The 195,983-nt window shown below is 61.4% G+C and carries 198 protein-coding genes, 1 tRNA gene, 1 other RNA gene and 2 riboswitches; of the genes, 95 read left to right on the top strand and 105 right to left on the bottom strand.

Annotation, left to right across the window (positions count from 1 at the left end):
* Positions 1-852 precede the first annotated feature (852 nt).
* Both ABI546_RS01815 and ABI546_RS01810 read right to left on the bottom strand, forming a co-directional pair.
* Positions 853-1,962, bottom strand: coding sequence for a transglutaminase domain-containing protein (locus tag ABI546_RS01815; RefSeq protein WP_348043506.1), 1,110 nt, complete (start codon positions 1,960-1,962; stop codon positions 853-855).
* Positions 1,963-2,106: 144 nt separating this feature from the next.
* The gene (locus ABI546_RS01810; protein WP_348043505.1) at positions 2,107-2,652 is read right to left on the bottom strand and encodes a TlpA disulfide reductase family protein; all 546 of its coding nucleotides are present in this window, start codon (positions 2,650-2,652) and stop codon (positions 2,107-2,109) included.
* 83 nt (positions 2,653-2,735) lie between these two features.
* Between ABI546_RS01810 and ABI546_RS01805 the strand changes: the two genes are divergently transcribed.
* A complete protein-coding gene (locus tag ABI546_RS01805) occupies positions 2,736-3,248 on the top strand; it encodes a GNAT family N-acetyltransferase (RefSeq protein WP_348043504.1) in 513 nt (170 codons plus the stop codon).
* Between the two features lie 312 nt (positions 3,249-3,560).
* Positions 3,561-4,589: an L-histidine N(alpha)-methyltransferase gene (egtD, locus tag ABI546_RS01800; RefSeq protein WP_348043502.1), complete on the top strand. Its 1,029-nt coding sequence runs from the start codon at positions 3,561-3,563 to the stop codon at positions 4,587-4,589.
* 104 nt (positions 4,590-4,693) lie between these two features.
* Here the strand turns inward: egtD and alaS are convergent, their stop codons facing one another.
* Both alaS and ABI546_RS01790 read right to left on the bottom strand, forming a co-directional pair.
* Positions 4,694-7,372: an alanine--tRNA ligase gene (gene alaS, locus ABI546_RS01795; protein ID WP_348043500.1), complete on the bottom strand. Its 2,679-nt coding sequence runs from the start codon at positions 7,370-7,372 to the stop codon at positions 4,694-4,696.
* Positions 7,373-7,464: 92 nt separating this feature from the next.
* The gene (locus tag ABI546_RS01790; protein ID WP_348043498.1) at positions 7,465-8,880 is read right to left on the bottom strand and encodes a PLP-dependent aminotransferase family protein; all 1,416 of its coding nucleotides are present in this window, start codon (positions 8,878-8,880) and stop codon (positions 7,465-7,467) included.
* Between the two features lie 178 nt (positions 8,881-9,058).
* On the opposite strand from ABI546_RS01790, the gene gabT reads away from it, so the two are divergent.
* From gabT to ABI546_RS01730, 12 genes are all read left to right on the top strand, one after another.
* On the top strand, positions 9,059-10,351 hold the full coding sequence (gabT, locus tag ABI546_RS01785) for a 4-aminobutyrate--2-oxoglutarate transaminase (protein ID WP_348043496.1): 1,293 nt from the start codon (positions 9,059-9,061) through the stop codon (positions 10,349-10,351).
* 26 nt (positions 10,352-10,377) lie between these two features.
* Positions 10,378-11,463 carry an ABC transporter ATP-binding protein gene (locus ABI546_RS01780; RefSeq protein WP_348043494.1) on the top strand — a complete coding sequence of 362 codons (1,086 nt, stop codon included), beginning with the start codon at positions 10,378-10,380 and terminating at the stop codon, positions 11,461-11,463.
* Between the two features lie 64 nt (positions 11,464-11,527).
* Entirely contained in the window at positions 11,528-12,556 is a 1,029-nt protein-coding gene (locus ABI546_RS01775; protein ID WP_348043492.1) for an ABC transporter substrate-binding protein, read from the top strand.
* Between the two features lie 19 nt (positions 12,557-12,575).
* The gene (locus ABI546_RS01770; protein WP_348043490.1) at positions 12,576-13,829 is read left to right on the top strand and encodes an ABC transporter permease; all 1,254 of its coding nucleotides are present in this window, start codon (positions 12,576-12,578) and stop codon (positions 13,827-13,829) included.
* A 38-nt stretch (positions 13,830-13,867) separates the two neighbouring features.
* Entirely contained in the window at positions 13,868-14,692 is an 825-nt protein-coding gene (locus ABI546_RS01765; RefSeq protein WP_348043488.1) for an ABC transporter permease, read from the top strand.
* Between the two features lie 196 nt (positions 14,693-14,888).
* Positions 14,889-16,367 (top strand): NAD-dependent succinate-semialdehyde dehydrogenase, encoded by a 1,479-nt coding sequence (locus ABI546_RS01760; RefSeq protein WP_348043486.1) that lies wholly within the window; start codon positions 14,889-14,891, stop codon positions 16,365-16,367.
* Positions 16,368-16,408: 41 nt separating this feature from the next.
* A complete protein-coding gene (locus tag ABI546_RS01755; protein WP_348043484.1) occupies positions 16,409-17,113 on the top strand; it encodes a response regulator in 705 nt (234 codons plus the stop codon).
* Entirely contained in the window at positions 17,094-18,707 is a 1,614-nt protein-coding gene (locus tag ABI546_RS01750) for a sensor histidine kinase (protein WP_348043482.1), read from the top strand. The genes ABI546_RS01755 and ABI546_RS01750 overlap by 20 nt, the downstream gene beginning before the upstream one ends.
* A gap of 244 nt (positions 18,708-18,951) precedes the next feature.
* Complete coding sequence (locus ABI546_RS01745) at positions 18,952-19,374, top strand: tripartite tricarboxylate transporter TctB family protein (RefSeq protein ID WP_348043520.1); 423 nt, start codon at positions 18,952-18,954, stop codon at positions 19,372-19,374.
* Between the two features lies 1 nt (position 19,375).
* Positions 19,376-20,923, top strand: a complete 1,548-nt coding sequence (locus tag ABI546_RS01740; RefSeq protein WP_348043480.1) for a tripartite tricarboxylate transporter permease — start codon at positions 19,376-19,378, stop codon at positions 20,921-20,923.
* A gap of 108 nt (positions 20,924-21,031) precedes the next feature.
* Positions 21,032-21,481 carry a DsrE family protein gene (locus tag ABI546_RS01735; protein ID WP_348043478.1) on the top strand — a complete coding sequence of 150 codons (450 nt, stop codon included), beginning with the start codon at positions 21,032-21,034 and terminating at the stop codon, positions 21,479-21,481.
* Between the two features lie 86 nt (positions 21,482-21,567).
* A tRNA-Gly gene (locus tag ABI546_RS01730) sits at positions 21,568-21,641 on the top strand.
* A gap of 110 nt (positions 21,642-21,751) precedes the next feature.
* Here the strand turns inward: ABI546_RS01730 and ABI546_RS01725 are convergent.
* Both ABI546_RS01725 and ABI546_RS01720 read right to left on the bottom strand, forming a co-directional pair.
* Entirely contained in the window at positions 21,752-22,744 is a 993-nt protein-coding gene (locus ABI546_RS01725; protein WP_348043476.1) for a tripartite tricarboxylate transporter substrate binding protein, read from the bottom strand.
* 100 nt (positions 22,745-22,844) lie between these two features.
* Positions 22,845-23,018, bottom strand: coding sequence for a hypothetical protein (locus ABI546_RS01720; RefSeq protein ID WP_348043474.1), 174 nt, complete (start codon positions 23,016-23,018; stop codon positions 22,845-22,847).
* A gap of 11 nt (positions 23,019-23,029) precedes the next feature.
* Here ABI546_RS01720 and ABI546_RS01715 point away from each other — a divergent pair, with 11 nt between their 5' ends.
* From ABI546_RS01715 to ABI546_RS01705, 3 genes are all read left to right on the top strand, one after another.
* Positions 23,030-23,611 carry a MarR family transcriptional regulator gene (locus ABI546_RS01715; RefSeq protein WP_348043472.1) on the top strand — a complete coding sequence of 194 codons (582 nt, stop codon included), beginning with the start codon at positions 23,030-23,032 and terminating at the stop codon, positions 23,609-23,611.
* A 65-nt stretch (positions 23,612-23,676) separates the two neighbouring features.
* Complete coding sequence (locus ABI546_RS01710) at positions 23,677-23,835, top strand: hypothetical protein (protein WP_348043470.1); 159 nt, start codon at positions 23,677-23,679, stop codon at positions 23,833-23,835.
* 103 nt (positions 23,836-23,938) lie between these two features.
* On the top strand, positions 23,939-24,817 hold the full coding sequence (locus tag ABI546_RS01705; protein ID WP_348043468.1) for a DMT family transporter: 879 nt from the start codon (positions 23,939-23,941) through the stop codon (positions 24,815-24,817).
* Between the two features lie 43 nt (positions 24,818-24,860).
* Here ABI546_RS01705 and ABI546_RS01700 read toward each other — a convergent pair whose 3' ends face one another.
* Entirely contained in the window at positions 24,861-25,496 is a 636-nt protein-coding gene (locus ABI546_RS01700) for a 3-oxoacid CoA-transferase subunit B (protein WP_348043466.1), read from the bottom strand.
* 1 nt (position 25,497) lies between these two features.
* Complete coding sequence (locus ABI546_RS01695; RefSeq protein WP_348043464.1) at positions 25,498-26,217, bottom strand: CoA transferase subunit A; 720 nt, start codon at positions 26,215-26,217, stop codon at positions 25,498-25,500.
* Between the two features lie 96 nt (positions 26,218-26,313).
* On the opposite strand from ABI546_RS01695, the gene ABI546_RS01690 reads away from it, so the two are divergent.
* Entirely contained in the window at positions 26,314-26,871 is a 558-nt protein-coding gene (locus ABI546_RS01690; protein WP_348043462.1) for a PAS and helix-turn-helix domain-containing protein, read from the top strand.
* 65 nt (positions 26,872-26,936) lie between these two features.
* Here the strand turns inward: ABI546_RS01690 and ABI546_RS01685 are convergent, their stop codons facing one another.
* Positions 26,937-28,385 carry a bifunctional serine/threonine-protein kinase/universal stress protein gene (locus tag ABI546_RS01685; protein ID WP_348043460.1) on the bottom strand — a complete coding sequence of 483 codons (1,449 nt, stop codon included), beginning with the start codon at positions 28,383-28,385 and terminating at the stop codon, positions 26,937-26,939.
* On the bottom strand, positions 28,382-29,134 hold the full coding sequence (locus tag ABI546_RS01680; RefSeq protein ID WP_348043519.1) for a metallophosphoesterase family protein: 753 nt from the start codon (positions 29,132-29,134) through the stop codon (positions 28,382-28,384). Before ABI546_RS01680 ends, ABI546_RS01685 begins: the two co-directional genes overlap by 4 nt.
* 1 nt (position 29,135) lies before the next feature.
* Here ABI546_RS01680 and ABI546_RS01675 point away from each other — a divergent pair, with 1 nt between their 5' ends.
* Together ABI546_RS01675 and ABI546_RS01670 are read left to right on the top strand one after the other, a co-directional pair.
* Entirely contained in the window at positions 29,136-29,285 is a 150-nt protein-coding gene (locus ABI546_RS01675; RefSeq protein ID WP_348043458.1) for a hypothetical protein, read from the top strand.
* A gap of 101 nt (positions 29,286-29,386) precedes the next feature.
* Positions 29,387-29,875: a GNAT family N-acetyltransferase gene (locus ABI546_RS01670; RefSeq protein ID WP_348043456.1), complete on the top strand. Its 489-nt coding sequence runs from the start codon at positions 29,387-29,389 to the stop codon at positions 29,873-29,875.
* Between the two features lie 20 nt (positions 29,876-29,895).
* Here the strand turns inward: ABI546_RS01670 and ABI546_RS01665 are convergent, their stop codons facing one another.
* From ABI546_RS01665 to katG, 4 genes are all read right to left on the bottom strand, one after another.
* On the bottom strand, positions 29,896-30,258 hold the full coding sequence (locus tag ABI546_RS01665; RefSeq protein WP_348043454.1) for an HPF/RaiA family ribosome-associated protein: 363 nt from the start codon (positions 30,256-30,258) through the stop codon (positions 29,896-29,898).
* A 266-nt stretch (positions 30,259-30,524) separates the two neighbouring features.
* The gene (locus ABI546_RS01660) at positions 30,525-31,055 is read right to left on the bottom strand and encodes a GNAT family N-acetyltransferase (RefSeq protein WP_348043452.1); all 531 of its coding nucleotides are present in this window, start codon (positions 31,053-31,055) and stop codon (positions 30,525-30,527) included.
* Positions 31,052-31,381, bottom strand: a complete 330-nt coding sequence (locus tag ABI546_RS01655) for a carboxymuconolactone decarboxylase family protein (RefSeq protein WP_348043517.1) — start codon at positions 31,379-31,381, stop codon at positions 31,052-31,054. The genes ABI546_RS01660 and ABI546_RS01655 overlap by 4 nt, the downstream gene beginning before the upstream one ends.
* Before the next feature lie 217 nt (positions 31,382-31,598).
* The gene (katG, locus tag ABI546_RS01650) at positions 31,599-33,800 is read right to left on the bottom strand and encodes a catalase/peroxidase HPI (RefSeq protein ID WP_348043450.1); all 2,202 of its coding nucleotides are present in this window, start codon (positions 33,798-33,800) and stop codon (positions 31,599-31,601) included.
* Positions 33,801-34,079: 279 nt separating this feature from the next.
* Here katG and ABI546_RS01645 point away from each other — a divergent pair, with 279 nt between their 5' ends.
* A complete protein-coding gene (locus ABI546_RS01645) occupies positions 34,080-34,700 on the top strand; it encodes a peroxidase-related enzyme (RefSeq protein ID WP_348043448.1) in 621 nt (206 codons plus the stop codon).
* A 21-nt stretch (positions 34,701-34,721) separates the two neighbouring features.
* Here ABI546_RS01645 and ABI546_RS01640 read toward each other — a convergent pair whose 3' ends face one another.
* Complete coding sequence (locus ABI546_RS01640; protein ID WP_348043446.1) at positions 34,722-35,321, bottom strand: TetR/AcrR family transcriptional regulator; 600 nt, start codon at positions 35,319-35,321, stop codon at positions 34,722-34,724.
* Positions 35,322-35,457: 136 nt separating this feature from the next.
* On the opposite strand from ABI546_RS01640, the gene ABI546_RS01635 reads away from it, so the two are divergent.
* Positions 35,458-36,369 (top strand): metal-dependent hydrolase, encoded by a 912-nt coding sequence (locus ABI546_RS01635; protein ID WP_348043444.1) that lies wholly within the window; start codon positions 35,458-35,460, stop codon positions 36,367-36,369.
* Positions 36,370-36,487: 118 nt separating this feature from the next.
* On the opposite strand, the gene ABI546_RS01630 is transcribed toward ABI546_RS01635, so the two are convergent.
* The 4 genes from ABI546_RS01630 to ABI546_RS01615 are packed head-to-tail and all read right to left on the bottom strand — an operon-like array spanning position 36,488 to position 39,308.
* Positions 36,488-36,910: an acyl-CoA thioesterase gene (locus tag ABI546_RS01630; protein ID WP_348043442.1), complete on the bottom strand. Its 423-nt coding sequence runs from the start codon at positions 36,908-36,910 to the stop codon at positions 36,488-36,490.
* Positions 36,911-36,926: 16 nt separating this feature from the next.
* On the bottom strand, positions 36,927-37,829 hold the full coding sequence (locus ABI546_RS01625) for a DMT family transporter (protein WP_348043440.1): 903 nt from the start codon (positions 37,827-37,829) through the stop codon (positions 36,927-36,929).
* Positions 37,830-37,832: 3 nt separating this feature from the next.
* The gene (locus ABI546_RS01620) at positions 37,833-38,483 is read right to left on the bottom strand and encodes a LysE family transporter (protein WP_348043438.1); all 651 of its coding nucleotides are present in this window, start codon (positions 38,481-38,483) and stop codon (positions 37,833-37,835) included.
* Positions 38,484-38,525: 42 nt separating this feature from the next.
* On the bottom strand, positions 38,526-39,308 hold the full coding sequence (locus ABI546_RS01615) for an SDR family oxidoreductase (RefSeq protein ID WP_348043436.1): 783 nt from the start codon (positions 39,306-39,308) through the stop codon (positions 38,526-38,528).
* A gap of 123 nt (positions 39,309-39,431) precedes the next feature.
* Between ABI546_RS01615 and ABI546_RS01610 the strand changes: the two genes are divergently transcribed.
* The 12 genes from ABI546_RS01610 to ABI546_RS01555 all read left to right on the top strand — a co-directional run bounded on the left by ABI546_RS01610 (position 39,432) and on the right by ABI546_RS01555 (position 53,889).
* Positions 39,432-41,117, top strand: coding sequence for an electron transfer flavoprotein-ubiquinone oxidoreductase (locus ABI546_RS01610; RefSeq protein ID WP_348043434.1), 1,686 nt, complete (start codon positions 39,432-39,434; stop codon positions 41,115-41,117).
* Positions 41,118-41,555: 438 nt separating this feature from the next.
* On the top strand, positions 41,556-42,662 hold the full coding sequence (galE, locus tag ABI546_RS01605) for a UDP-glucose 4-epimerase GalE (protein WP_348043432.1): 1,107 nt from the start codon (positions 41,556-41,558) through the stop codon (positions 42,660-42,662).
* Between the two features lie 169 nt (positions 42,663-42,831).
* Positions 42,832-43,161, top strand: coding sequence for a hypothetical protein (locus tag ABI546_RS01600; protein WP_348043430.1), 330 nt, complete (start codon positions 42,832-42,834; stop codon positions 43,159-43,161).
* Positions 43,162-43,163: 2 nt separating this feature from the next.
* Positions 43,164-44,684 (top strand): lipopolysaccharide biosynthesis protein, encoded by a 1,521-nt coding sequence (locus tag ABI546_RS01595; protein ID WP_348043428.1) that lies wholly within the window; start codon positions 43,164-43,166, stop codon positions 44,682-44,684.
* A gap of 9 nt (positions 44,685-44,693) precedes the next feature.
* A complete protein-coding gene (locus ABI546_RS01590; protein ID WP_348043426.1) occupies positions 44,694-46,178 on the top strand; it encodes an O-antigen ligase family protein in 1,485 nt (494 codons plus the stop codon).
* Entirely contained in the window at positions 46,175-47,152 is a 978-nt protein-coding gene (locus tag ABI546_RS01585) for a glycosyltransferase family A protein (RefSeq protein ID WP_348043424.1), read from the top strand. Before ABI546_RS01590 ends, ABI546_RS01585 begins: the two co-directional genes overlap by 4 nt.
* Positions 47,153-47,156: 4 nt before the next feature.
* A complete protein-coding gene (locus ABI546_RS01580) occupies positions 47,157-48,233 on the top strand; it encodes a glycosyltransferase (protein WP_348043422.1) in 1,077 nt (358 codons plus the stop codon).
* On the top strand, positions 48,230-49,339 hold the full coding sequence (locus tag ABI546_RS01575) for an acyltransferase (RefSeq protein WP_348043420.1): 1,110 nt from the start codon (positions 48,230-48,232) through the stop codon (positions 49,337-49,339). The genes ABI546_RS01580 and ABI546_RS01575 overlap by 4 nt, the downstream gene beginning before the upstream one ends.
* Positions 49,336-50,508 (top strand): glycosyltransferase family 4 protein, encoded by a 1,173-nt coding sequence (locus tag ABI546_RS01570; protein WP_348043418.1) that lies wholly within the window; start codon positions 49,336-49,338, stop codon positions 50,506-50,508. Before ABI546_RS01575 ends, ABI546_RS01570 begins: the two co-directional genes overlap by 4 nt.
* Positions 50,505-52,196: a GMC family oxidoreductase gene (locus tag ABI546_RS01565; RefSeq protein ID WP_348043416.1), complete on the top strand. Its 1,692-nt coding sequence runs from the start codon at positions 50,505-50,507 to the stop codon at positions 52,194-52,196. Before ABI546_RS01570 ends, ABI546_RS01565 begins: the two co-directional genes overlap by 4 nt.
* A complete protein-coding gene (locus tag ABI546_RS01560; RefSeq protein WP_348043414.1) occupies positions 52,193-53,221 on the top strand; it encodes an NAD(P)-dependent oxidoreductase in 1,029 nt (342 codons plus the stop codon). Before ABI546_RS01565 ends, ABI546_RS01560 begins: the two co-directional genes overlap by 4 nt.
* Positions 53,209-53,889: a serine acetyltransferase gene (locus ABI546_RS01555; protein ID WP_348043412.1), complete on the top strand. Its 681-nt coding sequence runs from the start codon at positions 53,209-53,211 to the stop codon at positions 53,887-53,889. The genes ABI546_RS01560 and ABI546_RS01555 overlap by 13 nt, the downstream gene beginning before the upstream one ends.
* On the opposite strand, the gene ABI546_RS01550 is transcribed toward ABI546_RS01555, so the two are convergent.
* Entirely contained in the window at positions 53,848-54,615 is a 768-nt protein-coding gene (locus ABI546_RS01550) for a WecB/TagA/CpsF family glycosyltransferase (RefSeq protein WP_348043410.1), read from the bottom strand. The genes ABI546_RS01555 and ABI546_RS01550 overlap by 42 nt on opposite strands.
* Positions 54,616-54,656: 41 nt before the next feature.
* On the opposite strand from ABI546_RS01550, the gene ABI546_RS01545 reads away from it, so the two are divergent.
* Complete coding sequence (locus tag ABI546_RS01545) at positions 54,657-55,061, top strand: VanZ family protein (RefSeq protein WP_348043408.1); 405 nt, start codon at positions 54,657-54,659, stop codon at positions 55,059-55,061.
* Here the strand turns inward: ABI546_RS01545 and epsG are convergent.
* The 6 genes from epsG to epsA all read right to left on the bottom strand — a co-directional run bounded on the left by epsG (position 55,048) and on the right by epsA (position 61,807).
* Positions 55,048-55,947 carry a chain length determinant protein tyrosine kinase EpsG gene (epsG, locus tag ABI546_RS01540; protein ID WP_348043406.1) on the bottom strand — a complete coding sequence of 300 codons (900 nt, stop codon included), beginning with the start codon at positions 55,945-55,947 and terminating at the stop codon, positions 55,048-55,050. The genes ABI546_RS01545 and epsG overlap by 14 nt on opposite strands.
* Positions 55,944-57,341 (bottom strand): chain length determinant protein EpsF, encoded by a 1,398-nt coding sequence (gene epsF, locus ABI546_RS01535; protein WP_348043404.1) that lies wholly within the window; start codon positions 57,339-57,341, stop codon positions 55,944-55,946. Before epsF ends, epsG begins: the two co-directional genes overlap by 4 nt.
* A 5-nt stretch (positions 57,342-57,346) precedes the next feature.
* The gene (epsE, locus tag ABI546_RS01530; RefSeq protein ID WP_348043402.1) at positions 57,347-58,234 is read right to left on the bottom strand and encodes a polysaccharide export protein EpsE; all 888 of its coding nucleotides are present in this window, start codon (positions 58,232-58,234) and stop codon (positions 57,347-57,349) included.
* Positions 58,235-58,366: 132 nt separating this feature from the next.
* A complete protein-coding gene (gene epsL / locus ABI546_RS01525; protein ID WP_348043400.1) occupies positions 58,367-59,566 on the bottom strand; it encodes an XrtB/PEP-CTERM-associated polysaccharide biosynthesis outer membrane protein EpsL in 1,200 nt (399 codons plus the stop codon).
* Between the two features lie 23 nt (positions 59,567-59,589).
* Positions 59,590-61,026 carry an undecaprenyl-phosphate glucose phosphotransferase gene (locus ABI546_RS01520; RefSeq protein WP_348043398.1) on the bottom strand — a complete coding sequence of 479 codons (1,437 nt, stop codon included), beginning with the start codon at positions 61,024-61,026 and terminating at the stop codon, positions 59,590-59,592.
* Entirely contained in the window at positions 61,019-61,807 is a 789-nt protein-coding gene (gene epsA, locus ABI546_RS01515; protein ID WP_348043396.1) for an XrtB/PEP-CTERM-associated transcriptional regulator EpsA, read from the bottom strand. The genes ABI546_RS01520 and epsA overlap by 8 nt, the downstream gene beginning before the upstream one ends.
* A 353-nt stretch (positions 61,808-62,160) precedes the next feature.
* Between epsA and ABI546_RS01510 the strand changes: the two genes are divergently transcribed.
* The 10 genes from ABI546_RS01510 to ABI546_RS01465 all read left to right on the top strand — a co-directional run bounded on the left by ABI546_RS01510 (position 62,161) and on the right by ABI546_RS01465 (position 73,668).
* The gene (locus tag ABI546_RS01510; RefSeq protein ID WP_348043394.1) at positions 62,161-63,171 is read left to right on the top strand and encodes an acyltransferase; all 1,011 of its coding nucleotides are present in this window, start codon (positions 62,161-62,163) and stop codon (positions 63,169-63,171) included.
* 243 nt (positions 63,172-63,414) lie between these two features.
* Positions 63,415-64,437 carry a D-erythronate dehydrogenase gene (gene denD / locus ABI546_RS01505; protein ID WP_348043392.1) on the top strand — a complete coding sequence of 341 codons (1,023 nt, stop codon included), beginning with the start codon at positions 63,415-63,417 and terminating at the stop codon, positions 64,435-64,437.
* 91 nt (positions 64,438-64,528) lie between these two features.
* A complete protein-coding gene (locus tag ABI546_RS01500; protein WP_348043390.1) occupies positions 64,529-65,500 on the top strand; it encodes a TRAP transporter substrate-binding protein in 972 nt (323 codons plus the stop codon).
* A gap of 104 nt (positions 65,501-65,604) precedes the next feature.
* The gene (locus tag ABI546_RS01495) at positions 65,605-66,099 is read left to right on the top strand and encodes a TRAP transporter small permease (RefSeq protein ID WP_348043388.1); all 495 of its coding nucleotides are present in this window, start codon (positions 65,605-65,607) and stop codon (positions 66,097-66,099) included.
* A complete protein-coding gene (locus ABI546_RS01490; protein WP_348043386.1) occupies positions 66,096-67,373 on the top strand; it encodes a TRAP transporter large permease in 1,278 nt (425 codons plus the stop codon). Before ABI546_RS01495 ends, ABI546_RS01490 begins: the two co-directional genes overlap by 4 nt.
* Before the next feature lie 75 nt (positions 67,374-67,448).
* A complete protein-coding gene (locus ABI546_RS01485; RefSeq protein WP_348043384.1) occupies positions 67,449-68,018 on the top strand; it encodes a hypothetical protein in 570 nt (189 codons plus the stop codon).
* Between the two features lie 46 nt (positions 68,019-68,064).
* Positions 68,065-68,179, top strand: a riboswitch (glycine riboswitch).
* 21 nt (positions 68,180-68,200) lie between these two features.
* Positions 68,201-68,304: riboswitch (glycine riboswitch) on the top strand.
* Between the two features lie 57 nt (positions 68,305-68,361).
* Positions 68,362-69,519, top strand: coding sequence for a glycine cleavage system aminomethyltransferase GcvT (gcvT, locus tag ABI546_RS01480; protein WP_348043382.1), 1,158 nt, complete (start codon positions 68,362-68,364; stop codon positions 69,517-69,519).
* A gap of 52 nt (positions 69,520-69,571) precedes the next feature.
* Complete coding sequence (gcvH, locus tag ABI546_RS01475) at positions 69,572-69,937, top strand: glycine cleavage system protein GcvH (RefSeq protein ID WP_348043380.1); 366 nt, start codon at positions 69,572-69,574, stop codon at positions 69,935-69,937.
* 68 nt (positions 69,938-70,005) lie between these two features.
* On the top strand, positions 70,006-72,900 hold the full coding sequence (gene gcvP, locus ABI546_RS01470) for an aminomethyl-transferring glycine dehydrogenase (RefSeq protein WP_348043379.1): 2,895 nt from the start codon (positions 70,006-70,008) through the stop codon (positions 72,898-72,900).
* Positions 72,901-72,912: 12 nt separating this feature from the next.
* Positions 72,913-73,668 (top strand): sulfite exporter TauE/SafE family protein, encoded by a 756-nt coding sequence (locus ABI546_RS01465; protein ID WP_348043377.1) that lies wholly within the window; start codon positions 72,913-72,915, stop codon positions 73,666-73,668.
* Positions 73,669-73,729: 61 nt separating this feature from the next.
* Here the strand turns inward: ABI546_RS01465 and ABI546_RS01460 are convergent, their stop codons facing one another.
* A complete protein-coding gene (locus tag ABI546_RS01460; RefSeq protein ID WP_348043375.1) occupies positions 73,730-74,500 on the bottom strand; it encodes a transglutaminase family protein in 771 nt (256 codons plus the stop codon).
* A 167-nt stretch (positions 74,501-74,667) separates the two neighbouring features.
* Here ABI546_RS01460 and ABI546_RS01455 point away from each other — a divergent pair, with 167 nt between their 5' ends.
* From ABI546_RS01455 to ABI546_RS01445, 3 genes are all read left to right on the top strand, one after another.
* Positions 74,668-75,069 (top strand): FKBP-type peptidyl-prolyl cis-trans isomerase, encoded by a 402-nt coding sequence (locus ABI546_RS01455; RefSeq protein WP_348043373.1) that lies wholly within the window; start codon positions 74,668-74,670, stop codon positions 75,067-75,069.
* A 216-nt stretch (positions 75,070-75,285) separates the two neighbouring features.
* Entirely contained in the window at positions 75,286-76,275 is a 990-nt protein-coding gene (locus ABI546_RS01450; RefSeq protein ID WP_348043371.1) for an LLM class flavin-dependent oxidoreductase, read from the top strand.
* A gap of 203 nt (positions 76,276-76,478) precedes the next feature.
* Positions 76,479-77,090, top strand: coding sequence for a YitT family protein (locus ABI546_RS01445; RefSeq protein ID WP_348043369.1), 612 nt, complete (start codon positions 76,479-76,481; stop codon positions 77,088-77,090).
* 24 nt (positions 77,091-77,114) lie between these two features.
* Here the strand turns inward: ABI546_RS01445 and arfB are convergent, their stop codons facing one another.
* From arfB to ABI546_RS01380, 13 genes are all read right to left on the bottom strand, one after another.
* A complete protein-coding gene (gene arfB / locus ABI546_RS01440; RefSeq protein WP_348043367.1) occupies positions 77,115-77,531 on the bottom strand; it encodes an alternative ribosome rescue aminoacyl-tRNA hydrolase ArfB in 417 nt (138 codons plus the stop codon).
* Positions 77,532-77,550: 19 nt separating this feature from the next.
* Positions 77,551-78,000, bottom strand: a complete 450-nt coding sequence (gene aroQ, locus ABI546_RS01435) for a type II 3-dehydroquinate dehydratase (RefSeq protein WP_348043365.1) — start codon at positions 77,998-78,000, stop codon at positions 77,551-77,553.
* A 144-nt stretch (positions 78,001-78,144) separates the two neighbouring features.
* Complete coding sequence (locus ABI546_RS01430) at positions 78,145-78,927, bottom strand: alpha/beta fold hydrolase (RefSeq protein ID WP_348043363.1); 783 nt, start codon at positions 78,925-78,927, stop codon at positions 78,145-78,147.
* Positions 78,928-78,972: 45 nt separating this feature from the next.
* Positions 78,973-79,365, bottom strand: a complete 393-nt coding sequence (locus ABI546_RS01425; protein ID WP_348043361.1) for a carboxymuconolactone decarboxylase family protein — start codon at positions 79,363-79,365, stop codon at positions 78,973-78,975.
* A gap of 4 nt (positions 79,366-79,369) precedes the next feature.
* The gene (pcaB, locus tag ABI546_RS01420; RefSeq protein ID WP_348043359.1) at positions 79,370-80,602 is read right to left on the bottom strand and encodes a 3-carboxy-cis,cis-muconate cycloisomerase; all 1,233 of its coding nucleotides are present in this window, start codon (positions 80,600-80,602) and stop codon (positions 79,370-79,372) included.
* A gap of 77 nt (positions 80,603-80,679) precedes the next feature.
* Positions 80,680-81,573 (bottom strand): sugar phosphate isomerase/epimerase family protein, encoded by an 894-nt coding sequence (locus ABI546_RS01415; RefSeq protein ID WP_348043515.1) that lies wholly within the window; start codon positions 81,571-81,573, stop codon positions 80,680-80,682.
* A gap of 13 nt (positions 81,574-81,586) precedes the next feature.
* Positions 81,587-82,489, bottom strand: a complete 903-nt coding sequence (locus ABI546_RS01410) for a VOC family protein (RefSeq protein WP_348043357.1) — start codon at positions 82,487-82,489, stop codon at positions 81,587-81,589.
* Between the two features lie 30 nt (positions 82,490-82,519).
* Positions 82,520-83,293, bottom strand: coding sequence for an ABC transporter ATP-binding protein (locus ABI546_RS01405; protein WP_348043355.1), 774 nt, complete (start codon positions 83,291-83,293; stop codon positions 82,520-82,522).
* A 131-nt stretch (positions 83,294-83,424) separates the two neighbouring features.
* The gene (locus ABI546_RS01400) at positions 83,425-84,183 is read right to left on the bottom strand and encodes an ABC transporter ATP-binding protein (protein ID WP_348043353.1); all 759 of its coding nucleotides are present in this window, start codon (positions 84,181-84,183) and stop codon (positions 83,425-83,427) included.
* Positions 84,180-85,187, bottom strand: a complete 1,008-nt coding sequence (locus tag ABI546_RS01395) for a branched-chain amino acid ABC transporter permease (RefSeq protein WP_348043351.1) — start codon at positions 85,185-85,187, stop codon at positions 84,180-84,182. Before ABI546_RS01395 ends, ABI546_RS01400 begins: the two co-directional genes overlap by 4 nt.
* Positions 85,184-86,059, bottom strand: a complete 876-nt coding sequence (locus tag ABI546_RS01390) for a branched-chain amino acid ABC transporter permease (protein ID WP_348043349.1) — start codon at positions 86,057-86,059, stop codon at positions 85,184-85,186. Before ABI546_RS01390 ends, ABI546_RS01395 begins: the two co-directional genes overlap by 4 nt.
* A 111-nt stretch (positions 86,060-86,170) precedes the next feature.
* On the bottom strand, positions 86,171-87,382 hold the full coding sequence (locus ABI546_RS01385; protein WP_348043347.1) for an ABC transporter substrate-binding protein: 1,212 nt from the start codon (positions 87,380-87,382) through the stop codon (positions 86,171-86,173).
* A 26-nt stretch (positions 87,383-87,408) separates the two neighbouring features.
* Complete coding sequence (locus tag ABI546_RS01380) at positions 87,409-88,380, bottom strand: shikimate dehydrogenase (protein WP_348043345.1); 972 nt, start codon at positions 88,378-88,380, stop codon at positions 87,409-87,411.
* Between the two features lie 190 nt (positions 88,381-88,570).
* Between ABI546_RS01380 and ABI546_RS01375 the strand changes: the two genes are divergently transcribed.
* A complete protein-coding gene (locus tag ABI546_RS01375; protein ID WP_348043342.1) occupies positions 88,571-89,383 on the top strand; it encodes an IclR family transcriptional regulator C-terminal domain-containing protein in 813 nt (270 codons plus the stop codon).
* 221 nt (positions 89,384-89,604) lie between these two features.
* On the opposite strand, the gene ABI546_RS01370 is transcribed toward ABI546_RS01375, so the two are convergent.
* Positions 89,605-90,651 (bottom strand): SDR family oxidoreductase, encoded by a 1,047-nt coding sequence (locus ABI546_RS01370; RefSeq protein ID WP_348043338.1) that lies wholly within the window; start codon positions 90,649-90,651, stop codon positions 89,605-89,607.
* Positions 90,652-90,822: 171 nt separating this feature from the next.
* Here ABI546_RS01370 and ABI546_RS01365 point away from each other — a divergent pair, with 171 nt between their 5' ends.
* Positions 90,823-91,707 (top strand): EamA family transporter, encoded by an 885-nt coding sequence (locus ABI546_RS01365; protein WP_348043336.1) that lies wholly within the window; start codon positions 90,823-90,825, stop codon positions 91,705-91,707.
* A gap of 10 nt (positions 91,708-91,717) precedes the next feature.
* Here ABI546_RS01365 and aroC read toward each other — a convergent pair whose 3' ends face one another.
* The gene (gene aroC, locus ABI546_RS01360) at positions 91,718-92,815 is read right to left on the bottom strand and encodes a chorismate synthase (RefSeq protein ID WP_348043334.1); all 1,098 of its coding nucleotides are present in this window, start codon (positions 92,813-92,815) and stop codon (positions 91,718-91,720) included.
* Positions 92,816-93,029: 214 nt separating this feature from the next.
* Between aroC and ABI546_RS01355 the strand changes: the two genes are divergently transcribed.
* The 3 genes from ABI546_RS01355 to ABI546_RS01345 all read left to right on the top strand — a co-directional run bounded on the left by ABI546_RS01355 (position 93,030) and on the right by ABI546_RS01345 (position 94,259).
* A complete protein-coding gene (locus ABI546_RS01355) occupies positions 93,030-93,215 on the top strand; it encodes an ESPR domain-containing protein (protein WP_348043332.1) in 186 nt (61 codons plus the stop codon).
* 91 nt (positions 93,216-93,306) lie between these two features.
* The gene (locus ABI546_RS01350; protein ID WP_348043330.1) at positions 93,307-93,702 is read left to right on the top strand and encodes a nuclear transport factor 2 family protein; all 396 of its coding nucleotides are present in this window, start codon (positions 93,307-93,309) and stop codon (positions 93,700-93,702) included.
* A 134-nt stretch (positions 93,703-93,836) separates the two neighbouring features.
* Positions 93,837-94,259: a cupin domain-containing protein gene (locus ABI546_RS01345; RefSeq protein WP_348043328.1), complete on the top strand. Its 423-nt coding sequence runs from the start codon at positions 93,837-93,839 to the stop codon at positions 94,257-94,259.
* Positions 94,260-94,504: 245 nt separating this feature from the next.
* Here ABI546_RS01345 and ABI546_RS01340 read toward each other — a convergent pair whose 3' ends face one another.
* On the bottom strand, positions 94,505-95,161 hold the full coding sequence (locus tag ABI546_RS01340) for a glutathione S-transferase (protein ID WP_348043326.1): 657 nt from the start codon (positions 95,159-95,161) through the stop codon (positions 94,505-94,507).
* A 157-nt stretch (positions 95,162-95,318) separates the two neighbouring features.
* On the opposite strand from ABI546_RS01340, the gene phaZ reads away from it, so the two are divergent.
* A complete protein-coding gene (gene phaZ, locus ABI546_RS01335; protein ID WP_348043324.1) occupies positions 95,319-96,539 on the top strand; it encodes a polyhydroxyalkanoate depolymerase in 1,221 nt (406 codons plus the stop codon).
* A 100-nt stretch (positions 96,540-96,639) separates the two neighbouring features.
* Here phaZ and ABI546_RS01330 read toward each other — a convergent pair whose 3' ends face one another.
* Positions 96,640-97,851, bottom strand: a complete 1,212-nt coding sequence (locus ABI546_RS01330; protein ID WP_348043322.1) for an MFS transporter — start codon at positions 97,849-97,851, stop codon at positions 96,640-96,642.
* A 147-nt stretch (positions 97,852-97,998) separates the two neighbouring features.
* On the bottom strand, positions 97,999-98,454 hold the full coding sequence (locus ABI546_RS01325; protein ID WP_348043321.1) for a CBS domain-containing protein: 456 nt from the start codon (positions 98,452-98,454) through the stop codon (positions 97,999-98,001).
* Between the two features lie 194 nt (positions 98,455-98,648).
* On the opposite strand from ABI546_RS01325, the gene ABI546_RS01320 reads away from it, so the two are divergent.
* Genes ABI546_RS01320 through ABI546_RS01310 form a run of 3 tightly spaced genes read left to right on the top strand, consistent with a single transcriptional unit; the run spans position 98,649 to position 102,046 of the window.
* Complete coding sequence (locus ABI546_RS01320; protein ID WP_348043319.1) at positions 98,649-99,950, top strand: O-acetylhomoserine aminocarboxypropyltransferase; 1,302 nt, start codon at positions 98,649-98,651, stop codon at positions 99,948-99,950.
* A gap of 3 nt (positions 99,951-99,953) precedes the next feature.
* Positions 99,954-100,760, top strand: coding sequence for an alpha/beta hydrolase (locus tag ABI546_RS01315; protein WP_348043318.1), 807 nt, complete (start codon positions 99,954-99,956; stop codon positions 100,758-100,760).
* Positions 100,757-102,046, top strand: coding sequence for a cytochrome P450 (locus ABI546_RS01310; RefSeq protein WP_348043317.1), 1,290 nt, complete (start codon positions 100,757-100,759; stop codon positions 102,044-102,046). The genes ABI546_RS01315 and ABI546_RS01310 overlap by 4 nt, the downstream gene beginning before the upstream one ends.
* A 7-nt stretch (positions 102,047-102,053) precedes the next feature.
* Here the strand turns inward: ABI546_RS01310 and ABI546_RS01305 are convergent, their stop codons facing one another.
* Complete coding sequence (locus ABI546_RS01305) at positions 102,054-102,479, bottom strand: thioredoxin family protein (protein ID WP_348043315.1); 426 nt, start codon at positions 102,477-102,479, stop codon at positions 102,054-102,056.
* A 111-nt stretch (positions 102,480-102,590) separates the two neighbouring features.
* On the opposite strand from ABI546_RS01305, the gene ABI546_RS01300 reads away from it, so the two are divergent.
* Complete coding sequence (locus ABI546_RS01300; protein WP_348043313.1) at positions 102,591-102,956, top strand: DUF962 domain-containing protein; 366 nt, start codon at positions 102,591-102,593, stop codon at positions 102,954-102,956.
* Positions 102,957-102,991: 35 nt separating this feature from the next.
* Here ABI546_RS01300 and ABI546_RS01295 read toward each other — a convergent pair whose 3' ends face one another.
* The 5 genes from ABI546_RS01295 to ABI546_RS01275 all read right to left on the bottom strand — a co-directional run bounded on the left by ABI546_RS01295 (position 102,992) and on the right by ABI546_RS01275 (position 105,520).
* A complete protein-coding gene (locus ABI546_RS01295; protein ID WP_348043311.1) occupies positions 102,992-103,222 on the bottom strand; it encodes a hypothetical protein in 231 nt (76 codons plus the stop codon).
* A complete protein-coding gene (locus ABI546_RS01290) occupies positions 103,219-103,407 on the bottom strand; it encodes a DUF3606 domain-containing protein (RefSeq protein WP_348043309.1) in 189 nt (62 codons plus the stop codon). The genes ABI546_RS01295 and ABI546_RS01290 overlap by 4 nt, the downstream gene beginning before the upstream one ends.
* Positions 103,408-103,618: 211 nt before the next feature.
* Entirely contained in the window at positions 103,619-103,765 is a 147-nt protein-coding gene (locus ABI546_RS01285; RefSeq protein ID WP_348043307.1) for a hypothetical protein, read from the bottom strand.
* 176 nt (positions 103,766-103,941) lie between these two features.
* Entirely contained in the window at positions 103,942-104,178 is a 237-nt protein-coding gene (locus ABI546_RS01280) for a hypothetical protein (RefSeq protein ID WP_348043305.1), read from the bottom strand.
* A 127-nt stretch (positions 104,179-104,305) separates the two neighbouring features.
* Positions 104,306-105,520 (bottom strand): YihY family inner membrane protein, encoded by a 1,215-nt coding sequence (locus ABI546_RS01275; RefSeq protein WP_348043303.1) that lies wholly within the window; start codon positions 105,518-105,520, stop codon positions 104,306-104,308.
* Between the two features lie 61 nt (positions 105,521-105,581).
* Between ABI546_RS01275 and ABI546_RS01270 the strand changes: the two genes are divergently transcribed.
* The 7 genes from ABI546_RS01270 (at position 105,582) to xth (ending at position 110,462) form a co-directional block, all read left to right on the top strand.
* Positions 105,582-105,977 (top strand): DUF2069 domain-containing protein, encoded by a 396-nt coding sequence (locus ABI546_RS01270; protein WP_348043301.1) that lies wholly within the window; start codon positions 105,582-105,584, stop codon positions 105,975-105,977.
* Positions 105,974-107,395, top strand: coding sequence for an FAD-binding oxidoreductase (locus ABI546_RS01265; RefSeq protein ID WP_348043300.1), 1,422 nt, complete (start codon positions 105,974-105,976; stop codon positions 107,393-107,395). The genes ABI546_RS01270 and ABI546_RS01265 overlap by 4 nt, the downstream gene beginning before the upstream one ends.
* A 73-nt stretch (positions 107,396-107,468) precedes the next feature.
* Entirely contained in the window at positions 107,469-108,299 is an 831-nt protein-coding gene (locus tag ABI546_RS01260; protein ID WP_348043299.1) for a thymidylate synthase, read from the top strand.
* A gap of 6 nt (positions 108,300-108,305) precedes the next feature.
* Positions 108,306-108,554, top strand: a complete 249-nt coding sequence (locus ABI546_RS01255) for a TfoX/Sxy family protein (protein ID WP_348043298.1) — start codon at positions 108,306-108,308, stop codon at positions 108,552-108,554.
* Positions 108,551-109,060: a dihydrofolate reductase gene (locus tag ABI546_RS01250; protein WP_348043297.1), complete on the top strand. Its 510-nt coding sequence runs from the start codon at positions 108,551-108,553 to the stop codon at positions 109,058-109,060. The genes ABI546_RS01255 and ABI546_RS01250 overlap by 4 nt, the downstream gene beginning before the upstream one ends.
* Position 109,061: 1 nt before the next feature.
* Positions 109,062-109,643: a DUF4337 domain-containing protein gene (locus tag ABI546_RS01245; RefSeq protein WP_348043296.1), complete on the top strand. Its 582-nt coding sequence runs from the start codon at positions 109,062-109,064 to the stop codon at positions 109,641-109,643.
* Between the two features lie 42 nt (positions 109,644-109,685).
* On the top strand, positions 109,686-110,462 hold the full coding sequence (gene xth, locus ABI546_RS01240) for an exodeoxyribonuclease III (protein WP_348043294.1): 777 nt from the start codon (positions 109,686-109,688) through the stop codon (positions 110,460-110,462).
* 226 nt (positions 110,463-110,688) lie between these two features.
* Here the strand turns inward: xth and ntrC are convergent, their stop codons facing one another.
* The 9 genes from ntrC to ABI546_RS01195 all read right to left on the bottom strand — a co-directional run bounded on the left by ntrC (position 110,689) and on the right by ABI546_RS01195 (position 120,839).
* Positions 110,689-112,212, bottom strand: coding sequence for a nitrogen regulation protein NR(I) (gene ntrC / locus ABI546_RS01235; RefSeq protein ID WP_348043292.1), 1,524 nt, complete (start codon positions 112,210-112,212; stop codon positions 110,689-110,691).
* A 92-nt stretch (positions 112,213-112,304) separates the two neighbouring features.
* Positions 112,305-113,411, bottom strand: a complete 1,107-nt coding sequence (glnL, locus tag ABI546_RS01230) for a nitrogen regulation protein NR(II) (protein WP_348043290.1) — start codon at positions 113,409-113,411, stop codon at positions 112,305-112,307.
* A gap of 41 nt (positions 113,412-113,452) precedes the next feature.
* A complete protein-coding gene (locus tag ABI546_RS01225) occupies positions 113,453-113,992 on the bottom strand; it encodes a hypothetical protein (RefSeq protein WP_348043288.1) in 540 nt (179 codons plus the stop codon).
* 196 nt (positions 113,993-114,188) lie between these two features.
* Complete coding sequence (glnA, locus tag ABI546_RS01220) at positions 114,189-115,604, bottom strand: type I glutamate--ammonia ligase (protein ID WP_348043286.1); 1,416 nt, start codon at positions 115,602-115,604, stop codon at positions 114,189-114,191.
* A gap of 239 nt (positions 115,605-115,843) precedes the next feature.
* Entirely contained in the window at positions 115,844-116,761 is a 918-nt protein-coding gene (locus ABI546_RS01215) for a molybdopterin-binding protein (RefSeq protein WP_348043284.1), read from the bottom strand.
* Between the two features lie 22 nt (positions 116,762-116,783).
* Positions 116,784-117,710, bottom strand: a complete 927-nt coding sequence (locus tag ABI546_RS01210) for an EI24 domain-containing protein (RefSeq protein WP_348043282.1) — start codon at positions 117,708-117,710, stop codon at positions 116,784-116,786.
* A 126-nt stretch (positions 117,711-117,836) separates the two neighbouring features.
* Positions 117,837-118,799, bottom strand: a complete 963-nt coding sequence (locus ABI546_RS01205; protein ID WP_348043280.1) for a sterol desaturase family protein — start codon at positions 118,797-118,799, stop codon at positions 117,837-117,839.
* 5 nt (positions 118,800-118,804) lie between these two features.
* On the bottom strand, positions 118,805-119,680 hold the full coding sequence (locus ABI546_RS01200; RefSeq protein ID WP_348043513.1) for a polysaccharide deacetylase family protein: 876 nt from the start codon (positions 119,678-119,680) through the stop codon (positions 118,805-118,807).
* A 109-nt stretch (positions 119,681-119,789) separates the two neighbouring features.
* Complete coding sequence (locus tag ABI546_RS01195; RefSeq protein WP_348043278.1) at positions 119,790-120,839, bottom strand: cytochrome D1 domain-containing protein; 1,050 nt, start codon at positions 120,837-120,839, stop codon at positions 119,790-119,792.
* Positions 120,840-120,992: 153 nt separating this feature from the next.
* Here ABI546_RS01195 and ABI546_RS01190 point away from each other — a divergent pair, with 153 nt between their 5' ends.
* Positions 120,993-121,883, top strand: a complete 891-nt coding sequence (locus ABI546_RS01190; protein ID WP_348043276.1) for an alpha/beta hydrolase — start codon at positions 120,993-120,995, stop codon at positions 121,881-121,883.
* 119 nt (positions 121,884-122,002) lie between these two features.
* Here the strand turns inward: ABI546_RS01190 and ABI546_RS01185 are convergent, their stop codons facing one another.
* Together ABI546_RS01185 and ABI546_RS01180 are read right to left on the bottom strand one after the other, a co-directional pair.
* On the bottom strand, positions 122,003-122,596 hold the full coding sequence (locus ABI546_RS01185) for a molybdopterin-dependent oxidoreductase (RefSeq protein ID WP_348043274.1): 594 nt from the start codon (positions 122,594-122,596) through the stop codon (positions 122,003-122,005).
* Positions 122,597-122,675: 79 nt separating this feature from the next.
* Positions 122,676-123,422: a 16S rRNA pseudouridine(516) synthase gene (locus ABI546_RS01180; RefSeq protein ID WP_348043272.1), complete on the bottom strand. Its 747-nt coding sequence runs from the start codon at positions 123,420-123,422 to the stop codon at positions 122,676-122,678.
* Between the two features lie 190 nt (positions 123,423-123,612).
* On the opposite strand from ABI546_RS01180, the gene ABI546_RS01175 reads away from it, so the two are divergent.
* A complete protein-coding gene (locus ABI546_RS01175; protein WP_348043270.1) occupies positions 123,613-124,608 on the top strand; it encodes an aspartyl/asparaginyl beta-hydroxylase domain-containing protein in 996 nt (331 codons plus the stop codon).
* A gap of 247 nt (positions 124,609-124,855) precedes the next feature.
* On the opposite strand, the gene ssrA is transcribed toward ABI546_RS01175, so the two are convergent.
* The 4 genes from ssrA to ompA form a co-directional block, all read right to left on the bottom strand.
* Positions 124,856-125,242, bottom strand: a transfer-messenger RNA (tmRNA) gene (gene ssrA, locus ABI546_RS01170).
* 12 nt (positions 125,243-125,254) lie between these two features.
* A complete protein-coding gene (locus tag ABI546_RS01165) occupies positions 125,255-125,920 on the bottom strand; it encodes an HAD-IA family hydrolase (RefSeq protein WP_348043268.1) in 666 nt (221 codons plus the stop codon).
* Positions 125,921-125,946: 26 nt separating this feature from the next.
* Positions 125,947-126,654 (bottom strand): bifunctional 2-polyprenyl-6-hydroxyphenol methylase/3-demethylubiquinol 3-O-methyltransferase UbiG, encoded by a 708-nt coding sequence (gene ubiG / locus ABI546_RS01160; protein WP_348043266.1) that lies wholly within the window; start codon positions 126,652-126,654, stop codon positions 125,947-125,949.
* A 67-nt stretch (positions 126,655-126,721) separates the two neighbouring features.
* The gene (gene ompA, locus ABI546_RS01155; RefSeq protein ID WP_348043264.1) at positions 126,722-127,354 is read right to left on the bottom strand and encodes an outer membrane protein OmpA; all 633 of its coding nucleotides are present in this window, start codon (positions 127,352-127,354) and stop codon (positions 126,722-126,724) included.
* A gap of 249 nt (positions 127,355-127,603) precedes the next feature.
* On the opposite strand from ompA, the gene gyrA reads away from it, so the two are divergent.
* The 13 genes from gyrA (at position 127,604) to ABI546_RS01090 (ending at position 142,491) form a co-directional block, all read left to right on the top strand.
* The gene (gene gyrA, locus ABI546_RS01150; RefSeq protein WP_348043262.1) at positions 127,604-130,252 is read left to right on the top strand and encodes a DNA gyrase subunit A; all 2,649 of its coding nucleotides are present in this window, start codon (positions 127,604-127,606) and stop codon (positions 130,250-130,252) included.
* Positions 130,252-130,827, top strand: coding sequence for a DUF2059 domain-containing protein (locus tag ABI546_RS01145; RefSeq protein WP_348043259.1), 576 nt, complete (start codon positions 130,252-130,254; stop codon positions 130,825-130,827). Before gyrA ends, ABI546_RS01145 begins: the two co-directional genes overlap by 1 nt.
* The gene (gene serC, locus ABI546_RS01140) at positions 130,824-131,930 is read left to right on the top strand and encodes a 3-phosphoserine/phosphohydroxythreonine transaminase (RefSeq protein WP_348043257.1); all 1,107 of its coding nucleotides are present in this window, start codon (positions 130,824-130,826) and stop codon (positions 131,928-131,930) included. The genes ABI546_RS01145 and serC overlap by 4 nt, the downstream gene beginning before the upstream one ends.
* A gap of 83 nt (positions 131,931-132,013) precedes the next feature.
* Positions 132,014-133,096: a prephenate dehydratase gene (gene pheA, locus ABI546_RS01135; protein WP_348043255.1), complete on the top strand. Its 1,083-nt coding sequence runs from the start codon at positions 132,014-132,016 to the stop codon at positions 133,094-133,096.
* Positions 133,097-133,129: 33 nt separating this feature from the next.
* The gene (locus tag ABI546_RS01130) at positions 133,130-134,008 is read left to right on the top strand and encodes a prephenate dehydrogenase (protein ID WP_348043253.1); all 879 of its coding nucleotides are present in this window, start codon (positions 133,130-133,132) and stop codon (positions 134,006-134,008) included.
* Between the two features lie 11 nt (positions 134,009-134,019).
* A complete protein-coding gene (locus tag ABI546_RS01125) occupies positions 134,020-136,008 on the top strand; it encodes a bifunctional 3-phosphoshikimate 1-carboxyvinyltransferase/cytidylate kinase (protein WP_348043251.1) in 1,989 nt (662 codons plus the stop codon).
* Between the two features lie 146 nt (positions 136,009-136,154).
* Positions 136,155-137,840, top strand: coding sequence for a 30S ribosomal protein S1 (gene rpsA, locus ABI546_RS01120; RefSeq protein WP_348043249.1), 1,686 nt, complete (start codon positions 136,155-136,157; stop codon positions 137,838-137,840).
* A 63-nt stretch (positions 137,841-137,903) separates the two neighbouring features.
* Complete coding sequence (locus ABI546_RS01115) at positions 137,904-138,218, top strand: integration host factor subunit beta (RefSeq protein WP_348043247.1); 315 nt, start codon at positions 137,904-137,906, stop codon at positions 138,216-138,218.
* A gap of 63 nt (positions 138,219-138,281) precedes the next feature.
* Positions 138,282-138,563, top strand: a complete 282-nt coding sequence (locus ABI546_RS01110; RefSeq protein ID WP_348043245.1) for a LapA family protein — start codon at positions 138,282-138,284, stop codon at positions 138,561-138,563.
* Entirely contained in the window at positions 138,553-139,698 is a 1,146-nt protein-coding gene (gene lapB, locus ABI546_RS01105) for a lipopolysaccharide assembly protein LapB (protein ID WP_348043243.1), read from the top strand. Before ABI546_RS01110 ends, lapB begins: the two co-directional genes overlap by 11 nt.
* 134 nt (positions 139,699-139,832) lie before the next feature.
* The gene (rfaE1, locus tag ABI546_RS01100) at positions 139,833-140,780 is read left to right on the top strand and encodes a D-glycero-beta-D-manno-heptose-7-phosphate kinase (RefSeq protein ID WP_348043241.1); all 948 of its coding nucleotides are present in this window, start codon (positions 139,833-139,835) and stop codon (positions 140,778-140,780) included.
* Positions 140,781-140,807: 27 nt separating this feature from the next.
* Positions 140,808-141,812 carry an ADP-glyceromanno-heptose 6-epimerase gene (rfaD, locus tag ABI546_RS01095; RefSeq protein WP_348043239.1) on the top strand — a complete coding sequence of 335 codons (1,005 nt, stop codon included), beginning with the start codon at positions 140,808-140,810 and terminating at the stop codon, positions 141,810-141,812.
* A gap of 130 nt (positions 141,813-141,942) precedes the next feature.
* Positions 141,943-142,491, top strand: a complete 549-nt coding sequence (locus ABI546_RS01090; RefSeq protein WP_348043237.1) for a helix-hairpin-helix domain-containing protein — start codon at positions 141,943-141,945, stop codon at positions 142,489-142,491.
* Between the two features lie 118 nt (positions 142,492-142,609).
* On the opposite strand, the gene ABI546_RS01085 is transcribed toward ABI546_RS01090, so the two are convergent.
* From ABI546_RS01085 to ABI546_RS01040, 10 genes are all read right to left on the bottom strand, one after another.
* Positions 142,610-143,158 carry a DinB family protein gene (locus ABI546_RS01085; protein ID WP_348043235.1) on the bottom strand — a complete coding sequence of 183 codons (549 nt, stop codon included), beginning with the start codon at positions 143,156-143,158 and terminating at the stop codon, positions 142,610-142,612.
* Between the two features lie 20 nt (positions 143,159-143,178).
* Positions 143,179-143,964 carry a hypothetical protein gene (locus tag ABI546_RS01080; RefSeq protein ID WP_348043233.1) on the bottom strand — a complete coding sequence of 262 codons (786 nt, stop codon included), beginning with the start codon at positions 143,962-143,964 and terminating at the stop codon, positions 143,179-143,181.
* A gap of 200 nt (positions 143,965-144,164) precedes the next feature.
* Positions 144,165-147,803, bottom strand: coding sequence for a hydantoinase B/oxoprolinase family protein (locus ABI546_RS01075; protein WP_348043231.1), 3,639 nt, complete (start codon positions 147,801-147,803; stop codon positions 144,165-144,167).
* 21 nt (positions 147,804-147,824) lie between these two features.
* Complete coding sequence (locus ABI546_RS01070) at positions 147,825-148,448, bottom strand: hypothetical protein (RefSeq protein WP_348043230.1); 624 nt, start codon at positions 148,446-148,448, stop codon at positions 147,825-147,827.
* Between the two features lie 52 nt (positions 148,449-148,500).
* Positions 148,501-149,478, bottom strand: a complete 978-nt coding sequence (locus ABI546_RS01065) for a TRAP transporter substrate-binding protein (protein WP_348043228.1) — start codon at positions 149,476-149,478, stop codon at positions 148,501-148,503.
* Between the two features lie 37 nt (positions 149,479-149,515).
* Positions 149,516-150,808 (bottom strand): TRAP transporter large permease subunit, encoded by a 1,293-nt coding sequence (locus tag ABI546_RS01060; protein ID WP_348043226.1) that lies wholly within the window; start codon positions 150,806-150,808, stop codon positions 149,516-149,518.
* Between the two features lie 21 nt (positions 150,809-150,829).
* On the bottom strand, positions 150,830-151,339 hold the full coding sequence (locus ABI546_RS01055; RefSeq protein ID WP_348043224.1) for a TRAP transporter small permease: 510 nt from the start codon (positions 151,337-151,339) through the stop codon (positions 150,830-150,832).
* Positions 151,340-151,436: 97 nt separating this feature from the next.
* Positions 151,437-152,402, bottom strand: a complete 966-nt coding sequence (locus ABI546_RS01050) for a TRAP transporter substrate-binding protein (protein ID WP_348043222.1) — start codon at positions 152,400-152,402, stop codon at positions 151,437-151,439.
* Positions 152,403-152,426: 24 nt separating this feature from the next.
* Entirely contained in the window at positions 152,427-153,203 is a 777-nt protein-coding gene (locus ABI546_RS01045) for a putative hydro-lyase (RefSeq protein WP_348043511.1), read from the bottom strand.
* A gap of 170 nt (positions 153,204-153,373) precedes the next feature.
* Positions 153,374-154,327, bottom strand: coding sequence for a LysR family transcriptional regulator (locus tag ABI546_RS01040; protein ID WP_348043220.1), 954 nt, complete (start codon positions 154,325-154,327; stop codon positions 153,374-153,376).
* A gap of 127 nt (positions 154,328-154,454) precedes the next feature.
* Between ABI546_RS01040 and ABI546_RS01035 the strand changes: the two genes are divergently transcribed.
* Genes ABI546_RS01035 through ABI546_RS01025 form a run of 3 tightly spaced genes read left to right on the top strand, consistent with a single transcriptional unit; the run spans position 154,455 to position 157,264 of the window.
* The gene (locus tag ABI546_RS01035) at positions 154,455-155,438 is read left to right on the top strand and encodes a TRAP transporter substrate-binding protein (RefSeq protein WP_348043218.1); all 984 of its coding nucleotides are present in this window, start codon (positions 154,455-154,457) and stop codon (positions 155,436-155,438) included.
* 2 nt (positions 155,439-155,440) lie between these two features.
* Positions 155,441-155,950 (top strand): TRAP transporter small permease, encoded by a 510-nt coding sequence (locus tag ABI546_RS01030; protein WP_348043216.1) that lies wholly within the window; start codon positions 155,441-155,443, stop codon positions 155,948-155,950.
* Between the two features lie 18 nt (positions 155,951-155,968).
* The gene (locus tag ABI546_RS01025) at positions 155,969-157,264 is read left to right on the top strand and encodes a TRAP transporter large permease subunit (RefSeq protein ID WP_348043214.1); all 1,296 of its coding nucleotides are present in this window, start codon (positions 155,969-155,971) and stop codon (positions 157,262-157,264) included.
* A gap of 15 nt (positions 157,265-157,279) precedes the next feature.
* Here the strand turns inward: ABI546_RS01025 and ABI546_RS01020 are convergent, their stop codons facing one another.
* Positions 157,280-157,996 carry an aspartate/glutamate racemase family protein gene (locus ABI546_RS01020; RefSeq protein WP_348043212.1) on the bottom strand — a complete coding sequence of 239 codons (717 nt, stop codon included), beginning with the start codon at positions 157,994-157,996 and terminating at the stop codon, positions 157,280-157,282.
* 45 nt (positions 157,997-158,041) lie between these two features.
* Here ABI546_RS01020 and crcB point away from each other — a divergent pair, with 45 nt between their 5' ends.
* Both crcB and ABI546_RS01010 read left to right on the top strand, forming a co-directional pair.
* Positions 158,042-158,428 (top strand): fluoride efflux transporter CrcB, encoded by a 387-nt coding sequence (crcB, locus tag ABI546_RS01015; RefSeq protein ID WP_348043210.1) that lies wholly within the window; start codon positions 158,042-158,044, stop codon positions 158,426-158,428.
* Positions 158,429-158,558: 130 nt separating this feature from the next.
* A complete protein-coding gene (locus tag ABI546_RS01010) occupies positions 158,559-159,719 on the top strand; it encodes a helix-turn-helix domain-containing protein (protein ID WP_348043208.1) in 1,161 nt (386 codons plus the stop codon).
* Between the two features lie 70 nt (positions 159,720-159,789).
* On the opposite strand, the gene ABI546_RS01005 is transcribed toward ABI546_RS01010, so the two are convergent.
* The 8 genes from ABI546_RS01005 to ABI546_RS00970 all read right to left on the bottom strand — a co-directional run bounded on the left by ABI546_RS01005 (position 159,790) and on the right by ABI546_RS00970 (position 164,889).
* Entirely contained in the window at positions 159,790-160,218 is a 429-nt protein-coding gene (locus ABI546_RS01005) for a copper chaperone PCu(A)C (RefSeq protein ID WP_348043509.1), read from the bottom strand.
* 109 nt (positions 160,219-160,327) lie between these two features.
* Positions 160,328-160,903, bottom strand: a complete 576-nt coding sequence (locus ABI546_RS01000; protein ID WP_348043206.1) for a YcnI family protein — start codon at positions 160,901-160,903, stop codon at positions 160,328-160,330.
* Positions 160,900-161,055, bottom strand: a complete 156-nt coding sequence (locus tag ABI546_RS00995; protein WP_348043204.1) for a hypothetical protein — start codon at positions 161,053-161,055, stop codon at positions 160,900-160,902. The genes ABI546_RS01000 and ABI546_RS00995 overlap by 4 nt, the downstream gene beginning before the upstream one ends.
* A gap of 91 nt (positions 161,056-161,146) precedes the next feature.
* The gene (locus tag ABI546_RS00990; protein WP_348043202.1) at positions 161,147-161,533 is read right to left on the bottom strand and encodes a DUF2946 family protein; all 387 of its coding nucleotides are present in this window, start codon (positions 161,531-161,533) and stop codon (positions 161,147-161,149) included.
* Between the two features lie 48 nt (positions 161,534-161,581).
* Positions 161,582-162,433, bottom strand: coding sequence for a molybdate ABC transporter substrate-binding protein (locus ABI546_RS00985; RefSeq protein WP_348043200.1), 852 nt, complete (start codon positions 162,431-162,433; stop codon positions 161,582-161,584).
* A gap of 163 nt (positions 162,434-162,596) precedes the next feature.
* Positions 162,597-163,331, bottom strand: coding sequence for an extracellular solute-binding protein (locus ABI546_RS00980; protein WP_348043198.1), 735 nt, complete (start codon positions 163,329-163,331; stop codon positions 162,597-162,599).
* A 125-nt stretch (positions 163,332-163,456) separates the two neighbouring features.
* The gene (locus ABI546_RS00975; RefSeq protein ID WP_348043196.1) at positions 163,457-164,146 is read right to left on the bottom strand and encodes a phosphate ABC transporter ATP-binding protein; all 690 of its coding nucleotides are present in this window, start codon (positions 164,144-164,146) and stop codon (positions 163,457-163,459) included.
* Positions 164,143-164,889, bottom strand: a complete 747-nt coding sequence (locus tag ABI546_RS00970; protein ID WP_348043194.1) for an ABC transporter permease — start codon at positions 164,887-164,889, stop codon at positions 164,143-164,145. Before ABI546_RS00970 ends, ABI546_RS00975 begins: the two co-directional genes overlap by 4 nt.
* Positions 164,890-165,057: 168 nt before the next feature.
* Between ABI546_RS00970 and ABI546_RS00965 the strand changes: the two genes are divergently transcribed.
* Entirely contained in the window at positions 165,058-166,170 is a 1,113-nt protein-coding gene (locus ABI546_RS00965) for a substrate-binding domain-containing protein (protein ID WP_348043192.1), read from the top strand.
* A 35-nt stretch (positions 166,171-166,205) separates the two neighbouring features.
* Here ABI546_RS00965 and senA read toward each other — a convergent pair whose 3' ends face one another.
* Entirely contained in the window at positions 166,206-167,435 is a 1,230-nt protein-coding gene (gene senA / locus ABI546_RS00960) for a selenoneine synthase SenA (protein ID WP_348043190.1), read from the bottom strand.
* 456 nt (positions 167,436-167,891) lie between these two features.
* On the opposite strand from senA, the gene ABI546_RS00955 reads away from it, so the two are divergent.
* The 4 genes from ABI546_RS00955 (at position 167,892) to ABI546_RS00940 (ending at position 173,545) form a co-directional block, all read left to right on the top strand.
* The gene (locus ABI546_RS00955; protein WP_348043188.1) at positions 167,892-169,658 is read left to right on the top strand and encodes a hypothetical protein; all 1,767 of its coding nucleotides are present in this window, start codon (positions 167,892-167,894) and stop codon (positions 169,656-169,658) included.
* Between the two features lie 147 nt (positions 169,659-169,805).
* Positions 169,806-170,876, top strand: coding sequence for a selenide, water dikinase SelD (selD, locus tag ABI546_RS00950; protein WP_348043186.1), 1,071 nt, complete (start codon positions 169,806-169,808; stop codon positions 170,874-170,876).
* Positions 170,877-171,144: 268 nt separating this feature from the next.
* A complete protein-coding gene (locus tag ABI546_RS00945) occupies positions 171,145-171,744 on the top strand; it encodes a TRAP transporter small permease subunit (protein ID WP_348043184.1) in 600 nt (199 codons plus the stop codon).
* Between the two features lie 10 nt (positions 171,745-171,754).
* Positions 171,755-173,545 carry a TRAP transporter large permease subunit gene (locus tag ABI546_RS00940; protein WP_348043182.1) on the top strand — a complete coding sequence of 597 codons (1,791 nt, stop codon included), beginning with the start codon at positions 171,755-171,757 and terminating at the stop codon, positions 173,543-173,545.
* A gap of 297 nt (positions 173,546-173,842) precedes the next feature.
* Here ABI546_RS00940 and ABI546_RS00935 read toward each other — a convergent pair whose 3' ends face one another.
* From ABI546_RS00935 to ABI546_RS00890, 10 genes are all read right to left on the bottom strand, one after another.
* Positions 173,843-174,922 (bottom strand): TRAP transporter substrate-binding protein, encoded by a 1,080-nt coding sequence (locus ABI546_RS00935; protein ID WP_348043180.1) that lies wholly within the window; start codon positions 174,920-174,922, stop codon positions 173,843-173,845.
* 161 nt (positions 174,923-175,083) lie between these two features.
* Positions 175,084-176,163 carry a TRAP transporter substrate-binding protein gene (locus ABI546_RS00930; protein WP_348043178.1) on the bottom strand — a complete coding sequence of 360 codons (1,080 nt, stop codon included), beginning with the start codon at positions 176,161-176,163 and terminating at the stop codon, positions 175,084-175,086.
* A gap of 209 nt (positions 176,164-176,372) precedes the next feature.
* A complete protein-coding gene (locus ABI546_RS00925) occupies positions 176,373-176,804 on the bottom strand; it encodes a nuclear transport factor 2 family protein (protein ID WP_348043176.1) in 432 nt (143 codons plus the stop codon).
* 39 nt (positions 176,805-176,843) lie between these two features.
* Positions 176,844-177,635, bottom strand: a complete 792-nt coding sequence (locus tag ABI546_RS00920; protein ID WP_348043174.1) for an SDR family NAD(P)-dependent oxidoreductase — start codon at positions 177,633-177,635, stop codon at positions 176,844-176,846.
* Positions 177,636-177,641: 6 nt separating this feature from the next.
* A complete protein-coding gene (locus tag ABI546_RS00915; RefSeq protein ID WP_348043172.1) occupies positions 177,642-178,190 on the bottom strand; it encodes a DUF3833 domain-containing protein in 549 nt (182 codons plus the stop codon).
* On the bottom strand, positions 178,187-179,503 hold the full coding sequence (locus ABI546_RS00910) for an MFS transporter (protein WP_348043170.1): 1,317 nt from the start codon (positions 179,501-179,503) through the stop codon (positions 178,187-178,189). Before ABI546_RS00910 ends, ABI546_RS00915 begins: the two co-directional genes overlap by 4 nt.
* Positions 179,500-180,072, bottom strand: coding sequence for a chalcone isomerase family protein (locus tag ABI546_RS00905; RefSeq protein WP_348043168.1), 573 nt, complete (start codon positions 180,070-180,072; stop codon positions 179,500-179,502). Before ABI546_RS00905 ends, ABI546_RS00910 begins: the two co-directional genes overlap by 4 nt.
* A complete protein-coding gene (locus ABI546_RS00900; protein ID WP_348043166.1) occupies positions 180,069-181,346 on the bottom strand; it encodes a cyclopropane-fatty-acyl-phospholipid synthase family protein in 1,278 nt (425 codons plus the stop codon). The genes ABI546_RS00905 and ABI546_RS00900 overlap by 4 nt, the downstream gene beginning before the upstream one ends.
* A gap of 42 nt (positions 181,347-181,388) precedes the next feature.
* Positions 181,389-182,189 carry a DUF1365 domain-containing protein gene (locus ABI546_RS00895; RefSeq protein ID WP_348043164.1) on the bottom strand — a complete coding sequence of 267 codons (801 nt, stop codon included), beginning with the start codon at positions 182,187-182,189 and terminating at the stop codon, positions 181,389-181,391.
* A complete protein-coding gene (locus ABI546_RS00890; RefSeq protein ID WP_348043507.1) occupies positions 182,186-183,484 on the bottom strand; it encodes an FAD-dependent oxidoreductase in 1,299 nt (432 codons plus the stop codon). Before ABI546_RS00890 ends, ABI546_RS00895 begins: the two co-directional genes overlap by 4 nt.
* Before the next feature lie 122 nt (positions 183,485-183,606).
* Here ABI546_RS00890 and ABI546_RS00885 point away from each other — a divergent pair, with 122 nt between their 5' ends.
* On the top strand, positions 183,607-184,227 hold the full coding sequence (locus ABI546_RS00885; RefSeq protein WP_348043162.1) for a helix-turn-helix domain-containing protein: 621 nt from the start codon (positions 183,607-183,609) through the stop codon (positions 184,225-184,227).
* Between the two features lie 48 nt (positions 184,228-184,275).
* On the opposite strand, the gene dxs is transcribed toward ABI546_RS00885, so the two are convergent.
* The 3 genes from dxs to ABI546_RS00870 form a co-directional block, all read right to left on the bottom strand.
* On the bottom strand, positions 184,276-186,186 hold the full coding sequence (dxs, locus tag ABI546_RS00880) for a 1-deoxy-D-xylulose-5-phosphate synthase (protein ID WP_348043160.1): 1,911 nt from the start codon (positions 186,184-186,186) through the stop codon (positions 184,276-184,278).
* Between the two features lie 65 nt (positions 186,187-186,251).
* Positions 186,252-187,172 (bottom strand): polyprenyl synthetase family protein, encoded by a 921-nt coding sequence (locus ABI546_RS00875; protein ID WP_348043158.1) that lies wholly within the window; start codon positions 187,170-187,172, stop codon positions 186,252-186,254.
* A 69-nt stretch (positions 187,173-187,241) separates the two neighbouring features.
* Positions 187,242-187,511, bottom strand: a complete 270-nt coding sequence (locus tag ABI546_RS00870; RefSeq protein ID WP_348043156.1) for an exodeoxyribonuclease VII small subunit — start codon at positions 187,509-187,511, stop codon at positions 187,242-187,244.
* A gap of 276 nt (positions 187,512-187,787) precedes the next feature.
* On the opposite strand from ABI546_RS00870, the gene ABI546_RS00865 reads away from it, so the two are divergent.
* The 4 genes from ABI546_RS00865 (at position 187,788) to ABI546_RS00850 (ending at position 191,317) form a co-directional block, all read left to right on the top strand.
* On the top strand, positions 187,788-188,906 hold the full coding sequence (locus ABI546_RS00865; protein ID WP_348043154.1) for an aromatic ring-hydroxylating dioxygenase subunit alpha: 1,119 nt from the start codon (positions 187,788-187,790) through the stop codon (positions 188,904-188,906).
* A 91-nt stretch (positions 188,907-188,997) separates the two neighbouring features.
* Positions 188,998-189,900, top strand: coding sequence for a DMT family transporter (locus ABI546_RS00860; RefSeq protein ID WP_348043152.1), 903 nt, complete (start codon positions 188,998-189,000; stop codon positions 189,898-189,900).
* A 9-nt stretch (positions 189,901-189,909) separates the two neighbouring features.
* Positions 189,910-190,809 (top strand): sulfurtransferase, encoded by a 900-nt coding sequence (locus ABI546_RS00855; protein ID WP_348043150.1) that lies wholly within the window; start codon positions 189,910-189,912, stop codon positions 190,807-190,809.
* 169 nt (positions 190,810-190,978) lie between these two features.
* On the top strand, positions 190,979-191,317 hold the full coding sequence (locus tag ABI546_RS00850; RefSeq protein ID WP_348043148.1) for a hypothetical protein: 339 nt from the start codon (positions 190,979-190,981) through the stop codon (positions 191,315-191,317).
* 624 nt (positions 191,318-191,941) lie between these two features.
* On the opposite strand, the gene ABI546_RS00845 is transcribed toward ABI546_RS00850, so the two are convergent.
* The 6 genes from ABI546_RS00845 to ABI546_RS00820 all read right to left on the bottom strand — a co-directional run.
* Complete coding sequence (locus ABI546_RS00845) at positions 191,942-193,192, bottom strand: FAD-dependent oxidoreductase (RefSeq protein ID WP_348043146.1); 1,251 nt, start codon at positions 193,190-193,192, stop codon at positions 191,942-191,944.
* A gap of 142 nt (positions 193,193-193,334) precedes the next feature.
* A complete protein-coding gene (locus ABI546_RS00840; RefSeq protein WP_348043144.1) occupies positions 193,335-193,559 on the bottom strand; it encodes a hypothetical protein in 225 nt (74 codons plus the stop codon).
* Positions 193,560-193,734: 175 nt separating this feature from the next.
* The gene (locus ABI546_RS00835; protein ID WP_348043142.1) at positions 193,735-194,025 is read right to left on the bottom strand and encodes a hypothetical protein; all 291 of its coding nucleotides are present in this window, start codon (positions 194,023-194,025) and stop codon (positions 193,735-193,737) included.
* Positions 194,022-194,255 (bottom strand): hypothetical protein, encoded by a 234-nt coding sequence (locus ABI546_RS00830; protein WP_348043140.1) that lies wholly within the window; start codon positions 194,253-194,255, stop codon positions 194,022-194,024. The genes ABI546_RS00835 and ABI546_RS00830 overlap by 4 nt, the downstream gene beginning before the upstream one ends.
* A 149-nt stretch (positions 194,256-194,404) precedes the next feature.
* Positions 194,405-195,238, bottom strand: coding sequence for a ZIP family metal transporter (locus ABI546_RS00825; RefSeq protein WP_348043138.1), 834 nt, complete (start codon positions 195,236-195,238; stop codon positions 194,405-194,407).
* 260 nt (positions 195,239-195,498) lie between these two features.
* Positions 195,499-195,983, bottom strand: a 485-nt coding sequence (locus ABI546_RS00820) for a tyrosine-type recombinase/integrase (RefSeq protein WP_348043136.1), incomplete at its 5' end; no start/stop codon positions are given.

Genomic DNA, 195,983 nt, shown 5'->3' with positions numbered 1-195,983 from the left:
TGACAGGGCTGTTACAAACATCAAGGCGATTGTTTTCATGACATGCCGTCTAACGTTTGAGGCCAGGCGCGGCCGTAGGGCGTCGCCTCTGGGCCGACTTGTTAGACGGCAGGCCCACGCTAGTGAACGTTGCAACCAGTTGGGCCATGGTTTCCTCTTAGCGTAAGGCGGACTTCATCTGCTGCCCCGTCATTTTGAGTGGAAACGCGAACGTTAGCGATGCCCTCGCGGCGTAGCAAATCACGTATATACGCCCCACTGTTGTCAGTACGACTTTCAATTTGAGCCAACATCACTTCACACTGCCCTCGCGATGCCATGCTCTGCAGAAAATCGCGAATACGCTGTTGCTCAGGCGCAGAGAGCTCTCTGGCATTTCGCTCGAAGCGAATTGACAAAACATTTTCAAAGGGCAACGGCATACCGGCAGTGGACAGAACGGAGACCGAGAAGGCAATGCAAGCTGCTATGAAGTTTCGCATGCTGTCTAACGTAATTTAGACCGCAAAACCTGCGGTCTAAAAATGGCGCTGCAATATAACTTGGGCATCAAAATCCTCCCGGAAGTGGCGTGTCTGTTGAGTTTGCCTGAAATTTTGTACAGATTTATACAGGTATAAAAATTCCGCGAAACCCCGCAATTTTCCAAGCCACAACCTTTTGCTTTGGACCAGTTAATAAGCGCTAACCAAAACGATGGAAGTCTTGCGACAAGCGGTGTCTGACCGCAGGGCTTCTAGCTTCCCCAGCAGGGGCTGCGGGACCGGCTTTGCCGGACCGCAGGCGCAGCGGCCCCCTTGGTGGGGGCAAGGGAGCTACACGCAGTGAGCGACCGTGGGGGCTACCTTGAGGCTATACCAGCCTTGCCGTGATCTGGTACTTGAAGTCGTCAGGCGCGTAAGAATCAAAACGGCCGGCCGCGTTTTCAGCCACGGGGTACATGAAGAAACCGAGCTTCTCGCCGCTGGCCTTGGGCAGCGCGACGTCATGCGCGGTGTTGTAAGCCATCCAGTTGCCTTCCCACCCGCCGAACAATGCCTTGTTGACAGGTGCCACCACCGGGTTGCCTGTGGTCTTGATCCACTCGGCGGTTTCCAGGCGCATGACCTTGGCCACGTCGGCCGGGTCCATCGCCACCCAGCCGTAACCTTTGAGGTAAACCTCTGAGCGGCAATGCTGGGCGCCCTTGAGGCTGGCCGGATTGCCTGAGAGCTCTTTGTAGCCGAATGCCGAAGGCACCAGGCGAATGCCGTAGACGTCACGCGCAGGCAGGCCCACCGAGCGGCACAGGCCTACAAACAGAGCATTCAGGTCGGCGCACTTGCCGCCCAGGTTGCCGGTCTCCAGCATGGTCTTGATGTCGCCTTCACCGCAGCCACGCACCTTGGGTTCGCGGTAGGTGTTCGCAACGATCCAGTCGTAGAGCTTTTGCGCTTTCTCCACATCGGTGCGCGCGCCCTGGGTCGCCGCCACGGCGGTCTTGCGCACAATCCCATCGGTGGGGATCAATGCGGTCGAGCGGGTGAAATAGCGCAGGGTGTCAGCGCTCTCCGCAGCCGCTGTCTTTTGCGACCAGTCGATTGCACGGCTTTGCGTCTGCACGCGGCTGGTCAGTTCTACATAGGGCTTCGGCTCGTTGGCCGCAAACTCCACATACAGCATCTTGGCGCCGTCCTGGCCGTCCTGCATGAGCTTGGCCACGCCGTTGCTGGAGAAACCGTTTTCCAGCGAGCGCTGGTAGTCGCTGTTGACCGATGGAATCGGCAGCCACACCTTGGTCACGCCTTGCGGCTTGACGATGTCAACACGGGTGGTCACGTCAAACGTGCGCCAGGCGCCGCTTTGGGGGGCGAAATGGCCTCGGCTCGGCGCGGGCGTCTGGGCAAAGTTGATGGCGGGCAATGCAGCAGCCACGGCAGCGGCGGCGGTGTTCTTGAGGAAAGTTCGGCGGACGGTCGACATGAAAGGTATCTCCGGGTGGGTGTGAGGGCGACGTGCACCGGGGCAGGTAAAAATGCCCCGGGATGTCTGGCAGCCCACACCGCCCGCAAAGGCAGCCAAGGGCTGGCCTTCGATTATCGCTGCTGCGGTGCGGGGGAAGCAGGCTCAGGGCTTGAGCAGGCCCGCAATCAATTTTTCGGCGGCTGGGCTGGTCCAGTCAACCTCGCCCGTCACGCGCTGGCGCGGCTGGCCGGTGCGGTCGATCATCAAGGTGGTCGGGAAAACCTTCACGCCCCAGCCCCGCGCGGCCTTGCCGTCCAGGTCCAACAGCACCGGCAGCGTCACGCCGGTGGTTTTGGCGAACTGCAACGCGCGCGCTGCCGGTTCCTTGAAGTTGATGGCCAGCACCAGCAGCTTGTCGTCGCCGTAGAGGTCGGCAATCTGCTGCAGCGTTGGCATTTCGGCGCGGCAGGGCTCGCACCAGCTGGCCCAGAAATTCAGCAGCACGGCACGGCCACGCAAATCGGCCACTCGCCAGGTCTTGCCGGTGGTGTCCACCAGTCCAAACGCCGTCAGGGGACCGGGCCAGGGTGACACTTCGTAGGCCGGGCCGGTCAACCCCTGCGACATCGCCGGAAACACGGACGCACCGGAAGCGATGGCAACCGCCTGCTGCAGGAAGCGGCGACGGGAAAAAAACGGCATTGGCATGGGTCCATTCTAGGGAACGGATAGCATCCGCCACATACCCATACACGCCAACCGGCATCTTCAAACACACCACAGGAAACGCCATGAACATCGATATCCGGGAAGCGCAAGCCGGCGACGCCGCGCTGATCCACGCCTTCATCGTCGAACTGGCCATTTATGAAAAAGCAGAGCATGAGGTCATTGCAAGTGCCGCCGACATTGAGCGCAGCCTGTTTGAGGCGGGCACGCCTGCCCGGGCCCTCATTTGCGAAGCAGACGGAGAACCTGTGGGCTATGCGGTGTACTTCCTCAGCTACTCCACCTGGCTGGGGCGCAAGGGCATGTATCTGGAAGATTTGTACGTCTCGCCCAAACACCGGGGTAGCGGCGCCGGCAAGCGGCTGTTGCGTCACCTGGCCCGGCTGGCGTTTGACAGCGGCTGTGGACGGCTGGAGTGGAGCGTGCTGGACTGGAACGAGCCGGCCATCCAGTTTTACCAGTCGCTGGGAGCCAGCCCGCAGGCCGAATGGGTGCGCTATCGCATGGCCGGTGACACCCTGCGGGACTTCGCGCAAGGGGCCAATAACACGAGCCAGGCCCGGCCAACGTGTTGAGCGCCCGTACAGGCATGCCCTTAGCAAAACCGGCTCATCAACTTGCGCCGGCACCAAAACCCCGGCTTTTTTGTAAGAAGCCGCAGCATCGCCTGACCAAGTGACATGGGAGACGCAAAGGCCCAAAAGGCGCAAAAGACAGTGAATGCGACAGTGAAAAGCCGCACTCCGCCGAGCTCGCCGCCCCACAAGAACCCTATATAGGACAGCATTTGGCCGGTGCCGCTTGCACCCGAAGCGGTTCAGTCCTACAAAGGCGTTTCGCTATCTGCTTTTAAATCTGTCGATATCACTTAACTGGCTGATCCCATCGTGAACCTGCCCCTCCACTTCCCCGGCCTGGCTGACGCCCTGCCAACGGCATCGCCGCAATTCATCAACCTCTACAACGATTCGCAGCCGGGCCAGACCCAAGGCGTGGCGCAAGAGCTGGAAGAAGGATTGCTTGAGCCCTCGGCTGTCATCAGCCCCAAATTCTTTTACAACGAACTGGGTTCCCGGCTTTTTGAGGCCATCACGGGCTTGGAGGAGTACTACCCGACCCGCACCGAGGCCGCCATTTTTGCGGCGTCTTATCCGCAGATCGCCGCCACCCTGGGCGCGAGCGGCATCCACAACGCCTGCCTGATTGACCTGGGCGCCGGCAATTGCGCCAAAGCCGCTGCGCTCATTCCACATCTTCAGCCGCGGCAATATGTGCCGGTCGACATCTCGGTGGAGTTTTTAAGGGATTCGGCCGCACAGGTGCAAAACAGCTTCCCCGCGCTCGACATCGTCGGCCTGGGCATGGATTTTTCGTCTGGCCTGGTATTGCCCCGCGAAGTGCAAAACCAGGAACGGGTGTTTTTCTACCCAGGCTCCAGCCTGGGCAACTTTCACCCGGCGCAGGCTTTGCAGTTTTTGCAGCACATCGCCGACCCGGCGCAGGGCAAGGCGCGCGGCCTGTTGCTGGGCATTGACCTGGTGAAGGACACTGCGCGGCTGGAGGCGGCTTACGACGATTCACTGGGCGTGACCGCCGCCTTCAACAAGAACCTGCTGCTTAACGTCAACGACCTCCTGCAGGCGGACTTTGACGTTCGGCAGTGGCGCCATGTGGCACTGTTCAATGCTGCGGAGTCGCGCATCGAAATGCACCTTGAAGCCTTGTCAGATCTCACGGTGCGCTGGCCTGGGCATGCGCGGCGTTTTGATGCAGGCGAACGAATTCACACCGAATGCTCCTACAAATACACCGTGGAAAGCATGACGGCGCTGCTGCGGCAGACCGGGTTCGGGCAGGTTCAATACTGGACCGACCCTCAAAGCTGGTTTGCGGTGTTCTGGGCCGCCGTTGAATGAAAAAAGGCCAATTTCTCAAGAGAAATCGGCCTCCAGCCCTTTAACAGTGCGCGCGAGCAGCTACTAAATTCATAGCAATCTGGTCCGCTCCCGGACTTGGTTTGTCAAGCGCGCTCGGTCACCCAGGCTTGCACCGACTTCAGCGCATCGCCCAGCTTGGACGCATCGGTGCCGCCGGCCATGGCCATGTCGGCCTTGCCGCCGCCCTTGCCGCCCACCTGCTGGGCCACAAAGTTCACCAGCTCACCGGCCTTGACCTTGCCGACGCTGTCGGCGGTCACGCCCGCGGCGATCTGCACCTTGTCGCCATCGACAGCCGCCAGCACGATGACGGCGGTTTTGAGCTTGTCTTTCAGCTTGTCCATGGTGTCGCGCAGCGTCTTGGCGTCGGCGCCCTCCAGCTTGGCGGCCAACACCTTGAGGCCCTTGACATCAACGGCTTGCGTGACCAGCTCGTCGCCCTGTGAAGAAGCCAGCTTGCCCTTGAGCGCAGCGATTTCCTTCTCAAGCGACCTGACCTGTTCCAGCACCTGGCCAATGCGGCCCTGCAATTCGGACGGGCTGGCCTTCAGCGAGCCGGCCGCGGCTTCCACCGTGGATTCGAGCGACTGCAGGTAAGCCAGCGCGTTTTCGCCGGTGACGGCTTCCACACGCCGCACGCCGGCGGCCACACCACTTTCACCCACGATCTTGAACAGGCCGATATCACCGGTGCGCTTGACGTGAACACCACCACAGAGCTCCTTGCTGGAGCCAATCGTCAGCACGCGCACGGTCTCGCCGTATTTCTCGCCGAAGAGCATCATCGCACCGGATTTCTGCGCATCTTCCATGGCCATCACACTGGCGTCGGTCGCCACGTTGGACAGGATTTCGGCATTCACACGCACCTCGATCTCGCGGATCTGCGCGTCGGTGACGGGCGCGTTGTGCGCAAAGTCAAAACGCGTGCGCTCGGCGTTCACCAGGCTGCCCTTTTGCTGAACGTGGTCGCCCAGCACTTCGCGAAGCGCCTTGTGCATCAAATGCGTGGCGCTGTGGTTGCGCACCGTGGCGGCGCGTACGGCCGTGTTGACCTGGGCAGTGACGGTGTCGCCGACTTTTAGCGTGCCTTCGGCTTGCGTGCCGTGGTGGCCGAACACGTCGGCCTTGATCTTGAGCGTGTCGTCGACCACAAATTCCGTTCGCCCTGAGCCTGTCGAAGGGCCCGCCGTCAGCCGACCCTGGTCGCCGACCTGGCCGCCGCTTTCGGCGTAAAACGGGGTCGTGTTCAACACCACCACGCCGCTTTGCCCCGCGTTGAGTGTCTGTACGGCCACGCCGTCGGCATACAGTGCCACCACCTTGGCGGGCTCTTCCAGCAACTCGTAGCCGGTGAAGGCATGGCCTTCGCCGCTGTATTCCAGGGCGCGGTCCATCTTGAATTTGCCGGCGGCGCGCGCCTGGTTCTTCTGCTTGTCCATCGCGGCCTTAAAGCCGGCTTCATCCACTTCCACGCCGCGCTCACGGCACACATCGGCCGACAAGTCCAGCGGGAAGCCATAGGTGTCGTGGAGCTTGAAGGCGACATCGCCCGGCAGCACCTTGGCGCCACCTGCCAGGGCGGTGTCCAAAATGGTCATGCCGATTTCCAGCGTTTCAAAGAAGCGCTCTTCCTCGGCTTTCAGCACTGACGTGATGCGGGCTTCGTCGGTCTTGAGCTTGGGATAGGCATCGCCCATCAGGCGAGCCAGATCAGCCACCAGCTTGTGGAAGAACGGCGTCTTCTTGCCCAGCTTGTAGCCGTGGCGGATCGCCCGGCGGATGATGCGACGCTGCACATAGCCGCGGCCTTCGTTGGACGGGTTGACGCCGTCGCTCACCAGGAACGCGGTAGCGCGGATGTGGTCGGCAATCACGAACAGGCTCTTGTTGCCCAGGTCTTTCTCACCCGTCTCGCGCGATGCCGCCTTGATCAGCTCGGCAAAGATGTCGATTTCATAGTTGCTGTGCACATGCTGGAGGATGGCAGCCAGGCGCTCGAGGCCCATGCCGGTGTCCACGCAAGGCGCGGGCAGTTTGGTGACACTGCCGTCGGCGGCCATGTCGAACTGCATGAACACGTTGTTCCAGATCTCGATGAAACGGTCGCCGTCTTCATCGGGGCTGCCGGGCGGGCCGCCGGGAATGTGGTCGCCGTGGTCGTAAAAAATCTCGCTACAGGGGCCGCAGGGGCCGGTGTCGGCCATCATCCAGAAGTTGTCGGACTTGTAGCGGCCACCCTTGTTGTCGCCGATGCGAATCACGCGCTCCGGCGGCAGGCCAATCTCTTTGGTCCAGATGTCGTAGGCCTCGTCATCCTCTTCATACACCGTGGCCAGCAAGCGCTCAGCCGGCAGCTTGTAGACCTCGGTCAGCAGCTCCCAGGCCCACTTGAGCGACTCGCGCTTGAAGTAGTCGCCAAAGCTCCAGTTACCCAGCATCTCAAAGAAGGTGTGGTGGCGTGCGGTGTAGCCCACGTTTTCTAGGTCGTTGTGCTTGCCGCCGGCGCGCAGGCAGGCCTGCACCGAGGCTGCACGCACATACGGGCGCTTGTCGGTGCCCAGGAACACGTCCTTGAACTGCACCATGCCCGAGTTGGTGAACATCAGCGTCGGGTCATTGCCCGGCACCAGCGAGCTGGACGGCACCACGGTGTGGCCCTTGGACGCAAAGAACTCGAGAAATGTCTTGCGAATGTCCGAGACGGTGAATAGGGGTGCGGAAGCGGACGTGGAAGCTGGCGTGGAGGTGGGATGGCTCATGGTCTGCAATAGTGGTTTTGGCAAGGCGGGCGCCCTCGGGCTCAGCCGCGTCGGCTAAGCCTTTGATTATAGGTTTGAGGGGAATGCCCCGCTTATTGGGCTGTCTGCCGACCCAGATCGATACGATGCGACAAAAAGCGCCATATGCGCTCATCGTCGCTGAAAGCCACGTTAAAGCGGAGCCAGCCCGTCGGATGGGGTTCCAGCAGGAACAACTGGCCCGGACCGAGCATGATGCCCTCGGGCGTGGCCTCTTTGGACAAGACGGCTCCGTCGGGAATATCCGGGTGCCGGGCCCAGAGGTACATGCCGGCCCCCGGCTCATGGAAGAGCTCAAACCCCAGGCCGGTGAGGTTCTTTTCGGTTTTGCGATGCGCCAAAGCCAGTTTCTCGCGAAGCGACTTGAGGTGCTTGCGCCAGCGGCCGTCGGTGACCACGCCGAAAGTCAGCCGCTCGGCAATGTCCGACGACGTGAGCCCCGAAATCATCTTGAGCTGGGCCAGATCCTCGATCAGGTCGCCTCGCGCCAGCAGGTAGCCCACGCGCAAATTGGGCGAAATGGTTTTGGAATAGCTACCGATGTAGACCACGCGCTGTAACTGGTCGAGGCTCGCCAACGTAGACCGCGAGATCGGGTCCATGTCGGCGTAAATGTCGTTCTCCACCAGCATGAAGCCGTGCGCCTCGGACAGTTGCAGCAAACGGTGCAGATGGGCCGCCGAGGCAATCGAGCAGGTCGGGCTTTGCAGACGGGGCTGCGTGAAAAAGGCCTTGGGCTTGTGCACGGCCAGTAGCGCCTCCAGCGCGGCCAGGTCGTAGCCGGTGGGAGTACGCGGCACGCCCACCAGGTTGGCGCCCAGAAACCGCAGCATGAACATCAGGTTGGGATAGCCGGGGCTGTCCACCAGCACGGTGTCGCCCGGCTTGACCAACTGCCGGGCCACCAGGTCCAGCGCCTGGCTGGACCCTTGCGTCAGGAGCACCTGGTCCACCTCGACCGATATCTGGTTTTCCGCGAGGGCCTCCGCAATCACCATGCGCAGCGCCATATGCCCATAGGGCAGGCCGTAACCCTCCAGGGAGGAGCCATCCGCCGACAGGTGCCGCATGCTGCGGCGAATCGCGTCTCCAAACAGAAAATCGTGCGGCAACCACCCGCAACCGGGCTTCATCGGCAGGTTCCGGTTCTCAAAGATCTGCTTGAGGTACCAGCGCGCGTCAAATTTTGGCTGCGTGGGTAGCGCATACGGCGCACCCGATGCACCATCATCGCCCCTGCGCTTGACGAAAAAGCCCGCATTGGCCCGCGAAACCAGCCAGCCTTGGGCCACCAGGCGGTCATAAGCCTCCACCACCGTGAAAACACTGACCCCGTGCATGGCGGCAAAAGCGCGGATGGACGGTAGCTTGACGCCTGGTTTCAGCGCCTGCCCCGCAATCATCCCCCGCAGGCCGTCAACGATCTGGCTCACCAGGGGAGTTTGCAGTTCCGGGCTGAGTGTGAGCATCAAAAAACCAAAAAGGGCAGATTGTGCACAGCAGTTCTCAGGCACCGGGTTGGGGAATCCATGTACAGGATTCTAGACCTGCACAGTGTGTTGAAAAGAACGTAAAGGTGTACATGGACGGGACGTAAACGCGCTTCTACAGTCCGTTCACCTTCCAACTGAATCCTTTTCCATCACCATGCAGACAAACCAACCTACCACCAACGCAGCCCTCATGGCACGCCGCCATGCGGCCGTGGCACGCGGCGTGGGCCAGACCCACGAAATTTTTGTCAGCCGGGCGCGCGATGCCGAGTTCTGGGATGTCGAAGGCCGCCGCTTCATCGACTTTGCCGGCGGCATTGCCGTTCTCAACACCGGTCACCTCCATCCAGAGGTGATCCAGGCCGTCAAAGCCCAGCTCGACCTCTACACGCACACCTGTTTTCAGGTGGTTGCCTACGAACCCTACGTCGAGCTGGCGGAAAAACTCAATGCCTTGGCCCCTGGCGACTTTGCCAAAAAGACCTTGCTGCTCAGCACGGGCGCCGAGGCGGTGGAAAACGCCGTCAAGGTGGCCCGTGCCTATACCAAACGCCCGGGAATCATCGCCTTCACCGGCGGCTACCACGGCAGAACCCTCATGACGCTGGGCATGACAGGCAAGGTCACTCCCTACAAACTGGGTTTTGGCCCCTTCCCCGGGGAAGTTTTTCATGCGCAGTACCCCAATGCGTTGCACGGCGTGAGCGTGGACCAGGCCTTGCAATCCGTCGAACTGATTTTGAAGAATGACATTGAGGCCGAACGCGTGGCCGCATTCATCATTGAACCCGTGCAAGGTGAAGGCGGTTTTTATGTTGCGCCGCCAGAATTCATCGCCGGGCTGAAAGCGCTGGCTGATCGCCACGGCATTTTGCTGATTGCCGATGAGGTCCAAACCGGCGCGGGGCGCACGGGGACCTGGTTTGCAAGCGAGCAGTGGCCTGTGGCGCCAGACCTCATCACCACGGCGAAATCCATGGCCGGCGGCTTTCCGATCTCCGGCCTGGTCGGCCGCGCGGACGTCATGGATGCCCCAGCACCGGGTGGTCTGGGCGGTACCTATGCGGGAAGCCCCATCGGCTGCGCAGCTGCGCTGGCCGTGCTCAAGGTCTTCGAAAACGAAAAACTCCTGGCACGCAGCCAGACACTGGGCGCGCACCTGCTCAAAGGCTTGCACGCCATCGCGAAAAAAGAACCCGCCATTGGCGATGTGCGCGGCCTGGGCGCCATGGTGGCCATCGAACTTTTCGAGAACGGAGACCCGGCCCGCCCCGACGCCGCACTGACCAAACGCGTGGTCACCGAAGCCGCCCGCCGAGGCTTGATATTGCTCTCTTGCGGCAGCTACGGTAACGTGATCAGAATTCTGGTTCCCCTCACCGCGTCTGACGCGTTGCTGGATGAAGGGTTGCAAATCCTGGCCGACAGCCTCACCGCATCGCGTTGATCCTCGTGGCCAGCTCAGGAAAAACGATGACCGATAACGATGTCCTTGTGCGCTTTTCAGGCGTGCAGAAAACCTATGACGGGGAACAGCTCGTCGTACAAAAGCTCGACCTCGACATTCATCGCGGGGAATTCCTGAGCCTGCTCGGCCCCTCCGGGTCGGGGAAAACCACCACGCTGATGATGCTGGCCGGCTTCGAGTCCCCCACGGCGGGCGAGATATTCCTCAACGGCGCCCAAATCACCGGCACGCCGCCGCACAAGCGCAACTTCGGCATGGTGTTTCAAAACTATGCGCTGTTTCCCCATCTCACGGTGGGCCAGAACGTCGCTTATCCGCTCACTGTGCGCAAGGTGTCGAAGGCCGACCAGGCAAGCCGCGTGCAACGCGCGCTCGACATGGTTCGCCTGTCCGGCATGTCCGACCGGCTGCCCGGCCAGCTTTCCGGCGGCCAGCAGCAGCGCGTTGCTCTGGCGCGGGCGCTGGTGTTCGAGCCCCAGCTGGTGCTGATGGACGAGCCGCTGGGTGCACTCGACAAGCAGTTGCGCGAGCACATGCAGATTGAACTGAAGGAACTGCACAAACAACTGGGGGTGACATTTGTCTACGTCACCCACGACCAGGGCGAGGCGCTGACCATGAGTGATCGGGTGGCCGTCTTCAATGATGGCGCGATCCAGCAACTGGCGCCGGTAGAAACCTTGTACGAGACGCCCACCAATCGTTTTGTCGCCGGTTTCGTGGGCGACAGCACCGTGCTCAAAGGCAAGGTAGCAACGGCCGGCATCGTGCTAACCGATGGGCGCGTTCTCAGCGGCGTCAATGTCAATCAGGCGGCTGTCGGCAGAGAGGTCGAGGCCTACATCCGGCCGGAGCGCATTGTGTTGCATCGCCAGGCGCCCGCCTCATCTGCCGACGTACTACCCGCCCGCGTGGAACGCATCATTTATTTCGGCGACCACCTGCGGCTGCTGTGCGAAGTCGGAGCCGGCCAGGCGGAAGCCACGGTCAAGCTGCCACTCACGCTCTTGAACGGCCTGGCACCGCCGCAACCGGGCGAGGCCGTGCATCTCGAATTTCCACCCGCATTCACGCGGATCTACGCGGTGTAAGCAGCCTCGCCCACCGATTTCCGATTTCCGATTTCAACTTACCAACCACCGAGGAAATAGCACCATGAAAAAAAGCACCATCGTCATTGCCATGGCTTCATGCCTGGCCTTACCCGCACTCGCGCAGCAGCAGCTCACCGTCGTCAACTTCGGCGGCGCCAATGCGAACGCGCAGAAGAAGGCCTACTACGAGCCCTACGAAAAGACCGGCACCAAAATCGTCGCGGTGGAATACAACGGCGAGCAAGCCAAGATCAAGGCCATGGTCGAGACGAAAAAGGTCACCTGGGATGTGGTTGAGGTCGAGGCACCCGACGTGCAGCGCGGTTGCGACGAAGGCCTGTTTGAAAAAATCGATTTCAGCAAAATCGGCCCGAAAGCAGATTTTCTGCCCGCAGCCGTCAAGGAGTGCGGTGTCGGCGTCTTTGTCTGGTCCACCGTGATGGCATGGAATGCCGATAAGGTCAAAACCGCCCCCACGAGCTGGGCTGATTTCTGGGACGTGAAAAAGATACCTGGCAAACGCGGCATGCGCAAAGGCGCCCGCTACAACCTGGAGTTCGCACTGCTGGCAGACGGCGTCAAGCCAGGCGATGTGTACAAGGTTCTGGCCACCAAAGACGGTGCCGACCGCGCGTTTCGCAAGCTGACCGAACTCAAGCCCAACATCCAGTGGTGGGAGGCCGGCGCCCAGCCTGCCCAGTTCCTCGTGGCCGGTGACGTCGCGCTCAGCACCGTTTACAACGGCCGCATCGACGCCGCCAACCGCGAAGGCCGCAACCTGAAGATCTACTGGCCCGGCGGCATTTATGACCTGGACTATTGGGTCATTCCAAAAGGTGCACCGAACAAGGACGCATCGATGAAATTCATCGCCTTTGCCAGCCAGCCCGCCACCCAGGCGGTCTACGCCCAGAACATCGCCTACGGCCCGGTCAACAACCAGGCCCTGGCCAAGCTCGACAAAAAGGTACTGGATGATTTGCCTACTTCACCCGCCAATGCGAAAGAGTCCATCCAGATGAATGTCGGCTTCTGGGCCGACCAGGGTGAAGCGCTTGAAAAACGCTTTGCCGCCTGGGCAACGCAATAAGCTGACGGAGCCCGCATCCATGAGCAGCACCACCGGCCAGGGCACCCTTCAGGGCAGCGACACCGTTGCATTGCGCGCGGCGCTGTCGCGCGCCGACGCGCGGCGAAAATGGCGCGCCTTTGGGCTCACCCTTCCCTTGCTGGTGTTTTTGCTGCTGACCTTGCTGGTTCCGATCGCAGCCCTGCTGCAGCGCGCCGTGGAAAATCCGGAGGTGGTAGCGGCACTGCCCCGGACGGTGCAAAGCCTCAAAAACTGGAACCCCCAAACGCCACCAGAACCCGCAAGTTACGCGGCGCTGGTAGAGGATTTAAGCCATCTCTCCGACAGTTCGGATGCCGGCGCGCTGGCACGGCGACTCAATGCAGAGGTGCCCGGTGCGCGCTCGCTGGTCATGAGCACCTACCGCGCGCTGCCCATCGCAGGCTCACCGCAAGAAATACAAGCCAGGCTGCTCGAGCTTGATCCGCGCTGGGCAGAACCCACTTTCTGGCAGGCCATCGCAAAAAATGGTTCGCGCTGGACGGCCGACTATCTGCTGGCATCCGTCGATCTGCGGCGGGGCAGCCAGGGTGACATCGAGCGCATGCCGCCAGAGCAGCGGGCGTTTGGCGCCATCTTGCTGCGGACCTTTCACATCAGTTTTCTGGTCACCATTTTTTGCCTGGCGCTCGGTTATCCCCTGGCCTGGTGGCTGGCCTCATTGCCGGCGCGCAAGGCCAACCTGTTGATGATCCTGGTGCTGGTGCCCTTCTGGACATCGATTCTGGTACGTGTTGCGGCCTGGATTGTTTTGCTGCAGTCCGAAGGCCTGGTCAATCGCGGACTGATGGGCATCGGCCTCATAGACAGCCCGCTGGCGCTGCTGTTCAACCGCGCCGGCGTGGTGATTGCCATGGTGCACATCCTGCTGCCCTTCATGATCCTGCCGCTTTACAGCGTCATGAAAAACGTGCCTGCAACCTACATCCGGGCGGCCGTGTCATTGGGCAGCCCACCGCTGGCAGCCTTCTTTCGGGTGTACGTGCCGCAAACCTTTCCGGGCATCAGTGCCGGAGCGCTCTTGGTCTTCATTCTTTCGATCGGGTATTACGTCACGCCCGCCCTGCTCGGCGGCGCAGACGACCAGATGCTGAGCTATTACATCGCCCGCTACACCAACGTTGAGGTCAATTGGGGCATGGCTTGTGCGCTGGGCGCAGTGCTGCTGACAGCGACCATGATTCTCTACAGCGTTTACCGGCGCATCGGCAAGGCCGAACTCAGCATCGGCTGACATTCCTTCTTTTTTTACAGACGCTGACGCCATTCACCATGTTCAAAATTAAAGGCCCCATTTTTCCGCGCTATGCCACCTTGGCAGACAAAGCGGGCTGGTGGCTGCTGCGCGCCGCCTGCGTTGCCATTTTGTTTTTTCTGTTGGGCCCCATCCTGGTCATGGTGCCGCTGTCTTTTTCTGACAGCTCTTTTCTGACCTACCCCATCCCGGGCTGGTCGCTGAAGTGGTACCGCAACCTGCTGGACTCGCCGGAGTGGGCCAGGGCTGCAAAAAACAGCTTTATCGTGGCCCCCGCTGCAACCCTGATCGCCACCGCGCTGGGCACTTTGGCGGCCGTCGGCCTGTCCCGGACCAACTTCCGGTTCAAGAACCTACTGATGGGCATTTTGATCGCGCCCATGGTGGTTCCCATCGTCGTGGTCGGCGTGGCCACCTATCTTTATTTCGCGCCGCTGGGCCTGGCCGACAGCTACTTCGGCTTGATCGTGGTGCACGCCGCCTTGGGCGCGCCTTTTGTGCTGACAACTGTGCTCGCAACGCTGGCGGGTTTCAACCACAACCTGGTCAGAGCCTCGCTCAGCCTGGGCGAAACACCCTTGCGCACCTTCTTCCGGATCACCCTCCCGGTCATTGCGCCGGGTGTGATCTCCGGCGCACTGTTCGCGTTTGCCACTTCCTTTGATGAGGTCGTGGTCACGCTGTTCCTGGCGGGCGCGGACCAGGCCACGCTGCCCCGCCAGATGTTTACCGGCATCCGCGAAAACATCTCGCCCACGATCGCGGCAGTGGCGACTCTGCTGATTCTTTTCACCACCGCGCTTTTGCTGTTCCTTGAGTGGCTGCGCGGACGCAAGGCCTGACGATTCAGCCTGATCCCTGGACATTTTCCTCTGCGACGCGGCTGTTCCATACGCCGACTTACACGCCGGTTCACACGCCAGTTCATGCACCTGTGCAAACGTCGCAATTCCCTTCTCCCATCCGAAAACCAGAAAACTGTCAGAATAAAAACAGTTTTGGCTTGCCGCAAACCCCCGTTTTTTAGGACACCCGCACATGGACATGAAAACCTCTCCCATCTCCCTACTCAAGGACCCCAGTCTTTTCAAGACCGACGCGCTGATCAACGGCCAATGGGTCGCGGGCAAGGCCCGGTTTGACGTGAACGATCCCGCTACCGGCCTGAAGCTGGCCGATGTGGCCAACCTGGGCCCTCAGGACGCCGAAGCCGCCATTGCAGCAGCCAATGCCGCCTGGCCCGCCTGGCGCAACAAAACCGGCAAGGAGCGCCACGCCATCCTGCTCAAGTGGTACCAGCTGCTCATGGCCAACCAGGAAGACCTGGGGCGCATCATGACGGCCGAGCAGGGCAAGCCCTTTGCCGAAGCCAAGGGTGAAATTGCTTATGGCGCCAGCTTTGTCGAGTGGTTTGCCGAAGAAGCCAAACGCGTCAATGGCGAAACCCTGCCGCAGTTCGATAACAGCCGCCGCCTGATGGTGCTCAAGCAACCCATCGGCGTGTGTGCGGCCATCACGCCGTGGAACTTTCCGCTCGCCATGATCACCCGCAAGGTCGCACCAGCCCTCGCTGCCGGCTGTCCCGTCGTCATCAAGCCCGCCGAATTGACGCCGCTGACCGCACTGGCGGCCGCCGAGCTGGCAATTCGCGCCGGCATCCCGGCCGGCGTGCTCAACGTGCTGACGGCCGACAGCGACAACTCGATTGCCGTGGGCAAGGTGTTTTGCGCCAGCGACGTGGTGCGCCACATCAGCTTCACCGGATCCACCGAAGTGGGCCGCATCCTGATGGCACAAAGCGCACCATCGATCAAGAAGCTGGCGCTGGAGCTCGGCGGCAACGCGCCCTTCATCGTGTTTGATGATGCCGACGTGGATTCGGCCGTGGAAGGCGCCATGGCCAGCAAATACCGCAATGCCGGACAGACCTGCGTTTGCGCCAATCGCATTTATGTGCAGGACGGCGTGTATGACGAGTTCGTGCAAAAGTTCTCGGCCAAAGTCAAGCTGCTCAAGGTCGGCAACGGCTTTGAAGACGGCGTGGTGCAAGGACCGTTGATTGAAGATGCAGCGGTTGAAAAAGTACAGCGCCATGTCGACGACGCAATTGCCAAAGGCGGCAAGCTGATGGCGGGCGGCCACAAACTGCAAGGCCAGTTCTTTGAACCCACGGTGGTCTCCGAGGCCACCGCCGACATGCTGTGCGCCCGCGAAGAAACCTTTGGGCCGTTTGCCCCGGTGTTCCGCTTCAAACAAGACCAGGAGGCGATTGATGCGGCCAACAACACCGAGTTCGGCCTGGCCAGCTACTTCTACAGCCGCGACATCGGCCGCATTTACCGCGTGGCCGAGGCGCTGGAATACGGCATGGTCGGTATCAACGCCGGCGTCATCGCCACCGAGCACGTACCTTTCGGCGGGGTCAAGCAGTCGGGCCTGGGCCGTGAAGGCTCCAGCCACGGCATGGAAGAGTATCTGGAAATGAAGTATCTGTGCCTGGGAGACATCCAGCGCTAAGCTGCGCCGGATTCACCCCCTCCCCCTAAACCCGCAACCACATGCGCCTGCTGCTTGTAGAAGACGAAGCCGAGATGGCTTCGTGGCTGGTGCGCGCTTTCAAGCAAAGCGGGTTTGTGCCCGACCATGCAGCCGACGCCGCCACGGCCGAGTCGCTGCTGGCCGGCAACGACTATGACGCCGTGGTGCTCGACCTGCGGCTACCCGACAAACATGGACTGGCCCTCCTGGCCGATTTGCGCAAGGCCGGTAACCGCACGCCCGTGCTGGTGCTGACCGCGCAGGGCTCACTGCAGGACCGCGTCAAGGGCCTGAACGTCGGTGCGGACGACTTCCTGACCAAGCCCTTTGCCATCGAAGAGCTCGAAGCCCGGCTCACCGCGCTGGTGCGGCGCAGCCGGGGCCGCGCCCACGCGCCGCTGCAATGCGGCTCCCTGTCATGCCCTCATGACAGCCGCGCCTTCACGCTGGCCGGCTCGCTGCTGCAGCTCACGCCGCGCGAAAGTGCGGCCTTGTCGGTGCTGCTGGCACGCAGCGGCTCGCCGGTGGAAAAGTCGCAGCTCTCGGCCAAGGTCTTCCCGGCCGACAGCAATGCAGGCCCCGACGCCATCGAACTGGTGCTGCACCGGCTGCGCCGAAAACTCGAAGGCGGCGATGTGCGCATCATCACCGTGCGCGGCCTTGGCTACATGCTGGAGGCTATCGCGCACGAAACGCATGAAGCACATGAAGACACTGCGGACTGACCCTGACCGCTTCGGCATCCGCGCGCGCCTCCTGACGTTGCTGCTCCCGGCCATCCTGGGCCTGCTGGCCCTGGACAGCTGGAACGACTACCGTGCCCTCAAAACCCAGGTGCAGGACGCCTACGACCAGACCCTGCTCGAGTCCGTGAACGCCCTGCGTAGCAGCCTCTCGCTGGCGGCAGATGGCTCGCTTCGCTTCAATGCGCCGGAGGCGGTTCAAACGATGGTCAATAGCACCGGTCCGCTCCAGAAACACCTGCATGTCGGCTTGACACCGCGCGAGCCGGCGCAGGCCGGCACGGCGGCAGTTCCACGCGAGCTGACGTTGCTGGGCGAAGCAGACCTGCCCACACCACCGGCGGCCGATGGTTCACCTGTTTCAGCCACGACCAATGACGCATCCTCCACTTCCAGTGTCTGGTACGACAGCCGTTACCGGGGCCTTGCAGTCCGCGTGCTGGCGTTGCAAAGCCGGGTGCTTGACGGGCACGGCCGGCCCTTTGACCTGTTGATCCAAGTGGCGGAAAGCACCGAGCCGCGTGACCGCGCGCTGGCGGCCACCCTGCGGCAAGAGCTGATACGCGACGCGCGCATGGTGGCAGTGATGATTCTGCTGGTCTGGCTGGGCGTGACCTGGTCGCTGCAACCACTGGAACGCCTGCGCAAGTCTGTGCTGCAAAGCAAGGGACCAGACCTCAAGCCACTGGACACCGGCGGTGTGCCGCATGAGGTGGCGCCTCTGGTCGACGCCGTCAACCAGCATTTGACCAGCTACCGGGAGTTGCTGGATCAGCAGTCACAGTTCCTCGCCGACGCCTCGCACCAGCTGCGCACGCCGCTGGCCATCATGATGACCCAGGCCGGTGTGGCCCTGCGCGAAAAAGACACCGAACAGCTTCACGCGACCTTGCGCGCCATGCTCATCCAGATTTCGCGCAGCCGGCGCCTGTGTGAGCAACTGCTGTCACTGGCCCACGCCAATGACAGCGCGCCGGCCGCTGAGGCGCGCGGTGTGGTGGACCTCAACACCGTCGCCCGGGACGTCGTGCTTGAGCACCTGGCTTTGGCTCATGAAAAGAACCAGGATCTGGGCTGGGTGGACGCAAGAGAAGTTTTAGCGGTAACGGACGCGCCGGAATCGACAACCTCTTCCTCTTCCTCTTTTTTCGAGGCCTCCGCAGCGGCTGTGGTGCCGGTGATGGCAAGAGGCCCTGAGTTGCACGAAGCGCTGGCCAACCTCGTGCACAACGCCATCGCCTACACACCGCCGGGCGGACACATCACCGTGACCGTGAGCACCCGAGACGGCACAGCCCTGGCCGAGGTGCAAGACGACGGCCCCGGCATCGCCAATGCGCGGCGAGCAGAGGTGTTTGAGCGTTTCCATTCGGGCAGCCCCGGCCCCGGCAAGAGCCCGCGTGGCGCCGGGCTGGGCCTGTCCATCGCGCGCGCATACGCCAGGCGCAACGGCGGCGATATCACGCTTGCCGGCCACGCCGCTGGCGAGTCCGATGCGGCCGCGGGCAGCTCCGGCTTGCGCGCCATCCTGCACCTGCCATTGGCATTTAGCCCTCAGAGCGAGCCTCACAACTGAAGCACTGACAGCGTTTTCGGAACGCCAGCAAGCTGTTAGTGATAACACGTATTTTGAGGTCGGCTACATAAAACGAAAGCCGATTGGAAGCCTCGCTTCCTAACATCCCCTTCACCTCGAACGTCCAGCGGCTGATCTTTGTGACGCGGACACCGGGAGACCTCTACAAGGAGATACGGATGACTCACCCCCCGTTTATGACAACGCCCCCGGCGGCGCAGCCACGGAGCAAAACCCCATGAACATGAACAACCGCAATTTCGTCCGGGGCCTGTGCCTGATGGCGATCGCCCTGCTCTTCGGCGGCGGCTCGCTCAATTACACGATGGGTGAATTGAGCCGGTCCGGACCCGGCCTGTTCCCCATGATGATCAGTACCAGTCTTTTTGTGATTGGCCTGCTCTCGGTCGTGCGTTCGCACTTCGTCGACCCCGTACCGTTGGACTACAGCGTCAAAAACATCGCACTCATCCTGTTGAGCCTTGTCGGGTTTTCGGTGATCTCACAATACGTCAACATGATCCTGGGCATCATCTTTCTGGTGTTTTGCGCCACGTTTGCCGGTACCTCGTACTCCGTGATCCGCAATCTGAAGATCTCTGCGGGCCTGATCGCCGTGGCCTTTGCCTTCAAACACCTGCTCGGCCTCAGCCTGCCGCTGTACTGATATGGAAGTCCTTCACAACCTCGCGTTTGGTTTCGAACACGCACTGACATGGCAGAACCTGCTGTATTGCGCCATCGGCTGCACGGTGGGCACGCTCATCGGGCTGCTGCCCGGCTTGGGACCTTTGTCCACCATCAGCCTGTTGCTGCCCCTGACCTATTCCATTCCTACTGGCGGCGCGCTCATCATGCTCGCCGGGATTTATTACGGGGCCCAATACGGTGACAGCGTAAGCGCCATCACCATGAAGATTCCCCACGCCAGCAGCATCGTCGCCTGTATAGACGGCTACCAGATGACGCTCAAGGGCAAAACGGGCCTGGCCTTGTTCACCGCCGGTGTGTCAAGCTTTATCGGCGGCACGGTGGCCATTGTGGTGCTGTCCACCATGGCACCCGCGCTCGGCGAAGTCGGCTTTCTGTTTGGCCCTGCCGACTACTGCGCGCTGATGCTGCTGGGCTTTTTCTGCGTGAGTTTTGTCAGCAGCGGCAGCCTGCTCAACGGCCTGGCCATGGCCATGGTCGGCGTGCTCCTCGGCATGGTCGGCACCGACGTGAACAGCGGCGTGGCGCGCTACACCATGAACCTGCCCTTCCTGATGGATGGGGTCGGCCTGATCAGCATTGCGCTGGGTTGCTTCGGCATTGCGGAGGTCGTGAAAAACCTCGACAACAAAAATGTGCTCACACCGTTTAACGGCAAGATCAAGCTCATGCCGACCTGGCCCGAGTTCAAGCGCATCATCCCGAGCGCCCTGCGCGGCAGCGTGATCGGCTCCATCCTGGGCATCCTGCCCGGCGGCGGCCCCACCATCGCGCAGTTTGCAGCCTACGCGGCCGACAAGAAATTCAGCAAATACAAGCACGAGATCGGCACTGGCTGCATCGAAGGCGTGGCCGGACAAGCGGCGGCCGACGAAGCCGCGGCCCGCACCAGCTTTATCCCGCTCATGGCCATCGGCATTCCCGAGAACGCCGTCATGGCGCTGATGATGGCCGCCTTCGTGGTCAAGGGCATACAGCCCGGCCCCAACATGATCGCCACCCACCCCGACCTGTTCTGGGGCCTGGTGGCCAGCATGTGGATAGGCAATTGTTTCCTGCTTATCCTCAACGTACCCCTGGTGCGCTACTGGCTGTCGGTTTTCAAGATTCCCTACACCGTGCTATTTCCCGCGATTCTCTTTTTCTGCTGCATCGGCACTTACAGCATCAACAACAGCCTGGACGACATCTACACCACCGCCGTCTTCGGCCTGATTGGCTACCTGTTTCTGCGTCTGGACATGGAAGCTGCGCCACTGCTGCTGGGCTTCATCCTGGGCCCCATGCTGGAGGAGAACTTCCGCCGCGCCATGCTGCTGAGCCGGGGTAGCTTCAACGTCTTCGTCAACCGCCCGATCAGCGGCACCTTGCTGGCGGTCATTGGCACGCTGGTCGTGTGGCAGGTGGTGGTCTTTGCCCGGAAGTTGATGAAATCACCAGACCACGTGATTCATGCAAGCGCAAGTACACCTGCGGCGCCTGTACCGGTAGCCAGCGGGGAATAACGCCAGACCTGCAAGCAAGCCCCTTGAACCCTCGCGAGCCGGGTTTGAGGGGTTTTGTTCATACCGCCACTGTGTTGAAATGAGCCTTCCCTTCAGGAGGCATCCCCCATGAACCGCAGACTCTTCATCCAGGCCGGCGCCCTTGGCTCCCTTGCGCTTGTTGCTCCTTTTTTGATAGCTTCTCGCGCACAGTCAGCGGGGGCTGCAGGCACAAAACGCCAGGGAATCGTGATCCAGGTCAGCGACAACGATCCGGCCAAATGGAACCTGGCACTGAACAATGCCAAAAACCTGCAGGACGACGTGGGCGCCGCCAATGTCGACATTGAGATCGTTGCCTACGGCCCCGGCATTGGCATGCTCAAACTCGAGTCCCCCACCGGTTCACGCATCGCCGACGCCGGCAAAGCCGGCATCAAGGTGACCGCCTGCGAAAACACCATGCGCGGCCAGAAGCTCACAAAGGACGACATGCTCACGGGCATCAGCTATGTACCCGCCGGCGTGACCGAGATCATGAAGAAGCAGCATGAGGGCTGGGCCTACCTGAGGCCCTAATGCCTGGAATCATGGGATCCGGCACCGGGTCGGGCAGCGGCAACGGATCTGCGGCAGCGCCTCTGCGCTCCTATAATCGGCTCATTGCGGGTGTAGTTCAATGGCAGAACTTTTGCTTCCCAAGCAAATAGCGTGGGTTCGATTCCCATCACCCGCTCCATCCAGATGCAGCGCTGACCAGCAGGCGACCGAATAAGGAACCAGATTTCCATTATTTACTTGCTTTTTAGGCCTCTAGCCCTTGCTTGGCGAGCGCAATCAGCTTCGGGTCTATTCGGGCTTTATGCCCGATGCAGCGATCGCCTTCGCCAGGCGTTCGTTTTCGCCGAGGATCGCACGGCCGTAGTCGGCCGGGTTGCTGCCGATAGCCTCTATGCCGGCGTTGTTGAGCATGACAACGACGTCCGGCGACCTGGCGATCTGCGCCATCTCCGTGCTGATGCGCTGGATGGCGCCCGGCGGTGTGCCGGTGGCCGCCAGCACGCCGACAATCGACGCAAAGTCAAAGCCCGAAATGGTTTCCGCAATCGCCGGTACGTCGGGTTCCTGGCTGGAGCGCTGCGCCGCATTGGTGGCCAGGAGCTTGACCTGCCCGCTCTTCACAAACCCCGCCAGCGACGGCAACGCCGAAAACAGCACCTCGACTTGCCCGCCGACCAAGGCGGGCACCGACTGACCCGTGCCCTTGAACGGCACATGCGTAATTTGCAGGCCGAGCGATGCTTTGAAGGCTTCCATGGTGAGGTGATGCGTGCTGCCAATACCCGAAGAGCCGTAATTCAGCGTGCCGGGTTTGGCCTTGGCCAGCGCGATGAATTCCTGCAGCGTATTGACCGGTACCCTGGAATGCACCGCCAGATACAGCGGCGCGCGCGCCGCCAGCGACACGGGCATGAAGTCCCGCTTGTAGTCATAGCCCAGGTTTTTGTAGAGCGCGGGATTGATGGAGAACATCGAGCCGTCTGTTACCAGGAAGGTGTAGCCGTCTTTGGGGGCATTGGCCAGTGCCTGCGCGGCCACCACGCCATTGGCGCCCGGGCGGTTGTCGACCATCACCGACTGGCCGAGTCTGTCGCCCAGCCGCTGCGCGAAGATGCGGGCCACCGTGTCGGGCAGCCCTCCGGCGGCATAGGGCACGACAAACCTGATCGACCGGGTGGGGTAGGTATTTTGGGCAAGGGCGAGCACCGGCAACAGCGTGCCGGCTGCCAGCAGAAAACCTGCCAATAGACGATGGCGAAGAAGATGAGGTCGCGGGTTCATGAAATGTCTCTTATGTTCTCTGTCCTTCACAGCGGGAAAGAAAAAGGGGCAACAAGAAGCCAGGTCGAATAAGACCGCTGACCTGGCCTTCGACATCCATTTACCAGCCATGGTACAGGCAGTGCAAGCCGCTGTCCTGCTTGCTGCCGAACCAGCCAGACGCGCGATGCGCGCAATGCTCGCTCATCACACCCTCAAGCCGCCTGCGGCGTGAGGCCTTGCAGGAGTCGGAACGCTCTGGCAAGACTGCCAGCCCGGCAAGCAACTGCGTCACAATGCCAGCTCATGACCCCTGACATGCAAAACATCATCCGGCACTGGCGTGAGGCCGTTCCCAATGACCGGCTGGCGCACCTTATCCGCGATGCATCGCGTGCCTTTCACCGGGCCCTTCAGGTGCGCCTGGCAGAGCATGGTGTGCCGTTCGGGCACTGGACCTTTCTGCGTATCCTCTGGGAGTCGGACGGCCTGACGCAAAAAGAGCTCAGCGGGCGCGCGGGCGTGATGGAACCCACTACCTTTATCGCGATAAAAGCCATGGAGTCGCTGGGTTACGTCGTACGAAAGCAACTCCCTACCAACAAGAAGAACATGTATGTGCACCTGAGTGAAAAAGGTCGCTCGCTCAAAAAGCTGCTGGTACCCCTGGCGGAAGAAACCAACAACGTCAGCATAGAAGGCATTGCGCCCGAAGACATCAAGACCACACGCAGGGTGCTGCTGGCCATGATTGAAAACCTCGCCAAGGACGAGCTGCTGCAGACGCCTCCCGCCCCCAAACGCAAAGTGAAGGCCGCACCCTCGGCGCCGGCGGTCCCGGTGGCTCCGGTCGCTCGCCGTCAGCGTGGTAAAAAAGCTGCGTCCTGAGGGCTGCGCACACGCCATCATGAATCGGTGCCCTCACCGACGTTGTGCCGGGGTATAGTTTGACCATGAACACGCCTTTTTCACGCCATGCCTCTGCGCCAGCCCTGCTGGCCGATGCCATGCGCCTGAAAGGCCGCCTCACCCCTCCCCCACCTGCCGCACCTCCGCGCAACGTGGTTGCTTCCGGCGCTTACCCGCCGGCCGCCGCCCACGTTCCCGGCTGAGTTCCAGCCGGTCCAGCTCTCCAGCCCTCGTTTGATTCAGCCACTGGCGCAGCCGCGCCACGTGCGCTCGCTGGAGCTTGTCCTTTTTTCGGCAGGTAATTTCATGATTTCAAAAAACACGGCCTGGGCCACCTTCGGCCCCACATCCCTTTTCGTTCTGCTCTGGAGCAGCGGCGCACTTTTCTCCAAACTCGGGCTGCAGCACGCCAGTCCGTTCGCGTTCCTGGCCCTTCGTTTCGTCCTGGCGCTGGGCGCGCTGCTGGCGCTGGGTTTCAGCGGCCGCCGCTGGCTGCCCGCGCCGGGCACGCGCGGGCGGGTCGCCTTGACCGGGCTTCTCATGATCGGCAGCTATTCCATCTGCCATTTGTTGGCACTGGACCACGGCCTCACGCCCGGCGTGCTGGCCACCGTGCTGGGTGTGCAGCCCATCCTGACACTGGCGTTGACGGAACGGCAGGCTTTTTCGCGGCGGCGCCTGGCCGGCCTCGGTCTGGCACTGCTCGGGCTGGTGCTGGTGGTCTATGAGAGCGTTGCCCGTGCCCACTTCACCGCCACCGGTATGGCGTTTGCCTTCGGTGCGCTGGCCTGCATGACGCTGGGCGCGATCCTGCAAAAGTCGGTACGGCAAGCGCCCCGCGAGGTGTTGCCGCTTCAGCTCGGGTGCAGCCTGTTGCTGTGCCTGCTGTTCGCACCGTTTCAGCCCATGACCGCCGACCTGAGCGCCGGCTTCTGGGTGGCCCTGGTGTGGATGGGGATTGTGATGTCTGTTGTGGCCACGCTGCTGCTGTACCGCCTGATTCACGCAGGCAATCTGGTCAATGTCACCAGCCTCTTTTATCTGGTGCCTGCCGGTACGGCGCTGCTGGACTACTTGGTGCTGGGCAACCGCCTGGCGCCCTGGAGCCTGGCGGGCATGCTGGCGATCCTGCTCGGACTGGTGCAGGTCTTCCGCACGCCGGGGCAGCGCGCCATCGCACGCTGAAGATGCCAGGCGGCGGCTGTAAGGCCGCCGCCTGGCTTGGGTGTCAAATCAGCGGCACACCCGTCTTGGCCTGCAAGGTTTCGCGCGTGACGCCGGGCGCCAGCTCCACCAATTTGAGGCCTTCGGGCGTCACGTCCATCACGGCCAGGTCGGTGATTATGCGGTCCACCACGCCGACACCCGTCAGGGGCAGGGTGCATTGCGGCAGGATTTTCATGTCTTCGGTGCCGTCTTTCTTTTTGGCCACGTGTTCCATCAGCACGATCACACGCTTCACGCCTGCGACCAGGTCCATTGCGCCGCCCATGCCCTTGACCATCTTGCCCGGAATCATCCAGTTGGCAAGGTCACCTTTTTCACTGACCTGCATCGCGCCCAGAATCGACAAATTGATCTTGCCGCCACGAATCATCGCGAAGCTCTCGTGGCTGCCGAAAATGGATGAGCCCTTGATGGTGGTCACGGTTTGCTTGCCGGCGTTGATCACGTCGGCATCCACTTCGTCTTCGGTGGGAAAGGGGCCGATGCCCAGCATGCCGTTTTCCGACTGCAGCCACACTTCCTTGTCACCGGTGAAGTTGGCCACCAGCGTCGGGATGCCGATGCCGAGGTTCACGTAAAAACCGTCTTCGAGTTCCTGGGCGGCACGCGCCGCCATCTGGTCTTGGGTCCACGGCATATCAGGCTCCTGCTTTCACGGCGGGTTTTTCGGTGAGGGTTCTTTTTTCAATGCGTTTTTCGGGATTTGCATTTAGAACGATGCGGTGGACATAAATCCCTGGCAGATGAATGTCGTCAGGTGCGAGTTCACCGATTTCGACAACCTTCTCCACCTCGACGATGCAGATCTTGCCGGCCATCGCAGCGGCCGGGTTGAAATTGCGGGCCGTCAGGTTAAACCGCAGGTTGCCGGATTTGTCGGCCGTATGGGCCTTGACCAACGACACGTCCGGCACCAGCGAGCGCTCCATCACATAGGTCTCGCCGTCAAATTCACGCAGTTCCTTGCCGTCGGCCACTTGCGTGCCCACGCCGGTCTTGGTGAAGAACGCCGGAATGCCTGCGCCGCCGGCGCGCAGCTTTTCAGCCAGCGTGCCTTGCGGTGTGAAGTCCAGCTCCAGCTCGCCCGCCAGGTATTGGCGCTCGAACTCCTTGTTTTCGCCCACGTAGCTGGAGATCATTTTCTTGATCTGCCGCGTTTGCAGCAGCTTGCCGAGGCCGAAGTCGTCGACGCCCGCGTTGTTGGAGATCACGGTCAGGTTCTTGACCTGGCTGTCGCGCAAGGCCTCGATCAGCGCTTCGGGGATACCGCACAGGCCAAAGCCGCCGACGGCCATCAGCTGGCCGTCCTTGACGACGCCCTTGAGGGCCTCCGCGGCGGAAGGGAAAAGTTTTTTCACAAATAGTCTCCTTGTGTCGTAGCGCTGGCGAATGCCAATAGCATCCAGTACGATACTACTTATCAAGTTACGTAGTTTTCCGTAAAGGTAAGTACCGTGGAAGTCGATTACCAGCTCGCATTCGATCTGGCACCCGTGGGGCTGGTGCTGTCCCGCAACCGGTCGATTGTGGACTGCAACCAGCATTTGTGCGAAATGTTTGGCGCGACGCGCGAGCAGCTCGTGGGCCAGTCCTTCCTGGTTCTTTACCCGAGCGCGGACGAGTACGAGCGCATCGGCGCGCGCATGATCCCGATCCTCAATGCCAAAGGCCTTTACGCCGACGACCGCATCATGAAACGTGTGGACGGCCGCAACAAAGGCGAGACCTTCTGGTGCCACGTGACCGGCCGGGCACTCAACCGAAGCGCGCCGCACGAAGCCGGCATCTGGACTTTTGAAGACCTCAGTTCGCGCCGCCCCGTCACGGCCGAGCTCACCGCGCGCGAACGCGAGGTGGCGGCGCACCTGATGGACGGCATGACTTCCAAGGAGATTGGCCGGGCCCTCGTGATCAGCCACCGCACCGTCGAAATTTACCGCGCGCGCCTGATGCGAAAGTACAAGGCGTCCACCACGGCCGACCTGGTGCACCGGCTCATGGCCGGCTCCTGAACGCACAGGTGCTACGTTTTATATAGCGCCTTGCGCTCTCTGCCAAAGGGCTGCAGGGGGTTTTACTATAAAACCGCGCGCTGGTCCGCACCGGCCAGTTGATCAAACGGCAAAGCCTGCTTCACGAGGATCACCGTGCAGGGCGCTGCCATGGCCACCTTGATCGGGACGGTCGCCAGCAGGCGCTGCATCTGCAGGCCGTGCGTGGCAGCGCCCATCACGATCATGCTGACGTGGTTGCCCTGGGCGTAGTGCAGCAGCGCTTGGGCGACATCGCCCGACTCGATGACGTGAAAAGACATCGTCTGCGTATCCAGTTGCAAGGGCTGCGCCCACTGCCTCAGCATGCCCAGGTAGCGCCGGTGCACAGTGGTCTCGCTGGTGTCCGAATCGTGGCCCGGCGTTTCCGCCGGATCAATCACCGTGACGCAGGCCAGCCGCGCGCGCAGCGTGGTGCCCAGCACCCGCGTCACCGCGCGCCGCAGCGAATACAGCGTTGCATCACTCACGTCCCGGTAAGGCACCGCCACCATGATGATGGGCGCCGCGTCAATCTGCCGTGAAGGCAGCGGGCTGGGTTGGTAGTCTTTACCCGCGGCGCGCCACCATCGCCTGAAGTGCACCCAAAAGCCCGTGGCTTGCAAGCGCCGTCCCAGAGCCGTCACGGCAATCTGCGCCGGGTCCGAGAGATCCAGCGCCAGGTGCGCGGCCGAGGCGTAGCGGCGGTCGGCTTCGTTCTGCAGGCAATGCAAAATCACTTCCTGCAGCCACTCGGGCAAGTCGGGGCGCAAGGCGCGTGGCGGCACCGGGTCCATCCACAGGCGCTGGCGCAGGCCGCCGCGCGTCTGCGGGTTGCCAAACGGCAGGCTGCGCGTGGCCAGCTCGTACAACATCACGCCGATGGCAAAGATGTCGCTGCGCGGGTCGCCGCGCACGCCCACCACCTGTTCGGGTGCCATCCAGCTCGGAGACCCGACGGCGGGGCGCAGCTCTTCGGCCAGCAGGTCCGGGTAATGCGCGTGGCAAGACAGCCCAAAGTCCAGCAGCACGGCAATGCCGTCAGGGCGCAGCAACACGTTGGCAGGCTTCAGGTCGAGGTGGCAGGCGTCCTGCAAATGCAGGCTGTGCACCGCCTGGGCCACCGCCGCCCCCACGCGCGCGATCTCTTCCGCAGGCATTGGCGCAGCGGTTTCATCCAGGAGTTGCTGCAGAGTACGGCCCAGGACGTATTCCATGACCAGGTAAGGCAGCTTTTCCAGGTCGCCTGAGGCCACCAGCCGCGGCACGTGCGGCCCCGTCAGCACCGAGAGCAATTGCAGCTCGACTTCGAAACCCACGATGTTTTCGGCCCCGTCGCCGGGGGTCATGCGCGGCACCTTCATCACCATCGGAAAAGGCGCGCTGTGCAACGCGTCGGCATAACCCACCTGGTAAATATGGGCCATGCCGCCGGCATGCAGGCATTCGCCGACCACAAACCCGTCTACCAAGGTGCCGGGCGCCATGCGCCTCACAAGCCGACCTCCAGCCGGTGCGCAAAATGCTCGGGCAGGCCGGCGGCCCGTATGTCCGCTGCAGCGGCCAGGTGGTCATACGCCACGCGGTGAAAAGTCAGCTCCGCCTGCACAGGATCAAACAGCGCATACATGGCTTTGGTATTGCCATCGCGTGGCTGGCCCACGGACCCCACCGTGGCGATCCAGCGGCGGTGCGCCGGCACCGGAATCGTGACCCCCGGCGTGGGCTCAAAGCGCATCAACCCCTGCCCCGCCCCGCGAAAATAAAGCGTCTGGTGGTGTACGTGGCCGCAAAACACATAGCGCACATCGGGGTCCAGGCACGCAGCGTCAAGGCTGGCTTCGGCGCGGCGTTCGTTGTCAACGTAATGCCAGCGCGTGGGGTCATCGGCACTGGCATGCACCAGGTACGCGGCGTCGAGGGTGGCGGCCAGAGGCAAGGCCGCCAGAAAATCCAGCGCATCCCTGCCGAGCCGTTCGTGCGTCCAGGCGGCGCCGCTTTGGTCGAGCGAACGCGCCTGCACCGGCGGCGTCACGGTATGCACGTCATGGTTGCCTTTGAGCACGATGGCGCCTTCATGCGCCAGGTCGCGAATCCGTTGCACCACTTCGGCGGGCTGCGGGCCGTAACCCACAAGGTCTCCCAGCACGGCGTAGCGCCCTGCGCCCTGCAGGCTGGCATGGGCCAGACAGGCCTCCAGCGCACGCAGATTGGCATGCACATCGGACAGCAAAGCGATTTTCATCATGGACACCCATTGTCGGGCTCGCCGCGAACTGAGCAAGCCCCGCTCCAGTTTGCACCAGATCATCGGCCTCAGGTTCGACACGAAACTTACCCCAAGCGCCACCGGAGCTGGCCGCCTGGATAAAATTGTGGTCGGCAACCGCTACTGAATTCATAGCTGCTTGCGCACGCCCCGCCTGGGCTGCAGGGCTAAATCATCTTCAATCTGGTCATTAACTGTTCTTAATCGCCTTTAATCACCTATTCCGACATGCATATCCGGCCCTACACCCCGTCAGACGCCGTGGCGATTGCACAGCTCTTCACCGATGCGGTGCATGGCCTGGCGGCCAGCCACTACGACGCCGTGCAGCGCGAGGCCTGGGCGCCTCGCCCGCCTGATTTCGACCAATGGAAGGCGCGGCTTGAGCCCCTGCAGATCCTGGTAGCGCAAGAAGAAAGAAAAGGAGAAGGCGCCTTGCTGCTGGGATTCGTTGGCTATGAAACCAACGGTCATATTGACCTTTTGTTCACCTCGCCCGCTGCGGCGCGCCAAGGTGTCGCCTCACAACTTTATGGCCGTGCCGAAACCGCGCTGAGCGCTCTGGGGGTGCAGCGGTGCTTCACGGAAGCCAGCCTGGTCAGCCGTCTTTTTTTTGAACGCCAAGGCTATGGGGTGCAGGAGGAGCAATGCGTGGAGCGGCGCGGCGCCCTGCTTCGCCGCTTCGCCATGACCAAGATGCTGGGTTCCGGCGTTTAAACGCGGCCTCCCCTACTGCCTCAGGTAGCGCCGGGCTCAGTTTCGTGGCGAATGGTTTCACGCGTACGCTGATGGTCGCGCAGCTTCCCGAGGGTATGGTCCAGCACGCGCTTGAGCTTTTCACTTGCGCCGCGAAAGGCTTCGTCCTGGCTGGGCGCATGGTGGTTCACCGCCAGCGGCTCATGGTGCGAGAGCCGGGCTTCCATCACGCAACGTTTTTGGTCCGGGCCGATCTTATCGCTGTTTTCGTCGCTCATGTGGACTTCAATGCGGGTGATGTCGCCCTTGAAACGGCTCAGGGACGCGTTGAGTTCGCTGCTGGCCCAGCGCTCAAATGATTCGCCGGTATGGATGGTGTGATTGGAATTGACTTGGATTTGCATGGGTGTTTTTTCCTTTCAAAAACGGTTGCAGCGAAAAGGCCGGAGGCCGGGCTGCCGGCAGCCGCCAGATGGCGACTGGAAAGTTCATTGTGCGCCCCACACAGATACTGGCGTGTAGTCCTGCTCCCCACCCTGAAGTAAGGGCGGTTTTTCCGGCCCGATTGGCTGCATGCCGTCAGTTGGCGGCTGCGGGCCTGATTCGCACCACGCCGGGCGAACGCTTCCCGCTATGAATTCAATAGCTGCTTGCGCCCGGCCTGTCTCGCTCAGGGGTCCAAAGTATCCTTATCCACCAGGGTTTTGAACATGACAAACGCATCCACCAGGCCCAGCCGCTGATGCCTGAAGGCCTGGGGCAAGGTGGCCACTATGTCAAATCCCAGCCGTCGCCACAGCCGCACCGCCCGCTCGTTGGTCGACACCACCAGGTTGAACTGCATCGCCAGAAAGCCCATGGCCCGGGCCTCGCGCTGCGAATGCTCGCACATTGCCGACGCCAGGCCCTGGCCTTGCGCTTCGGGCGCCACGACATATCCGCAATTGCAGACATGGGAGCCCAGTCCGGGCTGGTTGGGTTTGAGGACATAGGTGCCGAGTAGCCGCCCCTGGCCGGCATCGCCCTCGCGCAAGACATAGGTCGCGCGCGGCGCGTCCAGCCAGGCGGCACGAATCTCGGCTTCGGTGCTTTCGGGCGCAAACGCATAGGTGTCGCCGCCCTGGAAGGTGGCGTGCAACAGTGTCCAGACTTCGGGCCAGTCAGCCTCGGTGCATAGCCTGATCAGGTAGGGGCTGGTCATGCACGCGGCGCGTCCACCACTTCAGCCGCCGTTCTGAAAGCCTCCACCGCAGCGGGCAAGCCGCAATAGATGCTGGCGTGCAGCAGCACCTCCTGCAATTGCTCAGGCGTCACGCCGTTGTTGAGCGCACCGCGCACATGGCCCTTGAGTTCGTGCTGCTTGCCCAGCGCGGTCAGCATGGCCACCGTGATGAGGCTGCGCGTCTTGAGGTCCAGGCCCGGCCGCTGCCAGACATCGCCCCAGGCATTGCGGGTGATGAAGTGCTGAATGGGCAGGGAAAAATTCGTCGCCTTGCCGAAGGCGTTGGCCACAAAGTCTTCACCCATCACCTGTTTGCGGGTGGCCAGGCCTTTGTCGAAATCCTTGTCGTCCTGGCCAGGGTTTTCAGCGGCGTTTCGGGTACTTCCAGTGGGAACGGTCACGGTGTGCTCCGGAAAAATTCCGAGGATAGTGCAAATGAAAAAAGCCCGCCACGGTCTTCACCGCGACGGGCCCGGGATCACGCCGGTCAGGCCAGTGCAGGCCAGTGCAGGCCAGCTCAGATTAGGCCAGGTCGAAACGGTCCAGGTTCATCACCTTGGTCCAGGCGGCCACGAAGTCACGCACAAACACCTGCTCCGAGTCGCTGCAGGCATAGACCTCCGCAATGGCGCGGAGCTGCGAGTTCGAGCCAAAGACGAGGTCAATCACGGTACCCGTCCACTTGATCTCGCCGGTCATGCGGTCGCGCCCTTCAAGCACGCCTTCGTCAGTGGCGGACTTCTGCCACTTGGTGCGCATGTCGAGCAGGTTCACAAAGAAGTCGTTGGTGAGCGCTTCGTTGCGCTTCGTGAAAACGCCATGCCCAACGTCGGCATGGAGGGCGCGCAGGCCGCCCACCAAAACGGTCAGCTCGGGCGCGGTCAGTGTCAGCAGGTTGGCGCGGTCCACCAGATGCTCTGCCGCCGACCCGTGCTGGCCCTTTCGGCTGTAGTTACGGAACCCGTCGGTGGTGGGCTCCAGCACGGCGAACGCTTCCACATCGGTCTGCTCTTGTGACGCATCGGTGCGCCCCGGCGAGAACGGAACCGTGACGTCATGCCCGGCCTTCTTCGCAGCAGCCTCGACAGCTGCACAGCCGCCCAGGACGATCAGGTCGGCCATCGACACCTTCTTGCCGCCGGACTGTGCGCCGTTGAATTCCTTTTGCACCGCTTCCAGCGCCTTCAGCACCTTGGCCAGTTCGGCCGGCTGGTTCACCTCCCAATCCTTCTGCGGCGCCAGGCGAATGCGTGCGCCGTTGGCGCCGCCGCGCTTGTCGCTGCCGCGGTAGGTGGAGGCCGAGGCCCAGGCCGTGCGCACCAGTTGGGCAATGGACAACCCCGACGCGAGGACTTTGGCCTTCAGTGCCGCAATGTCGTTCTCTCCGACCAGTTCATGGTCGACGGCGGGCAGCGGGTCCTGCCAGAGCAGCTGGCCTTTTGGAACGAGCGGGCCGAGGTAGCGTGCGGCCGGGCCCATGTCGCGGTGCGTGAGCTTGTACCAGGCCTTGGCGAAAGCGTCGGCAAACTCCTGCGGGTTGGCCATAAAACGCCGCGAGATTTTTTCGTAGGCCGGGTCCATGCGCATGGCCATATCGGCCGTGGTCATCATGGGCGCATGGCGCAGTGACGGGTCGTGGGCATCGGGCACGGTACCCGCCGCAGCCGTGTTTTTGGGCGTCCACTGGTGGGCTCCGGCGGGACTCTTTGTCAGCTCCCACTCGTAGCCGAACAGGTTTTCGAAGTAGCCGTTGTCCCACTTGACCGGGTTGTTGGTCCATGCACCTTCAATGCCGCTGGTGACGGTGTGGACACCATGGCCGGCGCCAAAGGTATTCGTCCAGCCGAAACCCTGGTCTTCCAGAGTGCCGCCTTCGGGCTCGGGGCCCACATACTGGCCGGGGTCGGCCGCGCCGTGGGCCTTGCCGAAGGTGTGGCCCCCGGCGGTCAGCGCCACGGTTTCCTCGTCGTTCATGGCCATGCGGGCGAAGGTTTCGCGGATGTCGCGCGCGGAACCCAGTGGATCCGGTTTGCCGTTCGGGCCTTCAGGGTTGACGTAGATCAGGCCCATTTGCACGGCGCCCAGCGGTTTTTCCAGGTCGCGGTCGCCGGTGTAGCGCTTGTCGCCCATCCACTCGGCCTCAGGGCCCCAGTAAATCTGCTCCGGCGCCCAGACGTCGGGGCGGCCGCCGGCGAAGCCGTAAGTCTTGAATCCCATCGATTCCATGGCCACCGTGCCCGCAAGCACCATCAAGTCGGCCCAGGAGAGCTTGCGGCCGTACTTCTGCTTGATGGGCCACAACAGGCGGCGTGCCTTGTCCAGGTTGCCGTTATCAGGCCAGCTGTTGAGCGGTGCAAAACGCTGGGTGCCTGAGCCCGCGCCGCCACGCCCGTCGGCGATGCGGTAGGTGCCTGCGCTGTGCCAGGCCATGCGCACAAAAAATGGACCGTAGTGACCGTAATCGGCAGGCCACCAGTCTTGCGAGTCCGTCATGAGCTCAGTCAGGTCCTTGACCACGGCATGCAGGTCCAGCGTCTTGAATTCCTCGGCGTAATTGAAGGCCTGGCCCATAGGGTCAGACAAGGGCGAATTCTGGTTCAGCATGCTGAGGTTCAGCTGGTTGGGCCACCAATCCGCGTTCGCCCTGGCGCCGGCCAGTGAATGTTTGCGGGCGCCGCCCGAGAAGGGACACGTGCCTTCGCTTTGCGTTATTTGATCAGCCATGATGGGTTCCTTTTTTTGAAATGATGGATGCTGCCGATAACCCCTGAAATAGCTCGTACGACTACCTGAGGGGATTCCCCTGCCCCGCTCCAGGACCGAACAGTGAGAACCTGACATGCAGTCTAGGTTTCGCCTGAGAATACACAAAGACAATTAAAGGTATTCATTTCATAGTTTTTATCAATAGCCCGGCTTTCATGGGTGAAGAGGCAAGGCCTTGCAGTACGCTTGCGACGAGACAGTGACCCATTCATCGACCAAGCCCTCGAAGGAAAACCCATGAACAGTCAGCGTGACGCCACGGCCGCGCGGTATCCCGCGCCCGAGTTGAAGGACCTACCGGAAGACATCAGGACCAAAGTGCTGGAAGTGCAGGAAAAGGCCGGCTTTGTGCCCAACGTGTTTCTGGCACTGGCCCGCCGCCCGGCCGAGTGGCGCGCATTTTTTGCGTACCACGATGCACTGATGCTCAAGGAGGAAGGCTCCAACCCCACGGGCACGCTGACCAAGGGTGAGCGCGAAATGATCGTGACCACCACCAGCGCGGCCAACAACTGCCTGTACTGTGTGGTGGCGCACGGCGCTATCTTGCGCATTTACGAAAAGAAACCGCTGGTAGCCGACCAGGTGGCGGTGAACTACCGCAAGGCCGACATCACACCGCGCCAGCGCGCCATGCTCGACTTCGCGATGAAAGTCTGCCTGCAGGCCGACCAGATTGAAAACGCGGACTTCGAAGCGCTGTACGGCCACGGCTTTGACGATGAAGACGCCTGGGACATCGCGGCGATCACGGCGTTCTTTGGCCTCTCGAACCGCATGGCGAGCTTCAGCAACATGCAGCCCAACCCCGAGTTCTACCTGATGGGGCGTGTGCCCAAGCCGCCCAAGCCCGCCTGACCCTTGCAGCGGCTCGCGTAATCAGACCCGGATCACGCCCAGCACCATGCGCACCAGTTCGTCCTCAAACTCGGGCGTGCCCAGCAAGGGCGAGTCTTCCAGCGAAGCGCTGCGGATGGCGCCCATCACCGCGCGCGTCGCCACAAACATCATGGCGGGCGTGGGTGCCCGCAGCGCCGGGTCGTTCAGTTGCGACAGGGCAAACGCATTGCGCTCGGCCGCCTCGCGCAATGCCTGTGTGATGTTTTCATGATGGTCCATGCGCCAGGCCAGCCGGATCATTGCGCGCTTGTGCTTGGGTCCGCTGCCGAATGACTCGACCAGCGTATGCACCAGCTCGCGCACAACGGCCTCGGCATCTCGGTGTTCCTGCACCGCACGTTTCATCAGCGCTTGCAGGCCGTCCAGCACACGCCTTCGCTCGCGGTTGATCATGGCCAGCAGGATGGCTTCCTTGCTGGGGAAGTACTGGTACAGCGTGCCGATGGAAAAGCCGGCTTTTTTGGCGACCTTGTTGGTGGTCAACGCGCCTTCTCCGTCGCTTTCCACAATCTGAGCAGTGGCTTGAAAAATAGTCTCGATGGTGCGCTGGGCACGGTCCTGCGTGGGCAGCTTTCGCATCGTGCCAGAGGAGGAAAGGCCGGAAGGCGTTTTGGACAGGGTCATGCCATGAAAACTGAGCAGTAGGCGAGTTGTGCGAGGCCGGCTAAAACTGAATAATGCTCATAAATCAGCTTTTTGGCAAGGCTTTATCCCCATGACACCTGACCCCTTGCGCAGTGCGGCGTCTGCCGCCGCACCCAGCCTGCCATCCGGCAATCCCTATGCGTTGACGGTGCGCAAACTGGAAATTGACCTGAGCGCGGGCTTTGACCGTCACTGGCATGGCGGCGACGCATTCCTGAGCCAGTACCTCAATGCCTTGTCGATGAGCTTCCCCGTGGGCGAGCAGTCGTTCATTGACGCTGTGCGCGATTGCGCCAAACTGCTTCCGCGCACGCCGGCAACCGCTGCGCTGCACGACGCCATCGCACAATTCATAGGCCAGGAGGCCACGCACCGGCATATTCACGGCCTGTACAACGCGCAGCTTGAAAAGCAAGGCCTGGTCAACCGCTGGCAGCATTGGGCCACGGCCCGCATTGACTACGCCACAAAGCGCGGTGTCGGCCCGCGCCATTTCCTGGCGGTCACGGCGGCTTACGAACACCTCACCGCCGTGCTGGCCGACCACATGCTTCGCCACGGCGATGCGCTGGGCCAGGCCGACCCGAAGATGCAGACTCTCTGGCGCTGGCATGCGGCGGAAGAAACCGAACACCGCGCCGTGGCCTATGACCTGTACCAGGCCCTGGGGGGAAACCACGCCTGGCGCATACGCTGGTATGCGTATGCATTGCTGTTGTTCTGCGTTGACTCGGGGCGGCAGACGGCATTGAACCTGTGGCGTGACGGCTCACTGTTCAAGCCAGCCACATGGTGGAGCGCGACAAAGTATTTCTGGGGAAAGCATGGCGTCGTCTGGCACTGCACGGCGCCGCTGCTGGCCTACTTCCGGCGCGACTTTCATCCAGACCAGGAGGCAGTCACCGCGCCGGGACAGCAAACCAGCGCCATTGCCCAGCGCTGGCTCAAGGAACACGACGAGAGTTTTCGCGTGGTGCGCTAAGCGGCTGTTAATCGACTGTTAGGCGACTGAAGGGCGAGCAGGTGTGGAGTCTATTTGCTATCGAATTAATAGCTTCTTGCGCCTTCCTGTATTGGGCTGCAGGCCATTTTCTCTTGAATTACGCATCGACCACCTTGCGCATCCACTCGGGCAAGGTCTTGGCTTTTTGCGCCGGAAAATCCACCCAGATGGTGGTTGCGCCGCCGGCCGCGCAGATCACGCCCAGTGTGTCCGCGCGCTCCATGGTGGCCCAGCTTTCAAACGTGGTGCGGCCCGGATCGCTGACGTACATCTTCATCAAGACATCGCCCGGGTATTCAAGCTGTTTGTAGAAATTGCAGAAGGCGTTGACGATCACCGGGCCCTCCCCTTTCGGGTCGGGCTTGCAGCCTATCGCATACATCCAGTCAATGCGAATGGTTTCAAGATACCGGAAATACGTGCCGTTGTTGAGGTGACCCATCGCATCCATGTCGCCCCAACGGATAGGGATGCGCATTTCGTGGACCAGCTTTTTCTTCTCGGGAATTTCAATCTTCATTGATGAACCGTTGCCTTTAGCGGTGCGCCCTGATGGAAGCCAGAATACCCAGCGTGAACAGCACGCAGGCGGTGAGCTGTACCCAGGTCGGCCAGCGGCCGTCCCAGGCAAAGGAATAAAGCAGCGCGAAAATGGTTTCGCTCACGATGAGTTGCCCGCACAGGCTGGCGCTGAGCCGCTGGCTGGCCATGTTCCATAAGATGGTGGCCAACCAGGTCGAGCCCACACCGGCTATCACGCAGAGCAGCACAAACATCCAGCGGTCTTCACGGCCCGCCAGCAGGCTGATGTCTGAGCCAGCCACCAGCCACATCAGCAACGCCCCCAAACCGGTGGCAACACCCAGCCAGTTGGCCCAGTCGGTGGCGTTGACTTCAGGATGGCGCTTGAGCCAGGCGGAGTTGAGGATGGCAAACGCCGTCCAGCACACGAGCGAAGCCGACACAAACAGCATGCCGCGCCAGAAGTGGGTGGCGGCGCCTTGACCCCCCTCATGCGTGGAACCCATCATGAGCGCCAGCCCGGCCACCGTCAGCGCCAAGCCCGGCAGCAGCGCCGCCCAACGCAGGCCCTGCGGTTTGCCCAGCAGCATGACCCAAATCGGGATCGTGCCGATGACAAGAGAAGGCACTTCAGTTCCCGCGTCGCGTATGGCGAGCACCAGCAACAGGTAGTAGCCGCTGAATCCGAGGATGCTCATTACCAGCGCGGCCCAGACCTGCCGCAAGGTGGGCAAGCGGCGGTTGCGCATGCCGATCAGCATGACAAGTACCGCCAGAACGCCGTACACGGCAAAGCGCCCTGCCGTGAGGTCTATCGACGAATAGCCACCTGGGCCCATGTCGACCATGCGCGGCGCCACAAACACCAAGCCCCACAGCGCGCCTGCCGCGAGCCCGGCCAGAATGCCCGTCAGCATCCGTCAGACGGTGTGCGCAGTCGCCACCAGGCGCAGGCCGAGCAGCCCCATTGCAGCGGCAGCGGTACGGTCTACCGCCGTCTTGCAGCGCAGGTAGGCCGCGCGCGGCACTGCCGAAGACAGGACCACGGCCACGACCGCGTACCAGCCCGTTTCCATGACCAGAACGCCGGCCAGCACCAGCGCGGCGGCCGGCAACGGAAACTGCGCGGGCAGCAACGCTGCGAACACGCTGCTGTAGACCACCACGATCTTGGGATTGCTCAGCTGCGTGACCAATGCCTGGCGAAACGAGTGCTGAATTGTGCGGCGCGCAGCGCCTGGGTCATCACCGCTCATCTCCAGCGGATGGCGCGCGCCGCGCCAGATGTGAAACGCAATCCACATCAGGTAAAGCCCACCAATCACTTTCAGCGCCATATACACACCGGGCAAGGCTGCCAGCAACGCCTGCAACCCGGCCAGGGCCAGCGCAGCAAACACCAGCGCCCCCAGGCCCATACCCAAGGCCGCGGCCAGGCCGTCAGCGCGGGAGCGCGAAACCGCAATGCGCGCAACCTGCACAAAGCTGGGGCCTGGGCTGACAGCGCCCGCCATCAAGGCCAGAAAAATAAGGCCTATCGGGCCGAGGTAAGGCACTATGGAATCCATCATGTTCTTCTCCGCGCAAAAAGTGATCGGTACCGATTGATTGGTTCAAACACCAAAACCGTCGTCGGCGGCAATCACCGCACCGTTGACAAAGTGGCTCTCGCCACTGGCCAGCATCACCAGCAGCGCGTCGAGGTCTTGCGGCTTGCCGATTCGCTTGCGCGGCAGCATTTGCACCAGCTTCTTGCCTTGTTCGGTTTCCCAGTGGTGGTGGTTGATTTCGGTGTCAATATAGCCGGGGCAGATCGCGTTCACGTTAATGCCGAATTTGCCCCACTCGAGGGCCATCGCTTTGGTCATCTGGACCACCGCGGCCTTGCTCATGCAATACACCCCAATCTGCGGCAACACCCGCAACCCGGCCATTGACGCAATGTTGATAATGCGGCCGCCCGCATACGTGCCGGGTGCAGAGCCCCGCGCGCGGGCCAGCATGCGCTTGCCGACTTCCTGCGCCACAAAAAATGCGCCCTTCACATTGGTGTTGAAAACAAAATCGTAGTCTTCCTCCGCCACATCCTGAAGGCGCTGTGTGGTGCTCACGCCCGAGTTGTTGACGAGAATGTCGATCGGGCCGACTTCGGTCTCGGCATGCGCCACGCCGGCCTTGATGCTGGCGTGGTCGGTCACGTCCAGCATCACCACATGCGCGTCACCGCCTGCGGCCTCAATCTGCGCACGCAGTTCCTTGAGCTTGTCGAGCCTGCGGCTGGCCAGCACCACAGCCGCGCCGGCGCGGCTGAGCGTTTTTGCAAACTGGGCACCCAGTCCGCCGGACGCACCGGTCACAAGGGCGACACGCCCCGAAAGATCCAAGCTGTAAGCCATTAGAGGCGCCTCCCAATTAAAGCCAGACAAAAGAGAACGATCGTTCGCATCGCTGCTTTCGCGACATAAAATCAAACGCGAGACAGCAATCCTTCCTGAAAATCATTATCAGCGAGTCCCCCGATGAATACCCAAGAAATTCTGGCGCAGTTCGGCCCCCGTGAGGCAATGGAATACGACGTGGTCGTGGTGGGCGGCGGCCCCGGTGGCCTGGCCACCGCGATCCGGCTCAAGCAACTGGCGGCGCAAAAGGGTACGGACATCTCTGTTGTGGTGCTTGAAAAAGGCTCGGAGCCTGGCGCGCACATTCTTTCGGGCGCGGTGATGGATCCAAAAGCGTTGACCGAACTGATCCCGGACTGGAAAGCACAGGGCGCGCCCCTGAACCAATCCGTCACCCGCGATGAGGTTTTGTTTTTGAGTGAGAAGGGTGCCGTCAAGACGCCCGCATTTCTGGTGCCTGACTGCTTTCACAACGAAGGCAACTACGTCATCAGCCTGGGCAATGTGGTGCGCTGGCTGGCACAGCAGGCCGAGAACATCGGCGTTGAAATCTTCCCGGGCTTTGCCGCCGCTGAAGTGCTCTACAACGACGATGGCTCGGTCAAGGGCGTGGCCACCGGCAACCTCGGCGTCGGCAAGGACGGCCAGCCCACCGACAACTTTCAGCTGGGCATGGAGCTGCACGGCAAGTACACCGTGTTCGCCGAAGGCGCGCGCGGCCACCTGGGCCGCCAGCTGATCAACCGGTTCAAACTCGATGAAGGCAGGGACCCGCAAGGCTATGCACTGGGTGTGAAAGAACTCTGGGAGATCGACCCTGCCAAGCACAAGCCGGGCCTGGTCATCCACACCGCCGGCTGGCCCATGGACAGCGAAACTTATGGCGGCGGCTTCATGTACCACCTCGAGGACAACAAGGTCACGCTGGGCATGGTGACCGGCCTGGACTACAGCAATCCGTATCTCAGCCCGTTTGAAGAAATGCAGCGCTGGAAAACCCACCCGAGCATCAAGCAGTACCTCGAAGGCGGCAAACGCATCAGCTACGGCGCACGCGCCATCACCGCGGGCGGCGCACTGAGTCTGCCTAAAACCGTGTTCCCGGGCGGCGCGCTGATCGGCTGTGAAGCCGGTTACCTCAACGCCGCGCGCATCAAGGGCAGCCACGCCGCCATCAAGAGCGGCATGCTGGCCGCTGAGGCCGCGTATGACGCCGTCACCGCCGGCCGCCAGCACGACGAGCTGGCCGCCTACCCAGAGGCCTACGCCAAGAGCTGGCTCGCACAGGAGCTGAATCAGTCGCGCAACTTCAAGTCCTGGTTCAAGAAGGGCCTGTACGTCGGCGCCTTCATGACCGGCATCGAGCATTGGCTGCTGCCCAAGCTGGGCTTCAAGTCGCCGCCCTGGACCATTCACAACAGTGTTCCCGACTACGCCAAGCTCAAACCGGCGGCCGAGTGCACGCCCATCGTGTACCCCAAGCCCGACAACAAGATCACTTTTGACCGATTGAGTTCGGTGTTCGTTTCAAACACCAACCACGAAGAGCACCAACCCGCACATCTGACGCTGAAAGATGCGAGCGTTCCGGTCAACATCAATCTCGCCAAATACGCGGGTCCTGAAAGCCGCTACTGCCCTGCCGGCGTTTACGAATTCGTTAAAAACCCTGACAACTCTGATCGCCTGCAAATCAACGCACAAAACTGCGTTCACTGCAAAACCTGCGACATCAAGGATCCGACACAGAACATCGTGTGGGTGACTCCCGAAGGTGGCGGCGGTCCCAACTACAGCGGCATGTAGGCTGCTTTCGCAGGCGATGGCATTCGCGCTCGTGAGGACACCCGCACGAAGCGCTGCAATTTTTTAAAGGCAACGCGGAGTTCGCGTGCGCCAAATCTTTGTGACTTTCTGTCCGCCATGGCGTGGACAAAAACGACCGCCTGCGCAGTGCAACGCCTCGCTGGCGGTCGTTTTTCCGCAATCGCTCACATGTGCTTACCGAACGATTCGAAACGCTTTGCCGTCTGCTGAAAGCTTCCGACGCACGCACGGGGCTTACGCTGACATCCTTTCTTTGCGCGCCCCCGACACTCATCGCTAAGCCCTGAAAAAGGAGTAGCCTCGCAGGTGTTTCGATGCCATGCTGTCATGCAATCTTCCGATCTTCCGGTAGGTTCAGCAGCGTGATCGGCGCGCGATTCCATCTCCAAACCAACTGCTGCAATGCGGCCTTTAGCAATGACCTTGAACAAACCCAGTGTGCTGTTAACCGGCGGAGCCGGTTACATCGGTAGCCACACTTTTGTGGCGCTGGTGGAGGCCGGTTATCAACCGGTCATCCTTGACGATTTTTCCAATAGCCATCCCGCCGTGCTGCAAAGGCTCGAACAACTGACGGAACAGCCTGTGATTTGCGAACGCGGGAATGTGCTGGACACCCCATGGGTGGTCGAAGTCCTTCAACGTCATCGCTGTGTGGCCGCCATTCACTTTGCCGGATTCAAGGCAGTGGGAGAAAGCGTCCAGAAGCCACTCATGTACTACCAGAACAATGTGGGCGGCCTCTTGAGCTTGCTGCAGGCCATGGAAACCACCGAATGCCGTTCCGTCGTGTTCTCTTCGAGCGCGACCGTTTATGGTGACCCTGCCAGCGTACCCATTGATGAGCAGTTTCCGTGCGCGCCGGAAAGCCCCTATGCCCACACCAAGCTGATGTGCGAAAACATCCTGGCATCGCTGCGGACGTCAGACCCGGCCTGGCGGGTGGGCGTGCTGCGTTATTTCAACCCGGTGGGCGCCCACCCGAGCGGGTTGATCGGCGAAGACCCCAGCGGCATTCCCAATAACCTGATGCCTTATGTCACCCAGGTGGCTGTCGGAAAACGCGCCATGGTGAATGTTTTTGGCAATGACTACCCGACACCCGACGGCACAGGCGTGCGCGACTACCTGCATGTGACCGACCTTGCCGCAGGCCACGTCGCCGCTGTGAGCGCGCTGCTTGCGCACGGCAAGAGTTTCACCATCAACCTGGGCACCGGCGAAGGCACCAGCGTGCTTGAAGTGATCCAGGCATTTGAACGGGCCAGCGGACGTTCGATTCCGTATGAATTTGCGCCGCGAAGAGCAGGCGATGTCGCGCAATATTTTGCCGATGTTTCTCTGGCGGGCAGCCTTCTGGGCTGGCGGGCCCAATGCACCATGGACGACATGTGCCGTGATTCCTGGCACTGGCAGCAACGCAATCCCGAAGGCTACCGAACCGTGACCTCAAGTCCGCCAGCACTACAGGTTCCAGTACCTGCGAGTTCGAACGTCTCCGCCCGGCCGGCAGTCGGTATGTGAAACAGCGCGGCGCCGGTGCATGACTCATCTTGAAACAAATAACGCAGCCGAATGGGAACAAAACACATTTCCTTTCGCAGCACGAACCGGGCCATAAGCCGTTCGGACTATTGTCAATTGCTGCACTGCACAACACACTCTTCATCTGCTTTTGACAGAGGAGAAATTCATGCCTAAAGCCCTGATTACCGCCGTTCTGGCTGCTTCCCTGGCGGCAGCATCGGCTGCTTACGCTTCGCCTCCCCTCCCAACCGCCCAATCCCTTGCCGCCCCCGCCGGGAACGCTTCAATGGGCGAAAAAAACACGCGCTTGAAGCTGCAAACCGGCGCCGAGACAGTCAAGGTCCGCGCCGTCTACAGCCCGGACGTGCGCGCCAACCCCTCCACGGATGAACCTGATGCGGGCGAATCCGGCTGGCGGTCTTACGGCATGCTGCTGGCTACCTTGGTACTGATGGGCGTGATTGCCGTGCGGCGTTTCACGACGGGAAGGCCCTGAGCATGAGCGGCCTCGGACGGCCGGGCGTTACCGCCGTCAAATGGAGCGCCGTTTCCACGGCTGCACGCTTTGGTCTGCAACTGGTGGCTCAGGTGGTGCTGGCGCGCACACTGGGACCAGAGATTTTCGGCGTCTTTGCCATCGGCATGGTGGTGTTGACTTTCGCCACTTTCGTGTCCGGCTTTGGGTTCAGCTGGAGCCTGCTGCAGCGCACGACCCTGACCGACGAAGACGTCCGCTTTGCCTGGACCTGGCAACTGGTCGTGGGTATTGCCACCATGGTGGCCCTGTACTTTCTGGCACCGCTGCTGTCGATTTATTTCAGGGAACCGCGTGCGCAGTCCGTCATCGAATGGCTGTCGCTGGCGTGCCTGCTGGGCGCAGCCGCAGCGCCAGCCACCTACTTGCTGCAGCGTGACCTGAATTTCCGCGCGGTGGGCCTGATCCAGGTCGGCAGTTATGCCGCCGGCTATGTCGCGGTGGGCGTTCCCATGGCGCTGCTTGGCCAGGGCGAGGCCTCATTGGTCGCAGCATGGCTGGTACAGGCCGTGGTGGTCTTCATCGCGAGCTACGCGCTCAAGCCACATGCGCTGCGTCCACTGTTCTGGTATGCCGACGCCAAATCTGCAGTCGGGACGGGGCGCACGGTCTTTTTCACCAACATCGTCAACTGGATGCTCAACAACCTGGACCGCGTATTGATAGGACGGCTGCTCAATGCGCAGGCTTTGGGCCTTTACAACGTGGCCTACAACCTTGCAACCATGCCCAACACCTTGCTGCTCGGCGCGCTTCAACCGGCCTTCCTGGCGGCGGGCGCGCGCCTGCAAACCGACCTGCCGCGGCTGGGCCGCGCTTACCTGCAGATGCTGGCCACCATTGTGGTGTTGGGGCTGCCCGCTTTTGCGACGATGGCCTTCCTGGCTCCCGACATCGTACGGGTCCTGTATGGGCCCGCGTGGAGCGACGCGGCATGGGTGCTGGGAGTCTTGTTCCTCTGCATGCCGGCCTACGTGGTCTGGGGCCTGTCGACACCCGTGTTGTGGAACACCGGGCGCAAGCACTATGAATTCATGCTGCAGCTTCCCCTGATCGCCGTGGGCGTCTTCGGTTTTTACCTGTTTGCAGGCCAGGGCATCCACATGGCGGCGATTGTCGCGGGGTCGCTGCTGGTGCTGCGCGCCGCTGTCACGGGCACTGCGGCATTCCGTGCGCTGAATCTCGGCTGGACGGCCCTTTTGCCGGATGCCCTGCGCGGGCTGCTGTTGTGCGCCGCGTGCATTCTGGGCGTGATGGCCGGGCAGCATGCGGTTGCAAGATTTGACCTGCCTCTGCTTTCGCTGATGGTTGGCGGTCTGTCCGCTGCGGTTCTGCCGGTCTTGTTGCTGGCACTGAGGCCGCAACTGCTGGGCCAGGAGACATCCGAGATGGTGATCCGCTTCGTTCCTGCTCTGGCGAAATTCCTGCGCCGCGGTAACGTGTTGCGCAACGATCTCGCGAAGCCGCTCGAGCAGGCACTCTGAGGCACTACCGTGGACCAAGCGATCGTTCTCTCTGTTTTGGTGGCCGGCGCCATTTTGGCCGCACTGCTGGCAGCACTGGGCGTAGCGGGCGCGGTTCACTTCACGTCGCGCCGGGCACACGGCTACATGCACCTCATTTTCTACGCCATCCTCGGGATGGTGGCCATGAGCAATTTTCTGTCGGGACGGGACCTCTCGAGCAGCGCGATGAAATTTGACGAGGTCGCGGTGGTGGTACGCCATCCGCTGGTAGCCTTGGCCCAGCCGCTGGTCTCTCTCTTGCTGCTGACGCTGGCGGGGGAGCGCATCATCACGCACTGGCTCCAGCGCGACCGGACGGTGCAGGCGCCGCCGGTGATGTTGATCACCTTTATCATTTTCTGGGCAGGCACCGTGGCGGCGCCTGCCCTGCTGGGCCTGCACCCGCATGTCTCGCACGACTACGTGTACCCGCTGCTGATCGGCATCGCGGCGGTATTGGCCACCAGCATCGAGCGCGACCTGGCTTACAGGGCGGCACGCGACGCCCTGCTGCTTTTCATGGCGGCGGGGCTGGTGCTGATTCCTTTCAAACCCGCACTGGTGCTGGACCTTTCCTACACCCAGGGGTTGCTGCCGGGAGTGCCACGGCTGGCGGGCCTGGCTGCCCACGCCGTCTCGCTCGGCATGCTGGCCCAACTGGGGTTGCTGTGCCTGCTGGCGCGACCCCTGCAGCGCATCTGGCTTAACCGCATGGCCTGGGGCATGGGCCTGCTTGTGCTTTTCCTGGCCCAATCGAAAACGGCCTGGATTTCCTTTACCTTGTGCTCTGCCTGCATTCTGGCAGTGCGCCAGGGCCCTGCATTCATGCGCCGCGCCAGCGACCCGGTACGGCCGGAATTCGGCATCGCCGCGCTGCTGGGCTTCATGGTTGCAGTGACGAGCATCACGCTGGTGCTGATGTTTGGCGATATCGACGCGCGCATGGCCAGCTTCTTTGACAGCGCACAAGGCGCGCAGCTCGCCTCCATGACCGGCCGCGACCAGATCTGGGCCATCGCCTATGACGAGTGGCAGCGCAACCCCGTGTTTGGCTATGGGCCAACGCTATGGGACGCCAGTTTTCGCGAAAGCATTGGTATGCCCAACGCGACCCACGCGCACAACCAGTTCATGGACACGTTGTCGCGCTCGGGCACGGTGGGCGCGGCGGCTTTGGTGGTGTATGCGTTGGTGTTGCTGGTGCTGTCCGTTCGCTATGCGCGTGCCACCGGGGGCCTGTCACTGGCGCTGTTTGTCGCGCTCGCGTTGCGCTCGATCAGCGAAGTGCCGCTTCTGCTCTTTGGCTATGGGCCTGAGCTAACGACCCACATCCTGTTGCTGGTGACGCTGGCCGCCTCGGCACGCGAGGCTCATGCCCGCACAAGGCAACCGGCAAATCCAATGGAAAATGCCGCGCCCCATTTCCCTGGAGGCTTCCGCCCGTCTCCCGCCACCTCTCGAGTACGACTATGAAGTTTTCAGTGGTTATTCCGCTTTACAACAAGGCGCGCTACATCCAGGACACCATCACGTCGGTGCTGGCACAGTCTTTTACAGACTTTGAAGTCATTGTGGTGGACGACGGATCCACCGACGGCGGCGCCGAGCTGGTCAGCTTCATGCCTGACCCGAGGATACGCCTGGTGCGCCAGGCCAATGCCGGAGTTTCTGCCGCCCGCAATCTCGGCATTGCACACGCCGCGGGCGAATGGGTTGTCTTTCTCGATGCCGATGACTGGCATCACCCCCAGTACCTGGTCACGCTTGTATGGGCGCAGGCGCAATACCCTGCGGCCGACACCCTGGCCACAGACTTTTTGCCGGTTCCTGACGCGCCCACGATGTGGCCACCGCGCTGGCCAGCGATGCCAGAGCAACCCGAGGTGGAGCTGATCACCGACCTGCCCCGGCGCTGGATGCGCGCACCGTCCTTGTGTACCAGCGCCGTCTCGGTCAGGAACGCACGCCTGCGGCAGATGCAGCCCTGCTTTCCCGTCGGCGAATCGCACGGCGAAGACCTGGACCTGTGGTTCCGTCTGGCAGAGAAGACGCCTGTCGCGCTGGTCCGCTCGCCTTTAATGGCTTATCGGCTGGCCGTTGAAGGAGGCCTCACAACCCACCACCCCGAGCTGGCCATGCCGCCGTTTCTCGAACGCATGCGGGAGCGCGCGCTGTCAAGCGGTATGACCGCGGCCCAGCGCCGGTCCGCACTGTGGCTGGTGGCTCAACACGAATTAACGCTGGCGCGGCAAGCACTCGCAAGCGGACAACGCCATGAAGGCTTTGGCTGGCTGATTCGGGCACGCCGGGCGGCAGCCGGCAGGCGCTGGTGGCTCACGGCAACCATGCTTTTCGTGCCGGGCCAGATCGTGAAAAACTGGCAACTCTGGCGTACGCGACGGATCATCCCCGCCAATCACGCAGCCGATGCAGCCGAAGCAGGATAAAAAAATGACCTCGAAACCATTCAACGAAACCACGCCGGCGCAGTCATGCCGGGTCTCCGTGATCATCAAGGCCCTCAATGAGGAAAAGCGTATCCGCGAGACCGTCGAAAGCGCCTTGCGGGCTGTTGCCACCGTCGGTGGTGAAGTGATTCTGGCCGACTCTTACTCCACGGACCGCACAGTACAGCTGGCCAGCGCCTACCCCATCCGCATTGTCCAGCTGGCCAATCCCGCTGATCGCAGCTGCGGTGCAGGTCCCCAACTGGGCTACCAGCATTCACACGGCGAGTTTGTTTACATCCTCGATGGAGACATGCAAATGCGGGAAGGCTTTCTCGCAGAAGCCCTCGCCTTTCTGGAATCCCATCCCGAGGTCGCGGGCGTCGGCGGCCGGCTGGTGGAACAAAATACCGAAAGCCTCGAATACATGGCGCGCGAAGAGCGCGCCTCGCCTCATCTGCAGCCTGGCCAGGTTGACCGGCTTGACGGCGGCGGGCTTTATCGACGCAGCGCCATCGAAGCAGCGGGGTATTTTTCGGACCGTAATCTTCACAGTTACGAAGAATTCGACCTTGCCATCAGGCTGCGGGCTCTCGGTTGGCGTCTGTGGCGCCTGCCGGCGGATGCGGCCAACCATTTTGGCCACGACGCCCCGCCCTACCGCTTGCTGATGCGACGCTGGCGCACACGCTACATCTGCGGGCTGGGCGAATTGGTACGAGCCGCCGCTGGCCAGCCTCGCCTGCATCTGGCGCTGCGGGGTCTGCGCGAACTTCGCCTTTATCTTGCGGTGCTGGCTTGGTGGGCGCTCATGGGCAGTCTCCTGTTCTGGCCGGTTTCCGCATCCCTGCGCATGGCCTTGTTCTGCGGTATCGGCACCGCCCCGGTATTGCTGATGACTTGGCGGAAACGCTCCATCACCAAGGCGCTGTATTCGGTCGTGTCGTGGTGTTTTAATGCCGCGGGCCTGGTACGCGGCCTGCTGCGTCAGCAACGCCCGGCTCGCGAGGCCATTGCCAGCCGGATACTCAAGGACCCCGCAACGCAGTTGCGTCACGCCGTCCAGGGGAGCCGGCATTGAGAAGCCCCGACGAAGGCCTGCAGAAACAGCAGGCGACGCAGCAGTTTTCGGGCGTACAGATTCTGAGATTTGCCGCGGCCATACTGGTGGTGGTCATGCACATCACGCAGGCCATTTCCATCCATATCAGCGGCACCGGTCCGACACACTACTGGGCTGATGGTTCAGCAGGCGTAGACATCTTTTTTGTCATCAGCGGCTTTGTTATGGCCATGTCCACGTCGGCCCTTCCTTCCAGCGGTGCGGCGCGTGCAGCAGCTGCGTGGGTGTTCATGCGGCGGCGCTTGCTGCGGATAGCGCCGCTCTACTGGTTCTACACCTTGCTGAAGGTCGCCCTGTTGCTCGCCGTGCCAACCCTTGCATCGCGCGCCTCCGTGGAACCGGGCCACCTTATGGCGTCCCTTTTGTTCATTCCGGCCGTGAGCCCATGGGGCCTTGTGTTGCCCACACTTCCCGTCGGCTGGACCTTGAACTTTGAAATGCTTTTTTATGCGGTGTTTGCTGCGGCGATTGCATTGGGCGCACCTCGTATCCGGTTTTGCCTGCTCGTGTTCTTGCTGGTTTTCCTGGCGGGGCGCTATGTGCCGAACTCCGTCGTGCTCGGGTTTTATGCCCAGTCCATTGTGTTCGAGTTCATTCTGGGCGTCTGCATTGCCTATGCCTTCTTAAACTTCCGCCGTCCATCACCCGGCGTCGGACTGATCGTCGCAGCCATCGGCGTGGCTTTCATGTTTGTCCCTGACTGGGGTCACTCGATGGACCGCTTCACCACATGGGGTTGCGGTGCGGCCCTTATCGTGCTGGGATCGGTGTGGCTCGAACCCTGGACCCTGCGTGCGCCGCTGTCATCGCGACTGTCTTTTCTGGGCGACGCCTCCTATTCGATCTATCTCTCGCATACCTTTGTGGTGCCCGCCGGTGTGTTGGCCTTGAAAAAACTGGGCGTGCAGGACAACCTCCTCATCGTGCTCGCCGTGGGTCTGGCGGTAGTGGTCGCCGGCTGCATCTCCTACGTGTGGCTGGAGCGCCCCATGACCACCTTCTTCAAGCGCGCGCTGTCCAGGACGCCCGGTCCGTCTACAAAGCTACAGGAAAGTAAAACATGAGAAGTGAATCGTTGCCGCATTCAGCTGCACGAGAACGCCAAGGGCGTTATATCTACCTGGCCTGCCCCTGGACACCCATGGGCGGCGGCATGTTCAAGATCGCAGACTACTTGATCCAGGCGCAAGCTTTTTCCGCCACGGCCAACGCCGCAGAGCTTCGTCCGCTCGACACGCGCGGCGGCGCCAACGCGCTGTACTCGTTTTGGGTGCTGGCAACCGCCCTGGTCAAAATCGTACGCGGCAAACTCAACGGCCGGCTGGCTGGCGTGCACGTGAACATGGCCGAGCGCCTGAGTCTTTTTCGCAAAAGCGTGATCATCGTGGCTTGCCGTGCCCTTGGCATTCCGGTGGTGCTCCATTTGCACGCTGCGCAGCTTCATCATTTCTACCGGTCACTGCCTGGGGCCCTGCAAATGCTCACGCGCTGGGTATTTTCGTTGCCGACGAGTTGCGTGGTACTCGGAGCCGCCGCGCGACGCTTCGTGACCGAAGATCTCGGCGTTCCGGCCCACCGCGTGGAAATCGTCATCAATGGCGTTCCTGAACCGACCCATGCGAGGCGCGATGCCTCTGAAACCTTGCAACGCGTGCTTTTTATGGGCAATCTGTCAGAGCGAAAAGGGGTGTCCGATCTGTTGCAGGCATTGGCGCTGGCGGGATTCGACGCTTCACGCACCGAAGTGATTCTGGCAGGAGGCGGTGACATCGACACGTACCGGACGAAAGCCAGGCAGTTGGGCATTGAGAAGCTCGTCAATTTCGCGGGCTGGTCAGACCAGCAGCAGGTCGCGCGCCTGATGGCGCGCGCCGACGTGCTGGTGCTGCCTTCCTACGATGAAGGCCTGCCGCTGGTCATTCTGGAAGCCATGGCCAACGGCGTCGCGGTCATCTGCACACCGGTGGGTGAAATACCTTCGGTGCTGACCGACGGCGTCAATGCCCGCTTTGTGCAAGCGGGGGACGCCGACGGCATTGCCAGGTCCTTGCAGCGCGTGCTGAATGATCCTGATCTGAGAACCTCCCTGGAACGCAATGGGCGGGCCATCTATGAACAGCAGTTCTCGCTGTCCCACTTCTTTGTCAGCATTGCGCGCATCCACCAGCGCAACTTCGGGGTGGCAGCCCAGCCCTCGCGCGCTACCAGGCCGCTACCGGAGGCCAGCCCATGATCATGCAAGCTGATGAGATTCAGGGTGGCAGCCGCTTACAGGCGGACGTTTGCGTGGTGGGGGCCGGTCCCGCCGGAATAGCGTTGGCGATGGCGCTGTCAGAACAAGGACATTCGGTGCTGCTGCTGGAGTCCGGTCAACTGCAGGCACACGCGCCTACCCAAGCGCTCTGCGAAGGGGAAGTGGCCGATGAACGCCTGCACAGCCCACCCGGCAAATACCGGCAAAGGCGCCTGGGCGGATCGACAGCCATCTGGGGCGGGCGCTGCATGCCCTTTGATCCCATCGATTTTGAAACCCGCAACTACATTCCGCACAGCGGGTGGCCGTTGTCCTACGAAGACCTTGCGCCCTATTACCCGCAGGCCAATGCCCTTGCAGAAGCCGGACGCTTTATTTATGACGCCGGCGATGCGCTGGACCCGGGAACCGGTCCGATGATCGCGGGTTTCGAGAGTTCGCGTGTGCTGACCAACGGGCTGGAGCGCTTTTCATGCCCTACGCATTTTGGCAACCGCTATGCGCGGCGACTCGAATTGGCGCCGAATATCCAGGTGTTGCTCGGCGCCAATTGCACGGGGCTGCGGCTGCATGCCGATGGTCGGGCGGTACGCGAACTCGAAGTGCGCACTTTGGCCGGAAGTCGTTTTTCCGTCACGCCCAACATCACGGTGTTGGCCATGGGCGGGCTGGAAACGGCGCGCTTGCTGCTGGCGTCTCACGACGTCGTAGCGCAGGGCGTTGGCAATCAGCATGATGTGGTGGGTCGCTATTACATGTGCCACATCGCCGGCAACGTCGGGACCCTGACCATTCACGGCCCTGCACGCAACGTACGACACGGCTATGAAATCTCGCCCGAAGGCATCTATTGCCGGCGCAGGTTGTCTGTGGTTGCGCATGAGCAAAAACGTCTAGGCCTGGCCAACGCAGTCGCCCGCCTGCACTTTCCACGCATCACGGATCCCGCACATCGCAGCGGCGTGCTCTCGGGCCTTTTTCTGGCGAGAAAGCTGATCAGCTATGAATATAGCAAGCGGCTTAACGATGGCGCCCCTCCAACGACGGCCGCATATGCCCGCCATATGCTCAACGTGCTCACCGATCCAGTCGATACTGCCGCGTTTTTGGCGCACTGGCTTAGCCGGCGTTCACTGGCCGAGCGGAAATTTCCCTCGGTGATCTTGCGAAACCGCACCAATCGCTTTAGTCTTGAGGTCCACGGCGAGCAGGTTCCCCAGGCTCACAGCAGGGTCACGCTGGCCGATACCGTCGACGCATTGGGCATGCCTCGTCTGAAAGTCGACTGGCGCTACAGCCAGGCTGATATCGATTCGGTGCGCGGAACCCTCGACGTCATGGCCGAAGAATTTGCGCGCAGCGGAAAAGCCCGTTTGGATTACAACCGCCATACCCTTGAGGAAGACCTCATGCGTTTTGGCGCCTACGGTGGACATCACATCGGCACGGCGCGCATGGGCCGCGATGCAAGCACCAGCGTGGTCAATGGCGACTGCCAGGTTCACTCGGTCCATAACCTCTTTGTTGCCGGCAGCGCCGTTTTCCCCACCTCCAGCCAGGCCAACCCGACCTTGACCCTGATTGCAATGGCGCTTCGGCTCGGCGAAACGCTGTCACAGCGCCTGCGCGCTGAGCGCTCGCCTCTCGAGCTCAAGGAGGCCGCATGAAGGTGCTGGTATTGGGCGGCTCCGGCTACATCGGCACGCGCCTGATGGAAATGCTGCGCGGTACGTCCTGGGCTGAGGCCACAGGCGCATCCAGGCGAAAAAATTCTGCCAAAGGTATATCAGGCCCGCAAACTGGTTGGCTCGAAGTTGACGCTCGCGACGCCTCGCAGCTGGCGACGGCAATCACAGGTTTTGACGCAGTCATCAACTGCGTGGCGGGCGACGCCGCGTCGATTTCAGACGGTATGCGCGCGCTCGTGGATGCGGCGCTCCAGACGGGCTGTCCTCGCATTGTTCATTTGAGCACCATGTCGGTTTATGGTCATGCTGAAGGTCTGGTTCAGGAAGATGCGCCGCGTGATCCCGGCTTGGGTTGGTATGGCCGCGCCAAATGTGACGCAGAAGCCATGCTGGAAACCTATGTGCGTGGTGGCGGTGAAGCTGTGATTCTGCGGCCGGGTTGCGTGTACGGGCCGGGCAGTGAGCTCTGGGTCGGACGCATCGGGCGATGGCTGCAGTCCGGGCGCCTTGGCGACCTCGGGATCGCAGGCGATGGCTGGTCCAATCTCGTGCATGTAGACGACGTTTGCCAGGCGCTGTTGACCGCATTGCGCCTGCCGATGGCGCCCGGCGAGCTGCCGTGCATCAACCTCTCGGCACCAGACAGCCCCCGCTGGAACGAATACTTTGTCGACCTGGCACTCCAGATCAAGGCGACACCCGTGAGGCGCATCAGCCGGCGCCAGCTGCAGCTGGACTCCTGGATAGGCGGGCCGCCATTGAAGGCCGCTGAGCGGGCATTGAAGTTTCTCGGCCAGCACCCCAGACGGCTTCCCGATGCCTTGCCGCCTGGACTGGTCCGCTTGTGGTCTCAGCATATTCACATGGATGCACGCGCCGCCTCGGAAAAGCTGGGACTGGCCTGGACGCCCTACAGCACCGCGGTGTGCGATTCGGCCCGTTGGTTTCTGGACCAGGCATCGGCAAATCGCCAACCCATGGAAAAAATTGCATGCCTTCCCTGAAAGCTGATATTTACCGCAGATTCGGGCGTTCCGACGGGCACCTCGCACTGAAAGGCGCTCTTCTGGACCCTGCGTTCCGTGTGGTGGTGACCTTGCGGCTGTGCCAGTCAGCACAACAGCTTCCGACGCCATGGCGATGGCTGCTTGCCGTTCCCGCGAAATTTCTCTATCGCTTGACGAGCCAATTGGCAGGAGTTGAGATTCCGTGGCGGACCACCATCGGTCCCGGGCTTGCACTCACGCATGGGCGAGGAATTGTGGTGAATGCCGGCGCGCATATCGGCAGCAATGTCACGCTGTTTCATGGTGTCACGATCGGGCAACGCGACTACGTGGACAACGAAGGCCAACGGCGCACCGCTTGCCCGGTGATTGAAGACGAGGTCTGGCTCGGGCCGCACGCGATTGTGGTAGGTGGAATCACGGTCGGAAAAGGCAGCCGGATTGCCGGCGGGGCTTACGTTTTTGAAAACATTCCTCCCTACAGCGTGGTGCTGGGAAATCCTGGAAAGATTGTCAGAAGCAACTGCACGCCTGACGTGGACAACCGGTATGTGCCGATCCCATCGGGTGAACAAGATCAGCACGTGCGATCGCAGCGCCACGCCCCGGCGGTCAATGCCACATCAGCGCCGATTCAACGACGCCAGGCGCAAGGCCCGCGTTAAAAACAGCGGATTGCCGATCACGTAGCGCTGAAACAGCCGGCGGGGTTCCAGAGCCAGGCGAAAGAGCCATTCCATACCGGCCTTTTGCATCCACAACGGTGCGCGTGGTGTTTTGTCGCCCAGAAAATCAAGGATGGCACCGCCGCAAACAATCAGGCAGGGAAAGTCCAGCAAACCGCGCAGTCTGGCCGCCACCTCTTCCTGCCGGGGCATTCCCATGCCAAGCACAATCAATGCCGGTTGATGCTGGACCGCCAGCAGCGCATACGCTTCCACATCCAAAAAGCCATGCGCTGTAATGGTCTGGCTGTGGGGCGCCAGGTCCTGCTGGACACGCAGCCGGGCTTTGGCCAGATAGGGGTCGCGCGTCCCGAACAATGCGATGCGGCGGCCATCAAACGCCCGGATCAATTGCGGAATAAAGTCGGTTCCATTGAGGTTGAGGCCGGGCTGCATCCGCAGCAACCGAAACAGCGTGGCCATGCCCGAGCCATCGCGTAAAACCAGATCGGCCGAGCGCATCGCTTCAAAAAAAGGCACAGACGCCACCATGGAATTCATGGCGTGCGCATTGGCAAAAGCCAGTACCAGCGGCCTCGCGGGGTGGGCCAGGGATGCCAGCAACGCCTGGCTGTCAACCGGGCTTTGCACCCGCTCGATCTTCTGCACAAGCAATGCCCAACGCTCACGCCAATCCGCGGGGCTATCGAAGGAAATGTTCAGCAAGGTGCAGCCCTTCCGTTTGGCGGCATGCCAAAATCACCTCCATGCCCCCCACCACTTTTTCGGAAAATCTCCCGCAGACCGTTCGCATCCTGGCAGCGCTCAGCGTGATCCTGGCGGCCACAGCGCTGTACATACTTGGCGCCCAACCCATTGCGGTCGGGCTGTTTCCGTCGCCCTGGGACAAACTGGCACACCTGCTGGTCTTCGGCATGTTGGGCGCGGCAGTCGGCATCGCAAGCGGCTCGCACGGATGGCGCTTGACGCTCCGCTGCGTGACGGGAGCCATCGCGGTGGGAGTCATGGACGAGTTGCACCAGGCCTTTCTGCCGGGCAGATCCGCCAGCTGGTCTGACCTGGCAGCGGACGCGGCGGGCGGGCTTCTGGGCGCGGCAGCGCTGAGGGCAGTCCACAAATTCGGAGCGGGCCGCTTCTTCAGGCATCGTTAAGCACGGAGCCGACCAACGCCACGCCAAATTCCCGCAGGCTGTGGGTGAAGCGGGTCATTTGCGGCACTGAACTCACATTTTGCCTGGCCACCACCAGCGCAGCGCCAGCACGGACGGCGACGGTGTGCGCGTCGGCGCATTCGCTGGCAGGAGGGGTATCGATGATGATGACGTCGAAATCCTCACCCAGCGATTGAAGCAACTTGGAAAACTCCTGCCGACCCAGCAGCTCCTGCGGATTGGGCGGAATCACCCCCGCCGGCAACACCGACAAATCCTGCAGGGCCGGTATGCTGATAACTGCCTCGGGGCCGGCACGACCCGCGAGCATGTCGGACAGCCCTGCCGTTGCACCCAAGTTAAACAGCTGGTGCTGGCGCGGCGTGCGCATGTCCGCATCGACCAGCAGGGTACGCTCCCCAAGCTGGGAAAACACGATCGCCAGATTTGCCGCGATATAGCTGCGCCCTTCTTTCGCTCCGGCGCTGACGATCGCCAGGCCGCGTCGTTCAGCCCCGGTGTCAAACCAGCGCAGCATCAATTGGCTGCGCAGGGCGCGCAATTGTTCAACCGGCTGGCTGCCCGGCTGGTAGGCCGCCACAAGCTCCCGGCTGAGCTTGGTTTCATTGGCCAGATAGGGATAGTCGAACTGGACAGACAGGGCAAAACGCACGTCGTCATCGCTGAGCAGGCCCAGGGCCTTGCCTGAGTCACCGAAGCGCAAGCCGCGGTCACGTTGAAAGTGAAGAATGCGCTCCGCGTCCGGAGGGGACAAACGCCCTGCGTCAACAAGAATGGTGCCCATCGAACGGCCTGCGCCGGTGGCGGGCTTGCTCGGAAGCGTCAGAGGTACCGAACGGATGCTCGGCGCGCTGTTTCGTGTCATGCTGTTCCCCCATTGCCCAACATCAGGCGACGTGAACCGGGAAGCCTTCCGGTGCCTCCATCTGCAGAAATGCTTGCCAGTACCGGCAGGCCCAACATCTGTACCAGGTCTTCCGCAGAGCGCACCCGGCGGTTGGACAGTTCGAGCAGCAAGGCGCAGGCAAAACCGAGCAATGTTCCGCCAAAAGCAGCGGCCAGCAGGTTGGTCAGCATTTTCGGGCTCGAAGGATTGACCGGGGCTGTCGCCATGTTCAGGCGCACGACATTGGTCTGGTTGCTCAAGCTCTGCAAGCGTGTCTGCGATGCACTCTGGCTTACAGCCTCGAAGGCGCGCTGTGCCGACTCGACATCGCGGCGGTACACGTTGAGCTCATCCCGCTGCTTGTTCAGCTCAAGCACGCGCGCCTTTTGCGCGCTCACCGCGCCTTGCAGTTCACGCTCCCGGTCCTTGCCGACCCGGTAGGTGGTTTCGATGGATGCGGTGATGCGCGCGGTCTCGGCACCTAGCCGGCTTTTGACGGCAGCCAGCTCGGATTCGGCGCGCTGGCGCTCCGGATGATTGGCGCCAAGGCGGACGCTGATTTCCTGCACCTTGGCCTCCAGCCGCGAAACGTCGGCTTTCAGGCCATTGATGAGCGGGCTTTGCATGACTTCCGCGACGGTATCGCCGCGAGAATTGCGCTTGCTTTGGCTGTCGGTGGTTTCACCCTGGACGGTCGTGAGTTGAGAAGAGATTTCTCCCAATTTCGCCGTTTCGTAGTCCACGCGTTCATCGCTGCTGACGATGCCGGCTTTTTGTTGATACTCCGACAGGCGTGCCTGGGCTTCCTCAAGCTTGGCGCGCGACGCCTTGGTCTGCTCATCAAACCACTCCGCGTAGATTCGTGCAGGCTCGGTCTTCAATCCGAGGTTGATGTCCAGGTAGGCCTGGGCGAAAGTGTTGGCTGTGGTCGCGGCAACATCCGGATCGCTGCCTTTGTAGGTGATGTTGATCACATTGCTTTCGCGTGCCGGGCGCACGTCCAGACCCTTTTGCAGGGACTCCGCCAGCCAGCTCTCAAGCGATCCGCGCCCGTCGGTGGCTTCAAGCCAGCGGGCCTTGGTGCGCGGATCTTCATCGAGCTTGAGCATCTTCACCACACGCTGGGCCACCCGGTCGCTGCCGATGATGTCCACCTGCGTGGCCATATAGCTGGGCGCCACCAGACCGGGCAATGCCGCGCCGCCAGCCACGGGGTCAGGTGATCGCACGTCGACCAGCACGGCAGTCTGGGCGGTGTATTTGCGGGGCAACGCCAGGCTGACAGCCAGCGCTGCCAGCAAGGCGACGAGTACGACCAGTACAACCACCCGATAACGGGCCCGCATGATCAAAAGGAATTGATGGAGTGTCATGGTATTTAAAAGAGGCTTTCACGAACGTAGAGCACATCCTCGGGGCGAACAGGGTCGGTGAGCCGTGGACTGGTTTCTACAACCTTCCCCGAAGCGTCCCGGCGGTGCAGGCGCAGGCGGTTTTCACTGCCGCGCACAGTGGGCCCGCCCCCCTGCGCCAATGCCTGCATCACGGTCATGCCGCGCTCAATGCGGTAAGGCCCGGGGCGCTGGGCTTCGCCGTAGATATAAAACACCGGCGCCTTGTTGACATACAGGGTGTCGCCACCGGCCAGCACAATGTCGTCATCTGATTTTTCGTTCAAGAACAGTCCCGGAATATCAATCACCTTGCGAAACGGCTTACCCTCACGTTGCCCTGTGACGATCAGCACATCGTCACCCGTGGGCGTCACGCCACCGGCTGCGGCCAGCATGTCGCTGACACGCGTATTGAAAGTTTCCAGTGGAAACCGGCCGGGACGGCTGACCTGCCCCAGCACGGCCACCTGGTTACCCCGGACCTGGCGCAACACAATATTGACCTGCGGCACCTTCACAAAACCCCCGTTGCGCAGGGCGTCTGCAATCTTCTTCTCAGCCTCGGAAATTGTCAGGCCGCCAAGTTGCACGCTTCCCACCAGCGGGTAGCTGATCACACCGCTTTCAGACACCCGCGCATCGACCGAAAGATCGGGGCTTTGGTAAACCTGCACGCCAATCGAGTCGCCGGCGCCCAGGCGGTAATCCTGGTTGGCGGGCACTGGCGCCGCAGCAGCTGCGGGAGACACAGCAGCGGGAGAGACCGGAGCGGCTACCGCCGCGGACTGGCTGGAGGGCGCTGGTTGAGCAAACACCGGTGCCGCCAAAATCAGGAACAAGGCTGATACAAACGGGGCAAATTTACGACTCATGGGGTTCATCCTGTTAAAGCCTATTCTGTTAATGCCCATTTTTAGGAGCAGACGATTGCGAAGCGGGTGCAGTGGACAGCGGGCGACACTTCCAGGCGTGGCGTCCCAGTGGCGAGCGTCTAAAGAATTCCATCAAAAACTCGCCAGCGCTGAAAGACCAAAGGCATTGCTGCTGTAGTCAAAACCCGGTTCGCTGGATTTACGCCTGTCACGCTGTACCGACGCCACAAGCTTGAGGGCACGAAGCGCTTGCCACTCCAGCGCTAAAGAAACCAGATTGGTCGTGTCGCGGCGGTCTGTTGCGGCAAAACCCGGCAAAGGCCCGCGGAAGTCGCGCGCCCCATGGTCATAACGCAGTCGCACCGCCGTTTTTTCACTCGGTTTCCACGTCGGCGCGACAAAAAAGCGATACCCCTCGTAGTAGCTGGCTGTGGACGTCTGGTAGCTGCCCAGCTCCCGAACCACACCACCAGCAAGGCTTGTCTTTGCCGTGATGGCCCAGGTTGCATCAAGCTCGCCGGTAAAGCCCGAAAAATCCCGTGCGGCCAACCCATCGTGCTCGCGGTCAAGATAGGACATGCGCCCTTTGAGGGTGACCTTTCCCGTCGGCGCCCAGTCGAGCCGGACTTCGTGCTCGGTGTCGGTGAAGCTGCCCGCGAACGTCGACGACGCCACACGGCCCGGGTAGTCACCGTCGCCCCGTTTATAGCGATAAGCCAGTGACGTGGCCGACGGAAAGACATAGCGCACACCGGCTTCGGCACCGCGTATCCGCGAGTCGCCTTCGAAGGTAAAAGGCTGGCTGCTGGTGCTGGTGCGCTCGAACACCCCGCCGAGCAGCCGCCACGCACCGTCGAGCTCGTATTCCGCATCAAACAGCGTTGAGCGGTTGGTTCGCCGGTTGAGCTGCCCCGCGGTTTGCACATCCGCCGTGTTGTCGACGTACTCGCGCCGGTCGGTCGTCAGGTTGCCGTGCAGGGCCGGCGTGAAACTCCAGCGCCAGGCCGCCGCGTAGTTCACCGCAGTGAAATCAAGATTGGAAAAACGGCTGTAGTGATGATCCTCAACCGCGGCGTCGACCTCAAACCGCTGAAGCCCCATGGGCTTGTTGATCTTGAACCCTGCTGTCGTCACGGAAACAGTGTCCGCGCGGTCTGTCGTTCCGATCAGCGCCTGGGCGTTTGCCGTGTCGGACAGCCGAAAGACGTTGCTGTCGTGCGTGACGGACTGCCCGGCCTTGAATTGGAGGGTGTCAAGGTCGTCGGCATGCGCCGACAAGGGAAACAGGCTCAGCAAAAGAAGAGGCAGGGGAAGAAGGTCACGGTGGGGCATCAGCAGTCCTTTTTGTTTTACTTTTAGTAAGCCGCGCTGTCCTTGAAGACCAGGCGGACGGTTCTCAAAATGATATAAAAATCAAGTTGCAAAGACCAGTTTCGGAGGTAGTCAAGATCGCAGTCGATGCGCGACTGCATCTTGTCGAGCGTGTCGGTCTCACCGCGCTGCCCGTTCACCTGCGCCCAGCCGGTGATGCCCGGCCTGACCTTGTGGCGAACCATGTAGCCCTTGATCAGCGAGCGGTACATTTCGTTGTGCGCCACGGCGTGCGGCCGCGGACCGACAATGCTCATGCGGCCCTGCAGCACGTTGATGAATTGCGGCAGCTCGTCCAGCGAAGTCCTGCGCAAGATGGCGCCCAGGCGGGTGATGCGCATGTCGTTCTTGCGGGCCTGCTGAATCGTGCCGCCGTCTTCGGTGACGGCCATGGAGCGGAACTTGTAGACCAAAATCTGTTCGCCATCGAGTCCATAGCGCCGCTGTTTGAAAATGACTGGCCCAGGCGAATCGAGCTTGACCATGAGCCCGATCACCAGCATGACCGGGGAAATCAGCAGCAAGATCAGCAGCGACAGCACAATGTCACTGGCGCGTTTCAGCACACCGTTGACACCCCGGAACGGCGTGTCGCAGACCGAAATCACCGTGACCCCGCACACCGAATCGCTTCGTCCCTGTATCAGGTCCGTGATGAACATGTCGGGAACGAAATAAATGGAGGCGGTCGTGTCTTTCAGGCCGTCCAGCACCTGCAGGATGCGCGGACGTGAAGCCATGGGCAGCGAAAGGTAGATGAACTGGATACGGTGCTTCTTGACATAGGCCGGAAGGTCGTCAATTTTTCCGACCAAGGGGTAGTCGTCCTGCGATTCGCGGCGTTCTTCTCCGCGATCGTCAAAGAAACCTTTCAAATCAATTCCTGAATAGGCTGAACCGGCTATGTGCCGGGCCAGGGAAACGCCCTGCTCGTTCATGCCTACGATGACAGCGCCCTTCACTGCCCCCTGAAGCTTCAGCAGCTGCGGGGCCGCCGCACGCAAAGCCAGGTGAGCCCCGGCCTGGGCGACAGGCGCTACCCACAGCCAGTTGCCCAAAACGGCCATGGAGAACTTGTGGAAGTATTCGGTGACGAACCCCGTCAGCAGCAGCAGGCCAGCGATCCAGACCCAGTGAAATGCGATTTTTGAGAAGACCTTCCACACGGGCAAGCGCAACTGCGAGGTGCCCGGAAATGTCAATGAAAAAACGATGACGGAAAGGATCAGGTAGGCCGGTCGCACCGACCCCTCAAAGAAAAAAGCCAACCCCCACAGCGAGAACACCAGAACAAGAGGATCCAACGCCGCTTCGACAGCGGTGAAGAGGTGGCTTCTGCCCAAGCCCATGGAGCGGGGCTCGCGCCGGTCAAGCCACGCGGAGGCTGAGTTGAGCTGGTTTACGGGGGTTACGTTATCCATGCAAGCTCACCCGCGTAATTCTGGAAACCGCCTGGGCCCGGTTGAAGACATTGAGTTTCTGAAATATGCGCTGCATGTGGTTTTTTACGGTGTAGCCACTGATGTTGAGGATGGTCCCGATCTCGGCATTGGTTTTGCCCATGGCAACCCACGCCATGATCTGGGTTTCACGTTCGCTGAGGCCGCAAGCGTCGTCAGGCAGGCTTCGCGCGGCCACCGGGGGTTGTGGATGTTGTTGCGGCAACAACGCGATCTGGCGCAACGCATGGTCTATGGAGGGCATCAGCACCTTCACTGCCCGTTGCGCGGGCTCCGCCGGAATCACGCCCGTGCTCAGAAATGCATACAGGCACGTCTGACGCGCCCTTTCGTCATGCATTGCATGAACCAGCACCGAGCGCATGCCGGACAGCACGTGGGGGAAAGAGCCGGGCAAGCTGGCATTGCCCATGAGGTGAGCGAACAGGTTGAAATCGAGACGACATGGCATCGCACCACCAGCCACCCAATGGTCATGCAGCCGGCGCAGTAAAAAAGGAACGCCTTCTGTGCCGGGCCCATACGAGCGCGCGCCGGGCAGCTCGGAGAGGATGTCGTGTTGAATCGCTCCGTCCTGGAAGTCGCCCCAGCCGACCATCAGAATGTCGTGCGGCAGACAATGCTGCACGTCGCCGCGCAACCATTCAAGCAAGTCCGCGTGCCGTGTGATGGCCACAACCTGCGCCATCCATGTTGCATAGCGTGCGGAGTCTTCGCTGAAAAGCGGAGCGGGGGATTTCATGCGGTGATGTCACTTCCTGTGTTGGTATCCGATCACCTGCGTATGCATAAATGCAGCAGGAGCCCAGTGAGAATCGATGAGAACGCCATAAGGTGCAATACCAAAGACGACACTGTTGATGTAGGAGCAAGACGATTCAGTGTAGGGTGCGGAATGTGTGATTCATAAGTCAACGTACGACGCATTCGTTGCAACTAAGTAACAGCTGTGCGCTTGATGCGGGATGCCTCGCAAAACGATACGGCTTGCAACAGTTTGCATTTTTTTGGGGCATGAGGGCGGCTGCGATTGAGTACGCTGTGCCCACAATTTGTGCATGCCACAAACAACCAGCCAAAGAGGAATAGAGGCGGATGACCAGCAAGAAAATGACACGCAGCCTGGAAGTGGATACGGTAAGAGGCATCGCCTGTATCTTGCTGGTCCTCTTCCACGTGGTTGGAGATACGCCCGCAGTGGGGCTGAAGGTTCCGGAGGGACACTGGCTGCAGGTGTTCAACGAAGGATTGGCCTACATTCGCATGCCGCTGTTTTCCTTTATCTCCGGCTACGTGTACGCCTTTCGTCCCTTTCAAGGCAACGCACCGGAGTTCATCAAGGGGAAAGTGCGACGGCTGTTGCTTCCCCTGCTGACCGTCGGAACCTTGTTTGCAATCGTCCAGGCCCTGACACCAGGCGCCAACTCCTCGGTCACTCAATGGTGGTTGCTTCACATCGAGCCTGTCGGACATTTCTGGTTTCTGGAAGCGCTTTTTATTGTCTTTCTCGTGGTGCTATTGCTCGAACACCTGAACGCGCTGTCTACCGCCTCCCGGTTTGCACTTGTCTGGGTCGCCAGCGCCGTCCTGTTTGATTACTTCAGCCCACCCAATTATTTTGCGGCCCGCGGCGCGGTATATCTTTTGCCATTTTTTCTTGCCGGTCTTGCCTGCAAGCGGTTCAACATCGGCACACCCAGAGCCCGGCTTGTGGCGGCCGCCGCATTCATTTGCGCCGCCACGGCAGCCATGCTCTTTCCGCAGTTTTCCGAGCAAGGCAGTTCCATGGCCGCACTGGCACTCGGCGTCTCCAGTGCTTTTTTGCTTTTGCGCAGCGGCTGGAGCTTTCCTCCTCTCGCGTACATCGGTTCCTTTTCGTTTGCGATCTATTTGCTCCATGTTTTCTTTACGGCTGCAAGCCGCATCATCTTCAGGAAGCTGGGTGTCACCGACACGTATGTCCTGATGATGCTGGGATTGACCGCGGGTGTAGCCGGGCCCGTGGTGTCGGCGCTGCTGATCAACCGGCATGCCGGCTTGAGCCTGTGGCTTCTGGGAACTGTGCCGGCGAAAGCCAAGGTCAGCACCCAGACCGTAGCCGCCTGACTTCCGACGCGACACGCTTTTTTAACGGCTGCGAATCGATCTCCCACGACGGCGATCGGACACGGGCCTCCACATCCTGTGCGGCAATCGGGCGCTGGCAACCGCCTTGCCCGTCCATACGCGAGCCATCGCCAGCTCCGGCCCCACTAAACTGTCAGACGCGCAGAGACGCTACGGCACAGACCAGAGCCGCGAAACAGGCGGTCAAAAACTGCAGCACATCACAAACCGAGGAGACAAATCATGCATATCGTTATCACCGGCGGCGCCGGTTTTCTCGGCGCCAGGCTGGCGCAGCAGCTTTTGCACATGGGGCGGTTAGGCCTTGCAGGCAACGCCCCACAAGCCATCCACACGGTCACGCTGGTTGACAGGGTGGCCCCGCCGGCCGTGCTGACAGCCGACGAACGCGTTCACGTCATCACCGGTGACCTGAACAGCCTGCTGGAAGAAAGCCAGCCCAACGCGCGAGTGATGACGGAGAAAGACGCGCTGGTGTTTCATCTGGCGGCAGCAGTCAGCGGTGAGTGTGAGGCAGACTTCGATCTCGGCATGCGCAGCAACGTCGATGCGACGCGTGCCTTGCTGCAGGCCTGCCGCAGCCTGGGCACTTCGCCCACCGTGGTATTCGCCAGTTCACTGGCGGTGTTCGGCAACTCACCCGTGCAGCCTTTGCCGCCGGTGATCGACGACAGAACGCTTCCTACACCGCAAAACAGCTACGGTGTTCAGAAGTTCATCGGCGAGCAAATGGTGGCCGACTATGCGCGCAAGGGATTCATACGCGGGCGCAATGTGCGCCTGATGACGGTCAGCGTGCGGCCGGGAAAGCCCAACGGCGCGGCATCGAGTTTTTTGAGCGGCATGATTCGCGAGCCACTGGCCGGCATCAGGGCCCAATGCCCCGTAAGCCCCGAAACGGCTGTGGCACTGTCTTCGCCAGCGCGCACGATTGAAGGGCTGATCCGGGCTGCCGAGGCCAGTGACACCGAATGGGGTGCCCGCACAGCCGTCAATTTGCCGGCCCTTAAAACCACCGTGGGTGAAATGGCGCAGGCATTGGTCCGAACGGCCGGGAAGGACGTGGCCGACCTGATCGACTGGATCCCAGACCCGGCGATCGCAAACATCGTGGCCAATTGGCCCGCCGACATCGATGCCGCGCGCGCCCGGGCGCTTGGGCTGCAGCCTGACGCTGATTTTGAAAGCATCATTGCGACTTACTTAAGCGAAAACCCGCGCACGGTAGCCGGAGCATCGCAGTAATAATGCGTGTGCTTATGGTCGGGATCTCCGGTGCTGAACCGGTCCTGGCCACCCCGAATTCCGGCTTAATCACCCCATTGGAGACAACAACATGAAGCTTTCAAAATTGATCATCGGCATGACGCTTGCAGCGGGGTTCATGGCCTCGGCAAGCGCACAGACCACAATGAAAATCAGCATTTCCACGGCGCAAAATTCGCACCAGGGCATTGCGATCGACACCTTTGCCAAGGAAGTGGAAAAACGCACGGCCGGCCGCTACAAGGTCCAGACCTTCTACAACGGCGCCCTGGGTGGCGAGCGTGAATCGATTGAAGCCGTACAGCTGGGCACACAGGAACTGGCCTTTTCATCCACCGGTCCAATCCCCAATTTTGTCCCTGAAACCAAGATTCTCGATGTGCCCTTCCTGTTTCGAGACAAAGCCCATGCACGCGCCGTGCTGGACGGACCCATCGGCCAGGACCTGCTGACCAAATTCGATGCCAAAGGCTTCAAGGCGCTGGCCTGGGCCGAGAACGGTTTTCGCCACATGACCAACAGCAAGCGCGACGTGAGGGTGCCCGAAGACCTGAAGGGCCTGAAAATGCGCACCATGGAAAATCCGGTGCACATCGCGGCCTACAAGGGCCTGGGCATCATCACCACGCCCATGGCGTTTCCCGAGGTGTTCACGGCATTGCAACAAGGCACCGTGGACGGCCAGGAGAACCCGCTGTCTGTGATCATGTCCGCCAAGTTCGACCAGGTGCAAAAACACCTTTCACTGACCGGCCACGTTTATTCGCCCTGTATTTTTGTCATGAACAAGGCGGCGTTCGACAAGCTCAGCGCCGCCGATAAAACCGCGTTTGTCGATGCCGCCAAAGAAGCCACCAAAGCCAACCGCGCCCGGGTCGACCAGGACGACGCCAACGGCGTGGCCGAACTGCGCAGCAAAGGCATGACCGTGATTGATAACGTTGACAAAGCCAAATTTGTCGCCACGCTGGCGCCGGTCAATGCTGAATTCGAAAAGCAGTTCGGCAAGGCCAACATCGACGCGATCCGGAACTACAAGTAAGTCAAATACAGCCTTTGTTGCTACATTTTTTGTAGCTGCTGGCGCCCGCTGCCCTTGGTCTGCGGGCGTTTTCATTGAAAACCATCTCATGTATCGGTGCATCCATGAAACAAGCCTTTCTCAAACTTGAGCGATGGACCACCGGCTTTTCCATGCTGGTGGCCTGCCTGATGCTGGTCATCGCCTCATCGCTGGGCATGTTCCAGATCGTCACACGCTTCGTGCTTGAGCAACCCGCTGAGTGGAGCGAGATACTGATCCGGTTGAGCCTGATCTGGATGGTGTTCATGGGAATCCCGATGGCCTTCCGGCAAGGCGCCATGGTCAGCGTGGACGTGCTCTACCGCTGGAGCCCTCAAGGCGTGCGGCGCGTGCTGGACTGGCTGGTCTGCCTTGCCGCCCTGGGCCTGATCGCGGTCATCGTCTGGTGGGGGTGGGACTACTCGCTGCGCGGCCGCGTGCAGTCCATGGCCGGCCTCGAATCTGTTTCCATGTTCTGGGGCTATGTGGCCATGCCCGTAGGCGGCATGTTTTGCGTGATCGGCATCATCGGCAACCTGCTTGATCCGCAGCGCAACGAGCTGGAGACGGCGCAATGACCGCGGTAATGATTTCCACCATGGTGCTGTGCTTTGCGCTCACCGTTTCCGTGGCCGTGTCCATCGGCCTGGCTTCCATCTTCGGCATTCAGGCATCCAACGCGAACATGCTGATCTCCGTCAAGGAGATGTTTTCTTCGATCAACAAGTTTCCGCTGGCCGCGATCCCCTTCTTTATCCTGGCCGGCAACCTGATGGAGACCGGCGGCATCTCGCGCCGCCTGGTCGAGTTCGCCAAAAGCATCGTAGGCGGCGTGCAGGGCGGTCTGCCCATGACCTGCGTGCTGACATGCATGATTTTTGCGGCCGTGTCGGGCTCCTCCGTGGCCACTACTTTCGCCATTGGCGCCATCCTGATACCGGCGCTCATCAAGCACGGCTACCCTACCGCCTACGCGGCAGCCTTGCAGGCCACCAGCGCAGAACTGGGCGTGATCATTCCGCCATCCATTCCCCTGATTCTTTACGGCGTGAGCGCCGAGGTCTCGATCGGCGAGCTCTTCATTGCCGGCTTCGGCCCGGGGTTGCTGATCGGCTGCGCACTGATGCTCTTCGTTCACCTGTATTGCCGCTGGAAAGGCTGGGGCAAGCAGGACGGCGATGGCCGCCTGAGCTTTGGCAAGGCGACCTGGCAGGCCGGTTGGGCGCTGCTGATGCCGGTGATCATCCTGGGCGGTATCTACGGCGGGATTTTCACGCCAACCGAGGCTTCTGCGGTGGCTGTGTTTTACGCGCTGGTGGTCGGAGTCGTGATCTACCGCGAAATCAAGCTGGCCGACCTCTACGTCATCCTGCGCAAGTCGGTCATGTCCAGCGCGGTGATTATGTTCATCATCGCCAACGCCGGGCTGTTCGCCTTCCTGATCACCCGGGCGGGCGTGCCCGACGCCATCGGCCATTGGTTGCAGGCCGTGCTGCAGTCGCCCGCTCTTTTCCTGCTGGGCGTCAACGCCGCCCTGTTCATCATCGGCATGTTCATTGAAACCAGCGCCGCCATCATCGTTCTGGCGCCTATCCTGGCGCCGGTGGCGGTGCATTTCGGCATAGACCCAGTGCACTTCGGGCTGGTGATGGTGGTCAATCTTGCCTTGGGCATGATCACGCCGCCTTTCGGTGTCAACCTGTTTGCGGCCTGCACCGTCGCAAAGATATCGCTGGACCGCATCATCCCGTACCTGCTGCCCTTCGTATTCGTCATCCTGGCTTGCCTGATGGTGATCACTTACGTCCCGCAGCTGTCGCTGAGCCTGCGAGACCTGGTCTACGCTAAATAGCTTTTTTTCAGGCGGGCTTTCACGGCACTGTCATCTGGGGAGGTGATGCTACGGTTTTCATCTTCGTGAAAACCCATGCAGCTCCACAAAACCGACCGCGCCCGCGCCGAGCTCAAGCCCGGCGTGAGAACGCTAGGCCAACGCGAGCGCACCTTGCTGCTGATGGCCGACGGCAGCAAGTCGGCCCAGGATTTCCGCCCGCTGTTTGACGGCGATGGTGAAGCCATCGCATTGCGGCTTCTTCGCGAGGGCTTTCTGGAGGCTCATCCCGGCAAAATGCCCGCACCCGCGGCAGTACCTAAATCTGCGCCAGATCCAAAGCCTACGCCCGCCCAGTTGCAAAACTTCCCGAGCCCGGAGACCACTCAGGCCATCCGCGTCTCAGCCGACCAGTTCGAAGGCAAGCGCTCGCTTGCCACGACGCGGATGTTCCTCTTCGACATCTGCGAGCGCATGTTTGCCCGGCGCGACCCGGTCATGGCCGAGCGCTTTCGTGAAGCGCTGCGCAACGCCAAGGACCGCGAGACCATGCTCACCGCCTCGCGCGAAATGATCGAGGAAATCGAAAAAATCGCCGGGCACGAGCGCGCGGACTCCATCAGTGAGCGCATCGCCATGCTGCTGCCCCAGCATCAGGCCGCCTGAGAAGCTGCTGACGATCCGACGGGTCTCAAAACCGGCTTCCGTTACACTCGTTGGGTCAGGAGAGAGTTTTCCTTAGCGAAAACCGCCGAAGGCGCACGAGCACCCTGGGGCACCCCCTTGAGTCGCACTGAACGCTCAGGCAAAAGGACTGGCAACCGCCCTGCGGCGCACCACGCGGCAAGGCGTTCCCTACTGGAGAGAGGCCGCCTTTCACGGGCTGCCCACCGAAGGAGCAAACCCGCATCGCCGGGTGAATCTCTCAGGTAAAGTGGACAGCAGGGGCAGCCCATGGATTGAGAACATGTTCTTGCCATGACCGTGTTTGCCCCCCCCGGAGAATGCCTTGTCCGATTCGTCCACCTCTTCCGCCCCTGAAACCCCGCTGAAAACGCCCTTGCGCGACCTGCATGTGGAGCTTGGCGCGCGCATGGTGCCTTTTGCAGGCTATTCCATGCCGGTGCAGTACCCCGCTGGCCTGATGGCGGAACACCTGCATACGCGTCAGGCTGCCGGCCTTTTTGATGTGTCCCACATGGGCCAGTTGCGCCTGGTGGGCCCTGATGCGGCGGCGGCGCTGGAGTCGCTGATCCCGGTCGATGTGATCGACCTGCCCGCCGGCAAGCAGCGCTACGGCCTGCTGCTCAATGACGACGGCGGCATCATCGACGACCTGATGTTTTTCAACCGCGACTATGCGAACGGCGGCGACCTCTTCGTCATCGTCAACGGCGCCTGCAAGGTCGGCGACATTGCCCACATCCAGAGCAAAATCAGCTCTCGCTGCGAAGTCATCCCCATGCCCGACATGGCGCTGATGGCGCTGCAGGGCCCGAAGGCCGTCACCGCCCTGCAGCGGCTGGCCCCGGGTGTCGAAAAACTGGTGTTCATGACAGGCGGGCGTTTCACCGTGGCTGGTTGCGATTGCTTCATCACCCGCAGCGGCTACACCGGCGAAGACGGCTTTGAAATCTCGGTGCCCGCTACTCAAGCCGATGCACTGGCACGCGCACTGCTCGCAGAACCCGAAGTCAAGCCCATCGGCCTGGGCGCGCGCAATTCGCTGCGGCTGGAAGCGGGCCTGTGCCTCTACGGCAACGACATCGACATCACCACCACGCCGGTGGAAGCCAACCTTAACTGGGCCATGCAAAAGATTCGCCGCACCGGCGGCGCGCGCGCCGGCGGCTTCCCGGGTGCGGACAAAGTCCTGGCGCAACTGGCCGACCCCGCGCTGCTCACCCGCAAGCGCGTCGGCCTGGTGGCGCTGGAGCGCGTGCCGGTGCGCGAGCACACCGAACTGCAAAGCACCGACGGCACCGTCATCGGTGAAGTTACCAGCGGATTGCTCGGCCCCACGATCAACCAGCCGGTCGCCATGGGCTATGTGAAACCTGAATTTGCAGCGCTCGGCACACGCGTGAACGCGATGGTGCGCGGCAAGCCGGTGCCCATGGAAGTCGCGGCCATGCCGTTTGTCCCCGCCCGCTACTACCGCGGCTAGACACTGCCGCCCCATTTTTCGTCCCGCCACCCATTAACCCCTGGAGAACCTCATGACCGTCAAATACACCGAAGACCACGAATGGCTCAAGATTGAAGGCGACACTGCTACCGTCGGCATCACCGTGCATGCGCAGGACGCGCTGGGCGATGTGGTGTTTGTGGACCTCCCCGCTGTCGGCACCACCCTCGCCCAGAAAGAAACCGCCGGCGTGGTCGAGTCCGTCAAGGCCGCCGCCGACGTGTACATGCCCGTCAGCGGCGAAGTCACCGAAATCAACGAAGCCCTGAAAACCGACCCATCGCTCGCCAACAGCGACCCGATGGGCGCCGGCTGGTTCTTCAAGGTGAAGCTGTCCGACCCCTCGCAGCTCGACGCATTGATGGACGAGACCCGCTACACGGCGTTCGCTGTCTGATTTTTCTCCTGACTTTCCGGCCGACTTTTTTCTGACTCCTGGCTGCCAAGCCTGACACGGGACCCGACATGTTGATGCAATCCGCCAAGCCCCTGGGCGATCTTGAAAATCCTTCCGAATTCATTGCCCGCCACATCGGCATTGACGATACCGACGAAGTCCACATGCTCAGCATCGTGGGATCGGCCTCGCGCCGCGCATTGGTGGAAGGCATCGTTCCGCGCTCGATTGCGCGCCGCACGCCCATGGCCATTCCGGCCCCTGTCACGGAGGCTTTTGCACTTAAGCAGCTGAAAGCCATCGCGGCCAAGAACCAGGTGTTCAAAAACTTCATCGGCCAGGGCTATTACGGCACCTACACGCCGGGCGTGATCCTGCGGAACATCCTCGAGAACCCCGCTTGGTACACCGCCTACACGCCTTACCAGGCCGAGATTTCGCAGGGCCGCATGGAAGCGCTGATCAACTTCCAGACCATGGTGTGCGACCTGACCGGCATGCCGATCGCCAACGCCTCCATGCTCGACGAAGCCACCGCCGCCGCCGAAGCGATGACGCTGGCCAAGCGCAGCGTGAAAAGCAAAAGCAATGTCTTCATCGTGGCCGGTGACTGCCATCCGCAAACCATTGAAGTGATCCAGACCCGCGCCAAGCCGCTGGGCATCGAGGTGAAAGTCAGCACAGCCGCCGTTACGGTGCCGCAGCTGATGGCTGAAGGCAACTACTTTGGCGTGCTCGCGCAATACCCCGCCACCACCGGCAGCATCCATGACCTGCGCCCACTGGCCGGCCAGGCGCATGCCGATGGCGCGGCCCTGTGCGTCGCGGCCGATCTGCTGGCCCTTACGCTGCTCACTCCGCCCGGCGAATGGGACGCCGACATCGTGCTGGGCAACACCCAGCGCTTTGGCATGCCCATGGGCAACGGCGGGCCGCATGCGGCTTACCTCGCATGTCGCGACGAATTCAAGCGCTCGCTGCCCGGCCGCCTGGTTGGCGTCACCATCGACAGCCACGGCAGCCCGACCTACCGCCTTGCGCTGCAAACCCGTGAGCAGCACATCCGCCGCGAAAAAGCCACCTCCAACATCTGCACTGCGCAAGTGCTGCCCGCCGTGATCGCCAGCATGTACGCGGTCTACCACGGCCCGCAAGGCCTCAAGCGCATCGCCGAGCGTGTGGCGGCCTACACAGCCATCTTTGTGCGCGGCCTGCAGGAGCTGGGCTATGACATCACCAACACGGGCGCCTTTGATTCCGTCACGGTGAGAACCGGTGATGCTACTAATTTGATAGCTGCTCGCGCACGCTCTGCGGGGGCTAACCTGCGATATCGCTTGAATAATCACCTCGGCGTGTCGCTGGACGAAACCACCAGCCGCAAGGACATCGAGCTGCTCTGGTCCTTCTTTGCCAAGTCCGGCCAGACCGTGCCCGTGGTCAGCGCCTTCGAAAAAGGCGTTGAGTCGCTGATCCCCGCCGACCTGCGCCGCACCAGCACCTTCCTGTCGCACCCGGTGTTCAACACTCACCACTCCGAAACCGGCATGCTGCGCTACATCCGCATGCTGAGCGACAAAGACCTCGCACTCGACCGCAGCATGATCCCGCTAGGTAGTTGCACCATGAAGCTCAACGCCACCAGCGAGATGATTCCCATCACCTGGCCGGAGTTCGCCAACATTCACCCGTTTGCGCCCGCCGAGCAACTGCTGGGCTATGCCGAACTCGACAAGCAACTTCGCGACTGGCTGTGCCAGGCCACCGGCTACGCCGGCATCAGCCTGCAGCCCAACGCCGGCTCGCAGGGGGAGTACGCCGGTCTGTTGGTCATCAAGGCCTTCCACGAAGCCAAGGGCCAGGGCCACCGCAACATCTGCCTGATCCCCTCTTCGGCGCACGGTACCAACCCGGCCAGCGCGCAGATGGTGGGGATGACCGTTGTCGTCACCGCCTGCGACGCACAAGGCAATGTCGACATGGCTGACCTCAAGGCCAAGTGCGAAAAGCACAGCGCCAACCTGGCCTGCGTGATGATCACCTACCCCAGCACGCACGGCGTGTTTGAAACGCAGGTGAAGGAACTCTGCGCGATGGTGCACAGCCACGGCGGACGTGTTTACGTTGACGGCGCCAACATGAACGCGCTGGTCGGCGTGGCCGCACCGGGCGAGTTCGGCGGCGACGTGAGCCACCTGAACCTGCACAAGACCTTCTGCATCCCGCACGGCGGCGGCGGCCCAGGCGTGGGCCCGGTCTGCGTTGTGGCCGACCTGGTGCCTTACCTCCCGGGCCATGCCACGGCGGGCATTCCCGTCAATGGCGTGGGAGCCGTCTCGGCTGCGCCTCTGGGCAATGCGGCCGTGCTGCCCATCAGCTGGATGTACTGCCGCATGATGGGCCCCGAAGGCCTGACGCAGGCAACCGAAGTCGCCATCCTGAGCGCCAACTACATCAGCTCGCGCCTGAAGGACCACTACCCCACGCTCTACGCCAGCGAAAACGGCCATGTGGCGCACGAGTGCATTCTCGATTTGCGTCCACTGAAAGACACCAGCGGCGTTAGCGCCGAAGACGTGGCCAAGCGCCTGATGGACTACGGCTTTCACGCGCCGACACTCAGCTTCCCCGTGCCCGGCACCTTGATGGTGGAGCCCACCGAAAGCGAAACCCTGGCCGAGCTGGACCGTTTCATCGACGCGATGATCGCCATCCGCGAAGAGATCCGCAAAGTGGAAGCCGGGCAATGGCCGCAAGACAACAACCCGCTCAAACATGCGCCGCACACCGCAGCCAGCCTGATGGGCGCCGACTGGGACCGTCCTTACTCGCGCGAGATAGGCGCCTTCCCGCTGGCCTCACTCAAGCAGGTTAAGTACTGGCCGCCTGTGGGCCGGGTCGACAACGTCTACGGCGACCGCAACCTGTTTTGCAGCTGCGTGCCCGTAAGCGACTACGCCTGACACCGCGCTCGAGTGGATACGCAGATTGTCCTGATCGTCGCGGGCGCGGCGGCGGCGGGCTTTGTCCAGGGCCTGTCGGGCTTTGGCTTCAGCCTTGTCGCCATGTCTTTCTGGGCTTGGTCAATAGACCCAAAGCTGGCGGCTGTGATGGCCGTATTCGGCGGGCTGACCGGCCAGGTCATGGCGGCCTTCACGGTCAGCCGCAACACGGACTGGAGGCGGCTGCTGCCCTTTCTGGCGGGCGGCCTGCTCGGGCTGCCGCTGGGTTTGCTGCTGTTGCCGCGGCTTGACGTCCAGCTGTTCAAGCTGTTTCTCGGCCTGTTGCTGGCGCTGTGGTGCCCGGCTATGCTTTTTTCGGGCAAGCTTCCGCGCATTCACCATGGCGGCCGCGTCGCCGACGGCACGGTCGGCATTGCCGGCGGGTTCATGGGTGCGCTGGGTGGTTTCTGCGGCGTCCTTCCCACACTGTGGTGCACGCTGCGGGGCTACGAGAAAAGTGCCCAGCGCGCCGTCATACAGAACTTCAACCTCGCCGTGCTGACCGTCACCATGGCCAGCTACGTCGCCGCCGGCCTGGTCACCCGCCAGACCCTGCCGATACTGGCCATCGTGGCGCCTGCTGCGCTCATCCCCGCATGGCTGGGCGGTCGACTTTACACGGGCATCAGTGACCTGGCCTTTCGCAGGCTGGTGCTGAGCCTGCTGACCTGCTCCGGCCTGGCGATGCTGGTGTCATCCGTGCCGGGGTTGTTGCGGCGGATGGGTTAGGACATCATCGTATGTTCACTTGGGGCGCCACAAAGTGGAGTCGGGCGCAGCGCATTTCATCTCAATAGAAACGGGAGCCGGCCCGCAACTCGCGAATGGCCCGCATCATGGTGGGCGCCAGCGCATTCCATTGCAACGCCCGCAGTGATCGGCGGTAACGCAGCCCGTTGCTTCGCAGGGATGCCGACACCAGCTCCAGGGGATCGCTCACCACACACAGAAGCCGCGTGAGCATGGGGTCCTGCTCGGTAGGCACACCGCCGAGGAAGGCGTCGTTCTTTCCGTCCCACAGAAGCTGGGCATTGATGTGGATGCCCCAGCCGCACTCCCAGCCGTTCGCTTTCAGGCGTTCGCGGGCAGCAGCCACGTATTCGGCATCGAAGATGTAGGTGTCGGTGCGCACCCAATGGCCAAGCCAGAACTCAGCCAGTGGGCGCGCCGCCGGCGTGGCCCGGGGGATCAGGCCGCGCAGCATCTCGCCGCGCATCTCCATGTAGCGCACACGCGCCGGGATGCCGGCAGAGCGCATCAGTGCGATCAGCAGCGTCGCCTTGTCGTCGCCGTCGCCCCCGCGCGCCTCGAGTACGTCGCGGGCGGTCGGATACTGCAACTTGACGCGCTTGGTATAAGGCAGGCGCTTGACGTAGCGATAGATGGCCAGAGCCTTGGCCCGGTCGGTACGGCACAGCTGGACAATCGAGCGAGCCTTGAGGCGCAGCTTGGGGTCGTCCAGGTCCAGCAGCGGCGTTGTTCCAAGCCAGTCCTGCGGCCGGTCACTGGCTCTTTGATGCAGCCGGCGAGGCGAATCGAGTTGTGCGGCAAGTGCCACCATGGAACCACCGACAGAGTGAATGGTTCACGCATCCTAACCCCGGGCGCAGAATTGCGGCGAATTTTGTTTCCGCTCCAGTCCAGGTGAACGCACGTTCCGTAGCGGCGAAGCGATAATCCCGCCACGCCCCCCTGCATAACCCCTTTAGCCATGAAAGCATGATCACCATGAAATCCTTCATCGCGGCATTTGCCGTCCTCGCTTTTTCCACCGCCGCGCTGTCCGCAGCCCCCGCCGAGACCCTGCCCAGCGGGGTCAAGGTGGTCCATACCACCGACGGAACCGGCGCCCAGCCCAAGTCCACCGACACCGTCAAGGTGCATTACCGCGGCACGCTTGCCGACGGCAAGGAATTTGACAGCTCCTACAAACGCGGCACCCCGGCCACCTTTCCGCTGAACCGGGTGGTGCCCTGCTGGACCGAAGGCGTGCAAAAAATCAAGGTAGGCGGCAAAGCCACGTTGACCTGCCCGCCGGCCACAGCCTACGGCGAGCGCGGCGCCGGCAATGCCGTGCCGCCCAACGCCACCCTGACGTTCGACATCGAATTGCTGGCCATCGAAAAATAAGGCGGGCGGTAGCAGCTGGCCGCCCGCAGCGGGCGGTCAAACGCGCGACTGCGCCACCGGGCCGGTGCTCGCGGCCTTTCATGCAAGGTCGCGGCCTCCGCCGACGTTTAGAGCACCACGTCAGGCCCGCTATACCCTGTCCACCGTGCGGCCATCGGGAAGCGCCTAAACTGGTTTCAAGCCTCGCATCAGGGGCCTCAGCTCTGCAGGCCGCCAATGATTCCCTTTTCCGTTCTCGACCTTTCACCCATCGTCAAAGGCGCAACAGCCGCCGACGCCTTTCGCAACACCCTCGCACTGGCCCGGCATGCCGAGCAACTGGGCTACCACCGCTTCTGGCTGGCCGAGCATCACAACAACCCCGGTATCGCCAGTGCCGCCACCGCGGTCGTCATTGGCCATGTGGCGGGCGGCACCCAAACCATTCGTGTGGGCTCGGGCGGCGTGATGCTGCCCAACCATTCGCCGCTGGTGATTGCCGAGCAGTTCGGCACGCTGGCTTCGCTCTACCCCGGCCGCATCGACCTCGGGTTGGGGCGCGCACCGGGCACCGACCAGCTGACAGCCCGTGCGCTGCGGCGCGACGCAACCCACAATGCAGACACCTTCCCGCAGGACGTCAAGGAACTGCAGGCCTACTTCGAGCCGGTAGAGCCAGGCCAGAAAATCAGGGCTGTACCGGGTGCCGGGCTCAAGGTGCCGCTATGGCTGCTGGGCTCCAGCCTCTTTGGCGCGCAGCTTGCGGCGATGCTGGGGCTTCCTTTCGCGTTTGCTTCGCATTTCGCACCCGACATGCTGATGCAGGCACTCGACCTGTACCGCAGCGGCTTCAGGCCCTCCGCCCAGCTCGCATCACCTTACGCGATGGTAGTGGCCAATGTGGTGGCGGCTGAAACGGATGAGGCGGCACGCTACCAGCTCACCTCGGTGCAGCAGGCCATGACCAACCTGTTGCGCGGCACGCCCGGACCGATGCCGCCGCCGATAGACGACATGGAAAGCTACTGGTCACCGGCCGAAAAAGCCGGCGCGCAGCGCATGCTGCGCTATGCCGTCGCGGGCTCGCCCGCCACGGTGGAAAACCAGCTTCGCCGCTTTATCGAAGAGACACGGACCGACGAATTGATGGTGACCACCCACATCTACGACCCGGCGATCGCCAGGCGGTCACTGGAGATCACCGCGCAGGTGCGAGACCGGCTGTAGGAAGAAAGCCGGCACCGCGCGTAACGCTATTGTTTTTATAGCTGCTTGCGCACGTCCCTATTGGGCTGGAGCCCTAAATCGCTTCGATTTCGGCACGCGAGCGCCGCAAGCCACCCCCTGGTCGCCGAAATGCAGACTTGCCCACTGGCACAGATCATGCACAGCTGAAGTGACCTGCCCGCGGGCAATCACTCCAGCACCCCATGGACCCATTTCCACCGCCCGACCGCCATACCCTTTTTGACGATGCACAGGGCATCTTCACGGGCACGCTGTTTGTGTCGCTGGCCATGGTGATCTTCAATCAGGCGGGTTTGTTGACAGGTGGTACGGCCGGCGTGGCCTTCGTGCTGCATTACGCCACGGGCGTGAGTTTTGGCAAACTGTTCTTCCTGGTCAACCTGCCTTTTTACGGATTCGCCTGGGCGCGCATGGGACGCGAATTCACCCTCAAGACTTTTCTGTCAATTGCTTTGCTGTCGCTGCTGGCGGACTGGTCGCCCAAGGTACTCGACATCGCGGACATCCACCCGCTGTACGCCGCACTGGTGGGCGGCTTGCTCCTGGGGACCGGTTGCCTCTTCCTGGCCCGGCACCGGGCAAACCTGGGCGGTGCCACCATCGTGACGCTCTACCTGCAGGAAAAACACGGCTGGCGCGCCGGCAAGATACAGATGGCGATTGATTCGGTCGTGGTCCTGATGGCGCTCACAGTCGTGCCCCCTGAGCGCGTGGTGTATTCCATAGTGGCCGCCGTGCTGATGGGCCTTTTCCTCTGGGTCAACCACAAGCCCGGGCGCTATGCGGTGACCTGACGGCGCCTGAACTACCGGCCGGGCTCAGTCGCCACCGCCTACCTTGCCCCGTGAAGACTTGATTTCCGAGCGCTGGCTTTTGCCGGCCAGGCGGCGCTGCTTCGAGCCATAAGTGGGTTTGGTTGCACGCCGCGCCCTGGGCGGGGTGGAGACACTGTCCACGATTTCCTGCAGGCGGGCCATGGCATCGCTGCGGTTCATTTCCTGGGTGCGATGCTGCTGGGCCTTGAGCACCAGCACGCCCTCCTGCGTGATGCGACTATCGCTCATCGCCAGCAGCCGCTCCTTGACGGCGTCGGGCAGCGACGAGGCGGTAATGTCAAAGCGCAGGTGAATGGCGCTGGACACTTTGTTGACGTTTTGCCCACCCGCACCTTGCGCGCGGATGGCGCTGAACTCCACCTCACGTTCGTCAACGGGAAATTTCGGTGGCGCAGCCATGGTCAGCGCCGCGGGCGGATCACGCCGCCAACTCGGCCAGACCGGCAATAGCGAGTGCGTAGCCCTTGACGCCGAACCCGGCCATCACCGCCTTGGCGGCCGGCGAAATATAGGAGTGATGGCGGAAGGCCTCGCGTGCATGCACGTTGCTGATGTGCAGCTCGATCACCGTAACGCCTGCACCCTTGATGGCATCGTGCAACGCCACACTGGTGTGGGTGTAAGCGCCGGCATTCAATACGATACCTGCCAGCGTGCCTGCAGCCTGGGCTCGCCCGGCTTCATGGATCGCGTCAATCATCACGCCTTCGTGGTTGCTTTGGCGAAAGTCGAGCTTGAAACCGTGGGCCGCGCAGGCCTTGGTGCACAGCGCCTCTACGTCGGCCAGCGTTTGCGAACCGTAGACGGCCGGCTCACGCGTTCCCAGCAAGTTGAGGTTGGGGCCATTCAGGACAAGGACTGTTTTCATGAAGAGGGGCTTTCCAGGTGTTCGGACAGGATGGGTGGGCTGTTTGCTTGGGGCCGATTATCGGCCCTGCCGCCCGCTACCCGTTCACCCACGCGCCCCAGCGATTCGCTCCCTCGCCTGTCGGAGGCTTCCGTCAACAGCGCCCTAGCGCTGGCTTTCGAAAAAGCGCTCCAGCAGCTCGGCAAATTCCTCCGGCTGCTCCACCGCACTCAAATGGGCTGCCGGCAAGGTGCGCAATTGCGCACCCTTGATGCTGGCGCAAATTGCTTCAGACATGGCCACGGGGGTCGCCTCGTCTCGCGTGCCGGCAATCACGAGGGCCGGGCACTGGACCGCACCGTTGCTGGCGCGAAAGTCGATGCGGGACACCGCTTCGCAGCTGGCCGCATAGGCAACGGCATCGGTGGTTTCAAGCACCCGGCGCAGCGCCGCGACCTTCTGCATGCCGCCTCCGGCCTCGTCGGCCCTGAACTCGGGCGTGAACCAGCGCTGCATCGCACCGTCCGATATCGCTGCCACGCCCTGGGTTTGCACCGTATGGACGCGTGCCATCCACATCGCTCGCGCCGCATCGTCATAAAACATGGCTGCGTTGGCAATGACGATGCTTTTGAGCAATTGCGGATGGCGGGCCGCCAGCGCCTGGGCCGTCATGCCGCCCATGCTGAGGCCGACAAAATGCACAGGCCCAGCGCCCTGCCCGTTGATGAGGTCCGCCACGTCATCGGCCAACAAGTCGAGTGAGTAAGGGCCCGGAACCGCTTCCGACTGGCCATGGCCGCGGTGGTCATGGCGCAGCACGGTGTAACGATGCTTCAGGATAGCTGTCACGCCGTCCCACATCGTGAGGTCGCAGCCCAATGCGTGGCTGAGCACCACGACAGGCCCCTGGCCTTCACTGATCCAATGCAGATGAGGTTTTTTCATGCGTTTCAAATGATGTAATGATTGGGGCTTGCAGTGCGCGCCCTCTCAGGCGGTGAGCAGGCCTTTTTCCCGCAGGATATCGCCCGCCACCGAGAACGCATGGTTCGCTGCCGGAACGCCGCAATAAATGGCGGCCTGCAAAATGACTTCCTTGATGTCGTCCGGCGTCAGCCGCGACTCCGGCGGGCCATCAAGTGCTGCGCGCACATGCATCGCAAACTCTTCGTAGGCCTTCAGCGCAATCATGGTCGACAGCACCATCAGGCGGCGCGTCTTGTCACCGAGCGCCGGCCTGCCCCAGACTTCATTCCACGCGTAGCGGGTGATCAAATCCTGGAACTCGCCGTTGAAGGCATTGCTTTTTGCGATGGACCGGTCAACCCATGCATCGCCCAGCACACGCCGGCGATTAATCATTCCCTTGTCGTGGTCGTTCATGGCTTTACCTCTTGGCGTTCTTGGTACGGTCTTGATCGATTTGGCCCAACAGGGCCTCCACAGCATCCGCCTGAGCATGCGCCAGTGTCGCGGCATTTTGCGCCAGCGCCGGGTTGAACCATTCGTCGGCGGCATCGACAGGCAGTTCGGCGCGCAGTGTATCGAGGTTGGCATGCATGCGCTGCGTGTCAACCTGCAAGCCCGGCAGTGCCTGAGCCATGGCACGAACGGATCCGTGCGCCGACATAAGGAGTCCGGGCCATTCGGCCAGCTCGGCCTGCCAGCTTCCCAGGGCGCGCTCATGCTCTTGGCCCATGGTCGCCAGCAAAGCGGCGACGCGCTGCGGCGCGCGCTGCGAAGCGGCCAGCGCCACCATGCAGGCAACCGGATTGCGCTTGTGTGGCATGGCCGAAGAGCCACCGCGACCGGGCTCTGCCGGCTCTGCCAGCTCGCCCACTTCGTACTGGCCCATCAACGAGATGTCTTTGGCGATCTTTCCGAGGCTGCCCACCAGCAAACCCAGCTCGCACCCCAGCGCCACCCATTCATCGCGCTGGGTATGCCAGGCGAATGCGGCAGGTTTGAGCTTCAGGTCGGCTGCCATATGCGCCATGATTTCCGGGCCTTTGCCGTTCATCTGCGCCAGCGTTCCCACGGCTCCGCCGAGCTGCACCGCCAAGGCGTTGTGTCCGGCTACCTCCAGTCGCTGCAGGCTGCGCGCCAGCGGTGCGGCCCATGCCGCGCACTTCAATCCAAAACTGGTGACCGACGCCGGCTGCATCAGCGTGCGGGCCAGCACCGGGTCGGCGGCGTGGCGTCGGGCCAGCACCAGCAATGCGGCCACCGCCTTGCGGATGTCGGCCTCAATCAGGTTCAGCGCGCTGCGGGTGACCAGCGACAGCGCCGTGTCGATCACATCCTGCGAAGTCGATCCGAAGTGAACATACCCGGCGGCTTCCTTGTTGAAGAGGCCGACGGTTTCCTTCAGCGCCTTGACCAGCGGAATCGCAATGCTGCCGGCCCGCCCGCTTTCGCGGACGATCTTCGCCACGTCGAACAGGTCCACCTTGCACGTGCCGACAATGGAGCGTGCGGCCGCCTCGGGAACCAGCCCGGCCTTCGCCTGCGCCCCTGCCAGCGAAGCTTCAAAACGCAACATGGCATCGAGGAAGTTACGTTCACTGAAAGCCTCGAGGACTTCAGGTGTCGACAAAAAACCTTCAAAAATGCTGCTCATGCGACGGGTTTCTTTTCAGGCGTAGTGAAGTGTTGGCATGTCTGGCTTGGCAGCTGTGTTCGCAAACAATGCATGCCTCACCTTTTCAGCCGGATCTGATTGGGCAGCGGAACGGAGCGGCGCAGCACATCTTCCCCCAGCCACAAGGCCGAACGCCACGCGCGCTGGGCCACAGTAGGCAAAGGCATTTGCTGGTAATCGTCGTTAAAAACTTCAAAGCTGTAGTCGCCGCGATAACCCAGGCCATGCAGCTTGGTCACCAGTGTCGCGAGTGCTTCACTGTGCACGCCTTCGCCGGGAAACACGCGGAAATGCCGGGCCGTGGCAATGCGTTCTTCAACCGACTTGATTTCCGTCCACATGAAGTCGGCCAGCTGCACCAGAAAAATCTTGTCCGGGTCCAGAATGTCCAGCTCCTCCAGCGGCGTCTTGGTCGCAAACATGTGGAAAGAGTCAAAGCCCAAACCGAGGTTGGGCATATCGGCTTCACAAATGATGTCCCAGGCCTGGGGAAACTCATTGACCGTGCGCCCCCACGACAAGGCTTCGTAGGCGATTTTGATGTTCATCGGAATAGCCAGCATCGCGAGCTTGCGCAGGTCCTTGACCAGCGCCTGGGTCTCGCCTGTGGCGTGCACCGAGGTTGACGAACAGATCAGCAGCAGCCGGCAGCCGAGCGCATGGCACATTTCCAGCATCGACTTGGCGATGTCCATCTTGTAGTCATGCAAATGCCCGGACAACCCTTCAAAATCACGCAACACCTGAAAACCGGTGACGCGCAAACCGCTTGCACGCACCGCTGCCACCGCCGCCTCCATGCCGTCGGGGTGGCCCACAAGGTCCTTGGCGGCGAGCATGATCTGGGTGAAGCCGGCCTCGCGCACGGCCCTGAGCTTGGCCTCAAGCGGGCCAGCCAGCGAGATGGTGTCCATCCCGAAATCGTCGATGTTGCCGCTGTAGTGGCTCATGCCTGGCGCCTGTTTAGCGTACGTCATGGACCAGCTCAAAACTCACGCTGCCCATCCAGCTCTTGGTCAGCGCGCCACGGTCCTCGGTGTGGACCCCGGGTGACTCGAGGAATTCCACGCCCCGTTTGCGCAGCTCGCCGACAGTGGCCAGCACGTCCGCGCTGCCCAGGCCGACGCGCTGCAGGCTTTCTTCCCCTTCCACATCGAGCACACTGGCTTCGGGCTCGATCAGCTGGAGATAAAAGCGCGAAGAAGGCGGGCACGGGCTGCGAAGAATACGTCCCTTCGGCAGGATGCCAAAGCGCTGTTCGTCGGGCAGGTCGGTAAAACCAAACAGCTCGCGGTAAAACTCGGCCCAGTCTTCTGTACGGTCATTGCCGATGTACTGGACAACGCCGAAGAAATGCAGCCCCGCCACTGCCGGCGGATGCGGGTCGACCGTGGGGATGGGGATAAAGTCCACGTCGTAAATCGAAAACTTGTCGTAACGGTCCACAAAATAAATGCGGCTTTTTCCCACGCCATGAATGGCCGGAATGTTCAGCTCCATAACCTCCACGCGTGAAGGCACAGCCCAGGCACCCCGCTCCAGCGCACGGTGATACGCGTCCGCTGCGTCCCGCACGCGCAGTGCCACAGCGGCAATCACCGGCTTGTCGGTCGGCGCAGCGCCATCAGGCATGGCGGGAACATGGGCATTGACAATCACATTCATGCCGCCCTGCCGGTACAGCAGCACTTCGCGCGAGCGGTGGCGGGCGACCGGGCGGAAACCCATCGTTTCCAGCACCTGGCCCAACGCCTGCGGCTTGGCGGTGGTGTATTCGATGAACTCAATGCCATCCAGCCCCAGGGGGTTGGCCACTTCAGGGATGGCTTCCCGATCGGCGGCCGGCGTCTGCGCAAGGGTGCTCATGGTCATTCTCCGGTGAGAGGTAACAACAATTCAGGGCGCCAGCGTGACGGGTGCGGCGGGGGTCGACACGGAAGCACCCGGCACATGGCCGCCACCCAGGAAAAGGCGTTCGATATTCGGATCAGCCAGCAGTTCCGCCGCGGGTTTGTGCAGCACCAGCTGACCTGATTCAAGCGCGATGGCGTCATGCGAAACCTTCAGCGCGCTTTTAACGTTTTGTTCCACCATCAATACCGTCGTGCCCTGTGCCGCCAGCTTCTGTAAAAGCTTGAAAACATCCTGCACCACCATCGGGGACAAACCAATCGAGGGCTCATCTATCAGGAGGACCTTGGGTCGCAACAGCAGGGCCCGGCCGATTTCGAGCTGTTTCTGCTCGCCGCCCGAGAGCGCGGAGGCCTGCGTATGCAGGCGCTCCTTCACGCGTGGAAACAGCTCCAGCACCTCGGGAATCCGCTCATGCGTGGTTTTCGTTCCCAGCGTGATGCCGCCCAGCTCCAGGTTCTGGAACACCGTCAACTGGCCAAACAGGTTGCGCCCCTGAGGCACAAACGCAATGCCCCTGGCCAGCAACTCTTTCTGGCTGGCGCCGCTGATGTCCACGCCGTCAAGCAGGATGCGCCCCTGCCGCGGCTTGAGCAAACCGAAGAGCGTCTTGAGCACCGTCGATTTGCCGGCCCCGTTTGGCCCCAGCAACAAGGTGATGGAGCCGTGCTTCACCTTGAACGACAGGTTGTTCAGGATCATGAAGTCCTTGTAACCCGCCACCACGTCGTCGAATTCAATACAGATATCGTTTGTCATGTCAGTGTTCCATGTCGTAGCGGTACAAATCGAGGCAAGTAACGGCGCGGAACCGGCTTAGCCGGGCCGCAGCGGTTGCCCCCTTGAGGGGGGATCCGGCTACACGCAGTGAGCCGAGACGGGGGTGCATCTCAATTCCCCAAATAGGCATCCAGCACCTCCTTGTTGGCGCGAATCTCGGCCGGCGTACCGATGGCCAGCACCTTGCCCTCCACCATCACCATGATGCGGTGACAGAGGCCCATCACAAAGTCCATGTTGTGTTCAATCACCACGAACGACGCCTTGCGGCCAAATTTCGGGTTTTGGTTCAGGTCTTTCAGCAACGACGAGATGCCGCCCACCAGGCTGGGGTTGACCCCGGCGCAGGGCTCATCGAGCAACACCAGATCGGGTTCAGCCATGAAGGCCATGGCGATGTCCACGAGTTTTTGCTGGCCGTAGCTCAAGGTGCCGGCCAGCTGGTCGGCCACGTGGCGAATGCGGAACTGGTCAATCAGTGCATCGGCCTTGTCGCCCAGCCCGGAATCGCCAGGCGCGAACATGCGGCCCAGCAGGCTTCCCTTGTGCTCCTGGGCTGCCACTATCAGGTTGTCGCGCACCGTCATTTTTCCAAACACCTGCAGGGTCTGGAAGGTGCGGCCCACACCGCGCCGGCTGAGCTCCAGCGGCGACAGGCCGGTAATGGTTTTCCCGTTGAGTTCGATCGAGCCTGCATCGGGGCTGATCTGACCCAGCACGCTGTTGAACATAGTGGTCTTGCCCGAACCGTTGGGACCGATCACACCGAAAATTTCACCGGGCATGACTTCGAACGAAACACCGCCCACCGCCTGGATGGCGCCGTAGGCTTTTTTGAGCCCGCTGACTTTTAACAACGCGTTTGTCATGATGCCGCTCCGATCCGGCTGGCAGCCGCCGCGCGTGCCTGTGATGCCTCACGCGCTGCGCGCTTGGCCCGTATACGGTCAGGAATGCTGAGCAGCCCGTCCGGCAGCCAGACCATCAACAGCACCACCGCTGCGCCGAACATCGGCAAATACCAGTTGGACACCAAAGGCACATCGCGCAGCCATTCCGGCAACACCACGCCCACGGCAGCACCCACGATGGGGCCCAGGAAATAACCCGCGCCGCCAACCACCACCATCAGGTACATCATGATGGAAGCCGCCACCGTGAAAGGCCCCGGCTCGATGAACTGCACCAGCGAGGCGAACAGCGCTCCGGCAATGCCGGCGTAGGCCGCACCGATGGCAAAACTCAGCAGCGTGTAATTGCGAATGTCGATGCCCAGGCTTTCGGCGCGTATCGGGTTGTCGCGCAGCGCGGTAAAGGCCTTACCCCAGGGCGAGCGCAATAGGCCCCACAGCAGGGCCGCCAGGATCAGCGTCATCGCCAGCACAAAGTAGTAGTAGGGGCGATTGCCTTCGAGCGAGTACCCAAAAAGCACCGGCCGCGCGATGTTGTTGATGCCGAAGGTACCGCCGGTGAGCCACTCTTCATTGCGCATGACCAGCCAGATGGCGGTGTTGAAACCCAAAGTGGCGAATGCCAGGTAAATGGCCTGCACCCGCAGCGCCGGGAAACCCAGAACCAGCCCGACGGCAAAACAGATGAGCGCGGCTGCCGGCAAACCCAGCCAGAAGCTGACCCCCGCCTTCATCAGGATGGCGACGGTGTAGGCGCCGATACCGAAGAAAGCCGCATGGCCGAGCGACTTCTGCCCTGCGTAGCCGACGGTCAGGTTCAGGCCCATGGTGGCAATGATAAAAACCAGCCAGTAGGTCAGCAGGTAAACGCCGTAGTTCTTCAGATATTGCGGCGCCACCAGTACCAGCAAGGCGCCCACTACCGTCAACACCAGGGCGAGTTTGTTTTGGGCGAGCTTCATACCTTGCGCTCCTCTTTTTTACCCAGCAGGCCTTGCGGCTTGAAGAGAATCACCACCATGAAAATTACCAGCGCCACGGCGTCCTTGTAAGCGGGCGAGATGTAGGCCGATGCCAGGTTCTCGCACACGCCCACGATCAGGCCGCCCAGCAACGCACCGCGCGAGTTGTTGAAGCCGCCGATGATGGCGGCAAAGAAAGCCTTGTTACCCAGGCCTTCACCCATGTCGAACTTGGCCAGATAAGTAGGCGTCACCAGCAGGGCCGCCGCCACCGCCAGCACAGCATTGATGGCAAAGGTATAAAAAATCATGCGCGGCACATTGATGCCCAGCACCGAAGCGCTTTCGGTGTTTTGCGCCACAGCCTGCATGGCGCGGCCCGTGACGGTTTTGGCCAGGAAGGCTTGTGTCGCCATCACGATCACCAGGGCCAACGCAAAAGTGCCTATGTCCTGAAGCGTGATCGTGACGCCGGCGATGTTGAACAGCTTGTCGGCAAACAGGCTCGGAAAAGGATGGGCTTCGGCGCTGTAACCGGCACGCACACCATTGCGCATGGCAATGGAAAGCCCGATGGTCGCCACGACGATCGGCATCATGCCGTACTTGAAAAGCGGGTCCACCACTCCGCGCTTGAAGACCCAGCCCAGCAGCAGCACGGCAAGCAGCGCTGTCAGCACAAAGCTCACCAGCATGGGCGCACCCAGCGAGATGAAGCCCAGCATCATGAAAGCCGGCAACATGACAAATTCGCCCTGGGCAAAGTTGATCGTGCCCGAGGCCTGCCACAGCAGGGTGAAGCCCAGGGCTGCCAGCGCATAAATGCTGCCGGTGGCCAGGCCCGAGAAAAAGAGTTGGAGAAAATCTGTCATGGGCAAGGTCCGATGGAGGAAGTCGGTTGTATTCAGCGGAGTTCTCAATGGGAAGGGCCCGCGCCCTGCCCCATCAACAGCCGGCCCCGCGTGGCCGGCCGGAGCTTCAGCTTATTTCTTTACAGCCGGCTTGGCAGCAGCCGGTGCCAAAGGAATGGCCTTGCTCACGTCACGGGTGGCCAGGCCAAGCGGAGGAACCATGTCAATGACTTCCTGCTTGCCGTTTTTGACTTCGACCATGAAGCTCATGCGGTCGAGGTCACCCTTGTTGTCGAACTCGGTGTACATCAGCGCGCCGGGGTATTTGTCGGTGTTGACCTTCAAACCCTTCATGGCCTGGGCCACGGCCTTGCGATCCAGCTTGCCAGCCTTCTCAATCGCGGCCTTGAGCACGTAAACGCCGGAGTAGCCCTTCATGCCGTTGTGATCAGAGATGTACTTGTAGTCCTTCTCGAACTTGGCCTTGAAGGCGCGGATGGCGGGCACCGGGGCATCCACCGTCAGGCCCACGTGGGCAATGGCGCCGTTGGCGGCATCGCCGGCGAGCTCAATGACTTTTTGGCCCGTCAAGGTGGTCTCGCCGATGATGGGTTTGTTCCAGCCCTGTTTGCGCAGCTCGCGCAGCAGGCGAGCCGATTCCTCTTCATTCGAGTAGGCAAACACGCCTTCGGCGTTGCTTTGCTTGGCGCGCAAAACTGCGGCCGAGAAGTCGACCTGGCCGGGCTCGGTGGAAATTTCGCTCAGGATCTTGGTTGGCGAGTTCGCCAGGGCTTTCTTGATGGCGTCGAGTCCGCCTTTTCCGAAATCGTTGTTCACATAAATGACGGCAATGCTTTTGAGCTTGGCCTGCTCGCTGATGTAGCGCGCCACCTTGGGCATGGCAGTGGCCTGCGTGAAACTGGTGCGAAACACATAGGGGTTGCCCTGCTCGGTGATGGCAGCCGCCTCGCCCCCGGTGAAGTTAGGCACTTCGGCGCGCCGCGATTCGGCCATGCTGACCATGATGGAGCCGGAGAACACCGGGCCAAAGATGGCAAACACATCGTCATCAATGGCTTTTTGCGTCAGCCCCTTGGCCACGCCCGCATTGCTCTGCGTATCAGCAGTGGTGGTCTGGATCTTTTTCCCCAGGATGCCGCCGTTCGCGTTGATTTCCCTGACGGCCAGTTCGACGCCATTTTTGAAATTGGTGCCTGCCGTGGCGCCGCCGCCGGACAGCTCGACAATGTTGGCGATCTTGATGACATCTTGCGCAAAACCAGCGCCAGCACTTACGGAAAGAGCGCAAGCAGCTATCAATTTAAGAGCAAATCGTTTCTTCATGGTTGTCTCCTCTAGGGGTTAAAAAATCAAAATGACGCGAGTCGTGTTTCCCCGACTCCTGGGTTGGGAACCTGGGCGGCGGACGGGGCCGCGTAAACGGGACGCCGGATTTCGCCCGCCATGGCGGCCGGGTAAAGGCGTTCACGCAAAAAGGTGGCATCTTGCCGAACTAGCTCTGCGGCCGCGGCATACCCAAAAAAATCCAGGTAATCCGGCACCTGCTGGATCAGCATCTCGAACCCGGGCTGCGCCACCAGACCGCGCGCGCGTGCAGCCTGAACCAGCGGCGTCGGCTGGTTCTTCATGAGGATGTCCATCACGGCCGCATGCGGCGCCATGTGCGATACGTCGCATGGCAGGGGGTCATCTGCCCTGAGCCCCAACGGCGTGGCGTTGACCACCACATCGCAAGCCGACGCATCCGCGCTGCCCACGGCTGCAATCTTTGCGGCGGACGCGGGCGCTGCCGCCGCAATCCGGTCTGCCAGCGCCTGTGCCTTGCCGGGCGCCGGGTCGTAAAGCGAAATGACCGCGGGTGTATGGCGTCCAGCCATCGCGAGCGAAGCCGTAATGGCGGCAGCTGCGCCGCCAGCGCCCAGAATCAACACGCGCTTGCCGGCATAGGCCACGCCGAAATAGTCGAGCGACGAGGCAAAACCCTTGCCGTCAAACAAGGCCCCATCCAGCCCGCCCGCCGCATGGCGGCGTATGCCGTTCACAGCACCCGCCACACGGCCAGCGTCATTGCAATGCGACAACAAGCTCATCACCTCGGCCTTGTGCGGAATGGTCAGCAGCATGCCTTTGATGTTTTGAGCCAGAAAGGCGGCTCCCACAAAAGGCTGGATGTCCGTCGCAGCCACATGAACCGGGACCAGGACCGCATCAATACCCAGTGTCTTGAAGACCAGGTTGAACACTTCCGGCGCACGCACCTGCTCCACCGGGTCGCCGGAGATCAGATACACATCGGTGTTGCCCTGAACGGTGGAAAACATGTCTGATTGCCTGGATTGTTCGATAATCGTGTAAAACTTCGAGTTCGGAGTGGACTTTAGTAGTCCAGCCAAAGATTCCCAAGTCATTTTCCGGTTTAATGTTCGTTTATCGCTCAATTCAGATCGATGATCGAACGGAACGAGGGTTTGACCTATGCTCACACGCTCCCCCTTGTGAATACTCAAACCCATGACAGCACTCACTCACCCCACGGCCCCCGACGCCTTGCAAGCCCCCAGCGCCCCCGCCCTGGACAAGCGGGACTGGATCGCCGGGCTGGAAAAGGGCTTGTCCATCATCGAATGTTTTGACGATGCCAACCCGCGCCTGACCGCCAGCCAGGCCGGCGCGCACTGCGGCATGACACGCACGGCCGCGCGCCGCTATTTGCTGACGCTGGCGCATCTGGGGTATGTGGATGGGGACGGCAAGCTGTTCTGGCTGACGCCCCGGGTGCTCCGGCTGGGCCAGTCCTATCTCGAGTCGGCCCGCCTGCCGCGCATCGTGCAGCCCTTTTTACAGCGTGTAACCGCCGGCACGCAGGAAAGCGCGTACGTCAGCGTGATGGATGGCGACGACATCGTCTACATCGCGCGCAACGGCTCCAGCCGCGCGATGAACACCGGCTATGTGCTGGGTTCACGCGTGCAGGCGCAGGTGACGGCCGCAGGCCTTTTGATGCTGTCGATGCGCGACCCCGCCTGGCTCGAAAACTGGCTGGCCAACCACGAGCTCAAGGCCTATACCTCGTACACCATTGCCAGCAAGGACCGCCTGCGCATCGAACTGGCCCGGGTACGCGCACAGGGCTGGGCGATTTCGGAACAGCAACTGGAACTCAACTACCGCGGCATCGCGGTGCCATTGCGGGACCGACATGGCGATGTGTCGGGAGCGCTCAGTGTGACCATGCCCATGGGGCATGAGTCGAGCGAGGACGCGGCGGGGAGGGTTTTGCCGGTGCTTCGGGAGACGGCGCAGGCGATGAGGAATTTGATTTGACGTTGTGGCGGTCGGACTGGGCGCGTCTATACGGCTTTTGCTCCGGCTTTCGCTTCCCTTCTTGAGGGTAGCTGGCCGGGGGTTGCCCGGCCAACAACTCTCAGACGAGAGCGCAAAGGCCGAAGCAAGAACCGCTGTCAACCAACCAATCAATCCACTATCAATTCAATAGCTACTCGCGCTCGCCCCCATTAGCCTGGAGCCATTTTTAACCAGAAAAATCAAACCGCCCCCACACTCCCCGTCACAGGCAACACAATCCCCGTGACATAGCTCGCACAAACCGGCGAGGCCAGAAACACATAAGCAGGCGACAACTCTTCAGGTTGCGCCGGACGCTTCATGTCGGTTTTTTTGCCAAAGTCCTTGATGACATCGGGAGGTGAATCGGCCGGATTGAGCGGTGTCCATACGGGGCCGGGTGCCACGGCATTCACGCGTATGCCTTTGTCCATGAGATTGCTGGCAAGCGCCTTGGTGAAAGCGTGAATCGCTCCTTTGGTCGCCGAATAGTCCAGCAGCTTGGCGCTGCCTTCCAGCCCGGTCACTGAACCGGTGTTGATGATGCATGAGCCCTGCTTCAGGTAGGGCAATGCCGCCTTGGCCATGTGAAAGTAGCCGTACACATTGGTACGCAGGGTTTCGTCAAAACGCTCTTCCGTGAGGTCTTCCAGCGAGTCGGCGTGTTCCTGGAAGGCGGCGTTGTTCACGAGGATGTCGAGTTTCCCGAGCGACTTGACCGTCTTCTTCACTGCCTCGCGGCAGAACGCCGCGTCTTTGACATCGCCCGCAATCAGCACACAGCGCTGTCCTTCCGCCTCAACGCAGCGCTTCGTTTCCTTGGCATCACGGTCGGAATCGAGATAAGCCACCGCCACATCGGCGCCTTCGCGCGCGAACAGCACCGCGACAGCGCGGCCAATGCCGGAGTCCGCACCCGTGATCAAGGCGGTCAAACCTTCAAGCTTGCCGCTGCCCTTGTAGTTCGGCGCCATGAACTGCGGCTTGAGCTCCATGTCGGCTTCCAGCCCGGGCTTTTTCAGGTGCTGGGACGGCAGCGGCGGTTCGGGATAGGTCTGCTTGCCGGCCTGCACGGCCTTTTTTTCCTTGCCAGCCGAGGCTTGCCGCCCGGCTTTCTTCTCCTGATCCGTGCCGTCCTGCTCGCGCTGGATTTTCTGCTGCTTTGCGCTTACCGCGCTTGCATCCCCGCGTGCAGCGGGTCGAAAAGAAGAGGCGGAAGACTTTGGCGACGTTTTTACTTTGGGCATGAGGGCTCCCGGGTAGTAGCTTGAAAACCTCAATCTAGAGATAGCTCCGTCGGCGCGTTGTAGGAAATATTCCCGGCTTTCACCCAGCCACGCCCTTGGTCGCCGTCGTGCGAATCTTGCACAATCGGGTCACCTGATCCACCCGTCGTTCAGCGACGCTATACGCGCCTCATGCAGACCCGTCATTTCCTCCAGCTCATTCTCATGTCGGCCCTCTGGGGCGCATCGTTTCCCCTGCTTCGGATTGCCAGCCCCGCCCTCGGCCCCTGGGTGGTGGCGGGCGTACGCTGCCTCCTGGCTGCGGTGGTGCTCTCGGTGCTGATGCGCGCGCTGCGGGAGCGATGGCCGGCACGCACCGCCTGGCGCAGCCTGACGCTGGTCAGCACGTTAACGGTGGTCATTCCCTTCGTCCTGTTCAACTGGGCGGCGCTGGTCATACCCTCGGGCTATTCCGCCGTGCTGAACGCCACCGTTCCCCTGTTCGGTGTATTGGGCGCCGCCATGATGGGCGAGGAAAAACTGACCGCCCGGCGCCTGCTGGGCTGCGCCGTGGGTTTTGCCGGTGTGGCCTTGCTGGTGCAGTTGGGGCCCGTGGCCGTCACGCCGCACGTGGTGCTGGCCGCGCTGGCCTGCGTCACTGCCTCTGCCAGTTACGGCTTCGGTGCAATTTTGATGAAGCGCGCCACCATGAGCCATTCGCCGCTGCCGGCCTCTGCCGTGGTGCACATCGCCGCAGCGCTGATCCTGGTCTTGCCTGCCGGTGTGGCTGCACCGGCGATGCACCCCACGCCGGGGGCGCTGATTGCCGTGGCGGTGTTGGGTACGCTGACCTCGGGCTTTATGTACTGGATCAGCATGCGGCTGATGCGGGAGATTCCCGCCAGCGCCGCAACGTCAGCGGCATTCATGATTCCCTTTTTCGGCGTCAGCTGGGGCGGCTTCTTTCTCGGAGAGCCTGTCACGGCCAGCATGCTGCCGGGCTGCCTGCTGGTGCTGGCGGCCACAGCGCTGGTCACGGGGTTCAACCCCTTCAAAGGCGCGCCGCCGGAGCCCTGACGTAGAGGCCCTAGCCGCGGCGCCGCATGATGTCGGGCGTCGAGACCACCACATCCGCGTTCTGTGCACGCTGGCGCAGGGCATGCTCCATCACCACCAGGGCCAGCAAGGCCTCGGCGATGGGCGTAGCACGTATGCCGACACAGGGGTCATGGCGGCCCTTGGTCACCACTGCGGCAGGCGCGCCGCTGGTGTCTATCGATTGCCGCGGCGTGATGATGGAACTGGTCGGCTTGATGGCGATCGAGACTTCCAGGTCTTGCCCGGTGCTGATGCCGCCCAGCACGCCGCCCGCGTTATTGGACTTGAAGCCATCGGGCGAAAGCGAGTCGCCGTGGGTGGTGCCGCGCTGCGTCACGCTGGCAAAACCTGCACCGATCTCCACGCCCTTGACGGCATTGATGCCCATCATGGCAAAAGCAATGTCGGCATCGAGCTTGTCATAGAGCGGCTCGCCCAGGCCGACCGGCACGCCGGAGGCCGTCACACGAATGCGCGCACCGCAGGAGTCGCCGGCCTTGCGCAAGGCGTCCATATAGTTTTCCAATCTGGACACATCGGCAACGGGCGCAAAAAACGGGTTGTTGGGCACGTGGTCCCAGGACTCAAAGGGAACGACTTCATCACCGACCTGCGTCATGCAGCCGCGAAACACGGTGCCGTATTTTTCGGCCAGCCATTTTTTGGCCACGGCGCCTGCAGCCACCGTGGGCGCCGTCAGGCGGGCCGAAGAACGGCCACCGCCGCGCGGGTCGCGCAGGCCGTATTTGTGCAGGTAGGCGTAGTCGGCATGGCCGGGGCGAAAGGTTTCCAGGATGTTGCTGTAATCCTTGCTGCGCTGATCGGTGTTGCGGATGAGCAGGCAGATTGGCGTGCCGGTGGTTTTGCCTTGGTACACGCCGGAGAGGATTTCCACCGCGTCTGGCTCGTTACGTTGCGTGACGTGCCGGCTGGTGCCGGGGCGTCGGCGGTCCAGGTCGGCCTGAATGTCCGCCTCGCTGAGTTCCATGCCCGGCGGGCAGCCGTCGATCACGCAGCCGATGGCCGGGCCGTGGGATTCACCGAAATTGGTGACTGCGAATAGGGTGCCAAAGGTGTTGCCGCTCATCAGACGATTATCTCCGAGCGAATGGTGCAGCCTTTTTCACAACCCGCCACGAGCCGCTTTCCGGGAAAAAAAGAGCGGTCGCTCCGGTTGGAACTGCTGGCGATCTCCGTCGTCCATAAAAGACATTGACAGCGTAAGACGCTTTTCGTTACAGATTTCAAGGATATTTAACCGTGTTCTCAGCCGCTGATTTTTACTGCTGTTGTGCCCTGTCATGAACCACCAGTACCGTGTCATCTTCAACCGTACCCTCGGCGTGCGTCAGGCTGTCTCCGAGGGCGCCCGCTGCGGTGGCCAATTGGGAGGCGGCGCGGTCACAACCAGCCCGGGTGTTGCCGCTCAGGGGGGGACGGAATATCCCAGATGGTGGGAAAGCCAGGCTGGAAAGCTTCGTCTGTAGGAACAAGCTGACCGACACTGGGCGCTTCATGTGACCACAGCGTGCAGGACACCGATGCATATTGACCCTTTACCTTCCCAAGGAGCACGACATGCCAACTGCAAACAATGAGTTGATCGCCCTGGAAAACAAATTCTGGCAGTCCATGGTTGATGAGGACACGGACACCGCCCTGGCCTTGCTGGACGAACCAGCCTTGATGGTCAGCGCGCACGGCTCCATGAAGTTCGACCACGCGGGTTACCGGAAAATGGCCGAGCAGGGAAGCATGGTGGTCAAGTCTTTCAAGCTCAGCGATGTGGAAGTGATGTTCCCAACGGAGGACACGGCTGTCCTGACTTACAAGGTCGAACAGGCAATTTCCAAACGCGGAGAGTCCCATGAAGTGAGGCAGGACATGACGGATTCCTCTGTGTGGACCCGCAAGGACGGGCAGTGGCGCTGTGCGATGCATACCGAAGCGCCTGTGGCCAACGGGAAAAGCTGAACTTCGCTTTGGTGTCGGGCAGTTTTGGGGACGCACCTGAACGGTCGTTTCTGCCGGCCCAGCCGCTGGAACATTTCCTGCTTGCTGCAGCGCAGCATCTCTGGATGCGCCAATCACAGTCAGAAGGAATACCCATGCTGGACCGCACCGTGACCAAGTTTTCCCACGTCAAGCCCGGTGACACACAGTTTGTCTCTGGTGGTTTGCGCGATTTTTTTCTGTACCGCGACCTAGGCATCGCCGATGCGACGAACGGAAAAGTCATCGCGCACCTTGTGAAGGCCAACATGGCACCAGAAACAGGCACGGGCTGGCACCGTCATGAGGCAGATTTTCAGATAGTCATCATGACCAAGGGCTGGGCGCGTTTCATGTACGAAGACAAGGAAACCCTGGTCGAAGCCGGCGACGTGGTGCACCAGCGCCCGGGAATCAAACACTTCTTGTTTGACTACTCACCCGACATGGAATACCTGGAAATCGTTGGGCCGGCTGATTTCAAGTCCATTGACGTAGACCCCGTCTGCGAAATCCCGCTACCGACCCCCTGGAAGTGATAGAGCCCCCACGGTCGCTCACTTCGTGTAGCTCCCGCCCCCCCCGAGGGGGACACCCGCCTGCAGTCCGGCAAAGCCGGTCCTGCGGCTCATGCTGGGTTCGAGAGTTCATTGGGAACCGCGAGGGTGCCGCGGAACTGGCTTTGCCAGACCGCAGGCGCCGCCCCCTGAGGGGGGAGCAGGCTACACGAAGTGAGTCTGAAAGGGGGTAGGCTTATTTCTGCAGTGAGCCTGGACGGGGGTGTTCAAAATTCCGCGTCAAGTTCATCAATATCGTCCGGCTCCTTCTTCGCCTCAGCCACCCACTCCTTCATTGCCGGCAACTCCATGATCCGCTTGCAATAAGCAACACAGGTCTTGTCCAGCGGCACGTCGTAAGTCAGAAACCGCGTGACCACCGGCGCATACATGGCGTCGGCGACCGACAGCTGCTTGCCGAACAAATAAGGGCCGCCGTAAGAGCCCAGGCATTCCTTCCAGATCTCCACCACCCGATCAATATCAGCCTGCGCACGGGACCACACCTTGAAGTTCGCAAAATGGGCCTTGATGTTCATCGGCAACGCGGCGCGCATGGTGGCAAAACCCGAATGCATTTCGCCGCACACTGCGCGGCAATGTGCCCGCACCTTGATGTCGGCGGGCAACAGTTGCGCCTTGGGCTTGATTTCATGGAGGTATTCGGCAATCGCCAGCGTGTCCCAGACCTTCACGCCGTTGTGCTGCAGCGAGGGCACCAGCATGCTGGACGACAGCAGCAGCATTTCGGCCTTCATCGCCGGGTCATCCGGTGAAATCACTTTTTCGGTGAATTCCAGCCCGGCGAACTTGGCCAGCAGCCAGCCGCGCAGCGCCCACGCTCCGTAGTTCTTGCTGCTGATCGTCAGGATGGCTTTGGCCATGAGATTGCTCCTTGAACCGCAAAGTTGGCCCCCACTCGCCCGGGGGCAGGCCAACCTCCGCAAGGGTTGTGCCAGCAGGCGTGCACACCGCGACTGGCCCGTAACTTGCCTGCAGTCCACCCACCGGGCCACAAGCCCGCTTCACGCCAGGACAACCATGCTTTACCAGGCCTACCAAACCCAGTCCGACCTGATGTCGCCGTTTCGCCTGCTGGCACAAGGTGGCAGCGCGGCGTTCTGGCTGGGCAAAACGGAAGGCAGCTTTCTGCGCAAGATGTCGGCGTCCATGGAGGTGTTCTCGCGTCTGCGGCTGACGCATACACGGCCAGCCTACGGTATCAGCTCCGTGAAGGTGGGTGATCGCGAACTCGCGGTGACAGAAGAAACTGTTTTGTCCATGCCCTTTGGCACCCTGCTGCGCTTTCGCAAGGAAACGCCCGCGGGCCTGCCCTACCAGCCACCGGTTCTGCTGGTGGCGCCGCTGTCAGGCCACTTTGCCACGCTGCTGCGCGAAACCGTGCGCACCTTGCTGCAAGACCACGACGTGTACATCACCGACTGGCACAACGCGCGCGACGTGTCCCTGCGCCACGGCCCGTTTGCGCTGGACGACTACATCGACCACATGATCCGCTTCACCCAGGCCATTGGCCCGGGCACACATGTGGTGGCGGTGTGCCAGCCCTGCGTGGCAGCCCTGGCGGCCACCGCCATCATGGCCGAAGACAACGACCCGGCCCAACCACGCAGCCTGACCCTGATGGCCGGCCCGGTGGACTGCCGCGTGAACCCGACCGGCGTCAACACACTCGCCACCAGCAAACCGATTGAGTGGTTTGAGAAAAACCTGATCAGCCATGTCCCGCTTCCGCACGCCGGCTACATGCGCCGCGTGTACCCGGGCTTTGTGCAGCTGAGTGCGTTTTTAAGCATGAACATTGACCGGCACAAAAAATCCTTCCAGGACATGTACCAGCACCTGGTGGATGGTGAGGTCGACAAGGCCAATGTGATCCGCGTGTTTTACGACGAGTACCTCGCCGTCAACGACCTGCCCGCCGAGTTCTACCTGGAGACGGTAGAGAAAGTCTTTCAAACCTACGACCTGCCGCTGGGAAAACTCAGCTACCGCGGCCGCCTCGTCAAGCCCGCCGCCATCCGCCGCACCGCTTTGATGACGGTGGAAGGCGAGCGCGACGACATCTGCGCAGTCGGCCAAACCGTGGCCGCGCAAGACCTGTGCACGGGCATACGGCCTTATATGAAAACCCACCATGTGCAGACGGGTGTGGGGCACTACGGCGTGTTCAGTGGGCGTAAATGGAATCAGCAAATCTACCCGCGGGTGCGAGAGATGATTCATGCGAATATGGGCTGAAATTTATACAAAATCGGCCTCCAATCGAATGAAGACGAGCGCGACCAGCTCCTGAATTTATAGCATTGGCTTTGCATGCCAGCTGGCCGTCGACCGCAATTTATTCGCCCCGCCCCATCCAGGCCACCAAAATGCCAATCAACCCCATCACCCCCGCCAGCCCCAAAATCACCCCTCTCCCCTCCATCACGCCGGCGAACACACCCACCAGCAAGCCAGCCAGCGGCTGCGACAGGTTGTTGAGCATCACGATCACGCCGGTGGTCTTGCCCAGGTCGCGAGGGGGAATGAGTTTTTGGCGCAGGCTGCGGATGTAGACGTTGAACATCTTGTCAAAGCCGATCACCAGCAGAAAACCGGTGGTGTACACCCAGAAGTTGCCGGCGAGCCCTGTCAGCAGCCCACCGGCCAGCATCACGCTGTAAGACACCAAGCCCAGTGTGCGCAACGACAGCACGGTGCGGGCGATGAACAGCAGGATGATGACGGTGGCCACCGCACCCGCGGTTTGGAGTAGCGCGTAGTCACCCGCCGTGCGTTGCAGCAGGCCGGTCACCATGGCGGCCGAGGTGGCCAACGTGACGCCGATCACCAGGTTGACGCCCGCCGCCAGTGCGATCACTGCTTTCAGCCCCGGCAGATGCAGCACCTGCGCAAACGCGGTGCGAATGGGTGCGGCCCAATGGCCGGGAGCGGCTTCGGGCGCGGCGAGCGTGACGACGTTCTGCCGCTGCCACAAGGTGACGGCGCCATCGGCAATCAGAAAAAATCCCGCCGTCGCGCCGACGACCATGGGCCAGGGCATCCAGCGCAGCAACAGCGATGCCAGCAAGGGACCCAGCACCATGCCGAGCTGGTCGGCAATTTGCGCATGGGCCAGCACCTTTTCAAAGCGGTGCTGCCTGAAGATCTGCGGCAGCATGACTTCGCGGGCCATCAGGCCTTGCGTCGTCAACACACCGCACACGGCAGACAGCGCAATCAGCCAGCCGACACCGCCTACCCACTGAAACGCCACCACGCCTGCTATGCAGACCAGTGCGCGGTAGAGCTGGCTGATGCGCAGCAGCTTGAGGGGTGACATACGGTCGCACAGCGCGCCGCAGACGGGAAAAGACAAAAAGCGCGGAAGCGTCTCAAGCGTGAAGGCGATGCCCGACCAGGCGACGCTGCCGGTGGTTTCGAACACCACCAGAGGAACCAGAAAGAGCAGTATCTGGTCGGCGAGCCTGGAGAAAAAGAGTGAGGTGTAAAACGGCCGGCCGTCCGCGTTGGCGCCGTCGTTGTGGTTATCTCGCACCCCTGCTCCCATGGCGTCCCGCCTGCGGGCGGGCCAGATGTCTTGCGCATCTGGCTGTTGTTTTAAATGCTATTGTTTTAATAGCTGCTTGCGCCCGTCCAAATTGGGCTTCAGGCACTTTTTATATATAAAACCCGTTCATCCTCTGGAGCGCTTGCCTCAACCGCGGTCAACCCCGTCTTCTTCAGGCCAGTCGCGAATGTAGGCCTTGAGCATCTTGTTTTCGAAGTTCTGGCTGTCCACCACGGCCTTGGCCACGTCGTAGAGGCTGATCACGCCCATCATGACTTTCTGGTTCATCACCGGCATGTAGCGCGCGTGGCGTTCCAGCATCATGCGGCGGACTTCGTCGAGTTCGGTTTCAGAAGTGCAGGTGAGCGGGTGGTCGTCCATCGCGGTGCGCACCAGCGTGCTGCCGATCTCGCCGCCGTTTTTGACGATGCAGACGATCACCTCGCGGAAGGTCAGCATGCCGACCAGGTCGCCGTGCTCCATCACCACCAGAGAACCGATGTCTTTCTCGGCCATGATCTGGGCCGCCTTGGCAAGGGGTTCGTCAGGCTGGACGGTGTAAAGCGTGTTGCCCTTAACGCGCAGTATGTCAAGAACCTTCATTGCCTTCTCCTCGGTTGTGGTGCCAGCCGCTGCCGGCGCGGTATTCATTGTCCCACCGTCCTGCGGCGAAGGGAAACTCAGTTTAAATATAGCCCACAATCAAATGGCTGGCTGTAACGATTTCCCGGCTCTGCGAGCAGCGCGCAATCGGCCCGCAGCATGGCCTGCCACTTTTTTCTACTGGAGACAATTCCATGCCCGGTTATTCCGATCCCGGCTTTGACACTCTGGCCTTGCACGCCGGTGCGGCGCCAGACCCGAGTACAGGCGCGCGCGCCGTGCCGATTCACCTGACCACCTCCTTTGTGTTTGAGTCGAGCGAGCATGCGGCCAGCCTGTTCAACCTCGAACGCGCAGGTCACGTCTATTCGCGCATCAGCAACCCGACCAACGCGGTGCTGGAGCAAAGGGTGTCGGCGCTGGAAGGCGGCATAGGTGCCATCGCCACGTCCAGCGGCCAGGCTGCATTGCATCTGGCAATCGCCACGCTGATGGGAGCCGGTTCGCACATCGTGGCCAGCACGGCGCTTTATGGCGGCAGCCAGAACCTGCTGCACTACACCTTGCGCCGCTTTGGCATAGACACCACCTTCGTCAAGCCCGGCGACCTGGACGGCTGGCGCGCCGCAGTGCAGCCCAACACCAAACTCTTCTTCGGTGAAACCGTCGGCAACCCGGGGCTGGACGTGCTGGACATCGAAGCGGTATCGGGCATTGCGCACAGCGCCGGTGTGCCGCTGCTGGTGGACTCCACCCTCACCTCGCCCTGGCTGATCAAGCCCTTTGACCACGGCGCCGACCTGATCTACCACTCGGCCACGAAATTTTTGAGCGGCCACGGCACCGTCATAGGCGGTGTCGTTGTGGACGGCGGCAGCTTCGACTGGGAAAAATCCGGCAAATTCAAGGAACTGACCGAGGCCTATGAAGGCTTTCACAACATGGTCTTCAGCGAGGAAAGCACCGTGGGCGCCTTCCTGCTGCGCGCCCGGCGCGAAGGCCTGCGCGACTTCGGCGCCTGCATGAGCCCGCACACGGCCTGGCTGATCTTGCAGGGCATTGAAACCCTGCCGCTGCGCATGGCACGGCACATGGGCAACACCGAAAAGGTCGTGCAGTTCCTGGCCAGCCACCCCTTGGTGTCGCGTGTGGGGCATCCCATGCTCGAATCACATTCCAGCCACGCGCTGGCCAAAAAACTTCTGCCGCGCGGCGCCGGTTCGGTGTTCAGCTTCGACATCAAAGGCAACCGCGAACAGGGCAAGGCTTTTATCGAGGCGTTGAAAGTCTTCAGCCACCTGGCCAACGTGGGCGACTGCCGCAGCCTGGTGATTCACCCGGCCAGCACCACGCATTTCCGCATGAGCGACGACGCGCTGGCGGCCGGCGGCATCACGCAGGGCACGATTCGCCTGTCAATCGGCCTGGAAGACCCGGATGACCTGCTGGACGACCTCAAGCGCGCCCTCAAGGCCGCCGAGAAAGCGGGAGCCTGAAACATGTACCTCGACGTCAAGGGCCATAAAACCTATTGCTACACCGGCGGCAAGCCATTTGATGCCACCCGGCCCACGGTGGTGTTCATCCACGGTGTGCTCAACGACCACAGCATCTGGATATTGCAGACCCGCTACTTCGCACACCATGGCTTCAACGTATTGGCGCCAGACCTGCCGGGCCACTGCAAAAGCGCAGGTGAGCCACCGCGCTCGGTGGAAGAAGCGGCCGATTTCATCCTCGCGCTGCTCGATGCGGCCGGCGTGAAAGCCGCCGTCCTGGTGGGCCACAGCTTTGGCTCCCTCACGGCGCTGCAGGCGGCCGCCATCGCGCCGCAGCGCGTGACGCGCCTCGCGCTGCTGGGCACTGCCGCGCCGATGAAGGTCTCGCCCGCCCTGCTGGACAGCGCGCTGAACCAGCCCCTGAAGGCGATCGACATGGTCAACACCTTCTCGCACTCCATGCTGGCGCCCCCGCCTTCATCGCTCGGCCCGGGCACGTGGCTGTACGGCGGCTCAAAGGCCCTCATGCGGCGGGTGCTGGCCAGCAATGCGCAGGTCAACCTGTTTCACCGCGGCTTCAAGGCCTGCGACGACTACACCGGCGCTGAAGCCGCCATGGAAAAGGTGCAGTGCCCGGTGCTGTTCATCCTGGGGAAAAGCGATTCCATGACCTTGCCCCGAATGGCCGCGCCACTGCAGACCAGGGCAAAAAACAGCAGGACCGTACTGCTGCAGGCCGGCCACCAGATGATGACCGAAGCGCCCGAGGGCGTTTTGTTTGCCTTGAAGGACTTCCTGCAGCCATGAACGGGCTGAGCGTTACGCCGGCCATGACGCGGCAGCGGGCGCAGGACATCGCGGCCTCTTTCGACTTGCGCGCGCTGCCGCCAGACTTCTATGCCAATCCGTATCCGGTGTATGCGCTGCTGCGTGAAACCGAGCCCGTCAAACACATGCCCGACGGTTCTTATTTCCTCACCCGCTACGCCGACCTGACGGCCGTGTACCGTGATGCGGACACCTTCAGTTCTGACAAGAAGGTGGAGTTCGAGCCCAAGTACGGCGCTGCCTCACCACTTTTTGAGCACCACACCACCAGCCTGGTGTTCAACGACCCGCCGCTGCACACGCGCGTTCGCAAGCTGATCATGGGCGCGCTCACGCGGCGCGCCATTGCCGGCATGGAGCCCGGCCTTGTCACACTGGTCGATGGCCTGCTTGACGGAATCGAAGCCAGGGGCGGCGGTGATTTGATCGAAGACTTCGCCTCCGCCATTCCGGTGGAAATCATCGGGAACCTGCTGGGCGTACCGCATGCTGACCGGGAACCGCTGCGCGGTTGGTCGCTGGCCATTCTGGGGGCACTGGAGCCCCGATTGACGCCTGAACAGGAGGCCTTGGGCAATCGCAGCGTGCGCGAGTTCACCGCTTACCTCAGCGACCTGGTGGCAGACCGGCGTAAACACCCGGGGGACCCTGAACACGACGTGCTGACACGGCTGATCGGGGCTGAAACGCCGGGCGATGCACTGCAGGAGACCGAGTTGCTGCAGAACTGCGTGTTCATTCTCAACGCCGGCCATGAAACCACGACCAACCTGATCGGCAATGCCCTGGTCCTGCTGCAGGAATGGCCGCAGGCCAGGCAACATTTGCTATCAAAATTAGAGCTGCTTGCGCAGGCAGATCAAGGGCTGCAGGCCGATTTGACTGTTGAAATCGATGAATTTCTGCGTTTTGAGTCGTCCAACCAGCTAAGCAACCGGCGCACGCTCAAGGCGTGCCAGGTAGGCGGCGTCGATTTGCCGGCAGGTGCGTTGCTGACCTTGTGCATTGGCGCCGCCAACCGTGACCCGGCGCAGTTTGTTCATCCTGAGCAGCTCGACCTGGCGCGCCAGGACAACCGCCATCTGGCCTTCGGATTCGGCATTCACCAGTGCGCAGGCCTCAGTCTCGCGCGGCTTGAGGGCCGTGTCGCCATCGGCCGCTTTCTGCAGCGCTTTCCCCACTACCGTTTGACCGTCCCGCCCGTGCGGGGTGGCCGCGCGCGGTTCCGCGGGTTTTTGAACGCGCCGTTTTCTACCGGGGAATGACAGCCGCTCAGGTCGGCCCGGCGTACGGGGCGGCTTCCAGCGCTTGCAGCAGTGCGTGTATCAGGGGCGAATGAGGCATGGCTTCGGCGGCGGGATCAGTCAGCGAATCGAGCAACCGCGAAAGGGTTTGTGCATGCGGCGCCAAAGGGCCGAAGAATTTTGTGCCGCCTGCATCCGCAACCAGCAGCGTGGGAAAAGTTTCGACTTCAATATCCCCGACAAGATCGGCCCGGTCCTCAATGTCCAGCCAGACAAACCGGTGGTCCGGATAACGCCGCGCCATGCCGGAAAAGACGGACTCATAGTCCCGGCACAAGCCGCACCAGTCGGCGCAAAGGCAAACCACCCAGCGCGCCAAGGCGGGCGCTGCCGGTACGCGTGGCGACGCAGAGCTGAGGCCGTAAGGTGTGTCTGGATACAACGCGGAGGGCACGTAAATAGGGGTGAGGAAAGCGCAAGGACCGCAGGCGGGCAGGGTTGACTATTATGGCCAGCGCCGCAGAATAAGGAGCGCCACCGGTTATCCGGCGCAGGAGACAAAGCCATGAACGCCATGCACCCCGATGCAGACCCCAGTATCGCCACACCTGTAGACGCGCGCAGTTTCAAATCCTTTGCGGACTTTTACCCCTTCTACCTGGGTGAACACCGCAATCCGACCTGTCGCCGCCTCCACTTCGCCGGCTCCACTCTTTCGCTGCTATGCCTGCTGGCGTTGCTGGCCACCCGCAATCCCTGGTGGCTACTGGCCGCATTACTGTGCGGCTATGGATTTGCCTGGGTGGGGCATTTTGCGTTTGAGAAAAACAGGCCTGCCTCATTCAAGCGCCCGCTCTACAGCTTCATGGGCGACTGGATGATGTACCGCGACATGTGGGCACACGCATTGCGACGCGTGAGCGGCCGCTGAATTTGGGGAGGCGCTGTGGCCTGCAGCGCCGCAGTTCAGGATTCCAGTGACGACAGGGGACTGGTTTTTAATGCCTTCAGGCAGGCTGCGCCCGCCTGCAAAGCGGCTTCATGGGTGGGATACGGGTGGTCAGAACCTTCTATGCGCAGGTCCGCTGTGTGCTCTTCGGCCGACAGCTGCGTGACCACCCAGTAAAAAAGCCCTGCTGACGGCTCCTTCACCCGCACAGCCAAGGGGCCGGGCGCATTGGGAAGGACCGCACTCATAAAGACCGCCCGAGCTCAGTGCTCACGTCCACGGCAACGGGGCCCACTTGGGCCACCGCCACGCGCAGTTCCAGCTCACTGCAATCGAGCGCGCTGACCCAATATTTCAGGGACGCTTCTTCGTTGATGTTGATGGGCTCGTTTTTCAGAGCCGGGTCAGCAATCAGGGTCGAGGGTGTTTTCACGGTTCTCTCCAGCTTGGTTGTCAATGAAGGGCATTGCATCAGATGGAAAGAATCGTCGCGTAAGCATGAACGCGCCCTTGTAAGAATTTCTCCCGCGGGCCTGAAGGCCTGACGAGAGAAAATTTGTGCGGTGCACCAAAATAATCTTTACAAGGCTTACGTGACCCAACGCCTTGTTGCAGCTTGAGGGAAAACCGGCCCGAAATCCCTCTCAGGCTTGAGTTTTAGAAGTGCGGGTGGAGGGGGCTGTGCCGGAATGCGCAGCCGGGTTATCCGGGGTCCGTTTGCTGGCGTACGCCTTATAGAGCTTTGCAGCCAGGCCAGAGGTGAGCGCCAGAACAAATAATTTCTTCAGCATGAAGTTCTCCTTGAGTTGATGAAATGGAGGCTGCTACACGGCAGGGCAAGAAGCCCCACGTGTTGCGTAGCAACCACTGGTTCATCGTAAGAAGATGGCGCTGGGCCGAACGTGCGCCCGGACCGCTGCCGCTTGTGCGGTATTTCTGACTTGGTGGGAACGCGCGGCGCTAAAGGCTAAAGGCCTGGTTCGCCCTCTACCCGGATCCCCAGCTGCTTGACCTTGACGCGTTGCTCAACGGCCTGGCTCCACAATTCGAAGTCTTCGTTGGTGGGCGCAGGCCCTTCCCCGGTCTGGTAGGCCCACATCTTGGCAGTGAGTTCGTCGTAGATCCGCTTGGCCTCCAGATGCGCCTGCCGCTCGCGCACGATGGCACCTTCCAATTTTTCCCTGGCTGGCGTTTTTGATGGCATGTTGGGTATGTGAAAAATCAAAACCCGGATTTTGTTACAAAGCGGCAGTTGTAACAAGTATCCCCAAAGCCCAAACGGCTTCCCGCTTTTATACACCCCGTGCGCTGCTCGGCGCAGAGAGAGTTAGTTACAGCGCGTCCCGCAGGCGTATCCCCGGCCACCCCGCTTTTTCCCACAGGTTTTGCAGTGCATCGGCCTTGTCAAGCAGCAGTTGCCGCATCAGCGGCTCCAGCGGCGTGGCATCGGGGTCGGCCAGCAAGAGGTACCGCGCCTCCGCTTCGCCCTCGGCTTCATTGAGCTGACCGACCCAGTCCAATGCGACCAATGCCTCCAGGACGGGCTCCAGCTGCAATCCGTCCACCTGGAGCAACTCGGCCAGCTGCGACGCGCTGACGCCCCTGCGCGGCATGGCCAGTGCCCGATGCAATTGCTGAAGCACTTCGATGGCCAACTGAAAAGACCAGCCATGGGCACTGCCGCGGCGCGCCACCCCGGCCAGCAGGCTGGGCAGGTAGGCCGCAATCACGGCGCCCATCAGTACGATGACCCACGACACGTAGATCCACACCAGCAAGATAGGCAGGGTGGCGAAGGCCCCGTACACCAGGGAATAAGTGGGCACGGCCCCCAGGTACAGACTCAAGGCGCGTTTGGCCAGCTCGATACCGGCCGCCACAAACAGGCCGCCCACCCAGGCGTGCGACCATTTCACATAGGTGTTGGGCACGTAGCGGTACAGCGTCGCCATGCCCGCGGCTACCAGGAAAAACTGCAGGATGCTGAGCAGAAAACGCAGGCTCACCGGCAAAGCCCCGACCAGACCGCCCGACGCGGACAGCACATAGGACGTCACCGCGAGGCTGGCCGCGAGCAGCAGGGGTCCGAGGGTGATGGCCGCCCAGTAGATCAGTACACGCTGCGCAAGCGGCCGCGCCTTCCGGACACGCCAGATGCCGTTGAGCGTTCGGTCGATGGTCAGGATCAGCGCGATCGCGGTGACCAGCAACACCGCCAGGCCGGCAATGCCCAGCTTGTTGGCTTGGCGGCTGAACTGTGTGAGGTAGCCCAGCACTTGCCGGGCAATGTTGTCGGGAATCAGGCTCTGGATCAGCCAGGCCTGCAGGGCGCCCTGAAGCTTTGAAAACATCGGGAAGGCCGTGAAGATGGCCAGCGCCACGGTAAAAAACGGCACCAGCGCGATCGAAGTGGTGAAAGTCAGGCTGCTGGCGGTGAGGCCCATGTGGTCTTCGCGAAAACGGTCGCGCAGCGTGAGCGCGGTATGGCGCCACGGGAAACGGGAGATGCCCTCCAGAACGTCTTGCAGATATGGCTGAAATTTCATCCCCGGTATCATGCCACCGACACCCAGGAACCTGCCTTAGGTTCAACGGGTTCTGATGAACATGAACAAAACAACTCAAATCAACTTCACCCGCCGCCTCGCTCTGGCGAGCCTGGCGGGACTCATCGTGCTGGGCCTGGTCTGGGAGATGTGGCTGGCGCCCATACGCCCCGGCGGCTCGCTGCTGGCGCTCAAGGTCCTGCCGCTGTGCATTCCACTGGCCGGCATCATGAAAAACCGCATGTACACCTACCGCTGGGTCAGCTTGCTGGTATGGCTGTATTTCACCGAAGGCACGGTGCGGGCATGGAGCGACAAGGCCCCCGGCAACTACCTGGGCATGATAGAAGTCACGCTGTGCCTGGTGCTTTTTGTGGCCTGCGCATTGCACGTGCGCATCCGCTTGAAAAACGCCACCCACCCGTCTACCCCTGCACCGGAAGCCCAAACACCATGAGCACGCACCCAGAACTGATTGAATCCCTGCGCCAAATCGTGGGCGCGCCCAATGTCCTCACCGAAGGCGATTTGACCGCCTGGGTGCAGGACTGGCGCAGGCGTGAAACCGGCAAGGCCCTAGCCGTGGTGCGCCCCGGCTCGACGCCGGAAGTTGCCGCTGTGGTCAAGGCCTGCGCCGCAGCGGGCGTGAGCATGGTGCCGCAAGGCGGCAACACGGGCATGGTGGTGGGCTCGACACCCGACGCCAGCGGCACGCAGGTCGTGTTGAGCCTGACGCGCATGAACAAGGTGCGCACGCTGGATGCCGGCAACCTGACCATCACCGTCGATGCCGGCTGCGTGCTGCAGAACCTGCAGGAAGCCTGCGAAAAAGCCGGCTTTCTGTTTCCGCTGAGCCTGGCCTCGGAGGGCAGCTGCACCATTGGCGGCAACCTGGGCACCAATGCCGGCGGCACCCAGGTCGTGCGTTATGGCAACACGCGCGAACTCTGCCTGGGGCTTGAGGTCGTGAATGCACAGGGTGAAATCTGGGACGGCCTCTCGGGCCTGCGCAAGGACAACACCGGTTATGACCTGCGCCATCTGTTTATTGGCAGCGAAGGCACGCTGGGCGTGATCACCGGCGCGACCATGAAGCTCTACCCCATGCCCAAAAGCCAGCTCACCGCCTTCGCCGCCGTGCCCTCGCTGGAAGCTGCCGTGCAGTTGCTGGGCCTGGCGCATGAGCACCTGGGCTCGGGCCTTACGGGATTTGAAGTCATGGGCCAGTTCGCGCTGGGCCTGGTGGCCAAACATTTCCCGCAGCAGCGCGTGCCTTTCTGGCAAGAGTCGGCCTGGTGTGTGGTGCTGGAGAACTCGGACAACGAATCGGAAGCCCATGCGCGTGCGTGTTTTGAGCGCCTGCTCGAAGCCGCCATGGAAGCCGGCTGTGTAGTCGACGCAGTGGTCGCCGAAAGCATGGCGCAGGCCCATGCGCTCTGGCACATCCGCGAGAGCATTCCGCTGGCGCAGGCCGAAGAGGGCCTGAACATCAAGCACGACATCTCGATCAATGTCTCGCGCATCCCCGAGTTTGTGGCCGAGACCAACGCCCTGCTGCTCGAACAGTTTCCCGGCGCCCGCCTGGTTGTTTACGGCCACCTGGGCGATGGCAACCTGCACTACAACGTGCAGGCGCCCGAGAACGAAGACCAGGCGCGTTTTCTGAACGAGAAGGAAACACCCATGAATGCACTGGTTTACGAAGTGGTAGACCGCTACCGCGGCTCGATCTCGGCCGAACACGGCGTCGGCAGCCTCAAGGTCGACACCCTGCCCAAGCACAAATCGCCCGTGGCGCTGAACATGATGCGAGCCATCAAACAAGGCCTGGACCCCCACAACCTGATGAATCCGGGCCGAGTGCTGAAGGCATAATTAAACCCTTGTCTGGCCGCCCCAAGCCGGCCCGGCAAAGACCCCTTCCCGCACCCAAGTCGACTGGTTTTAAATGACCCGCCCCATCCGCTCCCAGTACGAAGATTTCATGCGCCATGTGGACACCCACGGCGCCTTCAAGGCCGATCGCACCGGCACCGGCACCAAAAGCGTGTTCGGTTACCAGATGCGCTTTGACCTGAACGAGGGTTTTCCGCTGGTGACCACCAAGAAGGTCCACCTCAAGTCCATCGTGCATGAATTGCTGTGGTTTCTGCAGGGCTCGAGCGACAACAACTGGCTCAAGGCGCGTGGCGTCAGCATCTGGGACGAATGGGCGCGTGAAGACGGCGACCTGGGCCCGGTCTATGGCGTGCAGTGGCGCAGCTGGCCCACGCCTGACGGCGGCCACATCGACCAGATCACCGAAGTCATCAAGACACTTAAAACCAATCCTGATTCGCGCCGCATCATCGTGAGCGCCTGGAATGTGGCCGACCTTTCCAAGATGGCGCTCATGCCCTGCCATGCGTTCTTTCAGTTTTATGTGGCGCCATCAGAACTAGCCGGCCAGCCAGGCAGGCTCAGCTGCCAGCTCTACCAGCGCAGCGCTGACATCTTCCTGGGCGTGCCTTTCAACATCGCCAGCTATGCGCTGCTCACCCACATGGTGGCGCAGCAATGCGGGCTGGGTGTGGGCGACTTCATCTGGACCGGTGGCGACTGCCATATCTACAGCAACCACCATGAACAAGTGGCATTGCAACTGAGCCGCAAGCCCTTTGCCTACCCCACGCTGCAGATCAAGCGCAAGCCCGAAACGATCTTCGACTACCAGTTTGAAGACTTCGAGTTTCTGGACTACCAGCACCACGACGCCATAAAAGCCCCCGTGGCGGTGTGAGCGCGCATGCTCAGAAACTTGCGAAACCTCGGACCTGCCTCTGAGCGCCTGCTTAACCGAGCCGGCATCACCTCAGAGTTGCAACTACGCCAGATCGGCTCGATCAAGGCCTATCGAGCCGTACAAGCCAGCGGGCAGAAACCCTCGCTGAACCTGCTATGGGCAGTTGAGGGCGCGCTGACCGGCCAGGCCTGGCAGACCATTGCCCAGCAGGATCGGCTGTCCCTTTTATTGGCGCTGGAGCAAACACCGTGACAACGAACATCAACCTGATCTGGGCCCAGTCTGCCAACGGCGTGATCGGCAAGGACGGCACCATGCCCTGGCACCTGCCGGAAGACCTGGCGCACTTCAAACAGCTCACCCATGGATTCCCGGTCATCATGGGCCGCAAAACCTGGGACTCGCTGCCACCCAAATTCCGCCCCTTACCCGGCCGCGCCAACATCGTGATCACGCGGCAGCTTAACTGGCAGGCTAAAGGCGTTCAGCGCGCCACCAGCCTTGGACAGGCCCTGCATCTGGCGGGGGCAGCACCTGAAGTGTGGGTCATCGGTGGCGCGCAGATCTACGCGCAGGCAGAACCTCTGGCCAATCGCGCCGAGGTCACCCAAATCGCCCAGGACTTTTCAGGTGACGCCTTCGCACCGCTGCTGAGTGAACAATGGAAGCAAACCGCAAGAAGTGATCACGCCTCTTCGGGAGGCCTAAAGTTCAGCTTCGTCACTTACAACAAACGCAACACACACGAGGAGACTTGATATGTCAGGAGGCGGATTTCACGTACATGGGCCCCACGACCATGAGCTGGAGCATGCAGCCCAGGGGGGCCACGACAGCGGCGGCATGATCGCCCAGATCGCGGTCATCACGGCGATCATCGCCACCATAGGCGCCATCTTTGCCTACATGGGCGGCGCGACGCAGGCCAATGCGGGCCTTTATAAAAACAACGCCGCCATCAAGAAGACCGAAGCCTCCAACCAGTGGAATTACTTCCAGTCGAAAAGCACCAAACAGTCCCTCGCCGAACTGGCCCGCGACCTGGCACCTGAAGATAAAAAGGTGGGCTACCAGGGCAAGATAGACCGCTACGAAAAAGAAAAAAATGAGATCAAGGCGATTGCCGAGAAACTCGAAGCCGATTCCGCCGTATGGGACAAATCATCGGATGAACAAATTCACCAGCACCACCGCTGGGCACAGGCCACCACGGTGCTGCAGGTGGCCATCGCGCTGGCGGCCATTGCCCTGCTGACACGCAAGAAGTGGCTGGAATATGGCATGTTCGTCGTAGCGGGCGTGGGTTTGGTTATCGGCGTTCTGGCTTTGCTACATATTTGATAGCAGATTGCGCACGTCTTTATTGGGCTGGAGCACGAATTTATGAAAATTGCGACCTGGAACGTCAACTCGTTGACTGCGCGGCTGGCCCATGTGCAGGACTGGCTGGTGGCCAACCCGGTGGACGTGCTGTGCCTGCAAGAGCTCAAGATGACGGACGACAAATTTCCGTTGGACGCGCTCAAGGCCGCCGGCTATGAAGCAGCCGCCTTCGGTCAGAAAACCTACAACGGCGTGGCGATCCTGTCGCGCACGCCGCTGCGCGACGTGGTGAAAAACATCGTGGGGTTTGAGGACGAGCATTCACGCGTCATCGCCGCCACGGTGGATGGACCCACCGGCCCCATCCGTGTGATGAACGGCTATTTCGTCAACGGCCAGGAACCTGGCAGCGAAAAGTTCGCCTACAAAATGCGCTGGCTGAACGGCCTGCAGGCCTACGTACGCGCAGAGATGGCAGCCCACCCGCAGCTGGTGTTGCTGGGTGACTTCAACATCACGCCCGAGGACCAGGATTCGTTCGACCCCGAAGGCCTCAGGGACACCATTCACCACACGAAGGAAGAGCGCGAGCATTTCCGCCAGCTGGTGGCGCTGGGCCTGACCGACAGCTTCCGTATGTTCGAGCAGTTGCCCAAAAGCTACTCATGGTGGGACTACCGCATGCTCGGCTACCAGAAGAACCGGGGGCTGCGCATCGACCACATCCTGGTCAGCGATGCCCTCAAGCCGCAAGTCAAAGGCTGCACCATAGACCGCGTACCGCGCAAATGGGAAAAGCCCAGCGACCATGCGCCGGTGACAATAGAGCTGGCCTAACCCCCCTTTCAGGCTCACTTCGTGTAGCCTGCTCCCCCCTCAGGGGGCGGCGCCTGGGGCCGGCGAAGCCGGACCCTCGGCCCCCACTGGTGAATGCTCTCGCTGGGTTACGCCACTGAGCTCTTCAACCCAGCATGAGCCGTGGAACCGGCTTCGCCGGGCCACAGGCGGGCGGCCCCCTCGGGGGGCAGGGAGCTACACGAAGTGAGCGACCGTGGGGGCCCCATCACTCCAGATTGAGTTCCTGAATCTTGCGCGTGATGGTGTTGCGGCCGATACCCAGCTTTTGTGCCGCTTCGATGCGCCGCCCGCGGGTATTGACCAGCGCGGTCTGGATCAGCTTGGATTCAAAACGCCGGGTCAACACGTCCCAGACGTCGCTTCGGCCGGTGGCCAATAACGCCAGGGCTTCGGCTTCGAGACCGCTTTCCCAGCTTTGCTCCGGCCCGCTGGCGGGCGGCACTGACGCGGTGGTGGACTCCGCCCCCACATGGACAACCGCCTTGTCGGCGCCGGCACCGTTCCAATCCATCTTGGCCACCGCAGCTTTCTCCTGCTGAGCTGACGCCCTGCCCGACTCGGGGGCAACGCCCAGCACTTCGGGCGGAAGGTCCTTGGGTTCAATCACTTGCGCAGGCGCCATCACGGTGAGCCAATGGCAGATGTTCTCAAGCTGCCGCACATTGCCGGGAAAACCGAAGTTGCTCAACTGCTGCAAGGCCGTGTCGGAAATCCGTTTAGGCTCGACGCCGAGCTGTTTGGCGCTTTGCTGCAGGAAGTGGCGCGTCAGCATGAACACGTCTTCACGGCGCTCGCGCAGCGCGGGCAGGCGCAGGCGGATCACGTTCAAGCGATGGAACAAATCTTCGCGGAAGCCGCCTTCCTTGACGCGCTGCTCCAGATCCTGATGGGTGGCCGCAATCACGCGCACATTGGCCTTGACGGCGTTGTGTCCACCTACGCGGTAGAAGTGACCGTCGCTCAGTACACGCAACAGCCGGGTCTGCAAGTCAAACGGCATGTCGCCGATTTCATCCAGAAAGAGCGTGCCGCCCTCGGCCTGCTCAAAGCGGCCGCGGCGCATGGTTTGCGCGCCGGTGAAGGCGCCGCGCTCGTGTCCGAACAGCTCGCTCTCAAGCAGATCTTTCGGAATGGCCGCGGTGTTGATGGCCACAAAAGGCCCGTTGGCGCGCGGCGAATGCTTGTGCAGCGCGCGCGCCACCAGTTCTTTGCCGGAGCCCGATTCGCCGGTGATCATCACGGTCACCATGCTTTGACTCAAACGCCCGATGGCGCGGAAAACGTCCTGCATGGCGGGCGCCTGGCCGAGCATTTCGGGCGCGGCCGACATACGCTCTTCGGCGACCTCTTCGCGCTGACTTTCTTCGACCGCGCGGCGGATGAGCTCGACAGCCTTGGGCAGGTCAAACGGCTTGGGCAGGTATTCGAAGGCGCCGCCCTGAAAGGCGGACACGGCGCTGTCGAGGTCGGAGAAGGCCGTCATGATGATGACAGGAAGGCCAGGGAGCTTTTCCTTGACCTTTTCGAGCAGGTCCAGGCCTGAGCCCCCGGGCATCCGGATGTCACTCACAAGAATTTGCGGTCCCTCGTCCTCTGTCGCGTTTTCCAGAGCTGCAAGAACTTCCCGGGGATTGGTGAAACTGCGCGTGGGCAGCTCCTCGCGGAGCAGGGCCTTTTCCAGAACAAACCGGATGGACTGGTCATCATCAACGATCCAGATCGGTTTCATTTGTGCAGTCCCTTTTTTCGTGCTTTCAATGCAGGGTTCTTTGAAAACCCTCTGCACGATCGCGTTATGTATCAATCATGGCGAAACACATTTCAAGGCAGCGGTATCAGCAACTTGAAATCTGTAGAACCCGGCCTGCTCTCGCACTCAATCAAACCGTGGTGTTGCTGGACAAAAGTTTGCGCCAATGTCAGCCCCAGCCCCGAACCACCCTCTCGCCCGGATACCAGCGGATAGAAGATGCGGTCTTTGATGGAGTCCGGCACACCCGGTCCATTGTCGATAACATGCAATTCCAATGCCAAGCGATAGCGCTGCTTGCCAAAAGTTACCTGCCTGGCGATTCTTGTCTTGAAAGTGATGTGCGCATTGCCCGCCGCGATCAGCTCGGCAAGGGCCTGTGCGGCGTTATGAGCGATGTTCAAAACGGCCTGGATCAACTGCTCGCGGTCTCCGCGGAAATCCGGGATGGAAATGTCATAGTCCCGCGTCACCCGTAACCCTTTGGGGAACTCCGCCAGAATCAACGAGCGCACGCGCTCACAAACTTCGTGAATATTGACGTCGCCCACCAGATGCGGACGCCGGTGTGGAGCCAACAAACGGTCCACCAGCGTCTGCAGCCGGTCAGCCTCATGAATGATGACCTGGGTGTACTCCGTCAGGTCCTTGCCAATCTCCATCTGCAAGAGCTGCGCAGCGCCGCGAATGCCGCCCAACGGATTTTTAATCTCGTGCGCCAGGTTACGGATCAGTTCCTTGTTGGCCTGTGCCTGGTCGATCAGGCGTTCCTCGCGCTCCTGCTTGGCCTGTTGCTCCAGCGGCAGCAGTTCCACAATCGCCTCGCCGGGGATGTCGGTTTGCGCGACCACCACGTGCACGGGCAGCGGCTCATGGTTCAGGCGTCTGAGCCAGGCGTCGTAACGCAGCGCGGCGAATTCATTGCTCCCCGCACCCTCCAGCGCGTTTTGCAAAATCAGCGGCTCGGTAAAGCAATCAGGAAGCTGCGAGCCTTCAATGGTTCGCCGCGACGTGCCCAAGGCGTCTTCCAGCGCGGCATTGGCAAACACCACCGTGCCGTTGGTGCGCACGACGGCAACCAGCGTGGCAAGCAGGTCAAATGCCTGGAAGCGTGGGAGTCCCGTGACGGGGACCGGCGATAAGGTGTTGCGAATGGATGGCTTGTTCAAGCCATCCATTTTCCTCCAAAGCCGGCTTGCCGCACGGCTTATACGACAGCTTAATTGGCTGCCAGAGCGGACGGGGAAGGGGAAGGGGAAGGCAAGCGGGCAATTTCACGCTTCAGGCCCGCAATGTCGCTCTGGTTGCGGGCAATGCTGTCCTTGAGCTCCGTCACACGGTCGAGGTAGCGTTGGTAATTGCGCCCTTCAATGCCCTGCTTTTCGGGTTCGCCGTTGTTGAACTCTTTTTGCTGCTCGGCCAGCTTGGCCTCGGCTTTTTTGAGCTCAGCCTCCAGGATGGCGCGCGAATCGTTGTCGCGGGCACGCTGCTCGGGGCTGCCGTCGGTGCGTGGACCGCTCGAGCCAGCCGCCGCCGCCACACGGACACCGGCTTTCGGTACAGGCGTAGCCTGCATCACCGTGACGTTACCGCCGGAAACCAGCTTGCAACTGCGGGTCTGGGCATCTTTGGTGTTGTTGATGTATTCCGGGGCTATACCTCCGACACCGGCGCAGCGGTATACCTGCTGCGCCCAGGCAGCATTTCCCACGCCAGCCAGCAGCAAGGACAAGGTAGAAAGCAATAAGGTGTGTTTCATAGGAACTCCCAAAGCCCAAAGAGGGCGAGGACGGTCTATCAGTATGCGGCAAAGGCGTCGAATTACAAAGCCAGCAAACCCACAACCGGCAGGGCAATAAAAAAGGACGGCATTTGCCGTCCTTTTTTGGCCACAAACTGTGTAAATAAACAGTAAGCGGTTGAGCGTTCGCTCCTTTTTCCCTTTGCCCTTTTGATTACAGGGAGTAATACATATCGAATTCGATCGGGTGCGTCGCCTGGCGCAGGCGCGTCACTTCACCCATTTTCAGCTCGATGTAGGCGTCGATCATGCTGTCGGAGAACACACCGCCCTTGGTCAGGAAGCCGCGGCCCACGTCCAGTGCGTCCAGCGCCTGGTCCAGGCTGTGACAGACGGTCGGGATTTTTGCATCTTCCTCGGGTGGCAGATGGTACAGATCCTTGGTGGCGGCTTCGCCCGGATGGATCTTGTTCTCCACACCGTCCAGACCCGCCATCATCAGGGCAGAGAAGCCGAGGTAAGGGTTCATCAGTGGATCGGGGAAGCGCGCTTCGATACGGCGACCCTTGGGGTTGGCAACGTAAGGAATACGGATCGATGCCGAGCGGTTCTTGGCCGAGTAAGCCAGCTTGACCGGCGCTTCGTAACCTGGGACCAGGCGCTTGTAGCTGTTGGTGCCGGGGTTGGTAATGGCGTTCAGGGCACGTGCGTGCTTGATGATGCCGCCGACGTAATACAGCGCGAAGTCAGACAGGCCGGCATAACCGTCGCCGGCGAACAGGTTCTTGCCGTCTTTCCAGATCGACTGGTGCACGTGCATGCCGGAGCCGTTGTCGCCCACGACGGGCTTGGGCATGAAGGTGGCGGTTTTGCCGTAGGCGTTGGCCACGTTCTGAACCACGTACTTGAGGATCTGCGTCCAGTCGGCGCGCTGGACCAGCGTGCTGAAACGGGTGCCGATTTCATTCTGGCCGGCGCCTGCCACTTCGTGGTGGAACACTTCGACGGGGACGCCCAGCGATTCGAGGATCAGGGACATTTCGGCACGCATGTCTTGCGTGCTGTCGACAGGAGGAACCGGGAAGTAGCCGCCCTTGACGGTCGGGCGGTGGCCGCGGTTGCCGCCTTCGAGCTTGGCGCCCGAATTCCAGGGGGCTTCGTATTCTTCGATCTTGAAGAAGGTGCCAGACATGTCGGTGTTCCAGCGCACGTCATCAAAGATGAAGAATTCTGGCTCTGGACCGAAGTAAGCGGTGTCGCCCAGGCCGGAAGCCTTGAGGTAGGCTTCTGCGCGCTGTGCGATGGAGCGTGGGTCGCGGTCGTAGGCCTTGCCGTCGGCAGGCTCGAGCACGTCGCAGCTCATGAACAGGGTGGTTTCTTCGAAGAAGGGGTCGATGTTGGCCGTCTTGGGGTCAGGCATCAGTTGCATGTCGGAGGCTTCAATGCCCTTCCAGCCGGCGATCGAGGAGCCGTCGAATGCATGGCCCGACGTGAATTTGTCTTCGTCAAAGTGGGACACGGGCACGGTCACGTGCTGTTCTTTGCCCCGGGTATCGGTAAAACGGAAGTCAACAAACTTGACCTCGTTTTCCTTGACCATTTTCATGACGTCTGCGACGGTCTTTGCCATCAAAATCTCCTGTTGCTGGATGGGTGGTTGAAAATTCTCTTCGGGCCTGTTGAATGCACTTTTTGTGCCAAAGCCATTGGCGATTCAGATTTCTGCCAAGCCTCGGATTGTGCCGCCGATTGTGCCGTTATCTGGCTTCAGTTCCGGGGTTTGGCAGGCTGAAAATGCAAAAAACACCCGCGGTGACGAGTGCACCATTAAAGTGCAATCCTATAAACGCACGAATATGGTGCAAAAACTCATCGCACCAATTCAGGGCCGAACTTGAGGTCGAATTTATGCAACCCGGCCAGCATTGCCGGATAGGCCAGATTGACCGCTTCGGGCGCGCCTTTGACGCCCAATTCAATATGGCGGCCATATTCCGGATGGTCCACGCTGGGCAGGCTGAAAACTTTCACACCCGCATGCGCTGCTTCAATATCGAGCATAACGGGCGTGAGCATCGCCTCCATGGACCCAAAAATGATCACCGACTTTTCGGTGTAAGACGACTTTTGGTGCAAGTGGGCGTAGTGGTTGTCCAACGCCCACTCAATCATCGGCCAGGCCATCACCGGGAAGCCTGGCAAGAAATGTACGCCCCCACGGTCGCTCACTGCGTGTAGCTCCCTGCCCCCCGAGGGGGCCGTCGCCTGCGGCCCGGCAAAGCCGGTTCCGCGGCTGGTGCTATCGCTCGAATGTTCAACAAAACAGCTGAAACCGGGGATCTTGTTATAGGGATTCGGGATGATCTCCGCGCCGACGGGAAACACACCCATGTTCAGCCGATGAATGTTGTCGTCGCGGTCAGGCTCATAGGGCGTGCCCTGCTCTTTGGCCACGTCGGCCATGCGCTCAAGAATCAGGGTTTTGGCCGTGGGATGCAGCGCCAGCTCAACGCCCAAGGCTTTCGCTGCACATTGCCGGGTGTGGTCGTCAGGTGTTGCGCCAATGCCGCCGCACGAGAACACCACGTCGCCGTTTTTACGCGCTGCGGCAAAGGCGCGCGCCAGCGTGGCTGTGATGCGCGCCGGGTCGTCGCCCACGTAATCGGCATAGGCCAGCTGCAGGCCGCGCGCGCCCAGCAGTTCAATGACCTTGGGCAGGTGTTTGTCAGCGCGCTTGCCGGAAAGGATTTCGTCGCCGACGATGATGAGTCCGAATGATGGGGTCATGCTCAGGCTTCCAAGTAGCAGTTCAGGGGGATGGCTCAGGCTTGCCGCCCAGCGAACCAAAGCTTGGCGCCGGCCCGGGAAGAGCCTCTGGGGCCAGTTCAGTTGCTATCGATTGAATAGCTGCTTGCGCAAGCGGGTCGGGCGCCAGGGCATTGTTTTTCTTGCGCAGCTGCTCCAGGGCCGCGAGCGTGTAGTGGGCAAACCAGAGCGAAGAAAAAGCAAACACCAGCGTGTAGATCCAGATGGCCACCGGCACCAGGATGGGCGCCATGGCAACAAACATGGCGCCCGAAGCCCAGATCAGGCTGGGTGCGGCACCCAGGTAGCCGCTGAGCACGCCGATCAGCAGCAGCGGCAGGCGGTGCTCCTTGAATATCTGGCGCCGCTCTTCGCTGCTGGCGTGGTCCACCATGGCGTCATAAGACATGACGCGGTAGGTGAGCCAGCCCCAGATCAGCGGCGGCAGCACCAGAATCAGCGGCGGGATCAGCCACAGCGGTATTGAAATGACCAGTGCCACCACGGCCAGCAGCGTCGAACCCAGCGACCAGAACAGGCTGGTGAACAGCGAGCCTCCGCGTTTGCGTTCCAGCGAGGGAAAGCGTCGCTCGGCCACCAGCGCCACCATGGCGGGTGTCATGAGAATCGCTACAAAGAGCAGCGCCACAATCACAATGACAGGAATGGCCAGAAACAGCAGCAGCGCCGGGGCCAGCACCATGCGCAGGTCGCTCAAGCCCAGGCCTTCAAGCCAGCGCACCAGTGTATTGACGAGCTCGTAGCTGCCGATCTGCGAACGGATGGTCTCGACCGCATCGTTCCAGAAAAAATACCCCAGCCCGAGCGATATCACGCCCATGACGATCAGCGGCAGGACCGACAACGCGATGACCCGCGGGTGCAGGCAGTACATCGCGGCGCGCCAGAAGGCGTCAAGAAGTTTGCTCATGATTTAGTGTAGCCCCCACAGTCGTTCACTGCGTGTAACTCCTTGCCCCCCGAGGGGGCCGCCCGCCTGCAGTCTGGCAAAGCCAGTCCCGCGGCTCATGCTGGGTTAAGAGGCCCGGTAGCGCGTTCAGGCCCTGCCGAATAAACGCTTTAGGCCAATCCACTGCTGCGACCAGAAGCCGCGCCCATAGTCACGATTGGCTTCCACCTGGTCGCGAATACCCGTGGGGTCGTAGCGCTGCTCGAAGTTGGCGGTGCCGAACAGCACGTCCCACCAAGGCAGCAATACCCCGAAATTGTGTCCCCCCAAGACAGTCCGTTCAGCCTTCACCGTCTCATGCCCAATACCGATGCTGTGGTGCAACCGGTGAAAGCGGGGGCTCACCCAAAGGCGCTCGCCGATGCGGCCGAACCACAGGCGCACGTTGGCGTGCTGAAAACTTTCGCTGAGCTGGGTAAAGGCGACGATGGCAATGAACTGGCCTGGGGCCACGCCGATCAGCTGGGCCACCAGCACGACGATGGAATCGACCAGGATGTCGTCGAGCAGGTGGTTGCGGTTGTCACTCCACATCGTCATCTGCCGCTGCGCATGGTGCAGTGAATGCAGACGCCACCACCATTCGAGCTGGTGCTGGCCGCGGTGCATCCAGTACGCCACAAAATCAAACACAACCAGGTACATCGCGAAACTGACCAGCGCGTTGTCCGTCACCCCGGGCCACAGCTGGTCGAGATGAAAGGTGCCATAGCCGGCGGTGCGCAGCGCACCGAATGCTTCGTCAAACCACGGATCGAGCGTAAAAAACAGGGCGATACGAAACAGGCCCAACCGGTGGATCACGGTGTAGAGCACATCAGTGCGCACAGTGGCCCGGTCCAGCAAGGGTTCTACCGGCCGCCAGCGCTGCAGCGGCCCGATGATGGCCAGCAAGATGGCAATCTGGATCACGCCAGCCATGAACCAGGCGGTGGCGTCATAAGCGTCTTCCAGCAGGTTGCCCATGCCCAGCGCAAACATCGCCGGTTGCACGGCCGATTCAAACAGCCACTGCTGCACCATGGAAAAAAGATCGCCCAGCCAGTCCATATTGCTTATTTTGTAGATCTGGCGGACTTGGCAGGCACAGAGGCCGCCTGCGACTCAATCCAGTCTTTGTACTGAGGATGCTCGGCGAGCGTCTTGAAGCAAAAGCCGCGCGACTGCAGGCCGGTGATGAGCGGCTCCAGCACGGCAGGCGCCCAGGGGTCCTTGCGCGACCAGATGCCCAGGTGGGCCAGCAGGATGTCGCCGGAGCGGATGTCGCGCAGCGCTTTTTTCAGTAGAAAGTCATTACCGAATTTCTCGCTGGACAGTTCATCGCCCAGAAAGCCGGCGGGCGACCAGCCCACATGCTCAAAGCCGCAGGCCTTGGCCGCCGCCAGCAGCGCAGGCGAGGTTTTGCCGCCTGGGGCCCGAAAAAGCGGCAAGGGTTTCTTGCCTGTGATGTCTTCGAGGCGCTTGCTGGATTTGCCGATCTCCTCGCAGTACTGCTTTGCCGTCCAGGTGAAATCTTTCCCCTCCTGCGGCCCCGCGGAAGGCCGCATCTTGAACTGCACAGGCGCACCAGCTGCGCCAGGCACATCGCCGCGCCAATAGACGTGGTCCCAGGTGTGCGAGGCAAACTCGTGGCCTTCTCCGGCGCGCGCTTTCCACCAGCCAGCCCACTGCGTGCCCAGGCTGCCGTCGCCGGTCTCGGTGCGTTCATTGGCGGCGAAAAAAGTCACCTTGACCTTGTGCCTGTTCAGCACATCGGCCACCAACGGCGCCACGGCCATGTGGCCCGTATCCAGCGTCAGGTAGACAGGCTTGCAGGGAGCTTCCGTCGAAGGCGCAGCGCGAGCGTCGGTCTTCTTTAAGTCTTTTTGGCCCGCAGCCCAAGCAGGATGAGCGCAAGCAGCTACCAAAACAATAGCAAGCAAAGACGGCAGCGCTTCCCCAACCAGGCAGGGGCCGCGGGACTGGCTCCGCCAGACCGCAGGCGCAGCGGCCCCCCCGGGGGGCAGGGAGCTACACGCAGTGAGCGACCGTGGGGGCCAACTACCGCGGTGCGTGATCCAGCGTCCAGACGCCATGGGGACTCTTTCCAACATTGACCTGGCGGACGATCTTGCGAGTCGCCACGTCGATCACCGTGAGCTTGCGCGCCCAGCGCGAGGTGACCAAAATCTGCTTGCCGTCGCGGCTCACGTCGATGCAGTCGGGGCCGCCCGGCGCGGGGTAGTTGTCCACCACTTCCAGGGTCTGCAGGTCGATTTTGCTGATGCTGTTGGCCACGCGGTTGCTGACGAGGACATGCCGTTTGTCGCCGAAGGCGCGAAACGCGTGCGCGCCGGCGCCGGTCTTGATGACCTTGGTGCGTTGCGGTTGCGCGCCGCTGACGTCATACACCTCGACCGCGTCGCCACCGGTGAGGCCCACCAGCAGGTGCTTGTCGTCGGCAGTGCCGTACACGTCAGCCGGAATGGAGCCGGTCTTGACACGCCACTTCACAGTCTGGGTCACCAGGTCGATCGCGATCAGCTCATCGCTGTCCTGCATGGTCGAATAAATCGTGGTGCTTTTGCTGTCGATCCACAGGTGGCTGGGTGTCCTGCCGGTGGCTACCCGTTTGGCCAGCGTGATGTCCTTGCCGTCCCACTTGTAGATGTCGATGTGATTGAGGCGGTTGGCGGCGGTGACAAACCACTTCATGTCGGGCGAAAAACGAAGCTGGTAAGGGTCAATGATGCCGCGCACGGTACGCTGCACTTCCGCGGTTTTGGGGTCGATGAAGGTGAGCGAGTCGGACAAGGCATTGGCCACAATTACCGATTTTTCGTCGGGCGTCAGGTACAGGTGGTGCGGCTGCTTGCCTGTGGCGATGCGCCGTGTTTCCGTCCAGGTGACCGGGTTGATCACGCTGACACTGTCCTCGAGCGAGTTGAGGACAAAAACCGGCGTCGCAATCGAAGAAGCCGATGAAGCCGAAGGTGGCGCAGACGGCGCGGACGGGGCTATAGGCGCGGCCGTCTGGGCGAAGGCGGTGGAAGTCACCCAACCGGCTGCGGCGAACAGCCCGGCGGCGGCAAAACGGACGAAAACATTCACAAAAACGGTCTTTCTACATGCAACCGGTTAGTGTACCGGGCGCGGGCCATGGCAATACCCAAAGCCCTTACGCAACCATCAACACCTTTCAGGGTGCCCGACCCTCTCCAACGCAAAACCCAGCCTGTCGTTTACATCCTTTACGATGCCACGATGAATTGGATGACGATCAAGGGCATACGCCTGGAGGTCCGGCAGATTGCCGGCAGCACCCATCTGGCGCCGCTGGTGTTTTTGCATGAGGGCCTGGGCTCGGTCAGCCTGTGGACGCAACGCGGCGTGGACTGGCCTGCGGAAGTTTGCAAAGCGACGGGCCGGGCCGGAGTTGTGTATTCGCGGCGCGGCTACGGGCAGTCGGAGCCGGTCGTGGACGTGCGCGGCGAGCCGGCGGAGCACAACGGCAAACGCAGCGGCCGCCTGCTGCCCGACTACATGCACCATGAAGCCTGGGACGTGCTGCCTGCCCTGCTGGATGCACTGCAGATCAGCAAACCGGTGCTGCTGGGCCATTCGGACGGCGCCACGATCGCCCTGCTCCACGCCAGCCGGCATCCGGTGGTGGCGTGTATCGCGATGGCGCCGCATGTGCTGGTGGAGGACATTGCCGTGCAGGCGATTGCCCAGGCGACCGTGGCGTTCGAACGCAGCGAAGGGCCGCCCCGGGCAAGTTCAGCCCCCTCGGGGGGCAGCGAAACACACGAAGTGGGGAGCGTGGGGGCGAAGACTTCAGGTGGCCTCCGTGAGCGCCTGGGACGCTACCACGCCGCCGTCGACGTGGCGTTCTGGCAATGGAACGATATCTGGCTCTCTGAGGGCTTCCGCAGCTTTGACATTCGCGAAGACTGCAGACGCATCGGCGCGCCGCTACTGCTTATCCAGGGTCTGGACGACGAATACGGCACGATGCGCCAGCTCGACGAGATTGCACTCGTGGCACCGCATGCCCGGCAACTGCGGCTGGCGGCCTGCGGGCATTCGCCACAGCGCGACCAGCCCGAAAAAACGGTGGAAGCGATTGCTGACTTTCTTCAGCATATCGATTGAACTGGTTGGCAAGTGCTACGTTTTCTATAGCTGCTCGCGCTCGTCCCTATTGGCCTACAGGACTATTTCACTTAAAGAAGGCAAAACCGGACCGGGGTTCAGCGGGAAGCAGGCCTCGTTCAGGCCTCTTTGACTTCAATGTGGTAAGTCGCCCAGGGGCACCAGGCAAAACGCGCGGGCAGCGGCTTGGCCGCCATGTCAGGAAAGCGGTCTGCGTCATACACCGCCCAGAGCGGTCCCAGGCCGCCCAGCGCCATCGGCTGGCCGTCAAGGTGGGTGGCGACGATGAAGCGGTATTTACTGGCCTCGGCGGCGGTGACCTGGGCGGCATACCCGTCCACGGCGCGCAGGAAAAACGCCGTCTTGCCGGTCAACGTCACGCCGGCGGCTTTCATCACATCGGCCAGCAAGGGCCCCCTGAGGGTGTGCTGCTTGCTGTCGTATTCCAGCGTTGGTTTGATGGTCACGGCCGGCAGTGCCGTGAGCGCAGCAAAGTCAAAAACATGGGCCTTGTCGAACTGGATTTTCTGCTTGACCATCATCTGGTCAAGCACTGGATCGAGCGCACCGCGGTTGCCCGTTCCGATCAGCCCGCTGACGGTTAAAAGGGTGGGGCCTCGCAGCGCTTTGGGCGCGTGCTGCGCCAGGGCCAGCGACGGTACGGCCACGGCACCGATTGCGGCGGCATTCAGGAATTGACGGCGTGGGTTCATGCTTGCTCCAGGTTTGTTTTTTGCGAAGCTGGCAGCGCAGCTGCTTACCGCTGCGCGTGGATCAGGTTTTTCACCGGTTTTATGTCTTTTTGACAGAAGGTGCTGAAATGCTGGTCATGTCTTCGGGCGTCAGCCAGCGCCATTCGCCGGGTTTCAGGTCGGGCGGCAGGTCCAGCGAACCGATGCGCGAACGGTGCAGGCCGCCCACGTCCTCGACCCGGTTGCCCACCGCGGCAATCATGCGCTTGACCTGGTGATATTTACCCTCGGTGAGCGTCAGGCTGAGCTGGTTCTCGCCGGTCTTTTCGCAGCTCGCGGCACGCACGGGCTTGGGGTCGTCGTCCAGCACCACACCGGCCAGCAGTTTTGCGACCTGCTTGTCATCGACCGGATGTTTGGCCCGCACCTCGTACACCTTGGGCACATGGTGCTTGGGCGAGCTCATGCGGTGGATGAACTTGCCGTCGTCGGAAAGAAGCAGGAGGCCTGTCGTATCCTGGTCGAGCCGGCCCACCGCCTGCACGCCGGCCGCCGCACCGCCGCCGCGCTGGCGTATCGGCGCCGGCAGTAGCGTGTAAATGCTGGGATAGGTGCTGGGCTTTTGCGAGCACTCGTAGCCCGCCGGTTTGTGCAGCATCAGGTAGGCCTTCTCGTGGTATTCCCACGCCACGCCCTGCACCGTGAAGTGCAGGCCCTCTGCCACAAATTCCATAGCTGGTTCCGCACAGGGAACACCGGCTACAGCCACAAAACCCTGTTGAACCAGCCCTGCGCAGACACGCCGCGTACCAAAGCCCTGGGAGAAGAGAATTTCTTGAAGTTGCATGCTTGCCATGGGGCTATTGTCACCGGGGCGAGGAAGTCGAGAGAATGCGGTTTTCAACACGGGCTCTTCCCTTCAGCAATTCAAATCTTCCGGAACTCACCAGGAAGCCAGTCCTGCAGACCTCCAAAGCGGGCTTGCCAGCCGCATGTTGCCCTTGCAGATCTAAAGCCGTTCTCAGTATCCTTGTGAAATGCAAAAAGTAAATTACGCGGGAGATACCTTTGAACAGCTGCTGTGCCAAAGCCTTTCTGAGACGGAACTGTTGGCAGGCGTTGCAGCGTTGTTGGATCAGGACCCTTGCTTCCTGAGGGGCCACCTGGAGATGCTCTGGAATGCCCGGAAGAAAAACCATTGGCCCCTTTATAACGAACTGCTGAATTCTGCGCTGGCATCAACACAGAAGCTCTACCGAGACGGCCAACTTCGTCAAGAAATCGTGCCCCACTGGACGCCGATGGATTTCGAAAATCTCCAGGAAATTCTGCAGCTCGGGCTTCGAAGCAAGGCCGTCCCGTTTTGGAAAAAGGTATCGCTTTTCCGCCGGTTGAGGACCTTATCTCGCACCAGAGCGCTCAAAGCTCCGATCGAGACCCGCGAGCAAAAATACATGGCTTTTCAAAGAACGGTTGACGTGCGGGACATTGTTGCCGAGGTGAATGCCATTCCTCCTTACTGGTGGGCAGTTCAAACCCGCAGGCAGCAAACGCTTGACCATCACAAGCACAGCCAGTCAATTGCCGTCCGGGTCAGGGCGATGCACGACGCGCAGTACGCGCCTGTAGATGGGATACATGAAAGTGAAGAAGTCGCATTTTCAAAACAATTTCCCAAGATCAATGCGCTGGTCCTAGACCTCGCACAGGAGCTGGATCTGGCGTTGGGCCGTGTTGTGCTCGTCAGGCTATCGCCTCATAGCCAGGTGTACCGGCACTACGATGACGAGGAATACCTCAAAGGCAGAGACCGCTACCACCTCGTTCTTATCTGTGGCGATGAAAACATTCTGGAGTCCGGTGACAACCGTTTTGTGGTCAAGCCAGGCGAGCTCTGGTTTTTTGATAACAAGGTGATGCACCGGGCCTGCAATTTATCCAGCGCGCCACGCATACACATCATTTTTGATGGGTATCCGCTGGAGAAACTCAAGCTGTTTCCAGCGGAGCTCAAGACCGGTGTGATGGTTTAGGGCCTGTTAACGCTATTGATGCAGATGCGTTGCGAGTCAAAAAGTCCGTGAACAAGACGCAAAACGCAGGCGGGGCGAACCCCGTCAAGGCTTTGCAACGCCGCGCAAGGCCTTTTTGATCGTAACCCGGAGGGAATGGCCCTAGCACCACGCCCCACCTTTCGGGACCAGTCAGTATCAACTTCTCGGCATTCGCAATGAAAAAGGCCGTTTACTGAATTTCAGTAAACGGCCTTGGTCGTTATGGTGGTGGAGCTGGGGGGATTTGAACCCCCGTCCGCAAGCCTTGTTCGGGCAGATCTACATGTTTAGCGGTCTGATTTGAGTCTCGCCACCTGTGTCGCGCAGTCGCACGCTACACAGGACGCCAGCACCCTATTTTCTTGCCCCGGGTTAAGGTACCCAGCCCGGAGCCAGCCGATAAAATTATCTTTACAGCCGGGAGCTTTCAACTTGCGTTAAAAACCCCTTGCCCAGCCCATCGGCCTGCTGTTGTAAAGCTCACTGGCAATTAAGCAGCGAGTGCGAAACGTTCGTCGTTTGCAGTTAGTTTGTTTGAATCTGTTTTACGAGCGCACTCAGCTCGACATGCACCACACCGCGTCCGAACCCACGTCGAAACCAATGCAGCCCCAGGAGGCCTAGTTTACGCCATTCGCAGCAAATTCAAGAGCGCCCCCGGCGCGGCAATGGTTGCATCGGCTTTCCAGGCGACGGTATCGGCGGTTTTGCCGAGGTAGCCATAGGCGGCGGCCACGGTTGGCATGCCGGCGGCGCGGCCTGCGACGATGTCGCGTTCGTCGTCGCCCACATAAATGCATCGGCCCGGCACCAGGTCAAGTTGGCGTGCGGCCTCGAGCAAGGGGGCCGGATGGGGCTTGGCGTGGGGCGTGGTGTCGCCGCTGATGATGGTTTTGGCGGTGCTAAACAGCGGCATCGCCCGGGTCAGCGGGAGAGTGAAGCGGGCGGACTTGTTGGTCACCACGCCCCACTTGAGGCCCATTTGGTCGATGCGGGCAATAAGATCCGCCACGCCCTCAAACACTGAGGTGCTTTCGGTCATGCGCGACTCATAGTTGCTGAAAAACTCTTCCCGCAGGTCGCCAAAACCCACATCTTCGGGCGTCAGCCCGAAAGCGACTGCGAGCATGCCGCGCGCCCCTGCTCCGGCCATGGGACGGTAAAGCGCCAGAGGCAGCGACTCCAGTCCCCGGTCCGTGCGCATTTTGTCGGCGGCGGCGCCCAGGTCGGGGGCGCTGTCAATCAGGGTGCCGTCGAGGTCGAACAGCACGGCATCGGTGTCTTTGAACATGGAATCGGCAGATAAGGAAACGGAACTCAGGCCTTCTGGGTGGCCAGCAGGTAGTTGACGCTGGAGTCGCCGCTGAGCCAGTAGTGGCGTGTCAGCGGGTTGTATTCCATGCCGCGGGTCTCCTGAAGCGACAACCCGGAGGCTCGGCAGTATCCGGCCAATTCGCTGGGTTTGATGAGTTTGGCGTACTCATGGGTGCCACGAGGCAGCATATTCAGTATGTACTCCGCTCCCACGATGGCAAAAAGAAAGGCTTTGGCGTTGCGATTGATGGTGGAGAAAAATACGTATCCACCGGGTTTGACCAAGGTCGCACAGGCCTTGACGATGGAAGACGGGTCGGGCACGTGCTCCAACATTTCCATGCAGGTCACCACGTCAAAACGGCCAGCTTGCTCGGCTGCCAGTGCTTCAGCGCTGATTTCGCGGTATTGGGCGCCTTCGGTTTGTGCCTCAAGGGCATGAAGCTGGGCGACTTTCAGGGCTTTGGTAGCCAGATCGATGCCCAGGACATCCGCGCCGCGGCGCGCCATGGCATCAGCCAGAATACCGCCACCACATCCCACATCAAGGACACGCAAGCCTTTGAGTGGAACCAAACCTTCTATCCAGCCCAAGCGCAGCGGATTAATTTGGTGCAGGGGTCGAAATTCGCTTTCGGTGTCCCACCAGCGGTGGGCCAGATCCGAGAATTTCGCCAGTTCGGCAGGGTCGAAGTTATCGCTTATAGACATGAGGCATTATCGTTGAGACATAAAAAAACCGCGCCGTAGCGCGGTTTTTTGAAGTGATCCGGAAGGATTACTTGTTGGCGCGGGTGCCAACGACTTCGATTTCCACGCGGCGATTCTTCGCGCGGCCTTCGGCGGTCTTGTTGTCAGCAACTGGCTGTTTCTCGCCCTTGCCTTCAGTGTAGACACGGTTTTTCTCGATGCCCTTGGACACGAGATATGCCTTGACGGCTTCCGAACGGCGAACCGACAGCTTCTGGTTGTAAGCATCGCTACCAACGGAGTCGGTGTGACCCACAGCGATAATGACTTCCAGGTTGATGTCCTTGATCTTGCCGACCAGGTCATCCAGCTTGGCTTTGCCTTCTGGCTTCAGCACGGACTTGTCGAAATCAAAGAACGCGTCAGCAGCGTAGGTAACTTTGGTTGCGGCAGGAGGAGCCACTGGAGCAGCGCCGGGACGAGCAGCAGGAGCAGCAGGAGTAGCAGCGGCAGGAGCCATCGCAGGGGCAATTGCGCCATCGCAACCAGGCGCTGCAGTAGCAGGCGTCCAGTAAGCATCGCGCCAGCACAGTTCATTGGTGCCGTTCTTCCACACCAGTTCGTTGCTGCCGTTTTTCCAGTTGTCGATAGTTTGTGCACCAGCGGCGGTAACAAGCGCTGCGGAAGCAAACAACATTGCCACTTTGTTGAGTTTCTTCATGGTTCTCCTCTAGAGAAAAGCCGCAGACTTGCTGCGATTAGTAATTTACACGCCGTGAGTGACCATCACTCAAAGCGTTACATCGATTGTGCCACACCTGCCTGAACCAACAAGCACGGTATCGGCTTCGTCTGACACAGACTTAAGATTCTTCAGCATTTGTTGCTGTCCCGCCACAAGTCAAGGCAATCGTCTCAGGCCTTAAAATCAGAGGCTTCCCTCAAGCTCGAAATCCCAACCAGGCCGCTCATGACCCAGTTCGCTAAAGAAACCCTGCCCATCAGCCTTGAAGAGGAAATGCGGAGAAGCTACCTCGACTACGCGATGAGCGTGATCGTTGGGCGGGCCTTGCCAGACGCCAGGGACGGCCTGAAGCCGGTGCACCGCCGCGTGCTTTTTGCCATGCATGAGCTGAACAACGACTGGAACCGCCCCTACAAGAAGTCGGCGCGTATCGTCGGCGACGTCATTGGTAAATACCACCCACACGGCGATCAATCGGTCTATGACACCATTGTTCGGATGGCACAGGACTTTTCCCTGCGCCACCTGCTGGTTGACGGGCAGGGGAATTTCGGCTCCGTGGATGGTGACAATGCCGCAGCTATGCGGTATACGGAAATCCGCCTGTCCAAGATCGCCCACGAACTGCTGGCCGACCTGGACAAGGAGACTGTCGACTTCGGCCCCAACTACGACGGCAGCGAGCAGGAGCCGCTAGTCATGCCGACCCGTTTGCCGAATCTGCTGGTCAATGGGTCAGGCGGCATTGCCGTGGGCATGGCTACCAATATCCCACCTCACAACCTCAATGAAGTGGTGGATGCCTGCCTTCACATGCTCAAGAATCCCGGGGCCACCATCGATGAACTGATGGAAATTGTGCCTGCGCCGGACTTCCCCACGGGGGGCATCATTTATGGCATCAATGGCGTCAAGGACGGCTACCGTACCGGCCGAGGCAAGGTGGTGATGCGCGCCAAATGCCATTTCGAGGATATCGACAAGGGCCAACGCCAGTCCATCATCGTCGACGAGCTGCCTTACCAGGTCAACAAAAAGACGCTTCAGGAGCGTATGGCTGAACTGGTGCACGAAAAGAAAATTGAAGGCATCAGCCACATCCAGGACGAAAGCGACAAGTCGGGCATGCGTCTGGTCATCGAGCTCAAGCGCGGTGAAGTACCCGAGGTCGTGCTGAACAACCTCTACAAGCAGACGCAGCTGCAGGACACCTTCGGCATCAACATGGTTGCCTTGGTGAACGGCCAACCCAAGCTGTGCAACCTGAAAGACCTGATCCAGGTCTTCCTGTCGCACCGCCGTGAAGTGGTCACGCGCCGCACAGTATTCACCCTGCGCAAGGCACGCGAGCGCGGACACGTGCTGGAAGGCCTGGCCGTCGCCTTGGCCAACATTGATGACTTCATCGCCATCATCCGTAACGCCCCCACGCCGCCTGTCGCCAAGGCCGAGTTGATGCTGCGCCCCTGGGACAGCAGCCTGGTGCGCGAAATGCTGACCCGAACGCGTGCCGACGGCGGCGTGGTCAACGCCGACGACTACCGGCCCGATGGCCTCGAGAAAATGCTTGGCATGGGCAGTGACGGCCTATATCGTCTCTCGGAAACGCAAGCCCAAGAAATTCTGCAAATGCGCCTGCAGCGCCTGACCGGACTTGAGCAAGACAAGATCGTTGCTGAATATAAAGAGGTCATGGCCGAAATCGATGATCTGCTTGATATTCTGGCCAAACCGGAGCGTGTGTCCGTCATCATTGGAGAAGAACTGTCCGCCATCAAGCTGGAGTTCGGCCAGACCAAACTCGGTGCACGCCGCAGCCACATCGAGCACAGCTCTTTCGACCTCAGCACCGAGGACCTGATTACGCCGACCGATATGGTCGTGACGCTTTCACACACGGGCTATATCAAGAGCCAGCCGCTGTCGGAATACCGTGCGCAAAAGCGTGGCGGCCGTGGCAAGCTGGCCACCGCCACCAAAGAAGACGACTGGGTGGACCAGCTCTTCATTGCCAACACCCATGATTACATCCTGTGTTTTTCGAACCGGGGCCGGCTTTACTGGCTCAAGGTATGGGAAGTGCCTGCGGGTTCGCGCGGGTCCCGCGGCCGGCCCATCGTCAATATGTTCCCTCTCCAGGAGGGCGAAAAAATCACCGTGGTTCTGCCTTTGACAGGCGAAAAGCGCACTTTCCCGGCGGACCAATATGTATTCATGGCGACGTCCATGGGCACAGTCAAGAAAACTGCGCTTGACGAGTTCAGCAATCCACGCAAGGCGGGCATCATCGCAGTCGACCTCGATGAGGGCGACTACCTGATTGGCGCCTCACTGACCGACGGAAAACACGACGTGATGCTGTTCAGCGACGGCGGGAAAGCTGTGCGTTTCGATGAGAACGATGTACGCCCGATGGGCCGCAATGCGCGAGGCGTGCGCGGCATGACGCTCGACGACGGCCAGAGCGTGATCGCCATGCTGGTGGCCGAAGATGAACAGCAAAGCGTGCTCACGGCCACCCAAAACGGATACGGCAAACGCACGTCCATTATCGAATACACGCGCCACGGCCGCGGCACCAAAGGCATGATCGCCATCCAGCAGAGCGAACGCAATGGCAAGGTGGTTGCCGCAACGCTGGTGCATGTCGACGACGAAATCATGTTGATCACCGACAAGGGGGTTCTGGTCCGCACACGCGTCAGCGAAATCCGCGAAATGGGAAGGGCTACACAGGGTGTTACGCTCATTGGCCTGGACGAGGGCTCACAATTAAGCGGCCTTCAGCGCATTGTCGAAAACGATGCCACGCTGGACGAACCCGACACCGACACCAGTGCCGGCACAGACACTCCCAACATTGAAAGCAACTGATGAAAAAATTCCTGACCGCCCTTGCGATTGCCGTCGTGGCCTGTGGCACTACTACCGCCCATGCCCAGGCAACAGATCCGAAAACCGAGCTGGCCAAAAAAGTGGTCGCACTGCAGCAGGGTCCCGAGCTTGATCGCCTGGTAGGCCAGCTTGCGGGCGTCAGCACACAAGAACTTATTGCGAAATGGGGCCCGAAAATGGAGGCCAGCGTCCCCAAGGCCAAGCAGCCAAAAGTATCGGAAGATCTGAATGCCGAACTCAAGAAATACACCGACGATGCAAGCCAGCTGATCGGCAAGCAGGTCAGCAAAGTCAGCACCGAGTCGCTGGTGCCTGCTTATGCGGAGCGATTCACATTGGAAGAACTCCAGCAGCTGGCCGCGTTTTTCGAGTCCCCAGCAGTCAAAAAATACCAGGCAACCGCGCCTGAGCTGGGCAATGTTTTCGTGCAAAAACTTGTTGAGGCTTCGCGTCCCGACGTCCTTGCACGCATCAAGCAGTTCGACGACGCGGCTGTGAAGATCATCGGCACCAGCCCTGCGCCGGGAGCAGGCAAGCCACCCGCCAAGAAATGACCCGTCCCTTTAATTTTTCCGCAGGGCCCGCCAACTTACCCGAAGAGGTTTTGCGGCAGGCAGCGGGCGAAATGCTGGACTGGCACGGCAGCGGCATGAGCGTGATGGAAATGAGTCACCGCGGAAAGGAGTTCATCTCCATTTATGAAAGCGCCGAGGCTGATTTCCGCGAATTGATGGCCATTCCGCCTCACTTCAAAATCCTGTTCATGCAGGGCGGTGGGTTGGCCGAGAATGCCATCGTTCCGCTCAATATCTCCCGCGGCAGCGCCGCTGATTTCGTGGTGACGGGTAGCTGGAGCGAAAAGTCGCAGAAAGAGGCACGCAAGTATTGCGATGTGCAGGTTGCCGCGAGCAATTCCGACAACGGACACACCTTGCTACCCGCTCCGTCGGGCTGGAAACTCCGGCGCGATGCAAGCTATGTGCATCTGTGCACCAACGAAACCATCAACGGTGTGGAGTTTCAGGCGCTTCCCGACCTCAGGGCCCTGGGAAGCAATGCACCGCTGGTCATCGATTTTTCTTCTCACGTGGCTTCGCGCCCGGTCGACTGGTCTCTCGTCGGCCTGGCTTTTGGGGGCGCACAAAAAAACCTGGGGCCTGCGGGCGTCACGCTGGTCGTGATCCGGGAAGACCTGCTCGGCCGTTCGCTGCCGATGTGTCCGAGCGCCTTTGATTACAAGACCGTGGCGGACAACCAGTCCATGTACAACACGCCGCCCACGTATTCGATTTACATTGCCGGTCTGACCTTTGAATGGCTTAAACGCCAGCAGGAAGGCAATGCCACCGGCATTGCGGCGATGGAAGTGCGCAATAAAACCAAGGCACAACTTCTGTACGACGCCATCGACGGCTCGCAGCTTTACGTTAACAAGGTCGGCAAGGACTGCCGTTCGCGCATGAATGTGCCGTTTTTCCTGCGCGACGAATCGCGCAATGACGCGTTTCTCTCAGGTGCAAAGGCACGAGGTTTGCTCCAGCTCAAAGGGCACAAATCGGTTGGAGGCATGCGCGCCAGCATTTACAACGCTATGCCACTGGCCGGTGTCCAGGCGTTGGTCGAGTACATGCGAGAATTCGAGCAAAAACACGCCTAGGATGAAATGCTCTCTCGCCACCGTCACGCTTTGCCTCCCAAGCATGCATTCAGAGTCCCCCGTCGATCCGGATTGCTCGTGAAATGACCACCAATCTTGCCGATTTACGCGTGCAAATTGATGCGCTGGACCGGGAGTTGCTTGCCCTGCTGAACCGCCGTGCGCTGATCGCCGAGCAGGTCGGCGAAGTCAAAAAACGCGAGGGCACACCTTTTTTTCGCCCTGACCGGGTAGCCCAGGTCATTGAACAAATCCAGCAAGCCAACCAGGGGCCGCTCAAAAATGAGCACGTTGCCGCCGTATGGCGCGAAATTATGTCGGCTTGCCTGGCGCTGGAATCTCCGGTGCGTGTGGCGTACCTCGGCCCTGCCGGTACCTTCAGCGAACAGGCCGCGCTGCAGTTTTTCGGGGCGAGCATCGAACATGTTCCCTGCGTCAGCATTGATGAGGTTTTTCGCGCCACCGCGGCCGGAAGTGCCAGCTACGGGGTGGTACCGGTTGAGAACTCCACCGAGGGTGTCGTATCCCGCTCACTCGATCTGTTTCTGAATTCTCCGCTGCACATCGTGGGCGAAGTCAGCCTGATGGTGCGCCACAACCTTCTTCGGCTTTCCGAATCCCTGGAGGGTATCGAAGCCGTCTACGCGCATCCCCAGGCGCTCGCGCAGTGCCAGGGGTGGCTGACCACGCACCTGCCCAACGTAGAGCGACGGGCTGCGTCGAGCAATGCGGAAGGTGCACGGCTGGCGTCCACCCACCCGGCATGGGCCGGCATTGCCAGTGATCGTGCCGCCACCCAGTTTGGTCTTCATACGGCAGCGCATGCAATTCAGGACGACGCGTTCAATCGAACGCGCTTTGCCGTGGTGTGTCTGCCCCAGACGCTGCCGTCCCCGCCCGTCTCCGGCAAGGACTGCGTGAGCCTGGTGGTGTCGGTGCCGAATCGTCCGGGTGCGGTTCACGATATTCTGATGCCGCTGAAAGCCCACGGCGTCTCCATGACGCGGTTCGAGTCGCGCCCGGCGCGCTCAGGCCAGTGGGAATATTATTTTTATATCGATTTGCAAGGCCACCCTTCGCAGGATCACGTCAAAGCCGCACTGGCCGATCTACAACGAATGTGTGCCTTTTACAAGGTTCTCGGAACCTACCCCGTCAGCGATTAATGCAAGAACTACCTACTCCCCTGGTGCCACGACATGTTTGAACAATTAGGTCTCATTGGATGCGGCCTGATGGGTGGCTCTTTCGCGCTGGCGCTCAAGCGCGCCGGCCTTGTCAAACGCGTGGTGGGCTACAGCAAGTCCCCATCGACCACAGAGCGCGCACGCCAGATGGGCGTCATCGACGTGGAGGCGCCTTCGGCCCTGCTGGCAGTTTCAGGCGCTGACATCGTCCTGCTGGCAGTGCCTGTTTCAGCGACAGAAGCCACTTTCAAGGCGATTCGCCATCTTGTCGGCCCCAACACCCTGATCATGGACGTCGGCTCCACCAAACGCGATGTGGTCGATGCTGCCCGCCGGGTGCTGCAGGGAAATGTCGGATCCTTCGTTCCCTGCCACCCCATCACCGGCAAAGAGGTTTCGGGTGTGGAACACGCCGATGTCGACCTTTACAACGGCAAACAGGTCATCCTGACGCCCATTGAGCGAACCTTCACGGTCCAGCTGCAAAAAGCCGTTGACGTATGGACGGCCATGGGTTGCCACGTCACCAAGATGTCACCGCAGGCACACGACGCGGCCTATGCGGCGGTAAGCCATCTCCCCCACCTGATTGCTTTCGCGTTGATCAACGGTATTACCGGGCAGGAACACGGGAAAGACTACATGTCGCTCGCTGGCCCGGGCTTTCGCGACTTCACGCGCATTGCCGCCAGCGACCCGAAAATGTGGCGTGACATCCTGATCGCCAACCGCGAAGAGCTGCTGGAGCAATCCAAGATTTTTCAGCAAACCCTGCAGTCCCTCGAACAGCTCATCTCCAGCAGCAACGGCGACGGCCTGGAAATGCGCATCGAGCAAGCCAGCGAGACCCGGGCCAACTGGCGCATCTCTTCCCAAAAATCGCATAAATAAAACGGCGGTTTATGTTCGATACCGAGTTCCTGGACATACCGCCCTTGAGCGGCGCAGGAGGCACCGTCCGCCTGCCCGGCTCCAAAAGCATCTCCAACCGTGTCTTGTTGCTGGCGGCACTGAGCCACGGCGAAACTACAGTCCACGACCTGCTGGCTTCTGACGACACAGCGGTGATGCTGGCCGCGCTCAAACAGCTTGGCTGCGCAGTCAGGCAGGACGGCAGCACCGCGGTGATCACCGGACTCGGCGGCCATAGCGTCCAAACACCCGTCAAACTGTTCCTGGGCAATGCCGGCACCGCCATGCGGCCCTTAACCGCCGCGCTGGCTCTGCTGGGCGGAGAGTTCGAACTGTCGGGCGTGGCCCGCATGCACGAACGGCCCATCGGCGACCTGGTCGATGCGCTGCGGCAGCTCGGCTGCTCCATTGACTACCTTGGCAATGATGGTTTTCCGCCCCTGCGTCTGCGCCCCGGCAAGCTGAGGCTGGAAAAGCCCATCCAGGTTCGGGGCGACGTCTCCAGCCAGTTTCTGACCGCCTTGCTGATGGCCCTGCCCCTCGTGGCGGTTCACGACATCTGCATTGAAGTGGTGGGAGAGCTGATCTCACGGCCGTATATCGAGATCACACTCAAGCTGCTCAAGCGTTTCGGCATTGATGTACAGCGCAGCGGCTGGGAGCGGTTCATCATCCCTGCTGGCAGCCGGTATCAGTCGCCCGGCGAAATCCACGTCGAGGGCGACGCTTCCTCCGCTAGCTATTTCATAGCACTTGGCGCAATCGCATCGGGCGCCGCAGGCCAAAACGGCATTGAAGTCCTGGGTGTGGGCGCCGATTCCATTCAGGGTGACATCCGCTTTATGGAAGCCGCGCAGATGATGGGTGCGCACATCAACAGCACGCCCAATTCGCTGCGCATTTCGCGCGGTTCATGGCCGCTGAAGGCGATAGAGCTGGACTGCAACCACATTCCCGATGCGGCGATGACGCTGGCCGTCATGGCCCTGTATGCCGAAGGAACCACCACCTTGCGCAATATCGCGAGCTGGCGTGTCAAGGAAACCGACCGCATCGCCGCCATGGCCTGTGAACTGCAGAAGCTGGGCGCCACCGTGGAAGAAGGCGCGGATTACCTCAAGATCACACCGCCACAGCCCGGCGCCTGGAAAACTGCGCCTATTCACACCTACGACGACCACCGCGTGGCCATGTGCTTTTCGCTCGCGGCCCTGAACCCCGCGCAATTGCCCATCCGGATTCTGGATCCGAGATGCGTCGGCAAAACTTTTCCCGATTACTTCGAAGCCTTATTTGCAGTAGCCAAGGCAGATGTCGCCCATATCCCGGTCATTTGCATCGATGGCCCGACCGCCTCCGGGAAAGGAACCCTCGCAGCGTTGACGGCGCACCGGCTCGGCTACCACTACCTGGATTCCGGAGCGTTGTACCGTTTGAGCGCATTTGCCGCCCTTCGGGCCGATGTCTCGCTCGACGATGGGGCCGCCGTGGCGCAGATCGCCCGCGCCATGCCCGTCCACTTTCAGGGCGACCGGATTCTCCTGGGAGCAGAAGACGTCTCAGAAGCGATCCGGTCGGAAGCTGCCGGAATGGCTGCTTCACGCGTTTCGGCCCATCCTGCCGTTCGCGCTGCGCTTTTGGAGCTTCAGCACAGCTTCCGGCGACTGCCCGGACTGGTGGCGGACGGACGGGATATGGGAACCGTCATTTTCCCCGACGCCCCGCTCAAGATCTACCTGACGGCCAGTGCCCGGCATCGGGCTGAACGGCGGCATAAGCAATTGATTTCAAAGGGAAATTCCGCTATAATCAGCGAGATTCAGCAAGATTTAGAGGCACGCGACGCACGCGATTCATCGCGAAAAACCGCCCCATTGAAGCCTGCTGATGACGCCCGCCCGTTGGACAACTCCTATTTGTCGATTGAAAAATCGGTCGATCAGGTGATTGACTGGTGGCAAGGCACCCGGCCCTTCTGACCCCCGACGCGCAACCTGCGCTTGGGTCAACAGGTTCATTAACGTAACCCGCAGCCTTCTCGAGGCCGCACCAAACAGCCGCAAGCAGCTATAAAAACAATAGCAATTTCGCTATTGGAACCCTGTTGTGTGGACTAGGAAAATCAATGTCTGAATCTTTTGCCGATCTATTTAACGAATCGCTCCAGCGCTCTGAAATGCGCACCGGTGAAGTCATCACCGCTGAAGTCGTTCGCATCGACCACAACCACGTCGTCGTCAACGCCGGACTGAAGTCCGAGGCCTATGTGCCGCTCGAAGAATTCAAAAACGACCAAGGTGAACTCGAAGTTCAAGTTGGCGATTTCGTCTCTGTGGCCATCGACTCCGTCGAAAACGGCTACGGCGATACCCTGCTGTCCCGCGACAAGGCCAAGCGCCTGGCTTCGTGGATGAGCCTGGAAAAAGCCCTGGAATCCGGCGAATTCGTCACCGGCCAGACCAGCGGCAAGGTCAAGGGCGGCCTGACCGTTCTGGTCAACGGCATCCGCGCTTTCCTGCCCGGCTCGCTCATCGACACCCGCCCCATCAAGGACTTGTCTCCGTACGAGAACAAGACCATGGAATTCAAGGTCATCAAGCTCGACCGCAAGCGCAACAACGTGGTGCTGAGCCGCCGCGCTGTGGTGGAAGCCAGCATGGGCGAAGAACGCGCCAAGCTGATGGAAACCCTGAAGGAAGGCTCTTCCGTCAAGGGCGTCGTCAAGAACATCACCGAATACGGTGCATTCGTTGACCTCGGCGGCATTGACGGCTTGCTGCACATCACCGACATGGCATGGCGCCGCGTACGTCACCCAAGCGAAGTGGTGACGGCTGGCCAGGAAATCGTGGCCAAGATCCTGAAGTTCGACACCGAAAAGAACCGCGTATCTCTCGGTCTGAAGCAGATGGGCGACGATCCATGGATGGGCGTGAACCGCCGCTATCCACAGGGCACGCGCCTGTTCGGCAAGATCACCAACATCGCCGACTACGGCGCGTTTGTTGAACTCGAGCCAGGTATCGAAGGCCTTGTCCACGTGTCCGAAATGGACTGGACCAACAAGAACGTGGCCCCGAGCAAGCTCGTGGCACTGGGCGACGAAGTCGAAGTCATGGTCCTCGAGATCGACGAAGACAAGCGCCGCATCAGCCTGGGCATGAAGCAGTGCAAGGCCAACCCATGGCAGGAATTTGCCGTGGAAACCAAGCGCGGCGACCGCGTCAAGGGCCCGATCAAGTCGATCACCGACTTCGGCGTCTTTGTGGGCCTGGCTGCCGGCATCGACGGCCTCGTGCACCTGTCTGACCTCTCGTGGAACGAACCCGGCGAAGCCGCCGTTCGCAACTACAAAAAGGGCCAGGAAGTCGAAGCGATTGTGCTGGCTGTCGACGTCGACCGCGAGCGTATCTCCCTGGGCATCAAACAGCTGGATTCCGATCCGTTCACCACGTTCGTGTCGATCAACGACAAGGGCGCGATCGTGACCGGCAAGGTCAAGACTGTGGATGCCAAGGGCGCTGAAATCGACCTCGGTGAAGACATCATCGGTTACCTGCGCGCCAGCGAAATCAGCCGTGACCGCGTTGAAGACGCGCGCAACGTGCTGAAAGAAGGCGACGAAGTGTCGGCAGTCGTGGTGAACGTGGATCGCAAGACCCGCAACATCCAGCTGTCGGTCAAAGCCAAGGACAACGCTGACCAGCAGGAGGCCATGGCCACCCTGAGCCAGCAGTCTTCGCGTGAAAATGCCGGCCTGACCAACCTTGGTGCCCTGCTGCGCGCCAAGCTGGACAACAACGAAAAGTAAGGCAACCGTGCAGCGGTGTAATGCGCCCCCGGCGCGTTGCATCGTTGTGCAGCTACTTTATCCATGACCCGAAGCGATCTTGTCGAAGAACTGGCGGCCCGATTCAGCCAGCTGACGCACCGCGACGCCGAATATGCCGTCAAGACGATTCTTGATGCCATGAGCGACGCGCTGGTGCGCGGCCACCGGATTGAAATCAGGGGCTTTGGCAGTTTTTCCATCAACCGGCGCCCGCCCCGTATGGGCCGCAACCCGCGTTCCGGTGAAAGTGTGGCCATCCCTGAAAAGCGGGTGCCGCATTTCAAACCGGGCAAGGCATTGCGGGAAGCCGTGGATGCCCGTACCCAGGAGCTCCTGGCGGTCACGGATCCGAAGTAAGGTCTTCCTGTCTTCCCTCAGTGGTCTGGCTACAATCGCCAGACCACCACGGGGGACGACCAAGTGAAATACCTCATGTGGCTGCTTAAGGCAGCCATTTTTTTTACGCTGTTTGCTTTTGCGCTGAATAACCAGCAAACGGTTTCGGTGAATTTTTTCTTTGGCACGATGTGGAAGGCCCCCTTGGTGCTGGTCGTCCTCGCGGTCTTCGCCTGCGGGCTGGCATTGGGCATTTTTGTCATGATGCCGCGCTGGTGGAAAAAACGTAAAACTGCCAGACACGCCTCACCTGACGCACCCCATACCGTGACCGACGACCCCTCCACGCTTCACCATGGAATTTGATTTCACCTGGGTTTTGCTCGGGTTCCCGATTGCCTTCACCCTGGGCTGGCTGGCTTCGCGACTGGACCTGCGGCAACTGCGCATCGAAAACCGGCAGGCACCCAAGGCCTATTTCAAGGGACTGAACTTCCTGCTCAATGAGCAGCAAGACCAGGCCATTGATGCCTTTATCGAAGCAGTACAAAACGACCCCGACACCTCCGAGCTGCACTTCGCTTTGGGCAACCTGTTTCGCCGCCGCGGTGAATACGAGCGCGCCGTGCGTGTACATGAGCACCTGATGTCGCGTGGCGACCTGACGCAGCCCGAGCGCGACCGCGCCCAGCACGCACTGGCACTCGACTTCCTCAAGGCCGGCCTGCTTGACCGCGCTGAAACAGCCCTGCGCAAGCTTGAGGGCACGCCGTTCGAGGAAGAGGCCCGGCTTGCCTTGCTGTCCATCTACGAACGTTCACGCGACTGGGCAAACGCGACCGAAATCGCCGCCAGGCTGGGCACTTCAAGCCACGGCAGTTTCAGCGCCCGGCAGGCGCACTACCTCTGTGAGCAGGCCATTGCCTCGGCGGCAGCAGGCGACACCCACGAAGCCCAGGACACCCTGCAACAGGCCGTCGCCATGGCACCCGTGTCGGCCCGCCCCTTGATTGACCTTGCCAAACTGCAGCAACAGCTCGGCAAACCCCAGGATGCATTGCGTACGCTGCTGAAGCTGGAAGACCTTGCGCCACAAGGCCTGCCGCTGGCTGCCGGCTTGCTCGCCAACATCGCCCAGGCCAGCGGCCAGGAGTCCGCTGCACTGGAGCTGCTGAAAGCCAGCTACGCCAACATGCCGTCTATCGACGTGGTCGAAGCCATCGTCAAACTGGAAAAAGATCCTGTATCCGCGCGCCAGTGGTATGCCAGGCACATGGAGCGTCAGGCGTCGCTGGTGGCTGCCGGCAAATGGATCGAGGGTGAAAAGCTCCAGGACGAACACCATCACGCACTGGTGCAACGCTCGCTGGGCCAGGCCACCAAACCATTGATGCGCTATCGCTGCGCCGCCTGCGGCTTTGAAGCCACCCAGCACTTTTGGCATTGCCCCGGTTGCCAGGCATGGGACAGCTACCCGACTCGCCGAATCGAGGAATTATGAACACCCCCGTGGAGGCTTCGCCTCCCTCCCCCTTGCAGGGGGCGGCACCTGCGGCCTGGCAAAGCCAGTTCCGCGCTGCCACTGGAAAAAAAAACGGCTGATGCGCATTGAGCCGCTCTAGAACAAGCAAAAAGATGACACCACCTTCAACTCTCTCCCATGAACAAATTGCCAAAGCCCGCGTGCTCGTGGTGGGCGACGCCATGCTGGACCGGTACTGGTACGGCGCGGTGGACCGCATTTCGCCTGAAGCCCCCGTGCCCGTGGTGCGCGTCACGCGCACCGAGGAGCGCATAGGCGCCGCCGCCAACGTGGCCTACAACATCGTCACGCTGGGCGCACAAGCCTCGCTGCTGACCGTGGTGGGCGAAGACGAGGCCAGCCACCAGCTGGAGGCCTTGGTCGCCAAAACCGGTATCGTGCCTTACTTCGGCCGCGATGCAAGGCTCAAAACGACAGTCAAACTGCGCGTCATTGGCCGCCAGCAACAGCTGATCCGGCTTGACTTCGAGAACACACCGGAAAGCGAGGTGCTCGCCTCGCAGTCCGCTACCTTCGAAAAACTGCACACACAGCACGACGCCGTGCTTTTTTCCGACTATGGCAAGGGCGGCCTCGCGCATATCTTGCTGATGATCTCCCAGGCACGCGCGGCGGGCAAAGTGGTGTTGGTTGATCCCAAGGGGGCGGATTACGCGCGCTACAAAAACGCCAGCGTCATCACGCCGAACCGCGCGGAGCTGGAGCACGTGATCGGCCCCTGGAGCGACGAAGCCGACCTGCGCACCAAGGCTCATAACCTGCGCACCACACTCAATCTCGATGCCCTGCTGCTGACGCGCAGCGAAGAAGGCATGACCTTGTTTGACGCCCAGGGCGAGCTGAATGTGCCCGCCGTGGCACGCGAAGTGTTCGACGTTACGGGCGCCGGCGACACGGTGATCGCCACACTGGCGGCCATGGCGGCCACCGGCATGAGCCTTCGCGAAGCAGTACCAATCGCCAACCGTGCCGGCGGCATTGTGGTGGGCAAGTTTGGTACGGCAACCGTCAGTTATGACGAGCTGTTTGCCGCGCATTGAGCGGCAGCACAGAAAAAGGAATCCATCATGAAAATAGTTGTGACCGGCGCTGCGGGCTTTATTGGCAGCAACATCATCAAGGGTCTCAATGCCCGCGGTATTGACGACATCATCGCTGTCGACGACCTGACTGAAGGCGACAAGTTCCGTAACCTGGCCGGCCTGCAGATCGCCGACTATGTGGATGCCGACGACTTTTACGACCTGTTTGCCGAAGGCGCCTATGGCCAGGTCGAAGCGGTATTCCATGAGGGTGCTTGCAGCGACACCATGGAGCTTGACGGCAAGTACATGATGGACAACAACTACACGCTGTCGTGTGAGTTGTTCCATGCCTGCCAGGACCAGGGCACGCGCTTGTTGTATGCCTCGTCAGCCGCCACGTATGGCGGCTCCGACACGTTCAGGGAGTCACCTGAATTCGAGAAGCCGCTCAATGTCTACGGCTACTCCAAACTGCTGTTCGACCAGCGGCTGCGGCGCGAACTCGGTGCCCGGTTTGAAAATGCCGCCACCCAGGTCGCGGGCTTTCGCTACTTCAACGTCTACGGTCCCCATGAACAGCACAAGGGCCGCATGGCCAGCGTGGCCTTTCATCAGTTCAACCAGTTCCAGTCCGAGGGCAAGGTCAAACTCTTTGGCGAATACGGTGGCTACGGCGCCGGTGGCCAGATGCGCGACTTCGTCTTCATCGACGACGTGGTGGCCGTGAACCTCTGGTTCTTTGACCACCCCGAACAATCCGGTATTTTCAACCTTGGTACCGGAAAAGCCCAACCGTTCAACGACGTCGCCATCGCCGTCGTGAACACCTTGCGGCAAGGACAGGACGCCACAGCCTTGTCACTGGAAGACGCCGTGCGTGGCGGGCTCATCGACTACATCAGCTTCCCGCCAGCCCTGGTCGGCAAATACCAAAGCTATACCCAGGCCGACCTCAGCGCCCTGCGTGCTGCCGGTTGCGACCATGCCTTTGCCGATGTGCAAGCGGGTGTAACCGCTTACATGCGATGGCTGGGTAAGAGCAACTAAGGCACCAGGTTTCCTCTCACTGCATGGATCGAGCGGGTCAACCCTGCAAGCGCTCTGGCCGTTATAAAGCTGACCCTTGCCACCAAGGGTGCATAACGCGCCTCCCCCATCCATCTTTGAGGAGATTCCCATGTTCAAGAAAGTATTGGCGTTTTTCGCCGCCATGTCTCTCGTCGCAGCCTTCGCTGCGGTCGACGTCAACAAAGCCAGTGAAGCCGAGCTCGACGGCATCAAGCACATCGGCCCCGTCACTTCCAAGCTGATCATTTCCGAGCGCAAGAAAAGCGAGTTCAAGAACTGGGACGACTTCATCACCCGCGTCAAAGGTGTTGGAGACAAACGTGCAGCCGAGTTCTCCGCAGCCGGGCTGACCGTGGGCGGCGCCTCCTACACCGGCCCGTCCGCGAAGGATGCCAAGGCAAAAGCCAAGGGCGACGTTAAAGCGGATGCCAAGGCCAGCAAGACCTCTGACAAGCCCATCACCCAACAGGCCAAGGATGCAGCCATCGCCACCAAAGACGCCGTCAAGGGCGCCGCGATCGCCACCAAGGACGCCGTCAAGGAAACGGCCAAGGATGCCAAAAATGCTGTGATGTCCAACAAAGACACCAAGAAGGAAGTCAAGACCGAGATCAAGGTCGAGACCTCCAAGCCCGCCGCAAGCGCCGCCAAAAAATAAACCGGTTCATCCCATGAAAAAACCCGCTTCGAGCGGGTTTTTTCATGGTCATTTCGGCCTCCAGCCCTTTAAGAACGTGCGCAAGCAGCTATCTATTTCATAGCGACAGCGGGAACTTCTACACCAGCGCAATCAGGTCCGTCACGCCCACTGCAGCGCCGGCCTGCGTAATGAGAGTCGTGGCCTGTCCCCGATGGTGCGTCTGGTGGTTGAAAAAGTGCGTGATGGCTTTCCAGACGGCATGCTCACGCTGCACGCCTTTTGAGTTGCTGTATCGCATGGTCATGCCCGGATACGCCTCGGGCATGTCGGCAGTCCACTGCTCAATGGCGGTGTCGAGTTGCAGTCGTTTGGCTTTCAGCCCAGTCCAGTCTTCGTACAGCACCATGTCCAGCGTGTAAGCCTCCGGCATGTCGATCACGTCAGCGCCCAGCGACGCGAAATGGATACCGTTTTCAACGCCGCATTGTGCAAAGCGCCTGAGCCAGACCTGGTCGGCCAGAACCAGATGGCCCAGCGTGTGATGAATCGAGCCAAAAAAAGCGCCACGTTCACGCTTGCGTTCCTCATCCGTCAGCGCCTCGCAGGCCGCATAGAGCCGCTCGTTGAGCCAGTGGTTGTAGCGGGCGAGCAGGCGGTAGTTTTCAGTAAAGGTTGGCGTGTCCATGGTGCCTCATTGTGGCGCTATCAAGCCGTGTCTGCAGCAGGCGACCGCCGCATCCACCACCGCACCACCGCCTGCACCGAAGCCGCGGTGACCACCGCGGCGGCCAGGGCCATGAGAAAAGCCGCCAGTGCGCCAAACGTTCCGAGCGCCCAGTACAGCGCGATGAAAAAGGCGGCAAAACCGTGGAGTCCTTGCAGAAACCCCGCCATCAGCGAACGGGTGGCCGCCGCACCATAGCGCGGCAGCGTGAAGCACGGCAACACCGTTCCGGTGATCGGCACCGCTAGCAGCAGACCGCTGACGACGGGCGGCAGCACGTCGGCGCCTGCGATGACGGCGGCAGCCATGGCAACGGCGGCGGCGACACGCAACACCAACTCGACTCGCGGCACAGCCACAGGCGCGGCAGGCCCTGCATGGTGCGCCGCAAACCACAGCCCGGTAGCCGGAGCGGCCAACGCCAACGCACCCACAAGCGTGGGTGACAGCGACAGCTGCGTGAGGACAAGCGAGGCGGCAAGGTAGGCCAGCAGCGCCAGTGATACGCAGACCGGGGCGCTCCATCGCCCGGCACTCGCCGCGAAACTCACGATGTGCACAATCGCGGCCGGCAGGCACACCAATGTGGCCAGCGCGACCGCCCTCACCTGCCCGGCATCATGGTCCAGAAGGAGAATGGCGATGATGGGCGCGGCGATCATGGGCATGCCAGCAACCGCACCGCCCACGCGATGCCCAAAGCGCCGCGCCGCCAGTGTGGACAGCAACACCGAGAACGCGACGAGCGCGAGCTTGAGTACCAGCATCAGGCTTTGGAATGATTCAGTGGCACGAATTGTCCGAGGTCCCGAAAGCCGGCCAACCAGGAGCGCACACCGGGAAATTCCGCCATGCTGAACGCCACGCCCTCAGCCAACGGAACAAGGCCTTCACGCGGCACGGTACTCTGCCTCGAATCGCCGTTCGCAGGCATGGACGAACTGACGCGTATGTTGCTGGACGGTGCTCACTTGGGTTCTACACCGTAGCCCCCGCCACCGGGCGTGTGAATCTCGAACACGTCACCGGGCAGCATTTCAGCCTGCCCGATATGGCCCAGTGTTTCGACCTGACCTTGCGCCCGGACCACAATGTTTTGCCCTACCTGGCCGGCCTGGCCGCCCGCCATGCCGAAGGCGCCATGTTTGCGCCCGTTCGACAAAATGCTGGCCGTCATGGCCTCCAGGAAGCGAACCCGGCGCACGCCGCCATTGCCTCCCTTCCAGCGCCCTGCTCCGCCGGAGCCCTGGCGGATCTCATAGCTTTCCAGCCGCACTGGAAAACGGAATTCCAGCACCTCCGGGTCGGTCAATCGTGAGTTGGTCATGTGAGCCTGCACGACGGAGGTACCGTCAAAACCCGACACCACCTTGCCCGCATCGTCGAGCTTGCCGCCGGCACCCGATCCGCCTGAAATGGTCTCGTAGTACTGGTGGCGCGCATTGCCGAAGGTGAAGTTGTTCATCGTGCACTGGCCGGCCGCCATCACACCCAGCGCACCATACAGCGCGTTGGTGATGCAGGTAGAGGTTTCCACATTGCCCGCCACCACCGAGGCCGGTGGATTGGGGTTGAGCATGGAGCCCGCCGGAATGATGACCTTGAGCGGCTTCAGGCAACCTGCATTTAACGGAATGTCGTCGTCGACCAGCGTGCGGAACACATACAGCACCGCCGCCATGCACACCGCCGTCGGCGCATTGAAGTTATTGGTCTGCTGCGGCGACGTGCCGGTGAAGTCGATCTCGGCGCTGCGGCCTTTGACATCGACCCGGATGGCCACCTTGATCTGGGCCCCGTTGTCCAGCGGCAGGGTGAACTCGCCGTCCTTCAGGCGCGTGATCACGCGGCGCACCGACTCTTCGGCGTTGTCCTGCACGTGGCGCATATAGGCCAGCACCACCTCCAGGCTGAAGGTGTCGACCATCTTGCGCAGCTCCTGCACGCCTTTTTCATTGGCGGCGATCTGCGCCTTCAAATCCGCCATGTTCTGCTGCGGGTTGCGGCTCGGGTATTTGCCGCTTTTGAGCAGCGCAATCATTTCGGCCTCGCGCAGCACCCCGCGCTCCACCAGCTTGACGTTGTTGATCTGCACACCCTCTTCCTCAATCAAGGTCGAGAAGGGCGGCATGGAGCCCGGCGTGATGCCGCCTATGTCGGCATGGTGGCCGCGAGAACCGACATAAAACGTGGGCAGCGCGGAGGCACCGAGGTAAACCGGCGTGATGACAGTGATGTCGGGCAGGTGGGTGCCGCCGTGGTAGGGGTCATTCAGCACATAAACATCGCCCGGTTGCATCTTGCCCGCGTTCTCGCGAATCACCGTCTTGATGCTTTCGCCCATGGAGCCCAGGTGCACCGGCATGTGCGGCGCGTTGGCGATCAGGTTGCCTTCGGTGTCAAACAGCGCGCAGCTGAAGTCCAGCCGCTCCTTGATGTTGACCGAGTAGGCGGTGTTCTGCAGCTGCAGGCCCATTTGCTCGGCAATGTTCATGAAAAGGTTGTTGAAGACCTCCAGCAGCACCGGGTCCACCGTCGTGCCGGCTGCAAACTTGATGGCGCGTTCCGCCCGGCGGTCCAGCACCAGGTGATCCAGTGCCGTGAGCGCGGCTTCCCAGCCGGGTTCCACCACCGTGGTGGCGTTCTTCTCGGCAATGATGGCAGGCCCCGAAATGATGTCGCCGGGCCGCAGGTCTTCGCGTACCACCAGCGCCGCGTCGTGCCACTGGCCGCCTGAATACATGCGCACCGTTTCGCGGCGCGGCACTTCGCGCGGTTCATGCGTGGCATGGCGCGGCTCGGCCGGCGCATCGCCCGCCACCACCGCCTCTACCGACACAGCCTCCACGATCAGACCCTTGCCCTGCATCAGAAAGGAAAAGCGCTGGCGATAAGCCGCCTCAAATCCGGTCTCGATCTCTTCGAGCGTCCCGAAGGGAACGATGAGCGCGGAGTCGCTTCCTTCATAGCGCACATGCACCCGGTGATGCGTGGTCATGTTGCCCGTGCTCACCTGCTGGCGCTGGAGCTCGGCCTCCGCGGTAGCAGCGAGCGCATTGAGCTTGTCGGCGATTTCCGGGAGCACGGCGGCCGAAAGCTTGAGCTCCACCGCCTGTTCGCGAATCACGTTCTGGTCGGCCAGGCCCATGCCGTAGGCGCTCAGCACGCCCGCCAACGGGTGCACAAACACCCGGGTCATGCCCAGCGCATCGGCCACCAGGCAGGCGTGCTGCCCGCCCGCCCCGCCAAAGCATTGCAGTGTGTAGCGCGTGACGTCATAGCCGCGGGCCACTGAAATTTTCTTGATGGCATTGGCCATCTGCTGCACCGCGATGTTGATAAAGCCCTCGGCCACCACCTCGGCGCTGCGCCCGGTCTGCCCGGCCAGTTCGTTGAACTGCGCCTCGACCGCTTCGTAGCTCAGCGGTTCGTCGGCGTTGGGACCGAACACCTTGGGGAAATAGCGTGGCTGGACTTTCCCGACCATCACATTGGCGTCTGTCACCGCCAGGCGACCGCCGCGCCGATAGCTGGCCGGGCCAGGGTTGGCGCCCGCGCTTTGCGGGCCGACCCGGAAACGCTCACCGTCAAACTTGAGGATGGAGCCGCCGCCTGCCGCCACGGTATGAATGCTCATCATGGGCGCGCGCATGCGCACGCCGGCCACCTGGGTCTCAAACTCGCGCTCGAATTCTCCGGCGTAATGCGATACGTCGGTGGAGGTACCGCCCATGTCAAAGCCGATGACCTTGGCATGGCCGGCAATGGCCGCCGTGCGGGCCATGCCCACAATGCCGCCGGCCGGACCGCTCAGGATCGCGTCCTTGCCCTGAAACACATGCGCGTCAGTCAAACCGCCCGAAGACTGCATGAAAAACAGCCGCACGCCGGGCATCTCGCTGGCCACCTGCTCCACATAGCGGCGCAGGATCGGCGACAGGTACGCATCCACCACGGTGGTGTCACCGCGGCTGACAAACTTCATCATCGGGCTGGTTTCGTGCGAGGTGCTGATCTGCGTAAAGCCGACCTCGGCCGCGATGCCCTTGGCGGCTTTTTCGTGCGCAGTGAACCGGTAACCATGCATAAAAACAATCGCAAGGCTCCGCAGCCCTTTCTGGTAGTGCGCGACCAGCTCCTTTTTTAATAGCGCTTCGTCGAGCGCCTGAAGCACCTCGCCCTGCGCGCCCACGCGCTCCTGGGCTTCGACCACGGCGCTGTACAGCAGTTCGGGCAATACGATATGGCGGTCAAACAGCCGGGGACGGTTTTGGTAAGCGATGCGCAGGGCATCGCGAAAACCGCGCGTGGTGACCAGCAGCGTGGGTTCGCCCTTGCGCTCGAGCAGCGCGTTGGTGGCCACGGTGGTCCCCATCTTCACGCAGTCGACCACATCGGCGCGAATCGGCTCACCGGCCTTCAGGCCCAGCAGGTGGCGTATGCCGGCGACCGCCGCGTCGCGGTACTGCTCGGGGTTTTCCGACAGCAGTTTGTGCGTCACGAGCGAGCCATCGGGCTTCTTGGCCACGATGTCGGTGAACGTGCCGCCGCGGTCTATCCAGAATTGCCAACGGTCGCCGCCCGGTTTCGAAATGGTGTCTTGCATGATTTTTTAAAATTGAAAAAGTTAAGCGTGATCTTGAAAATACCGGTATTTGTCTTCGATATGCCCGTTTCCGAGGGCGATCCCCGGCGTTTCACCGAACGAGACGTGCGTCAACCGCTTCCTGCCAATGTACCCAAGTACGGGCGCCAGCAGTTCAAGGGTTGGGGCGCCGCGGGCCGCCGCCTCGGCCGTACACCAGGGGTACGGCAGGCTGTACGCCCAAGGCAGGATTTCGTCCTGCATCGCAGGCGGCAGTGATTGCATGGTTTCTATTGTGATGGACAGGCATTCCACCAGACCCGAGGCGGCAAAACACCAGTCATAGCGGCCGCACCCGACACGCACCGAGCGGCCTTCCTTCTCGGTCATGACGACCAGCCAGTCACAACTGAACACACCGGCCTCATTGCGCGGCGGAGGGGACAGGCAGAAGGTGTACACATTCTCGTAATTCCTGGCGAAATTGCGGACCAGCACGTCGGCGATGGCCTCCCGACCCCGCGAAGCCGGCGGAAAAGAAATCGCAGCGGTGTTGACCACCATTTCGAGCAAGGCGTCCGGCACAAAAGCCTCCTCCAGCAAATGGGGCCGATTGCCGTCCTTGGCGCGCAGATAGGCAAATATCGAAGCGGCGGGTGTGTTCATGGAATGGAGGGCAGGGTGAGAGTCAAAGGTCAAGGGAGCGGTAGCGCCAGGTTCATTGCGGCATGTAATACGGCACAAAAATGTCGTTGGCCTCATTACCTACCGAGCGGATCCATTCCCTTGAAAATTTCTCGCCCATGCGCTTGATTTCCTGGTCCAGGTCGGGCGGAATGCGCTCGATCTTGACGCCGTTGGCGCGCAGCTCTTCGGTCGCGCTGGTCGCCAACGCCTGACTGGCTTGCCAGCCGCGCGCCTCCGCCTCCTGGGCCGCCTTCAGAACCTGCGCGCGACGCTCCGGCTTGAGGGCGTCAAAGGCTTTGCTGTTCACAAACACCACATTCTTGGGAAACCAGGCATTGATCTCGTAGTAATACTTGATGGGGCCCCACACCTTGTTTTCCACGCCGGTCAGTGCCGAGGTGATCATGTTGTCCATGCGCCCTTCGGACAAGGCCTTGCCGACGTCCACCATCGCCACATCCACCGGCTTGGCCCCCAGCATTTCGGCAATGCGCAGAGTCGTCTGGTTGTAGGTACGCATCTGCGTCCCCTTGAAGTCGGCCAGACCACGCACCGGCTTATTCGAATGCAGGCCCTGCGGCGGCCAGGGCACGGCGTACAACAGCTTCATGCCCCGCTCGGTGAAATGCTTTTCAATGCCCGGCCGCTGCAGCTTCCACAGGCGTTGCGCGTCCTTGTAAGAGCTCACCACAAAGGGGATGGAATCCGCGCCGGCCAGCGGAATGTCCTTGACCATGCTGGTCATGATGGTCTCGCCGGCCTCGGCTTTTCCCTGCTGTACCGCCGCACCGATGTCCGCCAGCTTGGCCAGCGTGTTATTGGGATACACCTGTATCACCAGCTGCCCACGCGTCGCCATGTCCACGTCGCGGCCAAACTGCAAGATGTTCTGTGTGTGGAAGGACTCTGCGCGGTAGCCGGTCGCCAGCTTCCAGGTGGTCTGGGCCATCGCGGTGTGGGCGTGACCCAGCACAACCGCGCACACGGCGGAGAATAAGAGCTTTTTCATGGGAACTCCTGAAAAGAAGTGGCGTCTTGCTGCGGGGCTACATGTGATGTGGCAGCCACAGCACCACATCGGGAAAGAAGTAGGTAATCAATACCGCGAAGATCATGAGAAAGAACAATGGCAGCGCTGTGCGTGCGATCCAGGTCACCTCACGCTTCGTCAGGCCCTGGATGACAAACAGGTTGAAACCGACAGGCGGCGTAATTTGTGCCATTTCGACCACCAGCACGATGAAGATGCCGAACCAGACCAGGTCAAACCCGGCGGCTTCCACCGTGGGCAGCAACACTGCAATGGTCAGCACGACAACCGAAATGCCGTCGAGGAAGCAACCCAGGACGATGAAGAAACCGATCAATCCCAGCATCAACATGAAAGGCGAGAGGTGCAATGCGCCTATAAACTCAGCCAGGTGCCGGGGTAGCCCGATGAAGCCCATGGACAGGGTCAGGAAAGCGGCACCGGCGAGGATCAGGCCGATCATGCAATAGATGCGGCAGGCGGCGACCAGCCCTTCCTTGAACTTGCTCCAGTTCAGCGAGCCCTCGATAGCAGCCAGCACGAGCGAGCCGGCCACGCCCAGCGCCGCTGCTTCCGTGGCAGTGGCGATGCCGCTGTAGATGCCACCCAGTACGACCACAATCAACGACACCACTGGAATCAGATGGCGCGAGGCGTAGACCTTCTGACCGAAGCTCATGGCCACATCAGCCGTGGGCACCTTGTCCTTGTTGAGCAGGGCCCACACCACGATGTAGCCCATGAACAGCGCGGCCAGCATCAGGCCCGGAATCACACCGGCCAGAAAGAGCTTGGCAATCGACACATTGGCCGCCACGCCGTACACAATCATGATGATGGACGGCGGGATCAGGAGGCCGAGCGTGCCTGCACCGGCTAACGTACCGACGGAAATATCGTCGGGGTAACCGCGTTTTTTGAGTTCGGGCAAGGTGATCTTGCCAATGGTGGCGCAGGTGGCCGCTGACGAACCGGAAATGGCGGCAAAGATAGTACAACCCACGACGTTGACATGCAGCAACCGGCCCGGCAGGCGATCCAGCCAGGGCGCAAGTCCCCTGAACATGCTGTCAGACAGCTTGCTGCGAAACAGGATTTCGCCCATCCACAGAAACAGCGGCAGCGCAGTCAGGGTCCAGCTCGAGGTGGAACCCCAGATGGTCAGCACCATGCTGTCCCCGGCAGGCCGCGCCGTCAGCAATTCCATGCCGAGCAAGGCCACGGAGAGCAGCGACAGGCCAATCCACAAACCCGATCCCAGCGCCGCGAACAGCAGCACGATCAGGCCAAAAGCAATGAAGATGTCCATTTTTTTTCTCTCAAGAGCTGGCTATTCGATGTGGGCGGCTTCGCTGGAAACCTCGATGAAGCTGCGGCCGTGCCAGCGCTCGACAAGCGCATGGACGAACGACAGCGCGAAGCCCATGCAGCCCAGCGTCATGGCGATTTGGGGGATCCACAGGGGCGATGCGTCGGCTGCGGGTGAAATGTCGTGCGTGACGTACGACACCCAGACCAGGCGCAGGGCGTACCACGCCATATAAGCGGCCAGAGCCAGGCCCGCACCGAGCGACCACCACTCGAGGATGTTGCGCACCTTCGGAGACACCCGGTCCAGCAGCAGCGTGACGCGGATGTGATCACCATGCTGGAGGGTTCCCGGCAAGGCCAGAAATAGCGCAGCGGCAATGGCATACCCCGCATAGGCATCGAGCCCGCCGATGTCCCAGTTGGCCTCGCGCGCCACCACGCCCAGCATCACGGTGACAAACGCTGCAAGCATGGCCAGGCACGACAGCGCCATCAGCAATTTGTAGAAATTCTGGACGAGTTTGCCCATGGCATGCTCCTGCACGAATAAAAGGGAAAGAAAGGAAACCAGGGGCCGCGTTCTGCCTGCGACCCCGCGCCGCCGCGCCATGCGGCGGTGCTGCCGCTTACTTTTTGCGGTAGGCGTCGATCACGGCCTGGCCGTCGGCGCCGGCTGTCTTGATCCATTCGGCCGTCATGGTTTCGCCGATGGCGGTAAGTTCCTTCTTGACGCTCTCGGACGGCACGGCGATGGTCATGCCCTTGGCGCCCAGTTCCTTGATGAATTCGCCATCAAGCTTCTCACTGGTCGCCCAGCCGCGCGACTCGGCTGCTGCCGCGGCCTTGAGCACCGCGTCCTGCGTGGGCTTGTCCAGCGCGTCGAAAGCCTTCTGGCTGACCACGGTGGCATTACGCGGCAGCCAGGCGCTGACGGGGTAGAAGTATTTGACCTGCTCGTACAGCTTGCTTTCTACGCCGCTGGCACTCGACGTCAGGAAGTTCTGCACACCGCCGGTCGCCAGAGCCTGGCCGAGTTCGGCGAGCTGGATAGTCACCGGCTGGGCTTTGAGCAGTTGCGCGATGCGTGTGGTGGCCGGGTTGTAGGCGCGCATCTTGGTGCCGGCAAAGTCAGCCGGTGTGACGATGGGCTTGAGCGAGTACAGCGACTGGCCGGGCCAAGGCACGGTGAAAAGCACCTTGATGCCCTGGGACGCGAGCAGTTTGTCCTGCGCCGGCTTGGCTGCCAGGTACAGGCGTTTGGCATCGCCATAACTGGTGGCCAGAAAGGGAATGGAATCCACGCCGAACAACGGGTTTTCGTTGGCTGCGCCGGACAGGATGAACTCCGCCGCCTGCACCTGACCGGTCTGGACCGCGCGCTTGATTTCATTGGCTTTATAGAGCGAACCTCCCGCATGCAACGTTATCTTGAGTTTTCCTGCGGTCAGTTGATCCACCTCGGTGGCGAACTGCTGCACATTCTGGGTCTGGAAGCTGTTGGCACCGTAGCCGGTCGGAAGATCCCATTTGGTCTGGGCCCAAGAGGCGCTGAAAGTGGCGACGGCGGCCAGCGAAACAAGTAATTTTTTCATCGTGATCTCCAGTAAAAAAAGGGCTCAAAAAGTGGCCAGGTGGTGGTTCAACAAATCGGTGATCAGCATCGCGCCCGGCGCGTGGGTAATGCAGAACTCGGGGCGAGCCTGCATGATGGCCGCCTGCGGCGTGACACCACAGGCCCAGAAAACCGGAATTTCGTCCGGCAACACCTCGACGGCATCGCCATAGTCGGGTTTGGCTAAATCCGTGATTCCAATCTGCGCGGGGTCCCCGATGTGCACCGGCGCGCCATGCACGTCCGGAAAACGCGAGGTGATTTGAACAGCGCGAATCGCATCGGCTGCCTTGAACGGCCGCATGGTCACGACCATCGGTCCGTGAAACGGCCCTGCCGATTCGGTGGCGGTATTCGTGCGGTACATCGGCACATTCCGTCCCTGATCAATATGCTTGATGCGCAAGCCCGCTTCCTGCAAGGCCTGTTCAAAAGAAAAGGAGCAGCCGAGCACAAACGTCACCATGTCCTGGCGCCACAGCGCGCTGACGTCCGTGGGCTCATCGACCAGCTCACCGTGACGCCACACGCGGTAGCGCGGCAGGTCGGTGCAAATGTTGATGTCCGCGCCCAGCGCGGGCAGTTCCACGTGACCCGGTTCGGAAACCGCCAGCACCGGGCAAGGCTTGGGATTGCGCTGGCAGTAGCGTAGAAAATCCCCCGCCTCGGCTTCGGGAAGAATGACCACGTTGCCCTGTACGTGTCCGTTGGCCAGTCCACTCGTCTGCGAAGTCCATCGGCCCTGGCGAATGACGCCGCGGACGTGTGCGGCACTGTTGATGCCGCCTGCGCCGAAAACCGAGAGTGCTGATTCAGTCGATGTGCTCACCAGAAAATTCCCCGTTTACGTATGTCATTTTCATGACGATGGGCGAATTGTGTGAGCGCCGGTAACCTTCAGCAAATTCAAAATTTTTCGCTCAGGTCATCGATTTTTTCGATGATCAGTAGTTACCCTGATGCACCTTTTTTGACGGCTTTGCCACCCTTCGCCGCGGGTTTGCGACCTGTTTTGGTGCCGGTGGCTGCACCCTCGCCGGCAAACTGCACGGCGGACCGGACCACGGTCTCGACCGTCGACGACGTCGGGTCGATGCGGTAACTGGCGTGGATCGGAAGCGACTTCACACGGGTGTCGCAAGCGAGCAGCTTGAGGCTTGCGAAGCCCGTCAAGCGCTGCACCGCAATGCGCGGCAGCAGGGCCACGCCGAAGCCGCCCTGCACCAACTGGACCATCGCTGAAATCGATGAAATGGCATGCACCTTTTTGGGCTCCATCCGGTGCTGCTTGAAGAGATCGATCAACGTCACGTGGGGTTGCGAGCCCTTCTGGAACGTCAACAATTCCATTTCCGCGAGTTCATCGAGGCGGTACTTTCTTTTTTTATGCAGTGTCGGGTTGCCCACAAACGCCATGTCCATGGGCGGCAGCGCCTGGTTGCGCACGCCATCCGCCGATGCCGGCAGGGCAGCAAAAACCAGGTCCAGCGTGCCGCGCTGGACCTGGTCCATCAGGATGGGCGTGGTTTCCACGGTCAGCTCCAGTTCCAGTCCGGGGTGGTCTATGCGGAGCTTTTCCAGCCAGGGAATCAGCCACGAATGCAGCACCGATTCGATGGCGCCAATGCGCATGGACACGGCCATAGCCGCGCCGGAACCCATCTCATGCTTGACTTCGCGCTGCAGCTCCAGCAGCTTTTGCGCATAGACCAGAAAGCGCGCACCCGCGACGGTGAGCTTGAATTGCTTGTCGCGCCGGTCCAGCAACAGGATGCCCAGCTCCTCTTCCAGCGTGGCGATGCGGCTGGACATGGCTGACTGCGTGAGATAGAGCTTGTCGGCGGCGCGCGAGATGCTCTTGAGCGAGGCCACCCAATAAAAGGCTTCAACAAAGCGAAGATTCATGGCGAACCCGGTGCGTCAGGAAAAGGACAGGTGGGCCGGCCGGTTTTTCGGGGTATGCCCGGTGAACTGGCGCGGGATTTGCGTCTATCCTATTACTACTTACTAATTCACCGCCCTGGAGCCTTTCATGAAATTCAAGATCACCCTGATGGCCGCCGCCCTTGCCTTCGGCGCCAATACCTTCGCCCAAACCAAATGGGATTTGCCCGCCGCCTACCCGGCCAGCAACTTTCACACCGAAAACCTGACACAGTTCGCGGCCGACGTCGACAAGGCCAGCGGCGGCAAGCTCAAGATCACGGTGCATGCCAACGCCTCGCTGTTCAAGGCGAATGAGATCAAGCGCGCGGTGCAAGGCGGCCAGGCGCAGATCGGTGAAATTCTGCTGGTCAACTTCGAGAATGAAAACGCGATATTTGGCGCGGACGGCCTGCCCTTCGTGGCGTCCAGCTACGCCTCGGCTCACAAGCTGGCTGAAGCGCAAAAACCGGCCCTTGAAAAACTCCTGGGCACGCAGGGCATGAAGCTGCTTTACACCGTGGCGTGGCCTCCGCAAGGCATCTACGTCAACAAGGAAATCACTGCCGTCGCCGACATGAAGGGCCTCAAGTGGCGCGCCTATAGCCCCGCCACCAGCAAGATCGCCGAGTTGATTGGTGCGCAGCCCGTGACCGTTCAGGCGGCGGAACTGAGCCAGGCCATGGCCACCGGTGTCGTCAACAGCTACATGAGCTCGGGATCGACCGGCTACGACACCAAAACCTACGAAAGCATCAAGTACTGGTATGACGTGCAGGCCTGGCTGCCCAAGAACGCCATCATCGTCAACAAGAAATCTTTCGATGCATTGGATGCATCTACCCAGGCAGCCGTGTTGAAGGCAGCCGCCGACGCTGAAGTGCGCGGCTGGAAAATCAGCGAAGAGAAAAATGACTTCTACAAAAAAGCCCTGGCTGAAAAAGGCATGAAGATCATGACGCCTTCACCCAAACTGGTAGCCGACTTGCGCCAGGTGGGCGGTATCATGAAGGCTGACTGGACGAAACGCGCCGGTCCCGAGGGTGAAGCCCTGCTGACCGCGTTCGACAAATCCAACGCGGCAAAGAAATAAGCATGCGCCGCATGCTCGATGCGCTGTACGACGGCGCGGCATGGCTGGGCGCCCTGTTCATGATCGGCACGCTGGTGTCTGTGCTGGCCGGCGTGCTCGACCGCCAGTTTGCCTGGTCGCTTCAAGGCACCGACATGTATGCCGGTTACTGCATGGCGGCCAGCGGCTTCCTGGCGCTGGCGCATACCCTCAAGAAGGGTGAGCACATCCGTGTCACGCTGATTCTCAACAGTCTTCGCGGCAGCGCCAGGCGCGCACTCGAAATCTGGGCGCTGGCGGCTGCCACGGCGCTTTCCATGCTGTTCGCCTGGTACAGCGTCATGCTGTCGGTCAACTCCTATGCCTACCACGACATTTCTACCGGGAGCGATGCCACGCCGCTATGGATTCCGCAAATCACCATGGGCGTGGGCGCGGTCATCCTGATGATCGCCTTCATCGACGAGCTGGTCCTGGAGATCAGGGGCCAACGCACCCAGGCCAGCGGCGACGAAGCCCTGCACCACGAATAAATAACAACAAGAACTTTCATGTCCGATCTCGCCATCACGTCGCTGCTGATACTTTCGCTTTTTTTGATTCTGGGTTCCGGTGTATGGATTGGCCTCACGCTCTCGGGCGTTGCCTGGATAGGCATGCAGCTGTTCTCTTCACGCGCCGCTGGCGACGCCATGGCTGTGACCATCTGGGGATCCTCATCCAGCTGGACGCTGACGGCCCTGCCCCTTTTTGTATGGATGGGCGAAATCCTGTTTCGCACCAAGCTCAGCGAAAGCATGTTCAGGGGCCTTGCCCCCTGGGTCAGCCGCCTGCCGGGCGGCCTGCTGCACACCAACGTCATCGGTTGCACCATCTTTGCGGCCGTATCGGGCTCCTCGGCGGCCACTTGCGCCACCATTGGCAAGATGTCGCTGCCTGAGCTGGCCAAACGCGGCTACCCGGAAGACATCACCATAGGCTCGCTCGCGGGCGCAGGCACGCTGGGCCTTCTGATCCCACCGTCCATCATCATGATTGTCTACGGCGTCAGCGCCGACGTGTCGATTGCCCGGCTGTTCATCGCGGGCGTCTTTCCCGGCCTGCTGCTGGCCTCTCTGTTCTCGGGCTACCTGGTCGTCTGGGCCTTGCTGAACAAGGGCAAGATCCCGCCGCCCGAAGCCGCGATGAGTTTTGGCGAAAAAGTCTATGAGTCACGCCACCTGATACCGGTCGTGCTCCTGATCGGCTCCGTGCTGGGCTCCATCTATACCGGCATTGCCACCGCGACCGAAGCGGCGGCCATCGGCGTCGTCGGCTCGCTTGTGCTGGCCGTGGTGCAACGATCCATGAGCTGGAACACCTTCAAGGAGTCGCTGCTGGGCGCCACGCGCCTCTATTGCATGATTGCGCTGATCCTGGCCGGCGCCGCTTTCCTGACGCTGAGCATGGGCTACATCGGGCTGCCACGCCACCTGGCCGAGTTTGTCTCCAGCCTCGGGCTGAGCCCCTTCATGCTCATCGTCGTGCTGAGCATCTTCTACGTCGTGCTGGGCTGCTTCCTGGATGGCATTTCGATGGTGGTGCTGACCATGGGCGTTATCCTGCCCACGGTGCAGGCAGCCGGGCTGGACCTGATCTGGTTCGGTATTTTCATCGTCATCGTGGTCGAGATGGCGCAGATCACGCCGCCCGTGGGCTTCAACCTGTTTGTGCTTCAGGGCATGACAAAAAAAGAAATCACCTACATCGCGCGGGTGACCTTCCCGTTTTTCTTGCTGATGTGCGGCATGGTGCTGCTGCTCTGGTTTTTCCCGCAGATCGCCACCTGGCTGCCGGGAAAGATGTAAATCTGCGGCGCTTGTTCAGCGCCAGAATCGCAGCAAGCTTTCATCGTCGGTCAGCGCCCAGGTCTTCAGGCCTGTGGCCGCCTCGATGGCCTGCCTGTAGGGCGGCAAGTTGGTGCACTCGAGCACCACGGCCTGAAGTGAAGGCTCACGCTGCTTCAGCGCCAATGCTGCCTCCACCACATCACTGCGGGCTTTGTCGATATCCATGGTGTCGCGGTTGCCCAAAATCGCCGTGGCAAATTCGCCCGCAGGGTCCACACCCTGAACCAGAACATCCTGCAAACGCGCTTGCGGTACGCCAGCCGCCAGCAGGTGCTCTGCGCCCAGTGCGGCCGCGCTGATGGTCAGCACGCCCACCTTGAGCTGGCGCGCCAGCAGCGCTGGCAATTGCAGCAGGCTGGAGGTGACCACAGGCACCTGCGCCGCTGCCTGCAATTCATCCTGCAGCAGCACCAGAAAGCCGCAGCTCGTTGTGATGGCCCGCGCGCCCTCGGCCTGCAACGCCTGTACAGCGCGCACAAAGGCCGGCGCCACGCCCGCGGCGTGCAAGCCGGCAGCCGACTGCACAATAGTGCCGGGCCAGGCGCCCTGCACCACCCGCTGCCGCACCGGCACGCCAAAGGCATCGGGATGGCCCACATCGCCAGGAGGGCGAGGGAAGCGCGTATCGAGCATCACCACCCCCAGAAAGCCGGAATTCTGGCTGCGAGAGTGTCCTGCGGTTAAAGTCATGGCTGCATTGTCCCGTCAAAACAACCGCCTACCCGCCCCGCCATCATGCTCAACGTCATCGCCATTTCTCTGGGAGCTTCCTTCGGCGCAGTGGCCCGCTGGGGCCTGGGCCTTTGGCTCACGCCCGGCGGCCTGATCCCGTGGGGCACGCTGGCCGCCAACCTGATTGGCGGTTACCTGATCGGCCTCTGCATCGCCGGCTTTCAGTCCATGCCCCAACTGGATCCGGTGTGGCGCCTGGCGCTGGTCACCGGATTCCTGGGCGGGCTCACCACGTTCTCCTCGTTTTCGGCTGAAGTGGTGATCTTCCTGACGGAGGCGCGCTATGGGCTGGCGCTGCTCACGGCCACCGTGCATGTTCTGGGCTCGCTGCTGATGACCATGGCGGGCCTGCGGACTGCTATGTTTTTCATAGCTGGTAGCGCTCGCTGAGAGCGGGCTACGGCCATTTTTCTTTAAATTTTCCAGTCGCAATCGGGCGGCTTGCGCGGCAGGATTCGCGCGCAGCAAGGCTCATTGCATCGCCCTCTGCACAAGCCGCAGGAATTGGCCACAATGTGCCATGGCTTCAACGACACCTTTTCGGCCTGCTCCGGCCACGGGCGGGCTGGACCGCCTGACGCGCATCGGCCATGCGCGCCAGGCCGTTCTTTATGGCGATCCGCTAGTGGCCAACACCGCCCCGCTGGTTGAAACCTGGATAGAGCGCTCCTGGATTCGCTGCCTGGCCTTGGGGCACAGGCCCGAGCAGGCCCCCTCTTTCGACATGGTGTCCGCTGCCGCGCTTAATCGCACCCGGGAAGCCAATGACCGGCTGGTGCAGGCCGCAAGGCCTGTTCTGGAAAGACTGGGACACGCCATCGCCGACACACGCTACTTCGCCATCCTGACCAATCAATCCGGCGTGGTCATCGATGTCAACGGCCCCATAGACCGGCGCGACCGCAGGGCCGACATGATCACGCGCATTGGTACCGACCTCTCGGAACCCCAGGCCGGCACCGCCGCCATCGGTGCGGCACTGACCGAACTGCAGCCGGTGTGGTTGCACCGGGGTGAACATTTTTTTGACGCCACCTCTGTCTACAGCTGCGCGGGCGCTCCCTTGTTCGGCCCCGATGGCCGTTGTGCCGGCATGCTGGACCTGACGGGCATCGAAGCGGCGGAACGCCCCGAACTCAAGCACCTGGTGGCGCAATCTGCGCGCAGCATCGAGAACGCGCTCACCCTGGGCATGCCCCACGCGCTGCAGATCCGGCTGAACTGGCCCGGGCGCACGCTGGGAGACGACGGCGACGGGCTGGTGTGCGTGGACGCCGATGGCTGCGTCACGGGCGCCAACCAGGCGGCGCGCCAAATGGTCTCGCAACTGGGTGCCACCTCAGGTGGGGCGCCTCATTGCAACGACCTCTTTGCCCTGCCCTTCGAAATGTTGTTTGATGCGGCGCGGCAGCAAGCGCCGGTGAACGGCGGCATTCTGGAGACACCACTCTGGACCGGCCTGCGCCTGCATGCGTTACCGCAGTTGCCCGGCCGGGGGCCCTCACCGGTCACCAGTCTGCCGCCCTCGGACGCCGCTACGCGCACGCTAAAGGAAGTTGAAACCGTGCTGATTCGCAAGGCAGTGAGCGACGCGCGCGGCAACGTGGTCCAGGCCGCCCGGGCGCTGGGCGTCAGCCGGGCCACGGTGTACCGTCGCCTGGGTTCGGGTAAACGCAGCTAGCGCCCCAGCGCCTTGCCAACAGGATCAGGCAGTTTGCAGCCTGGTTTTGGCGACAAAGAGGGGCGAAAGATCAATGCTTGTGCTCAGCCGGGGCACCGGCAGCGCCCGGCGCCGCAGTAGCCACCGGCAACTTCAGCTCCAGCCTGCTTTCCACACCCTTGGCGTCCTTGAACAGCAGGGTCACGGGAACGGTACTGTCTTTGGCCAGCGGCGCTTTCAGGTCCATCAGCATGACGTGGTAACCCCCTGGCTTGAATTCGACCTTTTTGCCGGCGGGCAAGTCGAGTGATGGCACGACGCGCATTTTCATCACGTCGCCTTCCATTTTCATTTCATGCACTTCGGCTATGCCCGCCACCGGCGACGACACACCGACCAGCCGGGTCGCGTCCTGGGCGGTGAGGCTCATGAAAGCCCCTGTGCCTTTTTGCCCTTGCACGGTGGCGCGCGCCCACGCGCCATCGACTTTGACGGCGGCCGTCTGGGCAAGCGTGGTCATGCTGGCGAGCGCCAACGAAAGCGTCCATAGAGTTTTTGAGAATGTTGCGGATGTCATGTCTGAGTTCCTTGAAGCAATGAATGGATTCTGAAATAAACCGGCCGGCGGCTCAGTGATTGTGTTCACCGCCGCCGCCCACCGGCATCAGCTCAAGTGCGGCAGCGGGATTTTTAAGGTCGGACATTTTTTGGCCTGGCTGGGGTACTTCTGTCCAGCCAACCTTGCCTTCTTCACAAATCTGCATGACCGGCCAGTACAGCATGCCGGCCTTGGCGGGCAACTTGGCTTGAAGCACGAACTCGTCGTACCAGTCGTTCTGCAAATAATCGGCAGGCGTTTTGGCGGTCCAGCTGATTCGCGACACCTCTTCAGTGATGGTTTTTTCGTGATCAACACGGGGTTGAGCCAGCTTCTCGCGCACAACTTCCAGCGCCCATCCCGCTTTGGGCATGGGTTTGGCGCCCTGCACACCTGCGGGGATGATGACCACAATCTGCTTGACGGGTGACGTCCCGCAGCCGTGCCCGACCTTGAAGGTGCCCTTGTAATAACTGCCGGCATTGGCGACCTGGTATTCCAGGGTGACGTGTGCGGCTGCAGGGAGAGAAATTACAACAAATATGGCTGCAGCCCAATGTGGACGAGCGCAAACAGCTATGTTTTTAATAGCATTCAGGTATTTCATGATTGATTTTTTAGGGTGTGAAGATTAAAAGCGGGCAAGAAGGTCGGCTGGTCGCTGCCAACTGTGACCACGCCCAGGGATTCAGCAAAAGCACCATCAGACACGACGGCGTCATGCGAGGCCAGCGCAGCAGGTACGCGGAAATATTTCATGAGAGCTCACACGCTGAATTGAACGAACAGGCGCGCCGGCCGCAGGGCCGCGCACGGAAATGCCCCAAGCCTCAGGCCGGGGCGGTTCAGTTCAAAGTGCGGGAGGCCCGCGGCTGAAAGGCAGCCCGGGTATGGCGGCGCTGGTGGCTGCGGGGAAGTCGGCGGCAAGCACTTCGTTGCCGGAGAAACATGCAACGGCCGCCTCGGGCAGGGCAGGCAGTACCAGCGCGACGGAGCCGCACAGGTCGCAGCGCATACCCGACTGCGCGGCGTCGCCGTCGGCCGGGGAGTTGCTGTTTGCTGAAGCGGCATCAAATGTGTTGACGCTGCAGATGCCGCCCAGCTTGCCGGTGCGCACATCCTGGGCCAGCATGGACACCGGCGCCCACAAAGCCGACGCCACGGCGAGAAAACTCAGCCAGGTGGCAAGGCGCGCCCACACAGACAGTGGTGGGCGTGATGAAGGATGAAGAGGCACCGCGAGATTATAAGTACGCGCTGGAACCCGGGACGGGCCCGTGCGGAATCAGGGTGCGCCGAAGCCGAAGCGCCGGAACACGTCCTGTGCTTCGGGCGTCAGAAGGTAGGCGGAAAATTGCGCCGCAGCACCATCGCCGCTTCGCGCTGTCAGGCCGTAAGCGGCGCTTACCTGCAAGGCTGGCGGCATCTGCACCACGCTCATGCGCGGCACTTCTTTGCGCACCGCCACGGCATTGGTGCAATAGGTCAGAAAGAGGTCGGCACGGCCTTCGGTGATCAACCACTCGTAAGCGCCCCTGCCGGTCGGAGGCTGCGCTGCTTCGGGTGAACCGGTGAGTTTGAGGGCCTTGGCGTCCAGCGCCGCATAAGCGCCCGATTTCAGCGCCTCTGCCTTGCGGAACACCTCCCAGGCGTAGTCGCCCGATGGATCTGCCTTGGGCGTGGAGGTGCCGAGTTTGACGGCAGGGTCCAGCATCAGGCCGAGCAACTTGGCCGGATCGGCATTGAGCTGTGGCACGGCCAGTGCACACAGCTGGTTGCGCACAAACAGCGTGGGTTGCGCCCATGCACTGGCGGCCATGGCATGCAGACGCTGCGGATGCTGCGTGTCGGCTGACGCGAACACCTGCGCCGGCTCGCCTTTTTCAATGCGCTCGCGCAGCAAGCCTGAGGCGCCAAACGTCAGTTGGGTTTTGACTCCCGTGCGGGCTTCATAAGCGCGGGCCGCTTCGGTGAGCGCTTCACGCAGACTGCCCGCCGCATAAACGCGCAGCGGTGCGCCTTCAGCGGGTGCAGCGGACGGCTGGGCATGTGCCATATTCAGGCCTCCTGGCAAAACGCCCACCAGGAGCAGCGCCTGCAGCATGTGCAATACCCCGTGCGTTGATTTGATCGTCATGGCTGGCTCCTAATGGTTGTCGACTATTTTTGGTGGCAGTGGGGAAGCCGGGAGCACCCCTCTTCACCAGCAGGGGCTGCGGGTCCGGCTTCGCCGGCCCCAGGCGCCGCCCCCCCCGAGGGGGGAACAGGCTACACGCAGTGAGCCTGGAAGGGGGTGAACCTTATTTAGCGTTGGGGAAGAACAGCTGCTCGCCGCCGATCTTGTAGCCGGCGATCACGTTCTGGCCTGCGGGCGAGGTCACCCAGTCCACAAATTTTTGCGCTTCCACCACTTTGGTCTGCGGGTGTTTGGCCGGGTTCACCACCATCACACCGTACTGGTTAAACAGCTTGGTGTCGCCTTCCACCAGCACGACCAGGTCGCCGCGGTTCTTGAAAGACAGCCAGGTGCCGCGGTCGGCCAGCACATAGCCGCCGCTGCTGGCGGCAATGTTGAGCGCAGGGCCCATGCCGCAGCCGCAGGCCTTGTAGTTGGCGAAGGCGGGTTTATCGCCCGGCGTTTCAATGCCCGCGGTTTTCCAGTAGCGGAGCTCGGCGGCGTGCGTGCCGCTCTTGTCGCCGCGCGAGACGAAGTCGGCGTTGGCCGCACTGAGCTTCTTCAGTGCTTCCACGATGTCCTTGCCCTTGGTTTTGGCCGGATCTGCGGCGGGGCCGACGAGCACAAAGTCGTTGTACATGACAGGAAAGCGCTTGATGGCAAAGCCCTCAGCTACGACTTTTTCTTCGGCCACCTGGTCGTGCACAAACAGCACGTCGGCGTCGCCGCGCCGGCCCATGTCGATGGCCTGGCCGGTGCCGACAGCCACCACCTTCACGTCGATGCCCGTCGCTTTTTTAAACTCGGGCAGCAGATACGGGAAAAGCCCGGACTGCTCCGTCGAGGTGGTTGAGGCCATGACGATAGGATTGGTTTGCGCTATTGAAAAGGTAGCACACAGCGCAAGTGGGATAAGGGCCAGAGCCCTGATTGGCTTGAGAATTTTCGACATAGCGCTCAGTCCGTTCGACCCGTTCAAGTTGTTCATGCAAGCTCTCCTTTTAAAAATGTTTCCGCTTCCGCGGGAATGGTGCCGTTGAAAAAATCCGCAGTGGGCAAGTCGGCCAGCAGCCGGCCATGCTCCAGGTAAATCACACGGCTGGCCAGGCGCTTGACTTGGCCCAGGTTGTGGCTGCTGAAGATCAAGGTCATGCCGGCGTCGGCAAACTCGGCCATCAGGCGCTCCACTTCGCGCTTGGCTGTGGGGTCCAGGCTGGCCGTGGGTTCGTCGAGGAGCAAGACCTGCGGCTTGAGTGCCCAGGCACGCGCCAGCGCCACGCGCTGCTGCTGCCCTCCCGACAAGGCCTTGGCATTGCGTGTGGCCAGGTCTTCCAGCCCCACGCGCTCCAGCGCGGCCAGCGCCTGGGCCTTGGCCTCCTGCCAGCGCACGCCCCCCAGCCATAGCCCCAACGCGACGTTGTTCAGCACGCTGGTGCGCAGCATGTAGGGCCGCTGGAACAACATGGCCTGCCGCAACTGCACATCATGCTGAAAGCTGCCCGCAGAAGGCCGGACCAGGCCGTTCAGGGTGCGCAACAGCGTGCTCTTTCCACTGCCGTTGGAACCCACCAGCGCCAGCCTTTCGCCAGCCTTGATGCGCAGGCTGCAGCCCTTGAGCGCGTGGACCTGGCCGAACTGCACACCGACGGCGTGCAGGTTGAAAACCTGCGTCATGGCTGGGCGCCCCCGGCGGCCAGGGCCACATCCGGCAGGCGGTCATCGACCTGCTCCCGCCAGCGCCGCACCAGCCCAATCAGGATATTGAGCAGCAACACCACACCCAGCAGCACGATGCCCAGCGCAAGCGCCAGCGGCAAATCCCCCTTGCTGGTCTCCAGCGCAATCGAGGTCGTCATCACGCGCGTGAAGCCATCGATGTTGCCGCCCACCACCATCACCGCACCCACCTCCGAGATCGCCCGGCCGAACGCGGCGATCAGCACCGTCAGCAGCGCATAACGCTCGTCCCACAGAAGAATGAGGCCACGCACGAACCGGCCTGCACCCAGCGACTGGAATTGCTCGCCGTGGCTGCGGTCGGCATCTTCAATGGTCTGGCGCACCAGAGCGGTGACGACCGGCAACACCAGCACGGCCTGCGCCAACACCATGGCCTTGAAGGAAAACAGCCAGCCAAGAAAACCGAGCGGCCCGGTTCGCGAGAGCAACAGATACACCACCAGGCCGACCACCACCGAGGGCAAGGCCAGTGCGGTGTTGAGCACAGCCAGAACGGCGCCGCGGCCGCGAAAGCGCGACACGCCCAGCCACGCACCGAGTAGCAAGCCGCCGCTGCAGGCAATGAGGCAGGCAGAGGCGCTCACGGCCAATGAGCGGGCCACGATGCTGGCCAGCATGGGATCAAGCGAGGTGATAAGGGCAAAGGCCGTGGCGGCGCTGTCTGAGAAGGTGTTCATGTCGGAAGGTGTGCGGCACTCTAGCCTAGGGCCTAAGTCCTTGATTTGCATCAGGAATCATCGCTATGAATGAATTTGCATAGGTTGGCCAGCTGAGCCGCCATGCATGCCGCGCCGTTCTTCCACCTTCGCCGATGCACTCATAATCCATGCACCCTCCGCCTTGCCATGCATAAAGTCGAACTCTCTTATCTGCTGACGCCGCAGCGCGGCAAGAACGCCCTGATCCGCAATCCGCTGATGGATCTGCTCCACGCAGTGCGCGAGCAAGGCTCCATCTCCAAAGCCGCCAAGGCGCTCGATCTGTCGTACCGGCACGTGTGGGGCGCACTCAAGGATTGGGAGCAGACTTTGGGGCGCTCACTCATCGTCTGGGACAAAGGCCAGCGCGCCCGCCTCACCGAATTCGGCGAAAAGCTGCTGTGGGCCGAACGCCAGGCGCAAGCCCGGCTGGCGCCGCAAATCGAGGCCTTGCGTGGCGACATCGAGCGCGCTTTTTCAACCGCCTTCGACGACAACGCCCATGTGCTCACGCTGTACGCCAGCCACGACGCGGCGCTTTCGGCCCTGCGTGACCAGGCCAGCCCGCGCGGGCTGCACCTGGACATCCGTTTCATGGGCAGCGTCGACGCTATTGCGGCCTTGAATGCGGGGCGCTGCATGATGGCCGGCTTTCACACGTTGGACCAACCTGACAGCCAGTCGGTGACGGCACAAACTTACCGCAACCTGCTCAAGCCCGGCCTGCATAAGCTGATCGGGTTTGCCCACCGCATGCAGGGCCTGATCGTTGCCAAAAACAATCCGCTGCGAATCGCCGGCATTGCCGACCTGGTCAAGCCGGGCGTGCGCTACGTGAACCGCGCCGAAGGCACCGGTACACGCGTGTTGCTCGACGAACTGCTCGCCAAAGCCGGTGTGCCAGTTTCAGATATCCAGGGCTATGAGAGCCAGGAGCCTTCCCACACGGCGGTAGCGCAAGCCATTGCCGCCAATGGGGCGGATGCGGGTCTCGGCATTGAAGCGGCAGCGCGCGAAAAGGGCTTGAGCTTCGTACCGCTGGCCCAGGAACGCTACCACCTGGTGTGTCTGAAGTCCGAACTGCCCACGCCGCAGGTGCAGGCACTGCTGAAGGAGCTGCAAAGCCGCCACTGGCAGACTACGCTGGAAGAATTGCCCGGCTACAGCGGGGAAGCGGCGCAGTGCGGCAAAGTACTGTCCTTGCGCGCCACCCTGCCGTGGTGGACATACCGCAAGGAAAAATTGGCAAAAAATGCCTGAAGCCCTTTATGGACAAGCGCAACCAGCTATTTTTTTTATAGCGCGCAGGATCTGAACCCACAGAAAATGTCGTCCCGCCCAGGCAGGCAGAAGTTGCGAAACCGGGGATGCTTCAGGCGCGCACGCGTCGCAAACGAAGCGCCGCGCAGGACCTTGTGGCTGCCAAACCAGGGTTCGGAATACGCGCGGTAAGGGCCAGGCACAAAGCCGGGGTAGGCGCGAAAGGTGGTGCCCGTCCACTCCCACACATCGCCCCAGCGAAAGCCCCTGCGGGCGGCAGTGTGCGCGGCAACCTCCCACTCCACCTCTGCAGGCAACCGGCGCCCGGCCCAGCGGCACCAGGCGTCAGCCTCCCACCAGCTCATGTGCATGGCCGGCTGATTGCCCAGCATGCGTGTCGGCTGGCCAAAGCGCGTCAGCATGACGGCGCCACTGGCCACACCGATCTGCTCCACATAGCGCGGGCCGCGCCTGCCTTCGGTTTTCACCGCCGCCTGCAACCATTCCCACCCTTCTGGTTGCCACAGCGCCTGCCTGTCGTAGCCACCGTCGTCCACAAACTCGACAAACTGCGCCCAGGTCACGGGCTGTGCGTCAATTTCAAACTCGGGCACGTTGACTGGATGCTGGGGCAGCTCGTTGTCAAAGGTAAAGCCCATGCCTGGCGTACCAGCTGTAGAGCCCATCATCCAGGTGGTGGCCGGTACCAACAGGGCGTCGCGCACGGTCAAAGGCTGCGGCGTGAGAGCCTGCAGCAAAGGTTTGTCCAGACTGAGCCCCAGAGCTTGCGCCGTGTGGGCGATGACTTCGCCTTGAAGGTCTTCGTAAAAGAGGCACAGACGATAAAAGTACAGTGCATCGTCATCGTCCCCGGCCTTGTCAAGCAACTCCAGCGTGCCTTCCAGGGTGTCGAGCAAATAGGCTCGGCAGCTTTCCATGCCCGGCAGGCCCAGCCTCCAGCGATCTGCCGGCGCCGTGCTCGCCGGGTCCCACCAGCGGTCGGCGTTCGGTTCAATCGACGCCAGCCGGGCATGCACGGGCTCGCATTGCGCGCCGCGCGCGCGTTGCATGTTGCGGCCGACCCACCACTCCTGAAACCAGCCCAGGTGACCCAGCAGCCAGAGCGGAGGGTTCAAGTCAGGCAATTCAGGCACTGGGGAATCGCCAGACAAACGGGCTTGATGGATGTGACCGGTAAGACGCAGCGTGTGGTTGCGCGCGTCCATCAGCGCCAGGGACAGCATGTCGCGGCCTGCGATGCGCATCAGCGGCGAATCCAGCCCACCACCCACCGCTGCGGTTGCAGGCGAAGAGGGTGGTAATGAATTAGGTATAGCGTCTGAATCCAAGGCAGCATTCCCGACAGGCCCGCCCATGATCGACACAGACCGGACACAAACAAGGCGCCATCATGCTTTCGGCGGGCCGAACCAGAATAGCAGAGACTTCGCGGACTTGGGGCTCTGCTGATGCCCTATAGGTGAATAGCGTTCATGGGCATGCAACCCAGGAATCGATGCAAAATTTTGAAGCGCACCCCGTGACCCGCACAGCGGCTGCGCCGCGTTGCAGATTGCCACGCATTTTCAAGTTTCTCCTTCTGAATCCGCAAGGACGCGTATAGACTCCGGCCAAGCGTCACACGAAGAAGAGCGCTTGAGGACACCTGTCCGGCTTCGGTTTCGACGCCGGACTTCGACCACCCACCCGGCCCCGTATCCATGCAACCACATGACCTGAATTCATCACCCGCAGAACTCGATCTGACCTTGCTGGACCTTGGCCCGCTGGCCTGGGTATTGGAGGAACTCCGGAAATCCCTGGAAGGCTCCACCAAAGCCCTCAAGCGTTTTGTGCGCGAAGCCGAGACGGTCAACAAATCAGAGCTGGCGGCGCTGGATGCCGGCCAGTTGCGCATCGCCCGCCAGCAGTTGCATCAGGCAGTGGGCGCCCTGGAGATGGTCGGCATGAGCGCCCCCGCGCTGGTGTTGCGGGCCATGGAGACGGCGGTGCAAAAGTTCATCCAGTCACCGGCGCAATGCACCCCGGACGCAGCGGCAAAAATCGAGCTCGCCGGTTTTTCCCTGGCGGAGTACCTCGAAGACGTATTGGCGGGCAAACCGGTGTCCCCGGTGTCCCTCTTCCCGCAATACCGAGATATCCAGGGGCTGGTGGGTGCGGACCGCATTCATCCGGCGGACCTGTGGGTGTTTCAGTGGCGCTGGATAGAGCCGGTCTTGAATATCACCGTCGATGCCCGAGAGTACGGCGGCGAATCCAGGCAATTGCTGGACCGGCTGATGCTGACGCTGATCCGCACCGGTGATACAGAAGCGTCACAAAGCCTCAGCGATGTATGCCTGGGTTTTGCCCAGGGCCAGACCAGCATTGAGTCCAGGACGTTCTGGAAAATCTCGGCCGCCTATTTCGAGGCGCTGTCAAAGGGCTTGCTGAAGATCGATCTTTATGTAAAGCGCGCAACGCTGCGTGTCCTGTTGCAGTATGTCTGGCTGGCCCGCGGCACCGAGGCGTCGGAGCGGCTTGCGGAAGACCTGCTTTTTCTCTGCTCCCAGGCGAAGGTCCAACGTGCCAGCGATGCGCCAGTGCTGTCGGCGGTACGGTCGGCCTACGGGTTGAAACGATTCAAGCCGGTGGACTATGAAGCGGTCCAGTTCGGCCGCTTCGCGCCGGCCTTGATCGCCCAGGCCCGCAAGCGCATTGGCTCGGCCAAAGAAACCTGGTCGGCGGCGACCGCTGGCGACCTGGCCAAATTCAAGTCGCTGAACGACCAGTTCAGCCTTGTGACGGATTCGCTGGTGAAGCTCCATCCGCCCAGCGAGCCGATGGCACGGGCGCTGTCCCGCGTGATCGCCGCGACGGTCAGCTCGGGCAAGGCCCCCAGCCCCGAACTGGCGCTGGAAGTGGCCACCTCCGTGCTTTACCTTGAGGCAGTGTTTGACGACTTCGACCCCAATGATCCGCGCTTGTGGGCCCGAACAGCGCGGCTCGCGGAGCGGCTGGAAAGCGTCAGAACGGGCGGGCAAGCACAGCCGCTGGAGTCGTGGATGGAAGAGCTGTACCAGCGTGTGAATGACAAACAGACCATGGGAAGCGTGGTCGGAGAACTGCGCGTTGCACTGGGTGTACTCGAAAAATCACTCGACAGCTTCTTCCGCACACCGGAGGACAAAACACCTTTGGCAGTCGTGCCTGGCCAGCTGGCGCAGATGCAGGGCGTGCTGTCCATGCTGGGAGTGGACCAGGCGGCCCTGGCGGTGATGCACATGCGCGAACTGGTTGAGCAGATGCTGAAACCTGACGCCAATGAGCAGCAGGCCCGCCTGGCCGGATCATCTGACCGCCTCGGCAACAACCTGGGCGCCCTGAGCTTCCTGATCGACATGCTCAACTACCAACCCGCCCTGGCCAAAAAGCTCTTTGTGTACGACGCGGCGAAAGGTGAGCTCAAGGCCGACAAGGACACCTGAGTCGAAATGATGATGATGGCGCTGGCGCCTTCGCGCTGGGACAATGGGATGCGCATGGGTGGGCCGCGCATGGGGCCCTTGTTTTAAACTGGCGGCTACATCCGCGTGCTTCCCGACGCCGCTGCACGAAGCCATTGAAAGCCCACCATGAATGCCCCCGACGTCTTGCCCTCTGTCCCACCCCGGCTGACCAGCCTGTCGCACGGCGGCGGCTGCGGTTGCAAGATTGCACCCGGCGTGCTGAGCGCCATACTCAAGAACGCCAGCAACCTGCCCGGTTTCAATTTGCCGCCGCAGCTTCTGGTGGGCATCGAGACCGCGGACGATGCGGCTGTTTACCTGCTCAATGACGAGCAGGCACTCATCGCGACGACCGATTTCTTCATGCCTATCGTTGATGACCCCTACGATTTCGGCCGCATCGCCGCCACCAACGCGATCAGCGACGTCTACGCAATGGGCGGCACACCCATCATGGCGCTGGCGCTGGTAGGCATGCCGATCAATGTGTTGCCGCTGGAAACCATCGGCGCCATCCTGCGCGGCGGGCAAGACGTTTGCCGCGATGCGGGCATTCCGATCGCCGGCGGCCACACCATCGATTCTGTCGAGCCGATCTATGGCCTGGTGGTGCTGGGACTGGTGCATCCCTCGCGTGTCAAGAAAAATTCGGGCGCCCGGGAGGGCGATGTGCTGGTGCTTGGCAAACCACTGGGTGTGGGCATCCTTTCCGCAGCGCTGAAAAAAGAAATACTGGACGCTGCGGGCTACGCGCAAATGATCGACGTGACCACGCAGTTGAACAAGCCCGGGATCGACCTCGCCAAACTTGACGGCGTCCACGCAATGACCGACATCACTGGGTTCGGGCTGGCCGGACACGGCCTCGAACTGGCCCGCGGCGCCCAGCTCAAGATGACGCTGGACCTGAAGCGCGTTCCGGTGCTGCCGGGGGTTATGGCCCTGGCCGAAGCCGGCGTGGTCACGGGCGCTTCGGGGCGCAACTGGGCCAGTTACGGCGCAGAAGTTTCGCTACCTTCCGGCACCCCGGCGGCCTGGCAGGCATTGCTGTGCGACCCGCAGACCAGCGGCGGCCTGCTGGTCTCATGTGCACCGGAGGTTGAAGCTGAAGTCCTGGCCTGCTTTGCACGCCATGGATTTGCGCAGGCCAGCACCATCGGCGTCATGGGCCACGGTCGCGGGCTTGAGGTTCTCTGAGGACTCTGCGGGCTTGCCCCCGTTACAGGGGAGGCGAAACCGAAAGCCTCTCAAGTGCGCCAAAAGACCGATATGCGCGCCGAAAGTGCACCAAAGCGGGACAGCCAAGCGTATACCCTTAGGTTTATAGGGCTACATCGTCAAAAAGCTGTCAGCTTGCCTTTTATAGTTCTTTATAAAATTTGCCACCGCAAACCATCATCCGGAATGGCCGTCCACACGGCATTCCTGATGATGTGTGTGCGGACTCTTTACCCTGGAGACAACAATGCGCGCGTTACTGAAGTTCTCAAACGGCGTCGACTGGATCAATACCCAGATCGGCAAATACGTGATATGGCTGATCATGGCCTCCACCGTTATCAGTGGCGTCAACGCCGCAGTGCGAAAAATATTCAGCACCAGCTCTAACGCTTACCTCGAAGTGCAGTGGTACCTCTTTGCCGCCTCCTTCCTGATCGCCGCAGGCTATACGCTTCTGAACAACGAGCATGTGCGGATTGACGTGGTCTCCAGCCGCCTTTCCAAGCGCGGGCAAATCTGGGTCGACATCATCGGCTTTACCTTTTTCCTGACGCCTTTTTGCCTGGCCATCCTTTATTACGGCGTGCCGTTTTTCTACAGAGGCCTGATTTCCGGGGAAATGTCCGGCAACGCCGGCGGACTGATCCGCTGGCCCGTGTACGCCATGATCCCGCTCGGGTTTTCTCTGCTGTTGCTGCAGTGCTGGTCCGAACTGATCAAGCGCATCGCTTTCCTCAAAGGCCTGATCGAAGACCCGACCGTCAAGAAAGTTGACAAGACGGCTGAAGAAGAACTGGCAGAGGCCATCCGCCGCCTGGCCGAATCAAAAACAACAGCTGCCTGAGGACTGATTCATGCAATTCCTTGTCAACAATATGGCCCCGATCATGTTCGCGGGCCTGTTCGTCTTCCTGCTGATGGGTTTCCCCGTCGCGTTCAGCCTGGGCGCCTGCGGTCTGTTCTTCGGCTTCATCGGCGTTGAAATGGGCATCCTGCCTGAGGCGCTGCTGCAGGCGCTCCCTCTGCGGCTTTTCGGCATCATGCAGAACGACACACTGCTGGCCATTCCGTTCTTCACCCTCATGGGGCTGATCCTGGAGCGAAGCGGCATGGCCGAAGATCTGCTGGAAACCATCGGACAGCTGTTCGGCCCGGTTCGCGGTGGCCTGGCACTGGCGGTGATTTTCGTGGGGGCCTTGCTCGCGGCCACCACCGGCGTTGTCGCGGCTTCCGTCATTTCCATGGGCCTGATTTCGCTGCCCATCATGCTGCGCTACGGCTACGACCGGCGTATCGCCGCGGGCGTGATCGCCGCATCGGGCACCCTTGCGCAGATCATTCCGCCGTCTCTCGTTCTGATCATCCTGGCCGACCAACTGGGTCGCAGCGTCGGCCAGATGTACAAGGGTGCATTCATCCCCGGCTTCATGCTCACCGGCATGTATGTGTCGTTCGTGGTCGCCATGGCCATATTTCGCCCTAAGTGGCTGCCGGCGCTGCCGCCGGAGGCACGGACCATTCGCGAAGACAACGGCAAGAGCGGATTGCTGTCGCTGTTGATCCTGACCATTATTTCGACCGGAGTCGCCGTGTACTTCGGCGAGCATTATGCTGACGTTTATAGCTGGGTGAAGGGCGAGAAAATCACCAGCGTCGCCACCGACGAAACCATTGTGGTGTCGATGTGCGCGGGTGTGCTGCTGGCGTTCGTGATCGCGCTGATCAACAAGGTGACCCGCATGGGCCTGCTTTCACGCATGGCCGAGCGCGTCACTTTCGTGCTGATTCCGCCGCTGCTGCTGATCTTCCTGGTGCTGGGTACGATTTTTCTGGGGATTGCCACCCCCACCGAAGGCGGCGCCATGGGCGCGCTGGGCGCGTTCATCATGGCCATGGCCCGCGGCCGCCTGAGCATGACGCTGCTCAAGCAGGCGCTGAACACCACCACCAAGCTGTCCTGCTTCGTGGTGTTCATCCTGATCGGGTCTACCGTGTTCAGCCTGGTGTTCCAGGGCGTGGACGGACAGAAGTGGGTGGAGCATCTGCTGTCAGGCCTGCCAGGCGGCCAGACCGGCTTCCTGATCGTGGTGAATATCCTGATCTTCTTTTTGGCATTCTTCCTGGATTTCTTCGAGCTGTCGTTCATCGTGGTGCCCCTGCTGGCCCCCGTGGCAGAGAAGCTGGGCATTGACCTGATCTGGTTCGGCGTGCTGCTTGCCGTCAACATGCAGACCTCGTTCATGCACCCGCCGTTCGGCTTCGCTCTGTTCTACCTGCGCAGCGTGGCACCGATGAAGGCCTATGCTGATCGCGTCACCGGCAAGCTGATCCAGCCCGTCACGACCATGCAGATCTACTGGGGCGCCGTGCCGTTTGTGCTGATCCAGATTGTGATGGTCTCGCTGATCATCTTCTTCCCCGGTATTGTCTCCAGCGGGTTGGATAAGGCCGAAAAAATCGACCTGGACAAAGTCCAGCTGCAGATGGAGGCTGAAAGCCGCGCCGGGCAGACGCCCGAGGTCACGGTCCCAGAGCCTGAAGCGGGAGCTCCGGCGCCAGGTCTTGAGGCGGCCCCCCCCCCGGCCGCAGAAGACGACCCGATGAAGGCGATGCAGGACTCGCTTGCCAAAGACAAGAAGAAATAAAGTGAGGTCTCGCGTGGTCTTCAGGCCACGTGAACGCAAAAGCCCCGCGATGCGGGGCTTTTTTATGCCAGGTACGAGTAGGAGGCGGACAACACGATGCTGCGTCTGTCTCCGCTGTTCAGGCCTGGCGCAGGCATAGGGGACAGAGGGAGGGGTTTGAAGCCAGCGCGGCCGCTCTACACCGGTGCCAGAGCCAACACAGGCCTTCACACTGAGACCACACAGGCGGGGCGCAAAAAAAAGCCCCGCGAGGCGGGGCTTTTTGACGGCAAGCCCTTGCGGGCCGGCCAGCTGCCTTTACAGCTTCTGGGCTTGCATGAAGCTGTCGAAACGCGCTTCGGTAAAGCGGAACCAGAGGTTGGAGTCGCGGCGGAAGCTAGAGTAGTCGTCGTAGACTTTTTTCCAGCTCGGGTTCTTCGCGCTGAGGTCCGAGTACAGGGCCATGGACTCCTTGAACGCCAGGTCCAGCACGTCTTTAGGGAAAGGCAAAACCTTGGTTTTTGCGCCCACCAGCTGCTTGAGTGCCGTCGGGTTGCGCGCGTCGTACTTCGCCTGCATTTCGGTGTGCGCAAATGCCGCGGCGCATTCGACGATGGCCCTGTTTTCCGCAGACAGGCCTTCCAGGGCCTTCTGGTTGACGAAGAAGTCCAGCTGCGGGCCACCTTCCCACCAGCCGGGATAGTGGTAGAACGGCGCGACCTTGTTAAAGCCCAGCTTCTGGTCGTCGTACGGTCCCACCCACTCGGCGGCGTCGATGGTGCCTTTTTCCAGCGCCTGGTAGATCTCGCCGCCGGGAATGTTCTGCGGAACACCGCCCATGCGCTCGATCACCTTGCCGGCAAATCCACCGACGCGGAATTTCAGGCCCTTGATGTCGGCAGCCGACTTGATCTGCTTGCGGTACCAGCCGCCCATCTGGCAGCCGGTGTTGCCGCCGGGGAAGTTGACGATGTTGTATTTGGTGTAGAACTCGCGCATGAGCTTCAGGCCGTTGCCGTCGTACATCCATGCGGTCATCTGGCGGCTGTTCAGGCCGAATGGAATGGCGCAGCCCAATGCAAATGTTTCATCCTTGCCGAAGAAATAGTAAGGGGCGGTATGGGCTACTTCGACCGTGCCGTTCTGCACGCCGTCAACCACACCGAACGCGGGCATCAGTTCGCCGGCGGCATGGGTCGAGACGGTGAACTTGCCACCGCTCATTTCGTTGACTTTTTTGGCGAAGGTGTCAGCGGCGCCAAAAATGGTGTCAAGAGACTTGGGAAAGCTGGAGGCCAGGCGCCAGCGAATCGCGGCCTGCGCGTGAACGGCTGGGGCGACCCCGGCGGCCAGTACGCCGGCGATACCAGCGTTTTTGATCAGTGATCGACGATCCATGGAATAACTCCTTCGTGTTAGTTAATAGCTGGGACAAGTCTAGGAGGCCTCAAGCATCCGCACTTTAGGGACTTACCCGTGGATGCATCTTGATGGGGAAATAAAAAAGCCTGCCCCAAGATGGGACAGGCCTCGCGGACTCAGCCAAGCGTCAAGCGCGATTACAGTTTTTTCGTCTGCATGTAGTTGTCGAAACGGGACTCGGCGAAACGGAACCAGAGGACCTGGTCGCGCTGGAAGGCGCGGTAATCGCTGTAGATTTTCTTCCACATCGGATTCTTGCCTTCGAGTTCGGCGTACAGCTCCATGGACGCCGTGAAGGACGCATCGAGCACGGTCGTCGGGAAAGGCAAAACCTTGGTCTTGGCGCCCACCAGTTGCTTGAGCGCTGTCGGGTTGCGCGCGTCGTACTTCGCCTGCATGTCCACATGCGCGACGGACGATGCGGCTTCGATGATGGCTTTGTACTCTGACGAAAGGCCGTCCAGCGCCTTCTGGTTGATGAAGAAGTCCACCTCGGGACCGCCTTCCCACCATCCGGGGTAATAGTAGAACGGCGCGACCTTGTTGAAGCCCAGCTTCTGGTCGTCATACGGTCCTACCCACTCGGCGGCATCAATGGTGCCCTTTTCCAGCGCCTGGTAGATTTCGCCGCCGGGGATGTTCTGCGGAACACCACCCATGCGCTCGATCACCTTGCCGGCAAATCCACCGACGCGGAATTTCAGGCCCTTGATGTCGGCAGGCGACTTGATTTCCTTGCGGAACCAGCCGCCCATCTGTGCGCCAGTGTTGCCGCCTGCAAAGCTCACCATGTTGTACTGGCCATAGAGCTCATTCATCAGCTTGCGGCCGTTGCCTTCAAACATCCAGGCCGACATCTGGCGCGAATTCATGCCGAACGGAATGGCTGCGCCAATGGCGAATGCCTCGTTCTTGCCGAAAAAATAGTATGGCACGGTGTGGGCCATTTCAACGGTACCGTTCTGTACACCGTCAACCACGCCGAAAGCGGGCATCAACTCGCCCGCGGCATGGACGGAGATTTCGAACTTGCCGCCAGACATGGCCTTGACGGCTTTTGCGAACACTTCTGCGCCGCCATAGATGGTGTCCAGCGATTTCGGGAAGCTCGACGCCAGCCGCCACCGAATGGCGGCCTGCGCGTGAACAGCCGGCGCAACGCCAGCGGCCAAAACACCGGCAATGCCGGCGTGTTTGATGAGTGAACGACGATCCATCAGGTTGACTCCGAAAGGTAAAAATGAAAATTCCACTGGGCCACGTACTACCCAGCCCGCTTATGCAGGCCTGCGGGAATTCTAAAAATGCGCGGGACTGGGGCGGGCCGGGTTTACCCTCAAAGACCTGACGGGAAGCTGTCGACACATAACCACCCTTCCACCCCAAAACGCGGTTGCGATCGGAATGCCTGTACGGCACGGAGCGCCTATTGCGAATTGCTACGCCGTCTCATCCATTTCATCAAGTTGCCAATCACGGGCAGTTTTTCATACAGTTCTTCAGCCGCATCCCAGTAGTCACGGTGCAGCGTGATGCGACCCTCGTCATTCAGCACCAGATGCGAACCGCCCACAATGCACTGCGCCCGTCCCCGCTTGATACGCCTGAAGGCAAAATGAAGTTCCCAGGTCAAGAAGCACTGCGCCCCTTGCACGATGCGCCCCGTAACGAGGAAGCGCGGGTCCTCCAGATTCACATACATGTGGCGAAAAATGCGTTGGATCTCGGCCAGACCCCGCACGTCGTTAAATGGGTCTTTAAAGCGTGCATCGGGAGCGTATATGTCGCCTAGCGTTTCCACGCCCGCGGGGGTGAGGGTCTGGAAGGTTTCTGCAATGCGGTCAACTGCGGAGTTCATGGACGTTCTAGGGTCTGTTAACACTATGTTTTGCAGGCCCTAGACCTGTCTGAGGCGGCGTGTTGCCGCAAAAAATACGGGATAGGGTAAAAGCCGCAAGGCTTTCATCCAGCGGGTAAAGCGTTTAGGGAAGTGGATTTCAAACTCCCCGCGTGCCCATCCGCGCAGGATTTCCCGCGCCGCTTCCTCGGGGGTGATCAAGGCGGGCATTTTGAACTGGTTTTGGCGTGTCAACGGTGTATTCACAAAACCGGGATTGATGAGCGACACACTCACGCCTTGGGGGTGCAGGTCCAGATACAAGGTCTCGGCAAGGTTAATGAGGGCTGCCTTGGTCGGGCCGTAGGCCAGGCTATTGGGAAGACCCCTGTAGCCCGCCACACTGCCCATCAGGCTAATGTGGCCGCGCTGGCCCGTGCGCTTGTCCCGCGGTTGTGCCAGCAGTTGCGGCACGACGGCGTCCAGCAAGTAAAGCGCGCCGAGGTAATTCACTTCATTGTGGCGTACCAAATCGCCCAGGTCGATGTGCATGGCGTCCATGGCGTGATAGTGCCCTGCGCAGTACAACACGCAATCCAGCGCATCCTGCGCAGCCAGAGCCGATGCCGCTGCCTTGACCGCCCGTGCGTCGGTCACGTCCAGTGGCAGGGCAAGGGCGCCAGGGTGCGCATCGACGAACGCTTTGAGCGCATCTGTACCGCGGGCCGAGACCACCACCTTTGCGCCATGGGCGTGCAGCGCAGATGCGGTTGCCCGGCCAATACCGGTGGATGCGCCCACCAGCCAAACCTTGCGGCCGCGCCAGTCCGTCATGGGAGAGTTCAGTGCCATGGGAATCTATCGCTTGACGAATGAGAGCGTCACTTCGCCCAAACCCACACCCCACTTGCGCATGGCGGCTTTGTTGAGCATGATTTTGTCGGTCACGAGGTACATCCAGTCGTCAAATTGCACGTCGATCACCCGGCCGTCCACCGGCAAAGCAAGGGTGTAGGCCCAATTGAACGCATTGCCGCTTTGCTGACCTTCAGCGTTGCCCACCACATCGTCGGCCTGACCGGTGTAGCGGCCGTTGGCGTGGCGGGTCAAGCGCCAGATGCGCCGCTGGGTAGTACCGTCAGAATAGCTGAAGACTTCGTCCAACACACCGGCATCGCCCTTCCACGTACATGTCATCACCACCGTGAAACGCTTCACCACTTTTCCCGAGCGATCCGTGAATATTCCGTACGCGTCAAGCGTGCCGTTGAAGTAGTCGCGCAGTTCCAGTACCGGTGTCTCTTTGGCGTAATCTTGAACTTTGGGCGCGCTGCATGCGCCCAGCAACCCGGCAGACATTACAACGGCAAGAAGGAGTGAGCGGTCAAAAAAACTGCGTGGTTTCATGGTGTATGCGGCTGGGCCGTCGGTTGGATGATGAGAATATGGAGTGCGCAGGCCGCCAGGGCTTTGAGCCCGCACGGCAAGAAACAGTAGGCGGCGGTGAGCAGGACGGACGCATCGGCATCTCGCGCGCCGGGCACATAACCCAACCAGCCCAGTAACGGCAGGGCCAGGCCGGCGGCCAGCGCCAGGTTCAGCTTGGTGGCAAAGTTCCACCAGCCAAAGTAAGCCCCTTCGGCGAGCCCGCGGTCACCGGCCTTGGCAATGACTCCGGCCAGAAGCGCGCCTGGAAAGACCAAATCGCTTCCCAAGGCCACACCCGACAAGGCACACACCAGCAAAAACCACGGCGCGTCACCCACACCCAGCCGGCTCGCACCCAAAAAAACTGCAATGGATAAAAGCATTCCAACGCGCCAGCTGTGCGCCAGCCCCCAGTGTCTTACCAGGCGTAACCACATTGGCATGGAGAGCGCGCCGCACACAAAGTACACCCCCAACGCGGTGGACTGCACGGCCTCGCTGGCCTGCAATCGGTCTTGCAGAAAGAACAGCACCAGCGTCGCCGGGATGGCACTGGCAATGCCGTTGAGCAGATACACGCCGAGAAGGCGGCGAAAGTCAGGATTGCGCAACGGGTGCCAGAGCGCGCCGGGGGCCATAGGTGTCAAGGCTGCAGCCGCATGATGACTGCGCTCTGGTTGAGGCGCTCCGCGCCAGGCCCACCAGCCAACTGACAACCCGGCGAACAGCAGCGCCAGCATGGCGGGAACGCCCAGGAGTGCGGGAGTGACCGCAGCCAGAAGCACCCCCACCAACCCCAACCCTTCGCGCCAGGCGACCACGCGGCTGCGGTACAGGGCGTCGCCGCCTAACATGGCGCCCCAGGACTGATGCGCGACCGACAGGGCGCTGTAGGCCGCATAGGTCACCACCAGCCAAAACCCCGCCCACCAGAGCAGCGCCGTGGGTTCGCTCACGAGCGGCAAAAACAAAAAAGAAAACCCCACTGCCAGTACGGCCCCCGCCACAGCGCCCAGCGCCAGCACCGCGCCCAGCGAAGTGGCATACAGGCGATCGCATAAACGGCCCAACATGGGGTCAATGACCGCATCGAGCAAACGCGCGCCCAACAGCACCGCGCCCAAAGCCGCCAGCGAAACACCCCAATGGCGCGCGTACAAATTGGGCATCAGTACGTAAAGAGGCAGCGCGCAAAACGCCAGCGGCAAACCCAGCAGCCCGTAACGCACACCGTCGCTCACGCTCCAGCCTTGAGGCGCCGCCTCCATTTGTGCGGCCATGCGGGGATTCATGGCGCAGCGCTCGCTGGAGCCTGTGATCTGGCCTGCGCCAGCAGCGTGCGGCGCAATTGCGGCTCAGACGTTTGGGGGGAAAGCCAGATTCCAAAAAAGAGTTTGGCAAATGCCGGGTCGCGCACTTCACCCAGCACACGGCCATTGCGCCAAAACACCACACCTGTGGCGGGTTGATGCACCCCCGTGATGCGGTCGCCGGTGTTTACATCCGGGAACAGTGCAAGCATCTGGTTCTCCCATGCGGCTTCCTGCGCTGGAGTCAAAGACGCCTGGCGACGCATCTCCGCAATAGAACGTTTCGCTATGTCCGCGCCCTTGAAGTCGCGCAGGTAGGCGAGCTCCAGCGCAAATGGACTTTGCTCGTAGGCTGGCGCGGCAAATCCGGGGGCGGTCCACAGGGTGGCTTGGTAGACTTCAAAGCCCCAGAATTTCAACGTGCCTTGGCCCGACAGACTGGCCGCAGGCAAGGTGAGGCGCAACTCTTGAGGCAATGGTTGGGCCTGAATTTGCAAGCCATACAAGCCCCCCACCATTGCCAGTATTGCGCAAGCAGCTACGTTTTTCATAGCGAAAGCACGGCGGGTTTGCACAAGGTGTACTGCATCAGGTTGACATCACCGGTGTCAAAGGCCGCTTCGCAGTAGCCAAGATAATATTCCCATATGCGCATAAAACGCTCATCAAAGCCGAGCGCCGCCACCTCCACCTTGCGGGCCATGAAGGCATCGCGCCAGCGGCGCAGCGTTTCGGCGTAGTCTGTGCCAAACGCGAACTCATCCACCACCTCCAGCCCCGCAATCTGGGCCTGGCGGCGAAACTCTCGCGGGCAGGGCAGGCAACCACCGGGGAAGATGTACTGCTGAATGAAGTCGGTTGACCCGACATAGCGATCAAACAGCGCGTCGTTAATCACGATGCTCTGCACGCAGGCCCGTCCACCGGGCTTGAGCAAACGGCTTACGGTGGCGAAGTACTTGGGCCAATAGGCTTGCCCCACCGCTTCCACCATCTCGATGGAGCAAATCGCGTCAAACGGCGCATCCGGAATGTCGCGGTAGTCCTGCAGGCGCAGGTCGGCGCGTCCATCCGCGCCGGTACTCACGCCCAAACGCCGCAAGCGGGCACTGGCATATGCCAGTTGCTCGGTGCTCAGCGTCACACCCACCACGGCCGCGCCCCGGTTCACGGTGGCTTGCTCGGCCAGTGCGCCCCAGCCGCAGCCGATTTCCAGCACGCGGTCGCCTCGCTTCACATCGGCCATATCCAGCGCGCGGCGCACTTTGGCGTTTTGCGCCTCCGGCAAGGGACGGGACAGGTCGCCCTCGAACCATGCACTGGAATAGTTCATGGTTTCATCCAGCCACAGGCGGTAAAACGCGTTGCCCAGATCGTAGTGGGCGTGGATGTTCTTGCGGCTGTTGGCGCGGCTGTTGTGATGCAGCAGGTGCTTGACGCGGTAAAGCAGCCGCCCGAACCATGTGCCGAAGATCATCGCGTCGACCTGCCGGCGGTTGGCGGAGAACATTTTGAGCAGTTCAGTCAGGTTGGGTGTACTCCAGTCTCCTGCGATGTAGCTTTCGGCAAAACCGATGTCGCCGGATTTAAGCGCTGCGCCAAACACGTTCCAGTTGTGAAGAGTGATGCTGGCGCTGGGGTGCTTGGGCGTGTGCAAAGCGTGCTGCTGCGGGTGCTCGCCAAAGCGGCGCTGCGAGCCATCGGGCAGATGCAGGTTCAGCGCGCCATGGCGCAGGTTTTGCAGCAGGCGCAGCGCACTTCGGGCTGCGGCCGGCGCATCCTTCGGAAAGGCAAGACCTGGAGCGGTGCGGGTGGCGACGTTCATGTGGGACTCCGGAAATGGGACGTAGGTACTGGGCGCTGCCCTCTAGCGCGAGACAAAGGTTTGCGGCGGGGCGGGCTTGTGAAAGAAAGGCACTTTTTTCAGCCACAGTCGCAGCGCCTGGATGTGGATGTGAAGCACCACACCCAACGTCATCGCGGGATAGCGCCACACAGCGCGGCGCAGGACGGCGGGCGTAATGGGCTGCAGCGTTCCACTCACACTGGTTTGCAATACGGCAGCGTCGGCGACGATGTCATCGTAAAAGTCCACCCGAGCCACCGTGCGCGCATGTGCGCCTTGTACGCTGCGCATGAAGCGAAAACGGTAGTGGCCCTGCACCGGGTTGAAAGGCGACACATGAAACACCTTGTCTGCGCGCTGTGTCACCCCGTAGCGGGGCGCGTCCAGCACATAGCAGTGCCGCTCGCCAAAGGTGTTGTTGACTTCCACCACGATGGCACGCAGACCTCCCTCCCGGTCGTCCGCGGCACGGTGGCAATACCAGAAACTCACTGGCTTGAATGTGTAGCCCAGCACGCGCGGAGAGGTGTGCAGCCAGGCCTCACCCGTCGCGTCATGGATGCCTTCTCGCTGCAACACTTCGTCCAGCCATGCGATAGCGCCGCCCTGTTCCGGCGCGCGTCCATCGCCGTGGTCGGTCTCGAAAAAGCTCAATGCGCCCCTGCGATTGATGTGCCACCGGCCGGGTTGAGGCGCCTGCTTTTGCAGGCTGCGCATCGGCAGCATCAGGAAGTAGGTAGGGTATGCAAACGCATGGCGCTGCGGCCGCAACCGGCTGTGACGAACCTGGCCAAAACCCATGAGCGGTACAGACTGGTTCATGCGTCCACCAACAACTGCGCGGCCGCAGCCAGCCCGGCTTTGAGGCCATCTTCATGAAAACCGTAGCCCATCCAGGCACCCGCAAAGTAGCGGCTGTTTTTGCCTTGCAATGCCGGCATGCGGTTTTGTGCAGCCACAGCGGCCAGATCAAACACCGGGTGGGCATAGTCGTACTCGCCGATGATCTTGTCTTGCGCGATGGGGCGTACCGGGTTCAGGGACACGACCACCGGTTGCTCCCACGGTAGTGGCTGCAATCGGTTGATCAGGTAGTGCAGGCACACCCGCGCGCCCTCCTGCCCTGATGTTTTCGCGCGCTCGTAGTTCCAGGCCGCCCATGCCGCCTTGCGCGTCGGCAAGACTGAGGCGTCGGTATGCAGCACGGCTTTATTGGGCTGGTAGTGAATGGCGCCGAGAGTTTCACGCTCCTGCGCCGTTGGCGCGGCCAGCATGTGCAGGGCCTGGTCGGAGTGAGTGGCGATGATGACCCTGTCAAACAGCTCAACGCCTGCGTCGGTGTGGATGCGAACGCTGCCTTTGCCGTCCGAGGTGCCGTCCATGTGTTCAACACGGCGCACCGGGGTGCTCAGCCGCTTGTCTGCAATGCCTGCGGTGATTTTTTCCACATAGTGCCTGGCCCCGCCCTGCACGGTCCACCACTGAGGGCGGTTGGTGATTTGCAGCAGACCGTGGTTGTGGCAAAAGCGCACCATGGTCGAGACCGGGAATTGCAGCATCTGCGCGGTAGGGCAACTCCAGATGCAGGCCATCATGGGCAGGAAATACCATTCGCAAAACGCCGTGCCGAAGCCATGCGCGCTCAAAAACGTCCCCAGTGGCTGGCGAAGCTCAGCGCTGGTTCCGCTGTGGGCCATCCGGGTTGTCAGGGCGTTAAAGCGCAGCAGGTCGCGCAACATGCCCCAAAAACGTGGGTTACCCAGATTGCTGCGTTGTGCAAACACAGAGTTCAGGCTGGAGCCGCTCCACTCCGTGATGCGGCCATTGGCGAAATCATCGGCGCGCACGGAAAACGACATGTCGGACTTGACGGTCGCCACGCCAAGCTCTGCAAAAAGCGCAATCAGTTGTGGGTAGGTACGCTCGTTTAGGACCAGAAACCCCGTATCCACCCCGTGGGTAACCTCGCCACGTGGTGTTGGGAGCGTCACATCGACGGTATGGGTGTGGCCACCAAAGTAGGCACCCGCCTCCAGCAGCGTGATGTCGGCCTTGCCTTTCAGGGCATAGGCGGCCGCCAAGCCTGAAATACCCGAACCCACGATGGCTACCTTGATTGACACCCGTACTCCTTGAATTGATGCGGCCAATTCTATACTACATAGTATTTATTAATACTGTTTAGTATAAATATTTTCTCGTCATTCTTTTTTCAACCTAAATTGGCTAAAATCAAGCCATGACGAGCATCACCTCCCCCGCAAAGGTTTCCTTCAAAGCACAAATGCTATTGGTGCGTGAGGACGCGATCATCCAGTCGGTCAACCGTTTGCTGGCTGAAAAAGGGTTTGAAGCCATGACGGTGGACGAAGTGGCTGCTGACGTGGGTATTGCCAAAGCCAGCCTTTACAAGCACTTCCCCAGCAAAGAAGACCTGGCAGCGGCTGCCATGGTGGCAGTCATGCGCCGGGCGCAGGCTTTTTTGGACACCTTGCACACCGAGCCATCCGCCGTGAACAAGCTACGCAGCGTGGTGGTGTGGGCAATGAGTTTGAAGCTGGCGGGTGAAATGCCCTCGCTGCCCAGCCAAAACTCCAGCCTGCGTACCGCGCTAATGGGCAACAAGGACTATATGAACGGGCTCATGGACGTGAGCGACCGCCTGGGTACCTGGATTGAGGCCGCGCAGACGCAAGGGGCAATCAACCCCAAGTTCCCGCCGATTGCAGTGCTCTACACGCTATATGCCCGCGCCTGCGATCCGGTGCTGGAGTTTTTGAAAATGAGCGAGCTGTACACCAACGATGAAATCGTCGCCCTGGTGCTCAGCACATGCTTTGAAGGTCTTGAAGCCCGGTAATGCCCGGTGGCTTGACTGAAGAGTCTCTTCAAGGCCGGCGAACCCAGCTCAGGCGACGGACTTCAGTGTGGGCTTGGCGGGCTCGCCGGTTTTAATCAGTTCGGCAAAGCGCGCCGTGACGGCGGCCTCTATGCCTGCGGCGTCGAGGCCTTGCAGGGCCAGCAGTTTGGCCGGGTCACCGTGTTCGATGAATTCGTCTTTGAGGCCCAGATGCAGCACCGGTATTTGTATGCCTGCGGCCTGCAGGGCTTCACTGACCGCGCTGCCAGCGCCGCCCATGATGGCGCCCTCTTCCACCGTGACCAGGGCTTCATGGCTTGCCGCCACCTTGAGCAGTAATTCGACGTCCAGTGGCTTGGCCCAGCGCATGTTGACCACGGTGGCGCCGAGTTTTTCGGCGGCCTGCAAGGCCGGGTACAGCAGCGTGCCGAAAGCCAGGATGGCAACGCCCGCGCCTTGGCGGCGGATTTCGCCCTTGCCGAAAGGCAGTCCCTCCAGCCCTGCTTCGGGCTCAATGCCCGCGCCGGCGCCACGCGGATAACGCACAGCCACCGGGTGGTTTTGCTCAAACGCCGAGCTCAGCAGCTTGCGGCATTCGCGTTCATCCGCAGGACAGGCCACACTCATATTGGGGATGCAGCGCAGGAAGGGAATGTCGTAGGCACCCGCATGGGTGGCACCGTCGGCACCGACCAGGCCGGCGCGGTCCAGCGCGAACACCACCGGCAGGTTTTGCAAAGCCACATCGTGGATCAACTGGTCGTAGCCGCGCTGCAGAAAAGTCGAATAAATCGCGACCACGGGCTTGAGCCCCTCGCAGGCCATGCCTGCGGCGAAAGTCAGCGCGTGCTGCTCGGCAATGCCGACGTCGTGATAACGCTCGGGAAAGCGTTTGTGGAACTCGACCATGCCCGAGCCTTCGCGCATGGCGGGCGTGATGCCGACGAGCCGAGCGTCATGCGCGGCCATATCGCACAGCCACTGGCCGAAGACCTGGGTGAAGGTCTGCTTGGCCGGCGCGCTGGATTTTTGCAGCCCCATGGCCGGGTCGAACTTGCCCGGACCGTGATAGGCAATGGGGTCGGCCTCGGCCAGCTTGTAGCCCTGCCCTTTCTTGGTGACCACATGCAGGAACTGGGGGCCGCCTTTGGTGTCCATCAGGTGCTTGATGTTTTCCAGTGTCGGTATCAGCGACTCCAGGTCATGGCCGTCGATGGGGCCGATGTAGTTGAAGCCGAAGTTCTCAAACAGCGTGGCCGGCACCACCATGCCTTTGGCGTGCGACTCCAGGCGCTTGGCCAGCTCGAGCAGCGGCGGGGCCACGCGCAGCACCTGCTTGCCCATATGCCTGGCGGATGCGTAAAAACGCCCGCTCATCAACTGGGCCAGGTAGCGGTTCAGCGCACCCACGGGCGGGCTGATGCTCATGTCGTTGTCGTTGAGCACCACCAGCAGCTTGCAGTGGTCGTGCACACCTGCGTTGTTCAAGGCCTCGAAGGCCATGCCGGCGCTCATCGCGCCGTCGCCGATGATGGCGACCGCGTGGCGGTCTTCGCCTTTTTGCTGGGCGGCCAGCGCCATGCCAAGCGCGGCGGAAATCGACGTGGACGAGTGCGCGGTGCCGAAGGTGTCGTATTCGCTTTCGTCGCGGCGCGGAAACCCCGACAGCCCGCCGAACTGGCGCAGGCTGTCCATGCGCTCGCGCCGGCCGGTAAGAATTTTGTGCGGATAAGTCTGATGGCCCACGTCCCACACCAGGCGGTCTTCGGGGGTATTAAAAACGTAGTGCAAGGCCACCGTGAGCTCTACCGTGCCCAGGTTCGAGCTCAGGTGCCCGCCGGTTTTGGAGACGCTGTCGAGCACGTAAGCCCGCAGCTCATCGGCCAGGGGCTTCAGTTCGGCACGGGGCAGCCTGCGCAGGTCGGCGGGGCTGTTGATGGTTTCAAGCAATGGATACATCGTGGTGTCGCTGTTGATGGCAAGCCGGTTCCCCGGTCCGCCGTATGTCAGTCCTGGTGACGGCTTCAATGATGACGGTTCACCAGCATATCCGCCAGTGCGCGCAAGGCCTCCGTGTGCCCCAAGCCGCTGTCGTCCAGGCGGCGCAGTGCTTTGCCAAGCAGCTCCTGCGCATAGGCTCTGGAATTCTCAAGTCCCATCAGCGATACGAAGGTGGGCTTGTCCTGGGCGGCGTCCTTGCCTGCCGTTTTTCCCAGCGTAGCGGAGTCCGCCGTGACATCGAGTATGTCGTCGACCACCTGGAAAGCCAGGCCAACGGCCGCGCCGTAGTCACGCAAGGCGTTTTGCGCGGCCGGCGTGGGCGTGCCGCAGGTAGCGCCCATCATCACGCTGGCCTGCAACAGCGCACCGGTTTTCAGGCGGTGCATTTCATGAAGTTCCGCGGAATTCAATGGCAAGCCTACGCTAGCCAGGTCAATCGCCTGCCCGCCGGCCATGCCCTGAAAGCCCGCGGCCTGGGCCAGCATGCGGCACAGCCGCGCCTGCGTGACCGCGTCGACCGAAGCATCTTCGGGCGTGAGGAACTCAAAGGCCAAGGCCTGCAGCGCGTCGCCGGCAAGCAGGGCCTGGGCCTGGCCGAACTTGACGTGCACCGTGGGCTTGCCGCGGCGCAGCACATCGTTGTCCATGCAAGGCATGTCGTCGTGCACCAGCGAATACGCATGAATCAGTTCTACGGCGCAGGCGGCCCGCAGCGCAGCTTGCCCATTGCCCTGCACCGCCTCGCACGCCGCCATGACCAGCAGGGGCCGCAGGCGCTTGCCCCCATCCAGCACGGCATAACGCATGGCGTCGCCCAGGCCCGCAGGCGCGGGAGCATCGCTTGGGCAGGCGACCCAACGTGACAACGCACTTTCAACATGGGCAAGCTGCGCGGCGCTCCAGGCGCTCAGCGTAAACAGGGGCAATTTTTCAGGGGCGTTCAATCGTGAATCTCTTTGGGGGTGGGGAATGAGGAATAGTCTGCATGCGATGCGGGGCTCCGGCCATGCCGGCTACTCCTGCGCCCAAGGTTTGAGTTCCGTGCCTTCCAGCACCTTGATCTGGGTTTCCACGGCTTCAAGCTTGTCCCGGCAAAACTTCAGCAGCTGGGCACCGCGCTGATAGCCGGTCAGCAGTTGGTCCAGCGGCAGCTGGCCGGACTCAAGGCTGTCCACCAGGCCTTCGAGTTCCTGCAACGCGGCTTCATAGCTGGCGGGCAGTGCCGGGCCGGAAGCCGTAGCGGAGGCGGGAACAGCAGCGGAGGATGAAGGACTTTTGGCCATGTAATTTGGAGTGAAGAACGATTTTAGGCCGTTGCAGGCAGATTGCAGGCCCCGGTTTCAAGGCTACGGATCGATACATCCCTATTATCCGGTGGCCGACTGCCAAGGCCCGCAAAATGGCGTGCGCGGGTACAATTGATAACAGTTCTCGATAGCAGCAGTGCCCCTGCTGCGGAAGTTCGCCCTTATTTCTCTGTGGGCTGTCGCTCAGCCTGTCTATCCGCTTGTCAACGGGCCGCCCACGCTTCGCGCGGCGGCATGTTCACCGAAATTTGCATGTCTGATCTCAGCCTTCGTCTCCTGCAGGCCACCAGCCAGCTCCCCATTTCCAGCTATTTTGATGCGGGCCTGTACCAGCGGGAGCAGCAAAAGCTGTTTGCCAAGGGACCACGCTACCTGGGCCACGAACTGGCTGTGCCCAACCTGGGCGACTATTACGCCCTGCCGCACGAGGGCGAAGGCCGGGCGCTGGTGCGAAACGCCGCGGGCATTGAGCTGATCTCCAACGTCTGCAGACACCGCCAGTCGACCATGCTGCAAGGCCGCGGCAACACCGGCAGCAACATCGTCTGCCCGCTGCACCGCTGGACTTACAACACCTCGGGCGAACTCATAGGAGCGCCGCACTTCGAGATCGACCCCTGCCTGAATCTGAACCGCTACAAGACCACGACCTGGAACGGCCTGGTGTTCGAGGACACCGGCCGCGACGTCGCTGCCGAAATGGCGCAACTGGCCACCTACGCCGACCTGGACTTTTCGGGCTACCAGCTCGACAAAGTGCACCTGCACGAGTGCAACTACAACTGGAAAACCTTCATCGAGGTTTACCTGGAGGACTACCACGTCGGTCCCTTCCATCCCGGGCTGGGCGGCTTCGTTACCACCGACGACCTGCGCTGGCAGCTCGAACCCGCCTATTCGGTGCAGACCGTGGGCGTGTCCGACAAACTGGGCAAGCCCGGCACCGACACCTACAAGAAATGGCACGACGTGGTGCTTCAGTACCGCAAGGGCGTGCCGCCCAAGTACGGCGCCATCTGGCTGACGTATTACCCGCATGTAATGGTCGAGTGGTATCCGCACGTGCTGGTGGTCAGCACGCTGCACCCGCAGGGCCCCGACAAGACGTTGAACGTGGTCGAATTTTTCTACCCCGAAGAGATCTGCGCTTTCGAGCGCGAGTTCATCGAGGCGCAGCAAGCTGCCTACATGGAAACCTGCGTGGAAGACGACGAGATCGCCCTGCGCATGGACGCCGGCCGCAAGGCCCTGATGCTGCGCGGTGACAACGAGTTCGGCCCCTACCAAAGCCCCATGGAAGACGGCATGCAGCACTTTCACGAGTGGTACCGCCGTGAAATGGGCGCGAGCAAAACCACGCAGATGATCTGAGCGCCTGGCTTGCTATTTATTTGATAGCTGCTCGTGCACGACCATCAACGGCTTCAGCCGCTTTAACCTATAAATATTCCCCAAAAAATCAATGCAAGCCGTCTGGATGATCGCTTCCTCCTTCCTGTTTGCCACGATGGGGGTTTGCGTCAAATACGCGTCCGAGCACTTCAACAGCGCCGAACTGGTGTTTTACCGCGGCGTGCTCGGCATCCTGTTCATGGCCATCTACGCCCGCGCGCAAGGCATCACCCTGCGCACCCGCTACCCGTCCATGCACGCCTGGCGCAGCGTGATCGGCGTGATGTCGCTGTCGGCCTGGTTTTACGCCATCGCCCATCTGCCGCTGGCCACCGCCATGACGCTCAATTACATGAGCAGTGTCTGGATCGCCGCCTTTTTGGTGGGCGGCGCGTTGATGCTGGGCAAAGCCGGCCAGAAGGGCCCGAGCCAGGGGCCTCTCGTGATGGCCATCCTCGCCAGCTTTGCCGGTGTCGTCATGCTGCTGCGCCCCGCCATTGACCAGAACCAGACCTTTGCCGGCCTGGTGGGCTTGATGTCGGGCCTGGGCGCCGCCTTTGCGTACATGCAGGTCATGGCCATCTCGCGCATGGGCGAGCCTGAAACGCGTACGGTTTTTTACTTTGCCGTGGGCACTGCGGTGGCCGGTGCGCTGGGCATGGCGGTCGTGGGTGTCACGCCCTGGAACTGGCAACACGCGCTGTGGCTGCCGCCCATCGGTATCCTGGCCTCGCTGGGCCAGTTGTCCATGACCAAGGCTTACTCGATGTCCGAAAACCACGGCGGCACGCTGATGGTGGCCAACCTGCAGTACTCGGGTATTGTGTTTGCCGCCCTCTACAGCCTGATCCTGTTTGGCGACAATATCCCCCTGATTGGCTGGGCCGGCATGGGCCTCATCATCGTCAGCGCGATTGCCGCGACCGTTTTGCGCGCCCGGGCCGCGCCCAACGCGCCAGCCGAAGAGCATTAAGGAGTTCCAATGAGCTACACCACCCTGATTTCCGTTGAAGAACTGCAAGCACTGATCACGGCTGCCAAGCCGCTGCGCATCTTTGACTGCACGTTTGACCTCATGAAGCCGCACGTCGGGCACGAACAATACCTGGCCGCGCACATTCCAGGCGCTGTGTACGCCGACCTGGACACCGCGCTCAGCGCCAAACATGGCGTGCCGGGTGCCCACGGTGTGATCACTGCCAGTGGCGCCGATGCGCCCGCCTCGGGCGGGCGCCACCCGTTGCCCAACCGCGAAAAATTTGCCACGTGGCTGTCCAGTGTCGGCTTTTCCAACGACATGCAGGCAGTGGTGTATGACCGCAACGGTGCCAACTACTGCGGACGCCTCTGGTGGATGCTCAAGTGGGCCGGCCACGAAAACGTCGCCGTGCTCGACGGCGGGTTGCAGGCCTGGCAAGCGGCGGGCGGCGCGGTGAACAGCGCAGAAGAGCCGGCGCATTTTCAGGCCAACTTTTTGCTCGCACCGGAAAAGGCCACCCTGGTATCCGCCGAGACCGTGGCCAGCCAATTGGGCCGCCCCGCGCAGACACTGATCGACGCACGCGCCACGCCGCGCTTCAAGGGCGAAGTGGAACCGCTGGACCCGGTTGCAGGCCATATTCCAGGCGCCCTGAACCGGCCCTTCGGCCAGAACCTCGGGCCCGACGGCAAATTCAAACCGGCGACCCAGCTCAAGGCCGAGTTTGATGCTTTACTGGCGGGCCGCAACCCCGCATCCGTGGTGCATCACTGCGGCAGCGGCGTCAGCGCCATTCCCAATTTGCTCGCGATGGAAATCGCGGGCCTGGGACGAAGCGGGCTTTACGCGGGCAGCTGGAGCGACTGGTGCAGCAATCCGGAGCGTCCGGTCGCGCAGGGCTGAGGGGTCGCAAGGCCGAGATGGCCTTGCCAGAAACATAAAAACCTGCACGCGTTCAACGTGCAGGTTTTTTTTGCGAAAGCGCCGTCTTGCGCGCGTTCAACTTGCCGGTCGACGACCGGTTTTTCTTCCTGGTTATTTTGCGGGGGCGCTAGCACTGGGGCTTGATGGCATGGCTGCATCACCCGTTGCCGAGCCGGTGGTGGTTCCGGCCGGCATGCTGCTTGTACCCGTGGTGGACGACCCCATCGAGGGGGTGCTTTCCATCGGCGATGGCGTTGCAGAAGGCGGGGGAGTCGTCGAAGGCGTCGCAGCAGGAGTGGATGGCGATGAGCCGGTCGCGCCCGTGTCCTCCACCTTTTTGCCACAGGCCCCCAAGGCCAGCAAAGCGGCCAGAGCAACGGCGGTGAGGGCAGCAGGTTTGAATTTGGATGCGTGCATGTCGGTTCCTTTTTTGAAGATAAATTGGCTGAACAGTGATTGGCTGAACGTCAGCCAGAACTTAATTTAGCCCGAAGCATCGGGCTTACCCCATGAGACGGTGTCCCACAGGGGTGTAAGCGTTTTTCGCCTGATCGTCGCGCGAATGTTTCGATGCCAATCGTCAACCGCGTCAACGCGCATGCGCACTCAAACGGATGCGTTTGTGCGGGTTGTCCAGGCGTGAGCCCGAAGAGGGGCCAGCACCACGACTGCTTCTGGAGCCATTGTCCGGCCGGTCCCCCAAACGCCCTTTCGAAGGGCTGCGCTCGGGACTGTGGGAGCGAAGCGTTTCTGTGGTGGTTTTCATAATGATGTCCTTGAACTCATTCGACTTCAGAGAAGCCGTGCGCTAAATCATGTGACGGTGGTGGGAGGCTCGCCCAGCACAACACAGCCAAGCCAAAAGCCTTCCCGACCACTTTAGGCCTGCAGCAAGCGAGCCAACGTAGGCAATGCCTGCGGATGACGTAGGAAAAGACCTACGCGACGATCAAGATCCGGCGTGAGCCTGGCCCCGCGCGGTGCTCGCGTCATTGCTGCGGACAGCTGGCGACCCGTCTCCGGTCGCCTCAAAATTCACGAAAATTGAATAAAAACAGCCCACAGCCCTTATAAATAGAGCGCAAACAGCTATCAAATACATAGCATCCGGTTATTTTCGCGTGTGCTCCGGCAAGTGCACGTGCTCGGGTCGCACACCGACGCCCACAGCATAGGCCGGTAGCGCCTGCAACCGTGGCCAGCGTCGCATCAGCCGTAGCGGCCAGGGCAGTGCCATGGCCAGCCCCTCTTGACCCCGCGCCGCAAGCACCGGGCTCAGCAAGCGGTTCTGAATGGCCACCTGCACCGCCTGCGTAATGCGAGCCGGAAACAGCCGGCGCTTTTGCACCTGCGCAAGAAAAGGCGTCAGCGCAGCCCGATCGATCTGGGGATCGGCCAGCGGCGCAGCCAGCAAATTGGTGGTCGCCACCGCGTCCTGCACCGCCAAATTGATGCCCACACCGCCTACCGGCGACATCGCATGCGCGGCGTCGCCGATGCACAGCAAGCCCGGCTTGTACCATTGCTCAAGCCGGTCTACCGTGACGCTCAGCAGCTTGATGTCGTCCCAGCTGGCAAGCGTGCCGATGCGATCGGCAAACAGCGGCGCCACTTTCACCACGGCATCCCTGAACGCTTGCAGTCCTTGCGCGCGCACCGCCTCAATGCCCCCTTTGGGAATCACGTAAGCGCATTGCCAATAGGTGCGCCTGTCAATCATCGCAAGGAAAATACCGTTGGTGATGCGCCCGCCCGTCGTGGAGGGATCACCGGGCGACTTGGGCAGGCGCAGCCACAGCACATCGATAGGCGCGCCCTGATCGCGCACCACCAGCCCAGCCGAACGGCGCACCGTGGAGCGTCGGCCATCGGCACCGACCACGAGGTCGGCCGTGACCCGCAGCGGGCCCTCTGGCGTGTTGACCTCAACGCCGGTCACGATGCCCTCGTTCTGAATCACATCCGTCACTTCGGCGTTCTGGATCAAGCGAAACCCCGCGTACTGCACCGCTTCATCACGCACAAAATCCAGAAACTCCCACTGCGGCATCATCGCGATAAATTTGCAGCGCAGGCGCAAATGCTTGAAGCTCGCCAGCACCACCTCGGTATTGCCGACAACAGCGCGCAGCTCGCTGACCTGATCGTGCGGACGGGCAAGAAATTTCTCCAGCAGCCCCAACTCGTGAATCACCTCCAGCGTCGACGGATGCACCGTGTCGCCGCGGAAGTCGCGCAGAAAATCGGCGTGTTTTTCCAACACGATCACCGGCACGCCAGCGCGCGCCAGCAGCAGGCCCAGCATCATGCCTGCGGGGCCGCCGCCAGCGATACAACAGCGCACATCCAGGACTTCAGGCATGGCATCTCCTCCGGGCAACGGTGTTTGACCTTATAGAAGCTTGCCCGAGGGCGCAAGTGCTCCGCCTGCCAAGTGTCTGCGGCATGGCTTGCTGCGCAGTGCTATTAAAGAAAGGATGAGAGGTCCAGGGTGCTGGACGCAGTCAATTACCCAAAGGCGCTTTGGCGACGGCCTGTTCGCGGAGGGCGCCATGCGGAAGGCCCTGGTCGCCGTCTTCCGCTTCGATGTCGCGTCGTTCACCTTCATGGTTGTGGCCGTCACCCGTTGTGGTGACGGGTTTGCCACGGTGCCGTTCTGACTCTGGGAAGGGTTTCACCACGGGGTCGTGTAAAAGTTCTGCGCCTTCGGGACTTGAATCAATGGGCATGGCGTGCTCCTTAAGCGTTGCAATTAGGAATGCTCGCCACGCGCCTCACGCGGACTAGGCACGCTATTCCCCTATTCCATCGGCATTGGTGTGGTCTGAACTTCTCCGGGCTCCGGGGGGCTATTCAGCGGCGGCAGCGGCTCAGGGGGTGGAACATTGGGGCTGGTGGCCATGGTCATTTTTCTTTCCAGGTCTTCGGTTTGGGAAGGTCACGAATCATGGCTTCGCCCTTTTCATCGCGACCATCTGACGGCAGGTCAGGCTCCAGCGCCAGTTCAGGCTCGTCGTTGCCTGGCTGCTTATGTGCGCCCCCAGAAGCCGTTCCCTTGTCCGTCCCTTTCGGGGCCGATGCCGGATCGATTTTGGTGATTTGCGTTGGCTCGGCCGGCAGCGTGTGCGCCGGCTCTTCCGGTGACCCGGTGCCCAAGGGCACGCCCCCGTTTGCGCGGCCGCCTGCGCTCGTCACAGGCCCACCACCATCAGGGGCATGTCATGAATCGCCAGCGCCGCTGCGGCGGCCATGCTGGCAAACACAGTAATGAAAAATGCCACATAGGCAGCAATGCGCGGGCGATGATGACGCAGCACCCGCGATTCGGAACGCCACTGCGGTGCCGCAGGTCGGGCATTTTCAAGGTCGGTGACCGAGGGGCGAAAGACGCTGGAAACCGACGAAGGGGCTGGGTGGAAGTTCATGGGGGCCTGCCTTTGCAATAAGACGAAGCTGGGAAGATTTTTGGGGAGAGCCGATGACTTATCTTCCCTCCCCCTTCCCGCCCGGCGTATAGGTCGCCAAGCCCTGTCGCTGTCAGGCGCCGTCTGACAGCGCCGCCGCGTTGAACAGCTCAGTGATGATGCGCAAGCCCGCTGATCAGGGTGACCAGCCCGATGCCGATGGCCAGCCAGGCGATTTGCGCGACGGTTTCCTTGGCCGTGACGCGCTTTTGCAACTGCGGGATCAGGTCGGCCAGCGCGACATAGATAAAGCTGCTCGACGCCATGATCAGGAAGAACGGCAAATAGTCATACAGCTGGTCGACCAGCGCATAGCCAACCACGCCGCCCAGTGCGGTGACCGCGCCGGCCAGCGACACCTTGACGAATGCGGCACGCCGGTTGTTCGAGGTCTGGCGCAGCACCACCAGGTCGCCCATGTGGTGGGGCACCTCATGCACCAGCACGGCCAGGGCAGCCACCACGCCCAGCCGCAAATCGGCCATGAAGGCCGACGCAATCAGGATGCCGTCGCCAAAAGCATGCACGCTGTCGCCGGCCAGCACCGCCCAGCCGCCCGTCCTGACCTCGCCACCATGGCCGTGGTGACCATGCGCGGCATGGACGTGCTCTGCATGGTCGTGCTGCGCATGCGCCACTACTTCAGGGCCATGGTGATCGCCGCCGTGATGCTCATGGCCGTGGTGCCACAGCTCGGCCTTGTCGAGCAGGAAGAAAAACACCAGCCCCACCAGCAAGGTCGCAAACAGCTCCTTGGCGCCAGCCTGGCTTTCAAAGGCCTCAGGCAATAAGTGCATGAAGGCCGTGGCCAGCAACGCGCCGGCAGCCAGACTAAGCATGTGCTGGGTGTAACGGGCCAGCAAGCCAAAGCTGAGCAACGCCGCCAGCCAGACGCTGCCGATGCCGGCGACCAAGGTACCCACCAAAATTGCTATCAAAGTCATAGCTGCTCGCGCTCGTTCCGATTGGGCTACAGCCCAAAATGATGATTAAACAACCGTGGAGGTTACACCATAGACGACAAAACCCCGGGCATCGCATCCAATGCGTGCGGCCGGGGTTGCTTTTTATCTTGTCAAGCGTATCAAGGGGCACGCGCAAAAAAGCGTTTCTGAAGTCCTAAGCACGCTGAAAGTCCGCCCTATGTCACCACAAGCGGGCATGGCGGCAATTGGCACGAAGGTCAGTACCTGGCAGGAGGCGGTCATTGGGCTTGTAAAAGCGAATCCAGCGGTGAGGCTGTTCCTCCCGCAGCGACCTTGAGAACATGCGTATAAATCATCGTGGTGCTCACGTCGCTGTGGCCTGGCAACTGTTGCACGGTGCGAATGTCGGTACCTGATTGCAGCAGGTGCGTGGCAAATGAATGCCTCAAGGCATGCACACTGACCGGCTTGCAAATGTGTGCCAGCGCGGCTGCGTTTTTAAGGGCCCGTTGCAAGCGCTGCTCGTACAGATGGTGGCGCCGCTCAATGCCGCTGCGAGGGTCTATAGACAGAGTAGGTGAGGCAAACACCCAGTGCCAAGGCCAGGTCTGGCCGGCTCGGGGGTGCTTGGCCTCTAAAGCAAACGGCATGGCCACACCAGCGCGTTCTGCGGCCCTGTCCGCAGCCCACAGAGCGCGGGATCGGGCCAACTTCGCCACCGAGCCAAGCGACTGGAGCAGGCGGCAGACAAAATCATTGCCCT

It is taken from the genome of Polaromonas sp. (assembly GCF_039932935.1).
Lineage (GTDB): Bacteria > Pseudomonadota > Gammaproteobacteria > Burkholderiales > Burkholderiaceae_C > Polaromonas.
The sequence above is the reverse complement of the archived record's forward strand: the minus strand, read 5'-3'. Positions and strand labels throughout refer to the sequence as shown.

Coding starts and splice junctions, on each gene's coding strand:
- ABI546_RS01000 (WP_348043206.1), bottom strand. CDS start 160,903: ATGAAATACCTGAATGCTATTAAAAACATAGCTGTTTGCGCTCGTCCA.
- ABI546_RS01130 (WP_348043253.1), top strand. CDS start 133,130: ATGTTTGAACAATTAGGTCTCATTGGATGCGGCCTGATGGGTGGCTCT.
- ABI546_RS01275 (WP_348043303.1), bottom strand. CDS start 105,520: ATGAAATTTCAGCCATATCTGCAAGACGTTCTGGAGGGCATCTCCCGT.
- dxs (WP_348043160.1), bottom strand. CDS start 186,186: ATGTATCCATTGCTTGAAACCATCAACAGCCCCGCCGACCTGCGCAGG.
- rfaD (WP_348043239.1), top strand. CDS start 140,808: ATGAAAATAGTTGTGACCGGCGCTGCGGGCTTTATTGGCAGCAACATC.
- ABI546_RS01210 (WP_348043282.1), bottom strand. CDS start 117,710: ATGAGCAAACTTCTTGACGCCTTCTGGCGCGCCGCGATGTACTGCCTG.
- ABI546_RS00900 (WP_348043166.1), bottom strand. CDS start 181,346: ATGAACGTCGCCACCCGCACCGCTCCAGGTCTTGCCTTTCCGAAGGAT.
- ABI546_RS01770 (WP_348043490.1), top strand. CDS start 12,576: ATGAGCAGCACCACCGGCCAGGGCACCCTTCAGGGCAGCGACACCGTT.
- ABI546_RS01805 (WP_348043504.1), top strand. CDS start 2,736: ATGAACATCGATATCCGGGAAGCGCAAGCCGGCGACGCCGCGCTGATC.
- ABI546_RS01775 (WP_348043492.1), top strand. CDS start 11,528: ATGAAAAAAAGCACCATCGTCATTGCCATGGCTTCATGCCTGGCCTTA.
- ABI546_RS00870 (WP_348043156.1), bottom strand. CDS start 187,511: ATGGCCAAAAGTCCTTCATCCTCCGCTGCTGTTCCCGCCTCCGCTACG.
- ABI546_RS01750 (WP_348043482.1), top strand. CDS start 17,094: ATGAAGACACTGCGGACTGACCCTGACCGCTTCGGCATCCGCGCGCGC.
- ABI546_RS01495 (WP_348043388.1), top strand. CDS start 65,605: ATGAAACAAGCCTTTCTCAAACTTGAGCGATGGACCACCGGCTTTTCC.
- ABI546_RS00955 (WP_348043188.1), top strand. CDS start 167,892: ATGCAACCACATGACCTGAATTCATCACCCGCAGAACTCGATCTGACC.
- arfB (WP_348043367.1), bottom strand. CDS start 77,531: ATGGCTGCGCCACCGAAATTTCCCGTTGACGAACGTGAGGTGGAGTTC.
- ABI546_RS00965 (WP_348043192.1), top strand. CDS start 165,058: ATGCATAAAGTCGAACTCTCTTATCTGCTGACGCCGCAGCGCGGCAAG.
- ABI546_RS01315 (WP_348043318.1), top strand. CDS start 99,954: ATGTACCTCGACGTCAAGGGCCATAAAACCTATTGCTACACCGGCGGC.
- ABI546_RS01245 (WP_348043296.1), top strand. CDS start 109,062: ATGTCAGGAGGCGGATTTCACGTACATGGGCCCCACGACCATGAGCTG.
- ABI546_RS01490 (WP_348043386.1), top strand. CDS start 66,096: ATGACCGCGGTAATGATTTCCACCATGGTGCTGTGCTTTGCGCTCACC.
- ABI546_RS01780 (WP_348043494.1), top strand. CDS start 10,378: ATGACCGATAACGATGTCCTTGTGCGCTTTTCAGGCGTGCAGAAAACC.
- ABI546_RS01670 (WP_348043456.1), top strand. CDS start 29,387: ATGCATATCCGGCCCTACACCCCGTCAGACGCCGTGGCGATTGCACAG.
- ABI546_RS01610 (WP_348043434.1), top strand. CDS start 39,432: ATGAATACCCAAGAAATTCTGGCGCAGTTCGGCCCCCGTGAGGCAATG.
- ABI546_RS00985 (WP_348043200.1), bottom strand. CDS start 162,433: ATGACGATCAAATCAACGCACGGGGTATTGCACATGCTGCAGGCGCTG.
- ABI546_RS01710 (WP_348043470.1), top strand. CDS start 23,677: ATGAACACGCCTTTTTCACGCCATGCCTCTGCGCCAGCCCTGCTGGCC.
- gcvP (WP_348043379.1), top strand. CDS start 70,006: ATGTTGATGCAATCCGCCAAGCCCCTGGGCGATCTTGAAAATCCTTCC.
- ABI546_RS01340 (WP_348043326.1), bottom strand. CDS start 95,161: ATGGCCAAAGCCATCCTGACGATCAGCAGCAAGAACTACGGAGCGTGG.
- ABI546_RS01320 (WP_348043319.1), top strand. CDS start 98,649: ATGCCCGGTTATTCCGATCCCGGCTTTGACACTCTGGCCTTGCACGCC.
- ABI546_RS01410 (WP_348043357.1), bottom strand. CDS start 82,489: ATGAGCACCCTTGCGCAGACGCCGGCCGCCGATCGGGAAGCCATCCCT.
- ABI546_RS01680 (WP_348043519.1), bottom strand. CDS start 29,134: ATGAAAATCGCTTTGCTGTCCGATGTGCATGCCAATCTGCGTGCGCTG.
- ABI546_RS00860 (WP_348043152.1), top strand. CDS start 188,998: ATGCAAGCCGTCTGGATGATCGCTTCCTCCTTCCTGTTTGCCACGATG.
- ABI546_RS01645 (WP_348043448.1), top strand. CDS start 34,080: ATGAACAGTCAGCGTGACGCCACGGCCGCGCGGTATCCCGCGCCCGAG.
- ABI546_RS01365 (WP_348043336.1), top strand. CDS start 90,823: ATGCAGACCCGTCATTTCCTCCAGCTCATTCTCATGTCGGCCCTCTGG.
- ABI546_RS00855 (WP_348043150.1), top strand. CDS start 189,910: ATGAGCTACACCACCCTGATTTCCGTTGAAGAACTGCAAGCACTGATC.
- ABI546_RS01385 (WP_348043347.1), bottom strand. CDS start 87,382: ATGAAGAAACGATTTGCTCTTAAATTGATAGCTGCTTGCGCTCTTTCC.
- ABI546_RS01285 (WP_348043307.1), bottom strand. CDS start 103,765: ATGCTGAAGAAATTATTTGTTCTGGCGCTCACCTCTGGCCTGGCTGCA.
- ABI546_RS01675 (WP_348043458.1), top strand. CDS start 29,136: ATGGACACCCATTGTCGGGCTCGCCGCGAACTGAGCAAGCCCCGCTCC.
- ABI546_RS01010 (WP_348043208.1), top strand. CDS start 158,559: ATGGCTTCAACGACACCTTTTCGGCCTGCTCCGGCCACGGGCGGGCTG.
- ABI546_RS01040 (WP_348043220.1), bottom strand. CDS start 154,327: ATGAATCTTCGCTTTGTTGAAGCCTTTTATTGGGTGGCCTCGCTCAAG.
- ABI546_RS01600 (WP_348043430.1), top strand. CDS start 42,832: ATGCCTAAAGCCCTGATTACCGCCGTTCTGGCTGCTTCCCTGGCGGCA.
- ABI546_RS01445 (WP_348043369.1), top strand. CDS start 76,479: ATGGACCCATTTCCACCGCCCGACCGCCATACCCTTTTTGACGATGCA.
- ABI546_RS01725 (WP_348043476.1), bottom strand. CDS start 22,744: ATGAACCCGCGACCTCATCTTCTTCGCCATCGTCTATTGGCAGGTTTT.
- ABI546_RS01260 (WP_348043299.1), top strand. CDS start 107,469: ATGACCCGCCCCATCCGCTCCCAGTACGAAGATTTCATGCGCCATGTG.
- aroQ (WP_348043365.1), bottom strand. CDS start 78,000: ATGAAAACAGTCCTTGTCCTGAATGGCCCCAACCTCAACTTGCTGGGA.
- ABI546_RS01355 (WP_348043332.1), top strand. CDS start 93,030: ATGAACCACCAGTACCGTGTCATCTTCAACCGTACCCTCGGCGTGCGT.
- ABI546_RS01020 (WP_348043212.1), bottom strand. CDS start 157,996: ATGACTTTAACCGCAGGACACTCTCGCAGCCAGAATTCCGGCTTTCTG.
- ABI546_RS01310 (WP_348043317.1), top strand. CDS start 100,757: ATGAACGGGCTGAGCGTTACGCCGGCCATGACGCGGCAGCGGGCGCAG.
- ABI546_RS01065 (WP_348043228.1), bottom strand. CDS start 149,478: ATGAAAAAGCTCTTATTCTCCGCCGTGTGCGCGGTTGTGCTGGGTCAC.
- ABI546_RS01555 (WP_348043412.1), top strand. CDS start 53,209: ATGCCTTCCCTGAAAGCTGATATTTACCGCAGATTCGGGCGTTCCGAC.
- ABI546_RS00930 (WP_348043178.1), bottom strand. CDS start 176,163: ATGGATCGTCGTTCACTCATCAAACACGCCGGCATTGCCGGTGTTTTG.
- ABI546_RS00905 (WP_348043168.1), bottom strand. CDS start 180,072: ATGAAAAACGTAGCTGCTTGCGCAATACTGGCAATGGTGGGGGGCTTG.
- ABI546_RS01145 (WP_348043259.1), top strand. CDS start 130,252: ATGAAAAAATTCCTGACCGCCCTTGCGATTGCCGTCGTGGCCTGTGGC.
- ABI546_RS01520 (WP_348043398.1), bottom strand. CDS start 61,026: ATGGATAACGTAACCCCCGTAAACCAGCTCAACTCAGCCTCCGCGTGG.
- epsE (WP_348043402.1), bottom strand. CDS start 58,234: ATGAGTCGTAAATTTGCCCCGTTTGTATCAGCCTTGTTCCTGATTTTG.
- ABI546_RS01300 (WP_348043313.1), top strand. CDS start 102,591: ATGAACGCCATGCACCCCGATGCAGACCCCAGTATCGCCACACCTGTA.
- ABI546_RS01560 (WP_348043414.1), top strand. CDS start 52,193: ATGAAGGTGCTGGTATTGGGCGGCTCCGGCTACATCGGCACGCGCCTG.
- epsF (WP_348043404.1), bottom strand. CDS start 57,341: ATGACACTCCATCAATTCCTTTTGATCATGCGGGCCCGTTATCGGGTG.
- ABI546_RS01705 (WP_348043468.1), top strand. CDS start 23,939: ATGATTTCAAAAAACACGGCCTGGGCCACCTTCGGCCCCACATCCCTT.
- ABI546_RS00850 (WP_348043148.1), top strand. CDS start 190,979: ATGGCTGCATCACCCGTTGCCGAGCCGGTGGTGGTTCCGGCCGGCATG.
- ABI546_RS01060 (WP_348043226.1), bottom strand. CDS start 150,808: ATGGACATCTTCATTGCTTTTGGCCTGATCGTGCTGCTGTTCGCGGCG.
- epsL (WP_348043400.1), bottom strand. CDS start 59,566: ATGCCCCACCGTGACCTTCTTCCCCTGCCTCTTCTTTTGCTGAGCCTG.
- ABI546_RS01395 (WP_348043351.1), bottom strand. CDS start 85,187: ATGAAGCTCGCCCAAAACAAACTCGCCCTGGTGTTGACGGTAGTGGGC.
- ABI546_RS01180 (WP_348043272.1), bottom strand. CDS start 123,422: ATGCAACTTCAAGAAATTCTCTTCTCCCAGGGCTTTGGTACGCGGCGT.
- ABI546_RS01640 (WP_348043446.1), bottom strand. CDS start 35,321: ATGCGAAAGCTGCCCACGCAGGACCGTGCCCAGCGCACCATCGAGACT.
- ABI546_RS00840 (WP_348043144.1), bottom strand. CDS start 193,559: ATGCCCATTGATTCAAGTCCCGAAGGCGCAGAACTTTTACACGACCCC.
- ABI546_RS00910 (WP_348043170.1), bottom strand. CDS start 179,503: ATGAATCCCCGCATGGCCGCACAAATGGAGGCGGCGCCTCAAGGCTGG.
- ABI546_RS00940 (WP_348043182.1), top strand. CDS start 171,755: ATGCAATTCCTTGTCAACAATATGGCCCCGATCATGTTCGCGGGCCTG.
- ABI546_RS01425 (WP_348043361.1), bottom strand. CDS start 79,365: ATGAACGACCACGACAAGGGAATGATTAATCGCCGGCGTGTGCTGGGC.
- ABI546_RS01580 (WP_348043422.1), top strand. CDS start 47,157: ATGACCTCGAAACCATTCAACGAAACCACGCCGGCGCAGTCATGCCGG.
- ABI546_RS00935 (WP_348043180.1), bottom strand. CDS start 174,922: ATGGATCGTCGATCACTGATCAAAAACGCTGGTATCGCCGGCGTACTG.
- katG (WP_348043450.1), bottom strand. CDS start 33,800: ATGGCTGATCAAATAACGCAAAGCGAAGGCACGTGTCCCTTCTCGGGC.
- xth (WP_348043294.1), top strand. CDS start 109,686: ATGAAAATTGCGACCTGGAACGTCAACTCGTTGACTGCGCGGCTGGCC.
- ABI546_RS01620 (WP_348043438.1), bottom strand. CDS start 38,483: ATGATGGATTCCATAGTGCCTTACCTCGGCCCGATAGGCCTTATTTTT.
- ABI546_RS01005 (WP_348043509.1), bottom strand. CDS start 160,218: ATGACCACGCTTGCCCAGACGGCCGCCGTCAAAGTCGATGGCGCGTGG.
- ABI546_RS01085 (WP_348043235.1), bottom strand. CDS start 143,158: ATGGACACGCCAACCTTTACTGAAAACTACCGCCTGCTCGCCCGCTAC.
- ABI546_RS01125 (WP_348043251.1), top strand. CDS start 134,020: ATGTTCGATACCGAGTTCCTGGACATACCGCCCTTGAGCGGCGCAGGA.
- ABI546_RS01075 (WP_348043231.1), bottom strand. CDS start 147,803: ATGCAAGACACCATTTCGAAACCGGGCGGCGACCGTTGGCAATTCTGG.
- ABI546_RS01185 (WP_348043274.1), bottom strand. CDS start 122,596: ATGAACCCACGCCGTCAATTCCTGAATGCCGCCGCAATCGGTGCCGTG.
- pcaB (WP_348043359.1), bottom strand. CDS start 80,602: ATGAGCAGCATTTTTGAAGGTTTTTTGTCGACACCTGAAGTCCTCGAG.
- ABI546_RS01295 (WP_348043311.1), bottom strand. CDS start 103,222: ATGAGTGCGGTCCTTCCCAATGCGCCCGGCCCCTTGGCTGTGCGGGTG.
- ABI546_RS01570 (WP_348043418.1), top strand. CDS start 49,336: ATGAGAAGTGAATCGTTGCCGCATTCAGCTGCACGAGAACGCCAAGGG.
- ABI546_RS00885 (WP_348043162.1), top strand. CDS start 183,607: ATGACGAGCATCACCTCCCCCGCAAAGGTTTCCTTCAAAGCACAAATG.
- senA (WP_348043190.1), bottom strand. CDS start 167,435: ATGCGCATCGCAGGCCGCGACATGCTGTCCCTGGCGCTGATGGACGCG.
- ABI546_RS01460 (WP_348043375.1), bottom strand. CDS start 74,500: ATGGTGGCACTTGCCGCACAACTCGATTCGCCTCGCCGGCTGCATCAA.
- ABI546_RS01500 (WP_348043390.1), top strand. CDS start 64,529: ATGAAGCTTTCAAAATTGATCATCGGCATGACGCTTGCAGCGGGGTTC.
- ABI546_RS01400 (WP_348043353.1), bottom strand. CDS start 84,183: ATGACAAACGCGTTGTTAAAAGTCAGCGGGCTCAAAAAAGCCTACGGC.
- gyrA (WP_348043262.1), top strand. CDS start 127,604: ATGACCCAGTTCGCTAAAGAAACCCTGCCCATCAGCCTTGAAGAGGAA.
- ABI546_RS01700 (WP_348043466.1), bottom strand. CDS start 25,496: ATGCCGTGGACCCAAGACCAGATGGCGGCGCGTGCCGCCCAGGAACTC.
- ABI546_RS01345 (WP_348043328.1), top strand. CDS start 93,837: ATGCTGGACCGCACCGTGACCAAGTTTTCCCACGTCAAGCCCGGTGAC.
- gabT (WP_348043496.1), top strand. CDS start 9,059: ATGCAGACAAACCAACCTACCACCAACGCAGCCCTCATGGCACGCCGC.
- epsA (WP_348043396.1), bottom strand. CDS start 61,807: ATGAAATCCCCCGCTCCGCTTTTCAGCGAAGACTCCGCACGCTATGCA.
- ABI546_RS00975 (WP_348043196.1), bottom strand. CDS start 164,146: ATGACGCAGGTTTTCAACCTGCACGCCGTCGGTGTGCAGTTCGGCCAG.
- ABI546_RS01715 (WP_348043472.1), top strand. CDS start 23,030: ATGACCCCTGACATGCAAAACATCATCCGGCACTGGCGTGAGGCCGTT.
- ABI546_RS00995 (WP_348043204.1), bottom strand. CDS start 161,055: ATGAAATATTTCCGCGTACCTGCTGCGCTGGCCTCGCATGACGCCGTC.
- ABI546_RS01115 (WP_348043247.1), top strand. CDS start 137,904: ATGACCCGAAGCGATCTTGTCGAAGAACTGGCGGCCCGATTCAGCCAG.
- phaZ (WP_348043324.1), top strand. CDS start 95,319: ATGCTTTACCAGGCCTACCAAACCCAGTCCGACCTGATGTCGCCGTTT.
- ABI546_RS01755 (WP_348043484.1), top strand. CDS start 16,409: ATGCGCCTGCTGCTTGTAGAAGACGAAGCCGAGATGGCTTCGTGGCTG.
- epsG (WP_348043406.1), bottom strand. CDS start 55,947: ATGACACGAAACAGCGCGCCGAGCATCCGTTCGGTACCTCTGACGCTT.
- ABI546_RS01165 (WP_348043268.1), bottom strand. CDS start 125,920: ATGTTCAAAGACACCGATGCCGTGCTGTTCGACCTCGACGGCACCCTG.
- ABI546_RS01595 (WP_348043428.1), top strand. CDS start 43,164: ATGAGCGGCCTCGGACGGCCGGGCGTTACCGCCGTCAAATGGAGCGCC.
- ABI546_RS01175 (WP_348043270.1), top strand. CDS start 123,613: ATGCAAAAAGTAAATTACGCGGGAGATACCTTTGAACAGCTGCTGTGC.
- ABI546_RS00845 (WP_348043146.1), bottom strand. CDS start 193,192: ATGCCTGAAGTCCTGGATGTGCGCTGTTGTATCGCTGGCGGCGGCCCC.
- ABI546_RS01205 (WP_348043280.1), bottom strand. CDS start 118,799: ATGGACTGGCTGGGCGATCTTTTTTCCATGGTGCAGCAGTGGCTGTTT.
- denD (WP_348043392.1), top strand. CDS start 63,415: ATGCATATCGTTATCACCGGCGGCGCCGGTTTTCTCGGCGCCAGGCTG.
- ABI546_RS01450 (WP_348043371.1), top strand. CDS start 75,286: ATGATTCCCTTTTCCGTTCTCGACCTTTCACCCATCGTCAAAGGCGCA.
- ABI546_RS01735 (WP_348043478.1), top strand. CDS start 21,032: ATGAACCGCAGACTCTTCATCCAGGCCGGCGCCCTTGGCTCCCTTGCG.
- gcvH (WP_348043380.1), top strand. CDS start 69,572: ATGACCGTCAAATACACCGAAGACCACGAATGGCTCAAGATTGAAGGC.
- ABI546_RS01390 (WP_348043349.1), bottom strand. CDS start 86,059: ATGACAGATTTTCTCCAACTCTTTTTCTCGGGCCTGGCCACCGGCAGC.
- crcB (WP_348043210.1), top strand. CDS start 158,042: ATGCTCAACGTCATCGCCATTTCTCTGGGAGCTTCCTTCGGCGCAGTG.
- rfaE1 (WP_348043241.1), top strand. CDS start 139,833: ATGACACCACCTTCAACTCTCTCCCATGAACAAATTGCCAAAGCCCGC.
- ABI546_RS01255 (WP_348043298.1), top strand. CDS start 108,306: ATGCTCAGAAACTTGCGAAACCTCGGACCTGCCTCTGAGCGCCTGCTT.
- selD (WP_348043186.1), top strand. CDS start 169,806: ATGAATGCCCCCGACGTCTTGCCCTCTGTCCCACCCCGGCTGACCAGC.
- ABI546_RS01585 (WP_348043424.1), top strand. CDS start 46,175: ATGAAGTTTTCAGTGGTTATTCCGCTTTACAACAAGGCGCGCTACATC.
- ABI546_RS01815 (WP_348043506.1), bottom strand. CDS start 1,962: ATGTCGACCGTCCGCCGAACTTTCCTCAAGAACACCGCCGCCGCTGCC.
- ABI546_RS01330 (WP_348043322.1), bottom strand. CDS start 97,851: ATGGGAGCAGGGGTGCGAGATAACCACAACGACGGCGCCAACGCGGAC.
- ABI546_RS01565 (WP_348043416.1), top strand. CDS start 50,505: ATGATCATGCAAGCTGATGAGATTCAGGGTGGCAGCCGCTTACAGGCG.
- ABI546_RS01405 (WP_348043355.1), bottom strand. CDS start 83,293: ATGACAAACGATATCTGTATTGAATTCGACGACGTGGTGGCGGGTTAC.
- glnA (WP_348043286.1), bottom strand. CDS start 115,604: ATGGCAAAGACCGTCGCAGACGTCATGAAAATGGTCAAGGAAAACGAG.
- ABI546_RS01430 (WP_348043363.1), bottom strand. CDS start 78,927: ATGAAAAAACCTCATCTGCATTGGATCAGTGAAGGCCAGGGGCCTGTC.
- ABI546_RS01035 (WP_348043218.1), top strand. CDS start 154,455: ATGAAATTCAAGATCACCCTGATGGCCGCCGCCCTTGCCTTCGGCGCC.
- ABI546_RS01325 (WP_348043321.1), bottom strand. CDS start 98,454: ATGAAGGTTCTTGACATACTGCGCGTTAAGGGCAACACGCTTTACACC.
- ubiG (WP_348043266.1), bottom strand. CDS start 126,654: ATGTCTATAAGCGATAACTTCGACCCTGCCGAACTGGCGAAATTCTCG.
- ABI546_RS01380 (WP_348043345.1), bottom strand. CDS start 88,380: ATGTTTTCCACCGTTCAGGGCAACACCGATGTGTATCTGATCTCCGGC.
- ABI546_RS01270 (WP_348043301.1), top strand. CDS start 105,582: ATGAACAAAACAACTCAAATCAACTTCACCCGCCGCCTCGCTCTGGCG.
- ABI546_RS01510 (WP_348043394.1), top strand. CDS start 62,161: ATGACCAGCAAGAAAATGACACGCAGCCTGGAAGTGGATACGGTAAGA.
- ABI546_RS00925 (WP_348043176.1), bottom strand. CDS start 176,804: ATGAACTCCGCAGTTGACCGCATTGCAGAAACCTTCCAGACCCTCACC.
- alaS (WP_348043500.1), bottom strand. CDS start 7,372: ATGAGCCATCCCACCTCCACGCCAGCTTCCACGTCCGCTTCCGCACCC.
- ABI546_RS01655 (WP_348043517.1), bottom strand. CDS start 31,381: ATGGGTGAAGACTTTGTGGCCAACGCCTTCGGCAAGGCGACGAATTTT.
- ABI546_RS01225 (WP_348043288.1), bottom strand. CDS start 113,992: ATGAAACACACCTTATTGCTTTCTACCTTGTCCTTGCTGCTGGCTGGC.
- ABI546_RS01485 (WP_348043384.1), top strand. CDS start 67,449: ATGCAGCTCCACAAAACCGACCGCGCCCGCGCCGAGCTCAAGCCCGGC.
- ABI546_RS01635 (WP_348043444.1), top strand. CDS start 35,458: ATGACACCTGACCCCTTGCGCAGTGCGGCGTCTGCCGCCGCACCCAGC.
- rpsA (WP_348043249.1), top strand. CDS start 136,155: ATGTCTGAATCTTTTGCCGATCTATTTAACGAATCGCTCCAGCGCTCT.
- ABI546_RS01810 (WP_348043505.1), bottom strand. CDS start 2,652: ATGCCAATGCCGTTTTTTTCCCGTCGCCGCTTCCTGCAGCAGGCGGTT.
- ABI546_RS00980 (WP_348043198.1), bottom strand. CDS start 163,331: ATGGCCTCAACCACCTCGACGGAGCAGTCCGGGCTTTTCCCGTATCTG.
- ABI546_RS01760 (WP_348043486.1), top strand. CDS start 14,889: ATGGACATGAAAACCTCTCCCATCTCCCTACTCAAGGACCCCAGTCTT.
- ABI546_RS01025 (WP_348043214.1), top strand. CDS start 155,969: ATGTCCGATCTCGCCATCACGTCGCTGCTGATACTTTCGCTTTTTTTG.
- ABI546_RS01545 (WP_348043408.1), top strand. CDS start 54,657: ATGCCCCCCACCACTTTTTCGGAAAATCTCCCGCAGACCGTTCGCATC.
- ABI546_RS00920 (WP_348043174.1), bottom strand. CDS start 177,635: ATGGCACTGAACTCTCCCATGACGGACTGGCGCGGCCGCAAGGTTTGG.
- glnL (WP_348043290.1), bottom strand. CDS start 113,411: ATGGATGGCTTGAACAAGCCATCCATTCGCAACACCTTATCGCCGGTC.
- ABI546_RS00915 (WP_348043172.1), bottom strand. CDS start 178,190: ATGAAACCACGCAGTTTTTTTGACCGCTCACTCCTTCTTGCCGTTGTA.
- ntrC (WP_348043292.1), bottom strand. CDS start 112,212: ATGAAACCGATCTGGATCGTTGATGATGACCAGTCCATCCGGTTTGTT.
- ABI546_RS01070 (WP_348043230.1), bottom strand. CDS start 148,448: ATGAACACACCCGCCGCTTCGATATTTGCCTATCTGCGCGCCAAGGAC.
- ABI546_RS00945 (WP_348043184.1), top strand. CDS start 171,145: ATGCGCGCGTTACTGAAGTTCTCAAACGGCGTCGACTGGATCAATACC.
- ABI546_RS01050 (WP_348043222.1), bottom strand. CDS start 152,402: ATGAAAAAATTACTTGTTTCGCTGGCCGCCGTCGCCACTTTCAGCGCC.
- lapB (WP_348043243.1), top strand. CDS start 138,553: ATGGAATTTGATTTCACCTGGGTTTTGCTCGGGTTCCCGATTGCCTTC.
- ABI546_RS01630 (WP_348043442.1), bottom strand. CDS start 36,910: ATGAAGATTGAAATTCCCGAGAAGAAAAAGCTGGTCCACGAAATGCGC.
- ABI546_RS01265 (WP_348043300.1), top strand. CDS start 105,974: ATGAGCACGCACCCAGAACTGATTGAATCCCTGCGCCAAATCGTGGGC.
- ABI546_RS01280 (WP_348043305.1), bottom strand. CDS start 104,178: ATGCCATCAAAAACGCCAGCCAGGGAAAAATTGGAAGGTGCCATCGTG.
- ABI546_RS01350 (WP_348043330.1), top strand. CDS start 93,307: ATGCCAACTGCAAACAATGAGTTGATCGCCCTGGAAAACAAATTCTGG.
- serC (WP_348043257.1), top strand. CDS start 130,824: ATGACCCGTCCCTTTAATTTTTCCGCAGGGCCCGCCAACTTACCCGAA.
- ABI546_RS01740 (WP_348043480.1), top strand. CDS start 19,376: ATGGAAGTCCTTCACAACCTCGCGTTTGGTTTCGAACACGCACTGACA.
- ABI546_RS01455 (WP_348043373.1), top strand. CDS start 74,668: ATGAAATCCTTCATCGCGGCATTTGCCGTCCTCGCTTTTTCCACCGCC.
- ompA (WP_348043264.1), bottom strand. CDS start 127,354: ATGAAGAAACTCAACAAAGTGGCAATGTTGTTTGCTTCCGCAGCGCTT.
- ABI546_RS01415 (WP_348043515.1), bottom strand. CDS start 81,573: ATGAGCCACTACAGCGGCAACATCGACGATTTCGGGATGGACACCATC.
- ABI546_RS00970 (WP_348043194.1), bottom strand. CDS start 164,889: ATGAACACCTTCTCAGACAGCGCCGCCACGGCCTTTGCCCTTATCACC.
- pheA (WP_348043255.1), top strand. CDS start 132,014: ATGACCACCAATCTTGCCGATTTACGCGTGCAAATTGATGCGCTGGAC.
- ABI546_RS01790 (WP_348043498.1), bottom strand. CDS start 8,880: ATGCTCACACTCAGCCCGGAACTGCAAACTCCCCTGGTGAGCCAGATC.
- ABI546_RS01665 (WP_348043454.1), bottom strand. CDS start 30,258: ATGCAAATCCAAGTCAATTCCAATCACACCATCCATACCGGCGAATCA.
- ABI546_RS01660 (WP_348043452.1), bottom strand. CDS start 31,055: ATGACCAGCCCCTACCTGATCAGGCTATGCACCGAGGCTGACTGGCCC.
- ABI546_RS01055 (WP_348043224.1), bottom strand. CDS start 151,339: ATGGGCAAACTCGTCCAGAATTTCTACAAATTGCTGATGGCGCTGTCG.
- ABI546_RS00895 (WP_348043164.1), bottom strand. CDS start 182,189: ATGAACCAGTCTGTACCGCTCATGGGTTTTGGCCAGGTTCGTCACAGC.
- ABI546_RS00825 (WP_348043138.1), bottom strand. CDS start 195,238: ATGACTTTGATAGCAATTTTGGTGGGTACCTTGGTCGCCGGCATCGGC.
- ABI546_RS01030 (WP_348043216.1), top strand. CDS start 155,441: ATGCGCCGCATGCTCGATGCGCTGTACGACGGCGCGGCATGGCTGGGC.
- ABI546_RS01370 (WP_348043338.1), bottom strand. CDS start 90,651: ATGCCCAAAGTAAAAACGTCGCCAAAGTCTTCCGCCTCTTCTTTTCGA.
- ABI546_RS01625 (WP_348043440.1), bottom strand. CDS start 37,829: ATGCTGACGGGCATTCTGGCCGGGCTCGCGGCAGGCGCGCTGTGGGGC.
- ABI546_RS01615 (WP_348043436.1), bottom strand. CDS start 39,308: ATGGCTTACAGCTTGGATCTTTCGGGGCGTGTCGCCCTTGTGACCGGT.
- aroC (WP_348043334.1), bottom strand. CDS start 92,815: ATGAGCGGCAACACCTTTGGCACCCTATTCGCAGTCACCAATTTCGGT.
- galE (WP_348043432.1), top strand. CDS start 41,556: ATGACCTTGAACAAACCCAGTGTGCTGTTAACCGGCGGAGCCGGTTAC.
- ABI546_RS01080 (WP_348043233.1), bottom strand. CDS start 143,964: ATGCTGGTACTCAAGCTCGCGCTCGTCGCGTTCTCGGTGTTGCTGTCC.
- ABI546_RS00865 (WP_348043154.1), top strand. CDS start 187,788: ATGTCTGATCTCAGCCTTCGTCTCCTGCAGGCCACCAGCCAGCTCCCC.
- ABI546_RS01190 (WP_348043276.1), top strand. CDS start 120,993: ATGAATTGGATGACGATCAAGGGCATACGCCTGGAGGTCCGGCAGATT.
- ABI546_RS01215 (WP_348043284.1), bottom strand. CDS start 116,761: ATGACCCCATCATTCGGACTCATCATCGTCGGCGACGAAATCCTTTCC.
- ABI546_RS01090 (WP_348043237.1), top strand. CDS start 141,943: ATGTTCAAGAAAGTATTGGCGTTTTTCGCCGCCATGTCTCTCGTCGCA.
- ABI546_RS01765 (WP_348043488.1), top strand. CDS start 13,868: ATGTTCAAAATTAAAGGCCCCATTTTTCCGCGCTATGCCACCTTGGCA.
- ABI546_RS01375 (WP_348043342.1), top strand. CDS start 88,571: ATGACAGCACTCACTCACCCCACGGCCCCCGACGCCTTGCAAGCCCCC.
- ABI546_RS01745 (WP_348043520.1), top strand. CDS start 18,952: ATGAACAACCGCAATTTCGTCCGGGGCCTGTGCCTGATGGCGATCGCC.
- ABI546_RS00830 (WP_348043140.1), bottom strand. CDS start 194,255: ATGAACTTCCACCCAGCCCCTTCGTCGGTTTCCAGCGTCTTTCGCCCC.